Source organism: Streptomyces sp. NPDC056144, from assembly GCF_042264145.1.
Lineage (GTDB): Bacteria > Actinomycetota > Actinomycetes > Streptomycetales > Streptomycetaceae > Streptomyces.
In genome coordinates this window covers 1,068,657-1,286,512 of the sequence record NZ_JBHJVF010000001.1, presented here as the reverse complement: position 1 = coordinate 1,286,512, position 217,856 = coordinate 1,068,657, and the positions used below count along the sequence as shown (strand labels likewise).

The window sequence follows — 217,856 nt, the reverse complement described above, 5'->3', positions numbered from 1 at the left end:
AGGCCGCCTGGCCCCGGCTCACCGAAACCCCCTCCCAGACCCTGCCGCAGCCCCAGCCCCAGGCCGTTTCGGAGGACTCCGCATGAGCAAGCGCACCCGTCGGGCCGCCGCATCCCCCGGTGCCGACCGCCCCACCGTCACCGTCTGCCGCGGCTGCTGCTGCGGCAGCCCGAAGGTGCCCGGCCTCGACCACGCCGCCCAGCTGCGCGACCTGCGCCAGGCCCTCGCCGGGACGGCGACCGTGCGCGTCACGGACTGCCTCGACGCCTGCGAACGGGCCAACGTCATCGTGGTGCAGCCGTCCGCCGAGGGCCGCAGGAGCGGCGGCCGTCCGGTCTGGCTCGGGCTCGTCAACGAGCCCGACGCCACGGCCGACATCACCGACTGGGTCAAGGCCGGCGGCCCCGGCCTCACGGACCCGCCCGGAATCCTCGACCTCTACGCCTTCCGCCCGTCCCGCCGCGTCCAGGCGGAGCTGCACGAGGACGTGTGACCGCTGCCGCCGACTCACATCGCCGCGCCAAGAAGCGAGACAGGAGCCGCCCAACTCCCCTACCCTTGAGGATTGTTGAACGATCCTCTCATCCGTCCAGGAGGAGCATCATGCCGACGACCGCCGCCGCAACGGCGCTGGAGAGTTCATCCGGGTTAGGCCCCTGGTACGTGTGGACAGCCGCCCTGGTCATCGCGGCGGCCCTGAGCGCCGGGTTCGCCGCGCTGGGCCGCCGGGGCGCCTTCGTGCGGTCCGTCCTCGGCACGCTGGCGCTGTTCGGCCTCGCGGTGGCGCTGAACGCGGGGACGGCTCCTACGGTGTGGGCCTGCCTGTACGGGGTATGGGCAGCGCTCCTGGCCTTCGCCCTCATACGTACGCTCCTCCCGCCCCGCGCGCTCCCCCACCACCCCCTCCGCACACCCCCCGCCCGACGCCGGTCCCTGATCGCCGCCGGCCTCGGGCTCGTCCTCGCCCTCGGCGGGGTCGCCGGGCTCCGCGCCACCGCGGCCGGCACGCTGGACAAGGCCGACGCCGCACAGCTCGCCGGGGACTGCGCCGCCGCGCTCCCGTACTACACCCGTATCGAGGGCGAGTTGAACGAGTTCACGCTGAGCCCGGCGCCGAGCGCCGCGCGCACCGGACGGTTCGCCTGCGAACAGACGCTGGCGGCCGAGCGCGCCGTGAAGAGCGGCGACCCCGAGGCGGCGGAAAACGCGTACTGGTACGCCGTCGTCAACTTCGAGGACCGCTTCGGAACCAAGGAGCCCCGTCTCGCCGAACTCCGCCTCGCCCACGGTGACGCGAAGGCCGCCGTCGAGCGGGCGCGGGCGGCCGAGTACACGGGCGTCAGCGCCGTCTGGAACAGCTCGGGCAACGACGAGATCATCCGGATCTACCAGGCCATCGTCACCGACACCCCCGACTCCCCGCAGGCCGAGCTCGTCCCCGCCCGGATCGACGCCCTCCACACGGACGCCCTCGCCACCGCCGCCAAGCACCCCTGCGCCGGGATGGGCCAGCTGGCCGACCTCGTCCGGCTCGGCGAAGAGCAACTGCCCGGCGCGACGGCCGTCGCCGCCAAGGCCCGCGACGACCTGCCCCGCGTCCGGTACACCTGCGGTCGGGCGCAGTACGAGGACAAGAAGTACCAGGACGCGCGCGAGACCCTGAACGAGGTGACCACGGGTCCGTACGCGAAGAAGGCCGCCGATCTGCTCATCGCCGTCGACGTGGCCGACGCCGCGAAGGGCAGCGCGGGCGCCCTGCCCCCGCCGGCCGCCGAGGGCACCGCCCCGGCCGGGACCACCGAGCTGGTGATCACCAACGACTCGCACGAGCAACTGGAGGTCCTGTACGTGGGCCCGGAGAACGGCACCGACAGGATCGACGCCTGCCCCACCTGCACGACCCGCAGCCTGCCCACGCTCACGGGGAGGGACCTCTTCGACACCTGCTCGTCCTCCGCCAAGGAGGTCACGATCCGCCTCAAGCCCGGCACGTACGACGTCGTGGTCCGCGGCGCCGGCGGCAGCGACGTACGTCCGTACACCGGCAAGTGGAGGCTCAAGTCGGGTACCTCGTACGCGAGCTGCTTCTACATCAGCCGCAGCCTGTTCTGACCGGCGGGGTGCGTTGCGGGCGTTGTCAGTGCGGTGCGCTTCACTGCCCTTCATGCAGCTCACGCACGCCAACGTCAACGACCTCCTGGCCCGGCTCGTCCCGGGAAACGGGCCCCTGTACCTGCCCGACTGCCTCGACCGGCAGGAGCTGACCGACCTCCTCGCGGACAGGTACGGCACCCCGCGCACCCTCGTCCTCGACGGATTCGTCGATCCGACGGCCGACGAGTCCCGGGGCGCGGCACTCCTGCTCCCGTTCGAGGGCCGCGCCGTGACGATACGGGCGTGGGCCTACGGGGATCAGTGGATCGGGACGGGGACGGCGAGGGACGCCGAAGGGGCCGAGCGATCGGTGCTGGTCGCAGCTCCCCGAGCGATACCCGCCGCCCTCCCGGAGGCCGCGCGGGACACGGGCGTCGGGGAGCACGAGACCGTCGACTGGCTGGAACGGCTCAAGCACATCACCGGCTGGACCCAGCCGGACCGGCGGCCGGGCCTGGACTGGGCGGAGACGGAGTCCCGCCTGGGCACCGCGCTGCCGGCCGACTACCGGCGGTTGGTCGAGACGTTCGGCAAGGGCGGCTTCGACGGGTTCCTGGACCTGAACCAGGAGCCGTGGACGACCCTCAGGGAGGACGGCCTCCTCGTCTGGGCCGGTACGGAGCACGAGAACCTGTACTGCTGGAGGACCGACGGCGACGACCCCGACCGGTGGCCCGTCGTGGTCCGTTCCTCCGACGGCGAGGACGTGCCCTTCGACTGCCGGGCGACCGAGTTCGTCTGCCGCGTCCTCGTCGAACCGCACCACCCGTTCTCGATGGCCCGGTTCTTCGACACCCATTGGTTCATGACGTACGGGGAGGGCGTCTGACCGGTCGGCACATGACGGACTTCGCCGTGCGGTGGCGCCGTCTTCCGTTGCAAATCGCCCTGCCAAGGTCGCCTCCCCGCAGGTGAGTACGCATACTCAGGTGCCACCGACCGGGCTCGTCCATGCTGGTGGACCACGACCGAACCGTCACAGGGGGACACAGATGCACCACGCCCTTCAGCTCCGCACGGCGACGCCCGAGGATCGGGAGTGGATCCACGAGTTGCGTCACCGGGTGTACGCGGAGGAGCTGGGGCAGCACGCGGTGGATCCGTCCGGGCGGCTGAGCGACGGGCTCGACGGCGAGAACGTGTACCTCGTCGCCGCGCGCGGCGAGACGCGGATCGGGTTCGTCAGCCTCACCCCGCCGTGGGTCGGGCGGTACTCGCTCGACAAGTACCTGACGCGCGACGAACTGCCCGTCCTGTCGGACGAGGCGCCGTTCGAGATACGCGTCCTGACGGTCGAGGAGCGCTGGCGGTCGACCGCCGCCGCACCGCTCCTCATGTACGCGGCGCTGCGCTGGGTCGCGGCGCGCGGCGGCCGTCTGGTCGTGGCGATGGGCCGCAGGGAGCTGCTCGACATGTACCTCGCCACCGGGCTGCGTCCGGTGGGGCGGACGATCTGCTCGGGTGCCGTGCGGTTCGAGGTGCTCAGCGGGTCGGTCGCCGAGCTCCAGCAGACGGTGATGAAGCGTCACGGCCGGACCCTGGAGCGGCTGCGCGCCGGTCTCGACTGGCGGCTCGACGTCCCGTTCGCGCCGCGCGCCGACGGCTGCGAGCACGGCGGCGCGTTCTTCTCCGCGATCGGTACGGACTTCCGGACGCTGGAGCGCCGTCACGAGGTCGTCGCGGCCGACGTGCTCGACGCCTGGTTCTCCCCCTCCCCCGACGTGCGCGCCGTCCTGACCGAGGATCTGGGGTGGGCGGCCCGGACCTCGCCGCCGACCGGCGCGGAGGGGCTGATCTCCGAGATCGCCGCCGTGCGCGGCCTGCCGGAGGAGTCCGTGGTCGTGGGCGCCGGTTCGTCCGACCTGATCTTCCGCGCGTTCGGCCGGTGGCTGACGCCCGCCAGTCGCGTCCTCCTCCTCGACCCGAGCTACGGCGAGTACTCCCACGTCACCGAGCGCGTCATCGGCTGCCACGTCGACCGGCTCCGGCTCAGCCGCGAGGACGGCTGGCTGATCGACCCCGACCGGCTCGCCGCCGTGACGCGCGGCGGCTCGTACGACCTCGTGGTCGTCGTCAACCCCAACAACCCGACCGGCCGCCACGCCCCCGCCGACGCGCTGCGCGCCGTCATCGAGGCCTCCCCCGCGCGCACCCGCTGGTGGATCGACGAGGCGTACCTCGGGTACGTCGACCCGGCCGACTCCCTCGCCGGGCTCGCCTCCGTCGATCCGAGGGTCGTCGTCTGCACCTCGCTGTCGAAGATGTACGCCCTGTCGGGCATGCGGGCCGCGTACCTCGTCGCCGACGCGGACACCGCCGGCGAGCTGCGCCGCTGGACGCCGCCGTGGCCCGTGAGCCTCCCGGCGCAGATCGCCGCCGTGACGGCGCTGCGCGACCCGGAGTACTACGCCGAGCGCTGGGCACGCACCCACGTGCTGCGCCGGGAGCTGGCCGCCGCGCTGGCGGAGCTCGACGGCTTCGCGTCCGTGGACGAGGGCGTCGCGAACTACCTGTCCGTGACCCTGCCCCTCGGCGGGGCCAGTGCGGCCGAGTTCGTACGGGAGTGCCGCCGCCACGACGTCTACCTGCGGGACCTTTCGCCGATGTCGCCCGCGTTCGAGGGCCGCACGGTCCGGATCGCCGTACGGGACACGGCGGACAACGCACGGGTGGTGGAGGCCTGTCGGAACGCCCTGGCAGCGCTGCGTTCGGCTGGGGCGCCGGGCGTCCCGACCGTCTCCGAAGTGCCTGGCGTCCCGGACGTGTCCGGCGTGCGAGTCGCCCCGTGACCTCGGTCGGCGCGCTCTTGCCGTACCTCGGCGGGGCCCTGGCGGTCGGCGGCATCGCCGTCGCGGCCACGCGCCGACGGGAGCTGATCCAGCGCTGGTGCGTGTGGGCGGTCGGCGTGCCACTGGTGACGGCCGCGTTCTGGTTCGGCCCGCCGGGGATCGCGGTGCTCGCGGCGCTGGTCGCGGTCGTGTCGGTGGCGGAGTACGGCGGGCTGCTCGGCCTCGGCCCCCCGGACCGTGTGGTGCTCGGGGCGGCGGTCGTCGGACTCGTCGTCACGGCGTGGCTCGCGCCCGGGGAGCTGCTGAGGGTCGCGGGGATCGGGGCGCTCGCCATCGCCGCCGTACCCCTGTTCGCCGGCGACACGGAGCACGGGCTGCGGCGGCTGACCGCGGGGGTGCTGGGGCTGGTGTGGCTGGGTGTGCTCGCCGGGCTCGTGTCGCTCGGCGTGCTCGGGCTCGTCCTGTTCGTGGCGGTGTCGGTCGCCGACATCGTGGCGTTCGCGGCGGGCCCCCGCTTCGGCGGCCCGCACCTCTCCCCGCTGTCGCCCGCCAAGCGGTGGAGCGGCACGCTGGCCGGGGCGGCGGCGGGGCTCGGGACGCTCGCACTCCTCTCGTCGTTCACCTGGCAGGCCGCGGTCGCCGTGGCGGTCGGCGGGCCGCTCGGGGACCTGCTGGAGTCGATGGTGAAGCGAGGCGCCCACGCGAAGGACGCGGGCCAGTGGCTGGCCGGGACGGGTGGACTGCTCGACCGGATCGACTCGTTGCTCGTCGCGTTGGCGGTGGTGCTGGTCCTGGGGTGAGCCCCGGCAGTCCTGCCGCGAAACCCTGCCACCCCCTTGACAGCCAGTCATGGCCCTGACAGGAGTTACTCCCGAGGACTACTTCCGAGTAACCGTGTGACCCAGGGGGCGATCAGGGCATGAGCACGACCGACCGTGATGACCGTGAGGACTACGACGTCGTCATCAGCGGCGCCAGCCTCGCCGGCAGCGCCGCCGCGATCCTCCTCGCCCGGCGCGGCGCCCGCGTCGCCCTCCTGGAGCGCCGCTCCGACCCGGAGGCGTACAAGGTGCTCTGCACCCACTCGATCACGGCCAACGCCTACCCGGTCCTCGACGAGCTCGGCCTCGTCCCCGCCCTGGAAGGGGCGGGCGCGGTGCGCAACGCGGCGCGCTGGTACACCCGTTGGGGATGGATCGAGCCCCGGGCCGCCGCGCAGGGACCCGAGCTCCCGTACGCGTACAACATCCGCCGCAGCACCCTCGACCCGCTCATCAGGTCCCGCGCGGCCGAGACGCCCGGTGTCGACCTCCTGCTCGGGCACCAGGTCAAGGGGCTGATCCAGGAGGCGGGCCGGACCGTCGGCGTGCGCACGGCGACACCGAAGGGCGGCGGCGAGCGGGAGATCCGGGCACGGCTGGTCGTCGGCGCCGACGGCAAGGACTCGGCCGTCGCGAAGTACGCGGGCGTGCCCTCGCGGGAGTACGCGAACCAGCGGTTCGGCTACCTCGCGCACTTCCGCGACCTGCCGCTCCCGGACGGGATCGGCCAGGTCTGGTTCCTCGAACCCGACATGGCGTACGCGTTCCCGAACGACGACGGCGTCACCGTCCTCGCCGTCCTCCCCGACAAGGCGCGGCTTCCCGCCTTCCGGGAAGACCTGGAGGGCAGCTTCCTCGACTTCGTGCGCGGACTGCCGGACGCCCCGGCCGTCGACTCCGCCGAGCGCGTCTCAAAGATCATCGGTACGGTTGACTACCCGCTCCACAGCCGTCGGCCGACCGCGCCGGGGCTGGCGCTCGTCGGCGACGCCGCACTGACCGGCGATCCCCTGTGGGGCGTCGGCTGCGGGTGGGCCCTCCAGTCCGCGCGATGGCTCACGGAGGCGGTGGGCGCCGCCGTGACCGGTCAGGGCGACCTCGACAAGGCCCTGTCGGCGTACGCCCGCACGCACGGACGACAGCTGCGCGGCCACCAGTTCCTCGGCGCCGACTACGCCAAGGCCCGCCCCTTCAACCCGATCGAGCGGCTCGTCTTCTCGGCAGCCGCCCGCGACGAAGAAGTGGCCTGCCACATGCACCGGTTCGCGTCGCGGCTGATCGGACCCGGCCGGTTCCTCAGCCCGTCGGTGCTGGCCAGGGCCGCGGTCGTCAACCTCAGGCACCGGGAAGGGGCGGCTTCCGGCGTCAGGCAGGGGTGAGGCAGCCCGCGGGGGTGTCGCTGAGCACGAACCCGTTGTCGAAACGGACGCGGACCTTCACGAGAGGTCCGCGCTCCTGGTACGCGGTCCACTCCGGCTCCAGAACGGCGACCTGGTCCACCAGCTGGGCCCTGCTGGCGGGCGGCATCTGGTCGCCGAAGTCGGCGAGGAGGGACGCGAGGCGCTCGTACTCGCGAACGGCCTGGCTCTGCTCGCGGTTCTCGACGAGGTGCTCGACGGTGCCTTCGAGGCCGACGGCGAGGGAGAGGTAGCCGGCGGAGGGGGCGTCGTCCGGCTCGTCGTCGCCCATGACATCGTCCCTGTCGTCGCCCGTCTCCTCGACGGCGACGATCCGGCCGGTCAGCCGGAGGTCGTACGCGAGCTTCACCCGCCCGCCCACGTGCAGCGGTGCGGTCGTCATGACTTCCTGATCCTTGTCCACAGGTCAATCCTCGCTCAGGTACGCGTCCAGCCGCGCCGCGCCCGTCAGCATCGCCCGGCCGCGAGCGGCCAGCCGGGCCCGCCAGTCCCCCAGCGCGCCTTCCAGCGACTCCCGGCCGCCGGCCGCCCGGACCTGCTCGATCACCGGGGCGATCTGCGCCAGCACGTAACCGCCCCTCCTGAGCAGGTGGGCCAGGCGCGCGTCCCGGACGTCGGCCTCGTCGTACACGCGGTACCCGGTCGCGGGGTCGCGGCGCGGGCGCACGATCCCGGCGCGTTCCCACTTGCGGAGGGTGGCGGGCTGGAGGGCGAGAGCTTCGGCGAGGGGCCCGATGAACATGCCGGAGGCCGGCTCGACCGGGGCGCCCGTGCCGGCCCCCAGATCACGCAAGGCCCGTTCCACCGCCTGGAGCGTCTTCCGGTCCTCCAGCAGCTGGGTGTGGCTCTCGTCGATCAGCCGGAAGGCCTCGTCGGCGGCGTCCTCGTTCACGGCGCGCATGATCGCCGTGGCGGTGCGGTGACCGTGACCGGGCAGGAGGGCGAGGAAGGCGCGCAGGGCGGCGGCGTGGCGCGGGGTGTAGGCGCGGTAGCCGTGGGGGGAGCGGGCGGCGGGCGGGAGGATGCCGGCGTCCTCGTAGTTCCTGACGGCCTGGGTGGAGAGGCCGTGCGCGCGGGCCAGGTCGACCGGCCTGAGCCGCACACCGATTTGAAGGTTTTGCCCCATGACCGCCAGGATACCGCGCCAAAGTCTCCAACGAAGGTTCAACGATACCGTTGAAGGCATGGCGACTGACATCAAGGACACCGCCCATCCCGTCGAGCCCGCCGCCCTCCTGGGGCTGCTCCCCGCTCGGCCCCGACTGCTCGCCCTCGGCGAGCCCACCCACGGCGAGGACGCGCTGCTCGCCGTCCGCAACAAGCTCTTCCGGCGGCTCGTCGAGGACGAGGGCTACCGCACGATCGCGATGGAGAGCGACTGCCTCAGGGGCCTGGTCGTGGACGCGTACGTGACGACGGGCACCGGCACGCTCGACGAGGTCATGGCGACCGGTTTCAGCCACGGTTGGGGCGACGCGGCGGGCAATCGCGAGCTCGTCGAGTGGCTCCGTACGCACAACGAGGGCCGGCCGACGTCCGAGCGGGTCCGGTTCGCGGGCTTCGACGGTCCGCTGGAGATCCACGCGGCGGAGAGCCCCCGGCAAGCGCTCACCGCGCTCCACGCCTACCTGGCGACGTGGGCCGACCCGGGACTCCTCCCCTGCACGACGAAGACCCTGGACGAGCTCCTCGGCCCGGACGACCGCTGGACGGAACCGGCCGTGATGTTCGACCCGTCCCGCTCGGTCGGCCGCTCACCCGAGGCTGCGGAACTGCGCCTCCTCGCCGACGACCTGACGGCCCTTCTGGACACGCAGACACCCCACCTGATCGCGTCGACGTCACGGGAGGACGTCGAACGGGCGCGCCTGTACGCCCGCACCGCCCTCGGCCTGCTCCGCTACCACCACGGCATGGCCGACCCCTCCCCCGCCCGCCTGAACCGCCTGGTCGGCACCCGCGACCGGATGATGGCGGACAACCTCCTCGCGCTCGCCGAACGCGGCCCGACCCTCGTCCACGCCCACAACTCCCACCTCCAGCGGGCGAAGAGCACGATGACGCTGGGCGACACGCCGCTGCACTGGTGGAGCGCGGGCGCCCTGGTGAGCGCGCGCCTCGGCCAGGAGTACGCGTACGTGGCCACGGCCCTCGGCACGCTCCCGCACCAGGGGGTCGACACCCCGCCCCCGACCACCCTCGAAGGCCTCCTGTACGCCCTCCCGGACCCCACGTGCCTCGTCGACAACCGTCGCCTGGCCACCCGGCTCGGCGACGCCCTTCCGCAGCCCCGGGTATCCCCGTGGTTCGGCTACGCCCCGCTCGACCCGCGGCAGCTGTCGGACAGCGACGGGCTGGTGTTCGTGAGGGACGTCGTACGCGGCGGGTGACAGCCTCGGCGGCCCTTCCCTAACCTTGCCCGCATGGGGGACACAGGGGAACTGCTCACGATGGTCCTGATCACCGCGACCAGCGTCTTCCTGTCCGTGGTGGGCGCACTGTCGCTGCGGTCCGGAGTCGCGCTCATGCGCCGGGGTGTGCGCGTCGACGCGAAGGTGGTGGGGGTTCGGGAGCACGAGGACGACGGTGACGTGCGGTACTACCCGATCATCCACTTCACGCCCCCGGACGGCTCGGCGGTCCAAGGCGAGGTGGGTTTCCGCCTCAACGACTACTCGGCCCCGGAGACGATCAGCGTGTACTACGACCCGCTCCGGCCCCAGACGTTCGCCGAGAGCCGCTGGGACGAGCTCGGGGGCGGCGTCCTCTGGCTGCTCATCGGCGTCCCCGCGACCGGCTGGTGCCTGTGGTGGTTCTTCCACTGACACCGCGGGCATCAACTAGCTCGACGCGTCTCCGAGACCCGGCCGGTTCCGCGCACCCCCTCTACGGCCGACCACTCCCCGGGTCGGTCAGCAGGGCTTCGGCCGCCGCCGTCGCCACGGTCTCGGCGACCGTGGACAGGGCGGGTGAGTCGAGTTTCCACTGTTGCCAGTAGAGCGGTACGTCCATGGGGCGCGCCGGGGCCAGTTCGACGAGGCGGCCGGAGCGGAGGAGGGGCTCCGCCTGGGGTTCGGGGACGAGGCCCCAGCCGAGGCCGTAGGCGACCGCGTCGCGGAAGCCGTCGGAGGTGGGGACCAGGTGGCGTACGGGCCCGGCGTCCGAGCGGCCGCCGGTGAGGGACCGTACGAAGGCGTCCTGGAGGCGGTCGCGGCGGTCGAAGACGACCGTCGGGGCCTCGCGCAGGTCGTCCGCGAGGGCGCCCGTGAGATGGCGGGCGGCGAACTCGGGCGAGGCCGCCGCCCTGTAACGGGCGAGGCCCAGCCTTCGTACCGTGCAGCCGGACACCGGGTCGGGGGACGAGGTGACGGCCGCCATCACCTGGCCCTCCCGCAGGAGCGCGGTGGTGTGCGACTCATCCTCGCGATGCAGCTCGAAGCAGATCGGCGGGTCCTGCGGCACGCGGGTGAGCGCGGGCAGGAACCAGGTGGCGAGGGAGTCGGCGTTGACCGCGATCGGGATGCGGACCGGGCCCTGCCCGTCCTCCAGACCGAGTTCGGCGCGGGCGTCCCGTTCGAGGCGGGCCAGCTGGCGGGCGAAGCGCACCACCACCTCGCCGGACTCGGTGGGGCGCACCGGCCTCGTCCGTACGAGCAGGACGCGGCCGGTGCGCTGCTCCAGCGCCTTGACGCGCTGGCTGACGGCGGAGGGGGTGATGTGCAGGGCGGCGGCCGCGGCGTCGAAGGTGCCTTCGTCGATCACCGCGAGCAGCGTGCGGACCTGGTCCAGGGGTAGCTCGTCCATAAGTATAGCTAAGGGTACGTAAGAATCTTTAGCTGTACTCATCGAGCGGGAAATCCTACGGTCGTACCCATGACCAGCAGTTTTCTCGCCGCCGCCCTCGCCGGGTTCGGCACAGGGCTCTCCCTCATCGTGGCCATCGGGGCCCAGAACGCGTTCGTCCTCCGCCAGGGAGCCCGCGGCCATGCCGTCCTCGCCGTGGTCGCGATCTGCGCCGTGTCGGACGCGGTACTGATCACACTCGGCGTGGCGGGAGTCGGCGCGGTCGTCACGGCGTGGCCCGCGGCCCTCACCGCGGTCGGCCTCGCGGGCGGGGCCTTCCTCATCGGGTACGGGATCCTCGCCGCCCGGCGCGTGCTGCGCCCCGACCCCACCGCCGCCCTGACCGCGACCGGGCCCGACGGAGGCTCGGCCCGGCGCGCGGTCCTCACCTGCCTGGCCATGACCTGGCTCAACCCGCACGTCTACCTCGACACCGTGCTCCTCGTGGGCTCCCTCGCCTCCGACCGCGGCGACCTGCGCTGGGCCTTCGGCGCGGGCGCGGCCCTGGCCAGCCTCGGCTGGTTCTTCGCCCTCGGCTTCGGCGCCCGTTTGCTGAGCGGCGTCCTGGCCCGGCCGAAGGCCTGGCGCGTCCTGGACGGGCTGGTCGCGGCGACGATGCTGGCGATGGGCGGGATGCTGGTGGCGGGCGTCTGACCCGTGGTCGGCACCGCGGACCTGGACCTGAACCTGGTCCCGGCCACGGCCCGATGGCATGATCGGCCGGGTGCCCCCTTCCCTCAAGATCGGTCCGTACACAGTGATCGCGCTCGCCGACGGCGCGGGCCCCTTCTTCGCCCCCAGACGGGACGCCTTCCCCGAGGCGACCGACGAACAGTGGGCGGCGGCCGACCGGTTCGACCCCGGCGCGCTCGACGCGGAGGGACGCTGGTGGCTCCAGTTCCGGGCGTTCGCGATCCGCGGCGACGACGGGGTGACACTCGTCGACGCGGGCATCGGCCCGGCGGACAGCCCGGCGGCCTCATGGGCGCCGGTGCCCGGGGTCCTTCCCGCCTCCCTCGCGGCCGCCGGGATCGCGCCGTCCGACGTCGACACCGTGATCCTCACCCACCTCCACACCGATCACGTGGGCTGGGCGGTCGTCGGCGCGGACTCCAGTCCCTACTTCCCGAACGCCTCCTACCTCCTCCAGCGGGCCGAGCTCGACGCGCTCGGAGACATCAACCCCCAGCTCCACTCCTCGGTGATCGACCCGCTGCGGACAGCGGGTCAACTACGGCTGCTGGACGGCGACACGGAGCTGGACAACGGCCGCCACGTCGTCGCGACACCCGGCCACACGCCCGGCCACCAGAGCGTGCTCGTCACGTCCGGCCGCGAGCGGGTCGCGGTCACCGGCGACCTGCTGGTGCACGCGATCCAGCTGCTCCACCCCGGACTCCCGTACGTCGGCGAGATGGACGCGGACCGGGCGAGGGCCTCGCGTGAACGCGTACTGACGAGCGAAGCCCAGGACACCCCGGCCACGCTCCACCTGGCGACACCACACCTCACCGAGCCGTTCGTCACCCTCTAGGTGTGTTGTCCCGGGACGTTGGTGACGCGCGTGCTGGGTTATGGGTGAGGGCCTCCGGGTTCGGTGTGGATTGCGACATCTACACGGATCCGAGGAGGCCCTCGTGCCCCACCGTAATGCCCCGCTGACCGAGACCGGGCGTCTTCGCCTGGCCCGCTGTGTCGTCGACGACGGCTGGCCCCTGCGCCGGGCGGCCGAGCGCTTCCAGGTCCGGCCCCACCACCAGCCCCGCAGGACACCGGCCGCGATCGAGACGGAAGTCCTGCGCCTGCGGCGCGAACACCGCATCGGCCCGCTGCGGCTGGCCGTCCGCTGCCACATCGCGGCCTCGACCGCCCACCGCATCCTCCAGCGGCACGGCCAGCCGCCGCTGGCCGCCCTGGACCGGGCCACCGGCGAACCCGTCCGCCGCTACGAACGCGCCCGGCCCGGCGAACTGGTCCACATCGACGTCAAGAAGCTCGGGCGGATCCCCGACGGCGGCGGCCACAAGACTCTCGGCCGGGCCGACGGCCACCGCAGCCGGACCAACGGCGCCGGCTGGGCCTACCTGCACACCGCCCTCGACGACCACAGCCGCATCGCCTACACCGAGGACCTGCCCGACGAGACCGCCCCGACCTGCGCGGCCTTCCTCGTCCGGGCCACGGCCTACTTCGCGTCGGGTGTCGACCGACCAGCAGTCGACCGACCGTCAGAACCTCGTCCTGGACGAGGCCGGAATCGAGGACCCGGTCGTCTTCGAGGAACAGGCCGGCACCTCCAGCCGCCTCCACCCGCTTGAGCGCCCGAACTTCGGCGAGCTGCTCGCCTACGCGCGGCCTGGCGATGTCGTGCACATCTCCGAGATGTTCCGCCTCGTGCGCGGCACCGGGCACATCCTCGTCGTGCTCGACGTCCTCCACCGCGACCGCCTCGCCCTGCGCATCCACGACGGCGCGTTCTCCGCCGTGGACCTCACCGCCCGCCACCCGCGCACCGGCGAACTGCTGTCCACCGTGAGGTTCCTGGTGCAGACCCTCGCCGCCGCCGGCGAACTCCAGCGGGACCTCCAGCGAGAGCTGACGTACGACGGGCTCCGTGCCGCCGAGGCCAAGGGCAACAACGGCGGGGGCCGCCCGGCCGTCAAGGCCGCGCTGGTCGACGGTCGTCCTCGACATGCCGGGCAAGCTCGCCGACTTCCTCCGCGCCGCCGAACTGGAACCCGCCGAACGCGTCACGCTCGACCAGGGCGTGCCCGTACGACGCGGCCAGGGCTACACCCTGCGCGTCACCGCCGTACCCGCGATCCACCGCCAACTCCTCGACCGCTGCCAGGGCCTGGACGGGGCCGGAGCCATTCCGGCACAGCGCAAGGCCCGCCGCGAGTACGAGACCCGCGTCAACGCTCTCGGGGCTCACGCGGGAAGCTGAAGAGAGCTACCAAGATCAAGAACTGGCGGCTTCTGGACTCACCTCGGCGCTACCCCCGAAGGGCCCGGTCGCTCAGGTTCCGCCGGGTTTGCCCGTCGAGACCAGCAGGAGGACGGACGAGCCCGGTGCCACCGGTTCTGCGCCGCCCCGGGGCTGACTGCTGATCACCTGCCCAGCGGGAGCGTTCCAGTCCGTGTGCCGCATGATCGTGCAGGTCAGCCCGAGTCCGCGCAGCAGGCTTCCGGCCTGTTCGACCGGCATGCCGGCCAGGTCCGGCAGCGCGATGCCCGCTCCCGCGGTCTGCTCCTGCTCCGGTGCCCGAGTCGCATCGGCGCTTCCGCTCTTGGGGGTGCCGGTGGCGAGCGGGGTGCACGCCCCGTTCGCCAGTGGGGACAGGGACGGGGAGGCGCCGGGCGCGGGCTGCACGGGCTTCAGCGCGAAGAACCCCACCGTGGCGCACGCCAGCACGCAGGACGCCGCAGCGGTGCCGAGGAGCGCCCGGCGGGTGCGGCTGCGGCTGACGGCTCGCTCGATCGCGGCCGCGTTGACGACCGGCGCCGTCGGCCCGTCGGCGAAGGAGGCCACCGCGGCTCGCAGCTCGTCTTCGAGGCCCGGCTCGAACGGGGCCGGTCCGGACGACGTGTTCCTCACTTCGTACCTCCGAAAGCGGCCGACGGCGTGTGCGGCGCCTGGGCGCCCGATACGGACTCGCGCAGCTTGGCCAGGCCGCGGGCGAGCTGGGACCTCACCGCACTCGAAGAGATGTCCAGGACGCCGGCGACCTGCCGGGCGTCCAGATCGTGCAGGTAGTACAGGACCAGCACGCTGCGCATGCCCATCGGCAGCCCGAGCAGTGCCTCGATCAGTTCCGCGCGCAGATCCACCTGCCCGAACCGGTCCCGGGGGTCGGCCGTCTCGGGCACCCCCGACAGCCCGGGGCGCTCGTCCCGGCGCGACAGCCGCCGCCAGCGGTCGTTGGCCAGGTTGACCAGCACTTTGCGCACGTACGCCTCCGGCGAGTCCGCCACCGCGACCTTCCGCCACTGTCGGCACGCCCGCTCCAGCGCCTCCTGCACCAGATCCTCGGCCACGTGCACGTCACCGGTCAGCGCATACGCGGTGCGGAACAACGCTCCCGACCGCTGTGCGACGAACTCCGTGAATCCGATGCCCGGACCGCTCCTGCGAAACCTCACCCGCCGACCTCCTCTCCTCGTCCCGTTCCGATCACTGCCCCCATGACGGCGGAACGGGGCTGAGTGCTGCACCGAGCCGCCAGCAGTGACGTGAATCACAGCCGGGACGGAAGGGTGTCCCAGGACCTCGCGCCGCTGCCGCCGGGGAGCGGGCGTGGCGGAAGCGCTCGCGTTCAGCAGGCGCCACCGTGTGACGCCTAGCTGTGACGCAACTGAACTTGAACTCGTGATGTCGGTCGACTCGTGGTGGCGGCGTCAGGGTCCGAGACGTCGGCTGTTACCGGCTCGGGTTCAGGACGACGGCTGTAGCCAGCGCCGCGCCGCGGAGAGGTTCACATCGACGTCATCGCTCCAAGAACAGACCTCCAGCCATGAGAGGTAGCCGCCTTGCGCGAAGACCAAGACCTCACCAGGGCACTCGCCGGTTTCGGTGAACAGCTGCACGTCGGCAGCCACGACGGTGCCGGGGCCCGTTGGCGCGGGCTCCAACGCGTCGGCGTCAAGGTCGAAGTAGGCAGTGCCGCACCCACACTTGCAGCGGGATTGCACCCTGAGTTGGGGCACCTGCCGTCGGAGGGCGACGTGAATCGGCTCGTCCGAGTTCAGGACGAGGCCAAGCACGTCGGCTACATCCTCGGGCAGATTTTCAGGCATGCCGCCACCGTAGCTGACCAGCAGCTTCGGGCTTCGACCGATTTCGGGTCCGTCGACCCGACGCTCACAGGGCCAGGTCGGTGCCGCCGGCCAGCTGTCAGGCGAACGGCACCGACATCACTCAATCGAGTTCAGTAGCGGGCGAGGGTCCAGTTCGTGAGGCGGTCCACGATGTCAAGAACCGACCTGCGTGCCCCGGCGGAGATGAACGCGAAGACGACGAACGAGGGGATGAGCGCCACGATCACGACCAACGCGGGCAGCAGACGGACCACGATGGTGCAGAAGTCCAGCAGGGCGTGGAGGGTCCGGGTCTGAGACAGGAGGTCGATCAAACGGTCCAGCAAGGTGTACTCCTCGGATACGCGAGCGGGGTCACCTGGTGTCCGACTGAGGGCATACGTTTCCCTCGGGCGGTGCCTTGTCAGGGCAACCAAGCTAATGAAGAACCCCGCTGGCCCGCGTTTCACGAGTCAGCGGCAGGTTCGAAACCTGCTGCGCATCCCTGTCTCCCTGCATATCGACCTACGGCGCCGGACAACAGTCCGGCGGGCAGCTGAATTTACTGACCGCCACACCGTCATTCAAGGGCGAATCTTAGTCACTGTCCAGAAACGCTCGAAGCTATTGTCTGAGCTTGAATGCGTGATGCCGGCCAGTCGTCCGTGATCAGGCCGGTGCTGGTCAGGCAGCCGTCGACCAGGTCGGACGGTACTGGATCTGCTTGAGCCTGCGCTTGACGGCGCGAGTGATCTGGCCGAGGTCGACTGCGGCAAGGTTGCCGATGTCGCGTTTGACCAGTGACCAGATGCCCTCTTGCGGGTTCAAGTCCGGTGCGTAACTCGGAAGTCGGAAGACGGTGAGCCAGTCCGCGTGGTCGGCGATGAATCAGGGCATCGCCTCGACCAGGTGCATGCGCAGGTTGTCCCAGACCAGCACGATCGGGCCGCCGAGCTGGATGTGCGCTCTGACCAGCAGGTCGCACAGGTCGCGCCAGCCGATGCCCTTCGGCTCGCCCCTGCGGCCCCGGTACTCGCGGACCGAGTAGAATGTCCGGGACCGCTTCCCCGGCTTGTAGCAGGTCAGCCCGGCTATGGACACCCGGCCCGAGCCCCGGCCACGGACCCGGACCACTGGCGTTGAGCCCTTGCGTCCCCAGCTTCTCGCTCGCGGCGGCGTCATCGACTGCCCAGCTTCGCCCTCGAAGACGATCCAGCCGTCACATGCCGCCGCGGTGCTCTTACCCGCGGCCAGGTCTCCTTCTTCCAGACCTCGACCGCCGCGTCGTCACACTCGATCGCCCGCCGAGCCGGCTGCTGCCAGGACCAGCCGTGCCGCTTCAGCAGCAGCCACGTGCCCTCCACGGTGTAGCTCACGTGGAACAGCCGGCCGATCAGCGTCTTGATCCGGGCCAGTGTCCACCGCTGGTCGGCCCAGCCGTGGACCAGCGGCCCACGCTCCAGTTCCCGTTCCAGCCTCGCGATCTGTGCTTCGCCGAGCCTCGGCCGCCCCGGCGATCCCTTCGACAGGACCCCCGCTTCACCGCGCTCGCGCCACTGACGGCGCCACCGTTCCACAGACCGCTCACTGACCCGCAGCGTCGCAGCGATGTCCCTGTTCTTCTGCCCGCCTTGGAAGCGTGTCACGGCCTGCAGCCGGACCCGCTCCCTCGCGGCCCTTCCGATGTCGGTCAACCCGCCGCCCTGCGCGTATCTCACAGTTCAGGGCTACCGGAACGGACCGACCACCATCAGGCGAACGGTCCGACATCACCCAATCAAGTTCAGTACTGCCAGGTCAGACCCATGATCGTTCTCAGCGCCAACCGCTGTACGGATGTTCCCCAAGGCCGATCTAGAGGCAGCAGAGGAACCCGCGGACCGTGGCGTTGAACTCCGCGGGGACGGTGGCATGGACGGTGTGCCCCGCCGGCAGTTCGACGAGCCGGGTACGGGGTCGCCGGTCGGCCATCTCCCTCGCGTGCTCGGCGCCGAGGACCGAGCTGCGGCAGCCCCGGACCAGCAGAGCGGGGCAGGACGTGGCCAGCCAGTCGTCCCAGTGGTCCCCGTTGAGCTGCCGCTGCGAGGCGACCATGTCCTCCGGATCGAACGCGAGGCCCCATCCGTCGGCGTACTCGCGCACGGCGTCCGCGAGGTGCAGCGCCGACGACCCCAGGGCTGCGAGAAGCTCGGCCCGGGTCGGGACCCGGCGCGGCCAGGCGAGACCGAAGGACAGGTCGCCGTCGACCTCGGCCCCGATGTCCTCGACGATCAGCGCGCTCACGAGCCCGGGGTGCCGGGCGGCGAGCTGGTAGGCGTTGACCCCGCCGAGCGAGTGCCCGAGGACGACCGCGCCACCGATTCCCAGCCGCTCCAGGACGGTCGCGGCATCGTCGACGTACCCGGTCCGTGAGAAGTCGGCGGGGTCGGCGGGGCGGTCGGACTCCCCGTGCCCCCGCTGATCGAGTGCGAAGACCCGCCAGGCGTCGCCCAGTTCCCGGGCGAGGCGGGTGAACGTACGGCCTTCCGCGAAGTGTCCGTGCAGCGCCAGCAGAGGCCGGCCCGGCCCGCCGAAGTCGAGGAAGGACAGCCGCCTCCCGTCCACGACCACGGTCGCACGGCCGGGTTCGGCGGGGAGGAGGGCTGTCATGGACGCCAGTATGCGGCCCCTGTACGGGGCGCTAAGGTGCGGGTCGCACGTATGCACGAGAAGGGGGCGGACGCGTGGTGCGTCTGGAGAAGACGGTGCCTGAGGCGCCCGGTGAACGCACGTACCGGCGGAGCGTTTGGACGACTCTCACCGGCTGGGGGATGCTGCTCAGCGCCACGGGTGCGGTCGGATGCGCCCTGTGGGGCGTCGGCCCGTACCCGCCCCTGCGCGTGGAACTCGCCCTGGCCGCCCTGGCCGTGCTCTTCGCCGTCGCCTGGATCGCCGCGTCCCGCCGCGCCCCCGAACGCACCGGCCGCCCTCCGGCCGCCGGGCGAGGCCTGATCTGGCTGATCGCCTGGCTCGTCCCGCTCGCCACGTTGGCCTGCTTCGACCTCGGGTTCATGGTCTCCCCGGAGTACGGCCAGGAGACCGAGCGCCTGGAAGCGGCACGGTACGGGCGCTACTCGGTGCCCGTAGTCCGGCTGGCCGGAGCCCCGGTCAAGGGAGACAACGCCTCCGACGAGCCGGACTTCTACGAGACCGACCTCGTCCTGCGCCTTCCGTACGACAGCGGTCCCCGCGAGGTCACCGTCCCCGGCATGTACACCCGCTACGACCCGCCGAAGCCGGGCATGAGCATCGACGCGTACTACGCCCCGGGCGACCCACGCCCCGACTCGCCCGTCCTGGAGGACGGCCGCCGCTGGGGTACGGGCGTGATCGGCACCCGCCTCCTCCTGATCACCCTGCTCCCGGCCATCTTCGCGGGATCGATCCTGACCGGCAGCCTGAGCTACGCGCTACCGCGCACCACCGCCCGCCGCTTCACCCCGGACGTCCACCTCCCGGTCCTCGGCATCCTCCTCCTCGGCCTGCTCCTCCTCCTGCCCACGGCCCTCGGCTGGGACGCCGGCGGCCTGGCCCAACCGGCGGCGTTCCTGGCGTGCGCGGTGCCGGGGTCGGCGTTGGCGTGGGCGTGGAGGTCGTTCTAAAGCGTGTTGCGAACGCGGATCCCCCTTGTGATGATCCCGATGTGACGCGAGGGGATGACAAGCCAAGATGACGCACGAGCCGAAGGCGTGGTTCGGCGCCCGAACCTTCTACAGATGGCTGACCTGGGAAAACCAACCCTACGAGGAGCGTGTCGTACTGTTCCGCGCACGGTCCCTCGACGAGGCCATGGAACTGGCCGAGCGGGAAGCGGCCGATTACGCCGGGGAGGGTGACCTCGAAGTGCTCGACATGGTGCAGGCGTACCGGATCTCCGACGGTGACGAGGAGTTGCGCCTGGGTACGGAGGTCTTCTCCAAGCTCCACGCTCTCGACCTTCCTGCGAACGTGTTTCTCGACCGCTACGACTCCGGGTCGGCGCACACTCAGATCAGTGAGTGATGCCTGTGTGCTCTCCGGCTACTTCATTGCTGTGCCCGAGCGCCTCACGGGCCCCGGGTTGCCTCGTACGGAGCGGCTGACGTCGGCCTCCGAGTGCCTGATCGACCGGTTTCCGGATGACGGCCGCTGGTTCGGCACGGCGCAGGAGGCGCTCGCGGCCGCCGGGACCGATGAACCAGTACTGCTGGCCCACCTCGATGGCCAGGGCGCCGGCCAGGCCGCCCGTCAGGTGGCTGAGGGCGGACACGAGCTCGGCTGGGAGGTCCTCGGCTACGACTGTGGCCTGCTCCACACCTGGCTCTGCAACGACCTGTACGAGGAGGGCAGGCTCCACCTCGGAGTCGATACCGATGAACGCGGTCTGCTGCCCGACCGGCAGGCTGCCCTACGAGTCGCCGCCTGGGCGAACATGCATGAAGACACCAAGCCGGTCACCTGGTTCCCCGGCGCTCTGATCGAGTGGGACATCTCGGTGGCGAGCCACCGCGGGCCGTCGCCATCGTGACCCCGGCGTCTGCGCGGCAGCCGCGGTAGGGCACATCCGCCGGCGCGCCTGGACCTCAGACCCAGGGGCCTGCATGCCCCAGGCGGCGCGGCGAGGGTCAGGATCCGGGGGCGGGGCGGCGGGGTGCGGGGAGAGAGGCCAGGAGCTCCCACAGCGGGGTGGATCCGGCCGCCCACTGGGCGAGCAGGTGACGGTCGACCAGGTGGAGCCGCTGGTCGTGGGCGAAGTCGACGGCCTTGCCGGTGAAGCGGCCGTTGGTGACCAGGACGATGACGTCGCCGTTGTGGACGGGTCTGCCGGTGCCGTTGAGGACGTGCAGGTCGGGGGTGCCGACCGCGGCACCCGCCAGCCCGGCCGCCCGGTGCTTGCACTGGATGACCCAGAGGCGGCCGAAGGGGTCGGTGGCCTTCACATCGGCGCCGTTGTCACCGGCTCCGCCGACCCGGATCGCCTCGGGGCAGCCGTCACGGCGCATCAGGTCCCGTACCGCTTCCTCGAACTGCTGGTGGTGCAAGGCGTCGATCTGCGGCATCGCGTAGCGAAGGCCCCGTTCCCGCACCTCGTTCCAACGGGCGGCCTCGCGCCGCCGGTGCAGCCACGCGCCGACGGCCGCCGCCGCGATCAGCAGCAGCATGGCCGGCACCCAGGGGTGAGCGGCCAGCCACCGCAGGACGGCCACGACCAGGGTCCCCACCACGACGAGCACCAGCAGCAGGGGGCCGCCGGTCCGCTCCCACCCGGATGCCCGCCTCCGACGACGGGAAGCCGGGCGACGCCTTCGCGGCGCCGGGCGACGGCCCGCTGTCATGTTCCGGCCGGTGAGAAGCCGCTCACCAGTTGCTGATGCGCCTGCGTCCTACGTACCAGGGGCACTAGCAGCACCCCCACGTTGATCGTCGTCATGCGAGATGCGCTCCTGCCACCGTCGTGCCCCGATCCAGTGCAGCCGATGACGTACCCGGGCCGCAGCCGATCGGCGGACGATGGCGGAAAACCCGTCGGCGCTGCCCGGTTGTCGCCCGGACATGCGTTCTGACGGCGGAACGCAGCCCTTCTCAGGCGTGCACCGCGTGTTCCGTGAAGTGTCCGCAGGAGCGAAACCCCAGGCGGCGGTAGACGGGTTCGCCGTCAGCCGATGCCTGGAGGACCGCGATGCGGGATGCGGCGCGAGCCGTATGCAAGGCCGCGAGCGTGATGGCGCCGCCATAGCCGCGTCGACGGTGGGCGGCCAGGGTGGAGATGTTGTAGATGCCGGCCACGCCCGCGCGGTGGAACACCTCGGCTGCGCAGACCGGGTGGTGCCCGTCCACGTATCCGACCAGGTAGCGGGCCGGAGACCGCTCCGCGAGGGCTTGTGGCGCGGCTCGTTCGTAGAATCGCCGGACCGTTTCGGCGGGCGGATCCCAGTTGGCGGCAACGACGGTGGCGTAATCGGCAAGCTGCTCGGGCGTGGTCACCTGCTGGATGTCCAGGCCCAGGCGTTGGGTGCCGGGGGTGGGAAGGGTGTCGTCCAGTGCTGCCCACATCGCCGTCTCCTGTTCGGAGGCCGGCAGACCGGCCGACGTCAGGCGCGCACGGAGGTCCGTCGGCGTGGAGGCGGGGCCCACCCACCAGGAGAACGGGCGGCCCGTACGAGCCAGGGTGCGCGCGGTCTCGGCGATACGGGCATCCGCGTCGGTGGCGTCGAAGCGGGCGGCGGCGACGATGTTGAACGTGTCGTCGTCGAGGCCGCTGTCCGCGATCAGGAGGTCGTCGGTCTCCGTGACGGTCGCACCTGCCGTGCGGCGATGCAGGTGGCAGGCGTGCTCCGCCAGGTTCCGTTCCATCCTTTCCCACACGTCGGCCACGGCGACCGCGTCGGTTGCGTCAAGGTGATGGTCGTCCATAGCGGCTCATCTCAGCATGGATCCTGTCCCCCCGGAGCGCGGTGCGTACTGCGGGGTCGGTGCGGTGAGTTCCTTGGTCATGAAGACGCGGCTGGTGCCCGGGGGGTCGCAGGGGACTTCCCCCAGAGGCTGCCACTCGTGCTTCCGGTAGAAGTCAGGGGCCTGGAAGCTGATCGTGTAGAGCACTGCCGTGCGGCAGCCGCGGGTTCGCGCCTCGTCCTCTGCCTGCCGCAGGATCCTGCTTCCCAGTCCGGTGCCGCGCAGCTGAGGCGGCAGGTAGAAGAGGTCGAGGAAGAACAACCCGAGGGAGGTGCGCCCGGTCAGTCCGCCGACCGCCTGATGTGTCTGGGGATCACGGATCAGAACGGCGAGCGGTGTACCGTCGGCGATCCCGGTCCGCTCGATGTTGAAACGGTCCAGCGCGTCAGAGATCACCGCGATGTCCGCCGACGCAGGAGCATCGGTGACCACGTGGTCCATCCGGGGTTCGGGATGTCGTGACGCGGTGACTGTCGTGTCGGACGTGGTCATGGTCGCTCCAGTAGGTGAGCGGAGGCAGCTCGGCCTCGCCGGCGGATGCAAGTGCGGAGGTGGGAACCCCCCGGGCACGCGCCGACGCTAGGACACGGACGCTTCGACGACCGTCGAAGCGAGGTCGGTGAGAATGGCAACGTGGACATTCAGCACACAGGTCAGGACGTAGGCGTGGACCTGGCGGGCGTGGCCAGGCTGCTGGCCGACGGGACCCGGGCCGCCTTCTGCCTGGCGCTGCTCGACGGCCGGGCGTGGACGGCGAACGAGCTCGCGCGTTACGCCCACGTCGCACCGTCCACCGCCACATCGCACCTGAACCAGCTTGTCAATGGCGGACTCCTCGTTGAGGAGCGGCATGGACGTCACCGTTACGTACGGCTCGCCGACCGCAGGGTGGTCGACTTGATCGAGTGCCTTGCCGCGCTCGCCCCGCAGCACAGCACCCGACCGAGCTCCCTGTCAGCCTCCGGCCGACAGCAGGCCCTGGCCCGTGCACGGCTGTGTTACGACCACCTGGCCGGAACCGTCGCGCTGGCGATCACCGACACCATGGTCGAGCGCGGACTGTTGGAGTGGGGGCCCGAACCGGGCCTGACCGACAAGGGTGCCCTGTGGTTGACCGATACCGGCATCACCCTGCCTGCCGGCTCACGCCGCCCGCCGGTACGCGCGTGCCTCGACTGGACCGGGCGCCGTCCGCACGTGGCGGGCGCTGTGGGTGCTGCCCTGTGCGCTCATGCGCTCGCCGCGGGATGGTTGACCCGCGTCGGCACCACCCGCGCCCTCGTCGTGACGCCCGTCGGCCGTCAGGCATTGCACGACCACCTCGGCCTGCCGTCAGCTCACTTCTGACACGACGGCGGTCGTCGGCAACGCAGACGCGTCCGGACGCCGCTCACGCCGGACCCTCGGCCACGGACCTGAGCAGCCGGCTCACTTCCATACGAGTCGACCATCAGCGATCTCACAGACCGGGTAGCTCCCCTCGGCGATCTTCGTCAGCGTGTCCGCCACGGAGTCGAAGTACGCGGCCAGGGACTCGTACTCGCCCGTCACGCTGATGTCTCCCACGAACCACCTGCCGACCCGCCCGTCCCGTATGTCGACGAACTTTCCGCTCCAGCCGTCCTGGTCAGACAGGAACGGGATCCACTCGTTGCGCCAGAACGGGCTGTCCGGCTGGTCCGGAGGGTCGAATCCACCCGTCGTGCGGCGGTTCGCGTAGAGCCTCTCCATCGCCCGGATGCCGAGGAAGAAGCTGCCCTCGTCCGGGAAGCCGTCGAAGCCGCGGCACATCACGTCGTCGTCGACTTCCTCCTCCGGCAGATCCAGATTGTTCTGCGACAGCCACGCCCGCAGATCTCCGTGGAGGGACACGCCCATGCGCTCTTCCGCCGCCGCGAGTGTCTCCTCCGCGGCAGGACCTGCCAGTTCCGCGTGATCGGCAGGGGCGTGCCGCCGCAGCAGCGCCATCACGCGTGTCCAACTCTCAGCCGCGCTCACCGTGCTCATCGCGCTCAGCCCTCCCTCTCCCCGGTTGCTAATCCGCCGTCACCCCCCAGTACCCGATCGCCGACGGCTCGCCGTTCTCGTACAGCACGGTGCAACGGCCGAGGCCGCGGCTGGGGTAGAGGTCGTCGTCGCCGGCCAGGGCCGTGGTCCAGTCGGCGAGGGTGGGTTGGCCGTGGGGACACCAGGTGTGGAGTTCCTCAGGGGTTATCGGGCGCATGTAGGGGCCGTTCTCGGGGGCCGTCGCCTCCACCGTGTGGATCTGGTCCAGGACCGTGGCCGTACCGCCCGTGAAGATGTACTCGGCCCAGTCCTCGGACTCCCAGAGCTCGGCGATCGTACGCCCTGTGGAGTCGTGCTCCCCCTTGGCGAGCTCCGCGTCCTGCGCCCGGCGGAACGCGACCGCCAAGTCGCTGTCGTACGGACCCGTCTGCCACCAGCAATTGCCGCCCATCCCCCAGCCCTCCCCTTGATCTTTCCCTGTGGACGCAGCGTACGGGCGAGGTCTGACAGTGAGGATGTAGGCGGCATCGCTCGGGGGTCTGACTCTGGGTCTGACTGGCGCTTCGGCTGCCTGTGCGTTGAATCGTCGGCCCCCGAGGGATGCCACCGCGTGTGCGCGCGGGTGTCCGTGACCTCATAGGAGCTTGGCCACCAGCCTCTTCACTGTCTTGTCCGTCCGCCCGGGCAGCACACGCCGATCCGGTATCCGTACGGAAGGACGGCAGAGCCGAGCATGACAGCGCCCGAGATAGCGGTGATCGGCGGAATCGATACCCACACCGACGTCCACCAGGCCGCAGTGATCGACTCGGTCGGCCGCCATTTGGACACGCAGCCGTTCGAAACGAACTCGGCCGGCTACGAACAGCTGCTGGCCTGGCTACGTGCCCAGGGCGAGGTCATCGCGGTCGGGATGGAGGGCACCGGCGCCTACGGTGCCGAACTCGCCCGGTTCCTCACCGCCAGCGGCATCACGGTCGTCGAGGTTGACCGCCCGGACCGCAGGGCCAGGCGGGCCCACGGCAAGTCCGATCCGATCGACGCCTACGCTGCGGCCACCGCCGTCCTGTCTGGCCGCGCGAGCGGAACACCGAAGAGCCGGGACGGGATCGTGGAAGCGATCCGCGCCCTGCGTGTGGTCCGCAAGAGCGCGGTCAAGGCACGGACGCAGACCATCAACCAGATCCGGGCTCTGATGGTCACCGCTCCCTCCGCCCTGCGGGACAAGCTGCGTGGGTTGCCCACCGGCCTGCTGATCGATACTCTCGCCCGGACCCGGCCCGCCGCTGATCTCACGGACCCGGCCTGCGCGGCCAAGACGGCACTTCGCCGCCTGGCCCGGCGCTACCAGGCCCTTCAGCAGGAGATCAAAGAGGCCGACGCGGACCTAGTGCCGCATCAGAGAACCTTCGCCCTGCTTCTCGGTGAGAGGATCATGGTCAAGCTCTGGGGCTGACGGTCTCGGATCAAACGGGGCGGGAGGCATCGGGAGTGGCTGCTGGTGAACCTTGGACGGGCGAGGATCAAGATCACAACGATCGCTGCCATACGCGCTGGCTCGCCTCGTTGAACCGCTCGACGGCCCAGCCCGACTACCGGAACGAGTGGTATGACGCCCAGTGCGGAGGATGTCGCTTCTGGATCGCGTTGAGCGGGGAGCTCGGCCAGGACTACGGGGTGTGCAGCAACCCCGCCTCGTCATTCGATGGCCGAGTGCGGTTCGAGCACGATGGCTGCGAGAGCTTCGCCACTCGCGCAGACGGCTCGTTCGGGTAGCGATCGGTCAGGCGACGTTGGCTCTGGCCACGACTTTGCGGAGGCGTTCGTCGGCGGCGTGCTTGTTCCGCCAGATGATGTAGCGGCGGATCATGCTGCCCTGGGCCTTGTGGCTGGGGTGGTCGGTGCCGTCGAGGGCGAAGTAGCGCAGGGCGGTGAACTGGGCCTCGATCCGGTTGAGCCAGGAGCTGTTGGTCGGGGTGTAGGCAATCTCGACATTGTTCGCCACGGCCCAGGTCTCGACCCGCCGGCACCGCTTGGTGGTCAGGTGGGGTGAGTAGTTGTCGCAGACGATGGCAATGCGGACGTCCGCCGGGTGCAGCGAGCGCAGGTAGCGGCAGAACTCCAGGAACTTCGACCGGTTCTTGGTCTTCTTGACGTGCCCGTAGAGCTGGTCTTTGGCGAGGTCGTAGGCGGCGAACAGGTGCCTCACGCCGTGCGGGCGGGTGTAGGTCGCCCGCCGTCTCGGCCTGGGCTCGCGGTCGGGGTCCTTGTGCCGGCCGCCGCGTTCGACCCACTGCCGACCAGGGTGGGGCTGGAGGTTGAGCGGTCCGAACTCGTCCATGCAGAAGACGACTTCGGGTTCACCTTTCTCGGGTATGACCTCGCCGTCGGCGATGGCGTAGAGGTGCTCGACCCTCGCTTTCTTGGCCGCGTAGTCGGGGTCGCGGGAGGTCTTCCAGGTCTTCACGCGTTGAAAGGTGACGCCTTCCTCGCGGAGCAGGACCCGAAGGCCCTCGTGGCTGATGTCGTCGACCACCCCCTCGGCGACCAGGAAGTCGGCCAGTTTGGCCAGGCTCCAGGTCGAGAACGGCAGGCCGTGCTCGGCCGGCCTGGACTTGGCGGTCTTCTTGATCTCCCGGCGCTCGGGCAGGGTGAAGGTCCTGGGCCGGCCGCCCTTGTACTTCGGGTAGAGCGAGTCGAAGCCGTCGGCGTTGAAGTTGTGGATCACGTCCCGGACCCGGTCCGCGCTGGTGAACGTGACCTCGGCGATCTTCGCCACCGGCATGCGCTGGGCGGACAGCAGCACCATCTGGGCCCGCCGCCAGGTCACCACCGAACCGCTGCCCCGGCGGACGATCCTCAGCAGCCGTCTGCCCTCGTCGTCATCGATCTCGCGGACCTGTACGCGTTCAGCCACGTGATCATTCTGGCCGTCCAGTGCCGCCCGGAACAGCGACCGGGCGGCACATCATGACGGGGCGAACGTTGCCTGATGCGGCACTAGCTCCGCTCGTGACCCGGGCGGCACCCAGCCTCGTCGCCCTGCCCGGGGTGGGCACGGAGACGGCTGGCCAGCTGCTGATCACTGCGGGAGACAACCCCGACCGGCTCCGGTCCGAAGCGTCTTTCGCGCACCTGTGCGGGGCGGCACCGATACCCGCCTCGTCCGGCCGGACCCACCGTCACCGCATCAATCGCGGAGGGGACCGCAACGCCAACAGTGCCCTCTACACCATCGTCCTGGTCCGCATGCGTCACGACCAACGAACCCGGGACTACGTCGCCAGACGCACCACCGAGGGCATGTCCACCAGTGACATCATGCGGTGCCTCAAGAGGTTCGTCGCCCGCGAGGTCTACAGGCACCTCAGGAGCACGAGCATTCTGGACACGGCAGACTCGGCCGGTGCCGGATCATGACGCCGGCCGGCTGCCGTCCTCGTCATCAAGGTCGAAGGACACGGCCGCAGTCAGCCGCTCGACGAACGTCTGGAAGTCCGTCGCCAGCGGGAGCTCCGTGTCGGTGTCCACGTCGAACCACGTCACGGACGGCTCCCCGCGCTCTCCGCATGCCCGGTAGTCGAGAGCAATCCAGCAGTGGCCATCACCGGAGAGCAGAACCAGAGGAGACGGAAGACCCCACTCCCCGACCAAGTAGGGCGAGTCCAGCAATGAAAGTCGGTCGTCGTGACGGCCGATGCCCATCATGTCGTCGAGCGGCACATGGTCCTCGCTCCACGACGTCGGCACATCGGTCGGGAACGCGTTCCACAGCTCCGCCACCAGGCCGCCGTTCTGGACCCGCAGGATCTCCAGCAACGAGGCCGGCAGACGGACACCGAGCTGGCGCTCGGCGTCCTGAACGACCGCGTCGGTCAGCGGTGGCTGAACCCCGTACAGGCCCTCGCCCCAGAACGTCGCCTTAACCTCATCAAACCGAGCCACGAACGCATCCTATGGACCTCGCAGCCCGGCTTGACGATCTATAGGAGCTTCATCGCGAGCGGGCCGGCCTTAGGGTCGTGTCCGTGGCAGATCATCGGGAGAACACCAGGGCCGCCTACGACGGCGTCGTCGAGCTCTACGCGTCGCTCTTCGCGAACCGGCTGGAGGACCAGCCGTTCGCACGGGCCATGATCGGGAGTTTCGCCGAGTTGGTGCGGGGGACGGGGAACACGCGGGTGGCGGATGTCGGGTGCGGGCCCGGGCATCTCACGGCCATGTTGGAGGAGTTGGGGCTTGACGCCTTCGGCTTCGACCTCTCCCCCGGGATGGTCGCGCACGCTCGGCGCGCCCACCCGGCGTTGCGGTTCGAGGAGGCTCGGATGGAGGCGCTGCCCCTCGCCGACGGTGAGCTCGGGGGCGTACTCGCTCACTACTCGATGATCCACACCCCGCCGGAGCAGCTGCCGGAGCTGCTCGCCGAGCAGGTACGTGTCCTGGCGCCCGGCGGGTTGATCCTCGTCTCGTTCTTCGGGACCGAGGGGTCGGAGCCTGTGTGGTTCGATCACAAGGTGGCTCCCGCGTACAGCTGGCCGGTGGACCGGCTCGCGGGGGTGTTGGGCGACGCCGGGCTCGTCCCCTTCGCCCGGCTGGTTCACGACCCGGCTTCCGAGCGGGGGTTCCTCGACTCTCATCTCCTCGCCCGGCGTTCGTAGGGGGATCTCCCTCCTACGGCTTCGGGTGGGACATTCGGGCCACGGCAGCCAGCAGTACGCCGCAGACCGCCACCAGGATCCAGCCCGGGCGGGACGCCGACGCGATCTCCTGCGGCGTCGCGGTCGCCACCAGGCCGCCGGCCAGGGCGATGCCGATGGCCGCGCCGAGTTGACGGGCCGTCGACGTGATCGCCCCGGCGACTCCCGCGCGGGACGGCGGCAGGCCGTTGACCGCGGTGTTCGTGATCGGGGCGTTCGCGAAGCCGAAGCCGATGCCGATGAGGAGGTACGCGGTCAGGAGCAGCAGCACGTTCGTGTGCGGGGTGAGGCCGATCATGCAGAGCCCGCCGGCCGTGAGGAAGCCCGCGGCCAGGAGCAGGGGTCGCCGTGCGCCCGTACGGCCGACCATCCGGCCCGACCAGGGGGCGCAGACCGTCGCGCCGAGCGCGAGCGGCAGCGTCGCGGCGCCTGCGGCAAGGGCCGTCCAGCCCCGGGTCTGCTGGAGGTAGAGGGTGTTCAGGAGCAGGGTCGTGTTCAGGGCGACGAAGACGGCGACCGCGCCGACGACGGCGCCGTTGAAGGCCGGGCGGCGGAAGAGTCCCAGGTCCATGAGCGGTTCGGGTCGGCGGGATTCGGTACGGAGGAAGGCGGCGGTCGTCACGACGGCGACCCCGTAACCGGTCAGCGCCCACGGTGAGGTCCAGCCGATGTGCGGGCCCTCGATGAGGACGCCGACGACGCTCGCGAGGACCAGCGTCAGCAGGATCTGGCCGGGTACGTCGAGCCGGCGGGCGCGCTCCGCCCGGGACTCCGGCACGAACCTGGCGCTCAGGAGCAGCGCTGCCAGGATCACCGGCGCGTTGATCCAGAACAGCGACCGCCAGTCGAGGCCCTCCAGGAGCGCACCGCCGACAAGCGGCCCGGCGGCCATGCTCAGGCCGAAGACCGACGCCCAGATGCCGATGGCCTGTGCCCGCTCCTTCGGGTCCGGCATGGCGTTGACGACGATGGCCAGCGCCACGGGGCTGAGCATCGAGGCGCCGACGCCCTGGACCGCGCGGGCCGCGACGAGGACACCGGCGGACGGGGCGAGCGCGCAGAGCAGCGAGGCCAGGCCGAAGAGGGCGAGGCCGTACTGGAAGATCCTGCGGCGTCCGAAGCGGTCGGCGAGCGCTCCGGATGAGATCAGGAGGCTCGCGAGGGTGAGGGTGTACGCGTCCACGATCCATTCGAGACCGCGCGTGCCGACGTCGAGGCCGTCGCCGATGGACGGGAGGCCGACGTTGACGATGGTGGTGTCCAGGCCCACGAGGAACATGCTCAGGCAGCAGACGGCCAGGATCGTCCAGCGTCTTCGGGAGCCGAGTGAGGGCCGTGCGGGCTGCGGGGCGGGGTGTGTCGTCGTGGTCATGGTCCGTCCACTTCTCGCGTCGTGCGCGTACGTACGTACGCCTGGGGGCGCTGCCACGACAGGATCGGGCCGGTTGATCAACACAGCCCACGGTTTTTGCGAAGACCGCAAAATGGAGCCATGAACACGGGAAGCGGGACCGCGACCACCGACGCCGAGCTGGCGGAGATCCTCGACGCGATCGGGCCCCGGCTGCGTGACCTCCGCAGGGCGCGGGGGCTCACCCTGGAGGCCCTCGCGGCCGTCACCGGGCTCTCCGTCAGCACGCTCTCCCGGCTGGAGTCCGGAAAGCGGCGCCCGACGCTCGACCTCCTCATCCCGCTCGCCCGCGCCCACCACGTGGCCCTCGACCAGCTCGTCGCGGCTCCCGCCAGCGGCGACCCCCGGGTGCACCTCAGGCCGGTGCGGAAGAAGAACGGCAGTGTTCTCGTACCGCTCACGCAGTATCCGGGGCGCGTCCAGGTGTTCAAACAGGTCCTGGCGCCACGGCCGCCGGAGCTCGTCACGCACGAGGGGTACGAGTGGCTGTACGTCCTCGCCGGCCGGCTCCGGCTCGTCCTGGGAGCCCGGGAGGTCGAGCTGAAGCCCGGCGAGGTGGCCGAGTTCGACACCACCGAGCCGCACTGGTTCGGCCCCGCGGGCGCGGAGACCGTGGAGATCCTCCACCTGTTCGGCCCGCGCGGCGACCAGGCCGTGGTCCGGGCCCGGCCGTCCGGTGCGAACCCGGGTGGGTGAGGACCGTTTGTCAGTGCCCTTTGCCAGGATGCGGGAATGACATCGCCGTCGCCGTACGCGGATCCGCACGCCGGTCAACGCGCCCACCTCCTGCGGGTGCTCGGCACCATCACGCCCTGGGACGAGCTGGAGCGCGACCACCTCGCCACCGCCACTCGATGGGTCGCGGACGGGGCTCCGCTCTACCGCACCCGCAAGCCGGACGTGCCCGCGACGCATCTCGTCTCCTACTTCGTCCCGTTCGACGCCGCACGCGAACAGGTGTTGCTCGCCGCCCACCGCAAGGCCGGGCTCTGGCTGCCGCCCGGCGGGCACGTCGAACCCGGCGAGGATCCGTGGGACACCGTCGTGCGCGAGTGCGGAGAGGAGCTGGGGATCCGCGCGTCCGCCTCATCGGTCGCCGGCGAGCTCCCGCTCTTTCTCACCGTCACCCGCACCCGGGGGCCGGGCACGCACACCGACGTCTCGCTCTGGTACGTGCTCGACGCCGACGCCCGGTCCGTCACCTGGTACGACGAGGGCGAGTTCGAGTCGGTCCGGTGGCTGACGGCGGACCAGGTGCTCGACGAACCGATCGAGGCACTCGACCCTCACATGCACCGCTTCACCCGCAAGCTTCGGCAGCGCGTTCGAGATCGGCCACGGGTTCGAAGGTAGACACGCGGGATGCACCCTGGGCCGGGACGTGGCCTGGAAAGTATGATCAGGCGATGTCTGACATGACCGAGACCACACCCGGCTGGCTGTCCACGGACGAACTCGACGTGGCCAGGGCCCGGATGCCGATTCTGTACGTCGAGGCCGTTCCCGTACGCGTGGACGACAGCGGCGAAGTCACCAGCATCGGGCTCCTGCTGCGCATCGGCGCCGACGGAACGATCAGCCGCACACTCGTTTCCGGCCGCGTCATGCACCACGAGCGGGTCCGCGACGCACTCCTCCGTCACCTGGAGAAGGACCTGGGCCCGGTGGCGCTCCCCCGGGTTCCCGCCTCCTTGCAGCCCTTCACCGTCGCCGAGTACTTCCCCACCGCGGGCGTGACCCCCTTCCACGATCCCCGGCAGCACGCGGTCTCCCTCGCCTACATCGTTCCGGTCTCCGGTGACTGCCGCCCGCGGCAGGACGCTCTCGACCTCGTCTGGTTCAGCCCGCAGGAGGCGGCGTCCCTGGCCGTCCAGGACGAGATGCCGGGCGGGCAGGGGCTGCTGCTGAAGCAGGCCCTCGCGCACGTCGGTCACACGTACTGATGTCGGGACGGGACCCCGCGGTGCGCCTGTGCGCACGGCGGGGTCCCGCCGTCTCGGTGGCCTCTCAGGCGGCGGGGCTCAGAAGCCGAGCATCCGGAACAGGAAGAACGCGGCCCCGAGGACGGATCCGAAGACGATCAGCGAGACCCACACCAGCGGGTGCTCCCAGATGCCGCCATCGGCGCGCTCGGGGTGGGCAGAGGAGGTGGAGCCCTCCGCCGGCGGGGTTTCCTCTGGAGGTACGAACGGCACGCTCATGATCGCCGGCTCCCTGTACGCGACGGCCCGTCGCCGTCGGGCTTCCACCGTCTCCCTCTCATCCCGGCATCGCGAAACGCATCGATCGTGCAGCGGATTACGTTCGCGGAGTCGTGTGCGCGGGCGGCGCGCGGATCGAGTCGGCAACTGACGCTCCCCACCTCGACCGGCCCCTGGGCCGAGGCGGCGGTTCGGGAAGGGTTCGCGACAGGCTACGCGTTCGGCCTCATCACGACGCGCCGGGCTCCCCGCCGCCGGGCTGCTGCTCGTCGCGCGCTGCGGCCAGCTCGGCGTTGAGTGCCCTGAGGAAGTCCGCGACCGTGCCGAGCTGCTCCGGGGTGAAGCGGTCGCGCGCGTTCTCGGTGGCGCGCGCGAGCGGGCTGAAGTACTCACGGGCCAGCGCGCGGGCATGCGGGTTGTACACGAGGTGCACGACCCTGCGGTCCGCGGTGTCCCGCACGCGGCTCACGTGTCCCGAGCGCTGGAGCCGGTCGAGGCAGGCGGTGATCGCCCCGGAGGTGAGGCCGAGCTCTTCCCTCAGGTGCGTGGGGGTGACGGGACCGTCGGCGGATGCCGCCGGATCCATGATCACGGCGAGCGCGTGGATGTCCGTGGGGTGCAGCCCCTGCTGATGGGCGAAGTCCAACGTGGCCCGGTTCAGCTCCCGATTCAGCGCGCGCAGCAGGACGGCGTAGGCGAACAGGTCGCTGCCCTGGTCAGGAGTGTCCGGCGAGTACGGCTGCATCGCCCCATCCTAATATTACTCAATCATTGAGATACTCTCTCGTTGAGATACATCCGGTTGCTCGATCCGATAGGGAATCGATGAACAGCGCGCGTCGACCAGTCCGCTGGCTGGTCCCCCTCGTCCTGGTGACAGTCTGGTTGGGTCTGGGCGGAGCCTTCGGCTCGTACGCCGGCAAGCTCGGCGAGGTCTCCACCAATGACCAGGCCGCCTTCCTGCCCCAGAACGCCGAGTCCACGAAGGTCATCGAGCGTCAGGACGCCTTCGACCAGCAGGAGACGCTCCCGGCGATCGTCGTCTGGACGGCCTCCGGCGGCGGCGACGTCACACCGGCCCAGCAGAAGGCGGCGGCCGCCGCGCTGCGGTCGCTGGAGGGCGTACCGGGCGTGGAAGGCGCCCCCTCCCCCGCCTTCCCCTCCGAGGACGGGAAGGCACTCCAGGGTGTCGTGCCCCTCGGCCCCGACCTCGGTGACGAGCTCGGCGAAACCCTGGAAGCGGTCCAGGCCGCGGCGGACACGGTGCCGGACGCACGGGCCCAACTGGCGGGCCCCGCGGCGACCCAGAAAGATCTGGGAGACGCGTTCGCCGGAATCGACGGGATCCTGCTCGGAGTGGCACTCGCGGCGGTGCTGCTCATCCTGCTGCTGGTCTACCGCAGCGTCGTGCTGCCCTTCCTGATCATCATCAGCTCGGTCTTCGCCCTCGGCGTCGCCGGCGCGATCGTCTACGTCCTCGCCGACAACGACATCGTCCGCGTCGACGGCCAGGTCCAGGGCATCCTCTCCATCCTGGTGATCGGCGCGGCCACCGACTACGCCCTGCTGCTCACCGCGCGATTCCGCGAGGAGCTCGCCACGACCGGCGATCGCGTGGCAGCCGCCTGGGCCGCCACCAGGGGATCGTCCGGAGCGATCACCGCCAGCGCCGCCACGGTCGCGCTCGGCCTGCTCGCCCTGCTCCTGAGCGACCTGACCAACAACAGGGCCCTCGGACCGGTCGGCGCCATCGGCGTGGTCTGCGCCGTCCTCACCACCCTCACCTTCCTTCCCGCCGCGCTGGCCCTGATGGGCAGGACCGCCTTCTGGCCCGCCAAGCCGAGGTCGGCCGACGCCGAGACCGGCGGCCACGGGATCTGGCGCCGTGTCGCCCACTGGGTCGACACCCGCCCGCGGCGGCTGTGGACCATCACCACCGGGCTTCTCCTCGTCGGCGCCGCCTTCTTCCCCGCTCTGCAGTCCAAGGGCGTGCCCCTGGACGAACTGTTCGTCAACGACGCCCCGTCCGTGGCCGCCCAGCAGACCCTCGGCGAGCACTTCCCCGGAGGCTCCGGCCAGCCGGCCGTCATCATCGCCGACGCCGACGACCGGGACGCGGTGCGGAAGGCCGCGGCACAGACGCCCGGAGTGGCCGACGCGCGGGTGGTCACCTCCGTACCCGGGGGGAAGCCGCTGGTCGTCGACGGCCTGGTCCGCATCGACGCCACCCTGGCCGACGCGCCCGACAGCGACGCCGCCAAGGAAACCGTCCGGAAGCTCCGCGAGCGGGTTCACGCCGCGGACGCGAGCGCCCTGGTGGGCGGATACACGGCGCAGCAGTACGACACCCAGCGCACCGCGGAACACGACAAGAACCTCATCATCCCCGTCGTTCTCGGGATCATCCTCGTGATCCTGGTCGTTCTCCTGCGTTCGCTGCTCCTGCCCGTCCTCCTGGTCGCCACCGTGGGACTGAACTACCTCGCGACGCTCGGCATCGCCGGGCTGGTCTTCGAGCACGGCTTCGGTTTCTCGGGCACGGACGCCTCCGTCCCGCTGTACGGATTCGTCTTCCTCGTCGCCCTGGGAGTCGACTACAACATCTTCCTCATGTCCCGTGTCCGCGAGGAAACTCTGCGCCTGGGCACCCGGCAGGGCATGCTGCGGGGACTCGTCACCACGGGCGGCGTGATCACCTCGGCGGGGGTGGTCCTCGCGGCGACGTTCGCGGCCCTCATCGTCATCCCCCTGGCCTTCCTGGCGCAGATCGCGTTCATCGTGGCCTTCGGCGTCCTGCTCGACACCATCGTCGTGCGCTCCCTGCTGGTGCCCGGACTCGTCAGGGACATCGGCCCCGCGGTGTGGTGGCCCAGCCGACTCGCCCGGGAGACGGACCCCGCCCGTGCGGACGACGCCGAGGCCGGTGCGGAGGCTCCGTCCAGGCCCGGTCACTGACGCGACCCCGTCCAGAGGGGTGCGGCATCAGGACGCACATGTGGTTGCGGCCGGGACGCCGGGCGCACGCTCTCTCGGGGAGCGTGCGCGCGGGCGTCCGCGACCGCCGCGTAGTGCTCGGCCAGCGTCCCGGCCATGGCGGCGGACGAGTACGTGGAACGGACCAGCGTCCGGGCCCGGGCGGCCATCACCGAGGCCTGCTCGCCGTCGACGGCGAGCAGGCGGACGAGGCCGTCGCCGAGTGTCTCCGCGCGGGAGGTGTCGATCAGCAGTCCGTTGTGGCCGTCGACGAGGTAGTGCGGTACGCCGCCGCGGAGCGGGCCCGCCACGAGGAGTCCCGCCTCCATCGCTTCGAGGAGCGCGAGACCGAACTCCTCCTTCGCGCTCGCGCACACGTAGCGCGCGGACGACCGCCGCGCGGGATCCGCCAGGCACCGTTCGAGCATCCTGACCTCCGCGTTGGAGAGTGCGGGCAGGAGCACCAGGCGCCGTCGCGCCTCGGGGCAGGCGCGGAGCGCGTCCTCGATCCTCGCGCGCATCGCGCGTTCGAGGGGGTCGCCGGCCTCCGGGCTGCCGCCGACGAGGACCAGGGCCGCGCGCCGATGGCACCCGGTGCCGATCCAGGAACGGACCAGGAGGTCCTGCTGCTTGACCGGGTGGAGCCGCCCCACGCTGAGCAGCACCGCCGGAGTCCCGCCGTCCGCGGGCCCCGGTGCGGCCGCGACGGCCGCGACACCCGCGTCGACCGCCCGGAGGAGCTCCGCACGCCTCACCGCCCCATGACGGGGCGGCCGGTACGACGGGATGCCCTCCGCGACGGCGCTCGGCGCGCCCTCGCCCTTCCGGTCGGTCAGTTGCGGGTAGTACCGCACCAGTTCCGACGTCCCGCCGTCCCGGTCCGCGATGCCCACCACGCGGTCGGCGCGCTCCACGAGCCTGTCCGCGACGAACACCCGGTGCAGGTCCTCCCTGAGGGCAGTCCCGTCGGCCGCGGGCGTGTCGTACCGCTCGGTGATCTGCCGGTGCGGGTCCGGGGTGGCCGTGAAGACGACGCGCGTTCCGGCCCTGCGCGCGGCCTCGGCCAGGGCGAGCGAGCCGTCGTCCGCGTAACGGACGTGCAGGACGTCGATGCGAGGGGCCCGCGAGGCGAAGAGCGCGGCGGCCCACCAGGCCATGGCCTCCCGGTGCCGCCCGAACTCGTCCGGGCGGGGCTGGTCCTCGCTGTCCACCGGGATCCTGAAGACCCAGTGCCCCGGGGCTCGCCGCCGCAACAGGACGGGGTCGGCCTCCAGCTCCGGCGTACAGGTCGTGACGACGGTGATCACGTGGGCGACGGGCTCGGTGCCCGCGAGGGCGTCTCCGAGTGAACCGAGGAGGACGCCGAGGCCTCCGCTCATGCCTTCGCCCGGACGGTCGAGCCGCCCCAGCAGCATCGACTGGGCGACGACGAGACCGTGGCGCGGCGCGGACCGCACACGGCCGAACGAAGGCCCGCGGTTCAGCAGGGTGAGAAGAGCCCGCTCGTACGCGTCCCCGGCCTGACGGGCGTCGGGTATGAGGGACTGTCCGCCCGTCGCGAGGAGGAGACGCCACGCGGCGTGCCGGGTCCGGCGACCGGGCGCGGCGGCGAGAACGCGGAGCTCACCGCGGGTGAGGGGGCTCAGCGCGGTCGCCGCGGCCAGGTCCAGCATGACCGCGATCGCCGCCTCGGAGCCGGCGCCCGTGCGGATGCCGACGCGCAGCGCGGCCGTCGACCTCGTCGGGCCGAACCGCCGGACGGTTTCCGGCCACACGTCGAAGACGGCGGCCCGCGTACGGTCGCAGCCGTCGAGCAGCCGGACGCACTCGGTCGGCGTGGGAACGCCACCCGTGCGTACCAATCGCCTCAGCCGTGCGAGCGCGAGGTCGCGCGGCGTCGCGAAGACAGCGGTCCCCGTCGCGGCGGCACCTCCCCGGTACTCGGCCCGTGCCAGTTCCGCGAGCAGGTGCGGCGTACCGGGCCAGCCGGAAGCCTCGCCGGACGCGGGCTGGCGCCAGTGCGCCACACGGACGGCCAGGAACGGCTCGGCCGGGTCCCCCGCGTCCGTACGCGAGCCTGCGGGGAGCGGGTGGTGACCTTCGGGCAGGACGCGAGCCCGGACGGTGTGCGAGCGGTACATCGCTTCTCCTCGTCGGCGACGGTGGGCGCGCAGTTCTTCGCCGACGACGGGGGTGCCGGATGCACGCACGGCGTTCCGGCGGAGGCCCGGGGGCGCCCGCGCAACGAATCCGGTGCCCGCGCATCCGAACGGCGCGGGACGGGCGAACCGTTCGGCATGGAGACATCAGAAGCCGCTCGGGGGCGGCGCGCGCCACGCGTGGTCGTCGTCAGTCCTCCCTTCGCCTCCCACGCGCAGCCGCTCTCCGTGCTGGCGGGCGAGCTGGCCCGTCAGGGCGCCGAGGTGTTCTTCGCGTCCGGGCCGTCCTTCGAGGGGTTCGCGGCCCGCGCGGGCGTGGCGTTCGTGCCGCTGACCGTGACGCGGAACGCGAACACCGGAGTGGCGCGCGGCACCCGGCAGCCGGCCGGGGAGGCCGAACGGCTGGAGGAGTTCCTCGACTCCACGCGGCGCGGAGCGGTGTCCACGCTCCTCACCCAGAGCCGCCACCGCGGCCGGGACATGCTGCCCGATCCCGAAGGGACGCTGGCCGCGCTCCGCGCCCTGGACGCACGCCTGCGCCCGGACTGGTACGTGGTCGACCAGTTGAGCTACCCCGTCACTCTCGCCCTGCACTGCCTGGGCCTGCGCTACGCGACGTTCTGCCCCGGCCACCCCACGTACGTCCCGCCCGCCGACGACGTGCTGTTCGGCGTGCCCTACGCGTGGCCGCGGGAGATCCGGCCCCGGGAGGAGCAGCTCGCGGAGCTGCGCGCGGCGGCCGGCGCGGTGGAGGCGGTGTTCACCCGGCGGTTCGCGGCCATGGCGCGCGTCCACGCTCCGGGGTCCCGGCCCCCGGGCCGCGCCTTCGCGCTCACCTCCCCGTACGCCGTGGCGTTCTCCTACCCGGAGTTCCCGTGGCTGCCCGGCCATCCGGCGAACGGACCGTCGCTCCTCTACGGGGGACACAGCGTGCCGGACACCGAGCCGGATCCCGGCCCGGAGTGGGAGAAGGTGGTGAAAGGGCTCAGGGCCCGGCACGACCGCCTGGTGCTGATCGCCCTCGGCACGTTCCTCTCCGCCCGTGACGACGTCCTCGCCCTGCTCGTGAAGGCGCTGCGCGCCCATGTCCCCGGGGCGGCCGCGGTGGTGGCGGCGGGCGACCGGGCGGCGGCCCTGTCCACGCTCGCGGGGCCCGACGTCCACGTGGACGCGACGGTGCCGCAGCGGTGGCTGCTGGGGAAGGTGGACGCGACGGTGCACCACGGAGGGAACAACTCCTTCACGGAGTGTCTGGCGTCCGGTACGCCCGCCCTCGTCCTGCCTTTCTCCAGCGACCAGTTCGCCGTCGCCCACGACGCCGAACGGGCCGGTGTCGCCCGGTGCCTCGACCCCTCCCGGCTGGACGGGCATGCCGCCGGACAGGCCCTGCGGCGGCTGCTCGACGAACCGCTCCCCGCTCTCGGCCGGTGGTCGCGGTGGGTCGGGCACCGGGGACCGGCCTGGACGGCGCGCGCACTCATCCGGGAGATGTCCGGCCCGGACGCCGTTCGCTCCGCCGCGCAGGCAGTGCGGCCTGTTCGTTGACGACGAGGACAAGCGTCCTCAACGCCCTCCTGGTGTGGCTCTTGACCGTGCCGAGCGGCAGCCCCAGGCGCCGTGCGATCTCCGGCTGAGTGAACCCCAGGTAGTAGGCGAGGAAGAGGACTTCGCGACGGCGGGCCGGCAGGTCGGCCAGGTGGGCGGCGGTCACGAGGCGCTCGACGGCACGCGTCGCGGTGTCGGTGCTCGCCGGGGCCGGGCCCTGGGTGAGGCGGCGGGCCGCCTCGTGCCGTCGGACCAGGGCACCCGACGCGTCCGCCGCCTTGTGCGCGGTGATGCCGCGCAGCCACGGGCCCAGGCCGCCGCGGTGGGGGCAGTACCTGCGGGAGTGCAGCCAGGCGTCCACGAACACCTGCTGGGCCACGTCCTCCGCGTCGTGGAGGTCGATGCAGCGGTACCGGGCCCACCCGAGGACCCGGGGGTACCAGTCGGCGAAGAGGACGTCGAAAGTCTCCCGCACGACGTCACCGTGAGGCGGACCGCCGTCGCTCCGGTCCTGACAGTGAACACATGAAGGCAGAGGGGTGTTTTCGGGCAGCCGATCACGGGTGTCGGCCGACCGCCATCCGACGCGGTCCGACGGTGCGCCCCTCCCCCGCGTCGGGCGCCCGGGCGCCCGACGCGACGGGCGCCGGACGCCGCGTCGGCCAGGGCGTCACCGCGGCCCTTCGGGGACCGCCGGACCGGACGTTCCGGGAAGCGCGGGCGGCGTGGTGCGCGCGGCTCCGGGCGGGAGGGCCGAGACGGCGAGGCGGCGGCGCGCGAGGGACTCCGCCGCGGCCTCGCGCGGGTGGCGCCTGCGCCAGTAGGGGTTGTCGTGCGACAACTTGCTGGACACCCGCCCGTACATGCCGAACGTGAGGATCAACAGCCCCATGAGGAAGCTGAACATCACGTTGGTCATGCCGAAGTCGAGGAAGTTGGCGGGCCGGTCGAGCACGAACAGGTGGAAGAAGCCGCTGAGCAGGAACGCGCCTCCCACGAGCATGTTGACGGTGGAGGCGATGTTTCCGCCCACGGCCGCGCCGGCCAGGAGGACGAGTCCGGTCACCACCGAGATCCAGCTCAACGCGGTGTTGGTGGTCATGCCCGCGATCCGCTCGCCGGACGTGTCGAAGGGGCTGAGCGCGTCGGCGAAGCCGAGGCAGCCGAACACGAGCAGGAGGCAGCCGCAGAGGGCGGCGCCCCAGCGGTAGACGGTGGCGAGGTGGTGGTCCACGGGAAGTTCGTCTTTGAGTCTCACGGTCGTTCCCCAGTCTGTCCGCGGTTCCGCATGTCTGGTTTGCGGTACTTCATTGCCTTTTATTCATCGCGAGGGTGAACGGATGCACCTCACCGTCGAGCAGCCGGCTGTTCACCCGTCCGCGCCCTACGCGACGGTGACGAAGACGCTGTGCCGGCCGCTCGCCCCGTCAGGGATGGTCCGCGTGCGCTCTTCGGTCTGCACCTGCCCGGTGCCGTCCGTCGCGCGGACGGTGAGGCGGTGTCCGCCGGGAGTCGCGTTCCAGCGGTACGACCACTGACGCCAGGTGTCGGCGCCCGCCGCCGCGGCGAGGTCCGCGTCCTGCCAGGGGCCGTCGTCGACTCGGATCTCGACGCGGGTGATGCCGCGGTGCTGGGCCCAGGCGACGCCGGCGACGGTGACGGTTCCGGCCGGGGCGCGGGCGAAGGCCTTGGGTGTGTCGATGCGGGTCTGGGTCTTGATCGGCGCCCGGCGCGCCCATCGCCGCTCGACCCAGTAGGGGTCGTACGCGTCGAAGGTGGTGAGCTCGATGTCCTCGATCCATTTGCAGGCCGACACATAGCCGTAGAGGCCGGGCACGAGCATGCGGACGGGGAAGCCGTGCTCGAAAGGCAGAGGCTCGCCGTTCATGCCGACCGCCAGCATCGCGTCCCGGCCGTCCATGACGTCCTCGACGGGGGAGCCGAGGGTCATGCCGTCCACGGAGCGGGCCACCAGTTGGTCGGCCGGCCCGCCCTTCGACGGCGGCCGGACTCCGAGTTCTCCCAGAAGGTCGGCGAGGGGGACGCCCAGCCAGCGGGCGTTGCCGACGTAGGGACCGCCCACCTCGTTCGACACGCAGGTCAGCGTGATGTCCCGCTCGATCAGCGCGCGCCCGAGCAGGTCGTCGAGGGTGAACGTCCGCGGTCGGGCCACTCCCCTGCCGTGGACGCGCAGCCGCCAGGTGTCCGCGTCGACCTTCGGTACGACGAGGGCGGTGTCGACCCGGTAGAAGTCCCGGTTCGGCGTGGTGAACGGACTGATCCCCGGCACCGCGAGCCGGGTGCCCCGGGGCAGCCCGGGGGCGGGGGACGCGGGCGCCGGCAGGACCAGTCCGGCCCGGGAGGCCTCGGCGCCCCGCCCCCGGCGACGGGCCGCCCAGCGGCCGAGGGCGCCCACACCGGTCGCGGCCGCGACGACGGCGGCGGTGGTCAGGAAGCCACGACGGTCGCGGTATGCGGGGGCCTCGGCTCCTGAGGTTCCCGCATCCGCGGTGTCCGGGCCCACCGGCGCCTCGGCCCCTCCGGCCGCCCCTCCCTCCGCCGCGAACGAACCGGCCAGGACGGCCAGCACCACCGCGCCCGCCGCCGCGCCCGCCAGGGACGGCAGGGCGTCACCGACTCCCGCCGAGTCGGGTCGGCTCAGCGCGGCGGCGGCCCCGAGGATCCCGAAGGCCATGACGCCGAGTGCACCCGTACGCCGGTGCCGCAGCGCGACGGTCCCCAGGACCGACGCGAAGACGGCGAGCAGGACGAGGATGCCGAACTGGAGGACGGTCTTGTCGTCCTCCCCGAAGGTGCGGATCGCGAAGTCCTTGACCGGCGCCGGGGTCCGGTCGACAACGGCACCGCCGATGACCGTCACGGGTGCGGCGGCGGGGCGCACCAGGGCCGAGACCAGCTCGGCGACCGCCAGGGCCGTACAGGCCGCCGCCAAGCCGACGAGCGCGCCCCGCGCGAGGGTGCTGAGGGTGTTCCGGAAGCTGCTCACATCCGGTCCTTCGGCGGCCACGGCGCTGCGGATGGGTCGGACCACCCGGACGGGTGCCAATGAAGAGGGCACCGACATCGCATCGTGACCTCCCTGACCCATCCGCAACGGCGTCGGCGCCGAAGTACTTCCGGGAGCTGTACACACAGGCTCTCCGCCGGCCCGCCGAAAGGCGCGGACACCGGCCCGCCCCACCGCGAAGGACCCGCATGCGATGGCTTCCCACTCCGAGGACGACCGCCCGACGTGGCGGCTCCGTCCCGTCCCGACGTCCGGAGCCGGGCAGGTGACCCGGCCGCTCCCCTCCGATGCCCCCGAAGCCGACCCGAAGGGTGACCTGGCGCAGGTCGTCCGGGAGGTCGCCCGGGGCGACAAGCAGGCGTTCTCCACGCTCTACGACGCCCTCGCCCCGCTGGTCTTCGGCATCGCCCTCCGTGTGGTGCGCGACCGTTCCCAGTCCGAGGAGGTCACCCAGGAGGTCATGATCGAGCTGTGGCGCCAGGCCGCCCGCTACGAACCGACGGCCGGAAGCGTGACGGCCTGGGTGGCGACGATCGCCCACCGTCGCGCCGTCGACCGCGTACGGTCGGCCCAGGCAGCCTCCGACCGGGAGCTCGCCCAGGCCGCACGGGAGCACACCGCCGCCTTCGACGAGGTCGCCGAGCAGGTGGAGACCCGGCTGGAGAGCGAGCGGGTACGCCGTTGTCTGCGCGGCCTGACCGAACTCCAGCGCGAGGCGGTGACCCTCGCCTACTACCAGGGCCTGACCTACCGTGAGGTCGCCCAGAGCCTGCAGACTCCTCTTCCCACCATCAAGACACGCATGCGCGACGGACTCATCCGCCTCCGCGACTGCATGGGGGTGACCTCGTGACCCAGCAGCACCACTCCGACCTCCACGCCCTCACGGCGGCCTACGCGCTGCACGCGCTCGACGCCGACGAACGGGACGCGTTCGCCGCCCACCTCACCGACTGCGAGGACTGCCGCAGGGAGGTCAGCGGGTTCGAGGAGACCGCCGCGCGGCTCGCGGCCTCCGTCGGCCGGACGCCGCCCGAGGCCCTCAAGCTGCGGACGCTCTCCGCCGTCGACGGCGTACGCCAACTGCCGCCCCGCGTGCCGGGGGCCGGCCGGACCGCGGGCCTGGCCCGGGTGGTGCGGCGCAAGGCGGTCCCGCTGGCGCTCGCCGCCAGCCTGGCCGCCGCCGCCTCGTTCGCGGGCCTCGCGGCCTTGCAGCACCGGGAGAACGAGGACGCGCGGCAGCAGGCCCGGCAGGCCCAGGAGCAGCTGGAGGCCGTGAGCGGCGTGCTGGCCGCGCCCGACGCCCGGACCGTGCACGGGCGGACCACGAACGGCGCGATGACCACGGTCGTCACGTCGGACCGGCAGAACCGGGCCGTCTTCACGGCCTTCGGCCTTCCGGACCCGACCGCCGGCCACACGTACCAGCTGTGGCTCGACCACGACGGCACCATGCGACCGGCCGGGCTGATCCACGCCGACGGCACCGTCCTGCTCGACGGCGACCCGGCCGACGCGACGGGGGTGGGGCTCACCCTCGAACCGGCGGGTGGTTCGGCGCAGCCCACGACCCAGCCTCTGATGCTGCTGGGCCTGCCGGCCTGACCGCTCCCTCTCTCCGGGCCGGAGCGGGGGGCGTCACCGTTCAGGGAGCCGGGCGCCCGCGGCCGGGGCGGACCGCTTCCCCGGCGGCGGCGCGGGCGAGCAGTTCCTCCTCGATCCGGCCGCCCGTGCCCAGCAGTCCGGTCTGCTCGAAGGAGTACTCGCTGAGGAGCCGGGGAAGTTCGCGGCGGGAGAGCAGGTCCACCGCGAGCGGATAGAACGGCCGCCCGGCCTGGGCCAGCCGGAGCCACGGCGGGGCGTAGACGGAGGCGCGGCGCCGTTCGACACCGCGAACCAGCCAGGACGCGACGCGGTCCACCGGGTACACGCGGCGGGCGGGCGCGGGCATGTGTCCGCGCAGTTCCCGCAGGACAGTGTGGCGGTCCACGTCGCGGACCATGTCGGTGTCGGTCCAGTGCAGGTACGCCACGCCCACGCCGACACCCAGGTGCGCCACCTCGGCCCGCAGGGAGCGGGCGAAGGCCTCGGCGCCCGCCTTGGAGGCGCAGTACGCGCTCATCATCGGGGCCGCGCCGAAGGCGGCGGTGGAGGCGACCTGGAGGAAGTAGCCCCGGGTGGCCCGCAGTCCCGGCAGGAAGACCCGCGCGGTGATCGCGCTGCCGACCAGGTTGACGTCCACGACCCGGCGCCAGGTGTCGGGGGCGGAGCTCTCGAAGGGGCCGCCCTCCGCGACACCCGCGTTGGCGATGACGACCGACGGGGCCCCCAGGACCCGCGTCACCTCCTCGGCCGCCCGTTCCATCGCCGCGTCGTCGGTGACGTCGACCTCCACGACGTGGCTCTCGGTGCCGAGCGTCGCGGCGACGGCGGCGAGGGTGGCGTGCTCCCGCCCCAGCAGCGCCACCCGCATGCCGCGCTCGGCCAGGAGTCGCACCAGTCCCGCGCCGAGCCCGCGGGCGGCGCCCGTGACGACCACGACACGGCCTCGGGGTTCCGTGGAACGGGGCATGAGGGCCTCCGGTCAGGAAGGGTCGGGGCGGGGGCCGACGCCTCGCCGCCTACGGAAGGATTTCCGGAGGCAGGGGTTCCTCGGATGCGCCCGGCGACGGCTTCTCGGCGGCCTCACCCGTCCGGGACGCATCCGGCCGCCGCTCCCGGGACGAAATCACGGCAGTTGCCGCGGCACCCACGCACCCACGCACCCCGCGGCCCGCTGGACGAGGCACGAGGACGGACATGACATGACGGACGCGCACTGGCTCTTCGGCGACCAGCTCGGGCCCGCCTTCCTGGAATCCGGCGACGGCGGTCCGGCCCGCGACGCCCCCGTCGTGATGATCGAGGCCCGGTCCGTCTTCCGGCGCCGCCGTTTCCACCGGGCCAAGGCCCACCTGGTCCTTTCGGCCATGCGGCACCGCGCCGCCGAGCTCGGTGACCGGGTGACGTACGTACGGGCGGACACGTACCGGGAAGGGCTCCGGAAGGCCGTGGGCAACGGCAAGGTGACGGTGCACCATCCGACCTCACGGGCCGCGCTGTGTCTCGTACGGTCCCTCGACAACGTCACCGTGCTGCCGCCGCGCGGCTTCCTGGTCGGACCCGAGGAGTTCGCCGCCTGGGCGGACGGGCAGCGCACGCTCCGGATGGAGAACTTCTACCGGCACGTCCGGCGCGGCCACGACGTCCTGATGGAGGGCGGCGAACCGGCCGGCGGCACGTGGAACCTCGACCACGAGAACCGCCGTCCCCCACCGCGCGGAGCGCGCACGCTGGAAGCCCCGGCTCCGTATCGCCCTCGTGAGAACGGGATCGACGAGGAGGTCCGGCACGATCTGGACCGCTGGGAGCGCGCCGGGGACCTCTCCTTCGTGGGCCGCGACGGGCCCCGGCGGTTTCCCGCGGACCGCAGGCAGGCGCTCGCCGCCCTGCGGCGCTTCCTGGACCACCGGCTCGCCGGGTTCGGCGCGTACGAGGACGCGGTGCTCGCCGCCGACGGCACCATGAGCCACAGCCTGCTGTCGTCCTCCCTGAACCTGGGCCTGCTCGACCCGGCCGAGTGCGTGGAAGGGGCGGAGGAGGTCTGGCGGGCAGGGGGCGCGCCGCTGAACTCGGTGGAGGGATTCGTCCGGCAGATCGCCGGCTGGCGCGAGTACGTGTGGCACCTCTACTGGTACTTCGGCGAGGAGTACCGCACGAGCAACGTCCTCCGGCACACCGGCGCCCTCCCCCCGGTGGTGGCAGGAGCTCGACGCGGACGCCGTGTCGGCCCGGTGCGTGGCGACGGCCCTGCGCCAGGTCCGTGACACGGGCTGGACCCACCACATCCCGCGCCTGATGGTGCTGGGCAGTTACGCGCTCCAGCGCGGCTGGGACCCGGCGGCCGTCACCGACTGGTTCCACCGCAGCTTCGTCGACGGCTACGACTGGGTGATGCTGCCCAACGTGGTCGGGATGTCGCAGTACGCCGACGGTGGCCGGATGACGACGAAGCCGTACACCTCGGGCGGCGCCTACATCGACCGGATGAGCGACCTCTGCGGCCCCTGCCCCTATCGCCCGGACCGTCGGGTCGGCGAGGACGCGTGTCCGTTCACGGCCGGGTACTGGGCCTTCCTCCACCGGCACCGCGACCGGCTCGGCCGCAACCACCGGATGGCTCAGCCCGTACGGGGACTCGACCGGCTGCGGGACCTGCCCGCTCTCCTGGAGCAGGAACGGGGACGCGGGGCGGGACCGCCCTGACCGACCGGACGACGTGCGGGAGCAGTCCGTTCCCCGGACTGCTCCCGCTCGGTGCCGCTGATTACTTGGGCATGAGGACGGTGTCGACGATGTAGACGTTGGCGTTGGCGGTCTTCACGTTGCCGCAGACGACCTTGGAGCTGTCGTTGACGGTGAAGTCCTCGCCGGAGCCCTTCGTCGTGATCATGCCCTTCTGGAGGGTTTCGAAGGAGCCGTTCTCCAGCTGCGACGGGGCGAGCTTCTGGCCGACGACGTGGTACGTGAGGATCTTCGTGAGCGTGGCCTTGTCGGCGAGGACCTTGTCCAGGTCCGCCTTCGGGATCTTCGCGAAGGCGTCGTTGGTCGGCGCGAAGACGGTGATGTTCTCGGCGTTGTTGAGCGTGTCGACGAGTCCGGCCTGCTTCACCGCGGTGACCAGGGTGGACAGGGCCGGGTTGTTCGACGCGGCGGTCGCGACGGGGTCCATCGCCATGCCGTCGAAGGAGCCCGCACCGTCCTTCGGGACGCTCGCACAGGCCGGCCCGAACGGTGCGTCCGCGGCCGTCGCACCCTCCGCCGGGGTTGCCGCGGTGGTGGGGTCGGTGGCCTGGTCCGCGGAGGAAGAGGCGGCCTTGGTCTCACTGTCGGAGTCCGAGCAGGCGGTAAGCGACAGGGGCAGAACGGCGGCGGCGGCCACGGCGATGACGCCACGGCGGATGCTCAGGGAGTTCATGAGTGCTGCTCCTCAGCGAAAGGTCGGAACGGGTGAGCGAGCACGTACGTGCTCACCAACCGTTATTCGGCGCCGCCCGCTCGGCGGATGGGCCTCTCACTCGAACGAGTGAGATCCGGTGTGTTTCGTGGGGAGGAGGAGCTGTCCTGGTGCCGGCTCGGCCCGAGGTTTGCCGTCGGGCCCGTCAGCCCTCGGTGGGATCCCTGCCCGTTCTCCGGACTCGCGCCGAGTCCGCGGTCTAGCGTGCTGACCCGTGGAGTGGCGCACCGCCGCGGTCACATGAGGAGGATCCCGTGTCATCGACCTGCGACCCCCAGTACGCGCCCGCCGGCGACGTGGGTACGGCGCTCATGGTGATCGATTCGCGGCTGAAGGCCATCTACGACGGCAGAACCGAGATCGATCCCGAACAGCGGCGGCTCGACGCACAGCTCACCTCGTCCCTGGGGCCCACCGGCGCCCAGGACCTCATCGACGGCGTCTGCACGATCGTCTTCATGTACATGAGGTGGCTGCGGATGGCCTGCGAGGAGCACGACAAGGACGTCGTCGAGTACGTCGTCCCGAACCTGGTCACCGCCCTGCGCAGGATGCCCAAGAGCATCAGCCCCGAGGCCATTCCCACCATGGCCGGGCTCGTCATCGCGGCCGGGACGGGGCTCAGCCCGAGTCTGTGGCGCGAGCAGTACGGGGAGTGGACCAAGCCCGAGATGAACGCGCTGGAGGCCACCGGCTTCCTGCTGGCCGAGCTCATCAACCGGGTCACCGACGACCGGGAGTTCGCCTCCCGGCTCATCGGACAGGCCCTCACCGACGCCGACGCGCTGCGGGACGAGGGCGAGGGCGAGGACGGAAACGGCGACGGAAACAGAGACGGGTACGGGTACGGGTTCGGGGAGTAGACGGCTGGGCAGCGCCTGGTGTCAGTCGCGTACGGGGGCGCCGAGGCTGCGCTCGCCCGGCCACTCGTCGCTGCACCATTCCCGCTGCTCCGGGCCGCCGCTGTGGTGGGCGAGCGCCGTGTCCAGGTCGTGGTGGACAGGGATGGCGGGGTGGTCGCCCGTGGGGACGAGCGAGCCGTCCGCCGGGATGGCGGCGAGTTCGAGACTCCTGCCGTCGGCCTCCAGGCGGCGGGCCGCCTCCGCGACCGCGAGCTGGCCGCCGGTCGACCAGCCGCGCAGGGCGGTGAGGTCGAGGATGACCGGGCCCGTGCCCCGGGACAGGGCCCAGCCGACCGCGCCGGTGAAGCGGTTCACCGCCTCCTCGGCGCCGAGGTGGCCGGCCAGGGAGAGTATCCCCAGGTTCTGCTGGATCGTGTAACGCCATTCGATCGTCATCGTGCCGCCTTCGTCGTCGCGTCCACGTCGACCGCCATGCTCTCCGCCTGGCCGTCGGCTTCCCTCAGCTCCTCCAGGAGCTCCTTCTGTCCCACCAGCATCTCCGTGAGGATGCGGCGGGCCGCCTGCATGAGATCCGCGACGTCACCGCCCGCGAGCCGGTAGACCACCGTCGCACCTTCGCGCGACGAGGTCACGATGCCGGAGCGGCGCAGGACCGCGAGCTGCTGCGAGAGCGCCGGCGGCTCGACCTCGATGGCCGCGAGCAGGTCGCGTACGGCCATGGGGCCGTTCTGCAGCAGTTCCAGCACCCTGATGCGTACCGGATGTCCCAGCATCCGGAAGAACTCGGCCTTCGCCTGGTAGAGCGGGATCGGCACGGTCTCGGACTCTCTTCACGCCTCGGAAAGGATCGGTAAGGACGGGCCGTCAGGCCTTCTTGACCACGCTGGACTTGAGCTGCATGGGGCCGAAGCCGTCGACCTTGCAGTCGATGTCGTGACCGTCGACGCCGTCGACGAGCTTGATGTTGCGCACCTTCGTGCCGGCCTTGATGCCGGACGGGCTGCCCTTGACCTTGAGCGCCTTGACGACGGTCACGGTGTCGCCGTCGGCGAGCACGTTGCCGACGGAGTCCTTGATCACCTTCTCGCCGTCCCCGGCCCCTTCCGCCGTCTCACCGGCGGACACGGACCACTCGTGACCGCACTCGGGGCAGACGAGGAGCGCGCCCATCTCGTAGGTGTAGGCGCCGGAGCACTCGGGGCAGGGGGGAAGGTTCTCGTTCACCCGATGAGTCTAAAGCGATGCTGGGAATTGCGAAAATTGGCAACTCACCTGGTGAGACGCGTACGCCCTCGCGCGTCAGCCGACGCCCGCGCCGCCGTTGAGCTGGTGGAGGCGCAGGGCCAGCTGCGTCTCCAGTGCCCGGGCCGGGCTGTTCCAGTCGGGGCCGAGGAGCTGGGCGACGCGGTCGAGGCGCTGGACGACCGTGTTGACGTGGACGTGGAGCGCGTCCTTCGCGCGGGACAGCGCGGCGCCGTGCTCGTAGTACGCGCGCAGGGTGCGCAGCAGCTCGGTGCCGCGCTCGGCGTCGTAGGCGAGGACGGGGCCGAGGACGCGCTCGACGTACGCCCCGACGTCGGCCCGGTCGCCGAGGAGTACGCCGATGAAGCCGAGGTCGGCGATGTCGGCGCCCTCGCCCGTACGGTCCAGGGCGTGGAGCGCGGAGAGGCAGCGGCGGGCCTCGGCGTGGAGCGAGGCCAGGGATTCCGGGCCGTGGCCGGGCCCGGCGGCGCCCGCCGTGACGGGGGCGCCGAGGGCCCGGCCGAGGTCCCCGGCGAGGGTGCGGGCGAGGGGGCCCGGCCGGTCTGTGGGGGCGAGCAGGACGACGTGGCCGTGGCGGGTGCCCGACAGGCCGCCGAGCTCGCGGGCGCGGCGCGCGGTCTCGGCGGCGAGCCGGGCGCGCAGGGGCGGGTCGCAGTCGAGGACGGCGACGGTGTGGGCCCTGGCCAGGTCGACGCCGATGCGGCGGGCGCGCAGGGTGAGGCTCCCGCCGTCCCAGCGGGCCGTGGCGGCGGGATCGGCGAGGAGGTCGTCGAGGAGCTCGCCGCGCACCCGGTCCTCGGTCTCGGCGACCGAGCGGCGCATGAGCAGCAGCATGGCGGTGACGAGCGCCGCGCGTTCGAAGAGGCGCCGGTCGGCCTCGGAGAGGTCCGTGCGGCCGGTGAGGACGATGCTGCCGAGGGACTCGGTGCCGGCGAGGACGGCGCAGGTCCAGTGGGAGTCGGCGTGGACGGCGCGGCCGTCGGCGCGGGAGGCGGTGAGGCTGTCGGCGGAGGGCGTGATCGGAGCCGTACCGGTACGGGCGAGCTCGCGGCCGTCGGCGTCGTGGACCGCCACCCCGCCCTGGAGCAGCCCCGCGATCTCGGCCGCGACCTCGGTGATGTCGGCGCCGCGCAGCACGAGCTTGGTGAGGCGGTCGTGGGCGTCGGAGGCGTGGTGGAGGGCTTCGCCGTGGGCGCGGGCGGTGGCGTTGGCGGCTTCGAGCCGGGCGAGGGTGGTGCGGGTCTCGTCGAGGAGGCGGGCGCTGTCGATGGCGACTGCGGCGTGGTCGGCGAGCGAACCGAGGAGGGCGATGGCGTCGGGGGTGAACTCGCGCGGGGTGCGGTCGGCGGCGAAGAGGACGCCGATGATCTCCTCCCCCACCCGGAGGGGCACCCCGAGGATGCCCCGCAGGCCCTCCTCGGCGACGCCGTCGTCGATGGTTCCTGTGTGGCGGTAGCGCTGGTCGGTGCGGTAGTCCGTGCTCGCGTACGGGCGTGCCGTCTGGGCCACCAGGCCGCCGAGGCCCTCGCCCATGCCGAGGCGGAGCTGCTGGAAGGCGGCCGAGACGGAGCCCTCGGTGACGCGCATGAACGTGTCCTGCGCGATCGGGTCGTTGAGGGTGAGGTAGGCGACGTCGGCGCCGAGCAGGGTACGGGCGCGGCGGACGATCGCGCGGAGGACGGCGTCGAGGTCACGGAGTCCGGCGAGGTCGCCGGCCGTGTCGAAGAGGGCGACGAGCTCCGCCTCGCGGCGGCGGTACTGGTCGAGCACGCGCCGGACGGAGAGCGCGACCTCGGTGGTCTCCTCGATCCAGGCGGAGTCGGCCTCGGACGTCGCTCCGGCGGCGCGGGAACGGGCGGGCTGGGCGGCGAGCTCGGCCGCGGGGGCATCGACGGCGAGGAGGTCGAGGAGGTGCCGGGCCGCGGAGGCGGTGGCAGCGGCGGTCGTGGTCGGCGTGCCGGTGCTGGGGGTCGTGGCCATGGGGGGTCTCCTCGCATGCATGGGGGTGTAGTGCCGGCGGTCCCGATCCCGGTCCCGCTCGTGGCGATGCCGATCAGGCCGGAGCTCCGGCCTGATCGGTGCTGCCGCGCTGTCGCCCGGTCCGCCGCCAGCCCCCCACGGTCGAGGCGGCGAACCGGGCTGTTCATGGGCGCCGTGGGCGCCGTGTCCGTCAGACGCGCTCGGCGGCGGTCGCCCGCTCCGCGGCCGGGGCCGCGGCCTTGCTCGCCGCCAGGTCGCGGCCGCGGGTCTCCCGGGTGACCGCCACGGTGATCGTCGTGATCACGGCGGCGATGCAGAGGTAGAGGCTGATGGGGGTGGAGGAGCCGTAGTCCTTGAGGAGCTCGACCGCGATGATCGGCGCGAGGGCGCCGGCCACGATGGAGGCGAGCTGGGAGCCCATCGAGGCACCGGAGTAGCGGACGCGGGTGTCGAACATCTCGGAGATGAAGGCGGCCTGCGGGCCGTACATCGCGCCGTGGAGGAGCAGGCCGGCGGTGACGGCCAGGGCGATCACGGCGAAGGACTTGGTGTCGACGAGGCCGAAGAAGACGAACGCCCAGACGGCCATGCCCACGGAACCGATGAGGGTGACGGGGCGGCGGCCGACGCGGTCGGAGAGGGCGCCCCACATCGGGATGGTGACGAAGTGGACGGCGGAGCCGATGAGGACGGCGTTCAGGGCGGTGCTCTTGGGCAGTTCCAGGTGGACGGTGACGTACACGAGGAGGAACGAGGTCAGGATGTAGTACGAGATGTTCTCGCCGAAGCGGGTGCCGATGGCCGACAGGACCTCGCGCCAGCTGCGCCGGAAGACCTCGACGACCGGGGCGGTCTCCTTCACGCCCTGCGCGGCGGCGGCCTCGGCCTTGGCCTGCGCGGCGAGGAAGATCGGGGACTCGGAGACGGAGACGCGGATCCACAGGCCGATCAGGACGAGGATGCCGGACAGGAGGAAGGGAACGCGCCAGCCCCAGGCCTGGAAGTCCGCGTCGGACTGGAAGGCCGCGAGGAGGGCCAGGACGCCGGTGGCGAGGAGGTTGCCGCCGGGGGCGCCGGCCTGCGGCCAGGAGGCCCAGAAGCCGCGGTGCTTCTCACCGCCGTGCTCGGAGACGATCAGGACGGCGCCGCCCCACTCGCCGCCGAGCGCGAAGCCCTGGACGAGGCGCAGCACGGTGAGCAGGATCGGCGCGCCGACGCCGATGGTCTCGTACGTGGGCAGCAGACCCATCGCGAAGGTCGCGCCGCCCATCATCAGGAGACTGATCACCAGCAGCTTCTTGCGGCCGATCTTGTCGCCGAAGTGTCCGAAGACGATGCCACCGAGCGGGCGGGCGGCGAAGCCGATGGCGTACGTGATGAAGGCGATCAGCGTGCCGACGAGCGGGTCGGCGGTGGGGAAGAACAGCGTGTTGAAGACGAGGGCGGCGGCGGATCCGTAGAGGAAGAAGTCGTACCACTCGATGGTGGTGCCGATGAGGCTCGCGGCGACGATGCGCCGGATCGAGCCGGAGGGCGGGGGAGTCTGCGTTGCGGCGGCCATGTGCACCACTTCCGAGCGGGTGACGGGGACGATGTCTTTGCGCCACACCGTAGAAATGAGCACGTCACAGGCGTATGTGGTGGGCCACCATAGTTCTGGTTCTCAGAGTGAGCACTACCACCATGTCGGGCTCTACAGCTGGAGACTCTGACCATCCCTCCGCGAGGGCCGCTCGTTCTTGACGCCGCTGCACGCCAGGAGCTCGGTCCCGGTGGAATCGAAGTACAGCGTGAAGAACCACGATCGGTCTGCCGCGACGATGTTGCCCGTACGCAGGTGCTCATCGCGGTGCCGAGTGCTGAGGATCTCCACGGTCTCGTCAAGGCCGAGGGTCGTCACGCCGGTCCGCAACGACCGTTTCCACCTTGTCGCGGCGATGCCGAGGACCATCCACTGTGGCGGGTTCCCGTCGTAGAGCATGACCTCGCCGCCGGCGGCGATGGCGTCGCGCGCCGCCTCGCAGGCACGGGTCTGGTCTTGGAGCATCGCGCTGATGTCGGGCTGACGTGGGTTCTCGTCCTCGGTGGCCATGCGGCGACTGTAGGGAACGAGCGGGGAGCGTCGCCACGGGATTCGGCGTGGCCTGAGGTCGGAGGCCCCTCAGTGATCGCGGCGGTGGGGCCCTGGCCGCGGGACGCCTCGCCGACGCCCTGAGCCCGTCGTCCGGTTCACGGCTGTCAACCGGTCGGCGGAAAGGAACCACACCGCCGGCGACCTGGGTCAGCTCCGCTCGCTTTGCGGCGAGTCCGCCGGGAATGTCAGGCGGAACAGGGCGCCGCCGCCCGGGGCCCGTTCGGCCGTCAGCGCTGCGCCGTGGGCGCGGGCGATCTGGAGGGCCATGGCCAGGCCGAGGCCCGAGCCGGGCAGGGCGCGGGCCGTCGTCGCGCGGTAGAAGCGGTCGAAGACGTAGGGCAGGTCCTCCTCGGCGATGCCCGGCCCGTGGTCGCGTACCGTCAGCTCGTACGGGCCGAGGCCCACCTCCACCGGCAGTCCCGGCGGGCTGAACTTCGCCGCGTTGTCCAGGAGGTTGCCTACCAGCCTGGTCAGCCGGGCCGGGACGCCGGGGACGACCGGTGCCCCCGTGACCCGTACGTCGAAGGGCACCCCGGGCCAGTGGTCGCGGGCGGCGGCCACGGTGTGGTCGAGGAGCGGGGCCAGTGCGACCTGTTCGAGGAGCGGCTGCGGTTCCTCGTCCCTGGCGAGCTCGATCAGGTCCGCTACCAAGCCGTTCACCTCGCGTAGCAGCCGCCCCACGGCCGACGCTGCCCGCTCGCGCTGACTTGGCGTCAGCCGGTCGGCGCGGGCGAGCAGTTCGGCGTTGGTGCGCAGTGCGGTCAGGGGCGTGCGGAGTTCGTGCGAGGCGTCCGCGACGAGCCGGCGCCGTGCCGTGACGGACTTCTCCAGTTCGTCGAGCATGACGTCGAAGCTGGCCGCGAGGCGCGCGATCTCGTCCTTGGGCGCGCCTTCGCGCCCCGGCGGCGGTCCGATGCGGTGGCGGGGGTCGCGGGTGGCGGCGATCTGTTCGGCCGTGGCGGTCAGCCGGGCCACCGGGGCGAGTCCGGTGCGGGCGACCCAGGAGCCGAGGAATCCGGCGGTGACCACGCCCGCGGCGGCGGCGAGGGCGAGGAGGCGGGCGACCTGGGCGACGCCGCGTTCCACCGTGTCCGAGCGCAGGGCCACCTGGAGGGCGCGGCCGGGGGCGAAGTCGGTCGTCAGCATCCGGGCGGGGTGCCCGTCGACGGTGACGTCGGTGTAGAACGGGGCCCGTCGTCCGGCGGCCACGGCGCGGGCCGCGTCGGGGACGGGCAGGACGTACGGGTCCGCCGGGTCGTCCGCGCGGTCCTCGGGCACCACCTGGGCACAGCCGGGCGCGGCGAGGAAGCGGCACTCCCCCGCGATGACGCCGGGGCCGGCGCCCTGGTTGCGCTGGGCGACGAGTCTCGCGTACTGGGTCAGGTTCAGCTGGAGCTGGTCGTTGAGCTGGGCCCGGACGATCAGGAAGGCGGCGACGGACATGCCGACGGCGACGACGGCCACGGCGGCGGTGGCGGCGAGGGCCATGCGGGTACGGAGCGGGCGGCGGCGTCGCCAGCGGGCACCGAGGCGGTGGCGCGGGCCGGTGTCCCTGCGTTCCGGTGCCGCCGTCATGCGGGGCCCAGCCGGTAGCCGATCCCGTGCACGGTGTGGACGAGCCGGGGTTCGCCGCCCGCCTCCAGTTTGCGGCGCAGGTACCCCACGTACACGGCGAGGGAGTTGGACTCCGGACCGAAGTCGCTTCCCCAGACGAGTTCGAGGATGAGCTCGCGCGGCAGCACCTGGCCGGGGTGGCGCAGGAGCAGTTCCAGGAGGGACGCCTCGGTGCGGCTGAACTCCAGGGGACGTTCGCCCCGCCGTCCGGTGCGGGTCTCGGGGTCGAGGACCAGGTCCTCGTGGACGAGGAGCCCCGCCCCCGCCCCCTCGTCGGGCGCGGGGGCGGCGCGGCGCAGCAGCGCCCGTACGCGGGCGAGGAGTTCGTCGAGTGCGAAGGGTTTCACGAGGTAGTCGTCGGCTCCGGCGTCGAGGCCGTCGATGCGTTCGCTGACCGAGTCCCGGGCGGTGAGGACGAGGACGGGGGTGCGGTCGCCGGCCGCGCGCAGCCGCCGGCAGACGGCGAGTCCGTCGAGGCCCGGCATCATCACGTCGAGGACGACGGCGTCGGGTTCCCAGAGGGCGACCTCGCTCAGGGTGGCGAGCCCGTCCGGGACGCCCCGGACCTCGTATCCCTCGATGGTCAGTCCGTCCTCGACGGCGGCCCGGACCTCGGGTTCGTCGTCGGCCACGAGTACGCGGTACGCCTTCGGTTCCATGCCCATGCCCCGCATCATGCCAAAGCGTCCCGAACCATCTCTTAGAACGTTCTTAGGGCACGTCGTGAGAGTACGGGCATGGACACACGACGAACCCGTCCGCTCTCCGTGGTCATCGGCGCGGGCGGCACCGGCGGTCACATCTACCCCGGTCTCGCCCTCGCCGACGCGCTGCGCCGCGCGGACCCCGAGGCCGCGATCTCCTTCATCGGGACCGAACGGGGCCTGGAAGGGCGGCTGGTCCCGGGCGCCGGATACCCCCTGCACCTCGTCGACATGATCCCGTTCGACCCCGGTCTCGGGGCGCGCCGCTTCCTGCTCCCGGCCGACCTGGTGAGGTCGGCGGCGCAGGCGCGGGAGATCGCGCGCGCCCAGGGGGCCGAGGTGGTCGTGGGCATGGGCGGCTACCCGAGCGCGCCCGCCGTGCTCGGCGCGCGGCTGGCCGGGCTGCCCGCCCTCATCCACGAGTCGAACGCCGTGCCGGGCCGGGCCAACCGTTTCGCGGCCCGGCTCACCCCGCATGTCGCGGTCGCCTTCGACCCCGCCCGGTCGCATCTGCACGGCGGGCAGAACGCGCTGACCACGGGCATGCCCATCGCGGCCGAGCTCGCCGAGCTGGCCGCCCTGCCCGCCCGCTCCCCCGCCCGCGAGGCCCGCCGCGCGGCGGCGAGGCTGCGGCTCGGCGTGCCCGAGGGCCGCCGTCTGGTCGTGGTCAACGGCGGAAGCCTGGGCGCCGCACGGCTGACCGAGGCCGCCCTCGGTCTCGCGGAGCGGTGGAGCGACCGCGACGACGTCCACTTCCTCGTGAAGACCGGGCCCGCGGCACTGGCGGACGCCCGGCAGCGGCTGAGTACGGGCGGCGGGGAGCGGGTCGCCGCGGCCGTGCCGTACCTGGACCGGATGGCCGACGCGTACGCCGCGGCCGATCTGCTGCTGTGCCGGGCGGGTTCCGCGACGGTCGCCGAGCTGGCCGCCACCGGCGTCCCGGCCGTCCTGGTGCCCTACCCGCACGCGCCCGGCGACCACCAGACGCACAACGCCCGGGTGCTCACGGACGCGGGAGCCGGGCTGCTGCTGCCCGACGCCGAGACGACGGCGGACCGGCTCGCCGGGATCGTCGCCCCGCTGCTGGCCGAGCCCGCGCGGCTCGCCGCCATGACCTCGGCCGCGCCGCCCGGCCCGCACGCCCACGCCGCCGACCTGCTCGCGGCCGAGGTGCTGCGCCTCGCGGGACGCCCGCGGCTGCGCCCTCTTCCCTCCACTCGTCCCACTTCCCTCAGCACCGCACGGGAGCAGATATGACCACTACCGGACTCACCACCGCACTCACCACCGCGCTCACCCCTTCGTCCTCGCCGGATGCCGCCTCCGTGTGGCGGGGCAGGACGGTCCTCGTCACCGGCGGCGAGGGGTTCATCGGCTCGACGCTGATCGACCTGCTCGTGGCGCGCGGCGCCCGCGTCCGCGCGTTCGTCCACTACAAGCCGTACGCGGAGAAGGGCTACCTGGCCCGCTACCTGGACGACGACCGGGTGGAGATGTGGGTCGGGGACGTCCGCGACCCGGGGCGGGTGGACGACGCCGTGGCCGGGTGCGACACCGTCTTCCACCTCGCGGCGCTGATCGGCATCCCGTACAGCTACGTGTCCCCCGGCGCGTACGTGCAGACGAACGTGACCGGCACGGAGAACGTCGCCGAGGCCTGCCGCCGTCACGGCGTACGGCGTCTCGTCCACACCTCCACCAGCGAGGTGTACGGCTCCGCCCTCACCGTCCCGATCTCCGAGGCCCATCCGCTCCAGCCGCAGTCGCCGTACTCGGCGTCGAAGATCGGCGCGGACATGATGGCGCTCTCCTTCCACCACGCCTTCGAGCTGCCCGTGACGGTGGTACGGCCCTTCAACACGTACGGGCCGCGCCAGTCCGCCCGGGCGGTCATCCCCACGATCCTCGCCCAACTGCACTCCGGGGCACGGGAGATCAAGCTCGGCTCGCTCACCCCGACCCGCGACTTCACGTACGTCACCGACACCGCCGAGGGCTTCCTCGCGGTGGCCGAGTCCGACCGGGCGCTCGGGCACGTGGTGAACCTCGGCACCGGCCGCGAGATCTCCGTGGGCGACCTCGCGCGGGCCCTCGTGGAGGCCTCGGGCCGCGAGGCGCGGATCGTCACCGACCCGGCCCGGCGGCGGCCCGCGGGCAGCGAGGTCGAACGGCTCGTCTCCGACAACTCCCGGGCCCGCGAGTGGGCCGGCTGGGAACCGCGCGTCTCGCTCTCCGAGGGGCTGCGGCGCACGTCGGAGTGGATCGCCGAGAACCTCGGTCTCTTCGCTCCGGACCGCTACCAGGTCTGATCCGGCGCGTGCGTCAGCCCGTGACGGCGAGCTTGCCGTCACGGCGGCGGGGCTCGCGCCCGGGCTGCCGCCGGGGCCGCGCCGTCAGCAGGGTGACGGCGGTCCCGATCGCGGCCCAGGCGCCGAGCACCAGGAGCGAGGTGCCGACGGCGTTGCGATGGAAGTACGCGATCGAGCGCGCCGCCCAGGTGCCCGCGCCCGGCGGGAGGAACGGGCCGATAGCGCGCCAGAACGGGGGGGGCGGCTCACCCGTCCCAGAAGGGCCGTGAAGGTGTTTCACGGCCCTTCCCGCATGTCCTCAGCTCGCGGTCCAGCCCCCGTCGAGGGCCAGGGAGGTCCCCGTGAGGTAGCCGGAGTGCGGGCCGCAGAGCCACAGGACCGCGGCCGCGACCTCCTCGGACTCCAGGAGTCGCTTGACGGGCGAGCGGGCCAGCATGACGTTGGACAGCACGTCGCCCTCGCTGATGCCGTGGGCGGCCGCCTGGTCGCGCACCTGGCCCTCGACGAGGGGGGTGCGGACGTAGCCGGGGTTGACGCAGTTGCTGGTCACGCCGTGCGGGGCGCCCTCGATCGCCGCGACCTTGCTCAGGCCCTCCAGGGCGTGCTTGGCCGCGACGTAGGCGGACTTGTAGGCGCTGGCCCGCAGTCCGTGCACGCTGGAGACGTTGACGATCCGACCCCAGCCGCGCGCGTACATGTGCGGCAGGGTGTGGCGCATCAGCAGGAACGGCGCGGTGACCATCACCTTCTGGATGAGCTCGAAGCGCTCCGGCGGGAACTCGGTGAGCGGCGCCACGTGCTGGAGACCGGCGTTGTTGACGAGGATGTCGACCTCGGCCGGGAGTCCGCCGATGGCGGGCCCGTCCGCGAGGTCGGCCACGTGGGCCTGGCCGCCGGCGAGCTCCGCGACGGCCTTGGCGGCCTCGGCGTCCCGGTCGACGACGTGGACCACGGCCCCGACCTGCGCGAGGGCGAGCGCGCAGGCCTTGCCGATGCCGCTGCCGCCACCGGTCACCAGAGCCGTACGACCGCTGAGGTCGAGCGCCCCGCCGGGCGGCGGAAGGGGCGTGGGCTGGGGAGATGTGTGCGTCATGGTCGGAAACGCTAGGGAGGGCCCTGGGCTCGTCCCATGTGGGCAACACCCATAATCCGGCGATTAGTGGTGTCGGAGATCTCTATGAGTGCGGCACGGGTTCCCCGCCGCCGTGCCTTGTCCGGTAACCGTCTTGTCAGGAACCCCTTAGTCAGCGGGCCCGCGCGATGGCCATGGATGCCCGTCACACGAGCTCACCGCGAACCCTGGCTGTCCCACCCATGTCAACGCCGTCGCGCCCGCCCCGATGATGCACGGCACCGCCCTTCGAGCCGTTCCCCATCCCCAATCCCCATCCCCCTCAGGAGGCAGTCGTCATGGGACAGCCCTTCTCCCGCCTCACCGCCGGCGTCCGGCGCTGGGCCACCGCCGCCGTCGGCGCCCTGGCCCTCACGGCCGGTCTGATGACCGTCAGCCCGCAGGCCTCGGCCGCCGGGCTCACGCAGATCACCGGCTTCGGTTCCAACCCTGGCCACCTGTCCATGTACACGTACGCGCCCGACGGCCTGCCCTCCGGCGCCCCGCTCGTGGTCGCCCTGCACGGCTGTACGCAGAGCGCGAGCGACTACTACGCGAACTCCGGCTGGCCCAAGTTCGCCGACCTGTACGACTTCGCCCTCGTCCTTCCCCAGACGAGCAGCGCGAACAACTCCAACTCCTGCTTCAACTGGTTCGAGTCGGGTGACAGCACGCGCGGTCAGGGCGAGGCGCTGTCGATCAAGCAGATGGTCGACGCGGCCCTCGCCCGGTACGGAAGCGACTCCCGGCGCGTCTACATCACCGGCCTCTCGGCCGGCGGCGGGATGACGGCCAACATGCTCGCCGCCTACCCGGACGTCTTCGCGGGCGGCTCCGTCGACTCGGGGCTCCCCGCCTCCTGCGCGACCAGCGTCTCCTCCGCGTACACCTGCATGTACAGCCCGCCGAACAAGACGCCCGCCCAGTGGGGCGCGCTCGTCCGCGCGGCCGCGCCCTCCGGCACGACCGCCTGGCCCCGGGTCGCGATCTGGCAGGGCACCTCGGACACCACCGTGAAGCCCGCCAACGCCACCGAGCTGCGCGACCAGTGGACGGACGTGTGGGGGCTCGGCCAGACGCCGACCCGCACCGAGAGCCTCAGCGGCGGCACCACACTCACCAGCTACGAGGACGCCACCGGCAAGCCGGCCGTCCAGGTGTACTCGATCTCCGGCATGGCCCACGGTCTCGCCGTCGACCCCGGCAGCGGCCCCGAGCAGTGCGGCACCACCGGCACGTACTACCTCGACACCATCTGCTCCAGCTACCACACCGCCCGCTTCTGGGGCCTCGACGGCGGCACGCAGAACCCCGGTTCCCTCCCCGCGCCCGCCGGCCTCGCGGTCACCGGCGTCACCGACACCACCGCGTCCCTCGGCTGGACGGCCGTCTCCGGCGCGGTCTCGTACGACGTCCTCCGCGCCGGTACGAAGGTGGGGACCGCCACCACGACCTCGTACACCGACACCGGCCTGACGGCCGGGACGGCGTACGGCTACACCGTGGCGGCCGTCGACGCGGCCGGCACGCGCGGCGCGGTCTCCGCCGCCGTGACCGCGACGACGACCGGCACCGGATCCGGCCACACGGTCACCTGCCACACGGCGAGCAACTACGACCACACGGTCGCCGGGCGCGCCTACCAGAGCGGCGGCTACACGTACGCGACGGGCTCGAAGGAGCCCATGGGCCTGTGGAACACCTTCACCGTCCACACCCTGAAGCAGACGGCGCCGGGCTACTACGTCCTCGCGGACGGAGGCTGCACACCCTGAGTCCGCCTGCCCATCTGACCAAGGGGGGTTGAGGTGGTGATCACCACCTCAACCCCCCTTGGTATGTGGATGACAGCCATGGTTGCGCCCTTCCCACCTGCCTAGGCTCGCTGCCCATCGGTAGTACTGGCACCGGCTCCGACCAGCACGGTCGACGCATCCCGGCTGCCCGAGGGAAAGGGACCGTATGGGTCTGGACAAGACAGTCGCGAGCGCGGCGGAGGCGGTGGCCGACATCGTCGACGGCTCCACGCTCGCGGTGGGCGGCTTCGGTCTGTGCGGCATACCGGGCACGCTGATCGACGCACTGTGGCAGCGCGGTACGCAGGACCTCGGCATCGTCTCGAACAACTGCGGAGTCGACGACTGGGGCCTCGGGCTGCTGCTCGCCGCCGGTCAGATCTCCCGGATGACGAGCTCGTACGTCGGCGAGAACAAGGAATTCGCCCGCCAGTACCTGAGCGGCGAGCTGGAGGTCGAGCTCGTGCCGCAGGGCACGCTCGCCGAGCGTCTGCGGGCCGGCGGCGCCGGGATCCCCGCCTTCTACACCCCCGCCGGGACCGGCACCCAGGTCGGCGAGGGCGGGCTGCCCTGGCGGTACGCCGCCGACGGCTCGGTCGCGGTGGCCTCGCCGCCCAAGGAGACACGCGAGTTCGGCGGTCGCCCGTACCTCCTGGAGGAGGGCATCACCACGGACTTCGCGCTCGTCCGCGCGACCATCGGCGACCGGCACGGCAATCTCGTCTTCCGTTCCTCGGCGCGCAACTTCAACCCGCTCGCGGCGATGGCCGGACGGATCACGGTCGCCGAGGTCGACCACCTCGTCGAGCCCGGCGAGCTCGACCCCGACGAGGTCCACCTGCCCGGGATCTTCGTCCAGCGCGTGGTCAAGGTCGCCCCCGGCGACCCCGCCGCCGAGCGGCGCATCGAACGCCGGACCGTACGACAGGAAGGCGGCGCCTGAGATGGCCCTCACCCGCGAGCAGATGGCGGCCCGCGCCGCCCGGGAACTGACCGACGGCAGCTACGTCAATCTCGGTATCGGCCTCCCCACCCTGATCCCCAACCACCTCCCGCCGGGCGTCGAGGTCGTCCTGCAGTCCGAGAACGGCATCCTCGGCGTCGGCCCGTACCCGACCGAGGACGAACTCGACGCCGACCTGATCAACGCCGGCAAGGAGACCGTCACCACCCTGCCCGGCGCCTCCTTCTTCGACTCGGCGCTGTCCTTCGGCATGATCCGCGGCGGGCACATCGACACCGCGATCCTCGGCGCGATGCAGGTCGCGGCCTCCGGGGACCTCGCCAACTGGATGATCCCCGGCAAGATGGTCAAGGGCATGGGCGGCGCGATGGACCTCGTGCACGGCGCGGGCCGGGTCATCGTCCTCATGGAGCACACGGCGAAGGACGGCACCCCGAAGCTCGTCGAGACCTGCTCCCTCCCGCTCACCGGCCGGGCCGTCGTCCACCGCGTGATCACCGACCTCGCGGTCGTCGACGTCACCCGGGACGGCTTCGAGCTCGTCGAACTCGCCCCGGGGGTCACCACCGAACAGGTCGTCGCGGCGACCGCCGCACCGCTCCGCGTACCCCAGGGAGTCGGGCAGCACGCCTGAGGTCCTCCGCCGGTCCGGTGCCCTTGGACAGCCACCGGACCGGCGGACCGGGGACCGGCGGACCGGGGACCGGCGGACCCGGCAGGAGAGCCACCCTCAGGAGGCCACTCGCCCTCCCGACAGATCCAGTCGGCGGCCGGCGAACCGGGCCCGGAACTCATGATCGTGCGAGACCGCGACCACGGCACCGGGGAACGCGGCGACGGCCTCCTCCAGCTCCTCCACCAGCGCGGGGGCGAGGTGGTTCGTGGGCTCGTCGAGGACCAGCAGATCGGCCGGCCGGGAGACCAGCAAGGCGAGTTCGAGCCTGCGGCGCTGCCCGGCGGAGAGCGCCGCCACCGGCACGGTCAGGTCCTCCTCCCGCAGCAGCCCAAGCGCCAGCAGCTCCCCGGCGTGCTCCTCGGGGAGCCCCGGCCGCCCCTGCGCCCAGACGGCCAGAGCCGTCCGGCGGGTGGGCGCGTACGGAAGCTCCTGCACGAGGTGACCGACCCGGCCGGTACGGCGGACCACACCTGCGTCCGGAACGAGTTCACCGGAGATGACCCGCAACAGGGTCGTCTTCCCGGCCCCGTTGGGGCCGGAGACGAGCAGCCGCTCCCCCGCCTCGATCCGCAGCCCGTCGACGGCGAGCCGGCCGCCGACGGTCACCCCCGTCAGCTCCACGAGCGGGCCCTCGGGCGGCTCCCCGCCGCCCTCCGCGAACCGCCCGCCGAAGCGCAGCGGGTCCGGTGGTGCGGCCACCGGCTCACGCATCAGCTCCTCCAGGCGGCGGCGCGCAGTCCGCACCTGTCCGGACAGCTTGTTCTCGCTGGAACGGCGGTGCTTGCCGAAGCCCTGACGCGGGTCCTTCCCGGTCACCGCGAGCCGCTGCCCCGCCGCCGCGACGAGCTCCTCGGTACGGGTGACCTCCTCCCGCCACTCCAGGTGCTCCTGCGCCCGGCGCCGCCGCTCGGCGGCCTTCGCCGACCGGTAGCCGGCCCAGCCGTCCCCGTACCGCAGCACGGTCCGCCGGTCCCGGTCGACCTCCAGGACCGTGGTGGCGAACCCGGTGAGGAAGGCGCGGTCGTGGGTGACGACGAGCGCGGTGCCCCGGTGCGCGGCGAGCCGCGCCCGCAGCCAGTCGACGGCGCCACGGTCGAGGTGGTTGGTCGGCTCGTCGAGCAACAAGAGCTCGGCCCCCGAAGAAAGGACGCAGGCGAGCGCGAGCCGGGCCTGCTCGCCGCCAGACAGGGTGGGGAGCGGCCGGTCGGCGGTGACGTGCCCGAGCCCGAGCACGTCCATGGCGGCGGCGAGTTCGGCGTCGGCGCGGTAGCCGCCGCGCTCCTCGAAGCATTCGAGCAGCTCGCCGTACGCGACGAGCTCCTCGGGCCCGGCCGCACCGAGCCCCACCTCCGCCTCCCGCAACTCGGCTTCGAGGGCTCTCACTTCGGCGAGAGCGAGATCGACGACATGACGGACGGTGTCGTCCGGGCCGACCGGGTACGTCTCCGGAAGCGTCTGGGCCAGGCGGGCGACGGAGCCCGGAAAGCGGACCAGGACCTCGCCCTCGTCGGGGACCAGCCCTCCGTCGAGCAGCCGCAGCAGGGTGGACTTCCCGGAGCCGTTCTCGCCGACGACGACGGCCTTCTCCCCGGGGCGGACGGTGAACGAGACCTGGTCGAGGACGCGGCGGCCCCCGAAGGCGACGGCGACATGACGAAGGGAGAGCTGAGCGCGTTCGCGCATGGGTGTTCCTCTGATGAATTCGTGGGATTCGCGGAATCAGGGCACGCGAAACCGGCGGACGACCGCGACGGCGGCCGGGCCGGCACCCGAATCAGAGGAAGAAGTAGTGAATCGTACCCATACGCCCAGGCTAACAGCCGGGCGCCGCGAGAGCCCGGGACTTTCGGGCCCCCTACGGCCGGTGGGCCCCCTCCATCCAGTGCTCCGCCGACGGCGGCTCCCCGGCCGCGCCCTCGGCCCGCGCGACTGTTACATCCGTACGAACAACCCGTGTCACAGGCCTCTTTGGCGTTGACGGGCTGATTCCGGTTCGGCTTGACTCCTGCCTCATGCAGCCCCAGCGTGACTGCTCGGTCACCCTCGTTCAGCGCCGCCACGTGGATCTCGTCCGCGTCGCCAGCGCCGTCTGTCGCTGACCCGCGGCCGGTTCCGCTCGCCCGCCGCTTCCTCGCGCTCCTCCGTACGCCCCGCCCGCGGCGCCGTCCCTCCGTCTGCCGGGCCCCGGAGGCATGCCCTCACCATCTCGCACGCCCTTCTGGAGTCCCGTATGTCCACGCCCCTGTCCCGCCGTGCCCTTGGCGGGGTCGCCGCCGGCGCCGCCGCCGCGGCCGCCCTCGGTACCGCGGCGCCCGCCGCGCAGGCGGTCCCCGCGACCGACGCGCAGGAGCGTCCGTTCCGCGCCGCCCACCCGCGCCGCCACTCCCGGCGGCCCAACATCCTCTTCATCCTGGGCGACGACCTGGGCTGGGCCGACCTCTCCTCGTACGGTTCCCCGCACATACGCACCCCCCACCTGGACCGCCTCGCCCGTGAGGGCGTTCGCTTCACCGACGCCTACTCCGGTTCCGCGACCTGCTCCCCCACCCGTTTCAGCCTCTACACCGGCCGCTACCCGGGCCGTACGAAGGGTGGTCTCGCCGAGCCGATCGCCGACAAGTCCGTCGGTCTCGAACCGACGCACCCGACGCTCGCCTCGCTCCTCCGGGACTCCGGCTACGCGACGGCGCTCATCGGCAAGTGGCACTGCGGCTACCTGCCCGACTACTCCCCCACCAAGTCCGGCTGGGACGAGTTCTTCGGCAACTTCGGCGGGGCCCTGGAGTACTACTCCAAGCTCGGCCTCGGCGGCGAGTACGACCTCTACGAGGGCGACGCCGAGTACAAGGACCTGCGCTACTACACCCGGATCCTCACCGAGCGGGCCGGCGAGTACATCGCCCGCGACCACGACAAGCCGTGGCTGCTCAACCTCAACTTCACCACCCCGCACTGGCCCTGGATCGCCGACGGCGACAAGGAGGCGAGCGACGAGATCGTCCGCCGCATCAAGGCCGGCGACCGCTCCGCCCTCTGGCACCAGGACGGCGGCTCCGTGGAGAAGTACAAGGAGATGGTCGAGGACCTCGACCGTTCGATCGGCCAGGTCCTCAAGGCGCTGAAGCGCTCCGGCCAGGAGCAGGACACCCTCGTCTTCTTCGGCAGCGACAACGGCGGCGAGCGTTTCTCGTACAACTGGCCGCTCGCCGGCAACAAGGGCTCGCTCCAGGAGGGCGGCATCCGCGTCCCCTCGATCCTGCGCTGGCCCGCCAGGATCGACGGCGGCCAGGTCAGCGACCAGCCGGTGTTCTCGCCCGACTGGACGGCGACCCTGCTGGAACTGGCCGGGGCCCGGCCCCACCCGGCGTACCCCCTCGACGGCACCAGTCTCGCCGGACACCTGCTGCGCGACGCCGAGGTGCCCGAGCGGGACCTGTTCTGGCGGGTGCGGGGCGAGCGGGCGCTGCGCCGCGGCGACTGGAAGTACTACCGGGGCAAGTCCGGCCGTGACCAGCTCTTCCACCTGTCCGAGGACTCCCGCGAGCAGGCGGACCGGGCGCCGTTCGAACAGGCTCGGCTCGCCGAACTGCGGGCGGCCTGGGAGCGGATCGACGCGGGGCTGCTCCGCTACTGAGGCCGGTCGGCTCAGGGGCGTACGGTCCCGGGCGTCACGTACGCCCGGACCAGCTCCAGGAGGACCGCCAGGTCGGGGACGTCCTCGTCCCGCAGGTGACCTCGGACTCCCCTCTCCGTCCACGCCGTTCTGGTGTCGAGGACGATCAGGAGGATGCCGTCGCGGTACTGCACGCGCTGGAGCCGGTGCCAGGCCAGTCGTCCGCGGGGGAAGAGCCGGGTCATCCTTCTGGAGCCCAACGGGACGCCTGCCGCGTCGGCGAGGGTGATCCCTTCGCGGTCGACCGTGACGGGGCCGAAGGAGACGCTCCGGCCTTCGTCCACCGCCCGGTGCGCCGCGGGAAAGCGGTGCCGCACCGCCTCCTCCCGCACCACCGCGTGCAGGACGAACGCGTCCTGTCCGCCGAGGAAGCCCGTCTCCCGCCCGTCGTGCGACCTGAGCCGCACGCAGCAGGAGGCGGGCACCTGCCCGCCGTGGGGTCCCCCGGTGCTTCCCGGCGATTCGTGCGCGGTGTACGTGAGGACCTCGTCCCACCGAAGGACCGCGGGTTCGCCTCGGCGCGGGATCAGCAGGCCCCGTTCGTAGCGGTGCAGGTACCGGCCGACCGGCAGGGGTACGGGCCACCGCCGGTCCAGCAGGACCGCGGCCGTCATGAGGAGGGCGTAGAGCCCGGCCGAGACGAGCACGAACTGCCGGCTCGCCCCCAGGGTCAGGCCGGCCAGTGCCGTCAGGCCCGAGAGCCAGGCGACCACGGACAGCGCGAGCGACGCGCCACCGACCGACCGGGGCCGTCCCGTCTTCGGCGCGCCGCTCACGGCGTCCGACGCGGCCTCGTAGCTCCGGACGAATGCGCCCAGGCCGTCGCGTTCGGCTCGCGCCGTTTCATCCCCCGTCGGCTCCGGTACCCTCGACACACGGTTGCCCATCCCAGCCCCCCTGCCGCTCCCCCGTCGACCCGCTCCACCGACGGAATACCCGTCACAGGGGCGGATCGCCCCAGCGCGGCAGGCGGAGCTCAGTCCCGGTACTCGCAGAGGTAGGCGGTGTCGACGTCGACCTTGAGCTGGAACTTGCTGTCGGCGGGGACCTCGAACCTCTCACCGGCCCCGAACGTCTCCCAGTCCTCGGAGCCGGGAAGCCGGACCGTGAGCGCGCCGGACACCACGTGCATGATCTCCCGCTTCGCGGTACCGAACTCGTACTCCCCCGCGGCCATGACTCCGACCGTGGCCGGACCTTCGCTTCCCTCGAACGCGATCGACTTGACCGTGCCGTCGAAGTACTCGTTGACCTTGAACACGCGCTTCCTCCTGTGAATCCGGGCAGGGGCCGTCCGTCGGCTCGGCAGCCGCCGGATCCCCGGAGCGGAGGCTACGTGAGTCCCCGAAAGGGCGGAGCCGCTGTCCACTCCTTGTCGGCGACCGCGCCGGAGGTGACGTCCGGGGGTGGCCGCGCGCCATTCGAGGGCATCCCGCCGCGCGCCTCACCGACGCTCACGGAGTGTGATGCCACGCTGCCTGGCGTGACCACGCAGCCCGAGGAAACCCCTCGCCAGCGGACCACCGCGCCCAATCACGTCTACTACTTCGACATCGGGACCGGTGTCTGGCGGGGAACGGCTTCCTTCCGCGTCACCGACTGGCGCCTCTTCCTGCGCAGCCGCATCGGGCTCAAGAACAAACTGCTCGCCGCCTCCATGCACGCCGTCGAACGGCTCACCGGCATGCCCCGGCAGGAGTCGACGATCGTGGCGAAGCCGGAGGTCGGCGAGTTCGGCCGGGCCGACAACGTGGTCAGGATCTCCAAGTTCGGGGTGACCCTGTACCTCCTGGAGGAGCAGTACGTGCTGCACCGCGACGGCATCGGCGTGACCATCAACGGGAAGGAGCAGCTCGGTCCCGTGCCGCGCCTGCTCACCCGGACGTTCACCTACACCGCGCAGATCCGCGACGAGGGGATGGCCGCGACCTACCAGATGCCGCTGCTCGGAGCCGACTGGACGGCGGACTACCAGGTCACGCCCGACCGGCGAAGCCTCTCCGCGGTGCTGGTGTGCGCGTGGGGACGGGCGGCCGAGGACACCCGTCTCATCAGCAAGCCGGCCTAGCCGGCGGCAGGGACACCCCCGATGACCGCCGAGCCCACGCTCCCCGCCGCCAGGGTCACCCGGGTCGCCGCGCTGCTCGCCGACCGTGTCGCGCAGTACGACGCCGCCCGCGACCGCCGGGCCGCGTTCGCGTACACCTACTACCGCCTCACCTCGGCGCTCGCCACGAGCCTGGGCACCGGGGATCCCGCGTTCGACGATCCTCCGTGGGTGGCCACGCTGTGCGAGACGCTCGCGCAGGCCTACTTCGACGCGATGGACGGCGTCGACGCCTGGATGGCCGGACGGCCGAAGGGGTCATCGGGGGAGGTACGGCCCGACGACCTGCCGGGCTCCATCCCCGAGCCCTGGCGGGACGTCGTCGCCGCGTCGGGATTCCGGCACTCGTACGTGCTGGAGGACGTCCTCTTCTCGATGATGGCGCACATGTCCTACGACCTGCCGTTGGCCCTGCGGCAGATGGCGACGTCGACGGGCGACCGGGGCCGGTCCGCCGACTTCCACCGCATGAACGAGGTGCTGGCCTCCTGCATCGACGTGGTCCAGGACGACCTGGCGTCCCGGTACATCGTCGGGCTGGAGTCCTGGGACAAGCTGTTCACGCGGAGCGACGAACTGCTGAGCAACTACGGGATCCGGGTCGCCCGGGGCCTCGCCTGGTACAACTGCGACCGGCTCCTCGACCCCGACGCGGCCGAGGACGCGTCGCGGTCGATCACCAGGAGCACCGGCGCGTTCGTCTCCGAGATCCGCACCCCCGGCGACCGGAAACTCCGCACCGCCCTGTGGATCCTGCGCAGACTGATCCCCGACCGTCGGCGCTGGCCCACGACGACGGTCTAGTCGCGGGTGGGAAGGCGCGGGTCCGGCCAGTCCGCCTCCCATCTCCACTCCGCCCAGTCCGCTCCCTCCGCGAACGCGCCGGAGCGCTCCGCGATCATCGCGAGGACCTGTTCGCGGGCGGCGTCGACGGCTTCGTGCTCGGCGGCGGTGATGACGCCGAGGCGGCGCAGTTGCGCGTACTCGTCCTCGTCCTTCCACCGTGTGCTGTCGAGGTCGGGGGTGACGAGGAGGTCGAGGGCCAGGTCGAAGGTGTCGAAGCCGGCGGGTGTGCGGGTCGTGGGGCGCTCGAAGTTGACGTACCAGTTCCGGAGGCGGCGGCCGGTCGTGTCGGTGACGAAGAAGGCGTTGACGCTGAACCAGGCCTCGGGGGGCTTCCAGAGCAGGATCTCGGTGTCCTGCCAGTGGTCGGCCGCGAGTTCCCAGTCGCCCGTGGCCAGGGCGTCCAGCGCTCTTGCCCGGACGTCCTGGTCGTCCTCCGCGCGGGACTGGACGTACAGGGCGGGCCAGCGGACCTCCGCGCCGGGGGCGCAGCCGGTGACCAGCGCCTCGGGTGTGTCGGCGAGGACGCGCAGGGCGTGTTCGCTCCAGACCTTGCCCGGGCGGTACACGTCCCGCCGTACCACCGTGTCCCCCACCGCGAAGCCGCTCATCGACCCCTCCTCAGCCGCGTGCTGTCGTGGCGTGGAGCCTGCCCAAGGCCGCTCCGGCTATCCGTTCGAGGCGCGTGTTCACCCGTGCGAGTGATCACTCGTTCGGGGATTTGGCCGTCGTCGTGATCATCGGACGGAGATCCTCGCGGAGGCGGCGCCCGACCCGCGTCGCGACGAGGCTTGGTGGAGAGGGAGTCGTGGGGATGAGCGGGGAGACGGGGCGCGGGGCGCGGCCCGGTGAGCAGGCGGTGCTGTTGGTGGCGGGGCTCGCGGACGTGGCCGTCAGCGCCGTCGGATCGGCGTTCGACGTGGTGCGGGGGTTCGCGCGGCGTCAGGACGGGGCGGAGCTGGCGGCGGAGGCCGAGCGGGAACTCACCGCGCGCGGGCGGCTCGTGCTCGACCGGTACGCCTCGGTGCCGCCCGCGCACCTGGAGGTCCTCGCCCGGCACGTGAAGGCACGCCGGGCGGCCGACGGTGGCTGAGGGCTGGGAGCAGGCCGCCTTCCGTGCCCGGGTCGACGAGGTGCTGCACCGCTTCGTCGCCGACGAGGCCGACCAGTTGGTAGCGGTCGATCCCGCTCTCGGTCCCGTGGCCGAGCAGGTGGAGACGGCGGTCGCGGTGGGCAAACGGCTGCGGGCGGCCTTCTGTTACTGGGGCTGGCGCGCGGCGCGGCAGCCGGACAGTGACGCGCTGGTGCGGGCGGCGGCGTCGATGGAACTGGTGCACGCCGCCGCGGTCGTCCACGACGACCTCATCGACGACAGTCCGCTGCGGCACGGCCGGGCCACCGCGCACGTCGCCCTGCGGGAGGCCGTACGGAGCCATCCCCGGCCCGACGAGGCCGGGCGATCGCTCGCGCTGCTCGTCGGCGACCTGCTGATGTCGCTCGCCGGGCAGTTGTTCGCGACGAGCGGGCTGCCCGCCGCGTACCTCGCCCGGGCCCGGCCCCTGTGGGCCCTGCTCGCGCGTGACCTGATCGCCGGGGAGTGCCTGGAGATCCTGCACACCGGCGCCGTCCCCGACACGGCGGCCTCCCTGAAGGTGATCCGCTACAAGACGGCCAAGTACACGGTCGAGCAGCCCCTGTTGATCGGCGGCGCGCTCGCCGGGGCCGGGGAGCGGCTCAGCGAGGGCTTCCGCGGTTACGGACTGCCGCTGGGCGAGGCCTTCCAGCTGCGGGACGACCTGCTCGGTCTGTTCGGCGAGTCCCTCCGTACGGGCAAGGCCAACGCCGACGACGTACGCGGCCACCGGCCCACGGCCCTGCTCGCCGAGACCTGGCGCCTCGCGGGGCCCGGGGAGCGCGAGGAGCTCGGCGCCCTGCTCGGCCGCGCCGACGATCTGGACGCGGCCGGGCTGGAGGCCGTACGCGCGCTGATGCGGCGGCTCAAGGCGCCGGACCGTGTCGAGCGCATGATCGCCGCCCGGGTCGAGGAGGCGCTCGGCGCGCTCCACGAGCTCGACGTGCCCGCGCCCGCCGCCACGGCCCTCCGGGAGCTCGCGCACTCGGCGACGGTCCGCCTCGCCTGACGTCCGCCTCTCCTGACGTACACCTCTCCCGATCCCGGATGACGACAAGGAAACCCCATGCCTTACACCGAGGCGTCCATGAACGCCCTGCGCGGCGGCGGCGACGAGCTCGCCGACGCCACCGTCGCCGCCCTCTTCGACCGGGGCGAGACGGGCACCTTCAACACGCTCATGCGGTACGTCTCCACCGTCGGCGCTCCCCTGCCGGACGGGCTGCCCGAGGTCGCCCGGGAGTACCTGGCGGCGACGAGCGCCCCGCCGGCCTGGGTGGACTGGGAGGAGATGGAGCGGGCGCGGCTGTTCTTCGTCGACAACAACGTGCACATCGCGACGGCGCTGTCGTTCGCCTCGATGCCGGCCTGCTATCTCGTCCCGCACGTCGCGAAGCTGCTCTCGGCGACGCACGGCCTGAACTACCCGTCCACGCGCATGGCGGCGACCGGCCAGTTCACGGTGTACCTGATGCGGCCGGACGCGTTCGAGGCGGGGAGCCGGTTCATCCCCGCCGCGCAGAAGGTCCGGCTGCTGCACGCCTCCATCCGCCACCACCTCACACGCGAGAACCGCTGGGACCGGGCGGCACTGGGGGTGCCGATCTGTCAGGAGGACATGATCGGCGGGCAGATGTTCTTCTCGCTGCTCGTGCTCGACAGCCTGCACCGGCTGGGCATCCACATGTCGACGGAGGGCGCGGAGGCGTACTACTACGCCTGGCGGGTCGTCGGCGCGATGCTCGGTGTCGACCAGGACGCCGTCCCGCCGACCCTGGAGGAGGCCCGTGCGTTCCTCGACCTGTACATGATCCGGCACATGGGGCCGTCGCCTGAGGGCGTCCATCTCACCCGGCAGCTGATCGACCTGTACGAGGAGGTCGTCCCCGGCACGCTCCTCGACCCGATCGTGCCCGCACTGATCCGCTACCTCGTCGGGGACACCAGTGCGGACTGGTTGGAGGTGCCGAGCGGCGGATGGGACACGATCGTCAAGGTCGTGCCCCATCTGCTCGGTGTCCTGGAATCCATCGAGGACAGCTCACCGCTCGGCGCCTGGGCCCTCGACCGGCTCGGCCATCTGACGACGGTCTTCGAACTCTCCTCGCTGACCCGGGGGCGGGTCATGCACTACGCGATCCCGGAGAGCCTGCGCAAGGAGTACGGCGTCCCGAACGGGCCCTCGCGCACGGGACGGTGGACCCCGCCGGGCGCCGCCCTGTCGTCCTCCTGACCGTCAGATGTTGCTGCTGCCGAGGGCGGAGCAGCGGGTGCCCTGGCAGACCTTGAAGTACACCGTGCCGCGGGCCTCGTCGAGCTCCAGGTTGTGGGTGTAGCCCGTGCTGTAGTCGACGGGCACCCGGAGTGTGGCGGCACCGTTCAGGCTCGAGTTGTAGGCCCACTTCACGTAGACGGCCTTGTCGTCGTCGACGTTGTCCCAGATCTCGAAGATGTCGCCGTAGCTCCGGTAGACGACGCCCGCCTCGTTGTTGCCGAGCCGGACGCTCCCGTCGGCGTGGGCGGGGGCGGCGGCGACGCCGATCGCGAGCGCGGCGCCGGCTATTCCGGTCAGCATCGTGCGGAACCTCATGACACTCCTCGTGTACGGGACGGTCGCGGCGGACGGTGTGTCCGCCGCGTGCCGGTCCGGCGCCGTGACGCCGACCGGGCGGCCCGAACGCTGCCGCCCGGCGCACCGGGCGGACAAGGTCTCCGGGGCGTCCCGGACGGACCTCGCGGTGTCCGGTCAGGTCGGCGCCTTGTCCGGGTGCCGTCCCGGACAAGTGTCCCGGGACGGCACGAGGGGCCGGGAACTCACGCCACGAGGGATCAGGGGCAGCCGAGGCGGATGTCGCCGGGGTCGGTGGAGCAGGTGTCGGTGCCGTAGGAGCCGTTGGCGGTGTCGTTGCCGTTGACGGAGTCGATGGTGTTGACGCGGTCGTTGCCGTAGTTGCCGTTCAGGGTGTCGTTGCCCGGGCCGCCGTTGAGCGTGTCGTCGCCGAAGGACCCGTCGACGTTGTCGTTGCCGAAGTTGCCGTAGACGGTGTCGTGGCCGTAGCCCGGGCGGATGGTGTCGTTGCCGCCGAGGCCGCAGATGACGTCGTTGGCGTAGCCGCCGTTGAGGGTGTCGGCTCCGGAGGTGCCGATGATGGTGCAGCCGCGGGCGTTGTTGACGGAGGTGGTGACGGCCGTCGTGTTGTTGGCGGAGTTCGGGTCCGCGGGGCTGCCCGTGACGGTGGCGGTGCTGGTGAGGGTGCCGGTGGAGCGGGGCTCCCCGGTGAGGGTGACGGTGGCGCTCGCGCCGGGGGCGAGGGAGCCGATGGCGCAGGTGGCCTGCGTCGCCGTCGTCGTGCAGCTGCCCTGGGTGGTGGCGGCGGAGGTGACGGCGGCACCGGTGCCCGCGAGCGTGTCCGTGAGGGTGACGCCGGTGGCGGTGGCGGTGGAGGCGGAGGAGTTGGTGACCGTCACCGTGTAGGTGGCGCGGTCGCCGATGGTGACCGGGACCGGGCTGTTCGAGGACACCGACAGGTCAGCGTTCGGGGCCGGGGGCACCGGGGCGTCGCCGCCCTCGAAGCGGGCGAGCGCGAAGGCGAACCCGGCGCCGTACCCGGCGGCGACGATCTTTCCGTCGGGCTGGATGAGGACGCCGCGGGCCTCGTCGAAGTCGTTGAAGCCGGTGACGGCGAAGCCGTCGCCCGCGAACCCGGTGTCGATGGTGCCGTTGGAGTTGAAGCGGGCGACGCCGAAGTCGTTGGCCTCGGAGCTGTTGGGGTCGTCCGCGCGGCCCGCGAGGACGATCTTGCCGTTGGTCTGGAGCGCCATCGCGTAGGGCAGGCCGCCGTCGCCGGGGAAGGCGACCGACGTACGGCCGCCGGTGCCGAAGGTCGCGTCGGGGGTGCCGTTCGCGTGGTAGCGCAGCAGGGCGAAGCCCGCGCCGCCGGAGCCCGCGGCGAGGATCTTGCCGTCCGGCTGCACGCTGATCGCGTTGCCGAACTCCGTACCGCCGAAGTCGGCCGTGACCATGCCGTCGTTGCTGAAGCTGGTGTCGAGGGTGCCGTCGGGGAGGTAGCGGGCCACGCCGATGTCGAACGCGGTGTTCCCCACGTACCCGACCGAGACGATCTTGCCGTCGGGCTGGAGCTCCATGCGCCGGGCGATGCCGCCGCCGTCCTGGGGCGAGGTGGGCGTGAAGCCGGCGACGACCGCGCCGTCTCCGCCGAGGCTCGGGTCGAGGGAGCCGTCGGCGAGGAGCCGGACGAGCGCGAACCCGCCGCCGGCTCCCTTGCCCGCGGCGACGATCCGGCCGTCGCCCATGACGGCGATGTCGGCACCGTCCGCGGAGCCGCCGAACTCCTGGACGCGGACGAGGCCGCCTTCGCCGAACGCCGTGTCGAGCGCTCCGTTGGGGAAGTAGCGCGCGACGGAGAAGAAGCAGCAGCCGTTGCCTTCCTCCTGGTCGAAGACCTCGGTGGTGCCCGCGACGACGATCTTCCCGTCGGACGGCTGGATCGCGACCGCGTTCGCGGACTGCGAGCCGCCTTCGAAGGCGCTGGTCACGATGCCGTCGGTGTCGAAGTCGGGGTCGAGCCCGCCGCCCGGGAGGTAGCGGGCCAGGGTGAATCCGCCCTCGCTCTGGCCGGCCACGACGAGCTTGCCGTCGGATTGGCGGACGATGTCGTGGCCCTCCGCGTAGTTCGTGATGGGGGTGACGACCCGGCCTGACGTCCCGAACGTCGGGTCCAGGTCGCCGGGGGCCGCCACGGCCGTGCCGGGCAGGGTCAGGGCCAGCGCCGCGGCGAGCACGAACGGCGCCCCGGCCTTCCCTCTCAGCCCTCGGCGCCGGGGTACGGGTCTCACGTCTGCGTACGTCATGGGCGTACGGTCCTCCGTCGGTGGGGGGTGTGCGGGGGGGTGTGCGGACGAGCAGCGCACAGCCTCCAGACCGGAGCCCGCGGTCGGCTCCCGAGCCATGCCGCACTGGGCCCACCGGCCCACCCGGATCCACTCTCGCGAGGGAGCGCGCGTGACCGGGGCACGAGCCCGGCCGACGCCCCAGGAGCGAAGGAGCGTCAGACGTGGGCGAGCAGGCGTTCCAGCGGGCGGGGTACGCGTTCCAGGTCGAGGTGGTCGACGAGGGCTTGCGCGTACTGGGCCTTGCGGCCGCTGTGGGTGCCGAGGAAGCGGCGGAGCTGGTGTTCCACCGGGCGTTCGCGCTGCGCCGGCTGGTTGACGAAGGTACGGAAGGGCCGCGCCTCGCCCTGGGCCTCGATGACCTCCTTGACCCCGTCGGGGCCGAGGGCGCGGATCAGTTCGTCCTCCAGGTCGGCGACGCAGACGTGGAAGCCGAGGGTGTCGAGGCCGGTGTCCGTCTCCGCCTCGGCGAGTCCGACCCGTTCCAGGTGGCGCCGGAAGTGGCGCTCCTCCGCGATGTCGTAGAGACCCGCGAGGGGGAGGCCGAGGCCGGGCGGGCCGCAGACGTCGAGGAAGTGGCCGATGTTGGTGGCCCCGCCGAGGGGGACGATCACGACGCCCTCGGCCCGGAGGTCGCGTCCGCGTCGGCCGGCGAGCGCTTCGAGCGCGGCCAGGTCGCTGTCCCCCTCGACGAGGACGACCGCCCGCACGCCGTCGGCCAGTTCCCGGGCCCGGGCAGCGGCCTCGTCCGCGCCGGGTCCGTGCGCCGCCCAGGTCACCAGCGCCTCGCGGAATCGCGTCACGTCGTCCATGCGCCCTCTCACCTCGCTTCCGGCGCCATCGTGGCACGGTGGTGATCCCGGCCGCACGCGTGTTTTCACACCTCCGGGGCGAGCGGGACGGAGGCGGTCAGGACGGTGCCCTCGCCGGGCGTCGACTCGACGGTGAGCGTGCCGCCGAGCTGCTGGACGCGGGCGCGCATGGCGGGGAGGCCGTGGCCGCGTACGCCTCCGGGCTTCTCCGTCGGGTCGAAGCCGCGGCCGTCGTCGGCGACGTCCAGGACGACCTGGTCGTCGAGGTGGCTGAGGGTGAGGGCTGCGGTGGTCGCGTCGGCGTGCTCACGGATGTTGGCGAGCGCTCCTTGCGCGATGCGGACCAGTGCGGCCTGGACCCGGTCGGGCAGCGGGGCGACGGGGGTGCCGTCCTCGTGGAAGCGGACCTGGAGGGTGGCGGAGGTCTCGCGTGCCGCGAGGGTACGGAGGGCCTCGGCGAGGCCTCCGCCGCCGGCGAGGTCGGCGGGGGCGAGGGCGTGCACGAAACGGCGGGCCTCGGCGAGGTTGTGCTCGGCGATGGACTCGGCGGTACGGATGTGGCGGCGGGCGCTCTCCGGGTCGGTCTCCCACAGCCGGTCGGCGGCCTGGAGCAGCATCTGCTGGCTGGAGAGGCCCTGGGCGAGGGTGTCGTGGATCTCCATGGAGAGCCGCTGGCGTTCGGCGAGCGTGCCCTCGCGGCGCTCGGTCGCGGCGAGCTCGCGGCGGGTGCGGACGAGGTCGTCGATGACCGTGCGCAGACGGTCGGCCTGGCGCTGGGAGTAGATGAAGACGGCGACGGCGACGGCGGCTCCGGCGGGCGGGGCGAAGATGAGGTTGGGGTCGAATCCGTACCGCATCCGCAGCTTCATGGAGGCGCCGACGGTCATGGCGGTCATGAGGGCGACCAGGACGACCGCGTACCGGGCACGGAGGGACCGCAGGCTCGTGTAGTAGAGCGGCACCGCGCACCAGCCGAAGCTGGGCGCGAGGACCACCAGGGCGAACCAGACGCCGACGACGGCGGCGAGCCAGAGGAACGCGGTGGCGCGGGGGACGGCGGGGCGGCCGTCGCCGGGGCGGGGGCCGAAGATGGGGCCGATGACGTACAGGGTGGCGAGGCAGGCGGCGAGGGCGATCACCCAGGGGGTGCTCGGGGCGTGCGGGTGCACGATCAGGTAGCGCGTCAGGGACGAGCCCAGCAGCACGAAGAAGGCCACGTGCATGACACGTCTGAGCCAGCCCACGTCGGGGTCGACCGCTTCCCCGCCATTCCCGCAGTCCCCGGCTTCCCCGTCGAGGACGCCTCCGGCTTCCTCGGCCTCGTCGTCGACCGGCGACCGCCTGTCCTTCAGCACCGCTCGCTCCTCGCCGCCTGCCGTCGTCAGAAGATCAGACTAACGGGAATATCTCCTTCCATATCGACCGATCGGTTGACCCCCGTGTCGTCCACCGGGGGCGCCGGGGCGAGCCCGGTGGACGACCGTTCAGGCACGGATACGGACCCAGGATGGAATCAATCGATCCCAAGGAGCTGAGCACCGTGAAGAAGCTGACCCTGCGCACCCGTGTCCTGACCGGTACCGTCGCCGCCGCCGCGCTCACCGCCGGCATATTCGGCGCCGTCTCGGCGAACGCCGCCGCGCCGGAGGCCGCCCCGGCCGCCGCCGTCGCCAAGAAGGACGACGCGAAGAACAAGAACACGACCACGTCGACGCACCTCACGATCGAGGCCGCGACGAAGGCCGCGCAGGCCACCCTCGACGCCGCCGAGAAGGAGAACCAGCGCGTCTCCGTCGCCGTCGTCGACCGCAACGGCAACACCATCGTCACCCTCCGCGGCGACGGCGCCGGCCCGCAGTCCTACGAGTCGGCCGAGAAGAAGGCGTACACCGCCGTCTCCTGGAACGCCCCCACCTCCGAGCTCGCCAAGCGCCTCGCGAACGCCCCCACCCTCGCCGACATCCCCGGCACCCTCTTCCTGGCCGGCGGCGCCCCGGTGACCGCCAAGGGCGCCCCGATCGCGGGCATCGGCGTGGCCGGTGCTCCCTCGGGCGACCTGGACGAGAAGTTCGCGCAGGCCGGCGTCGCCTCCCTCGCGAAGTAACGGCGACGGAGGGGTTCAGTCCTCCAGCGGGCGCGTGGCCGGCCCCTGGAGGACCGACCCGTTCTCGGCGAAGCGCGATCCGTGGCAGGGGCACTCCCAGGTCCGCTCGGCCTCGTTGAAGCCCAGCTCGCACCCCATGTGCGTACACCGGCGGCCGTCGCGCCTGCCCGCCAGGTAGTGGCGGGCCACGGTCGCCTGGCGCCGCGCCACCCCGGGCAGCTCGCGCACGGGCAGCCGGCGGCGCGGGTCGACGAGCTCCGTCCAGGCCGGGCGCGGTGCGCCGGTGAGGTGGGCGGTGAGGAGCCGGGCGGCGGCGACGCCGTTGCTGAGTCCCCAGCCGCCGAATCCGGTGGCGACGTACACGTGCTCGGTGTCGGGATGCTCGTGGCCGATGCACGGCAGTCCGTCGGCCGTGTGCACGTCCTCTGCCGCCCAGCGGTGGAAGGACGGGGCCTCGGCGAAGCCCGGGAGAAGGTCGCGCGCCCAGCTCTCCAGGCGGGCGAGCCGTTCGTCGACGCCGTCGGCGCCCGGTGAGAAGGACTCGCCCGCCACGATCAGCAGCCGCCGGCCCTCGTCGAGCGGTGCCGTGCGCACGGACCGTGTGCCGCCCTCGTGGGTCAGGTACATGCCGTCCGGGGCGTGCCGCTCCGCGACCGGGGCGGCGACGACCAGCTCGCGATAGAGGGAGAGCCGCAGGAGCAGGCCGGTGTGGCAGCGCACCGGGAACTGGGTCGCGAGGACGACGTCGCGCGCGTGGACCGTGGCCCCGTTCTCCAGGGTGAGGCGGCAGTCGGCGCCCTCCTTGAGGTCGGTGACGCGCGTGTGCTCGTACAGCCGGACCCCGTGCGCGACGAGATCGTCCGCGATGCCGAGCAGGAAGCGGCGGGGATGGAACTGGAGCTGGTCCCGGAGCCGTACGGCCGCGACGACCGGGTACGGGAGACCTGTCCCGGTCACGACCTCGGCCCGCAGTCCGGCCGCCGAGGCGGCGGCCGCCTCGGCCCGTATCTCCTCCACGCGCCCCTCGTCGAGGGTGTACGTGTACGCCGTCGAGCCCTCCAGCTGCGCGTCGATCCCCAGCTCCAGGCAGAGCCGGGTCACCTCCCGCAGCGCGCCCTCCTGCGCGTCTGCGTACAGCCGGGCCCCCTCGTCGCCGTGCCGGGCGCGCAGATCCGTGTAGCGGAGCCCGTGGAGGGAGGTCAGTTTGCCGGTGGTGTGCCCGGTCACCCCGCCCGCGATCCGGCCGGCCTCCAGGACGACGACCTCGCGCCCGGCGCGGTTCAGCTCGCGCGCGGTGCACAGGCCGACGATCCCGGCCCCGACGACGACCACGTCGGCGGAGAGGTCGCCTTCCAGGGATGGCAGCTGGTGGCGGGGCGGCGCCGAGTCCATCCAGTACGAGGTTCCGGTCGTCGCGCGCATGACGTGCTCCTCTCGGCCGAGAGGCGTCTACCCGGAACGGAGAGGGTGACGCTCAGCCCTCGACGCCGGTGGAGGTGTGCGCGGCGCCGACCGGCTTCGACTCGGGGGAGCCGCGCTGCCGCAGGTAGACGGAGAGGACCACCATCGAGGCGACGGCGAGGAGTTCGGACTGCCAGTTCTGGAGGGTCCGGTTCCAGAACTCGGCGGAGGTGGCGTACGTGACCCAGTCGACCGGGTCCTGGTACGCGCGCAGCTGGTCCTCGTTGAAGGTGACCCGGCCGGTGACGGACTGGGCCAGCCAGGAGAGGACGAAGATCAGGCCCATGACGAGGCCGAGGGAGTTCGAGTAGAGGCTCTGCCGGAGACCGCCGGCCGACGCCGAGGCGGGCGAGTCCGGCTCCGCGTAAGCGCCGGTCTTCTGCTCCTCGTCCGACTCCCGGCCGATCCTGTCGAGCGGCTTCGACTCGGGCGAGCCGCGCTGCACGAGCCAAACGGTCGCGGAGACGAACAGGAAGAACTGGAGGAACTCCGACTGCCAGTTCTCGGTGACGTCGACGAGGAAGTCCGAGGTCAGGACGTACTCGGTGCAGCCGACGGGGTGGAGACTCGCGGCGGTGAGGACGGTGTTGAGCTCGGCGCAGCCCGCGACGGCCTGGCCGAGGAGCGAGAGCAGGAAACCGGCGCCGAAGGCGAGGCTGAGACCGTTGTCGCGGAGGAACCGCGCGGGGCCGCTCATCGGCGTTCCAGGCCGACGACGAGGGCGAGGGCGAGTCCCGCCGCGATCATCACGAGGCAGGAGATGAACACGGTCCGCATCTCAGGGGCCCTCCACTTCGCAGTCCGCCGGGCGTTCCGGCCGTGGGGTACAGCCGGCGGCCGTGACCTTCCAGCCCTCCGGGAAGGAGGCGAGGAAGACGAGGTCGTCCTCGAAGGCGACCCGCGCCTGCTTCCCGTACACCTCGGTCCGCAGCGGCGAGCCCGCGTCGGCGGCAAGGTCGAGCCCGGCGAGGGCGGCGGGGCAGGGGCCGTCGCTCTCCAGTTCCTCGCGGGTGCCGGGAGCGAGCGCCGCACACGCCCGGAGCGCGTCCGAGGCGCGCAGGGCCTCCTCGAAGGCGACGGCCGCGCGCCGGGCGGCGCCGGTCCGTTCCCCGACGCCGGCACAGCCCGTCAGGCCGAGGCACAGGGCGCCGAGGAGGAGACCGGTCGTGATCGTGCGCATGGGGCGACCTTGCCCCGTCGCACGGAGGCAGCCTCGGCCCGGCGTTCCGACACGCGAGGCGATGGCCCGTCCGGCGTAGGGGCGATCCGCGGGGGGATCGGGGGCGCGCCGGCTCAGGCTCCTCCGAGCGGACTCGTGTCCAGGTGCGCGAGGAGGTCGGCCGGGTCGTCGTAGACGGCTGCGGCGCCCGCCTCCGTGAGGTCGGCGCGCGGGATGCCGCCGCACAGCAGGGCGACGCGACGCACGCCCGCGTGACGGGCGGCGCGCATGTCCCAGACGCTGTCGCCGACGAAGACGGCCCGGTCAGCGGGCACGTCGACGAGGCCGAGGGCGTGCTCGATCGGATCCGGCGCGGGTTTGCCCTCGTCGACGTCGTCCGAGGTGGCGGTGGCCGCGATGGCCTCGTCCGCGCCGATCGCGCCGCGCAGGGCGTCCAGTTCGCGGTCCTGGGCGGAGGTCACGAGGACCACCGCCCAGCCGTCGTCCGCGAGGGTACGGAGCAGGTCGGCGGCCCCGTCGAAGGCGCGGAGCCGTTCGAAGTACGTCCCGTAGAGGGTGTCGTGGGCAGCGGACAGGCGGTCGTCCTCCGCCGTGTCCCGGCCGTCGCCGAGCAGGTGGTCGAGGAGGCGTTCCCCGGGCAGGCCGATCGCGCGGTGCACCGCGTGCGCGGGGACGGGGTGGCCGCCCTGGCGCAGGGCCTCCCACCAGGCCACGACATGCAGGTGGTTGGAGTCGACGAGGGTGCCGTCGACGTCGAACAGCGCGGCTCGGTCCATGTCCGGGGTTCCTCCGTGAGTGCGGTGGGTGTCAGCGCTCGCGCGGGGATGTCACCGCTCGGGCGGGGTGGGCGGCCGGTCGTCGGGCTCGGACGGCTGCGGCCAGGATTCCGGGGCGTCGGGAGGCAGGTCCCGCGTCTCGACGCGCCGTACCGGGCCCGGACCCTCGTCCGCCGGAGCGTCGCTCATCGGGCCCTCGCTCATCGGCAGGTCGCTGGCGGGCCGCTGACCCGTCGACGCCTCCCGCATGCCGCCGCCGTCCCTCATCGGGCCGTCGCCCGTCGAGCTTTCCCGTGCGGTGTCGCCGGGCATCGTGCCCCTCATCGGCCGCTCACCCGTCACGGGGTCGATGGCGCGGTCCCCTTCCCTCTCCGGGTCCGTCATCCGGCGCTCTTCCCTCGACGGGTACGAGTGCCCCTCCTCCGTCGTGCCGCCGCGCGGCGGCACGTCCATGCCGGCGTCGGGGTCGACGGCGTCACCGGGACGGATCCGGCCGCGCCAGCCTCCGGTCTCCTCGCCGCGCTCCTCGATGAATCCCTTGAACCTCTTCAGATCGCCCTTGACCCGTCGGTCCAGCATGCCGAGGGCGTCCGCGAGCTTCTGCCCCATGCCGTCGGCCTCGACGTCCATGGCCAGCCGGACCCGGGTGTGCTCGTCGTCGATCTGCATGAAGCTGACGACGCCCTTCTGCCGAACGTCCCCGCCGACGGTGCGCCAGGAGACGCGCTCGTCGGGGAGCTGGTCGACGATCTCGGTGTCGAACTCGCTCTGGACTCCGGCGACCCGGGTCCGCCAGTGGCAGTGCCGGTCGTCGAGCTGCCTGACGTCCTCGACTCCTTCCATGAACTTCGGGAACTCCTCGAACTGCGTCCACTGGTTGTACGCCCGCCGCAGCGGTACGTCCACGTCGATCGTCTGCTCGACTCTGCTCATGGTTCGTCTCCTTGTTCTGCGCTCGATGACCGCGCAAGGAGCCCGCGGGCCGCCTTGGCGATGTGGGTGCGGGAGATGCCCGCGGCGTCGAGGAGTTCGTCGGTCGTCCCCGAGTCCGGGAGCCCGGTGACCGCCAGGTGGGCGAAGGCCGGGCAGGCGCCGTGCTCCGCGAGCGCCGACAGGACGGCTTCGCCGATCCCGCCCTCCGGGTGGTGGTCCTCGGCGACGACGAGTGCGCCCGTGTCCCGGGCGGCGCGGGCGAGTGTGCGGCCGTCGACGGGCTTCACGGAGTACAGGTCGACGACCCTTGCGCGTACGCCCTCGGCCGCCAGGGTGTCGGCGGCGGCGAGGCAGGCGTGCAGGGTGACGCCCGCGCCGATCAGGGTCACCCGGTCGTCGTCGGTACGGCGGAGGGTCTTGGAGCCGCCGACGGGGAACGTCTCGCCGTCGGCGTACAGGACGGGGTAGGCCCCTCGGGTGGCCCGCAGATAGCTGATGCCGTCGAGGTCGGCCATGGCCGCCGTCAGCGCGGCGGCGGAGGTGGCGTCGGCGGGGTAGAGGACCGTGGAGCCGAGGACGGCCCGCATCATGGCGAGGTCCTCGACGCCCATCTGCGAGGGGCCGTCGGCGCCGATCTCGACGCCGCAGTGGGTCCCGCACACGGCCATCGTGATCCGGGAGACGGCGGCCATGCGCAGGAAGTCGTGCGCGCGGGTGAGGAAGGCGGCGAAGGTCGTGGCGAAGGGGTGGTAGCCGCACACGGCCATGCCGACGGCGTCGGCGATCATCTGCTGTTCGGCGATGTACGCCTGGACGTACCGGTCGGGGTACTTCTCGCCGAACTCCTCGGTGTGCGTGGAGTTGCCGACCTCGGCGTCGAGGGCGACGATCTCGCTCCGCGCGCCGAGGGCCGCGAGGGCGGCGCCGAAGGCGGCCCGGGTGGCGACGCGGTCGCCGGGCTCGTACCGGGGCAGGCGGACGGCTCCGGGCACGCGCCGCGGCCGGGCGCGGGTCACGGAGCGGGCGGGGGCGGCGGGTGGCACCGGGCCGCGTACGCGCAGGTGGCGCGTGCCGCCGAGTTCGGCGATCGCTCGCTCGGCCATGTCCTCGGGGAGCGGTTTGCCGTGCCAGCCGTTCTTGTCGGCGACCTCGCTCACGCCCCGGCCCTTGACGGTCCTCGCGATCACCACGGTGGGCGCCAGGCCGTCGGCGGCCGTGGTCAGGGCCCGGTCGATCGCCGCGAGGTCGTGGCCGTCGACCCTGATCGCCCGGCAGCCGAAGGCCTCGGCACGACGGGCGTAGGCCGCGGTGTCCCACTCCAGGGCGGTGGGGCCGCGCTGGCCGAGGCGGTTGACGTCGATCAGGGCGACGAAGTTCGCGAGCCGGTGCCGTCCGGCCGCGTCCAGGGCCTCCCACACCGAGCCCTCGGCGGTCTCGCTGTCGCCGCACAGCACCCACACCCGCGCGGGCGACTTCCGCAGGTCACGGCAGGCGAGCGCGATGCCGACCCCGTATCCGACGCCCTGACCGAGCGAACCGGTGGCCACGTCCACCCAGGGCAGCTCGGGGGTGGGGTGGCCTTGCAGCCGGTGGCCGTGACGGCGGTACGTGGTCATGAGCTCGTCGTCGTCGATCGCCCCGGCCGCCTTGAACATCGCGTACAGGAGCGGGGACGCGTGCCCCTTGGAGAACACCAGGTGGTCCGCAGCGGGGTTCCCGGGATCCTCCCACGCGTACCGCAGGTGGCGGGTCATGAGGACCGCCATGAGGTCGGCGGCGGAGAGGCCCGAGGTGGGGTGGCCCGAACCGGCCGAGGTACTGGCGCGGACGCAGTCCACCCGCAGCTGCCGGGCGAGCTCGCCGACCTCGGACAGGTCGCTGCCGGGGTCGAGGGTGCGGGTACGGGTGGAGGTGGGGGCCGGGGCTGGGGTGAGTGGCGCCGTCATGTCAGTGCCCGAGCTTCCTCTTCAGTTCGGCCTTGTTCATCTGTGAACGGCCGTGCAGGTTGCGACGCCGGGCCTCGGCGTACAGCTGGTCGTACGTGGGTCCCTGGGCGCCGCTGTGCGAGCGCTGACCGCCCCGCTTGGACGAGGACATGTCCTGGGTGGAGGACTTGCTCGCGGTCTTGGACTCGCCGGCACGCGCCCGTTCCTTGTTCACCGTGCGGGCGGCGATCTCCTTGGCGCGCTTCGGGCTCTCGCCGCGTTGCTCCGCGCTCTCCTTGATGTGCTCGTACTGACGTTCCCTCTTGGGGCTCGATCCGCGGGGCATGGCGATTCTCCTCTCAGTGGTTCCGACAGCGGTTCTCGCGACCGGGTACTCAGTCGGCGGGCCGGGATCCCGAGGACGGGGCACGGGCGCGCGTCCACCGCCGCGACCAGCGCACGACGAGCAGCAGGAGGCCGATCAGGGTCAGCACCCAGACGGCCGCGAACGCCCAGATCAGCGCGGGTGCGCCGGTCGCGACCGCGAGGACGAGCAGAGCGAGGGTCGTGAGGCCGAGCGCGGTGACGCCGAGGCCGGGGAGCCGGCGCCGGGTGTCGGCCATGGAGGGGACGGCGAACCGGGGCCCCCGTTTCATGGCGCCGAGGCGGCGGGCGAGGGGCTCGTCCTGCTCCTGGAGCTGTTCCTCGATCTCCGCCAGGACGCGTCGCTCGCGCGGGGAGAGTCGTGCCTCGTCCATCGCGGCACCTCCTCACGGTCCCTGGTGGCCTGGTGCGACCGCCACGCGCTGCGCGGTCGCACCAGGCGGATGCCCCGGGAATCGGTGTCAAACCCACCCGTAGCGGGCATCCTGTCTCCAGATGCTCGACATGCACGTACTGCACTCCGGACGCACGTCTCCCCCGGACAGCAGCACCGACGGACCCCCCGCCGCTCCCTTCACGGCCGTGGCGGCAGGCCCACCGCCACCGTCGAAGGACTTCACATGTCCACCCTCACGCACGTCTCCGCCCCTCACGGGGTCTCGCTGCGCCGCGCGGCGCTCGGCGGGCTCCCCGAACCCGTCGACCCCACCGGTGCCTCCACGGAGGACGCGCGCACCCTCTCCGTCGCGCTGCTGCGCCGGCTGCGCGAGCTCGACGAGGGGACGCCGGAGTACGCGTACGTCCGCAACACCCTCGTCGAGCTGAACCTGAGCCTGGTCAAGTTCGCCGCCCGCCGGTTCAGGAACCGCGCGGAGCCCACGGAGGACATCGTCCAGGTCGGCACGATCGGCCTGATCAAGGCGATCAACCGGTACGACCCCGAGCGCGCGGTCGACTTCTCCGCCTTCGCCCTCCCGACGATCGTCGGCGAGATGAAGCGTTTCTTCCGGGACACCAGCTGGGCCGTACGCGTCCCCCGCCGCCTCCAGGAACTCCGTATCGAGCTGGCGAAGGCCACCGACGCCCTGGAACAGAGCCTCGGCCGCCTGCCCACCCGGGCCGAGCTGGCCGAGCGGCTGGGGGTCCCTGAGGACGAGGTAGCCGAGGGACAGCTGGCCGCCCACGGCTACGCGGCACGGTCACTCGACGCGACGGCCGGTGACGACGACGACTCCCCCGGCGCCGCAGCGCGCCGGCTCTCCACCTCGGAACCCGCCTACGAGCTGATCGAGTCCCTGACGGCGCTGCGACCCCTGCTCGCCCGCCTCGACGCGCGGGACCGGCGCATCCTGGAGCTCCGCTTCGGCGAGGAGCTCACACAGACGGAGATCGGCCTCCAGGTCGGCCTGTCGCAGATGCACGTCTCGCGCCTGCTGACCCGGATCCTCGGCGAGCTCAGGCGGGGTCTCCTGGACGACGGTCCCGAAGGTCCCGAAGGTCTTCAGGACCCTGAGGGTCCCGCCGTCGCCACGGAGGCCGTCCCGGTCGGCTGACCTCCAGCCACACCACCTTGCCGACGTCCCCGTTCGCCTTGTCCTCGCTGCCCCAGTCCCCGGCGAGCCGGTCGAACACCATCAGCCCGTGCCCGCCGGGCAGGGCGGGCGAGCGCGTGACGCGCGCCCGGGGGTGTTCGGGGCTCGCGTCGGCCACCTCCACCCGGAGGCGGCCCGGCCGATGGCGCAGGACCATCTCCTGGGGGCCGCCCGCGTGCAGACAGGCGTTGGTGACGATCTCCGAGACGAGGAGCAGGACGTCCTCGGCCCGTTCGTCCTCCTCGGGCGTCTGCGCCGGGAGCCAGCCCCAGTCGGCGAGCGCCTCGGCGGCGAAGTCCCGGCAGCGCGAGACGACGCCCCTGGTGCCGTGCAGGACGAGTCTGCGGACCTGCTCGGGGCGGCTCGTGCCGTCAGCGCTCGCCGTCACGGGCCCCGCCGCCTCCGGAACCGCCGCGATCCTCGTCCCCACCGTCTCCGCCACCTCCACCCTCACCACCGCTCTCGGCGAGCGCCTCGCCCAGCGTCCCGTACACGCGGAACACGCCTCGGGCCCCGGTGATGTCGAACATCCGGCTCACCGGGGCCCGCAGCCCGGCGAGGTCGAGGCGACCGCCGGCCTCCAGGGTCCGCAGCCGCGCCCGCAGGAGCGCGTTCAGGCCGGAGGAGTCGCAGAAGCGCAGGTAGGAGCAGTCGACGACGGTTCTTCTCACGCCCAGGCGTTCTTCGACGGCCGCGGTCAGCGGGGCCACGGTGTCGCGGTCGAGCTCGCCGGTGAGCACGAGGACATCGGTGTCGGCGCCGGGCACGGGCCGGATCTCCACCGTGAACCGGTCACGTGCGAACCGGCCGGACGTGAACCCGTCGGTCGCGAACCCGTCGGTCGTGGACCCGTCGGTCGCGAACCGGTCGGACAGGTACCCGCCCCCGCCGTCGTCCACCGGTTCCTCGTGCCGCATGGACCCACCCACCTTCTCGCACCTTTTGCCCCTTTCTACACCTTCGCCGTCTGGGGGACGATCCGGAAGCGATGGAGCTCCCTCGCGTGTTCGCGCCCGTCCCCGTCGACGAAACGGCCGGTCACCTCGTACGTACCGAGGCTCGCGTGGCCGACGGGCAGGCGCTCGGCGGGCAGGACGACCTCGTACGGGCCTCCGGCGCGGTAGCCGCCGAGCGTGGTCCTGCTCTCGGCGACGACACCGCCGTCGGCTCTCCGGCTGGTCTCGAAGGCCAGCCCGTCCAGGTCCTCCATGACGCGGAAGACGAGGGTCACGGAGACCACCGCTCCCTCGGGCAGGTCGACGGGGTCGTGATCCGGGGCGTCCAGGGGTACGACGTGCGTGCTCCCGCCGTTGGCGGCCAGGACCACATGGACCAGTTCGAAGGCGGTCATGACGGGCTCGCCTCCTCTCGCGCTGTACGGGTACCCGGGCTCGGCACGCTCAAGCACCCTCGCGCGCATGGCGGGGCGGGGTCCGGGCAGCGGCAGCATGAGGGGAGAAAGACAGGCGTCGCCACGATGACCGTGCCCAGGGAAACCGAGATTCCGCGTCTGGTCGTCCGGACCTGGCCGGGAGATCGTCCCGGCACCGTCGTCATGGCCCTGCACGGCGAGCTCGACCACGACACCGCGGCTCCCCTGCGGACCGCGCTCGCGGAGCGCGGCGGACCGGTCCGGGTCGTCGTCGACTGCGCCGGCCTGCGGTTCTGCGACTCCACCGGCCTGAACGTGCTGCTCGGCGCCCGCCTGCGCATGCTGGCCGAGGGCGGGCTCGTCGTCCTGTCCGGGCTCCGGCCTCCAGTGGAGCGCATGTTCGAGATCACGGGCGCGCGGAGCGTCTTCCGGGTGTACGAGGACCCCGGCGCCGCTCTCGGTGACGTCGAGCCGCCTTTCGTTTCCTGACCCGGCCCGGAGGAGGTTGGAAACCCGTCCGGGAGGGCAGCGGCGGTGTATGACCGGCCGGGACGCAGAGCGTGGGACCTTCCGCACCCGCCGCTACGAGCTCACGCGGGGCGTCGGAGTCGTACGGGAATGCCGCGATCACACCCAGCAGGCCCTGATCGAGTGGTTCGGGCCCGCCGGGGCACCCGGGCGGATCCCCGTCGAGGACGCCCTCCTGCTGGTCTCCGAGGTCGTCTCCAACGCCTTCGCCCACGGCGGAGCCCCGTACGAACTCTGCCTCGACCTCACCGACGGCCGCCTGTGGGTGCGGGTCAGCGACGCGAGCCCCGTACGGCCCCGGCCGCACGGGCCGCACCGGCCGGGCCGCTCGTCCGGGCACGGGCTCTACCTCCTGGAACGGCTCGCGACGGCCTGGGGCTGCGTGCCCCAGGAGGGGGGCAAGACCGTGTGGTTCGAGGTGACGGTGCTGCCGCCCGGCGGTCCCCGATCCGGCCCGTGAACGCGCGGGCCGAACCGGGCGGCCCCGAGCCCGCCACCCCCGTCCGTCCTACAGTGGAAGGGTGGCGCGGGAGCGCCGAGGCGCGCCTCGCGTCCCGGCCCGTACCCCGCTCACCGGTGCGAGGTCTTCATGGCAGAGCGCAGACCGGCCGCCTCCTTCGACGGCTCGCCGCCCCACGCGGAGCTCGGGGAGGACGGCCTCCGGCAGCTGCTGGCCGGGCTGACGGCCGTCCGGGACGGGGATCTCTCCGCCCGGCTCCCCGACGCGGGCGGCGGCATCCTCGCCGAGATCGCGGCCGTCTACAACGACATGGTCGGGCAGCTGTCCCTTGTCACCTCCGAGGTGACGCGGGTCGCCGGCGAGGTCGGCGGGCAGGGGCTGCTCGGCGGCCGGATCCGCGAGCCCAAGGCGCGCGGGGTCTGGCGCGAGCTGACCTCCGGCGTGAACACGATGGCCGACAACCTGACCTCCCAGGTGCGGTCCATCGCCCAGGTCGCCACGGCCGTCGCGGGCGGGGACCTCACGCGGAAGATCCGGGTCGACGCGCGCGGCGAGATCCTGGAGCTGAAGGAGACCATCAACACGATGGTCGACCGGCTCTCCTCCTTCGCCGAGGAGGTCACCCGGGTGGCCCGCGAGGTCGGCACCGAGGGCAAGCTCGGCGGCCAGGCCACCGTCCACGGCGTCTCCGGCACGTGGAAGGACCTCACCGACAACGTGAACTCGATGGCCGACAACCTCACCAACCAGGTGCGGAACATCGCGCAGGTGACCACGGCCGTCGCCCAGGGCGACCTGACGAGCCGGATCGACGTCTCGGCCCGGGGCGAGATCCTCGAACTGAAGACGACCATCAACACGATGGTCGACCAGCTGTCGTCCTTCGCCGCCGAGGTCACGCGCGTGGCCCGGGAGGTCGGCACGGAGGGCAAGCTGGGCGGCCAGGCGGAGGTGGAGGGCGTCTCCGGCACGTGGAAGCGGCTCACGGAGAACGTGAACGAGCTCGCCGGCAACCTGACCCGGCAGGTCCGGGCCATCGCCGAGGTCACGAGCGCGGTCGCCGAGGGCGACCTGACCCGCTCGATCACGGCCGACGCGCCGGGCGAGGTCGGCTATCTGCGCGACAACATCAACGCGATGGTCGAGTCGTTGCGCGCCACGACCCGGGCCAACGAGGAGCAGGACTGGCTCCAGACCAACCTGGCCCGGATCACCGGGCTCCTCCAGAGCACCCGGCGGCTCCCCGAGATCGCCGAGCTGATCATGGAAGAGGTGCCGCCCCTGGTCGGCGCCCAGTACGGGGCCTTCTTCCTGGCCTCCGACGACGAGCGCGGCATCGAGCTCGTCATGACCGCCGCCTACGGGTCCCCCGACGCCCCGGACGTCGAACCGCGCCGTTTCCGCCTCGGCCAGTCGCTCGTCGGGCAGGCCGCCCGCGACCGGCGCGCGCTCCTCATCGAGCAGGTGCCCGCCGGGTACGCGACCGTGGCCTCCGGCGTCGGTTCGGGAGAGCCCAGCACGCTGATCGTCCTGCCGATCGTCGTGGAGGAACAGGTCCTGGGCGCGGTCGAGTTCGCCTCGCTCCATCCCTTCACCCCGCTGCGGCGCGAGTTCCTCGACCGCTTCGTCGTCACCGCCGGCGCCGTCCTCAGCTCCCTGGTCGCCAACCTCCGTACGGACGAACTCCTCGGCCAGTACCGGAAGCTGGCCGACGAGCTGCGCTCACGGTCGAAAGAACTGCAGAGCCGGCAGCAGGAACTCCAGAGCTCCAACGCCGAGTTGCAGGAACAGGCGGCGCTCCTCGCCCAGCGGAACAAGGACATCGAGTCCAAAAACCTGGTCATCGAGCAGGCCCGGCAGGAGCTGGAGGCGCGGGCCCAGCAGCTGGCCCGGAACTCGATGTACAAGTCCGAGTTCCTCGCCAACATGAGCCACGAGCTGCGCACCCCGCTCAACAGCCTGCTCATCCTGGCCCGGCTGCTGGCGCAGAACCCGCAGGGGAACCTGACGGCGAAGCAGATCGACTACGCGGAGGTCATCCACTCCGCCGGGTCGGACCTGCTGCGGCTCATCAACGACATCCTCGACCTGTCGAAGGTCGAGGCGGGCAAGCTGGACATCCGGCACGAGCCGTTCCCGCTCCACCTCCTCATGGAGTACCTGGAGGCGACCTTCGGGCCCGTCGCCGACGAACGGCAACTGGAGTTCACCGTCTCGCTCGCGGACGACGTGCCCGAGGAGCTCAACAGCGACGAGGCGCGGGTCCGCCAGATCCTGCGCAACCTCCTCTCCAACGCCCTCAAGTTCACCGACTCCGGCCGGGTGAGCCTCGACGTCGAGCGGGCGAGCGCGGCGCGGACCCCGCCCGGGCTGCGCGACGGCGGGCCCGTGCTCGCGTTCCGGGTGACGGACACCGGCGTCGGCATCCCGCCCGAGCAGCTGCGGCTCGTCTTCGAGGCCTTCCAGCAGGGTGACGGGACGGCGGCACGCCGGTACGGCGGGACCGGCCTCGGGCTGTCCATCAGCCGGGAGGTGGCCGCGCTGCTCGGCGGCGTCATCGAGGCGGAGAGCAGGCCGGGCGAGGGCAGCATGTTCACCTTCTACCTGCCCGTCCACCGGCCGCCGGCGGAGACGCCGACGGGCGGCGCCCCCGTGCCAGGGACGTCGGAATCCGACCCGGGCGCCCTGGGCGTCGACCACGGGCCGGGTCACGGTTCCGACCACGGGCATGGTCACGGTCACGAGCGAAGTCACGGCGACGCGCTGGGCTCGCTCGACGCGAGCGGCGCGGGCACGGGCATGGACGGCGCGACCGTCCTGGTCGTCGACGACGACTCCCGCAACGTCTTCGCCCTCACCGAGGTCCTCGAAGACCACGGCCTGCGGGTCCTGACGGCCGACAGCGGTCTCGCCGGCCTCGACGTGCTCGCCACCCACGACGAGGTCCGGCTCGTCCTCATGGACGTGATGATGGGCGGCATGGACGGCTACACCGCCATCAAGGCCATCCGGAAGCTGCCGGGGCGCGGATCCCTGCCCGTCGTCGTGGTCACCGCGAAGGCGATGCCGGACGACCGGGGCGACGCCCTCCGGGCGGGGGCGGACGACTACGTGTCGAAGCCGGTGGACGAGGCGGAGCTCACCGCGAAGATCCGGTCCTGGCTGACGACCTGACGTCACCCCACCCGTACCGCCACCAGGCTCGTGTCGTCGTCCGTGTCCCCCGTCGCCGACAGCAGCAGTTCGTCCACGAGCCGCTCCGGCGGCCGGTCCGCGAGCCGTTCCACCTCGGCGGCGAGCCGTTCGAGGCCCTCGTCGAGACCGGCGTGGCGCCGCTCGATCAGCCCGTCCGTGTAGAGCAGGAGGGTGTCCCCGAGACGCAGTCCCATCCGCTGCTCCCGGTACGCGAAGCCGGGCACCGCGCCCAGGAGCACGTCGTGCGGCGGGTCGAGCAGCCGTGCTCGGCCGTCGCGCAGCAGCATCATGGGCAGATGCCCGGCGCTCGTCCAGAGGAGGCCGTGGTCCTCGGGGTCGTACAGGGCGCAGACCGCCGTGGCCGTCGTGCCGCCGCCGGTCCGCAGGGTCACCTCGTTGAGCCAGCCCATGAGGCGGCGGGGCGGTTCGCCGGTGAAGGCCAGGGCGCGCTGGGCGTTGCGGAGCGCCACCATGCCGGTGACGGAGTCGATGCCGTGGCCGGCGATGTCGCCGACGGTGACGAGGATCTTGCCGGTGGGCAGGGCGAGGACGTCGTACCAGTCGCCGCCGACGCGGTACTCCTCCGTCGCGGGGCGGTAGCGGACGGCGACCGTCAGGTCCCCGGGCAGTTCGAGGAAGCCGGGGACCTCGGGCACGATCGCCCGCTGGAGCTGGAGCGCGAGCTGGTGGCGGGTCTCGGCCTGGTGGTGGAGGGCGGTGAGGTGGTCGAAGGTCGCGGTGAGGACGGCCTCGGTGCGTCTGCTGTCGGACACGTCCTGGTAGACGCCGGCGATCCCGGTGACGGTCTCGCCGGTCATGAGCGGCTCGGCGGCCACGCGCACGTGCCGGAGCACCCCGCCGGGGACGGTGATCCGCAGGACGGCCTGGGCGCCCGTACGGCGTTCGGTGAGCGTGCTCAGGAGGTCGGTGAAGGCCCCGCCGTCGTCGCGGTGGACGCGGCCGCGCAGGGCCAGGAGGGGGACGGGCGGCTGGTCGCGGTCGATGCCGAGGACGCCGTACGCCTGTTCCGACCAGAACGTGTCGCCGCCGGTCAGGCTGTCCTGGAACATCGCCACGCTCTGGAGCCGGTCGGCCGCGCGGGCGGCGGCGAGGCCCGGATCGGTGGCGGCGTGCCAGAGGACGGCCGCCCGGTCCGCGCCGGTCGCGACCACCCGCACGTCGAGCAGCGGGGTGGGTTCGCCTTCCCGGGCGATCGCGGGGAGGCGCGCGGCACGCTGGACGCGGGCGGTGGCGAGGGCGCGCCGCGTCATCCGGGCGAGATCGGTGTGGGCGCGGGGGAAGAGACGGAGGAGCGTGGGGCGCTCCTCGTGGAAGCGGCTGCCGAGTGCGGCGACGGCCTCGTCGTTGAGGTGCTCCACGGCCGGTTCCCCGGTCGTTCCGCGCGTGCCGAGCAGCATCGCCGGGTGGGCGAGGGAGTCGAGGACGTCGACGAGGACGGGTGCGGCGGGGCGCGCCGGGTCGTCGACGTCGAGGACGGTGCTCGCGACCTCCAGGAGTCCGAGGAGGGCGCGCCGAGCGGTGGCGTCCAGGCTCCTCGGGCGCGGCCAGCCGACGAGGGCGAGGCCGACGGGCTTGCCGTGCCGGAGCAGGGGCACCAGGGCGCGGGTGGCGTGCGGCGACGGCCCGGGGAGCGGCTCGTCGGCGGCGGTGCCCTCCTCCAGCCACAGGGGCGCGTCGCCCGCGAGCACGGAGCGGAGGGGTTCGGGGGTCGCCGGCGGGATCCACTGCCAGGCGGCGGCCTCCGCGGCCCCCACGCCTGCGTGTCCGGCGAGGACGAGGCAGCCGTGGTCGGCGCGCCGCCAGAGCCAGAGGCTGTCCGCGCCGAACGGGGCGAGTCCGCCGCGCAGGAGCGTCCGTGCCGCCTCGTGCCCCGGGGACACGGCCTCCGCCTCCGCGGCGACGCGGCGGGCCCGCCGCTGCTCGACCGGGTGCGGGAGGGCGTGGACGCCACCGCCACCGGGGAGGGAGCCCCCGCCGGGCAGGGCACTCCCGCCGGGCAGGGAGCCGTCGCTCCCGGCGACGGCGTTGACGACGTCCGCCGCGAGATCACCGACCGCCAGGCCGGTCGCGCGGGCGAGGGCGGCGAGGTGGTCGGCCGCGTCGGCGGGGGAAAGCCGCATCTGGGCGGCGAGGACACCGGCGGCGAGGTCGAGCAGGTGGCGGTGGGCCAGCCGCTCGCGCAGCCATCGGTTCTCGGCGATCAGGGCGGCGTAACCCGGATCGACGAGAGCACCGTACGACGACGGCTCTGCGGGCCCCGCGGAACCGGTCACGACGACCTCCGTTCCGCCCCCGCGTGGGCGTCCGGGCACGCGCTCGTGTCCCCTCCGATTTTACCCGCGGTGCTACTCCGGCGCGGGGGGCTGCGTGGCGATCTGGATGAGGTTGCCGCAGGTGTCGTCGAAGACGGCCGTCGTGACCGGGCCCATGTCCATCGGTTCCTGGGTGAAGACGACGCCGAGGCCGCGCAGCCGCTCGTACTCCGCGTGGACGTCGGCGACGGCGAACTGGGCGAGCGGGATGCCGTCGGCGACGAGCCGGTCGCGGTACGGCTTCACTGCCGGGTGCCCCGAGGGCTCCAGGAGGAGTTCGGTGCCGCCGGGCTCCTCCGGCGAGACGACGGTCAGCCAGCGGGCTTCGGGACCGAGCGGCACGTCGTACTTCTTCACGAAGCCGAGGACCTCGGTGTAGAAGTGCAGCGCCTTCGCCTGGTCGTCCACGAAGACGCTGGTCAGGTGAATCCTCACGGGGTGGTCTCCTCAAGTCCGGGAACTCCGGCACTTGTATCAAACAGCGCTGACAATCCCGTGGACCCTCGGCCCCGCAACCCCGCGCCGGTCAGCTCGTCAGCCGGTCAGCTGGTCCACTCCTTGAGGACGGCGGCGGTCTGCCGTACGTCGATGAGCCCCTCGGCGACCCGCTCGACGAGCTCGATCGCCTCCTCCGCCGTCGCGCTGACGGGCAGTCCGCAGGCGTTGAGGTAGGCGGCGGCGACGACCACGCCGTACAGCTCGTTGGAGTGTTCGAGCGCCGGAACACGGATGAACTGCTCCAGGAGCGCGGCGGCACGGTGGTGCGGCTGCTCGTACACGGGGACGTCCATCACGCGGAAGGCGTGGCGGGCGCGGGCGGCTTCGAGCGCGCCCCAGTCCGAGATCTCCGGGTCGCCGGGGATCTCCTGCTGGGCGGTGTCGAGCAGCCAGGAGAGGTCGATCTGGAGTATCACGCGTCCCGCCGGCCCTCAGGCGGCGTCGGTACGGGACTTGGCGGGGCCGCCGAAGCGTTCCGCGAAGGCCTTGCCGTGCTGGTCGACGAAGACGCGGGCGCCTTCGAGGAACCGCGCGCGGGTCAGGTCGGCGTCCAGGACGCGGCCCGCGTAGTCCTCGGCGGGCACGTGCTTCTCCGCGGCGACGCGCTCCAGGGCCTCGTACGCCTCGTCACTGATCTCGATCCGGATCTCCCGTGCCATGCAACCAAGGTAACGGTCCGGTGGCGGGCGCGACAGGGGCTGTGACTACTCGGAGGCCGGGGAGGGTTCGGCGAGGACGGTGCGCTGGGCCGGGGAGCCGTCGTCGGGCTTCGCTTCGGCCTCCGCGCCGGACTCCGCCGTCTCAGGGGCGGGGGTGTCCGTGCCGGTTCCGGGCACGCCCCGGTTGACGTACCGGTTCAGGGGCGGCTCCTCGGCGAGTACGGCTCCGATGGTCACCGCGAAGGTGACGGCGCCGCAGACGGCGATGAGCCAGGAGAGCATGACGAGCACGACGCCGAAGGGGCCGTACTCGCCGATGGCGCGGTCCAGGGCGCCCGGCATGTAGACGGGGGCCGTCAGGCCGAGGACGGTCGTGGCGGCGGCCGCGAGGACCGCGCCGGGGAGCAGGGCGAGCCAGGCCACGCGCTTGGCGAGGAGCAGGTGCTGGGTCCACAGCCAGACGCCGACGGAGACGACGAACATGAGGAGGGCTCCGACGAGGACGCCGGCACCGAAGCCGTCGCGGATGGGGCCCTGGAAGACGATCACGAGGAGGAGGAAGAACAGCCAGGCCACCCAGCGCCAGGCGGCGATGCGGAGGCCGGACTTGGGCAGCCGCCAGGCGCGTTCGCAGACGCGGACCATGGCGCGGCTGAAGCTCGTCGCGGAGACGAGCGCCACAACGGCGCCGACCACTCCGGTGGTCTCCCGCAGGCCGGTCTCGGTCGTCCCGTACAGGACCTCGCGGAGCTGTTGGTCGGAGGCGCCGGTGAGGCCGAACATCGAGCGGAGGGACTCGGCCAGCTGGTCGCGCAGGCCGTGCGGGGCGAAGGCGGCGAACGCGAAGAGGAGCGGGACCGCGGCCAGGAACGCCTGGGCGGCGAGCCTGGTCCCGGCGTCGAGGAGGTTGGCGGACAGGAGACGGCTCGTGAGCTCGGTCAGGACGGGGAGTCGTTGCTCGGCGCCCGCACGCAGGGCTTCGAGCCGCGGCTTCCATTCCAATGCCCGTCTCCTGTCGTCTGCCACGTGTCGGTCGGTCGTGCTTCTGTACTTCTGTCTGTACTTCTGTCTGCACTTCTGTCAGGCGAGGCGTCAGGCGAGGATCTTGGCCTTCGCCTTCTGGAACTCCTCCTCGGTGAGCGCGCCCTTCTCCTTCAGGTCGGCGAGCCGCGCGAGCTCGTCACCGGCGGAACCGGTCCCGCCGTCGGGTGTCGCGGTCCTGCGGATGTACTCCTGGAAGCGGGCCTCGGACTCCTTGGCGCGTGCGGTCTCCCGCTGGGTCATGCCGGTGCCGCGCGCGATGACGTAGATGAGGACGCCGAGGAACGGCAGGATCAGGCAGAGGATCAGCCAGCCCGCCTTGCCCCAGCCGCTGAGCTCGTGGTCACGGAAGATGTCCGTGATGATCTTGAACAGCAGGAACAGCCACATGATCCAGAGGAAGAACCAGAGCATGGTCCAGAAGAGATTGAGCAGCGGGTAGTCGTCCAAGGTCTTCTCCGTCCCGAGTGGGCTGTTATCGCCCATTTCCGGAAGTATGTACGCATGGTGACGTCACGGCGACTCGGCGACGGCCGCCCCTCCCCCGCGATGCGCGCGGAAGGCGATCAGCGCGGTGTCGTCCCGATGGTCGGAGAGCGCCTGGAGCGCGCCGAGGAGTTCGGGGAGCGGCGCGCCCCGCAGCCGGGAGGCCTCGGCGGCGAGCCGTCGCTGACCTGCGGAGATCGACGCCTTCGGCGTCTCGACCAGTCCGTCGGTGTAGAGCAGGAGCGTGTCGCCCGGGGCGAGGACGCGGGTGTGGCTCTCCCGCGGCCCGCCCGGGTCGACGCAGAGCGGGAGGTCCTCGGCGGCGCCGACGAGAAAGCACGGGGCGTCGCCGGACGGGATCACCAGGGGCGGCGGATGGCCCGCGTTGGACCAGGTCAGCCGCCAGCCGTGCGCGGGCTCGGGCAGTCTGCCCAGCCGCGCCAGGACGGCCGTGGCGAACGGCGCCGCCCCCAGGCCGTCGCACACCTCGTCGAAACGGGTGAGCACCTCGCCGGGGGCCACGCCCGAACCGTGGCTGTAGGCCAGGGCCCGGAGCATGTTGCGCATCTGGGTCATCGCGGTGGCGGCCGCGAGGTCGTGGCCGACGACGTCACCGACGTCCAGGACGAGCGTGCCGTCGGTCAGCGTGAAGGCGTCGTACCAGTCCCCGCCGATCTCGTTCGCCGAACTCGCCGGCTGGTACGAGGCGGCCAGGGTCGCCCCGGGAACGACGGGCGGCCGGGTGAGCTGGGCCCGCTGGAGCGCCAGCGCGGTACGGCGCACCCGCTGGTGGTCGAGCGCCTTGCGGACGGGCTCCTTGGCGTGGTGGAGGACCTCCTGGAGGAGGTCGGTCTCGGCCGGGCCGAGCGCCGGAGTGTCCCCGTTGGTGCTGGTCGCCGCGTAGCCGAGGACGGTGTCGTCGACGACGAGCGGGATCAGCGTCAGGCTCGTCGCCTCCGAGACGGTCAGCCAGCGCTCGCTGACGGTCGGGACGAGGTCCGCGGGGAGCGGGGTGCCGCCGGAGACGTCGAAGGTGCGCGGGACCCGGCTCGCCAGGACCTCGCGGACGGTGGGGCCGACGGCGACGCTCTGGCCGCGCAGGGCGGGCGGCGCGTGCAGCCCCGGGCGGGTCGCGGAGGCGACCCGGCGGGCGGTGACCCGGGCGTGGTCGGGGAGCGGCCACTCGTCGTGGGAGAGCAGCAGGATCAGGCAGGCGTCGGCCAGCTCGGGCACGACGACCTTCACGACCTCGCCGAACGCCTCCCCCAGGCTCGCCCCCGTCGCCGCCGCGACCTGGGCGAGCAGCCGTTCGCGGAGCTGGGCCCGCCAGGTGTCCTCGACGTCCACGGTCGCGGCGATCCACTCGGCGACCCGGCCCTCCCGCAGGACGGGGACGCTGCGGGTGGACAGGTGCCGGTAGGAGCCGTCGGCGGTACGGAGGCGGAAGACGCACTCGAAGACGCCGCGGCCCGGGCCTGAGCCGGAGACCGAGCCGGAGCCGGAGACCGAGCCCGATCCGGAGCCTGACGACGGTCCGCCCTGAGCCGAGGCGTACCGCCAGCCCGCCCTGAGCCTCTCGCGGTCGCGGGGATGGACGTGCGTGAAGAAGCCCGCGTCGGCGCGCGGGTGCCACGGGACGCCGGTGAGCCCCTCCCAGCCGGCGACGATCTCCTCGAAGGTGCCGTCGGCGTGTATCACCCACACCATGACCGACACGGCGGAGACGAGGGCCTGGTAGCGCTGGAGCGCGAAGGTCTCCGCCGTGGTGTCCATCGCGAGGACCAGCGTGCCGGGGCCCTCGGCGGTCTCGACGGGGGTGCAGGAGTAAACGAAGTACCGCGCCTGCGAGAGCGCCCCGGGGTCGGTCTCGCGCGCGCCGACGACCTGGCGGGCGCGGCCCGTCGCCCACACCTCGTCCAGGACCGAGAGGAACCGGCCGCCGTCGGGGTCGGGGAACGCCTCCCGGGCGGCCAGTCCGATCCGCCGGGGCCCGAACATGCCGGTGAAGGCCGCGTTGGTGTAGAGCAGCCGCCCTTCCCTGCCCGCGAGCACGGCGACGGCGGCCACGCTGGCGTCGAAGACCGCCGGGTCCAGGGGCGGCGGCCGGCCCAGGAACGGCGCCGGGGGTACGGAGTCCTTCACTCACCGTCCTCCTGGTCCGTGGGCCTCCAGCCTCCCGCCGTGCCCGCGACGCGGCGAGACGGGTCGAACCAATCGGGTGAGCCGGGATTCCCGGCGAACGGGAACGTTCTCGCGGGCCGCCCCGTTGAGCTCACATCCACCACCCTGCCCCCGGACTGAGGAGCGTCTTGCCCCAGCTGACCGACACCGCGTCCATCACCCCCGTACCGCCGCTGCCGTCGCTCGCCGTCCAGGCGGAGCGGCTGATCGAGCTCGGGGTGCACGAGATCGCCGGAATCACCGCCGAAGCGGTACGGGCTTTCGCGGCGGAGGCCGCCGTCACCGGCGAGGACGTCCTGCTCGCCGTGCACCCCGACCGGGCCCCGGCCTCGGCACTCGCGCCGCTGCTCGACCGGGACGGCAAGCCCGGTTTCGTCGTCGTCGACATGGCCGACGTGGACGCGTTCGTGCCCCAGGACATCGAGCTGCCCGACTCCCCGCTGTACCTGGTCACGGACGTCGACCGGGGCGACCGGATGGCGAACTGGAGTCCGGAGGAGGCGCTGCCCGCCCTCGCCGAGGAGAAGCGCACCCCGCTCGTCCTCACCGAGGGCATCCACTGGGTCCTCCAGCGGCCGGAGGCTCTCGCCCGCAACCACTGCTTCATGACGATCGGTTCGCGTCTCCGGAAGGCCAACGGCGCGCTGGACACGCGCACTCCGGCGATCTGGATCAGCAACGGCACGGGCCGCGACGGGCGCGAGCGGCGCAACGCGCCGAAGGTCGGCTGGTGTTGGTGGGGCAACCGCCACACCTGGCTGGGATTCGGCTCGACGACGGGCCGGGAAGGCTAGCGCCCGTCCGGCGGACCGGGGTCGGACAGGGCGCGGGGCCTGGTGCGTGGCCCCGCGCCCGTACCGTCAGCCCGTCGGCCGGAGGTTCACGCGCTCACTGGTGACGGGGAACCCGGCCTTGGCGAAGTTCGCCGCCATGGGGAAGTTCCCCCGGTCGGTGGCCCCGCTGATGAACTCCGCGCCCTGCGCGACGAGGTAGTGGGTGCATTCGGCGAGCAGGTCGTAGGCGTAGCCGTGACCGCGCTGCTCCGGTACGACGCCGATGAAGCCGATCGTCGGGCCGGAGGGGTTGTGGGCCGGGATGTGGATCCCGGCCAGCTCGCCCTCGGGGGTGTGGGCGACCTGCCACCACTCGCGCGGCGACGGGCACCAGTGGAAGAAGTCGAGCTCTTCCTGCGCGGCCTGGTCGAGGCCGCCCTCCTCGATGGCGAGGAGGGCGTGGGCGTCCAGCGTCGCGGAGTGGATGCGGCGCAGGGCGTCGAAGAAGACGGCGTCGTCGGGCTCCTCGCGGAACCGCAGGCGTCCGGGGCGCTCGGGCAGCCCGCACTCCGGGGTCCAGCGGTAGAGGAACCGTTCCACCAGGGGCTCGTACCCCGCGGCGTGCGCGGCGGCGAAGCGCGCCTCGGCGGCGGCGCGCAGGGTGTCGTTCTCCCGCCAGCCGCCAGGGATGTTGATTTCGAGCTCGACCCGCCAGGGCGCGGAGCGCAGGAGCTCGGCCCCCGCCGCCTCCTCGCCCTCGGCGACGTCGAACCAGTTGATGTTGACGGGCTCCGCGTCCTCGGGCCCGCCCCACCACGCTCCGCGCGCGACGACCTCGCCGTCGCGCAGGGCGACGCGCTTCCATTCGTCACGGAACTGGGTGCGCCGGTGGTTCTCGCGGGCGCCGAGGGGGTCGGGGTGCGCGTCGAAGAGCGCGGCGTCGTTCGTGGAAAGCGTGCGGATGACCAGATCGGTCATGGAATTCCTCCGGGATACAAGCTGCGTGGAGCGCTCCCGGTCAGAACTGACGCATCACGCCGGGGAGATGAAAGAGGGAGCGCTCGGGGATGTGAACTGCACGGCACTCGCCTCCTTCCATGTCTCAGGGCGTTGACGTGAACGGTACGTGATCTTTTTCGGGTCCGTCCAGGGATTTTCCTCCCTTCGTGGTCCGCAGGCGTGCGGCGGCCGCCGGGACGGAGCAGCCGGACAGGGCGAGGGCGTTCTCCAGTTCCTCGCGGAGCAGGGTGAGGACTTTGGTGACGCCCGCCTCTCCCCCGGCGGCCAGGCCCCAGAGGGCGGGGCGGCCGAGGAGGACGCCGGAGGCGCCGAGGGCCAGGGCCTTGAGGACGTCGGTGCCGGAGCGGACGCCGCTGTCGAGGAGGATCCGGCTGCGGCCGGCGACGGCGTCGACCACGGCCGGGAGGGCGTCGAGGGTCGGGATCGCGCCGTCGAGCTGCCGGCCGCCGTGGTTGGAGACGACGATGCCCGCCACCCCTTCTGCGGCGGCCCGGTCGGCGTCGGCGGGGTCGAGGACGCCCTTGAGGACGAGGGTCAGCCGGGTGTGGGCGCGGAGCCAGTCGAGGTCGCGCCAGGACAGGGACGGTTCGACCAGGCCCGCTGTCTGGACGGCGATGCCGCTCACACCGTCCCGGGGTCCGCTCGGCGCTCCGTCGTCGCCCCGCGCGAAGTGCGCGGCCGTCACGCCCTCGGGCAGGGTGAAGGCGCCCCGCAGGTCGGCCCGTCGGCGGCCCATGTACGGGGTGTCGACGGTGAGCATCAGGGCGCGCGCCCCGGCCTCCTCGGCGCGGGCCAGGAGGTCCTTGGTGAGCGCGCGGTCGCGGAGCCAGTACAGCTGGAACCAGAGCGTGGCCCCGGTCGCGGCGATCTCCTCGACCGGGGTGCTGCTGAAGGTGCAGGCGGTGAAGGGGATCCCGGCGGCGGACGCGGCCCGGGCGACGGCGAGTTCGCCCTCGGGGTGGACGGCCCGCTGGTAGGCCATCGGCGCGATGGCCAGCGGGAGCGCGGCGGGGTCGGGCTCGTCGCCGAGGAGCCGGGTGGCGGTGTCGACGGTGGAGACGCCGGTGAGGACGCGGGGCAGGAGGTGGAGGGCGTCGAAGGCGGCGCGGTTGGCGGCGAGGGTGCGTTCGTCGCCCGCGCCGCCCGCGACGAACCGTTCGACTCCGGCGGGGAGTACGGCGGCGGCCAGGGCCTCGGCGTCGGCCGGGGTGACCATGCCGTCGACGGTGACCGCGCGGTCGACGGCGGCCGCGCGGTCGAAGCGGACCGTGCCGTCGGCCGGGTGGGCCTTCACCGGCCGCTCCCCGGTGCGGCGTTGGCCTCGTGCTCGGCCTTCTCCGCCTGCACGGCCTCGTACAGCGCGCGGACGTTCCCGCCGCCGAAGGTGTCGGCGCCGATCCGCTCGATGATCTCGTAGAAGAGGGTGCGGCGGGGGTGGACGGTCCTCGTGAAGATCTGGAACAGCTGGCCGGCGTGGTCCTCGTCGGCGAGGATGCCGGACTCGCGCAGCTCGTCGACGGAGTGCCGGTGCGGGGCGAGGCGGGCCGCGAGGGCCTCGTAGTACGTGTCGGGGGTGGCGAGGAAGAGGGTGCCGCGCTTGTCGAGGCGGGCGACGGTCTCGACGATGTCCTCGGTCGCGAAGGCGAGGTGGTGGACTCCACCCCCGCCGTGCCGTTCGAGGAAGTCGCCTATGTGGCCGGCCTGGTGGGCGGGGCTGGGCGCGAGGACGGTGAGGGTGAGGTCGCCGGCAGGGCTGCGGACGGCTTTGGAGTCCATGGCCTCGGCGCCCTGGACCATCAGCTCCTCGTAGATGCCCTCGAAGCCGAAGACGCGCTCGTAGTAGCCGGTGGAGGCGGCGAGTTCGCCGGTCCTGACGCTGACGGCGACGTGGTCGAGGACGGTGAGGCCGGGCGATTCTGCGTGCGGCAGGGCGAGTTCGGCCACGGGGACGAGTCCGGGCAGCGGCAGCGGCGTGCCGTGCGCCTCGGCCCCGGCGGCCGGGCGCTGGACGAGGGTGTGGCGTACGTCGTCGAAGCCGGCGGCCACCGCCGCGGTGACCCACCCGCCCTCGTGCCCGGCCGGCTCGGCAAGGGCCCAGGCGCCCCGGGCGACCGCGTCGGCGAACGCGGCCCGCACGTCGGATGCGGTGAGCGCGATGTCGGCGATGCCGTCGCCGTGGGCGGCGGTGAAGGCGGCGGCCGGGTGGGTGGTGTCGAGGGCCTGGGTGAGGACGAGGACGATGTCTCCCTGGCGCAGGGCCAGGGAGCGGGACGTGGGCATGGGCGTGGGCATGGGCGTGGGGGCGGTCCGGTCGCTGGTGGCGAAGACCTGGAAGCCGTATCCGGTGACGAACGCCTCGGTGGCGGCGTCGGCATCGGTGACGTACAGCTCGATGTGGCTGACGGTCGGCGGGGAGAAGGATGCGGGGCCGTTTTCGGCCATGACGATGTCCTTCCGTACGGGGAGGAAACGCTCGGTGTCATTGGTCTCGGCAGTTTTGCCGATGATCGTACAACCGAGCTACTCCCCTGCACCGGCGATCAGTTGAGGTCCTGGATGCGTCGGAACGGACGGTCCGCCTCCAGACCGAAGGCGACGTCAAGGAGTGTCCGCTCGCTTCCCGGCCGTCCCGAGAACATGACGCCGATCGGCATGCCGTCCTCGGTCGCGGTCGCGGAGGGCAGCGAGATCGACGGCGTTCCGACGACGTTGTCGACGGGCGTGAACGCGACGTACGCGAGGATCCGCTCGACGAGGGTCCGGTAGGGAACGGCCGGATTGAGGTGCCCGATCGGCGGCGCCGGGTGGGCGAGCACCGGGGAGAGGAGGAGGTCGAAGCCGCGGAAGGCCGCCGCGTACGCCTCCTTGGTCCGCTTCAGGCGCCGCAACACGCCCGGGGTGCGGCGCCAGTTCCGCACGTACTCCTCGCGCAGCCCCCGGCTGAGTCCGTCCATCCGGCGGCGGTCGAAGTCCTGGCCCAGACCGCGTCCCGTGACGCCGATGAGGAACGAGAGCATGCCCCAGTAGGTGAGGAAGTCGGCGGTGAACCGGGGGTCGACGTCGATCTCGACCGGCTCGACGGTGTGGCCGAGGTGTTCGAGTCGGGCCACGGTCTCCATGACGGCCGCCTGGGTGGCGCTGTCGGAGATGACGCCGCTGGGCGAGTCCCGCAGGAAGCCGATGCGCAGGCGCCGGTCGGACGGTCCCTCGACCAGGCCGACGGGCGGGAGCTTCGGGTTGCGCCAGTACCGCTCGGCGGCGGCGAGGAAGGTGGCCGTGTCGCGTACGGAGCGGCTGACGACGCCGTCGACGACGAGGTCCAGGGGCAGTTGGCGGCTCTGCGCGTTCGCCACGACCCTGCCGCGGGTCGGCTTGAGGCCGACGAGTCCGCAGCAGGCGGCGGGTATCCGTATGGAGCCGCCGCCGTCGTTGGCGTGGGCGATCGGTACGGCTCCGGCGGCGACGAGCGCGGCGGCGCCGCCGGAGGAACCGCCCGTCGAGTAGCCGGTGTTCCACGGGTTGCGAACGGGCTCGCCGCCCTCGTACTCAGTGGTCGGACTGAACCCGAACTCGGGCAGCCGGGTCTTGCCGAGCACGGTGACGTCGGTGCTGGTGAACTGCCGGGTGAAGGGCGCGTGCTTGCGCGCGGGCGCCGGGGCGAAGGCGGCGCTGCCGTGCCCCGTGGGGAGCCCGGCGAAGTCGGTGTTGTCCTTGACGAAGGTCGGCACCCCGGCGAGGAGGCCGCTGTTCGCGGTCACGGGCGCGGGGGTGGGCGCGTCGGCGTGGACCTGGACGGCGTGGAGGTGCTTCTCGACGATCCGCACCCGCTCGGCCGCGGCGCGCGCGGCCTCGACCGTCCCGACCTCGCCACGCCGGATGGCGGCGGCCAGGCCGACGGCGTCGTACTCCCCCAGCGCGTCGTCCCGGAAGGCGTGCACCCTGGTCTGTTCCTCGAAAGTCGACACCGCTGTCTCAGCCCCCGGCCGCGTGTGGATTCCTGGTCGCCCCCATCATGGCCTACCGACAAGTAACAGGCGAGGGTTCGACTCTGTTCGACGTGTCCTGCGTCACGTTCCGGGAACCGGATCGGCGCGGTCGGACAGTCGGGGGATATGGAGATGAGTGTGAGAGCCCGAATACGAGCGGGGGACCCGGACGCGTTCGGGTCCCTCTTCGACGACTGCGCCCGGGCGGTCCACCACCACGCCTTCCGGCTGACCGGCGACTGGTCGACGGCCGAGGACGTGCTGTCGCTGACCTTCCTGGAGGCCTGGCGGCTGCGGGGAACGGTGGACCCGGAGGGCGGTTCCCTGCGGCCGTGGCTGCTCGGCATCGCGACCAACGTCGTACGGAACACACGGCGCGCCGCCCGGCGGCACGAGGCCGCGATGAACCGGCTGCCCCGGGAGGAGGCGTTGCCGGACTTCGCCGACGAGCTGGTCGGACGGATCGACGACGCCGAGCGGGTCGCCGCCGTACAGTCCGCGCTCGCGCGGCTGCGGCGCCCGGAGCGCGAGGTGGTCGCCCTGTGCGTGTGGTCCGGCCTCGACTACGCGGCAGCCGCCGAAGCGCTCGGCATCCCGGTGGGAACCGTCCGCTCCCGCCTCTCGCGCGCCCGCAAGAAGCTCGCCGCGTACGCGCCGTATCCCTCAGCCGAGGGACGGAACTCGGCGGCGGGTCACGGACAGACAGATGGTGACCGCATCCGCGCGGTCCGGCCCCTCCAGGAGGAAGCGCGATGAGCACCACCCCGTCCCGTCCCACCCCGCCCCGTCCCACTCCCACTCCCTCTCCCACCGAGCACGAGGAGCTGGCCCGGCTGCTGCCGACGCCGCCCGAGCGCGAACCGTCCGCCCGTCACCACCAGCTGCTCAAGGCCCAGCTGCTGCGCGAGTTCCGGCAGGACACCGCCCCCGCCGCCGCGGCGAAGCCCCGTTTCGGGGTCCGCCGCCTGACGATGGCCGCCGTGCCGCTCGCGGCGGGTGCCCTGGCCGTCACCCTGGCGACGAACGGCGCCTTCGACGGCGGCGAGCGGCCCGGCACCGACCCCCGCGCCGCCACCGTGCCGGGTCAGTCGTCGCAGTCCTCGCAGTCCGGCAAGGCCACGGCCGCCACCCCGGCGGCGGTCCTCCTCGACCGCATCGCCACCGTCGCGGCGGCCCGTCCCGCGACCGCCGTCCGCGACGACCAGTTCGTGTACGTCTCCAGCACCGTCGCCTGGTCGATCCAGAACTCCGACGACCCGGTGCTGCGCCTGGACACCCCGCACAGCCGCAAGATCTGGCTCTCCGTCGACGGCTCGCAGCCGGGGCTCCTCCACGAGCGGGGCAAGGCCATTCCGTTGGCCGGCGAGGTCGACAAGGACGGCCGTCCGGTCAACCCCGTCGGCAACCCCCACCCCACGCTGAACAGCCCGACCTACCGCTACCTGGAGTCGCTCCCCACCGACCCCGACGCCCTGCTCAAGAGGATCTACGACGAGACCAAGGGCATGGGCAACGGCCCCGACCAGCAGGCCTTCGTCACCATCGGCGACCTGCTGCGCGAGCAGCTCGCGCCGCCGAAGGTGTCCGCCGCGCTCTACAAGGCGGCGGCGAAGATCCCTGGTGTCACGGTCGTCGAGGACTCCGTCGACGCGGCCGGCCGTCACGGCGTGGCCGTCGCCCGCGTCTACGCCGGTGAGCGCACCGAGTGGATCTTCGACAAGAAGAGCCTGGAGTTCCTCGGCGAGCGCGGCGTGATGGTCGAGGACACGACGGCGGGCAAGAAGGGCCAGGTCACCGCCACGACCGCCGTCCTCGGACGGGGTGTCACGGACGAGGCGGGCCAGGCCCCGGGCGGTCCGAAGGACCGCGCGAAGGGCCGTACGAAGGCCTGACCGCCGGGACCGGCGCTCACTGCTCGCGCATGCCCCACGGGGAGCCGTACGCGGTGAGCAGGTCGAGGAACGGGCCCGGGGCGAAGGCCTCGGGCCCGAGGACGCCGGCACCGGACCAGGTGCCGGCGGCCATGAGTTCCAGGGCCACGACGGGGTTGATGGCGGTCTGCCAGACGACGGCCTGACAGCCGTACTCGCGCATCGACCACTCGTTGTCGACCACGTGGTAGAGGTACACCTCGCGCGGCTCGCCGTCCTTGACGCCCTTGACCCAGGTGCCCGCGCAGGTCTTGCCGGTCATCCGGTCGCCGAGGGTCGCCGGGTCCGGGAGGACGGCCGCGACGATGTCGCGGGGCGAGACCTCGGCCCGGCCGAGACTGGTGGCGACGGTGACGGGCGCGGTGCTGTCGAGACCGAGCGCGTGCAGCGTCTTCAGCTTGCCGATGAAGTCCTCGCCGAGGCCGTACTTGAAGGTGACGCGCCGGGCGTCGACCCAGCGGGGTACCAGGAGGACCTCCTCGTGCTCGACGTTCACGCACTCGACGGGGCCGATGCCCTCGGGGAAGTCGAAGACCTCGGGCTCGCTGAACGGCTCCGTCGTGAACCAGCCGCGCCCGGCCTCGTACACGACCGGCGGGTTGAGGCACTCCTCGATGGTCGTCCAGATGTTGAAGGACGGGGCGAAGTCGTAGCCCTCGACGGTGAGGTTGGCGCCGTCGCGGATGCCGATCTCCTCGATCTCGTCGAAGAGCTCGTCGGCCGCGTACCGGGCGAAGACGTCGGAGAGGCCCGGCTCGACGCCCATGCCGACCAGGGCGAGCCTGCCCTCCTTCTCCCACTCCTCGGCCCGCTCGAACTGGGCGTCGCCGAGCTTGACGCCGCACTCCTCGTACGGGCGCTCGGGGTGCGGCTTCGACAGCGACATCGCCATGTCGAGGTAGTGCGCGCCGGCCTGGGCGGCGGCCTCGAAGAGCGGCAGGACGAAGCGCGGGTCGGTGGCGTTGAGGAGGACGTCGCACCGCTCCTCCGCCAGCAGCGCGGCGACCGCCGAGGCGTCGGAGGCGTCCGTGCGGCGGGCACTGAACCGGGCGCCGTCCTCGCCGAGGGCGGCGACGGCCGCCTCGGCGCGGGCGAGGTCGTAGTCGGCGACCACCATGTGGTCGAAGAAGGGGCGGCGGGCCGCGATCCGGGTGATGGCGGTGCCCACACCGCCGGCGCCGACAAGCAGAACACGCATGAGGAATCTCCCTCTCCGAGGCTGTGACCTGTTGGTTCCCGAGATGAAACTCCCCGTGCGTGGTTAACGTCTATGGCGTTGGCATAAGGTGCGGGCAGCCCGGAGGTCGCCGGAGCTCGCCAGGAGAGGGGCCGCTCATGCCGAAGAAGGTGGTGCCGGAGTCGGCGCGGAGACGGCGGCGACCGACGAAGAACGGCGAGGTGCTCTCCGAGCGGATCATCGTCGAGACGGCCCTGCGGATGCTCGCGGAGCACGGTGCGGCGGGGCTCACCGCCCGGCGGCTCGGTCTCGCGCTCGGCGCGGACCCCAGCACCCTCTACCGGTACTTCGCGGGCATGGACGACCTGACGCTCGCCATCGGCGCGGAGCTGATCGGCCGAGCCCTGCGCGGCTGGGAGGCCACCGGGGCGTGGCGCGACGACCTCCGGGCGCTCGGTCTGCGCATCCACCGCGCCTACCTCGCGCACCCGCAGGCGGCGGTGCTCACGGCGAGCCGTGTGACGGGCCGGGAGCAGGAGATCGCGGCCGACGAGGCGATCCTCGCCGTGCTGCGGACGGCGGGCTTCCCCGATCCGGAGGCCGTGCGGATCTACCACACGTTCATCGACCAGAGCCTGGCGTTCGCCGCCCTGGACGCGGCCTCGATGGCCCTCCCCCGGGCCGCGCGCGAGGCCGACGAGCACATGTGGGAGTCGGCCTACGCGCAGCTCTCGGACGCTTCGCATCCGCACATCGCGGCGACGGCGGACCTGCTCGCGGCGCGCATGAACCACAGCGCCTACCCGGCCGCACTGGAGATGATCCTCGACAGTGCGGCCGGGAGGCTGGCGCGTGCGAACGCGAACGGACTATCGGCAATCGAACTACAGGCGGACGGACTGCCGGCGCACGGACTACCGCGCCCGCCGTCGGCCGGGTAGGACGAGGAACACCACCAGCGTGCCGACGGCCATGATGATCCCGCCGACGACGCTGGTCGCGGCGACGCCGTGGGCGAAGGACTCGTGGACGGCCCCGACGAGGGCCTGCGCCTGCTGGGGTCCGCCGTCCGGGTTCTGGGCGACCTTCTCGGCGACGGCGAGTCCGGCGCCGACCGAGTCCTGGGCGGTGTGGAGCGCGGCGGCCGGGAGGCGGTTGCCGACGAGGTCGGCGAGTTCGTCCCGGTAGGCCGTACCGAGCAGGGAGCCGAGAACGGCGATGCCGAGGGAGCCGCCGAGTTCGAGCGCGGTGTCGTTGGCCCCGCCGCCGACGCCGAGTTCGGACTCGGGGAAGGAGCTCATGATGGTGTCCGTGGCCGGTGAGACGCTCAGGCCGATGGCGACGCCGAGCATCATCAGGGGCGCGAGGAAGTCGGCGTACGTCGACCCGGTCTCGATCCTCGTGAGCAGCAGGACGGCGGCGGTGCCGAGCAGCATGCCCGCGACGACGGTGACCTTCATGCCGAGCTTCGGGGTCAGCCGGCCGGTCGCGGCGGCGCCGACGAAGACGGCACCGGCCAGCGGGAGCAGGCGGACGCCGGTTTCGAGCGGGCCGTAGCCGAGGACGAACTGCAGGAACTGCGTCGAGTAGTAGATCGCGCCGAACGTGCCGAAGAAGAAGAACAGCACCGCGAGCATCGACCCGGCGAAGGGCCGCTGCGCGAACCTCCGTACGTCGAGCATGGGGTGCGGGTGGCGCAGTTCCCACCACACGAAGGCGAGCGCGCCGACGGCCGCGACGACGGCGGCGGTGACCGGGCCGGCGCCCCAGCCGAAGTGCGGGCCCTCGATGGTCGCGTAGACGAGCGAGCCGACGGAGACGATGGACAGCAGGCCGCCGACGTAGTCGATCCGCCCCATGCCCTGCGCCTTCGACGGCGGTACGAGGAAGAGCGCGCCGACGACGCCGAGGAGCGCGATCGGCACGTTGATGAGGAACGTGGAGCCCCAGGCGTGGTCCTCCAGGAGCCAGCCGGCGACCAGCGGGCCGACGGCGATGGCGAGACCCGAGGTCGCGGTCCAGGCGGTGATGGCGCGGGCGCGCTCGTGGCGGGGGAAGATCGCGACGAGCAGGGAGAGGGTCGCCGGCATGACGACGGCTGCGCCGACGCCCATGACCGCGCGGGCCAGGATGACGAGCGAGGTCTCGTGGACGAGGCTGCCGAGGACGGATCCGGCGGCGAAGACGAGGAGGCCGGTGACGAGGGCGCCGCGGCGGCTGTACTTGTCGCCTACCGCGCCGAGGACGAGCATCAGGGCCGCGTACGGGACGGTGTAGCCGTCGATGACCCACTGGAGGTCGCTGCTGCTCAGGCCCAGGTCGCGGGTCATGTCGGGGGCCGCGACGATCAGCGAGGTGTTCGCCATGACGACGATCAGCAGGCTGAGGCAGAGGACGAGCAGGGCCCACCAGCGGCGGGCGTAGGGGCCGGTCATCTTCTCGACGGGCGTGCGCGTGACGGAGAGCGTGGGGGGTGGCATGCGGGTGAGGCTCCTAGCCGGACGGATCCATTACTTGCCCATTGATGTGCAGGCTAGGTTATTGCACATCGATGTGCAAATATCTCGCGGCGCGCGGAAACGACACTGCCCCGGAGCGCGGCTCCGGGGCAGAGATCAGGAAAAGAGCAGGTCAGCCAGGGGGGGCGACCTCCGCGACGGCCGCGCGCGCCCGCTCCACCGGCACGCCGGCGGCGACGAGCACGGCGACGGCGACCGGCGCTCCCTCGTCGATGAGCTCGTCGCGGTTCACGGCCTCCAGGAGGGCGACCGTCATGGCTTCGAGCCCCGCGCTCATCGCGGCGGGCGGCAGATGCACGGGGAAGACGCCGTCGGCCTGCCCCCGCTCCACGATGGCCGTGACCGCGTCACGGGCCGGCGCCAGGATCTCGGCCACGCGCTCGGCGCCCAGGTCGCGCCGGGCGAGGGCGAGCAGCATCCGGTAGCGGTCGCCGACGGGCCAGAGCGAGAGCACGAAGTGGGCGAGTGCCCGCTCGGCGCCCTCCTCCGCCGGGACACCGACGGTCACCGCGCTGCGCAGCGCCTCGGAGGCCTCGTCGGCGAGGGCTTCGAGGAGGGCCTCGCGCCCGGGGAAGTGCCCGAAGAGGGTGCGCCGTACGACTCCGGAGGCACGGGCCAGCTCCTCCAGGGTGATGTCGGGGTCGCGCCCGAGCTCCCGCCGGGCCGTGGCCAGGATGCGCGCCCGGTTGGACCGCGCGTTGCTCCGCAGCGGCTGACGGGCGACGGGCTTGGTCACGGCGGGCACCTCGATGGATGGACGGAAAGCGCTCCCAATTCTGACACGCTGGTCAGACCTGGGAGCGCCGCCGGGAACCGGCTCGCGAGCGACTCGCGGGCTAGCTCGCGGGCTAGCTCACGAGCGTGGCACCGGCCCAGTCCGCGTGGTCGCTGTTGATGCCGTCCCCGGCGTCCGTGACCTTGAGCGTGAGCGTCGTGACGCCCGTGACGTCCAGGTCGATCGGGACGGTCGCGCTGGTCGGGGTCATCGTGCTCGGGGACCCGTACAGCTTGACCCCGTCACCCCAGACCTCGAACCGCACCGTCGCGTTCGCCGACACCTCGTCGTCCACGCCCAGGTCCGACTGGAAGCGGGTGTACCCGCGGTTCAGGGCGTAGGTGACCGTGCTGTTGGCGTGCGTGCCGACGCCCTTCGCGTACGTCGTGCCGTTCAGGCGCAGGGCGTTGTTGTCGACGCTCCGGTCCTTGCGGACCGTGCCCCAGTCGATGGCGGGGGTGCCCGTCCAGTTCAGGTCGCTGAGCGCCGTGCGGGTCGCGGTCCGGGTGACGAGCCGGGCTCCGGCCCAGTCCGCGTGGTCGCTGTTGATGCCGTCCCCGGCGTCCGTGACCTTGAGGGTCAGCGTCGTGACGCCCGTGACGTCCAGGTCGACGGCGGCCGTCGCGCTGGTCGGGGTCATCGCGCCCGGGGACTCGTACAGCTTCGTGCCGTCGCCCCAGACCTCGAAGCGGACGGTCGCGTGGGAGCTGACCTCGTCGTCCACGCCGACGGCGGACTGGAAGCGGCTGTACCCGCCGTTCAGGGCGTAGGTGACCGTGCTGTTGGCGTGCGTGCCGACGCCCTTGGCGTACGTCGTGCCGTTCAGCCGGAGCGCGTTGCCCTCGACGCTCCGGTCCTTGGTGACGGTGCCGAAGTCGCTGCGGGCGCTCGTCCAGGTGAGCGCGCTCAGGTCCACCACCTGGCCGTCGCCGCCGGTGGAGGTGGTGACGGCGTTGCTCGCGGCGGAGAGGTTCCCGGCCGCGTCGACCGCCTTCACGGTGAAGGTGTACGAGGTCCACGGCGAGAGCCCGGTGACGGTGAAGCGGGTGGTGGCGCCCGTCGTGGTCCCGACGAGGGTGTTGCCGGCGTAGACCTTGTAGCCGGTCACGCCGGTGTCGTCGTCGGAGGCCGTCCAGGACAGGTCGGCGCCGGTCGAGGTCGGGTTGCTCGCGGTGAGGGCGGTCGGCGCGCTCGGGGCGATGGTGTCGGGCGCCGGGGTGCCGGCGGTGGCGGTGACGGCCGCGCCCGCGACGACCGGGACGGTGACGTACGAGACGGTCTTGCCGTACAGCGACTTGGTGCGGGCCGCGTAGGGCGTGCCGTTGACGGTGATGGTGTCGTGGGTGCCGTAGAACTGGGCCTCCCAGTTCACCGTTCCCCCGGCGTTGTTGGTGAGCTTCGACGCCGTCGTGCCGGTGTGCTGGAGCTTGAGGTCGTTGTCGCCGACCTTCAGGTGGTCGATCTCCACCCAGGGCGTCTCGGACGTCAGGCGCGAGACGGTGGCAACGTTGTCGCGAGGCGCGTCGGGCTGCACGCCCATCAGGCCGTCGATGGTGCTGCTCACCGCGAGGAAGGAGATCTCGGGGTACTGATTGCGGTCGGCCATGAGCTTCTTGAGCCAGGACCAGCCCTCGGCCGAGCGGTTGTACTGGTAGTACATCTCGGGCAGGTAGGAGGTCGCCTCGACGTTGAGGTCGTCGTCGTTGGCGGCGATGAAGTCGAGGTAGCGCTCGGTCCGGGGGCCGTGGTCGCCGAGTCCGGTGAGCATCATCAGGAAGCTGGCCTCGTGACCCCAGCTGCTGTAGCCGGTTCCGGCGGCGTCCTTGCCGCGGACGTAGCGGTTGTTCGCCGCGTCCCACCAGTTCGCCTCGAAGTGGTCGCGGACCCGCTGCGCGCGCCGGGTCCAGGTGGCGCTGCCCGCGCTGTCCCCCTTGGCCTTGAGGATCTCCGCGTACGCGAGCATCGACTGGTACTGGTAGCCGAGGGAGTCGGCGGCGGAGACCAGGTTCTCGTTGGGGAACTCGAAGAAGGTGGCGGTGTACTCACCGGGCTGCTTGCGCGAGACGGGCTGCTCCGCGGCGGGGTCGGCGTCGTTCCACTTCACCTCGTGACCGGCGAGGAAGGACCCCATGGTCGAGTCGTAGAACTTCGTGAGGTCGGGGTCGTTCAGCCAGGCCTGGTCACCCGTCCACTGGTACTGCTTGTACGCCTTCGTCATGAGGTTGAACGGCGAGGGCAGTTCACGGAAGCCGGTGCCGTCGATGTAGTACATCGCGCCGTACGAGCTGTGCGCCCAGAGCGGCCAGCCGTTCTGGCCCGGGTCGTCGGCGTCGCCGGCGAAGGTCTTCATCATGTGGAAGGTCTGGGCGTCCAGACCGACGGCGTGGGCGCCGTCCGACTGGTGGGCGATGTCGCGGTTGTAGTACGACTCGCGGTTGGTGTACGCGCCCCAGTAGCCGGGCTCGACGTCGGGGTGGGAGGCGTTCTTGAGCCGCCACCACTCCGCCTCGTGGCCCATCATCGGGTTGCCCGGGTAGAAGGTCATGGCGAGCGCCCGGTTCTTCCCCCAGGTGAAGCCGGAGTTGAGGGCCGCGTTGGGCGATCTGATGGCGAGGGTGCTGGTGGGCGCGCCCACGTGCTCCTGGATGGTGATGCGGTCGACGCGGGGCGCCTCGCCGGTCGAGGTGGCGGTCAGCTCGATGACGTCGCCGGGCTTCAGCGCCACCTTGTTCGACGTACGGGTGTCGATGTTGACGGGGTCGGTGTAGTCGCGTCCGTAGCGGCGCGAGGTGCCCCAGGAGTCCACGGCGGTGCCGTTGACGGCGAGCTTGTAGGTCACGCCGTTCTCGGTCATGCCGTTGTAGCGGGTGATGAGGTCGTACGTTCCGGCCGTGCCGGAGAAGGTGGTGCGGGCGGTGCTGACGCCGCCGGCCGCGCCGCGGCCGTAGGTGACGTCGTCGACGACCGTCCCGTTCCAGGTGTGGCGCACGGTCTCCGGCGTGAAGCCGGTCGTGGTCATGCTCTCGGCCTCGACGACGTACGGGCCGGCCGCCGCACCCGCGGCGGTGGCGGCCGTCGCCACCGCGGGTCCGGGGAGAGCCAGGGCGGTGCTGACCGCCGCCAGGGCAGCGGTCAGCGCACAGGCAGAACGACGCATGGGAAGTCGAACCTTCCGTCGGTGGGGGAACCTGTTGGACTGCGTTGCATATTGATGCTTTCGGCCCGCACCCCTGTCAAGACATCTGACGTCGACTTCCCGTTTGCTACTGGCGATCAGACTGAAAGTTTTCAGCGAAAAGCGTCAAGAGACTCAGTCCGAAGATGAGGACGCCCAGCGGGACGTGCAGCCCGGCCACGTGATTCACACCCAGCACGACCTGCGCCGACGCCAGCACGAGGAACCCGAGGGCGTACCGGAAGTGCCGGGGCGAGGCGCCGCCCCGGCGCCAGGCGAGCAACGCGGCGATCACGTACACGAGCGTGGCGGCGTACATCACCTTCGAGCCGATGTCGTGGACCTCGTACGCGAGGTCCGAGGAGAGCAGGAGACCGGCGGTGGCCGCCTGAAGGAAGACGGCCCCGGTCTGCGCGAAGAGGGCGACGCGCAGGAACGTCGGCCTCGTCCGCGCGGTGGTGGAGGTGGAGGTGGTCGTGGTCATGAGGTGTTCTCCCGTTCGGTCGCCGGAGCCCGTCGTGTCCGGCCCTACTCCTCCGACGACGCAGCCCCCGGAAATGTGAGACGGTGCGTCAAACTGCTGTACGGGGGAGATCGAACTGAGTACGTCGAGCACCATCACGATCACGGGCGAACGCCGGCAGCTGACCGACATCGCCTACCGGCTGCTCGGTTCCCTCGCCGAGGCGGAGGACGCCGTCCAGGAGACGTACGCCCGCTGGTACGCGATGTCCGCGCGGGAACAGGCGGCCGTCCGCTCCCCAGGCGCCTGGCTGACCACGGTGGCCAGCCGGATCTGCCTGGACGTGCTCGGCTCGGCACGGGCGCGCCGCGAGCGGTACGTGGGCGAGTGGATACCGGAGCCGCTGCCGGACCACACGGAGTGGATGAACGGCCGGCGGCCGGGTGACGGCACCGCCGAACCGGCCGACCCCGCCGACCGGGTCACCCTGGACGAGTCGGTCGACATGGCGTTCCTCGTCGTCCTGGAGACGATGACGCCGGGCGAGCGGGTCGCGTTCATCCTCCACGACGTCTTCCGCTACCCCTTCACCGAGATCGCGGACGTCCTCGGGCGCACCCCGGCCGCGGCCCGTCAGCTCGCCTCCTCGGCCCGCCGCCGCGTCCGCGCCGCCCAGGCCCCCACGGCCCCGGAGGTCCGCCGGACCAGGGTCATCCGGGACTTCAAGCAGGCCTGGGAGGCGAAGGACATCGACGCCCTCGTGGCCCTCCTGGACCCCGAGGCCACGATGATCGCCGACGGCGGCGGCCTGGTCGGCGCGGCCCTCCGCCCGATCGAGGGCAGCCAGGGCATCGCCCGCTACATCCTCGACATCGCCACGCGGGCCCCCGGCCTCACGCTCCTGGTCCGCTCGGTCAACGGCCGCCCGGGGCTGGTCGCCCAGCACGGCGGCACCACCGTGACGGTGGCCGCCTTCGGCCTCGCCGGGGAGCGCATCACCCACATCTGGGCGGTGCGCAACCCGGAGAAGCTGGGGCCCTGGGACGCCCTCAGCGGATGACGTCGAAGACGTTCTTCTGGATGCCGTTCGCGTAGGCCTCGAACTCGACCAGCTTGAGCTTCTGGGTGTCCTTGTCGGTCGTGCTGAAGAGGCGCTTGCCCGCGCCCAGGAGCAGCGGGAAGACGAGCAGGTGGTAGCGGTCGATCAGGCCCGCGTCGGAGAGGGCGTGGTTGAGGGTGGCGCTGCCGTGGACGATGATCGGGCCGCCCTCGGTCTCCTTCAGGGCGGCGACCTCGTCGAGGTTCCTGAGGATGGTCGTGTCGCCCCATTCGGGGACGAGCGCGTCCTCGGTGAGGGTGGTGGAGACGACGTACTTCGGCATCGCCTTGTACTCGGCGAACTCCTCCATCGCGGGCCACACCGGGCTGAACGCCTCGTAGCTGGTACGGCCGAGGAGCAGGGCCCCGGCCTCCTGCTGCTCGCGGCCCTTGATCTCGTAGGCCTCGGGGAGGAAGTCGACCTCCTTGAAGGTCCATCCGCTGTTGCGGTAGCCGGGCTCGCCGCCGGGGGCCTCCATGACGCCGTCGAGGGACACGAAGGCGGTGCTGATCAACGTACGCATCTCAGGATCCTCGCTGTGTATCGGGTGCTGTTCCCCATTCTGATCAGTAAGACCGGAACCCGCCCCGAAACTCATCGGTGTTCGCCGGAGTTCATCGGATTCCCATCGCGAGCGCGACCGCGGCCAGCAGGAGGAGGTACGCCCAGGCGTGGGCGCGGTCCGGGATACGGGGCGGGCGGCGGCGGAGGACGGCGATGACGGGGAGGGCGCCGAGGAGCAGTGCCCCGGCGGCGCCCGGGTCGACCAGGCCGACCAGGTCGAGCGGCGCGGCCGGGAGCGGGGTGCCCGCGAGGGAGAGCAGGGCGGCGGGCAGCGCCACGGCGAGGGCGAGCGGGTTGGCCAGGGCCGTCGCCACCTCCATGGGGTGGCCCGCGCGCCGCATGGCCGGGACCGTCATGACGCTGCCGCCCACGCCGAGGAAGGCGGCGACCGCGCCGATGGGGGCGCCGGCGGTGGCCCGCAGTCCGCGGGGGACGTCCGTGGAGGCGCGTTCCCGAGGCCGCAGGAAGCCGGGGCGGAGCAGGAGGTCGACGGCCGTCGCCGTGACGTAGAGGACGAACGCCCAGCGGACCGGTTCCGGCGGCGCGTAGCGCGAAGCGAGCGCCCCGGCGCACGCTCCGGCGGCGAGCAGGAACAGCAGGAGTCCGCTGCCGCGCAGGGCGCGGAGCACGCGCCGCGGCGTGACGGCGGTCGCGAAGGCCGCGTTCACCACCATCACGAGCGCCGAGGTGGCCGTCGCCACCCGTACCGTGTCCGCGCCGAGTTCCGCGTCCGCCCACACCACCACCGGGACGGCGACGAAGCCGCCGCCGAAGCCGAACAGCACCGTCGTCACGCCCGTGACCAGCCCGATCAGCAGAAGTATCGCCATGTCCATGAGGCAAGATCACCAGAGTCGGCAGACGGCCCGCATGCGATGGTCGGCAGACTTCCTTCGCGTCTCGGCCATCGGGCTTCGCGCCGGTACGGTGACGGCCGTGAGGAACATCCCGCTCGACACCGTCGACCACCTCGACCGCGCCGTCCTGCCCCTCGGGACCGACTACCCCGCGGGCCGGGTCCTCGACTGGCACGAGCACCGGCGCGCCCAGTTCCTGTACGGGGCCACCGGCGTCATGGTCGTCGAGACCGCCGACGGCAGCTGGACCGTCCCGCCCGAGCGGGCCGTCCTCATCCCCGCCGCCACCCCGCACCGGGTACGGATGCTCGGCGTGAGCACGTGCAGCCTGTACGTGGAACCGGGCGCCGTCCCGTGGTGGCCGGCCCGCTGCACCGTCGTGGACGTCCCTCCGCTCCTCCGCGAACTGCTCCTGGCGGCCGTCGACTTCACCCCCGACTACAGCCTGTCGGGGCGCGAGGGCACACTCGTCGAGCTCCTCCTGTACGAGATCGCCGCGCGCCCCGCTCCCCTTCCACGTCGCCCTCCCTGCCTCCCCCGACCTCGCCGAGGTCTGCCGCGCCTATCTGGAGGCGCCCGACGCCGGGGTCACCAATGCCGAGTGGGCCGCCCGTACCGCCCACAGCGAGCGGGCGTTCACCCGCCGCTTCCGGGCCGAGACCGGCGAGAGCCCGGCCGTCTGGCGCTCGCGCGCCCGCCTCCTCGCGGCCGTCCCCCTGCTCCGTACCGCATCGGTCACGGAAGCGGCAGGCCGCCTCGGATACGCCTCCCCCGCCGCGTTCACCGCCGCCTTCACCCGGGCCTTCGGCCTCCCGCCCTCCCGCTTCCGGGGCACCGCCACGGCCGCGCGTCCCACACCGTGAGAAAAGGGCACGGGCGGACACCCAGCGGATACGCACGGCGGCGGCCCGTGTCGTTCCCGCAGGTCCGTACGCCGTAGGATTCCGGACGTTGTCAATGACACCGTCCGAAGGAGATCTCCCATGGCCCAGGTCACGCTGAAGGGCAACCCGGTACTGGTCAACGGCGATCTGCCGTCCACCGGCAGCTCCGCTCCCGACTTCACGCTCGTCGGCGAGGGGCTGGCGGACAAGTCGCTGAAGGACTTCGCCGGTCAGCGCAAGGTCCTCAACATCTTCCCGAGCGTCGACACCCCGACGTGCGCCTCCTCCGTCCGCGCCTTCAACGCCAAGGCCGCCGAGCTCGACAACACCGTCGTGCTCTGCATCTCCGCCGACCTGCCCTTCGCGCAGGCCCGTTTCTGCGGCGCCGAGGGCCTGGAGAACGTCAAGAACCTCTCGACGCTCCGCGGCCGCGAGTTCCACACCAACTACGGCGTCGACCTCGCGGACGGCCCGCTGGCCGGTCTGACCGCGCGCGCCGTGGTCGTCCTCGACGAGAACGACCAGGTCCTGCACACCCAGCTCGTGGGCGAGATCGCCGACGAGCCCGACTACGAGGCCGCGCTCGCCGCCCTGAAGTAGTCGTCACCGCGTGACGAAGAAGTAGTCGTCACCGCGTGACGAAACGGGAGGAGCCCCTCCGCCGGTCCGGCGGAGGGGCTCCTCCTTTCGTCGTTCAGGAGCACTCCGGGCACAGCCCCCGGTACGTGACGTCGGCCTTCGACACCGTGAAGCCGAACCGTTCCCCTTCCGGAAGCACGTCCAACGGGTCCCCCGTCGGGTGGACGTCCCGGATGACGCCGCAGCCGGAGCAGACCAGGTGCTGGTGCGGTCGGCGCGCGTTGGGGTCGTACCGCTTGGCCCGGCCGTCCGTGGAAAGCTCCACCACCTCGCCGAGGGACACCAGCTCACCTAGGGTGTTGTAGACCGTCGCCCGCGCGATCTCCGGCAGTCGCGCGACCGCGCGCGCGTGCACCTCGTCCGCCGTGAGGTGCACATGATCACCGGCCAGGACCTCCGCGACGACACGTCGCTGGGAGGTCATCCGCCATCCCCGGGCGCGCAAACGTTCCAACAGGTCGCTCATGAATCACCTCTCCTGCCATCTTCCGCATCGACCGACTTGGCGTGGTTCTTGACTTGGACAAGGTCCATCGTAGGATCGGTTTAGTTGGTAGCCAAGGGACAGTAAAGCCTCCAGCGCTGCGGGAGAAAAGGATTCCCATGTCTGAGAACCATGATGCAATCGTCACCGACGCCAAGGCGGAGAGCGGCGCGGGCGGCTGCCCGGTGGCGCACGAGCGCGCCGCGCACCCGACGCAGGGTGGCGGCAACAGCCAGTGGTGGCCGAACCGCCTCAACCTGAAGATCCTCGCCAAGAACCCCGCCGTCGCCAACCCGCTCGGCGAGGACTTCGACTACGCCAAGGCGTTCGAAGCCCTCGACCTGCCGGCGGTGAAGGCGGACATCGCCGAGGTCCTCACGACCTCGCAGGACTGGTGGCCGGCCGACTTCGGCCACTACGGCCCGTTCATGGTCCGTATGGCCTGGCACAGCGCCGGCACGTACCGCATCAGCGACGGCCGCGGCGGCGCCGGCGCCGGTCAGCAGCGCTTCGCGCCGCTCAACAGCTGGCCGGACAACGGCAACCTGGACAAGGCCCGCCGTCTGCTCTGGCCCGTGAAGAAGAAGTACGGCCAGAACATCTCCTGGGCCGACCTCCTCATCCTCGCGGGCAACGTGGCCCTGGAGACCATGGGCTTCGAGACCTTCGGCTACGCCGGCGGCCGCGCGGACGTGTGGGAGCCGGACGAGGACGTCTACTGGGGCCCCGAGACCACCTGGCTCGGCGACGAGCGGTACACGGGCGACCGTGAGCTGGAGAACCCGCTCGGCGCGGTCCAGATGGGCCTCATCTACGTCAACCCCGAGGGCCCGAACGGGACTCCGGACCCGCTGGCCGCGGCCCGCGACATCCGCGAGACGTTCGGCCGGATGGCGATGAACGACGAGGAGACCGTCGCCCTCATCGCCGGTGGCCACACCTTCGGCAAGACCCACGGCGCCGGCCCCGCCGACAACGTGGGCGCCGACCCCGAGGCCGCGCCGCTGGAGGCCCAGGGCCTCGGCTGGAAGAGCACCTACCGCTCCGGCAAGGGCCCCGACGCCATCACCAGCGGTCTGGAGGTCACCTGGACCACCACGCCGACCCAGTGGGGCAACGGCTTCTTCGACAACCTCTTCGGGTACGACTACGAGCTCTCCAAGAGCCCTGCGGGCGCCCACCAGTGGGTCGCGAAGGACGCCGAGGCGGTCATCCCGGACGCATACGACCCGGCGAAGAAGCACCTCCCGACGATGCTCACCACCGACCTGTCGCTCCGCTTCGACCCGATCTACGAGCCGATCTCGCGACGCTTCCACGAGAACCCGGCCGAGTTCGCCGACGCGTTCGCCCGCGCCTGGTACAAGCTCACCCACCGCGACATGGGCCCGGTCGCCCGCTACCTCGGCCCCGAGGTGCCCTCCGAGGAGCTCCTCTGGCAGGACCCGCTGCCGGCGCGCTCGGGCGAGCTCGTCGACGCGGCCGACATCGCCTCCCTCAAGGAGAAGATCCTCGCCTCGGACCTGACGGTCACCCAGCTGGTCTCCGCCGCCTGGGCCGCCGCCTCCTCCTTCCGCGGCAGCGACAAGCGCGGCGGCGCCAACGGCGGCCGCATCCGCCTGGAGCCGCAGCGCAACTGGGAGGTCAACAACCCGGACGAGCTGGCGCAGGTGCTGCGCGTCCTGGAGGGCGTGCAGTCGTCCTTCAACTCCGCGCAGAGCGGCGGCAAGCAGGTCTCCCTCGCCGACCTCGTCGTCCTCGCGGGCGCCGCGGGCGTGGAGAAGGCGGCCAAGGACGCCGGTCACACCGTCGAGGTGCCCTTCACGGCGGGCCGCGTCGACGCCTCCCAGGAGCAGACGGACGTCGAGTCCTTCGCCGCCCTGGAGCCGGCGGCGGACGGCTTCCGCAACTACGTGGGCAAGGGCCAGCGCCTCCCGGCCGAGTACCTGCTCCTCGACAGGGCCAACCTGCTCACCCTGAGCGCCCCGGAGCTGACGGTCCTCGTCGGCGGCCTGCGCGCCCTGGGCGTGACCCAGCCGGGCACCTCGCTCGGTGTCCTCACCGAGACCCCGGGCAAGCTGACGAACGACTTCTTCGTCAACCTGCTCGACCTGGGTACGGAGTGGACGTCGACCTCCGACGACCAGACCACGTTCGAGGCCCGCGACGCCTCCGGCGCGGTCAAGTGGACCGGCAGCCGCGCCGACCTCGTCTTCGGCTCGAACAGCGAGCTGCGCGCGCTCGCCGAGGTCTACGCGAGCGACGACGCCAAGGAGAAGTTCGTGACGGACTTCGTCGCGGCCTGGGCCAAGGTCGCCGACCTGGACCGGTTCGACCTGTCCTGATCCTCCGCACGTCCCCGTGTCCCGGTCGGCCGACCTCTCCGTCGGCCGGCCGGGACACGTCGTCATGTGGCGCTCAGCGCCACCGTCGGATGGAGCCGCGAGGCACGGATCGCCGGATAGAGGCCCGCGATCACGCCGATCACGAGGGTCGCTGCCAGACCGCCCCCCAGGGACCAGGGCGGGACCACCGCCGTCCAGCCCTGGGCGTGCGCGAACGCGTACGTCGCCGCCGCGCCGAGGAACGCGCCGGTCGTGCCGCCCAGCGCGGACAGCAGCAACGACTCGGTCAGGAACTGGACTCGGATCGCGTTGCGGGTCGCGCCCAGCGAGCGGCGCAGGCCGATCTCCTGGCGGCGTTCGAGCACCGAGATCACCATCGTGTTGGCGACGCCCACCCCGCCGACGAGGAGCGCCACCGCTCCCAGACCCAGCATGAGGGCCGTCAGCCCCTCGTCGGTGGCGGCCTTGGCGGCCAGCGCGTCCGAGGGGCGTGACACCTTCACCCCGCCTTCGGCGCCAGGGCTGATGGTGCGGGCCAGGACCGCCCGTACGTCCTCCACCGAGGCGTCCGTCGAGCGCTCGAAGACGGTGGTGGGGTGGCCGTCGAAGCCGAGGTAGCGCTCGGCGGCGGGGAACCCGACGAGGGCCACCCGGTCCAGGGTGGGGACCAGTTCGATCGGGGCGAGGATGCCGACGACGACCACGCGGGTGTCGTTCATCATGATCGTCTCACCGGTGCCGGTGATGCCGAGCCGCTGCGCCGCCGTCGCGCCCAGGACCGTCACGGGGAGACGCTCGCGGGCCGGGTCCAGCCACACGCCTTCCTCGACCTCGCCGCCTAGCGCGGCCAGCAGATCGATCCCCGCCGCCTGGGTGGTCACGCCCGCGGTGCGTTCCTCCGGGACCACGTCGCTGCGGCGGATGCGCGCGTCGACGTCACCGGTCGCGGTGGCGTGCCGTACCGGCCCGATCCGCTCGACCATGGCAACGGCGCTCTTGGGGAGCTTGACCTCCTGCCCGGTGGCGTCCTTGCCCGCCTCCGCCGTCAGCAGGTTGGTGCCGAGCCGGTCCAGCCGGGCCATCAGATCGGCGCGGCTGGACTCGGACAGGCCGACGACCGCGACCATGGTCGCGATGCCGATGGCGATGCCGAGCGCCGAGAGCACGACACGGGCCCGACGCGCGCGCAGGCCGACGGCGCCGACGCGCAGGATGTCCCGGGGAGCGAGGCGGGAGGGGGTGAGGTCCCGCTTCATGACGCGTCCTCTTCCTGTGGCGGGGTCCCTCCGTGTGGCGGGGTCCCTTCGCGCGCCGGGGCGGCCGGACCGGACCGGGTGTCCGAGACGATCTCGCCGTCCTTGAACCGCACCCGCCGGGGCAGCGAGTCGGCGATCTCGTTGTCGTGCGTGATCACGCAGATCGTGGTGCCCGAGGCGTTCAGCTCGTGCAGGAGTTCCATGACGATCTCCCCGGACGCGGTGTCGAGCGCCCCGGTCGGTTCGTCCGCGAGCAGCAGACGCGGATCCTTCACGAGGGCGCGCGCGATGGCCACGCGCTGCTTCTCACCACCGGACAGCTCGTTCGGCGTGTGCGCGCGCCGATGGTCGAGCCGCACCTTGGCGAGGGCTTCACGCGCACGCGCGCGCCGCTCCTTCAACGGGACGCCCGCGTAAAGCAGACCGTCCGAGACGTTGTCCACCGCGTCGCGCCCCGCCGCCAGGTGGAAGTGTTGGAAGACGAAGCCGATGTGGCGGGCGCGCAGGGCGGAGAGCCGGGCGTCGGAGAGCGCGGACACGTCGTGTCCGGCGACCCGGACGGTACCCGTGGTGGGCTTGTCGAGCGTGCCCATGATGTTGAGCATCGTGGACTTGCCCGATCCGGAGGGGCCGACGACGGCGAGCAGTTCGCCCTCCTCGACGGTGAGGTTCACTCCGCGCAGGGCGTGGACGCCGCCGGGGTACGCCTTGCCGGCGTCCCTCAGTTCGATGACCGGGGCACGTACGGCGCGGGGCGCCGGGGGCGTCGTCATGACGAGGCCACCCCGACCTTCATCCCCTCGCGCAGATCCGGGCCCTTGACCTCGATCTGTCCGTCGGCCGTCATCCCCGTCTCGACCCTGACGATCGTCGAGCCGGTCTCCCGGACGATCTGGAGGCCGTATCCCCCGTCCTCGCCACGCAGCGCGACGACCGCCTCGACGGGGACCGCGAGAACGTTCTCGCGGGCCTCGCTGACGAACTTCACGCTCGCCGAGGCCTTGGCGTCCTCGCCGTGCGCGGCTCCCGCCCCACCGTCGAGGACCACCTCGACGGTGATGCCGTCCTGGGCGCCCCCGCCGCTTCCGGACGCGTTCTCCGCGGGGCGTACGGTTCCGTCGACCCTGCCGGTCACGGTCTTGCCGCTGGGCAGGGTGACCTCGACCTTGGTGCCGCGGGAGGTGAGCGCCCCGTCGGTCTGATCCAGCTGTGCCCGGACCACGGGCCGCGTGGAGGCCACGGTGAGGACGGGGCCGTTGGGGGCGACCTGGTCGGCGAGCGCGGCATCGGCGGCGACCACCTTGACCTGTCCGGTCTGGAAGACGACGTCGCCCTTGCCCACACGTCCGGTGGGCTCGCGGTTGAGGGACTTCTGCCAGCGTTTGACGGCCGCCTCGGTGGACTCGTCGTACCGCGTGTCGACGTACAGTTTCGCGCCGTATCCCAGGTCGCGGAGATTGCGCTCCAGCTGGAGGACGTCGCTGCCCCGGTCGCCCTTCTTCATCTCGCGGAACATGGGGACGGGCCCGTAGAGGAGGGTGACGGGTTTGTCGTTCAGCTCGTAGAGCGCCTCTCCCCTGCCCAGGGTCTTCCCTTCGGGGGCCGCCACGGTGATGGTGCCCTCGACGGCCGACTTGACGGTACGGCGCTGGGCGAAGTCGAGCGTGCCGTCCACGGTCTTGGACCGTACGAGATCGGTTCGGACGACGGTGGCGGTGGCGGGCGGCCGGTCGCCGCCCTTCGCCGCGGTTCCGCCGTCGCCGTCGCCGCCCAGGAGCAGGACGCCACCGGCCACGGAGGCGGTGACGGCTCCCACGGCGACGACGAGGAGCGTGGTGCGGCGGCTCACTGCATGCCGTCCAGACCGTCGAGAAGCTTCGGCGCGCAGGCCTCCCGGGCCTGCTTGTACGCGGGCGAGTCCGTGTCGATGACGGGCGACGCCGGGTTCGGGTCGCCGCCCGGCTGGGCGTTGCCGCCGCTCATGGTCGGGTTGGTGAAGCGGGAGACGCCGTTGTCGCGCATGCACTTGGCGTGCGCGAGCATCGACTCGTAGTCCTTCTGCTGGTCGCGCTGGGGCTCGGCCGCCATGGCCCGCTGGAGTTCGGGGCCGCAGACGGCGTTCTTGCCGCCCTTGGCGGCCTCGTTCTGCCCGGGCCTGGACGAGATCTCACCGATCTTCGTCCAGTCGAGGTGACCGCTGAGCTTCGGGTCGGGGAAGTCCTTGTAGCCCCCCTTGGCGCGCATGCACTGGACGTACGCCAGCTGGGCGTCGTAGAAGGCGGACTTTCCCGACGCCCCGGCGCTCGGGCTTCCGGTGCCCTTTCCGGGCGCCGAGGCCGCCGGGGTGTCCGGTACGGAGGCGATGGCGTCGTGCCCGTTCCCACCGTCGGCGCTGTCTCCGTCGCGGCCGCAGGCCGCCGTGAAGGCGAGGACGGGGACGGTGGCGAGGGCGACGAGGCGCAGCCGCCTGGCAGCACGGAAGGTGGTGTGCGAGGTCGTGGAGGGGTTCATGTGCTCCACCGTCCCCACACCACGTGATGAGCCGTCCATGACGACATGATGAGAACGTAACAATGGCTCCGACCTGGGCATTGACCTGCCATCGGAGCCGGTGATCGGGGTTCACTGTGCCCATAATCGGCCTCATGCCGCATGTACTTCTCATCGAGGACGACGTCTCCGTCAGGGACGGGATGGAACTCGTGCTGCGCCGGCACGGGTACGACGTCGCGACGGCCGCCACGGGAGAACAGGCCCTCGCCCTCCTCGACGGCCCGGCGGGCCCGAACGTCGACCTGGCCGTCCTGGATCTGATGCTGCCCGGGATGAACGGCTTGGAGGTGTGCCGCCGCATCCGCGCGGTCAACGCGGTCCTGCCGGTCATCATGCTGACCGCGCGCGGCGACGACCGGGACATCGTGGCCGGGCTTGAGGCGGGCGCCGACGACTACGTGGTCAAACCCGTCACCGCGCCTGTCCTGGAGGCCCGTATCCGGGCGGCGCTGCGCCGCGCGGAACCCACCGCGCCCGTCCGGGGAGCGGACGCCGATCTCGCCGGTCTCGTCATCGACCGGGCGGGCCTGACCGTCACCAAGCACGGCGCCCCGGTCGCCCTGCCTCCGACCGAGCTGCGGCTGCTCCTCGAACTGTCGGCCTCCCCCGGCCGGGTCTTCAGCCGCGAGCAGCTGCTGGCCTCCGTCTGGGACCACACCTTCCTCGGCGACTCACGGATCGTGGACGCCGCGGTGGGACGGCTGCGGGCCAAGCTGGAGGACGTACCGGCGCGGCCCCGGTACGTGCAGACGGTGCGGGGCTTCGGCTACCGCTTCGGGCCGCTGTGAGGCGCGGGCGGCTCGTCGGAGGGCTGCGAACCCGGCTCGTCGTCGCGTTCGTGCTCGTCGCGCTGGTCAGCGCGGTGACCGCGACGGCCCTCGCGTACCGGGACGCGCGCACCGCCGTGCTCCAGCGCGCGCAGAACGCCGCCGTGAAGGACCTTCGGGACAGGACCACCGCGCTGGCCGCCGACTTCGACCTGCCGCCCGACGAGCGTTCCCTGGCCCGGTTCGCGACGAAGGTCTCGGACGGTCTCGGGGCCCGCATCGTGGTCGCCCGCCACCAGGACCTCGTCGCCTCCTCCGATCCGCTCGCCGTCACCGAGGGCCGCATCACCCCGGAGCTGCGCACCGCCGTACGCACCGGGAGCGGCGCCCACTTCCAGCGGGTGACGTGGCACGGCGAGCCGTATCTGGTGGTCGGGATGCCGGTGACGTACGCCGACGGGGACCGTCGCACCTCCGGTCTGGAGGTCTTCGCCATCAGCAACCTGCGGGCCGAACGGGACGACACGGCGGCCCTCCTGGACTCCGTGCGGTCCGGCGTCCTGCCGGTGGTGCTCCTCGCCGCCGTCCTGGCGCTGCTCGCCGCCCGGACGGTCCTGCGTCCCGTACGGGAGCTGCGCCGGGCCACCCGGCAGCTGGCGGACGGGGACCTCGGGAGCCGGGTCGTCGCCACCGGGCACGACGAACTCGCCGACCTGGCGCGGACGTTCAACGAGACCGCCGACGCGCTCCAGGAGTCCGACGCGGAACTGCGCGCGCAGGAGGCGAGGGCACGACGGTTCGTGGCCGACGTGTCGCACGAGCTGCGGACGCCCCTGGCGGCGATGACGATGGTCGCGACCGTCCTGGAGGAGGATGCCGACCAGCTGCCGCCTGACGCGGCGCGGGCGGCCCGTACCGTCGGCACGGAGACGGCGCGGCTCTCCCGGCTGGTCGAGGACCTGATGGAGATCTCCCGCTTCGACGCGGGGGCGGCACGGCTGCACGCGGCCGAGACGGACCTCGCCGAGACCGTGCGGGCGTCGCTGGCGCTGCGGGGCTGGACGGACCGGGTGCGGGCCGATCTCCCCCGGGGCGTACGGGCGGTGGTCGACCGGCGGCGCGTCGACGTGATCGTGGCGAATCTGGTGGGCAACGCGCTGCGGCACGGGGCACCGCCCGTCACCGTGACCCTCCGGACGACCGTCGCGGACGACGGGGAATGGGCGACGCTGCGGGTCGCGGACCACGGTCCCGGCCTGCCGCCCGGGGCCCGTGAGCGGGTCTTCGACCGGTTCTACAAGGCGGACGCGGCCCGGACGCGTGGAGCGGCGGACGCCGAGGGACCGGGCAGTGGCCTCGGCACGGCGATCGCCATGGAGAACGCCCGGCTCCACGGCGGCACGATCGAGGCGGCCGACGGGCCGGAGGGCGGCGCGGTGTTCACGCTGCGCCTGCCCCTGCGACGTACGGAGGAGCACGCGGAATGAGGATCCGGCAGGCGGCGACGCTCGCCCTCCTGGGGGTCGCCGCGCTGGGAGCCGCCCTCACCGGCTGCGGCGTCCAGCCAACGGGGGTCGTCGGCGCGGGAGAGCCCGCGTCGGGGCTGACGCGCGGGATGCGGCTGTACTACGCATCCGACACGGGCCTGCGCGGAGTGCCGCTGCTCGACAGGAAGGTCGACAGCCTGGCCGCCGTCATGAAGCTGCTCGCCGCGGGCCCCGGCCCTGCAGAGCAGCGCGACGGGCTGACTTCCCTCGTCCAGGGTCTCGGCGGCTACTCGGTGAGCGGGACGGGCACCCGGGTGACGGTGCTGCTCGACGATCCGTATCCGCTGTCGGGCCGCGACCAGGGCACGGGCCAGGTGGTGTGCACGCTGGCGCGGGCGCAGTCCGTCCTCGACCCGAAGGTGCGCGCCGACGACGTCGAGGTCACGATCCGGCCGGCCGAGGGCGCGCCCCTGGGACCGTACCGGTGCGCGGAGTTCCTCGTCAGGTGACGATCGGCCCGGTCCGCCCTTCGATGACGGGGGCGGACCGGACGATCGCGACGTCAGGAGGACGTCGGGCCGGGGATCTGGAGCGCCTTGGTGTTGCGCATCCAGTCCGACCACAGGCCGGTGTCCACGCAGTAGCCGCAGTTCGGGCCGAAGAACAGGCCACGGGCGCGCTCGTCGCCCATCAGCCAGAAGCGGAGCCACGCGGTGGTCGGGGCACGGAACTCGCCGCCGTCGCCGATGGAGCTGAGGTGGCCGGCGCCGCGGACCTCCCCGTACACGGCGGGGACGTGGCCCGAGTCGCGGTAGAAGGCCTTCACCAGGGCCGGCCAGACCGTCAGGTCCCGCTGTCCGGCGAGGTAGAAGACGGGCTCGTCCATCAGGTCGGCGCTGGCGATCGGGCCGGGCTGGATGGGGACGGCGGTGTCGACGCGTGGGTCGATCGCCGCGTTGATGGCGGCCGCGCCGCCCTGCGAGTGGCCGGCGGAGCCGATGTGGTCGAGGTCGACCTTGCCGTAGAACCGGCTGCCGGGGTCGGCGTTCCACTGCTCCAGGACGTCGATGCCCCCGCGCATGGTGATCGCGAAGTTCGAGGTGGGGGTGTTGGCGGCTGCGACGATGAAGCCCTGGCTGGCCCAGTGGCGGAGCAGCGAGCTGTAGATGCCCGGTACGGCCCCGGTGCCGTTGCCCCAGATCACGACGGGGTGCCGCTCGCCCGACTGGCCCATGTTCTTCGGGTAGTAGAAGGTGTGCACGACGCCGATGTCGACGTTCACCTCGTAGGGGCCGGTCTGGCCGAAGTCGACGGCGGCCGAGGCGGGACTCGTCGTCGTGTCCTCCACTGCGCCCGCGGTGCCCGGCGTGGCGAAGGCCGAGAGCGTGACGGCGAGCAGGAGCGTGCCGAGCGCGCGGCGCGCTCTCGCGTACTTCCCTGACATAGGAACTCCTCCATGGATACGGCGCGTTGCGCGTCCACGCAATCGCGACTGGTGCCCATGGTCGGGGTCCCCCGTGCGGCTGTCTCCCGGCAGGAGCCCAGAGCTGCGAAGGGAGGACTGGGCAGATGCCCAGTCCTCCCTTTCGGTGCGGCCGTGGTGCCGGCGTCAGTGTCAGCCGTTGGCGAGCAGCGTCAGCGTGTCGATGACGCGGTTCGAGAAGCCCCACTCGTTGTCGTACCAGGCGACGACCTTCACGTGGCGGCCCTCGACGCGGGTCAGCGCCGAGTCGAAGATCGACGAGTGCGGGTTGCCGACGATGTCGGAGGAGACGAGGGCGTCGTCCGAGTACTCCAGGACACCGGCGAGGCGGCCCTCGGAGGCCGTCTTGTAGGCGGCGAGGACCTCGTCGACGGTCACGTCGCGGGAGACGGTCGTGTTGAGCTCGACGATGGAGCCGACCGGGACGGGGACGCGGATCGAGTCGCCGGACAGCTTGCCGTCGAGCTGCGGGAGCACGAGGCCGATCGCCTTGGCGGCGCCGGTCGTCGTGGGCGTGATGTTCCACGCGGCGGCGCGGGCACGGCGGGCGTCGCGGTGCGGGCCGTCGAGGAGGTTCTGCTCCTGCGTGTAGGCGTGCACGGTCGTCATGAAGCCGTGCTCGATGCCGGCCAGCTCGTCGAGGACCGAGGCGAGCGGCGCGAGCGCGTTGGTGGTGCAGGAGGCGTTCGAGACGATCGTGTGGAGCTCGGCGTCGTACGCGTCGGTGTTCACGCCGTACGCGAGGGTGACGTCGGCACCGTCGGCCGGGGCGCTCACGAGGACCTTCTTGGCGCCGGCGTCGATGTGCGCGCGGGCGGCCTTCGCGGAGGTGAAGCGGCCGGTCGACTCGAGGACGATGTCGACGCCCAGCTCGGCCCAGGGAAGCTGCGCGGGCTCGCGCTCGGCGAGGACCTTGATGCGGCGGCCGTCGACGACGAGGACGTCGCCCTCGACGGAGACCGGGCGGCCGAGGCGGCCGGAGGTGGTGTCGTAGGCGAGCAGGCGGGCGAGGGCCGCGGGCTCGGTGAGGTCGTTGACGGCCACGACCTCGAGGTCGCTCTCGCGCTCGAGGAGAGCACGCAGCACGTTGCGTCCGATGCGGCCGAATCCGTTGATGGCGATGCGAGTCATGATGAGCGGTGTCCCTTCCGTTCCGTTGCGATCCAGACTCGCGCACGACATCGGAACGAAACAGCGGCGTGATCGCCACGGTCCGCAAGGATCGCGCCAAAGGGGGTTGGCGGGGCATCGACGCAGGTGGAAGCGGGTCCGACCACCGGACGGGGAGCGTCACTCCCCCTGCGCGAACGTCTTCCGGTACTCGCTCGGCGTCGTGCCCAGGATGTGCTGGAAGTGGAGGCGCAGGTTGGCGCCCGTGCCGAGGCCGACGTCCGCCGCGATCTGCTCGACGCCTCGGTCCGAGCGCTCCAGGAGCTCGCGGGCCAGGTCGATGCGGGCGCGCATGACCCACTGCATGGGGGTGTAGCCGGTGTCCTCGACGAAGCGGCGGGAGAAGGTCCGGGCCGAGACGGCCGCGTGGCGTGCCAGGAGGTCCAGGGTCAGGGGCTCGTCGAGCCGGCGCAGCGCCCATTCGCGGGTCGCGGCGAAGCGCTCGCCGTGGACCTCGGGCACGCTGCGCGGGACGTACTGGGCCTGGCCACCGCTGCGGTAGGGCGCGGCGACGAGCCGGCGGGCCGCGTGGTTCGAGGCGGACACGCCGAGGTCGCGGCGCAGGATGTGCAGACAGAGGTCGATGCCCGAGGCGGCGCCGGCGGAGGTCAGGACGCTGCCCTCGTCGACGAAGAGAACGTTCTCGTCGACGTCGATCAGCGGCCACTTCGCCGCGAGCGCCCGCGCGTAGTGCCAGTGCGTCGTGGCGCGCTTGCCGTCGAGGAGTCCGGTCGCGGCGAGCGCGAACGCGCCCGTCGAGATCGCGGCGAGCCGCGCGCCCCGCGCGTGCGCGGCGACCAGCGCCTCGACGACGGCCTGCGGCGGGTCCTCGCGGTCGGGAAAGCGGTAGCCGGGGACGAAGACGATGTCGGCCCATTCGAGGGCTTCGAGTCCGTGGGCCACGAGGTACGAGAGTCCGTCGCCGCCCGCGACGGTGCCGGGCGACGCGCCGCAGACCCGTACCTCGTACGGCATGCTCGCGCGGGTCGTGAACACCTGCGCCGGGATACCGACGTCGAGCGGTTTCGCCCCTTCGAGGACGAGGACGGCGACGCGCTGGAGCTGGGAACGGGGCACGGCATCGAGGGTACGCGGCGCCTGGAGGGAACCGATCACCGCCGTTGGCACTCATGATCCATGGGCGTGGGTACGACCCGCAGGTTCCCCGCGCCCGTCCGACCGATCGACCACCGGAAGAAGCCGAGGAACTTTAGTGTCCCTGCCGTCCCGCCACCGCCGTACGCTCAACACCGTGAGCGCCGCCCTCGTCGCGGCCCTCGCCCTGGGCGCGGCGCCCGCGACGACCGCGTTCGCCGCCGAGTCCCGTCCGGACGCCACGCCCGTCACCGGCGCGGAGACCGCCGTGCCGGCCCCCGACATGGACGGCGTGACCGCCGCCCTCGACGCCGCCATGGCCAACGGCGCCCCCGGCGCCATGGCCCGCTTCGTCGGCCCCGACGGCGTCGAGAGCCGTACCGTCGGCGTCCGCGACCGCGACACGGGCGCGGAGATGAACGTCCACGCGCGCTTCCGCATCGGCAGCGTCAGCAAGACGTTCTCCACGGTCGTCCTCCTCCAGCTGGTCCAGGAGGGCAAGCTGACCCTCGACACCTCCGTCAACACCTACCTGCCGGGCCTGCTCCCCGACGACCGCATCACGGTCCGTCACCTCCTCACCCACCGCAGCGGCCTGGCCGACTACACGAACGCCATGTTCGCGAACACCGTCCCCGGCTTCGAGGCCGTGCGGAACCGGGTCTTCGGTTACGAGGAGCTGGTCGCCCTCTCCCTCGCCGAGCCGCGCACCACCCAGCCCGGCGTCTCCTACAAGTACTCGAACACCAACTTCGTCGTGGTCGGCATGCTCATCGAGAAGCTGACGGGTCGGCCGGTGGCCGACGCGTACGAGCGCCGCATCTTCAAGCCGCTGAAGCTGCGCTCGACCTCGTACGTCCATCCCGACACCCGGATCAAGGGGCTGCACGTGCGCGGCTACCTGCACCCGGACGAGGAGGGCGGCGCGCTGGTGAACTCCACCGAGCAGACCGTCTCCTGGGCGCAGTCGGCGGGCGCCGTCATCTCCAGCCCCGGGGACCTCAACAAGTTCACGAGCGCGCTGATGCGCGGCCGGCTGCTGTCCCCGGCGATGCTGGAGGCGATGACGACGGTGACGCCGACGGACGCCACCAACACCCGGTTCTACGGGCTCGGCCTGCGCCGCTACGACCTGTCGTGCGGCACGCAGATCTTCGGCCACACCGGGACCGTGCAGGGCTACTACACGTACGCCTTCTCGACGCGTGACGGCAAGCGCTCCCTGTCGGCGGTGGCGAACACGTCGAACCACGGCGCGGCGAACACGGCGCTGGGCGGGACGCTGGAGGCCGCGTTCTGCGGCAAGAAGCCGGCGGCGGCCGCCGCGCGCTCCGCCGCCGCGCGCTCCGCCACGGCCGAGACCGCGCCCGAGACCGCGCCCGAGTCGGCCGCCTCGGCGGTCTCCTTCCCGGCCGAGCGGGACCTGCCCGAGCGCTTCTGATCCCCCGGCCTCACCGAGTACCGGGACGCCCGTCTGTCAGGCCTCGTACTCGGTGAGGTCGATCGCGTGCACCCGCAGCGGGACCCCGTGGACCGGGTGGTCCAGGTCCCGCTCGGGGGCCAGGCCCAGCTTGCCGAGGACGTTCTCCGCCGCCGTGTTGCCGATGTGGGTGACGGCGACGACCCTTCCGAGCCCCCGGTCCTGGAGCGCGAACTCCAGGACCGCGTGGGCGGCCTCGGAGGCGTACCCCTGACCCCAGAAGGGCCTGCCGACGCGCCAGTCGAGCGCGACCTCCGCCGCGAGCTCGGGCAGGTCCTGAGGGACGGTGAGTCCGGAGATGCCGATCAGTTCGCCCGAGGCGAGCAGTTCGACGGCGAAGACGCCGAACCCCTCGTCGTCCCACTCCTCCTCGTACCGCTCGATGTCCTCGGCGGTCTCGTCCAGGTCCCTTGCCGAGCCGTCGCCGATCCAGCGCATGACCTCGCGGTCGGCGTTGATCTCGGCCAGGGGGACGAGGTCCTCGTCGGTCACGGGTCGGAGGAGAAGGCGGGGCGTACGGATCTGGGTCATGCCTCCATCCTGACGTACTCCGCGGGGGCCGTTCGCCAGCCGCCCGCGGCGGCGCGGGCCGGAGGCCCCTCTCTGATCAGGGCGAACGGCTCTGGCTTCGAAATCGGATCGGTGCGACACGTAAGAGCGACGTGAAGACTCTGTGTACGTTGAGGCGCCCCCCCACGTTCACCGCCACCGTGGAGTTCCCCGATGACCCAGCCCCCGCCGCCCGGCTACGGACAGCCGTACGGACAGTCGCCCTATGCCCCGTCGCCGTTCCCCGCACCGGTCCGGCGTTGGTGGCAGCATCCCGCGCTCGTCGTCGTGGCCCTGGTCGTCTTCCCGCCCGGCGGCATCGCCCTGGCGTGGCTCAGTCTCTGGAGCAAGGCGAAGAAGATCGTCGCCACGGTCCTCGCGACCCTGTGGTTCCTGCTGCCGTTCCTCGTCCCCGACCCGCCGAAGGACCCGGCGGACGACGCGAAGGGCGCGCCGATGCCCTCCGCGACGCAGTCGACGACCACCGCTCCGGCCTCGCCGTCCTCCTCCCCTTCGGCCACGCCCACGGAGAGCGAGGCGGCGGTGATGCCGCAGCTCGTGGGCGAGGACTACAAGGCCGCGCAGCCGCTGCTCACGAAGAACGCGGGGCGCGCGTACGCCGCGTACAAGGACGTCGAACTGCCCGCGACGTACGCCGACTGGCTCGCCTGCTTCCAGCGTCCGGACGCGGGCGAGCCGGTGTCGTCGATGGTGCCCGTGGTCTACCTGACCGAACCGGGTGTGCCGTGCCCGGCGTCGACGAAGGAGCTGCTCCACAAGCCGACTCCCAAGCCGACGCCGACCCCGACCCCGAAGTCGACGCCTGCCCCGGAGCCGACCCCGAAGCCCGTGCCGAAGACGACTCCGCCGCCCGCGCGCACGGCCGCACCGGAGCCGACCGAGGACTCCCCCGCCGACGTCTACTACAGGAACTGCACCGCCGTCCGCGCGGCGGGCGCCGACCCGATCCACGCGGGGGAGCCGGGTTACGGCCGCCACCTGGACCGTGACGGGGACGGCGTGGCCTGCGAGTAGCGGGGGGGCGCCAGTAGCCGGGGGCCGCGAGCAGCCCCCGGCGCGGCGGTCAGGCCGGGGACAGCACCGCGAGGAGGTGCGAGACCTCCCGGGCGACCGCCGTACGGGCCGGGGTGAGGTAGTGGCGGGGGTCGAACGCGTCCGGGTGTTCCGCGAGATGGGAGCGGATCGCCTGGGTGAAGGCCTTGTTGAGGTGGGTCGACACGTTGACCTTCGTCATGCCCGCCGCGACGGCCGCCGCGAGGTCCGCGTCGGACACGCCGGAGGAGCCGTGCAGCACCAGGGGCGTCTCGACGGCCGCGCGCAGCCGTGCGATGAGCTCGAAGTCGAGGACGGCGTCCCGGGTCACCATCTGGTGGGCGCTGCCGACGGCGACGGCGAGGGCGTCGACCCCGGTGGCGGTCACGAAGGCGTGGGCCTCCTCGGGGTCCGTGCGGACGCCCGGGGTGTGGGCGCCGCCCTTGCCGCCGATCTCGCCGAGCTCGGCCTCCACCCAGACGCCGTGCTGGTGGCAGTGCTCGACGACCTCGCGGGTCGCGGCGACGTTCTCCTCGTACGGCAGTTTCGAGGCGTCGAACATGACCGAGCCGAGGCCGAGGGCGACGGCCTCGCGGACGAGGTCGGTGTTCTCGGCGTGGTCGAGGTGGACCGCGACGGGGATCTTCGCGGCGCGGGCCACGGCGAGGGAGGCGAGCGCGACCGGTTCGAGGCCGCCGTGGTACTTGACGGTGTTCTCGCTGATCTGGAGGACGACCGCCCGGTCGGCGTGCTCCGCGCCGGCCACGATGGCCTGCGCGTGTTCCAGCTGGAGGACGTTGAAGGCACCCACGCCCGTGCCGGCCGCGCGGGCGCGGCGGACGATCTCGTCGGTGGGAGTCAGCGGCACGGTCGTACTCCGGTGGCAGAAGTGGCTGATACGGGCAGGGGCGGGGTTTCGCCGGGCGTGAGCGCGAAAGGCTCAGGCATGGCGGTCGGGCAGGATCACGGAGCGGGTGAGGTTGCGCGGGGTGTCGGGGTTGAGCCCCTGCGCCTCGGCGACCGCGACCGCGAGCCGCTGGGCCCGGACGAGGTCCGCGAGCGGGTCGAGCTCGCTCTCGACGACGGTGCCGCCGACCTTGCGCACCTCGTCGGCGAGGCCCTCGGGGAGGGCGCCGAAGCCCCAGGCGACGCGCCCGGGTCCGGTGATGCTGATGGGGCCGTGGCGGTACTCCATCGCCGGGTACGCCTCCGTCCACCCGCCGGCCGCCTCGCGCATCTTCAGACCTGCTTCGAGGGCGAGGCCGTAGGTCCAGTGGGTGCCGAGGAAGGTGAACTGCTCGGCGGTCAGGACGGCTTCGTCGAGCGGCTCGGCGCAGGCGCGCTCGGCGTCGTCGGCGGCCTCGGCCAGCGGCCGCACACCGGCGGGCAGGGCGTCCTCGGCCTCCAGGTGCGCGCGGAAGAGCGCGATCGCGGTGGTGGCGAACCGGGTCTGGACGACCGACTCCTCGTCGGCGAAGTCGAGGACCGCGACCTCGTCGGCGAGGTCCATCACCGGGGTCGCGGGGTCGGCCGTGAGGGCGCCCGTGGGGATGGAACCGCGCAGGCGGGCGAGGACGGCGAGGACCTCGCTCGTGGTGCCCGAACGGGTGATGGCCACGACCCGGTCGTAGCGGCGACCGTAGGGGAACTCGGAGGCGGCGAAGGCGTCGGTCTCGCCGTGGCCGCCGGCCTCGCGCAGTTCGGCGTAGGCGAGGGCCATGAACCAGGAGGTGCCGCAGCCGATCACGGCGACCCGCTCGCCGCGGCGCGGGAGGGCGGCGGCGTGCTGGGGAAGGGTGCGGGCGGCCTGGCGCCAGGTGGCCGGCTGGGAGGCGATCTCCACGGCGGTACGGGAGGTGGTCATACGGGCTCCTTGCAAGAAAAGTGCGCAGACATTGTGCGAAGTTGCGTGAAGCTGGCTTCATTCAAGCAGATGCACGCATCTTGATACCAGGGCTTCGGCCTTCCGGCGGCTAGAATCGGACGCGCGCACGAACGGGAGGGGATGGGCCCATGTCCAAGCACGAGCGGTGGAACGCGCTCCTGGAGTTGCTCGCGGTCTCGGGAAAGGTCGAGGTCGAGGAGGCGGCGACCACGCTCGAGGTCTCCGCCGCCACGATCCGCCGGGACCTCGACGAGCTCGCCGAGCAGCGCCTGCTCGTACGGACGCGGGGCGGAGCGGTCGCGCACGGCGTGTCGTACGAACTGCCCCTGCGGTACAAGTCGGCACGGCACGCCTCGGAGAAGCAGCGGATCGCGGCGGCGACCGCCGACCTGGTGACCCCCGGCGAGGTGGTCGGCCTCAACGGCGGCACGACGACGACGGAGGTGGCCCGCTCCCTCGCCCTCCGCTTCAGCAGCGGACGCCAGGAGGGCTCAGGGCCGGCCCTCACGGTCGTCACCAACGCCCTCAACATCGCCGGCGAACTGGCGGTCCGCCCGCAGATCAAGCTCGTCACGACGGGCGGGGTCGCCCGCCCGCAGACCTACGAGCTGGTCGGCCCGCTGACCGTCGGCGTCCTCAGCGAGGTCGTCCTCGACGTGGTGATCCTCGGCGTGGACGGGGTCGACGCCGAGCTCGGGATCATGGCCCACCACGAGGACGAGGCGAGCATCAGCCGTCTCTTCGCGGAGCGTTCGAGCCGGGTCGTGGTCGTCACCGACTCCTCGAAGCTGGGCCGCCGCGCCTTCGCCCGCATCTGCGGCCTGGACCGCGTCGACCTCGTCGTCACGGACACGGGCATCTCGGCGGAGGCGATGGAGCAGCTGCACGAGGCGGGCGTCAAGGTCCTCACGGTCTGAGGACGACTGCCATTGGTGCGCAGCCGCACCAATGGCCAAGTCGCATTTCGATGGCGATCAGTCGTGGTTACTGATCGTTCACTCAGACATAACTGCACGCCTCTATACCTTTAACCGCCGCTCCCCCATCATGGCTCCCGGTGTGCCGCCCGGGCATGCCGGGACGGGAGAGGCGGGGCATGCTTCCCATCAGTCGCAGGGGATTCGTCGGGATCGGCGCGGGGCTCGTCGCCGGGGCGGCGCTGCCGGCGGGGCGGGCCTCGGCCGCCGCGCGGAGCGCCACGGGGACGCTCACGGACGTGAAGCACGTCGTGATCCTCATGCAGGAGAACCGGAGCTTCGACCACTACTTCGGGACGCTGCGCGGCGTCCGGGGCTTCGGCGACCGGGCCGCCGGCAACCTGCCCGGCGGCTGGGGCATGTTCCAGCAGCCCAACTGGGGCGGACGCCAGTACCCCTGGAAACTGAGCGACACCCCGCCCGCCGGCGGCGTCGACGGCGAGACGCTCGCCCAGTGCAACGGCGACCTCCCGCACAGCTGGACCTCGCAGCACGCCGCCTGGAACAAGGGCCGCATGGACAACTGGGTGACGGGCGTCGGCAACACCCGGTCGCTCGGCCACCTCGGCCGCGAGGACATCCCCTTCCACCACGCCCTCGCCGACCACTACACCGTCTGTGACGCCTACTTCTGCTCGACGCTCAGCGCCACGGGCCCCAACCGGACCTTCCTGTGGAGCGGGAAGATTGACGCCTCCAGCAAGGACGGCGGCGACGAGTCGGGCCTCACGTGGGAGACGTACGCCGAGGCGCTCCAGCGGGCCGGGGTGAGCTGGAAGGTCTACCAGAACGCGCAGGACAACTACGGCGACAACGGCCTCGCCTACTTCAAGAAGTTCACCGACGCCCGCCCCGGCGACCCGCTGTACGACCGGGGCATGGGCTCGGTCCCCAAGGTCACCGGCTCCACGCCCGACGACATCGCCGCCGCCATCCGCGCCGACGTGCTGGCGGGCACCCTCCCCCAGGTGTCCTGGGTCGTCGCGAACGAGGCCTTCTCCGAGCACCCCTACGCGCCCCCCGGCGACGGGGCCCACTTCGTCGACCTCGTCTACCGGGCCCTCGCCGCGAACCCCGAAGTCTTCGACTCCTCGGTCCTCTTCCTCAACTACGACGAGAACGACGGCTTCTTCGACCACGTGCCGCCGCCGGTCGCCCCGCCGGACACGCCGGGCGAGTACCTCGACGGCGTGCCGATCGGCCTCGGCTTCCGCGTGCCGATGCTCGTCATGTCCCCGTGGACCCGAGGTGGCTGGGTCAGCTCCGAGGTCTTCGACCACACCTCCGTGCTGCGCTTCCTGGAGACCTGGACGGCGGCTCTCGGCACCCCGGCCACCTGCCCGAACATCAGCGCCTGGCGGCGCAAGGTCACGGGCGACCTCACCGGGGTCTTCGACTTCGCGCACCCGGTGTACGGGGTTCCCGCCGACCTGCCGTCGACGGCGAAGGTCATCGGGCAGGCCACCTGCGGCCCGCTCCCGAACCCCGCCCCGCAGAACAACGCCCTGCCCGCCCAGGAGCCCGGTACCCGTCCCGCGCGCGCGGTCCCGTACCAGGTCAACGGCAACCTCGACCGGTTCGAGTTCGGCGCCGCAGGCAAGATCCTGGCCTGGTTCTCGATGACGAACCAGGGCGCGGAGGCCAAGCGGCCGGCCCACTTCTCGATCCACCCGCACCAGTACCGGGACACCGCTGCCTGGCAGTACACCGTCGACCCCGGCGGCACGGCCTCCGACTACTTCAACATCGGGCTCGGGTCGGGCTCCGGGAAGTACGACATCTCGATGATGGGCCCGAACCGGTTCCTGCGCCGCTTCATCGGCGACGCGTCGAAGGCGGGCAAGGCCGTCGAGGTCGCGGCCCGGTTCGCGCCCGAGGCCGGGACCGGCAAGACGGCCCTGTGGTTCCGGATGACCAACTCGTCGGCCGGACCCGTCACCTTCACGATCCGCTCCAACGCCTACCGCTCGGACGGGCCGTGGACGTACACGGTGGCTGCGAACTCCTCGCGCGAGGACTTCTTCAACGCGGTCGCGTACAACGACGGCTGGTACGACTTCACGGTCTTCGCCGACATCGACGGCACCTGGTCGCGCCGGTACACCGGACACATCGAGACGGGCGCGCCGAGCGTCACCGGGTGACCCGGGCCGGCCGGGCACCCGGCGGACCGACAGCCCGCCCGGCAGCCCACTCGGCGCGCCCTCAGCGACCGGCGTCGGCCGCTCGCCGGATGGTGGCGTCGAGGAGGGCCACCGCGTCCTCGGCCGTACGGCCGGGGGCGCGGTTCCACGGCCCGATGAGGTCGTTCCAGCCCCGCGACCTGAGCTCCGTCATCACCCAGGCCGCCGCCTCGTTCATCGTGTCGACGCTGCCGTGGCCGAGGCGGTGGGCGGCGAGGAGCGCGCCGCAGACGCAGCGGGCTCCGCGCCGGTCGCGCAGCTTGTACGGGGCGTTCTGCCAGCCCCATTCGACGAGGACGAGACGGGCGTAGCCGAGGTGGACCGAGGGGCGGAGGTCGGCGCGGCCGAGGCGGCGCCAGGCGTGCAGCCGGTCCGGGAGGACGGCGCCGAGGCGGCCCGGGAGGCGGCGGTCGGCGGGGAGGGCGGGCGGCAGCGCGTCGAGCGCCTCTGCCACGAGTCGGTCGACCGGGACGGACAGCAGGCTCCGCCAGTCCTTCTCGGGAGCGACCGGCCCGTCGGCCGTCCAGTCGGCGACGATCCGCTGCCAGGCGGCGGAGTCGTAGAGCGCGGCGGCCTCGCGGTCGACGAGGTCGGGGCTGGGCGGTGCGGTGACGGGCGGCATTCGGCACTCCTCGGTCGGGTAGCACCATCTTTGGCGACGAATGCCCGATTTGCGACTTTTACCCGTGCGTTCGGGGTAACTCGGGACGGCTCGCGCATATTCGGCATATTCGGACATTGAACGCGGCGTGACGTGATTCACGTTTCGGAATGCGTCGCGGTGATCGACATCCGCGCATGCCATGGGGCACACGGGAGTTCCCCGTCGGCAAGCGGCGGTCGATCATGAATTCCGTGAATTCCGAGCCGCTTTTCGCACATCGCCGATCACACGCCCCTTGTTGTCCCGCGTATTCCTGGCCTACGGTCACCTCCATTCGAGCGGATCGCCTAATCCTGCCACCGCTTGAAATACCTCCCTTTTCACCCGACGGCAGGAGCGGGGGACCCACGAATACGCCGTACCGGATTCCCGGGACGGCTCGGGGTGCAGCCGCGTGCGCGCGGCCGGACACCTCCCGTCCGAACCCGACAGCTCACCTCGCAGGCGCCGGAGAGGAACCCGTCATGCCTGCACACGGTAAGCACCGCCGCCCCCGACGCCGCCCCGTCTCCCAGGGCCTCGCCCTGGTCGGCACGGGTGGGGTCGCCCTCGCCCTCCCGCTGATCGCCCCCGCCTCGGCCGGCGCCGCGCCCGTCTCCGGAGCCCCGGAGATCGCCGCCCGCGCCGCCGTTCCCGCCGTCTCCCCGGCCTCCGTGGCGCCGGTCGCCCTCAAGGCCCCGGCCGCTCCGGTCGCCTCTCGCACGTACACCGTCGTCAGCGGTGACTCGCTTTCCCTGATCGCGCAGAAGAAGGGAATCCAGGGCGGCTGGAAGAGCCTTTACCGGGCGAACAAGACCGCCGTGGGTGACAATCCGTCACTTATTCACCCCGGCCTTGAACTGACGCTTCGTCGGAATTCCGCGAAGGTCGTTTCCGCCCCGGCGAAGAAGGCCTCCACGACGGACCGCGCCAACCGCTCCGCACACCGCGCGGCCCCCGCGCAGGCGGCCCCCGCGCAGCCCGCTCCTGTCCAGGCCGCCCCCGTCCAGGCCGAGCCTGCGGCCGCCCCGGCGCAGGCCGTCCAGGCCGCCCCCGCCGCCGCCACCTCGTACGCCGACAACCTCGACGGCTGGATCCGCGAGTCGCTCGACATCATGGCCCGCAACGGCATCCCGGGCTCCTACGACGGCATCCTCCGCAACGTCATGCGCGAGTCCTCCGGCAACCCGCAGGCCATCAACCTGTGGGACTCCAACGCCGCCGCCGGCACGCCCTCGAAGGGCCTGCTCCAGGTGATCCAGCCGACCTTCGACGCCTACCACGTGCCCGGCACGTCCACGGACCCGTTCGACCCGGTCGCCAACATCACCGCCGCCTCCAACTACGCCGCAGACCGCTACGGCTCGATCGACAACGTCAACGGCGCCTACTGATCCCGGAAGTGCCCGGTGAACCAGGAGGTGGCGAGCTCCGCCACCTCCTCCAGGGCACCGGGTTCCTCGAAGAGGTGCGTGGCACCCTCGACGACCGTCAGCCGGTTCTCACAGCGCAGCAGCGCCTGCGCCCGCCGGTTGAGGTCCAGGACGAGCGCGTCCCGGCCTCCCACCACGAGGAGCGTCGGGGCGCGCACCCGCGCCAGCCGCTCCCCAGCGAGGTCGGGCCTGCCGCCCCGTGAGACCACGGCGTCGACGTCCGCCCCGGCGTCCGCCGCCGCCCACAGCGCCGCCGCCGCGCCCGTACTCGCCCCGAAGTAGCCCAGCGGCAGCCCGGCCCGCTCCGGGCGTCCGGCCAGCCACTCCGTGGCGCCCGCGAGCCGGCCCGCGAGCAGCGGGGTGTCGAAGACCCGTGCCCGGTCCGCCGCCTCCTGCTCCGTCAGGAGGTCGAACAGGAGGGTGCCGAGACCGGCCCGGTTGAGGGCAGCGGCCACCGAGCGGTTGCGGGGGCTGTGCCGGCCGCTGCCGCTCCCGTGGGCGAACAGCACGATGCCGAGCGCCTCGTCGGGCAGGGCGAGCCGCCCCGCGAGGATGGCGCCCGCCGACGGGACCCGGACCTCGGTGTCCCGCACGACGGGGCCGCGCGCGGCACGGCTCCGGGCGAGGCAGTCGAGGACCTCCTCGTCACGGGTCTGGGAGAAGTCCCGGTAGAACTGCCCGATCGCGTGGAAGAAGGCGGGTTCGCTCACGCTGACGGTCTCGTCGGCCTCGCCTCCGACGCGCGCGTGCCAGCCGCGCGGCGCGACCGGGACGGCGAGGACGATCCGCGCGGCGCCCTTGGCCCGGACCACCCGGCAGGCGGCGAGCGCGGTGGCACCGGTGGCGAGCCCGTCGTCCACCACGACCACCGTCCTGCCTTCCAGGGGCACGGGCGGACGGTCGCCCCGGTAGCGGCGGGTCCGTGCCTCCAGCTCGGCGTGCTCGCGCTCCTCCACCGCCGCGAGATCCCGGTCGTCGACACCCGTCTCGCGCAGGACCTGATCGTTGAGGACCCGTACGCCGCCCTCCCCGAGCGCGCCCATCGCCAGTTCCGGCTGGTACGGCACCCCCAGTTTCCGTACGAGACAGATGTCGAGCGGCGCGTCGAGGGCTTCGGCGACCCGCGCGGCCACCGGGACGCCCCCGCGCGGGAGCCCGAGGACGACGACGTCCTGGCCCTTGAGATACCCGAGGCGCTCGGCGAGCCGGCGCCCTGCGTCGGTCCGGTCGCTGAACTCCATGATCCGCCGCCCTTCCGCCGACGCGGCCGGGATCCGGGGGTGCGAGGTCCGGGGGTCCGAGGTCCCGGAGAGGCGGGTGCGTCCCGTCCCGGCCGGTGCCTCCAGCCTAGTCGCGCGTCGGCCACTCGGACTGTGTCGGGCCTTGCCCGCCGAATCCCAGGCGAGGAGCAGGCTCTCAGGCCGCCAGGAACGCTTCGATGGCCTCCGCGAGGGCCTGCGGGGTCTCCTCGGGCGCGTAGTGACCGGCGTCCTTCAACACCTCCAGACGGGCGTTCGGGTACCAGCGCAGCCAGGTCGCCTCCATCGCCTCGGCACCGAGCGCGGGGTCGTGCGCGCCGACGACGAGGAGGACGGGGGTGGCGTTGTCACGGACGCGCTCGTGGAAGTCGGGGCCCGACCAGGAGTCGAGGTAGCTCCGGAAGGCGGTGGCCGACGAACGGCTGACGGACCGGTCGACGAGCGCGCCGAGCCAGGCTTCGTCGTATCTGCCGCCCGTGGTCGTGTCGATGATCGCGCGCCGGTTCGCCGGGGACTCGGCGGCGCCCGCGAAGAGCTCCCACGTCTCGCCGTCGAGCGGGAACCCGGAGGCGGCCACCGGCGAGATGCCGATGACGGAGCGGATCCGGTCGGGCGCGTCGAGGAGCATCAGCTGTGCCGCCTTGCCGCCCATCGAGTGGCCGATGACGGAGAACCCGTCCCAGCCGAGGTCGTCGGCGACGGCGAGGGCGTCGGCCGCGACCTCCTCCATCGTGTAGGCGCCCTCGACGTCGCGGGCCTCGCCGTAGCCACGGCAGTCGACGAAGGCGTACGTACCGACGGCGCCGTCGAGGTGGTCGCGCAGTGGCGCGAAGCTCGTGCGGTCGCCGAACCAGTTGTGCAGCACGAGCGCCCGGCCCGGACCCTCGCCATGAACGTCGTACGGAAGAACTCGGCCTGTCATCATGCCCCCTGGCAGCGAATGGTGAGACCGTCCACCCGTGGGCGGCGATCCCGTCTGATTACAGAGAGTAATCGCTAGGCCTCGTGGAGTCACCGGCGCGAGGAAGTGCGCAGACGGCGCGCCGGACTCTCCGCGCGCCCCTCGTCTTCGCCGCACGCGCCTCCGGGATGCGCCGCCTTTCACGGCGGGCGCATCCTGTCTGTGTGACCTCGCACGGCACGCCCGGCCATGGCCCGGCGGGCAGCACCCGGCGTCCGTCCGGGAACGGTCCTGCCGACGGGCCCGGCTCCGGCGCGCTCACGCGGGTGGTCGCGGAGACCACACTGCGGACCGTCGAGGCCGTCGGCGGGTACGCGGGCGGGGTGTACCTCCGCTCCGACGCGCCCGGCCTGCTGCGCCTCGCCGTCCTCGCGGGACTCCCGGGACCGTTGTTCCGCCCGTGGTGGCGGATGCACGTGAACCGGCCGTTCCCGATCGCCGAGGCCCATCGCTCGGGGCAGGCCGTGCACCTCCCCGACGTCGAGGACGCGATGCGGCGCTTTCCCCAGCTGGTGGCGAGCCTGCCGTTCCCCTTCGCCTCGCTGTACGAGCCCGTGGTCGTCGGCCGGCAGCGGTTCGGGGTGCTCGTGGCGCTGCGCAACCCCAGCCCCGGCGAGGCTGTGAGCGCGCGGGACGCCGGCCGCATGACCGCCGAGGCACGACGCCTCGGCGAGGCGCTCGCCGGGCTCTCGCGGAACGGGACGTCCGTCGAGTGGGACGGCGACCCCGTCTCCGTACAACTGTCGTCCGGATCGGCGCCGCCGGTGCGGTTCGGCTCCTTCGACTGGGACCTGGACTCCGGCACGGTCACGATGGACGCCGGGCTGCGGGCGATCCTGGGGGCCGGGCTGACCTCGCCGTGCTCGATCGAGGTGCTGACGTCCCGGCTCGATCCGGAGGACGCCTACGCCCTGTGGGCGGCGGCCCTCCAGACGACGGAGGCACACGGGCCGCCGGGCGTGCGCAGGATCCGCCTGAAGGGCCCGGACGGCGGCCTCCACCTCCTGGAGGTGTCCGCGCGCGCCCAGGAAGGGACGGCCCCGGACGCGCGCCGGACCGGCGGGCGGCTGGCCGGCACGCTCGTCGACCTGGGGACGGGCCTCGTCGGCTCGGACGCCACGGACCGGCTGCCCCGGGCGATCCTGGCGATCGACCGCCTGGGGCGGATCACGTACCTCAACGAGCGGACGGAGCGGCTGCTCGGCCGCCCGCGCAGCGCGCTCGCGGGGCGGCCTCTGTGGGAGGCACTCCCCTGGTTCGGCCTTCCGTTCCACGAGGAGCAGCTCCGGGCGGCACTGCTCTCCGAGGGTCCGGTGCGCTTCCTCGCACGACCTGAGCAGGGGCGCTGGCTGTCCGTGGCGCTGTACCCGGGCCGGGACGGCCTGACGATGGTCCTGGTGCCGGAGGAGGATCCGGCACGGCTGCCGCCGGACGGAACGGACGCGCCGGAGGCCGCGAAGGACCCGGCGGGCCGCCCGCTGGCTGCCGCGCGGGACGCGGCCGTGGACCAGCGGGACCGTACCGTCGACCTCCGCCACCACGCCTCGGACGACCTCGGCGCCGGAGACCGCGCCGCCGCCCTCTACCGGCCGGTGGCCCTGGCCATCGCCCTCACGGAGGCGGTCACCGCCCGCCAGGTGTCGGCCGTGGTGACGGAGGAGCTGCTCCCGGCCTTCGGCGGGCGCCAGCTGGCGATCTACCTGCTGAGCGAGCGGCGGCTCTATCTGGCGTGGGAGCGCGGCTTCCCGCCCGGCTTCCTCGAACCCTTCGACGGGGTGGCGCTCGACGCGCACCTCCCGGGCGTGGACACACTGACCTCGGGGCGGCCCCTGTTCTTCGAGTCGATGGAACAGCTCAGGGAGGCGTACCCGGGCCTTCCCGTGGACTCGACGGCGGGCGCGCGGGCCTTCCTTCCCCTGATCGCCTCGGGCCGGCCGGTGGGCTCCTGCATCCTCGGCTTCGACCGGTCCCGGCCGTTCAGCCCGGAGGAGCGGACCGTGCTCACCGCGCTCGCGGGCCTGATCGCCCAGGCACTGTCGCGGGCGCAGCGGTACGACACGGAGTCGGCGGTGGCCCGCGGCCTCCAGGACGCCCTGCTGCCGCACCGGCTGCCCGTACGGGCGGGAGTGGAGACGGTCGGCCGCTACCTGCCCGGCACCGACGGCATGGACGTGGGCGGCGACTGGTACGACGTGATCGAGGCCGAGCACGGGCGACTGGCGCTCGTCATCGGCGACGTCCAGGGGCACGGGGTCGCGGCGGCGGCCACGATGGGCCAGCTGCGCAGCGCCGTACGGGCGTTCGCACTGGGCGGTCACCGGCCGCAGGACGTCATGCGGGGCACCAACCGGCTCCTCATCGACCTCGACCCCGGGCAGTTCGCGAGCTGCTGTTACGTCCTCCTCGACCCCGACACGGGTGAGGCGCGGGCGGTACGGGCCGGGCATCCGCAGCCGCTGCTGCTGCGCCCGGACGGGACGACACGGCTGCTCGACCTGCCGGGCGGTGTGGTCCTCGGCGTCGACGACCGCGCCACGTATCCCGTGACGCCGCTGCGGCTCCCGCCCGGGTCGGTCCTCGCGCTGTTCACGGACGGCCTCGTGGAACGGCCGGGGACGGACATCGACGAGGGGATCGAGCGGCTGCGGCGGGCCTTCGCGGCGACGGGCGCGCTGCCGCTGACCGAGGCGGCGGACCGACTGACGCGGGAGGCCAGGGAGGCGACGGCCCGCCCGGACGACATCGCGCTGCTGCTCGCCGCACGCTGGCCGGACGTTCCCTGAGCGCCCGCGGGCGTCACCCGTCCGGGCGCGTGGCGCTGGTCGGCCGTGACCACCCCGGGGAGGCTGGGGGTGCCGCGCCTGAGCAGGCCGGACGCGTCAGGCGGATGAGTTGAGGGCGCAAGCCCGAGGAGGACACGTGCAGCAGGACAAGCAGCCCGAGTACGGACCCGTGGTCTTCCGCGACCGGTCGGCCGGGTACGCCTTTCTGACCCGGTCCACCGCGACCAGCGAGCAGACGATCACCTGGGACGACGGGAACACGTACCCCGTGATCGACGTCGAGATCTCCTCCGAGAGCCACCCCTTCTTCACGGGCAAGGCCCGCACGGTGGACACCGAGGGGCGGATCGCGAAGTTCGAGCGGCGGTACGGCGAGGAGGCCTGACGCCCGGAGGGCCCCTGACGACAGCGGGGAGCCGCACGTCCTTCCCGGACGTGCGGCTCCCCTGCGTTCAGGCGCCGGTGACGGCGTCCGAGTGGTCTCAGACGGTGCCGGAGGCCGAGATCTGGACCTTGGCGGAGGGACGGCCCGAGGGGGAGCCGAGCGCCTCGATCTTGTCCACGACGTCCTGGCCCTCGACGACCTCGCCGAAGACGACGTGCTTGCCGTCGAGCCAGCTGGTGACGACCGTGGTCACGAAGAACTGCGAGCCGTTGGTGCCCGGGCCCGCGTTGGCCATCGAGAGCAGGTACGGACGGTCGTGCTTCAGCTTGAAGTTCTCGTCGGCGAACTTCTCGCCGTAGATGCTCTTGCCGCCCGTGCCGTTGTGGTTGGTGAAGTCACCACCCTGGAGCATGAACTGCGGGATGACGCGGTGGAAGCCGGAGCCCGCGTAGCCGAAGCCGTGCTGGCCGGTGGCGAGCTCGCGGAAGTTCTGGGCCGTCTTCGGGACGGTCTCGTCGAAAAGCTGGAACACGATCCGGCCGGCCGGCTGGTCGTTGATGGTGATGTCGAAGTACACGTTGTCGCTCATGGGGACATCCTGTCATTACTCCTCCACAGCGCGCGCACGGGCCGCCTCCTCGCGGGTCACGGCATTCCGGTGCCCCGCGCCTCCCATGAGGGCGCGGGGCACCGGTTTCCGCAGGTCAGAGGTGAAATCAGAGGATTCCGCCGCCCTGCGTGCCGCCCTCGATGGCGGCCGACGCGCCCTGGACGGTCTGGACCGTCCCGGCGACGGCCTCGGCGGTCTGGTCGTCCTGGAGGAGGCCCGTGGCCCCGCCGAGGGGGCCCTCGGCGGCGCTGGCCTGCGGCGGGGGCGTGATGAGGGCGGTGACGACGCCTGCGGCGAGGGAGGCGATGGCGAGCATGCTGCGCTTCTTCATGACCGGGTCAACTACCGAGGAGCCGTGGGGTTACGGTCGGCCGCCGTCGGATCCAGAAGAGCACGAGGAGCGAGGCGACGGCCGCCAGGGCGCACCAGGTGGAGACGAAGGCTTCGCTCCACAGCACGGCACAGACGATCGCCCCGGCACAGGTGACGAGCCCGAGCGCGCGCAGGAGCCGGTCACGGGCGAGCAGCAGGGCGCCGACGGTGGCGAGGAGGTACCCGGCGAGGACCAGGGGCGCGTACGGCAGGTCGACGACGTAGCCGAGGGTGTGGCCGTGGACGCTGGCGGACACGGGGTGCGTGGCGAGGCGGTACGCGAGGACGGCCGCGGTGACGATCCCGGCGAGGAGCGGGACAGCGAGCCGCCGCCGGTCGACGGGACGGGCGGCCGTCACGACGCCGACGGGGATCCAGACGGGCAGCAGGGGGAGCGCGATCACCGCCCGGGCGAGTGTGGCGGGCCCGGCACCGCCCCCGGAGTGCCAGACGGCGGCCTCGACGACCTGGTGGGCGCCGAGGAGAAGGGGCAGGGCGGCGAGCGGGAGGTCTCCGGCGCGGCGTACGGAGGCGATCGAGGCGACCCCCACGGCACCGATCCCGAGGCCCGCCCAGAGGTCGGCCGTCGCGCTCCAGCACATGAGGAACTCTTATCGCGATATCCGGCATATCGGGTGGAACCGTACGATGAATGGCGGGTGGCTTCACCAGTGACACCACTGTCCCCAGCGCAGCAGAAACGGGGGACGTCATGCATCACCGTCACGCTCTCGCGGCCGTCACCGCGGGGATCCTCCTGACCGCCGGTGTCGGCGTCACGATCCCGGCGGGCGCGGCCCACGCGCCGACCCGGTCGGCGTCGCCGCCCACGACGACCCAGGTGGTCAACGTCCGATGGGGCGGGCATTCCACCTTCGACCGGCTCGTCGTCGACGTCCGGGGCGCCATGCCCCCGGTCACCGTGCGGCAGGTCGGTGACCTGTCCTACGACGGCTCCGGGCAGCGGGTACCGCTCGCGGGGAGGTACTTCCTCTCGATCACGCTCTCCCCCGCCGCCGCCCACGACGAGGACGGAAGGAACGTCTACCAAGGGCCCTCGCTGCTGAAGACCCGTCTCCCGGCACTCAAGGGAGTCGCCCTCACCGGTGACTTCGAGGGGGTCGTCTCGATCGGTGCCGCCTTCGACACCAAGCCGGTCTACAAGACGTTCCGGCTGCACTCGCCGGAGCGGCTCGTGGTCGACATCGCCCACCCGCCGGCCGGCTGCCCGGCCTGAGCCGTCTCACCGGCCCGGGGGTGGCCCGTCCGCGGGGACGGGCCACCCCTGGCCGCTCAGCCGTCGCCGGGCGCGGTCTCCACGTACACGGTCGAACCCGCGCCGCGGGCCTCATGGATCTCGGCGAGGCGGGCGAAGTCACCCGGTTCCATCTCCCGCTCCCACTCCTCCAGGGTGCGGAGGCTGTACTCGCTGTGCTCGCCGGGGTCGAGGACGACTGCGGCGATCTGCTCGTCCGTCAGCTCCCCGCCGTCGAAGATGAACCCGATGTGGTTGGCGGGCCACTCCTCGCCCCGGTCGCTCACGAAGTGAGCGCCGAGGAGCCGCTGTTCGCCCGTGAAGACCATCCCGGTCTCCTCGCGGCACTCCCGTACCGCCGTCTCCCACGGGGTCTCCCCCGGGTCCATGTTCCCGCCGGGCCACTGCCACCGCCGGGTGTGGTCGCTGGCACGGATCTGGAAGGGCCGGCCCGCCGTGTCCGTGAAGTAGAGACAGGCGTAGGCGGTGGCTCTCGGCAGGGTCTCGACGTACTCGACGGGTGGCAGCCAGGTGTTCGTCATGGGCGGCTCTCTCTCGACGGGCCGTTGGGGAAGATTCCATCCAAGCGGGCCCGGGGCCGGCAGTGGGCCGCTCACGTGCGGATCCACCGGATCGTGTGATCGTTCCGCGCGCGGCGACCGCCGGTGCGGCCGGTTCTGCCAGTTCGGTCGGTTCAGCCGGTGGAGACCAGACCGGCTTCGTAGGCGATGATCACCAGTTGGACGCGGTCGCGGGCGTCGAGCTTGGCGAGCAGGCGGGTGACGTACGTCTTCGCGGTGGCGACGCTGATGTGGAGTTCGGCGGCCAACTCCGTGTTCGACAGACCGCGGCCGACGAGGGTCAGGACCTCGCGCTCACGTTCGGTGATGCCCGCGACGGGGCGCGCGGGGGCGGACTCGGTGCGCGGGCGGTCGGTGAACTGCTTGATGAGGCGCCGGGTGACACTGGGGGCGATGAGAGCGTCGCCGGAGGCGACGACGCGGACGGCGGCGAGGATGTCGTCCAGGGCCATGTCCTTGACCAGGAAACCGGAGGCTCCGGCGCTCAGCGCTCCGTAGACGTGGTCGTCGTCGTCGAAGGTGGTGAGGACGACGACGCGGGCCCCGGTCGCGCCGGAGGTGACGAGCCGGGTGGCCTCGATGCCGTCGGTGCCGGGCATCCGCAGGTCCATCACGACGACGTCGGCACCGGTCTCCTCGACGAGCTTCACGGCTTCGGCACCGTCGGAGGCCTCACCGACGACATCGAGGTCGGGCGTGTCGGCGATGACCATGCGGAGGGCGGTCCGGACGAGCGGCTGGTCGTCGGCGAGGACGACGCGGATGGCGGTGTCGGTCATCGGGTGCTGGCTCCTGCGGGGAGAGAGGGGACAGGAAGGCGGGCGGTGACGCCGTAGCCACCGTCGGGGCGGGGGCCGGCGCGGAAGTCTCCGCGCAGGAGGGCGACGCGCTCGCGCATACCGACGAGTCCGTAGCCCGAGCCTCCGCCGGGGTGGTCGCGATCGCGGCCGGGAATGTGACCGGAGCCGGGGTTCTCGATGGTGACGGCGACGGCTTCGGGGTCCCGGTGGTCGACGGTCACGGTGCAGGAGTCGGCACCGGAGTGGCGGACCACGTTGGTGACGGACTCCTGCACCAGGCGGAAGGCGGAGAGGTCTATCTCCGGCGGCAAGGGCCGAGGGGTGCCGACACGGCGCACCGTGACCCGCACTCCGGCGGCGCCGGTGACCTCGGCGAGCCGGTCGAGGGCGGCGAGTCCGGGCATCTCGGGAAGCCCGCGCGTCTCGCTCGGTTGGGCTGTGGCCGGGGCGCCGGGAGGTCTGCCGCCGGCTGCCGTCGTGCCCTCCCCCGCACCCTCGGCCGTGCGCAGCGCGCCGAGCAGGCGTCGGAGGCCCGCCAGGGTCTCGCGGCTCGCCGTCTCGATCTCGCCGAGCGCCTGACGGGCCGATTCGGGCTGGGTGGTGATGACCCGGCGGGCGGCTCCGGCCTGGAGGGCGACGATGCCGATGCTGTGGGCGACCGTGTCGTGCATCTCGCGGGCGATGCGGAGCCGTTCGGCGATGACGGCCTGCTCGGCGGCCTGGGCACGGCTCCGCTCGGCGTACTGCCGGCTCAGCCGCTCCGAGCGGCCGAGGAGCCAGGCGACGACGGCGGCGAGGGCCACGCCGAGGGCGTTGGTGATGCCGACACTCCAGCCGGCGAGCAGTCGGACGGCGAGGTACCCGACGAGTACGCCGAGGGAGACGAGGAGCGCCCGGGCGGCCTCGCGGGGCGGGCGGGCGACGGCGATGGCGTGGAGCGCGACGTCGACGGCGAGGTACTGGGCGTACGGGATGCCGGTGACGCCGAGCGGGGTCGCGGCGACGACCGCGGCGCCCAGGAGGAGCCCGAGCGCGGTGGTCGGGCGGCGGGACAGAAGGGCGCTGCCGCCGAGGGCGAGGGCCGAGGCGAGGACCAGCATGGTGATGCCGTCCCAGCGCAGGAAGAGCTCGCCGACGATGACATCGGCTCTGTCCTGGCCGGGTAGACGGAGCCGGAGCAGGCAGGTGAAGAGGACACCCGCGAACCAGGCGATCGCGACCCACCCGCCAGGTGTGACCCTCTTGCGTAACGAAGCTGACGAGGTGGCGGACATGCGGTGATCGTAAAGCGGTTCGCCCGGTGGGGACATCGGCCGAGGGTTGTACAACCACGGGTGACAGTGCGGGCCGTCGATTGTCACTGCTGGTCCGATGCCGGGGGCGGGGTCGCGACGGCATCGTGGTCCGCATGATCGAAGCGAAGGAACTCACGAAGCGCTACGGCGCGAAGACGGCCGTCGACGGACTCACGTTCACGGTCAGGCCGGGCATCGTCACGGGCTTCCTCGGGCCCAACGGCTCGGGGAAGAGCACGACGTTACGGATGATCCTGGGGCTGCACGAGCCGACGAGCGGCTCGGTGACGGTCGACGGCCGGCCGTTCACGGACCGGCCGCGCGGGCTCCGGCACGTCGGCGCGCTCCTGGACGCCGGTGACGTGCACCCCGGGCGGACGGCGCGGGCCCACCTCGGAGTCCTCGCGCGGAGCAACCGCATCCCGATGTCCCGCGTCGACACGGTCCTGGAGGAGGTGGGACTCGCGGCGGCCTCCCGGCGCAGGATCGGCGAGTACTCCCTGGGGATGCGGCAGCGGCTGGGGATAGCGGGCGCGCTGCTCGGCGACCCGCCGGTGCTGCTCTTCGACGAGCCGCTCAACGGCCTCGACCCCGAGGGTGTGAAGTGGGTGCGGGGGCTCTTCCGGCGGCTCGCAGTGGAGGGGCGCACTGTCTTCGTCTCCAGCCATCTGATGACGGAGATGGAGCACACGGCGGACGACCTGGTGGTCATCGGCCGGGGGACGCTGATCGCGGCAGAAAGCCTGACGGAGTTCTCCGCGCGGGGCCGGCAGGCCAGTGTGACGGTCGGGACCCGGGACCGCTCGGACCTGGCGTCGGTGCTGCTCGGAGCGGGTGCGGTGGTCGACGAGGAAATCGGCCTGCTGACGGTGACCGGGCTGACGGCCTCGCGTATCGGGGAACTCGCCCTGGAGCACCGGATACCGCTCGACCAGCTGACCACGCGCACGGCCTCCCTGGAGGAGGCGTTCATGGAACTGACCGCCGACAGTGTCGAGTACCTGGCAGGAGACGCCCGATGAAGACCCTCACGCCGTCCGCCGCCTCCCTCACGTCCGTTCCTTCCGACATACGGGCTGGGGAGCCCCGGGCCCGCTTCCGCGATCTGCTGGCCTCGGAGTGGCTCAAGTTGTGGTCGCTGCGGTCGACGGTCTGGTCGCTGCTGCTGAGCGCGCTGGCCGTGTCGGCCTTCAACGTGGGCACCGCCTGGGACCACTACCGGTACTGGTCGCAGTACGACGCGGAGAGCCGGGACGCGTTCCTGCGGAACGGTCAGGGGCTGTGGGACGCGTTCACGGGGAACGCGGCGATGGTGCTCATCCTGTGCGCGGCCGCGATGGGGGCGGTGGCGGTGGTCGGCGAGTACGGGACGGGGCTGATACGCACGACGTTCACGGCGGTACCGGCGCGGGGTTCGCTGATGTCGGCGAAGGTCCTCGTCGTGGCGGCGGTGCAGGCCGGCTTCGGGGCGGTGGTCGCGGGGGTGTCCTTCTGGGCGTCGCAGGCGATCCTCGCGGTTCGGGGTGCCGGCGTGTCCGTGGCGGACGAGGGGGCGCTGCGGGTCGTCGTCGCCTCGGCACTGCTCGCCCCGGTCTGCGCGCTGGTCGGGATGGCGCTCGGGTCGCTGGTCCGGCAGAGCGCGGGGGCGATCGTGGCCTCGGTGGTGCTGCTTCTGCTGGTCCCGGTGGTGCTCGGGGACGACCGGTATCTCTCGGCGGTCCTGGCGCACGCGACGCCGTTCCACGCGTGGCAGCGGCTGGCGCCGACCGGCTTCGCTCCGGAGCAGCCGTATCCGTGGACGGCCGGTGGCGCGTGGCTGGTGTACGGGGCATGGGCGTTGGGCGCGGCGGTGGTGACGGTGCTCGCGGTGCGGCGCCGGGACCAGTGAGGTCAAGTGCGGCGGCGCAGGCGGCGGGTGACGAGGTGTTCGTGGGCGAGGCGTCCGACGAGGGCGCCTCCGTAGACGACGAAGCCGACGCCGACGAGCCAGGACTGGAGGACGAGGACGGTGCCGAACTGGCCGTAGGTGACGGCGTTGGAGGCGATGAGCGGGGAGAAGACCAGCTGGGAGAAGATCCGCAGGCCGAGCAGGCCGAGCGCGGTGAGCGCGGCGCCGGGGGCGAGGGCGCGCCAGCGGACGCGGCCGCAGAGGAGGAAGCGCTGTGACCACCAGAAGAACAGGAACGTGCCGGCGAGGTCGGTCAGGGCGACGAGGGTGGTGACGAGGGCCGGGGATTCCTCGGGGGTCGGGGTGGTGACGAAGAGGAGCAGTGCCCCGACGAGGACGGCGAGCCAGACGACGTGGCGCCACATGGTGTGCCAGCGGGCGGTGGGGAGGTCCCAGACGCGTTCGTAGCCGGTCTGGACGGCGGAGCCGAAGGTGACGCCGAAGGCGGCGAGGGCGGCGAGGCCGAAGGCGGTGGTGCGTTGCAGGGCCTGCCCCGGCTGGCCGAAGAGCCGCTCGACCTCCTCCTGGGAGACCTCGGTGACGCCGAGGCCTTGGATGAGCCAGCGGGCGAAGCCCTGGCCGCTGGCGAGGTCCGCCGCGGCGACGACGATGAGGAGGGGGACGAGGGTGAGGAGACTGAGCGCGGCGAAGCCCATGGCGCGGTGCATGAGTTCCATGGCGCGGCCGCGGTTCCAGGCGAGTCCGACCGGTGAGGCGACGACGCGGGTGTGGAGACGGTGGAACCAGTGGCCGTGTTCGGCGGGGGCGGCGTCGTCCGGCGGGCCGGGTGTGGGGGGCATGGTTCGTGGGGTACCCGCGTGGGCGGTCGGACCCCTCCCCCGTACCGCCGAAAGGGTGTCGTCACCGCGGGGCGGGGCGGGCTCCGGGGCCGGGGCGGGCGGTGACCTCGCGGGGTGTGAGGGTGGCCTGGTCCTCGCCCTCGCAGCGGACGACGACGCGGACGGGTGCGCCGCAGTCGGTGTGGTGGATGTCGAGTACGGGTCCGTCGGGGTCGGGCGCGTGGGTGTCGCCCCACTGTTTCAGGGCGAGGAGGACGGGCCAGAGGTCGACGCCCTTGGAGGTGAGGCGGTACTCGTAGCGGGTCCGGGCGCCCGGTTCGCGGTAGGGCTCGGCGCGCAGGATGCCGGCGGCGACGAGCTTGCGAAGGCGGTCGGCGAGGACGGCCTCGGAGAGGCCGATGTGGCGGCGGAACTCGTCGTAGCGGCGGACGCCGTTGAAGGCGTCCCGCACGATGAGCAGGCTCCACTTCTCGCCCACCAGGTCAAGGGTGCGGCCCACCGGGCAGTTCGCCGTGTCCGTCTCCAGCCACTTCATCGTCACACTGTAGCCACCTGGCTGCGTCGTTGACAGTCAGCTGACGGCAGGGCTAGCTTCGCGGTACAGAGTCAGCCAGGTGGGAGCGGGAGCGGAGCGATGACAGTGCGGTCACGGACGGTGGAGTGGCAGGACCCGGCGGACAGCGCGAAGGCGGCGGCGACGATGGCGGGGATCGACTTCCTGCGCGAGATCGTGGCCGGCCGACTGCCGGGGCCGCCGCTCGCCGCCCTGCTCGGCTTCTCCCTCGACGAGGTCGAGGAGGGGCGGGCCGTGTTCGCCATCGAGCCGGGCGAGGAGCACTACAACCCGATCGGGAGCGTCCACGGCGGGGTGTACGCGACGCTGCTCGACTCGGCGGCCGGCTGCGCGGTCCACTCGACGCTTCCGCAGGGCATGGCGTACACCTCGCTCGACCTGTCGACGCGCTTCCTGCGGCCGATCACCACGGAGACCGGCAAGGTCCGCGCGGTCGGCACGGTGCTGTCGCGCGGGCGTCGCACGGCGCTCGCGGAGGCCGGTCTCTACGACGCGCAGGACCGGCTCCTCGCGCACGCCACCAGCACCTGCATGCTCTTCCCGGTGCCGCAGTAGGTTCCGGTCCGCCGTCAGCGGTTGCCAGGGACCGGGAGGGTGCGGGTGCAGCCGTCCGGGGCGGAGTCGGGGACGCCGTTGGCCTGGAGGGCGGCGCTCACCAGGGTGGCGAGCAGGTCGATGTCCGAGCCCATGTCCAGACGGACCGTCACCCACCCGGATCCGGCGCGCAGTCGGACCGCGCTCGACCCGAGGAGGGCGGGGCGCAGTTTGGCGACCATGGCCCGGGTGAGGTGGACGTCGGCCTCGTGTTCTCCGTGGAAGTGGACGATTTCCTCTGTCTCCGTGCCGAGTCCGAGCTCGGCGCCGCAGTGGGCGCGGCCGGGGGTCAGCGAGGGCCAGCTCATCAGACGTTCACTGGCATGCCTGGCCGTGTTCATACGAGGAGCGTGCCGGGCGCCGGGGCCACGCACAAGCGTCGCGGCGAAAGAATCCCGCCCAGGCGTGAAACAGGCATCCGGGCCGGGTCCGTTCGCCTTTTCCGACGTCGGCCGGGCGGGGCTCAGTGCGCCGTCGGGCGGGCGCGGACGCGGGCGGCGAGGACGGCCACGTCGTCCTCGGCACGGTGGGCGTCGAGGCGGTGGAGCACGGCGTCGACGACCTGTTCGGGGCCCGGGTCCGGCGCGAGGCGGAGGGAGGCGAGGCGGTCCAGGGAAGCGTCGATGTCCTCGCCCCGGCGCTCGACGAGGCCGTCGGTGAAGAGCAGCAGCGTCTCGGCGGGGGTGAGGGGGCGCGTGACGGGTTCGTAGCCGCCGACGCCGGTGCCGAGCGGCGGGCCGACGGGGAGATCGACGAGTTCCGCCGAACCGTCCGCGCCGAAGACCACGGGCGGCAGGTGCCCGGCGCTGGCGAAGGTCGCGGTTCCCCGCGCCGGGTCGACCCGGACGAGCAGACAGGTCGCGGGGCGGCGGAGGTCGTCCTCGGCGACGACCGAGTCGAGGTGGCGCAGGACCCGGTGCGGGGGCAGGTCCGTCGCGGCGACTTCGCGCAGCGCCGTGCGGTACGCGTTCATGTCGACGGCCGCGTCCAGGCCGTGGCCCATGACGTCGCCGACGACGAGGAGCGTGCGGCCGAAGTGGAGCCGTACGGTCTCGAACCAGTCGCCGCCGACGAGCGCCTGGTGCCCCACGGGCAGGTAGCCGCCGGCTGTCTCCAGGTTGGGGTGCGGACGGCCCGGTTCGGCGACGAGGGCGCGCTGGAGGTGGAGCGCGGTGCTCTCGGTGGCGGCGAGCCGGCGCGCGTGGCCGATGTGCCGGGCCGCGAGGCGGGCGGCGTGGTGGAGGGCGGCGGACTCGTCGAAGGTGAAGGGGGCGGAGATGGCGCGGGTGGCGGTGACGACGCCCACGGGCTTGTCGTCGTCGGTGACGGCGAGGGGGGCCTTGAGGGTGTCCGTGCGGGTGCCCGCCCGGGGCGTGGGCCCGGGCGCGGTCGCCGTGGCCGCCCGCCGGGCCCGGGCGCCCTGCTCGGCGTACAGGTCGACCGCGACGGAGCCGCCCAGGTTCCGCATGAGGAAGGCGGCGAGTTCTCGGCAGGTGTGGGTCTCGTCGAGCGTCGTGCCGATCTCGGCGACCGCCTGCTCCATCGTCCGCATCCTGGACAGGAGGGACTCCGCCCGAGCCCTGGACAGGAACACCTCGTCCTGTTCCGTCACGACACCTCCACCGCCACCGCCCGCACGTCGGGGCGGCGCCTTCCGGTTCCCCCATTGCACCAGCGGGCCGCGTGCGGCGCGCGGGGACGGGCCTGGGGTCGCCTTGTGCGGTGCGGGTGGATCTGATCAAGTACGACTGATGCTACTGGCTGGTAAAAGCCGGTACGGACATCCACTCCCCGGGGGGACCGCCATGACGACCGGATTCTTCAGCTCCGTCGACGACGTCGCCGCGCGGCTCGCCGCGACCGGCTACCTCGCCTCGCGGGCCGTCGCCACCACCGTCTTCCTCGCCGACCGGCTCGGCAAGCCCCTCCTCGTCGAGGGCCCCGCGGGCGTCGGCAAGACGGAGCTCGCGAAGGCCGTGACCGAGGCGACGGGGGCACGGCTCGTGCGCCTCCAGTGCTACGAGGGCGTCGACGAGTCCCGCGCCCTCTACGAGTGGAACCACGCCAAGCAGCTGCTGCGGATCACGGCCGGCCGGGGCGAGAGCTGGGACGAGACGCGGACGGACGTCTTCTCCGAGGAGTTCCTCCTCCCCCGGCCGCTCCTGACCGCCATCCGCTCCGAGGAGCCGACCGTGCTCCTCGTCGACGAGACCGACAAGGCGGACGTCGAGGTGGAGGGCCTGCTCCTGGAGGTCCTGAGCGACTTCCAGGTCACCGTGCCGGAGCTCGGCACGATCACGGCGGTACGACGACCGTTCACCGTCCTCACCTCGAACGCGAGCCGTGAGCTGTCCGAGGCGCTCCGGCGCCGCTGTCTCTTCCTGCACATCGGCTTCCCCGAGGAGGACCTGGAGCGCCGGATCGTCACCCTCAAGGTGCCGGGTCTCGACGCGGCGCTCGCCGCGTCCGTCGTCCGGGTCGTGGGCTCGCTGCGGGCCATGGACCTGCGCAAGGTGCCGTCCGTGTCCGAGACGATCGACTGGGCCCGCACCCTCCTCGCGCTCGGTGCCGACCGGCTCGACGAGGAGCTCGTACGGGACAGCCTCGGCGTCCTCCTCAAGCACCAGGACGACATCGTGAAGGCGGCGGCGAAGCTCGACCTGGACGCGGTGTGAGCCCGGGCGGCGCCGCCGGGGTCACGGCTCGGCTGACCGGACTGGTGGCGGCGCTGCGCGACCACGGCTTCGGGATCGGCACCGGCGAGACCGTCGACGCCGGCCTCGCGCTCGAAGCGGTCGGGTTCACGGACCGGGAGCGGATGCGGGAGGCGCTCGCGGCGACCCTGCTGCACGGGGAGCGGCAGCGCCGGGTGTTCGACCACGTCTTCGACCTGTACTTCCCGCTGGGCGGCGGTTACACCGGCGACGGTGAAATCGGTGAGAGGGGCTCGTCCGACCTCGCGAGCCTGCGGGAGCGGATCGCCGCCGCGCTCGCCGCCGCCGACGGGGCCGCCCTCGACCGGCTGGCGGCCGAGGCGGTGGGGGGCTTCGGCGGCTTCGGTTCCGGTCCGGAGTCGGACGGCTGGTCCTCGTACCAGACGCTGGCCAGGCTGCGTCCCGAGACCCTGCTCGCCCGGGTGCGGGACGCCCGGAGGCGCGCGGCGGACGAGCCCGACTTCACCGACCGGCTGCTCGACGACGAGATCCGGCGGAGCATCGAGGCGTTCCGCGAGCGGGTACGGACCGAGGCGCGGCGGCGGGTCGCCGAGCGGCAGGGCCGGGACCGGGTCGCGCGGCGGGCGGTCGCCGGCACGGCGGACGGTGTGGACTTCCTCCTCGCCGGCCGGGCCCAGCTCGACGAACTGCGCCGTGCGGTACGGCCGCTGGCGCGGAAGCTGGCCACCCGGCTCGCGGCCCGGCGGCGACGGGCGGCGCGCGGCGAGATCGACCTGCGGCGGACGCTGCGGCGCTCCCTCTCCACGGGTGGCGTCCCGGTCCGCCCCGTGCTGCGGCGGCGCCGGCCGGGGCGTCCCGAGCTGGTGCTGCTGTGCGACGTCTCGGGCTCCGTGGCCGGTTTCGCGCAGTTCACGATGCTGCTGGTGCAGGCCCTGCACGACCAGTTCAGCCGGGTACGGGTCTTCGCGTTCGTCAACCAGGTCGACGAGGTCACGGACCTCGTCGCACGCGGCGGGGCGGACCCGGCGGGCCTCGGCGACCGGATCCTCGCGGAGGCCGAGGTGACCGGGTGGCACGGGCAGAGCGACTACGGGACGGCACTCGGGGAGTTCGCCGACCGGTACGCGGACGCGATCGGGCCGCGCACGGTCCTGTTCGTCCTGGGCGATGCCCGGACCAACCGCGCGGACCCGAATCTCCCGGCCCTGAGACGGGTCGCGGACCGCGCGAAGCGCGTCCACTGGCTCAACCCGGAGCAGCCCTCCCTGTGGGGCACGGGCGACTCGGAGGCCCCGGCGTACGCCGAGGTCGTGGACATGCGGCCGTGCCGGAACGCCCGGCAGCTGGGCGCGCTGATCGGCCGCCTCGTGCCGGTCTGACCCGGCGGGACCTCCACCCGCCCCGTACAGGATCGGATGACCCGGTTGTACGACGAGTGGGCTGTCGAACTAGCGTGTCCTCCATGGAACTCATCGGAAAGATCACCGCCGACCGTCCGCTGCTCGTCCTCGCCCTCAAGGAGGAGGCGCAGTTCCTGGACACGGATCTTCCGGTGCTGCTCACCGGCATGGGCAAGGTGAGCGCCGCGACCGCCCTCTCGACCGTCCTCGCCCAGGGACCCCGGCCGTCCGAGATCGTGAACCTGGGCACGGCGGGCGCGCTGCGCCCCGGCCTCAGCGGCACGTACGTCGTCGGCACGGTGATCCAGCACGACTTCGACGGCGAGTTCCTCGCCGCCCTCGTCGGCGGGGCGTACGGCGAACCCCTGTCCCTGGCGGACGGCGGCGAGGTGGTCCTGGCCACCGGCGACTCGTTCATCAACGACGAGGACACCCGCGCCCGGCTCGCGGAGCGGGCGTCCCTCGTCGACATGGAGGGGTACGCGCTGGCCACCGCCGCCGAGCTCGCCGGTGTCCCGCTGCGGATCGTGAAGCACGTCAGCGACGAGGCGGGCGAGGGCGCGGACCGCACCTGGCGCGAGTCGGTGGCAGCCTCGGCGCGCGTCCTCGCGGACTGGGCGGCCGCGAACACCCCGTACCGTTCCTGAGCCCTGTCCCAGGGCCGGCTGCTACCGGCCCTGGAAGTGCACCTCGGGGTTCCCGGGCGTCGGTCCGTCGAGCACGGGCCGCTCCCGGCCCTTGAGGTGCCGGTCGAAGAACGCGGCCACATAGGTCCGGGTGACGGCCACCGCCCGGTCCGGCGGCAGCGCGGGGCCGGGGAGCCCGAATCCGTTCTGGATCACGGGATAGTCCGAGAACGTGAAGTGTTCCGCTCCGGCCACGGTGATCCACCGCTTCCAGCCGTCGAGCCTCGGCCACGTCCGGTCCCAGCTGGCGTCCTCGCCGCCGGGCAGATGCGTGCCGTCGTGGGTGCCGAGCATCAGGAACGGGCGGCCTCGCAGCCCCTCCGTCGGCAGGTCCTCCCAGAAGGCCCCGTCCATGTTCACCCCGGCGTCGACGCGCGGGTCCGCGGCCATCGTGGTGGCCGCGCTCGCCCCGCCGATCGAGTGTCCGGCCATACCGACGCGGCGGGCGTCGATGACGCGGGCGTGGCGCCAGACGGGTCGGGGTCCGATCAGCCGGTCGAGGACGAAGCGCATGTCGGCGGCGCGGGTGCTGGTGACCACACTCGGGTGCACGCCGTCCACGTCGAGCGCGGTGCAGGCGACACAGGTGAGGGTGCGGCCGCCGGGGACGGAGATCCCGTACGACTCGTAGGCGTGGTCGACGGAGGCCACGACGTAGCCGCGTGAGGCGAGGTCCTCCGCCAGGTGCGTCAGCGTCCAGCGCGAGGCGCCGAATCCGGGCGAGAGCAGCACGAGCGGGTACCGGCCGGGCGCCGGGCGGGCGTCGGTCGCGCCGTGCGTGCGCATCCGGGCGAGCGCCTCGCCGGGGACGGCTCCGCCGATGCCGAGCGCCTCGGTGAGGAGCCGCGCCTCCTCGCCGGTGGCGTACGGGGCGGGGCGCCCGCCGTCCCGGCGGACGGCCGGGTAGTGGAGGCTCAGCATCAGCTCGCGCCCGTCGGCGGCGGGGACCCAGGGGTCGGTGCGGGACCGGTCGACGAGCGACAGGACGGTGGTGCCCACGGCGTAGGGCCCCGTGGGCTCCGGCAGGGTCGCGGCCGAGGACGGGTCCGCCACGGTGGGCGAGACCGTCGCGGTGGAGGAGACCGTCGCGGCGGGCGACGGTGTCGCGGCCGGCGGAGCCGCCGCAGTGAGGGCGGCTCCGGACAGGACCAGCGAGAAGGCGAGGACGGCGGTGGTGGCCGCCCGGGTGAGTAAGGTCATGGGCGCACCGTAGGGGACTTCTCGGGGCGGGCACCTCCTCCCGGGGACGTATCCGTGAGCGGCTCGCCGTGCGCCAAGTTCCCTTCCCCTGCTACCCCCTGGAAGGTCCCACCAGCTGGGAAAGGCCTTGACAGTACGGAAGCCCGCCTGCCTAAGGTGAAGGGAACGAGACCAGGGGGGAGGCGCACATGTACGCAGCGAACGCGACGGCGGCGCTCCGCCCCGCCCGGACCGCCGGGCCGCTCGTCTGCCGGCGTCACGTCGACTTCTGCCGTACGTCTTCGGCCATCTGTCCTTCCGTCAGCGCCTGACCCCGCCCTCACCGGGCCCGGGTCCGCGCGTTCCGTGACCTCTTTCCGCACGGCCTCGCCGTGGCGCGTCTCCGCGCCCCGGGGCCGTCGCACGTCACTGCCTTCCGGAAGGACTTCCCATGCCCCGCCCTGCCCTGCGTCTGGCCGTCGAACTCGACGGCGACGGCGCTCATCCGGCCGCGTGGCGGCGTGCCGCGCACGCCCCCGGCGAGCTCCTGACGCCGCGTCGGACCGCCCGCACGGCGGCCGCCGCCGAGAACGCCGGGTTCACCCTCGTCACGTTCGAGGACTCGATCCTTCCGCCCGAGTCCGACGCCGGTCCCGTGGGCCGCGTCGGCGCCGTCGAGCGCGCCGCCTTCGCCGCCGCGTCGACGAGCGTCCTCGGCGTCGCTCCCGTCGTCGCCACCACGTACGCCGAGCCCTTCCACATCTCCACCCAGCTGGCCTCCCTCGACCACGTCTCGGCCGGCCGCGCCGGCTGGGTCGTGGGCGTCGAGGACGACCCGGCCGCCGCGCGGGCCTGGGGGCGCCCCCTCGTCGAGGGCCCCGAGGCGCTCGCCCGCGAGGCCCGCGACGGCCTGCAGGTCGTACGGGACCTGTGGGACTCGTGGGAGGACGACGCGGTGATCCGGTCGGTGCCCACCAGCCGCTACCTGGACCGCACGCGGCTCCACGCCATCGACTTCACCGGCGAGACCTACTCCGTGCGGGGCCCGTCGATCGTCCCGCGCCCTCCGCAGGGCCGCCCCGTGGTCCTCGCCCACCCCGGCCTCGTCCCGCCCGGCCTCGTCGACGTCGCCCTCGTCGGCGGGCCCACGACGGCCGCGACGATCGAGGCGGCGGCCGACTCCGGTGTGCCGCTGGCCTTCGCCGAGATCGAGGTCGCCCTCGACACCCCGCGGGAGACCGCCGACGAGCGAATAGCGGACCTGGAGCGGTACGCGCCCTGGGAGCGGCGCCCGGACCGGCTGCGGTACACGGGCCCGGCCGAGGGCCTGGTGGCGCTGCTCGCCGAACTCGCCGCCCATGTCGACGGCGTGCGGCTCCTTCCCCTCGTCATCGACGAGGACCTGTCGGTCCTGTCCCGGCGCGTCCTGCCCGAACTGTTCGAACGGCGGCTCGCGACCCGCCCGCTGCCGGGTACGACCCTGCGCACCTCGCTGGGTCTCCCCCGCCCCGAGAACCGCTTCGCCACCACCACCGTCGCCACCGCCGACGCCACCGCTCTCGTTGGGGAGGAGTCCCGATGACCCGCACCGATCCCACCGACGTCCCCCGCCCCGACGCACAGCTCCACTTCGGGGTCTTCTTCCAGGGGGTGAACCACTGGACCGTCTGGTCGGACCCGTCGAGCGGTTCGCAGATCAACCCCGCTTCCTTCCTCCAGGTGGCACGCACGGCCGAACGCGGCCTGTTCGACGCCTTCTTCCTCGGTGACGGGCTGCGGCTGCGCGAGTCGGAGGGCGGCGTCCACGAGCTCGACATCGCCGGCCGCCCCGACTCGATCACCCAGCTGTCGGCGCTCGCCGCCGGAACCGAGCGCATCGGTCTCGTCTCCACCTCCAACGTCACCTTCAACGAGCCGGCCGACCTCGCGCGCCGCTTCGCGAGCCTCGAGGTGCTCTCCGGCGGCCGGGCCGGGTGGAACGTCGTGACCACGCACAACGCCTGGACCGGGGAGAACTTCCGGCGCGGCGGCTACCTCGACTACGCCGACCGCTACCGGCGCGCCGAGGAGTTCCTCTCCGTGGCGCGTGCCGTCTGGGACAGCTGGGCGGAGGACGCCGTCGCCCCGTCGGTCGACGCCCGCTCGTGGTCGGTGCCGGGCGCACTGGGACGCGTACAGCGGCAGGGGGCGCAGTTCGACGTCGATCTCGTCCCGACGCTGCCGCGCAGCCGGCAGGGCCACCCGGTGATCTTCCAGGCCGGGGACTCCGGCGAGGGCCGGGACTTCGCGGCGCGCCACGCCGACGTGGTCTTCTCCGCGCACGGCACGGACTTCGACGACGCCCTGTCGTTCGCCGAGGACATCCGGCGCCGGCTGCGGGCGGCGGGACGGCCCGAGGACGCCGTCCGGCACCTGCCGGGTACGGAGATCATCATCGGGGCCACCGAGAAGGAGGCGGAGGAGAAGGCGCGCTGGGTCCGGCTCGAACAGGTCACGCCCGCCGTCGCACTCGGCATCGCCGGCCGCGTGTGGAACATCGACCTCTCCGACCGGGACGCCGACGGGCCGCTGCCCGCCGACGAGCCGGTGATCGCCGAGTACGACGGGACGTTCGGCACGCGCGCGGTGAAGGACCCCCGGGCGACGATCGCCGAATGGCGGGCGCGGGCGGAGGCGAACGGCTGGTCGCTGCGCGAGACCGTCATCGAGCTCGGGCCGCAGCGCGGGCACGTGGGCACCCCGGCGGGGCTCGCCGAGAAGTTCGGCCGGTTCGCACGGCACGGCGCCATCGACGGCTTCAACATCACGCCGTACCTGATCCCGGACGGGCTCGACGACATCGTGGACCTGCTCGTGCCCGAGCTCCAGGAGCGGGGGCTGTACCGGACCGCGTACACGGGGACGACGCTCCGGGAGCACCTGGGCCTGGCGCCCGTGGCGTAACCGCACCCACGACGGGAGGGGGCGCGCACCCGGCCGGTGCGCGTCCCCTCCCTGTCCGTGGCGGCCGGGGCTCAGCCGAGGGGCAGTTCCAGGAAGGACGGCAGGCCGTCCGGGGAGCCGATGGTGGTCTGCGTCCAGGTCACCGTGGCCTCGTCCCCGTACAGCGGGTCCATGCTGTCGACGACCAGCATCAGGCGGTGGCCCGCGGGGATGTCGTACGCGGCGGCCTGGAGGTTCCACGTCGCCGTGGTGTCCTCGTCCGGCGTCAGGTCGTACGCGGTGCACGGCTCGTGGCTGATGATCCGGGCCGTGTCGTCCGCGGCGACATCGAGGAGGTGGGCGACGAGGGTCGCCGACGGAGCGGTGGAGCGGAAGGTGAGGCGCAGGCGCGGGATGCCCCGCACCCTGCGGCCGGGCACGCCCGCTCCCCCGTCGGCGGGGAACGGCTCGCTCGTCCACACCAGGGCGTGACGGCGGTCGATCTTGTGCGTCTCGTAGACCTTGGGGTTGCCCGCCCACTCCGCCTGACCCGTCGTCATGATCGGCATGTCCATGGCCGTGGCCTCGGTGTCCACGCCCGCCACGAACGAGCGCCGCCAGCCGGCACCCTCGGGCGGGGCCGTGGTCTCGCCGCCGCCGGTGACGAGCGCGCCGTCGCCGCCGCCCGCTCCGTCACCGGTGAGGGCGAAGGTCTCGACCGCGGTCGTCACCTCCGACCAGTCGGCGCGGCTCTCCCGGAGGGCGGGTTCGACGACCTGGTTCTCCCCGGTCGGCTCACCGGTCCCGGGGTCCAGGACGGGCTCCGTCCGGTACGTGAACATCACCTGACCGCAGACCCGGTCCCACTCCTCGACCCCGTTCCGCTCACCCTTGAGATGGTGGTCGAGCCAGGCGTACGCCTCCGCGAGCGGCAGGTTGACCAGCCCCGGCTGCGTGCCGATGAGCCCGGCGCCCTCGGGGACGGCGTGGTCGCCGATCCAGAGGTTGAGGCGCTTGGGCACCGTCAGCGCCTCGAAGGTGGTCAGCACCTGGTTGACCGGGAAGAGGCTCTCGTGCCAGGTGTTGGAGAAGAAGGTGGGCGTGCCGTTCCGGTTGGTCAGATGGGCGTACGTCTCCGGGGCGCGGCGGCGGCCCCAGTCGACGACGGCCTCCATGTCCTCGTTCGCGTCGAACTTCCGCAGGATCTCCTGGTTGGCGGCGTCGAACCGCTCCTCCACGGGTCCGCCGGTGAAGCCGACAAGGGCCTTCACGGCGGCGGTGTGGCGGGTCCGGTGGTCGTACATGCTGGTGGCGAGGTTGCCCCAGGTGCTGAGCGCGACGACGGCGGCCACGCGCTGGTCGTGGGCGGCGACGAGCTGGCTGATGCCGGAACCGTAGGACTCGCCCATGAAGCCGATGACGCTCGGTCCGAAGCGGTCGACGGCGAAGTCGACGACATCGGAGCCGTCGGAGACGTCGTTCGGTCCCGCGACGTCGACGAAGCCCTCGGAGGTGGACGGGAGTCCCCGGTAGCCGAGCCCGCGGGGCGTGTAGGCGAGGACGTGGTAGCCCCGGCGGGCCAGGGCGCCGTACGCCCAGAGGAACAGCGGCCAGCCGAAGGGGGTCCAGCCGGCCGGGAAGACGACGAGCGGGTGCGGTCCCGGGCCGAGCTGCCGGAGGCTGAAGGCGGAGAGCCGGGTGCCGTCGGTGACCTCGATCCGGTGGTAGGCGGGCCAGGCGACCCCGCGTACCTCCTCGACGTGCGCGGCGAGTTCGGCGGGGAGCAGGTCCTGCGCGTTCTCGTCGAGGAGAGCGGTGGCGAGGGTCTGGCCGAGCCGCGCGGCTTCGGGGTTCACCGATCCGTCGGCGGCCCAGAGGCCTTCCGCCGCGATCCGGGCCGTGTCGGCGGCGGTGAGCCCCGCGGCGACGTCCGGGAAGCCCGGGAAGTCGTCGGACGGGCCGGGGGTGAAGGGGGTGTCCTGGGGCACGTGCACCCGTTTCTCTCGAGTGGACTGCTGGTCGCTGCTGGCGACTGCTGACAGCTGCTGACTGTCCGTCATGCGGACGGTCGACAGCCTCACGCACGGGGGCGCGGAGCGGCCAGAGCGTGCGGACAGCGCACGAATCACGAGGTCGGGCGTGAACGACACAACCCGCCCCCTCGGATCGGGTTTGGACGCGGCGAAGCCCGTCAGGACCGGGTGTCAGGGCGGTCCGCGGGGGCGTCCGCCCGGACCACGAGCAGGGCCGCGACATCGTCGTCGAGCCCGCCCCCGCCGTACGCGGCAAGGTCCTTGTGAAGCATTCCGGGCAGGTCGGCGGCCGGTTCTCGGACCCAGCCACGCATCCGCGTCTCCAGCGGGTAGAAGGTGCCCGCACGGTCGCGGGTCTCGCTGACGCCGTCCGTGAAGAGCAGCAGCCGGTCCCCCGGGCCGAAGGGGATCTCCTCGACGTGGTGGCGATTCTCCGCCAGGCCCGCGAGGTTGACCGGCAGCGAGGGATCGGAGAAGTCGACCGTCGAGACCTCGGTCCCGTGCTGCACCAGCGGGGCGGGGTGACCGCAGCTGAGGAGCCGGGCGACGTCCCGGTCGTCGGGGAACTCGACGAGGACGACGGTCGCGAACCGCTCCGCCGCGTCGGACTCGGGGTCCCAGCCGCCGTACCCGACCAGCCCCTCGTCCAGGCTGTCGGCGAGGGCCGGCAGGTCGGGGGCCTCGGCGACCCGGGCACGGAAGGAGCCGAGCAGGACGGACGCGGTCTCGACCGCCCCGAGCCCCTTGCCCTGGACGTCGCCGAGCATGACCCGTACGGCTCCGGGGACTCTGACGGCCTCGTAGAAGTCGCCGCCGATACGGGCCTTGGCCGCGGCGGCGACGTACAGCAGGTGCAGCTCGAAGCGGTCCAGTCGCGGGGACAGCGGACGCAGGACGACCCGCTGGACGACCTCGGCGACGGCGGTGACCTCGCGGAGGTCCTGCTCGTAACGGGTGCGGACCCGGCTGACCCAGGCCGCCGCCGCGGTGACCAGGGCGAGGAACAGTTCGCTGGCGACCAGCTCGGGGAAGAGGGCCTCGCCCCTGTCGAAGGTGAGCAGCGCCCGCACGATCATGGCGAGCAGCCCGATCTGGATCGTCCCGCGCACGCTCCAGGTGACGGCGGCGAGGGCGGGCGCGACGACGAGGAGCCGCTCGAACCGGTCCTCGTCGGGCGTGGCCACATCGGCGACGGACGCGAGGACGATGACCACGAACGGCAGGGCACGCCCGAGGTTCAGCTGGGTGCGCTCCACCGGGACGCGGGAGCGCCGATGGCCGGAATGAGGCATTTCATGATCGTACGCAGGGCAGTCGTGCCGCCCCGGGTGGTGTGGCTCCCGGGCGTGTCCCGTCGCGCCGCGCCTGGCCCGGCAGGGCGAGCGCCGCCGGCAGGGCGAGGGCGGCGACCACCGCGAGGACGGGCAGCGCGGCACCCCGGTCCGGGACGAAGCCGCCGTCCGGGACGAGGGCGAGCAGCAGGGTCGCGCCGGCGACGCCGATCGCGGGTCCGGTGTTCATGACGGTCTGCTGGAGGCCGCCGGCGACTCCCGCGTGCGCCACCGGGGCACGGTGCACGACGACGGAGGTCGCGGTGACCATGAGGGCGACGAAGCCCGCGCCGAGCAGGGCGGAGGCGAGGCCGACCGGGACGGCGGAGGCCGTCGCGTCGAGCGAGGCCAGCAGGGCGACGCCGAGCGTCAGGAGGGCCGCCCCGGCCGTCGCCGTGCGCCGGGGGCCGAACCTGCGCTGGAGCGGCGGGCACAGCGGCGCGCCGAGCACCATGAGGGCGGCGAGGGGCAGGAAGCGCAGGGCGCAGTCGAACGGGTCGAGGTGCTGGACGTCCTGGAGGAAGTACGTCGCGACGAAGAGCGAACCGAAGAGCGCCGCGGAGGCGGCGAGGAGCACGGCGAGCCCCGCGAGGACGGGCCTGCTCCGCAGGAGTTCGGGCGGGAGGAGCGGGTACGGGGTGCGGCGCTCGTGCCGGACGAGCACGGCGACCGTACCGACGGCGGCGACGGCGACCCCGGCGAGGAGCCCGAGGGCGGTTCCCGTGGCGTGGGCCGCGTCGGTGAGTCCGTACACGAGGAGACCGAGGGCGGCGGCGAGGAGGACGGCGCCGAGGGGGTCGAGCGCGGAGATCCCGGGGCTGGGCTCTCGCCTGGCGGGGCGGGGTTCGGGGGTGGTGAGAGCGAGGAGGCCGATCGCGAGGGTCGGCGGGACGCCGAGGAGGAAGACCGAGCGCCAGCCGTACGCGGACACGAGCGCGCCGCCCACCACCGGCCCCGCCGCGGCGGCGAGGCCGATGGCCGCGGTGCGTACGGCGATCGGGGTCGCGAGACGCTCGGGCGGGAAGGCGGTGCGCAGCATGCCGAGGGTCGCGGGCTGGAGCAGCGCCCCGCACACGCCCTGGGCCACGCGCAGCGCGATGACGGCACCGATGCCGGGGGCGAGCGCGATCCCGGCGGAGGCGGCGGCGAAGCCGAGCGCGCCGAGGGCGAAGACGCGCCGGTGTCCGTAGCGGTCGCCGAGACGGCCGGCGAAGACGAGGAGGCTCGCGACGGCGACCAGGTAGGCGGTACTGGTCCACTGGACCTGGCCGACGGAGGCGTGCAGGTCCCGGCCGAGGGCGGGTTGGGCCACGGTGAGGACGGTGCCGTCGAGGGCGACGACGGCGGCGCCGACGACACTGCAGGCGAGGGTGGAGGCACGGCGGGCGTCGGTCACGGCGTGTCCCCCGCCTGTCCTCCGCGCTGCGTGAGACCCAGGGGTCCCAGGTGGGCGTCGAGCGTGGCGGTCAGGAGCGGGCCGGGGTCGTCGCCGCCGGTCGCGAGCCTGAGGCTGCCCCAGTGCCAGAGCTGGGCGATGCCGTGGAGGTTGGCCCACAGAGCGCCCGCGACGAGGACGGGATCGGCCCCGGGGCGGACCTCGGCCACGAGTCCGGCGAGGCGGCCGAAGAGCGGAAGGCTGGTCTCGCGCAGCCCGAGCCGCCCGCTCTCCAGCAGGTCGTGCCGGAACATCAGCTCGTACATGCCGCGCCGGGTCCCGGCGAAGTCGAGGTAGACGCGGGCGAGCAGGCCGATCCGCTCGCGCGGCCCGGCGTCCTCCCGGTCCTCGGCCGCGACGCGGGCGGCGAGTTCGGCGAAGCCCTGGCGGGCGATGGCCGAGAGGAGGTCCAGGTGCGTCGGGAAGTGGCGGCGGGGCGCGCCGTGCGAGACGCCGGCGCGGCGCGCGATCTCCCTCAGGGTCAGCGCCGGGGCGCCCTCGGCGTTGACGAGATCGACACCGACGCGGACGAGCCGGGCGCGGAGCCCGTCGTCACCCACGGCATCGTCTTCGGTCTTGTTCTCCTGCATGACCCTTTGTCTACCAAGATGCGTAGACAGTGTCTACTTCCGCAGGTGGACGGCGTCTACCTGGACGCGCGCCCCCGTCCGTTACACTCGTGAGCAGCGAAGGGGAGTAGCCCTGCGAACCGGTCGTCGACACACTGGAGCCCCCGGGTTCCCGGTGACCGGGTCCGTGCGCGTTCACGCGCCGGACGGGCGAGACCTTCGGCCAGGCATCATCCGCGTCCGCGTACCCGTGGGCGTGGTCCGTCATGCCGGGCCGAGTGGTCCTCCCGTCGCCCATCGAGGCGGTGCCCGGAGTCCACGGGCCCGGACCCACCAGAGAGCCCCGGTATGCACCTCGACCCCTTGGCGATCCTCACCGCCTTCGGGCTGATCTTCCTCGCCGAACTTCCCGACAAGACGATGTTCGCGTCCCTCGCCATGGGCACGCGCATGCGTCCGCTGTACGTCTGGTTCGGCACCTCCACCGCCTTCCTGGCCCATGTCGCCATCGCCGTGGGCGCCGGCGGTCTGCTGAGCATGCTCCCCGGCTGGATCGTGAAGCTGGTCTCGGCCCTGCTGTTCGGTTTCGGCGCGTTCGTCCTGCTGCGCGGCGGGGACGACGACGAGGACGAGGACACGGCCGGCCGTACGGTGACGGGCTTCTGGCCCGTCTTCTCGACGGCGTTCATGACCGTGTTCATCAGCGAGTGGGGCGACCTCACCCAGATCACGACGGCCAACCTCGCGGCCACCAACGGCACCTGGTCGACGGCGATCGGCTCGCTCGCCGCCCTCATGACCGTCTCGGCCCTCGCCCTGGTCGCGGGCCGCTTCATCGCCAAGCGCGTCCCGCTCAAGACCGTCCAGCGCGTCGGCGGCATCTGCATGGCGGGGCTGGCGGTCTGGTCGCTGATCGAGGTCTTCACCGGCTGACGCGAGAGCCACCCCCCTTCAGCACGCGCGAACGCCGCACTCCCCCGTCCCGCTCGGGGGTGTGCGGCGTTCGGCGTCCGGTGCGAACATCATCGGATGACCACAAGCCCCCAACCGTCCGACCGCCTGGCGGCGTTCGGGAACCAGCTCGTCGACGTCCACATCTGGCTCCGCGAGGAGCTGTCCCGCCTCCGCGAGGAGGTGGACGCCTCCCTTTCCGGCGGGGCCGACCGCCCCCGGAGCCTCCGCGCGCACTGCCTCGCCTTCTGCACCGCGCTGACCCGCCACCACACCGCCGAGGACCAGGGCGTCTTCCCCGTCCTCGCCGAGACGTATCCCGCGCTGCGGCCGGTACTGGCCGAGCTCGCGCGCGACCACGAGCAGGTGGAGGAACTCCTGCGCCGCCTCCAGGAGCTCCTCGACACCCTGCCGGGCGCGGACCCGGACCCGGCCGAGGTGCGGCGGGTACGCGGCGAACTGGACGGCCTCATCGCACTCGTCGAGTCGCACTTCACGTACGAGGAGAAGAAGCTCGTCACCGCCCTCAACGAGCTGGGCACCCCGCTGCCCGACGACTTCAGGCTGACGGACCTGACGGGAGCCCGAGCGTAGACACGACCCGACCCGACCCCTTGTTGAAGCAGTGAATCACTGCTTCACTTCTTCCATGCCCTACCGACGCACCCCCGCCGTTCAGGCCCGGCTCGACGCCCAGCGCTCCGCGGTCCTCGACGCCGCGCGCGAGCTGCTCGCCGAGCAGGGGTACGCGGGCTGCACGGTGGCGGCGGTCGCCGCCCGGGCCGGGATCGCGACCGGCAGTGTGTACCGCCACTTCCCCAGCAAGGCCGAGCTCGCCGTCGAGCTCTTCCGCACCGTCGTGCGCCGCGAGGTCGCGGCCGTCACCGAGGCGGCCGCGCACCCCGCTCACCGCACGGCGGCCGAGCGGGTCGTCGCGGTCATCGAGACGTTCGCGCTGCGGGCCCTCAAGTCGCCGCGCCTCGCCTACGCCCTGCTCGCCGAGCCGGTCGACCCCGCCGTCGACGCCGAGCGGCTCGTCTTCCGCCGCGCGTTCCGCGACGTGTTCGCCGCGCGCGTCGCGGAGGGCGTACGGAGCGGGGAGCTGCCGGCCCAGGACCCGGAGCTGACGGCCTCGGCCCTGGTCGGCGCGGGCGCCGAGGCGCTCGTCGGCCCGCTGGCGGACGGAGCCGTCGGGCCGGACACCGTACCCGCACTCGTCACCTTCACCCTGCGAGCTCTGGGAGTTCCCGATGCCGACCACGCATGAGGTCACCAACCAGGTACCGCCGCTCACCGGTTACGACGTCTCCGCCGACCCCGCGCTCCTGGAGGCGCTGCGCCGGGAGGGCGCGGCCTGGGCCGAGGGCGAGGTCCGCGCGCTCGGCGCGCTGGCCGGGGGCGCGGAGGCCCAGGAGTGGGGGCGGCTGGCCGAGCGCCATCACCCCGTCCTGCACACCCACGACCGGTACGGGCACCGGATCGACGAGGTCGAGTTCCATCCGCACTGGCACGCGCTGATGGACGTCGCCGTCCGGAACGGCCTGCACGGCGCGCCGTGGCGCGACGAGCGGCCGGGCGCGCACGTGGCGCGCGCGGCGAAGGTCTTCGTGTGGGGCCAGGCGGACTCCGGGCACCTGTGCCCGATCTCCATGACCTACGCGTCGGTGCCCGCGCTGCGCGCGCAGCCGAAGCTCGCCGAGGTGTACGAGCCGCTGCTGACCTCGGAGTCGTACGACTTCGGGCTCCGCGTCCCGACGGAGAAGCGCGGGATCATCGCCGGGATGTCGATGACCGAGAAACAGGGCGGTTCGGACGTCCGGGCGAACACGACCAGGGCCGTACCCACGGGCGAGCCGGGGCTGTACGCGCTGACCGGGCACAAGTGGTTCACGTCGGCGCCGATGTCGGACGTCTTCCTCACCCTCGCGCAGGCGCCCGGCGGCCTCTCCTGCTTCCTCGTCCCGCGCGTGCTGCCGGACGGCGGCCGCAACGCGATCCGGCTCCAGCGGCTCAAGGACAAGCTCGGCAACCGGTCGAACGCCTCCTCCGAGATCGAGTACGAGGGTGCCCTCGGGCACCTCGTCGGCGAGGAGGGACGCGGGGTCGCCACCATCATCCGGATGGTGAACATGACCCGGCTCGACTGCGCCATCAGCTCGGCGTCCGGGATGCGGCTCGGGCTCGTCCAGGCCGTCCACCACGCCACGCACCGCGAGACGTTCGGCGCGCGGCTCGTGGACCAGCCGCTGATGCGGAACGTCCTGGCCGACCTGGCGGTGGAGGCCGAGGCGGCGACGGTCGCGGCGCTGCGGCTCGCGGGGGCGGTGGACCGGGCTGCGCGGGGCGACGCGGAGGAGGAGCAGTTGCGGCGGCTCGGCCTCGCGGTCACCAAGTACTGGGTGTGCAAACGGGCCCCCGCCCACGCGGCGGAGGCGCTGGAGTGCCTGGGCGGAAACGGCTACGTCGAGGACTCGGGCCTGCCGAGGCTCTACCGTGAGTCCCCGCTGCCCTCCATCTGGGAGGGCTCGGGGAACGTGGCGGCGCTCGACGTGCTGCGCGCGATGTCCCGTCAGCCGCAGGCGGTGGAGGCGTACTTCGCCGAGGTCGACCGGGGCGCGGGCGCCGACCGCCGCCTCGACGCGGCGGTGGCGGGCCTCCGCAAGGATCTCGCGGGGCTCGGCGACGACCCGGAGGCGGCGGCGTACGGGGCCCGGCGCCTCGTGGAGCGGCTCGCCCTCGTCTTCCAGGGCTCCCTCCTCGTCCGCCACGGCGAACCGGCCGTCGCCGACGCCTTCTGCGCCTCCCGACTCGACGGCGACCGCGGACTGGCCTTCGGCACGCTGCCGACCGGGGTGGACACGGCCGCGATCATCGCGCGGAGCGGTCCGGAAGGGGCGTAACCGCTCAAGGCATCCCCTAGATTCGGGCTCACGACCGACAACCGGTACACGTTCGAGAGGAAGTCCTCGTGAGCACGGATGCGATCCACGACGAGTCTGTGTACGGCGAACTGGACGAGCGGGCCGCGAAGGCGGCGGAGCGGGTGGTGTCCTGGCGGCACCACCTGCACCGGCATCCCGAGCTGTCCAACCGGGAGGTGAACACCGCCCGGCTCGTCGCGGACGAGCTGCGCGCCCTCGGGCTCGACGAGGTCCGCACCGGGATCGCGGGCCACGGCGTCGTCGGCGTCCTGCGCGGGACGGCGCCCGGCGGCGGGGGACGTGTCGTCGCGCTGCGCGCGGACACGGACGCGCTGCCGGTCAGGGACCTGTGCGGGACGGAATTCGCCTCCACGGTCGTGGACGCCGACTACCCGGGCGGCCCGTTCCCCGTCTCGCACGCCTGCGGCCACGACTGCCACACGGCGATGCTGCTCGGCGCGGCGACCGTCCTCGCCGGCGTGCGGGACCGGCTCCCCGGCACCGTCCTCTTCGTGTTCCAGCCCGCCGAGGAGGGTCCGCCGGTGGGCGAGGAGGGCGGGGCACTCGCCATGGTCGAGGCGGGCGCCTTCGCCGGGCCGGTGCCGACGATGGCGTTCGGCATGCACGTGACACCGCAGCCGAAGGGGTACGTGGGCTACCGGGTCGGCAACCAGTACGCCGCGTCCAGCCTCCTCCGCGTCGTCGTCACCGGGAAACAGACGCACGGCTCGACGCCCTGGACCGGCGTCGACCCGATGCCGGCCGTCGGCGCCGTTCTCACCGGCATCGGCCAGATCTACCGGCAGGTCTCGGCTTTCGACGCGGTCACGGTCTCCATCGGGCACGTGGAGGACGTCGGCCGGTTCAACATCATCGGGCAGACGGTGACCCTGTGGGGCACGGTCCGCTGCGCCGAGGAGTCGGACATGGCCGAGGTACAGGCCCGGCTGACGACCCTGGTGGAGCATTCGGCGGCGGCGTACGGGGCGACCGCGACGGTGGAGTACCTCCAGCCCGTGCCGCCGGTGCACAACAGCCGCCCGTGGGTCGAGGCCGCCCTGCCCTCCTTCCGCCGCGTCGTCGGCGGGGAGCGGGTCGTGGAGACCGGGGGGACGCTCGGGTACGACGACGTCTCCGAGTTCGTCCGCCGCTTCGGCGGCCTGTACGTGACCCTCGGCGTCCAGGACACCACCCTGGACCCGACGACCGGCCAGCCGGTCCCGACCCCGGGCGGCCGCGGCCTCGCCACCAACCACAACCCGCACTTCTACGCGGACGACGCCACGCTCGTCACCGGCGTACGGCTCCACGCGCACGTGGCGTACGACCACCTGACGGGCGCGCTGGTGGCGGGTGAGCCCACCTAGGGACCGACCGCCTCGACGAAGGCCCTGAGGAGGGCCGAGTCCGCGGCGGTGCGCCAGACCAGGCCGTATTCGACCTGTGGGGCGTCGTGGAGGGGGACGTACGCGATGCCGGGGCGCGGGTGGTAGCTCGCGCCGAGGGCCGCGCCGGGGGCGATGCCCCGGCCCGCGCTGACGTGGGCGAGGACCTCCTGCCAGGTCGCGGCGGTCGGGCCGCGGCCGACGGCGGCGCCGGACGGGGTGTGGCGGGGGTAGTGGTGGTCGACCCAGTACCGGGGGTTGGCGCCCTCGGGCGTGATCATCGGCAGGCCGGCGAGGTCCTCGAGGCTCAGGGAGGGGCGGGCGGCGAGGGGGTGGGCCGCCGGGAGCAGGATCATGCGGTCCGCGGTGACGACGGCCGGGCCGGTGGTCAGTCCCGGGTCGCGGGCGGGGAACGCGACGAACTGGACGTCGAGCGTGCCGTCCGCGAGCAGGCCGAAACCGCCGTCGAGCGGGACCTCGCGGACGGTGATCTCGCAACCGGGGTAGCGGGCGAGGAGGGTGTCGGCGGCTGCCGTGAGCAGGTCGCCGCCCCAGGCGGGACCGAAGCCGGTCCTGAGCGTGCCGTGGAGGCCGCGCCCGGCCTCGGTGGCGCGGGTGAGGGCCTCGCGCAGCTGCCGGTAGGCGGGGAGGAGGTCCTCGTACAGGCGCTGTCCGACGGGGGTGAGGCGGACGCTGCGGCTGGTGCGGACGAAGAGCGGGGTGCCCACGCGCCGCTCCAGCTTCTTCACGGTCTGGCTGATGCGGCCGGTGGAAACGCCGAGGCGTTCGGCCGTGCGCCCGAAGTGGAGCTCCTCGGCGAGCGTGAGGAAGGCCTCCAGTTCGTACCGTTCGAGCATCGAGCCCTCCGCTGATCGCCCCTGTGATCGTTGAGTCTGACTCAACGCCGTTTCGATGATCGCATCTTGTTCGACCGTGGCGCGACGAGGACGCTGGTGACGTCCCCCTCCCCCCTGACGGAAGTGACTCCGTGGAATCCTGCCCTGCCGTTCGCGTGGCCACCCGCGAGGCGCCGTCGGCCGAGACGGCTCCTCCCGTCAACGTCCTCCTCTTCGCCGTCGCCGGGGCCGTCACCGTCGCCAACCTCTACTTCCCGCAGCCGCTGCTCGCCGCCGTCGCGCGCGGTCTGGAGACCTCGGAACGCACGGCGGGCGCGATCGCCTCTGCGGCCCAGATCGGGTACGCGCTCGGCATCCTGCTGCTCGTCCCGCTCGCCGACACCGCGCGCCTGCGCCGGCTGACCTCGGTGCTGCTCGCGCTGACCACCGTGGCCCTGCTCGCCGCGGCGGCGGCGCCCGATGTCGTCACGCTCGCCCTCGCCACGCTCGCGCTGTCCACGACGACCGTGCTGCCGCAGATCCTCACCCCGGTCGCCGCCGTGCTGGCGGGCCCCGCGCACCGGGGCCGGGTGGTGAGCCTCGTCGGCCTCGGTCTGACGCTCGGCTCGACCCTCTCCCGTACGGTCTCCGGGGCGATCACCGACGCCGGCGGCAGCTGGCGCGCCGCCTACGTGGTGGCGGCGGTGGCGACGGCGGCCCTGCTCTGGGTCCTGCCCCGGCGGCTGCCCGAGCGGCTCTCCGCATCCGCCGAGGCGGACGGGCGCCGCTCCTACGCCCGTACCCTCGCCGGGCTTCCGCGGCTCCTGGCCGACCACCGTTCCCTCCAGGTCTCGGCGGTGCTCGGGGCGTGCGTCTTCGCCGCGTTCAACGTCTTCTGGGCCGTCCTGGCCTTCCATCTGGCCTCGCCCCCGCTCGGGTACGGGCCGGGCGTCGCCGGCCTCTTCGGCGTGCTGTCCCTCCCCGCGGCGCTCCTCTCGGCGACGGCCGGGCCGCTCGCCGACCGGTACGGGCCGCGCGCGATGAACGCCACCGGGCTCGCGATCGCCGGACTCGGCCTCGCCGTGGCCGCGTGCGTCCCGTACTCCCTCGTGGCCTTGGTGACCGGGGCCAATCTGCTGCTCCTCGGCGTCAGCACGAGCCAGGTCGCGAACCAGGCGCGGATCTTCGCGATCGGCCGGGACGTCGCCGCCCGGGTGAACACGGTCTTCATGCTCTCCACGTTCGGCGGCGGCGCGGTGGGCTCTCTCTGCGGGTCCTGGCTGTACACGGCGCACGGCTGGTCGGCCGCCCTCCTCCTCGCCGGAGCGTTCGTCGCCGTCGCGGGACTCGTGGTGGCGGTCGCGGCGCGACCGGCGGTCCCGAGTTGCGTCCCGGACGTCACGGGCGAGGCTGGTGGGTGACCGTCCGTGCCCCGGCCTCCGGGGACCACCTCGCAGGTGAGAGACCCGGCAGGGAGAGACATGAACCTGGACCTCGGCGCGCTCGCCGACGAGCACCTCGCAGCGGCCCGTACGGCTCCGCACGGGCGCAGCGCCCATCTGGTGCTGCACGACGGCGTGCTCCGGCAGACCGTCATCGCCCTGACCTCGGGGACGTCCCTCGACGAGCACAACGCGCCCCCGGCGGCCAGCCTCCAGGTGCTGCGCGGGCGGGTGAAGCTCACGACGTCCGGGTGGGCGGAGGAGCTGTCGGCGGCGCAGCTGCGGATGATCCCGAAGGAGCGGCACGGGCTGACGGCGCTCGACGACGCGGTGGTGCTGCTGACCGCCGTGAACGACTGAGTCGGATTCCGAGCCGGTTCCCCCTGGCGGAGGACGGGGTCAGGCCTCGGTGACGAGGACGAGCGGGACCCCGGCGCAGGGCAGCAGGCGTGTTCCCGCCTCCCGGCGGCCGGACGGCGGGCCCGCGAGCACGGCGGCGAAGTCCGGACCCTTGGCGAGGGATCCGGCGAGATGCGCCGGGTCGGTGGAGGCCGCGACCCGGCCGCGCGCGTTCACGAGCCGGGCCGGGGTGCGGAGGCGCTGGAGCGCGGGCAGGACGGCCGCCTCGAAGTGCCGGAGGTACACGTCGGCGGCGGCGACACCGACGAACCGGCCGTCGAGGACGACCGGCGCGGAGAGCGTGAGCCCGTACTCGTCGGAGCAGAGGTAGTCGACGTACGGGCCCGCGACGGCCCGGAGGCCGGTCTCGCGCGGCAGGGCGTACCAGTCCCAGTGGGTGTAGTCGGAGTACGCGGAGTGCTCCGGGTCCAGGTCGGGGAGGAGAGGCCGGACGCTGCCGTCGGGGCCGCGCTGCCACCACTCCAGCCAGGCCGGAACGTCGGCGAGGAGGCCGGGGGCGGCGACGAACCCGATGCCGGAGACGAGCGGTTGGCCGGCGAGCCGGGCGTGGAGGCCGGGGCGCAAAGGCGCCAGGTCGGCGGTCGCGGGACCCCGCCGCCCCCGGCCGGACGCGCCGGCGAGCAGGGACCGCGTCTCCGCGCCGGTCGTCGCGACGGCGGTGAAGACGGATTCGAGCGTGTCCCGGACGCGGGCCACGGCCGCGTCGAGCGCGCCGGACGCGGGGGCGGGGATTGCCGCGAGGTCAGCGAGGGGCCCCACGTGGCCCGCGAGCCCGGTGCTGCTGGCCATGCGTGTCCTCCTCGTGACGCGGCTCGTGTACGTGGTCGGGGGCCGCGAGACGCAGGGCGATCAGCCGCCCCACGGACTCCCGTACGCACGTTTCGGCGAGCATTCTGGCCCGCTCGTCGGCCTCATCCTGCACGGCGGAGATTACGGAGCGGTGACGATCCACCACATCGTTCAGATGTGCGGGGTCGTCGAGGACGAGGCAGAGCAGGGCGCCCAGGTCGGTCTGGAGGTCGATCTCCTGGCGGGTGAGGCGGGCGGACTGGGCGGCGGCGGCGAGTTCGACGTGGAAGCGGCCGAAGAGCCTGCTGCGCGCGGCGGGTTCGGCGGCGGTGGTGAGCTCCTCGACGGTACGGACGAGGGGGCGCAGGTCGCCGGGCTGGGTGCGGCGCGCGGCGAGCAGCGCGGCGGCCCCGGAGACGGCGGCCCAGTGGTCGCCGAGGTCGCGGAGCTCCTCGGTGGACCAGTCGGCGAGGCGGACGCGGAGCCGTTCCCGGGCGGGTCCCTCGGGGAGCGTGACGAAGCTGCCGCCGCCTCGGCCCCGGCGGGTGGTGACGAGCCCCTGCTGCCGGAGGGCCATGAGGGCTTCCCGCAGGGTGACCGTGGAGACGCCGAGCTGTCCGGCGAGTTCGGTCTCGCCGGGCAACTGCTCCCCGTCGGCGAGGAGTCCGAGTTCGATGGCGTCGCCGATGCGGCGGGCCACGGTGTCGACGCGCGCGCGGGTGTCGACGGGGGCGAAGACGGCCCTGCGGGTGGCACCCGTTCCGGCGGAGCTCGTACCGGCAAAGCCCGTCTCGGCGGGGCCCGTTCCGGCGGACCTCGTCGCGACGGAGCCCGCCACGACCCCGCCCGGCCGGCCGGAGCCGTTTCCGGCCATGCCGCCCTCGCCCGGTCTGCCCTCGCGTCTCACCGAAACACCACCTCGCACTGGAGCGTTGACTCAGCCTTTACCTTACGGGGGTCTTGAGATTTGAACTATGACTTCATATGTTTACGCCCTCACTCCGGTAACGCTCCACCGCACGAGAAAGGTTCCCGCCCATGCAGGGACAGGCGATCCGCCTCACGGGACTGCGCAAGAGCTACGGCCGGACCGAGGCCGTCGCGGGCGTGGACCTGGAGATCGCCGACGGCGAGTTCTTCTCGATGCTCGGCCCCTCCGGTTCCGGCAAGACGACCGTGCTGCGCATGATCGCCGGTTTCGAGCCACCGACCGCCGGGGCCGTCGAGCTCGCCGGCCGTGACGTCACCCGGCTCGCGCCCTTCGAGCGGGACGTGCACACCGTCTTCCAGGACTACGCGCTCTTCCCGCACATGACGCTCGAACAGAACGTCGCCTACAGCCTGAAGGTGCGCGGGGTGGCACGCGCCGAGCGGCTCGTCCGGGCCCGCGCGGCCCTCGCGCAGGTCCGGCTCGACGGCCTCGGCCGCCGCAGGCCGTCCGAGCTCTCCGGCGGCCAGCGCCAGCGGGTCGCCCTCGCGCGGGCGCTCGTCGGCCGCCCCCGGGTGCTGCTGCTCGACGAACCGCTCGGCGCCCTCGACCTCAAGCTCCGCGAGCAGATGCAGGTCGAGCTCAAGGCCCTCCAGCGCGAGGTCGGCATCACCTTCGTGTTCGTCACGCACGACCAGGAGGAGGCCCTGACGATGAGCGACCGCATCGCCGTCTTCCACCAGGGCCGCATCGCGCAGATCGGCACCCCCGCCGAGATCTACGAGCGTCCCGCGACGCCGTTCGTCGCCGGGTTCGTCGGCACCTCGAACCTCCTGAGCGGCGACGTCGCGCGACGGGTGGTCGGGGCACCGGGGACGTACAGCATCCGGCCGGAGAAGATCCGGGTCGTCACCGCCTCCGGCGCGCCCGAAGGCGGCGCCGGGCACGCCGTCGGCACGGTCGCGGAGGTCGTCTACCTCGGCGACTCGACCCGCTTCCTCGTCGACCTCGACGGGGGCGGCCGTCTCACGGTCGTCCGGCAGAACCTCCAGGACTTCTCCGCCGACCTCGCCGCCCTGCGCGGCTCACGGGTCGGCCTCCGGTGGGACCCGCGCCACGCGGTGCTCGTCCCGGACACACCGTGACACCCGCGCCTTTTCTGTACACGCAAGACCCGCCCCCGCAAGGCCCGTCCCCGCAAGGCTCACCTCACGCAACGGAGAACCACGTGCGCCCGCACCGCTCCCTCCTGACCGTCGCGGCCGTCTCCGGCCTGCTCCTCCTCTCCGCCTGTGGCTCGGCCGATCCGGCCGGTACGGGGAAGTCCGGCGGTCTCAACCCGCCCGACCTCAAGGCGCCGACCGCGCTCGGCGCGCCCGAGGGCGAGGTCAACCTGATCGCCTGGGCCGGATACGTCGAGGACGGCTCCAACGACCCGAAGGTCGACTGGGTCACCGCCTTCGAGAAGCAGTCCGGCTGTCAGGTCAACACCAAGACGGCCGCCACCTCGGACGAGATGGTGTCGCTGATGAAGACCGGCGCGTACGACGCCGTCTCCGCCTCCGGCGACGCCTCCCTCCGCCTCATCGCCTCCGGTGACGCGGCCCCCGTGAACACCTCGCTCGTGCCGAACTACGCCGACGTCTTCGAGGGCCTGAAGAACAAGGAGTGGAACTCGGTCAAGGGCGTCAGCTACGGCATCCCGCACGGCCGCGGCGCCAACCTCCTCATGTACGACACGGAGAAGGTGAAGCCGGCGCCCGACTCCTGGTCCGCCGTCTTCGACAAGGCCTCGGCGCACACCGGCAAGGTGACCGCCTACGACTCCCCCATCTACCTCGCCGACGCCGCCCTCTACCTGATGGCGACCAAGCCGGAGCTGGGCATCAAGAACCCGTACGCCCTGGACCAGAAGCAGTTCGACGCGGCCGTCGCCCTGCTCAAGGAGCAGAACAAGCACGTCGGGGAGTACTGGAGCGACTATCTGAAGGAGATCTCCGCGTTCAAGAGTGGCGACTCGGTGGTCGGCACCAGCTGGCAGGTCATCGCCAACCTGTCGAAGTCCGAGGGCGCCAAGGTCGAGGCCGTGCTCCCGAAGGAGGGGTCGACCGGCTGGTCCGACACCTGGATGGTCTCGGCCAAGGCCAAGCACCCCGCCTGCGCCTACAAGTGGCTCGACTGGATCGTCTCGCCGAAGACGAACGCGCAGGTCGCCGAGTACTTCGGCGAGGCGCCGGCCAACTCCAAGTCCTGCGCCGAGACCGCCGACAAGAAGCACTGCGACACCTTCCACGCGACCGACGAGGGCTACTGGAAGCGGGTCCACTTCTGGACCACGCCGATCGAGCAGTGCCTCGACGGCCGGACGGACGCGCGCTGCGTGCCGTACGCGAAGTGGGTCCAGGCCTGGACCGAGATCAAGGGCTGATCACGAAGTCATGACCGCAACCCCTGTCCGGCTGCTCGCCGGGGCCCTGCACCGCAGGCCCCGGCTGCGGCTCGCGGCCCTGCTCACGGCCCCGCTCCTGTGGCTGGTACTCGCCTACCTCGGGGCGCTCGCCGCCCTCTTCGTCTCCGCGTTCTGGACGACCGACTCCTTCACCTCCGAGGTCGTACGGATCTGGACCTCGGCGAACTTCGAGGAACTGGTCACCTCCCCGGTCTACCGGACGGTGGCCCTCCGGACCGTCGGCGTCGCGCTCGCCGTGACCGTGCTGTGCGCCGCCATCGCCTTCCCGCTGGCCTTCTACACGGCCCGGGTCGCGCACCCCCGCCGCCGCCCGCTCTTCGTGGTCGCGCTCCTCACCCCGCTGTGGGCGGGCTACCTGGTGAAGGTGTACGCGTGGCGGCTGATCCTCTCCGAGGGCGGGCCGCTGGACTGGGCGCTCGGCCCGCTGGGGCTGAGCGGTCCCGGGTACGGCCTGACGGCGACGGTGATCGTCCTGACGTACCTCTGGCTGCCGTACATGGCGCTGCCGATCCACACCGCACTCGTCCAGCTCCCCGACAGCCTGCTGCACGCCTCGGCCGACCTCGGCGCGCGGGCGGGGCGGACGTTCGTCTCGGTGATCCTGCCGATGGTGTGGCCGGCGGTCGCCGCGGGCTCGGTGTTCACCTTCTCGCTGAGCCTCGGCGACTACATCACGGTGCAGATCGTCGGCGGCAAGACGCAGCTCCTCGGCAACCTCGTCTACTCGAACGTCACCCTCAACCTGCCGCTGGCGGCGGCGCTCGGCACCGTGCCGGTCGCCGTGATCGTCCTGTACCTGCTCGCCGTGCGGCGCTCCGGCGCGCTGCGCAGCCTGTGACCGGCGGAACCCGCGTGAACGATCGCAACCGGAACCGGAACCGGAAGGACCGCGACCGATGAACCTCTCCCGACCCGCGCGGATCGCCCTGCGCACCGCGGCGGCCCTCGGCTTCGCGGCGATCTACCTGCCGCTGCTGCTCGTGCTGCTCGGCTCCCTCAACCCGGACCGCTCGGCGAGCTGGCCGCCGCCCGGTCTCACCCTCGACTGGTGGTCGGCGGCCTGGGAGAACGAGGGGGCCCGCGAGGCGCTGTGGACCTCGGTGAAGGCGGGGCTCGCGGCGACGGCGATCGCGCTCGTCCTCGGCACGCTCATCGCGTTCGCGGTGCAGCGGCACTCCTTCTTCGGCCGTGAGGCCGTCTCCTTCGCGGTGGTGCTGCCGATCGCGCTGCCCGGCATCGTCACCGGCATCGCCCTCAACTCGGCCTTCGGGACGGTCCTCGCCCCGCTCGGGGTGGGGCTCGGCATGTTCACCGTGGTCGTGGGCCACGCGACCTTCTGCATCGTGGTCGTCTTCAACAACGTGGCGGCCCGGATGCGCCGGCTCCCCGGCTCGTACGAGGAGGCGGCGATGGACCTGGGGGCACACACGTTCCGCACCTTCTGGGACGTCACCTTCCCGCTGCTGCGCTCGGCGTTGCTCGCGGGCGGACTGCTCGCCTTCGCGCTCTCCTTCGACGAGATCGTGGTGACCACCTTCACGGCGGGGCCCGGTGTGAAGACGCTGCCGGTGTGGATCTTCGAGAACATGACGCGTCCTCAGCAGGCTCCGGTGGTCAGCGTGGTGGCCGCCGCGCTCGTCCTGCTCTCGGTGATCCCCATCTACGCGGCGCAGCGCCTCTCCTCGGACACGGCGGGCGGCGGTCGGGTGTGAGGGCGCCAAAGCGCTGCTAACGTGCGCGAATGCGCCTTTTGTCCCGTCTTGACGTGCGTGGTCTGGCCCGCGCTGCCTCCGCTCTGCGCCCCCGGCGACAGCGGGGCACCGTCACCGTGCCGGAGGCCGAGAGCGCCGGCCGCGAGTGGCTGCGCGACCTCGCCGCCCTCCTGTGCGAGCTCGGCTCCGAGCTCCTGCGGGCCGGGGAGCGCACGGCCGAGGTGGAGGCCGCACTGCACGACGTCGCCGCCCGCTACGGCATGCGCGTCCGCAGCTTCGTCGTCCCCACGGGCCTCTTCGTGCGGGTCGGGGGCGGCGTCGACGGCCGGGGCGGTGAGCTGGACTTCTCGCCGGTCGAGGGGCCGGACCTGCGGCTCGACCAGGTGGAGACGCTCCAGTCGCTCGTCGAGCGGATGCGCCGGCAGGCCGTACCGTTCGAGGAGGTGCGGGAGTCGCTGCGGGAACTGCGCGCGCGTCCCGAGCAGTTCAGCCCCACCGCCACCGTCTTCGGCTACATCCTGCTGACCGTCGGCCTGGGATCGATGCGGCACGCGACCGTCCCCGCCATCATCGGGTACGCGGTCCTCGGCGCGGCCGTCGGTCTGCTGCGTCTCTTCGGCGACCGGCTCCCCTTCACCCGCACCGCCCTGCCGGTCGTCGCCGCGATCGTCGTCACGACGGCCTCGCAGGCCTGGGCGGGTCCGCTCCTGCACGAGTCGCCCACGGTCCTCTACATCCCGCCGCTCATCGCCTTCCTGCCCGGCGCCGCGCTCACCCTGGGCGCGATCGAACTGGCCACCGGGGGGGCGCTCTCCGGCATAGCGCGCCTCGCGGGCGCCCTCAGCGTGCTGCTGCTCCTCTCCCTCGGCATCCTGGTCGGCACCGAGCTCGTCGACGCGCAGCCGTCGAGCGGGCACTCGGCCCAGCCGCTGGGCCTCTGGGCGCCCTGGGTCGGCGTCCTGCTCCTCGGGTTCGGCTTCCTCCTGTACTTCTCCGCTCCGCCACGCGTCACCGGCTGGCTCCTGGCGGCGCTGCTCGCGGAGCGGTTCGTGCAGGCGCTGGCCACGGAGTTCGCCGGGGCGACCTTCGGCGCGTTCGCGGCCGGTGTGCTGCTGCCGCCGATGGCGAAGTGGATCGCGGCCCGCTCGAAGACCCCCGACCAAGTGGTCTTCCTGCCCTGCTTCTGGCTGCTCGTGCCCGGCGCGGTCGGGCTCACCAGCGTGTCGGAGATCATCGTGGCGGGCGACACCAACGGCGGCCTGGACAGCCTCGTCAGCATGGTGATCACGGTCGCCGCCATCGCCATGGGCGTCCTCGTGGGCGCCGGAATCCAACGCCGGCCCAAGCTCCAGCTGGGCGCGCCGGCCTCGCCGACGCCCACCGGGCCCGTCGGAACGGCCGCGTCCGACGCGGAGATCCGGGGCGACTCGGCCACCCGGAAGGAGTAAGGCGGGCGGACCGGTTCAGCCGCTGTTTCAGCCGGAGGACTTCGTCCACTCCAGGGTCACCCGCAGGCTGCCGTTGGCGGAGCCCTGGACGACGAGCGCGGTCAGCCTGCCCGCGTCGAGCCCGAGCTGGCAGCCGAACTCGACGGTGGCCCGGTCCGGGGCGGCCCGGTCGAGGGCGTCGCCGATCTGACCGGCGAAGGAGGAGAGCGCCTCGGTGACGGCGGACAGGTCCGGAATGCGGCCGCCGATCCCTTCGAGCTCGCTCTCCGGTGCGAGCCCGTTCCCCGGCGCGAGTTCACGCGCCTCGACGAAGAGGGTCGCGTTGCCGACCTCGACCTGAGTGACGATCTCCGCCATCACACACCTCCTGGGATCAGCGCGGACCCGCGCGGCCGACCTGATCGACTCCCCCACCGTGGCACCCGGAGGCCCGGCGGGCTCGTCCACCGCGTCCGAACGGACTCAGAGCGCGGGGCGCAACCCACCGCCGGCCTGTTCGGCCGGCTCCGTACCCGGGTGGTCCGTCAGAGCGCTGCCGCTCCGCCATGCGGTCCAGCTCAGGTTCCAGTCCCCGAAGCCGTTGCCGAAGGGCGCCATCGGCTTCCCGTACCCGTTGACGACCCGGACGACGTCGCCCTCGCGGACCGTCCGGAACAGCCAGGCCGCGTCCTCGGTGCTCATGCCCGTACAACCGTGGCTGACGTTCTCGCTGCCCTGCGCGTCGACCGACCAGGGGGCCGCGTGGAGGTACTCGCCGCTCCACGTGACGCGGGTGGCCCAGCGGACCTTGAGGTCGTAGAAGTCACGGCTGCCCTTGGGGATGCCGATCGAGTCGCCCCGCATCCGGACGAGCGGTTCCTTGCCGAGGACGACCTTGATGCCGCCCCGGGTACGGAAGCCCGGCTTGCCGGTCGTGACCGGGATCGTACGGATCGCGCGGCCGTCGCGGTACACGGTCATGTGGAGCGCGGCGACGTCGGTGACGGCCTCGACGCGGTCGCCGGTGGTGAAGGTGAGGGGGCGCGAGGGTCCGCCCTGGAGGCCGGGGCCGACGCGGATCCCGTCGAGGCCGCTCCGGACGTGGACGGTGGCGCGGGCCGGCCAGTACGTGCGCGGCCGGTAGTGCAGGGTCACGGAGTCGACCCAGTGCCAGGAGCCTTCGACACGCGGCGAGCTGCGCACCCGCAGGGCGCTCTCGACGACACGGCGGGCGGCGGGATCGCTCTCGGGGACGGGGTGGCTCAGCTCGGCGGTGATCGGCTGCCCGACGCCGTACGTCCGGCCGTTCTCCGGCCCGAAGGCGACGGTGAGCCGTTCCCCGGCGGGAGCGGCGGGGGTACGGAACTCCAGGCGGGCGAACCGGCGGTGCGGCTCCCGGCCCCCGCCGGAACCGTACGGCTCCGGGCCCTCACCCGTGCCTTCGACGACGAGCCGGGCCGTGTACCGGCCCCCGGCCGGGAGCGCGGCGGCGCTGGTCCAGTGGGTGCCGTCCGGAGCCGGCGTTCCGGCGACACGGCGGCCGCGCGCGTCGGTCACGGTGACGTCCGCGAGCCGTCCGGGGGTGCGGAGCACGAGCCGTACGGGTCCGGTGACGCGGGCGTCGAGCATGACGGGGCGTCCGGCGAGGGTGTGCGCGCCGCTCATGGCCACGGAGTGGCGGGGCACGGCGCACAGTCCGCCGCCGTCCGGGCAGCCGTCGACCTCGACGACGGCGGCGGAGCTCCGGACGGACCCCCGCTCGGAGGCCGCGGGCGGCTGGGCCGCCGTCGTGACCAGGACGGCTCCGATCGCGACGGACAGCGCTCCCCACCCTCGTACGTATCTGCGTGACGGCACGACGGACACCCTCCCCTTCCGGCGAATGCGTCGGCGGACGTGGCCGACCGCTGCATCAAAACGGATGACGGAAGGAAAAGATGATCAAGACACCGGACATGGCGGCGGAGGGGCGAACGAGACGACTCGAATGGTCCAGCGGGAGGCCGAGACGCGAAGGACGACAGGACAGGCCGTCAGCGGGGCGGCTCGGGGAGCTCCTCACCCGTCTCCAGGAGGGACTTGAGGCTGGAGATCAGCGCGGGCCAGCCCTCCGCGATCATTCCCTTCATCAGCCCGCCGGGCTCCAGGTCGTCATGGGTGACGGTCAGCTTCACGGCGTCGCCCGAGGGTTCGATCGCGAAGGTCACCCGCGACCTGCGCTCGCGGACCAGCAGCTCGTACACCTCCCGTTCGAGCCGGACGGCCTCCGCCCAGGCGGGGGTGAAGGTGTGCCAGGTGTACGAGAGAAGGCGGCCGGGCTCGGCCGCCAGCACGACCTGCTCGGGGTCCTCGGTCTTGCGCCCGTTCTCGTCCCAGACCATGGGGGCGCCCGGCGTCCACTCCGCCTGGAAGGCCACGCCCCAGTAGCGGCGGGTCGATTCCGGGTCCGTGAGCGCCGTCCAGAGGTCGTCGGGGGTCGTCCGGATGTAGCTGGTGTAGACGAACGTGTCGCTGTCCATCGCGCTGGCCCCTCTGGTGCGAACCCGTGCCGAGTCCCTCCCCTCCACCCTAGGCAGGCGTCGGAGCGGCCTGCCACCGCTGCGGTTCCGTCGGGTCACCCCGGGTTGCCGCCGGGTTGAATAGGTGTGAAGGGAACTATTCAACGTGCTGCTAGCGTGTCCGGATGTCGCTCAAGCACGCCGTTCTCGCCGCCCTCCTGGAGGGTGAGGCCTCCGGGTACGACCTCGCCAAGATCTTCGACGTGTCCGTGGCCAACTTCTGGGCGTCCACGCCGCAGCAGCTCTACCGCGAGCTGGACCGGCTCGGCGAGGCGGGCCTCATCGTGGCCCGGACGGTCGAGCAGGAACGACGCCCCAACAAGAGGATGTTCAGCCTCACGGAGGCGGGACGGCAGGATCTGTACGCGTACACCTCGCGGCCCCCGAAGCCGAGCGCCGTCCGCGACTCGCTCATGGTCCAGGTCCAGGCGTGCGACGAGGGGGACACGGACGCGGTCCGGGGCTTCGTGGCGGACCGGATGGACACGGCCCGGGCCAAGCTCGCCCGCTACGACCGGCTGCGGGACTGGCTGCTGAACGGCCGGGACGAGGAGACGTACCTGCGGGAGGCGGAGCGGATCGGCCCGTACCTCACGCTCATGCGGGGACGCTCCCTGGAGGAGGAGAACCTCCGCTGGGGCGAGAAGACCCTCGCGGTGCTCGAACAGCGTGCCGCCGCCCGCACCGCCCCGGCAGGGGTGACGGGCGCTCCTACCGTGCGGTAACGTCACCGGCCGGCCACCGGAGGCACCGGTGACGGACGGACGCGGATCGAGGACGGGCCTCAATGAACGTCGGTGACCTTGTCGAGGACTTCACCCTTCCGGACGAGACGGGAACCCCGCGCTCGCTGAGCGGACTGCTCGCGGAGGGGCCCGTGGTCCTGTTCTTCTACCCGGCGGCACTGACGCCCGGCTGCACCGCCGAGGCCTGTCACTTCCGCGACCTGGCGGGCGAGTTCCGCGCGGTGGGCGCGCTGCCCGTGGGCATCAGCACCGACGAGGTGGACCGGCAGCGGGAGTTCACCGAGCGCCACTCGCTCGGCTATCCGCTGCTCTCGGACGCGGACGGGGCCATACGGGACCGGTTCGGCGTGAAGCGCGGTTTCTCCCTGGCGCCGACGAAGCGGGTCACGTTCGTCATCGGCCAGGACCTGCGGGTGCGCGAGGTCGTCCGCAGCGAACTGCGGATGAGCGCGCACGCGGACCGGGCGCTGGCGGCCCTGCGTCGCCCCTGAGGGGGACGAGGGCGGGCCGGCGCCCGGTCGGTGTGCTGCTGCCCTGAGCTTGTCGTGCTCAGGTGCTCTCAGGTGCCGAGCAGCTTCGCCTTCGCGGCGGCGAACTCCTCGGGAGAGAGCAGGCCCTGCTGTGCGAGCTCGCCGAGCCGAAGGAGCTGGTCGGTCACCGAGGGCGCGCCCTGAGGGGCGGCGGCAACGGGCGCCGGAGCGGCCGGCGGCGGGGGCGCGGGCTGCTGCTGGTACTGCTGCTGTTGCTGCTGGGACTGGAGGTCGGCGATGGCCGCCTCCTGGTCCTGTTCGCGGCGCTGCGAGCGGGCGGCGCTGCGGCCGGCGGCGTAGGCCGCGCCGCCGACGAGGGCGCCGCGCAGCAACGGGGCTCCGGCGGGCCGGACGACCGGGCGGAGGAGGGGACGGCGTCGCATGAACATCGGTCAGCTCCTTCCGGCCGCGGCGACGGCCTCGCGGTAGGCCTCACGGGCCTGTTCGACGTGATCGGGCGGGATGCGCACGGTGCCGGAGACCCGGCCGCCCGCCTCGCGGATGGCGTCGGCGGCGCGCGCGGCCCAGACGTGTTCCACGAGCAGCATCAGCGCGCAGGTGCCCGGTTCGAGGGTCTCGGCCGCCTCGGCCGCGTCCTCGGGGCCGAGCAGGTTCGCCTCGGGCCCGATCTCGGCGGTGGCCTCGTCGTACTCCTCGTACTCGACGAGCTCCGATGTCGATACCTCACCCGTCACGGACTTGACGACGACGAGCGAGTCGATCAGCCGCACCTGACCCGCCCTGCGCAGTTCGGCGATGGCCGTCACCGCCGCCACTTTCAGCCGTTCCCCCGGGAAGGCGAGCACGACACATTCCACCGGCCCCATGTTGCTCCGTTCGTCTTACGGTCGTCGGTGACCATCCGAACACGGGGGACGACGCTCCGCATCTCGAACACACCGAACCGGTCCCATACGGCCAAATCGGGACTTTTCTCGACACGCCGGGCGAAGCGGCTTTACAGGGGAGAGATCATGCGGTGCATGACACTTCACTCCGACGCCAGGCCTCCCCGGCCTGCGCGGGAACGGAGTGTGCAGGCATGGACGACTTCCCCCTTCTCGATCTCTTCTGGACCATGCTGTGGTTCTTCCTCTGGATCATGTGGCTGTTCCTGCTGTTCAAGGTGATCTCGGACATCTTCCGCGACCACGACCTCAGCGGCTGGGGCAAGGCGGGCTGGCTGATCTTCTGCATCCTGCTGCCCTACCTGGGCGTGCTGGTGTACGTCATCGCCCGCGGCAAGAGCATGGGGCAGCGTGACATCAAGCAGGCCAAGGCCTCCGAGGCGGCGTTCCAGGACTACATCCGCAAGACGGCCGGCACCGCTCCGGCGGGCGGCGGCGCCACCGACGAGCTGGCCCGGCTCGCGGAGCTGAAGGAGAAGGGCGCCATCACGGACGAGGAGTTCGAGAAGGCGAAGGCCAAGGTTCTGGCCTAAGCGCCGGGCCGCGGCGCGAGCCGCCGCCGCGAAGGGGCCCTCTCGGGGGCCCCCTAATGCGTATGCGAGATACCCCTTTGATACGGTCAGCCCGTGAGGCTGACGAAGTTCACCGACCTGGCGCTCCGCGCCGTGATGCGCCTGGCGGTCACGGCCCCGGAGGAGTCCGTCACCACCCGCGAGGTGGCGGAGTCGATGGACGTGCCCTACGCGCACATGGCGAAGGTCGTCACCCGGCTCCAGCACCTCGGCGTGGTCGAGGCGCGACGGGGTCGCGGCGGCGGACTGGCCCTGACGGAGGTCGGCCGGCACTCCTCGGTGGGCTGGCTGGCCCGCACCCTGGAGGGCGACGAGGAGGTCGTCGGCTGCGAGGGCGATCCCCCGTGCCCGCTGCGTACGGCCTGCCGGCTGCGAGGTCTGCTGCGCGAGGCGCAGGAGGCCTTCTACCGAACGCTCGACCCGCTGACGGTGGCGGAGCTCGTCGAGTCGCCGACCGGCCCCCTGCTCCTCTCCCTCAGCCCTCGCCCGTCCCCCTGATCCGCGCTTCCTCTGGTCCGCGCGCATCGCCTTTGTCCGTGCATGCGGTACCACCTACCCCATGCCTTTAAATACGCAGATCATCTACCAGAAAGCAGGGTTCTCATGCTGTCCGAGCAGTCCATCCCGGTCGTCCGCGCCACGCTGCCCGCCGTCGGCGGAGCGCTCGACCAGATCACCGAGCGCTTCTACGGGCGGCTCTTCGAGGCCCACCCCGAGCTGCTGCGCGACCTGTTCAACCGGGGCAACCAGGCCAACGGCGAGCAGCGGCAGGCCCTCGCCGGATCCATAGCCGCCTTCGCGGTCGCCCTGCTCGAGAACCCCGACAGCCGCCCCGACGTCATGCTGTCCCGGATCGCGCACAAGCATGCCTCCCTCGGCGTCACCGCCGAGCAGTACAAGGTCGTGCACCAGCACCTCTTCGCCGCGATCGTCGAGGTCCTCGGCGACGCCGTGACCCCCGAGGTCGCCCAGGCCTGGGACGAGGTCTACTGGCTGATGGCCCACGCGCTCATCGCCGTCGAGGCCCGCCTCTACCAGGAGGCCGGCGTCCCCGAGGGCGGCGTCTGGCGGCCCATGGAGATCGCCGAGCGCCACGAGGAGACGGCCGACACGGTCTCCTTCGTCCTGCGCAACACCGACGGCACGCCCACCCCCGCCTTCCGGCCCGGCCAGTACGTGAGCGTCCAGGTCACCCTGCCCGACGGCGCCCGGCAGATCCGCCAGTACAGCCTCTCCGCCGCCCCCGGCCACCCGCAGTGGCGGATCACCGTCAAGCGCGTCGACGGCGACCCGGCCGGCGAGGTCTCCTCCTGGCTCCACGCCCACGCGAGCGCCGGCGACACCGTCGACGTGTCGGCGCCGTTCGGCGACCTGACGCTGCCCGAGGGCGACGGCCCGCTGCTGCTCGCCTCCGCCGGCATCGGCAGCACCCCGATGCTGGCGATGCTCGACCACCTCGCCTCCACCGGCTCGGCCCGCCCGGTCGTGGTCGCGCACGCGGACCGCTCCCCCGAGGCTCACGCGCACGCCGCCGAACTGCGCCGCCTCGTCGAGGCGCTGCCGCAGGGCACGCTGCACGTCTGGTACGAGGAGCCGGGCGAGGACGCGTCGGCACGCCAGGGCCGCGCCGACGTCACCGCGCTCGACCTGCCGGAGGGCACGACCGCGTACCTCTGCGGCCCGCTGCCCTTCCTGCGGACCGTGCGCGGCGACCTCCTCTCGCGCGGCACCGCTGCCGCCGACATCCACTACGAGGTGTTCGGCCCCGACCTCTGGCTGGGCGCCGAGGCCTGACACCCCTGGGGAATGGCCCCTGGTCGGCCGACTGCTCGCCTCAGCAGCCGGTCGACCAGGTGTGGGAGTCACCTCGGTCGTTGGCGGCCCCGTTGTAGCCGACCTCCTGACCGGGCGAGAGACAGATGGTCATGCTGCCGCCCTGCCAGGCGCTGTCGTAGACCCGGACGTGGTCCTTGATCCCCGGACCGGAGATGCCGTGGTTGGCCCAGGAGGAGTCGCCGTCGGAGATCCAGCTCTCCCACCAGCCGTCGTCTCCGCTCCAGTTGGCCCGCTGACCGCCGAAGTTGGAGTGCTCCCAGACGCAGAACTCGCCGCTGGGGCAGTCGGCGGCCCGGGCCGCGGTGGAGAGGGCGAGGCCGCCGGTGACGGCGAGGAGGGCCGCCGCGGAGACGGCGAGGATGCGCTTCACGAGTAGTCGAGGCCTTTCTGTGGTGTCTTCGCGGGCGGTTCGGCCGCCCGCAGCAGCGCGCGGTCGCGCAACTGCCGGTACGTGGCGAGGTCCTCGCGGTGCAGGGCCCGCACCACGACCAACTCGACCGCTTCGAGCCGGGCCTGTACGCCGTCGAGTCCGGTCTCGCGCGCGCAGCGGGCGGCGACGGCCGGGTCGGGGCGCTCGGGCCGGGGGCGGTCGGTCGGGGTCGCGCAGCGGGTCCAGCGGGCGAGTGCCTCCTGATGGGCGGGATCGTCGCGCATGCGGGCCTGGGCCTCGGCGCGGAGGTTGTCGACGGTGACCTGGGTCCGGAACCAGCGGCTCTGGTCTCCGTAGAGCCAGGCGCGGGCGGTGGCGAGACAACCGTCGCTGTGGGCGGTGACGGTGGCGCCGGTGGCGAGCGTGACGGAAAGCTCGCGGGGCCCCGCTCCGAAGAGCGCGGCCTGAAGGGTCCGGTCCTGATCCGGGGCGCGGGCCCGGGCCGTGAGGGTGAGGCCCCGGTCCGCCAGGCAGTCGCCGACGAGCCGCTGCTCGGCCGCCTTCAGCACGGCGTCCTGCTCGGCGCGCCCGGCCGGCACGGCAGGCGCACGCGGCTCGTCGGATCCGACGACCGCACAGGCGGTGAGGAGCAGTGGGGCGGCGGCGGTCACGAGGGCGCGGCGGGCGCGCGCGGTCTTGCGGAACATGGGCTCCCCCTTCGAACGGCCCAGGTGGGCGGGGTTCCGGGTGATCGTCCGGAGGACCCTGGAAGATCACTGCCCGGCGCCGTCGGGGCCATGCCGAGGCTCACTCGAACGAGTCGAACGCGCCGGTGTGCGCGCCCCTCGGGCGCCGTCGTACCGCCGTTCGGGAACGACAAAGCCCCGGTTGGACGGGGGATTCCAACCGGGGCCGATCGCCGTGACGGCGAAGAGCGGTCACCTCTCGGGGGGGACCTTCGGGACCGGACCTCTTCGCGGTCACATACGGTCCAACGGGCCGCCGCCTCCCGATGTTCCATGCGCGACGACTTGGGCGGTGTGAGTCGGCTCACCCCGATTCCGACCGGTCCGCTCAGGCCACCTTCGGCCGCCTTCGTCCGCCTTCCGCCGCCGTCAGTCCTTCTCGGGGCCGTACAACACGCCCGGCTGCGCCTTGCCCGGGGCGAGGAGTTCGGGGACGGTCACGAACGTGAAGCCGCGGCGCTTGAGCTCGTCGATGATCGACGGGACGGCAGGGACCGTGCCGTCGTAGATGTCGTGGAGCAGGATGATGCCGTCGCCGCTCGCCTGGTCGAGCACCCGCTGCCGGATGAGCGCGGAGTCGGTCGTCGAGTAGTCCTTGGCGGTGACGGTCCACAGGATCTGCGCGAGGCCGAGCTCTTTGCTGACCTCCGAGACCGAATCGTCGGTACGGCCCTGCGGCGGGCGCATCAGGGTCGGCTTGCGGCCGGTGAGCTTCTCGATCGCCGTCTGGGTGCGGGAGAGCTCCTCGCGGATCTGGTCGTCGTCGAGATCGGTGAGGATCCGGTGGGTCCAGGTGTGGTTGGCCAGCTCGTGGCCTTCGGCGGCCATCCGCTTGACGACCTCGGGGTAGCGGTCGACGTGGTTCTCACCGAGCAGGAAGAACGTCGCCGGGACCTGCTTCTCCTTGAGGATGTCCAGGAGACGGGGGGTGTCCTTGCCGGGCCCCGCGTCGAAGGTCAGGGCTATGCACTTCACCTTCGTGCAGTCGACCCGCCCGGCGCCCTTGCCCGAGTCGGCCTGCTCGCCCTTCGCGCCCTTCGCGCTCCGCGCCTCCTGCGGCGTGACCCGGTCGACCCCACAGCCCGTGAGCGTGAGCGTCAACGACACGGCGGCGATCAAGGCGGCCGCCGTTCCCCTGCGGCTGGCCGAACCGGATCGGAACATTCTGAAACCCGCTTTCCGCTGTGCTGTCTCGGTACCGTCGCGCCGCCGCCTGGTCAGGACGGGTCGCACGACGTCAGGTGCAGGACTCTACACACGGTGTATACCGATAATCACAGCGGGGTGCCTCAGCCGGGTCCCTCAGGCGTCGCGCACGAGCCGACACCGGGCGCGTCCCGGGCGGCGCCCGTCCGCCCCGCCCGGGTGTCAGCGGGCCGTGCCGGTCAGCGGGAGGCGAGCAGCAGGCGGGCCTCGGTCTCCTGGTCGCCGGAGACGGACTGCAGGGACTGGATGTCGAAGCCCGCGGCGAGCACCCGCTCGACCTCGTCGACGGCGTGGTAGCCACCGGTGAGCGTGGCGCCGACCGGTGCGGAGAGGTGGGTCGGGCGCACGTCCTCGTGTCGGCCGGCGGCGGTGTCGAACGTGGCGACCCAGACGGTCGGCGCGGGCCCCGCCGCCACCTGCGGGCTCGGGTTCGGCGACTCCTCCAGCTGGTAGACGCCTTCGAGGACGTCGAAGACGGCCTGGGCGTCCTCCCGGCCGCAGTCGCAGAGCTGGACCGTGACGTCGGTGTCGATGTGCATGTCGTACACGTCGCTCATCTCCTCGCGGGCCGCAACGCTCACCCCTCCAGCATCCCCCTCAACCCCCACTCCCGCGAGGGGCCCCTCCTCCCTCCCCCGCGAGGGACTCGATGGTGTCTGCTTCTTCCGGTGTCTTGTCGGGGCGGTAGTGGAGGACGCGGGCGAAGCGGAGGGTGATGCCGCCGGGATAGCGGGTCGAGCGTTGGAGGCCGTCGTAGGCGATCTCGACGACCAGTTCCGGCCGGACCCGCACGGTGAAGCCGTCGTCCGACACCGCGAGTTCTCCCAGACGCTCGGTCTGCCAGCGCAGGACCTGGTCCGTCAGGCCTTTGAACGTCTTTCCCACCATGACGAAGCCGCCGTCGGCCGAGCGGGCGCCGAGGTGGAGGTTGGAGAGGAGGCCGGTTCTGCGGCCGTGGCCGCGTTCCACGGCCAGGACGACGAGGTCGGCGGTGTGGACCGGCTTCACCTTCAGCCAGGAACGGCCTCTGCGGCCGGCCACGTAGGGCGCGTCCAGGGCTTTGACGAGGACGCCTTCGTGTCCGCGTTCCAGGGTGTCCGTGAAGAAGCGTTCGGCCTCCTCTCCGCTGGCGGGGTCGGTCGGGTCCCCGACGAGGTGTCGACGGACCCGTTGGGGTTCGGGGAGCAGGCGGGCGAGGACCGCGTGGCGGTCCTGGCCCGGCCTGTCGATCAGGCTTTCTTCGTCGACGGCGAGGACGTCGAAGAAGACGGGGGTGAGGGGCAGGGCGGCTCGGGCGCCGGACACGTCGGCGCGGGAGCCGACGCGGGCGGCGACGGCCTGGAAGGGGACGGGACGGCCCGTCTCCGGGTCGAGGGCGATCACCTCGCCGTCGAGGATGAATCCGTCGGCGGGCACCGCACGGGCGGCGGCGACGACCTCGGGGAGTCGGTCGGTGATGTCGTCGAGGGACCGGGTGTACACCCGGATCTCGTCGCCGAGCCGATGGACCTGGATGCGGATGCCGTCGAGCTTCTCCTCGACGACGCAGGGCCCGAGGCTCTCGATCGCCTCGGTGACGGAGGCCGCGGTGTGCGCCAGCATCGGCTGCACGGGGCCGCCCACCCGCAGGGTGAACGCTTCGAGCGCCGCGCCGCCGCGGGCCAGCACGGCCTGGGCGACGGGAGGCAGCGAGCCTTCGAGCATGACCGCCCGCCGGAGGTCGGCGGCGGGCACGGTCGCCGCTTTCGCGACGGCTTCCAGCGCGATGGCGTCGAGCGCCCCCTGCCGCACCTCCCCCGACAGCAGCCTCAGCAGGAGTTCCTGCTCGTCACGGGTGGCGGCCGTGAACAGCTCGCGGACCCTCCGGTCCCGCTCCGCCCTGGCTCCCGCCCCGGAGACGGCCGCGAGCCCCGCGAGTGCGGCGTCCACGTCCACCAGCGTGAGCCCCGGCGTCTCGGCCGGAGGGACGGCGGGCGGCACGACGTTCTTCAGGACGCTCCACCCGACGCCGATCCGACCCTGCGGCAGCCGTCCCGACAGGTAGGCGATGACGAGCGGGCTCTCCTCGGGCTCCGCCTCTGCGAAGAGCTCGGCCAGGAGGCCGGTCTTGCGGGAGCGGGCGGAGGTGGCGGCAACCTCGCGGGACACCTCCGCGACACGGGCGAGCAGCATGCGGCCATCCTCCCCAGCCCCTGCCCGGCCCGCACGCCGGGCGTCCTCGTCCGCGCCCTCGTCCGCCGCGAGCCCGCGCCCCTCACGGCCAGCCCGCTGCCCGTTTCCCTCTCCGCGTGCGCGAGGAGCTCAGCGCCTTTCGCCGCAGGATCCGGTCGAGCAGGCGGGAGCGGCGGGCGTCCGAGGGCGTCGGGAGCGGGCTCGGCGCCGGTTCCAGGGGCGCGGGGGATGGTGATGATGGTTGTTGTTCGAGGGGGCGTGGTGTTTCCGCGTCGGTGTGCGCGGGCCGGGGGGCCTGCCTGGTCGTTCGCGCCTTGCCGAGCGCCTGGGCCAGGGTCGACCGGTACCAGGCGACCTCGTCCGGTTCCTCCGCCCGTGCGAGCCGGTCGACGGCCTCCCGCGCGGCGCCCGACAGGGGCAGCCCCGGTTCGGGTGGTGGCCGCAGGCGGTCCAGACGGGCCCGCTCGTACGGGTCGGGCACGACCTCGGCCAGGTGGGCGGGGTCGAGCATCGAGGCGAGGGCGGCCGCGCGCGACCAGGGATCGTCCTCGGCCGCCCGGAGCAGCAGGCCGAGCCGTCGCATGCGCCAGTTCCTGGCGCGCGTGTCCTCCTGGGCCGCCAGCCGTTCGCGCAGGTCCAGGGGGAGATGTCCGGCGAGCAGTGCGGGCCGCGCCAGCGCGAACTCGCCGACCTCCGAGGCCAGATACCTCCACACCACGGCCCGGTAGCGGTTCAGGTAGAACCGCACCGGAGCGAGATGGCCCGTCCTGGCGAGCCGCGTGAACCGGTCGGGGGCCACCCCGAGCAGCGCGGCCGCCTCCCTCGTACCGACCTCGCGGACCCGCTCGCGCAGCCCGGCCGGGAAGTCCGGTGCGGAGGTGAGGCGGTCGATCTCGGTCCACTCGACCCGCCGCCGCTCCCCCGGCCCTCCGCCGCCTCCCGCGCCGGAGCCCGCCGGGACCGTCCTCACGAAGCCCAGCCGCACGGCGAGGCGGAACTCCCCGCGTGCCAGCCTCAGTTCCTCCGCCGCCCGCGTCACGGTCACCGTCCCCGTGCGCGCGGTGTCATCGGTCGTCATGACACAGCCCTCCCCCGTCTGTCCGTCCTGCGTGTTCTCTCGTACGCGATGTACCCGACGAGGAGAAGGTAACGCAGGGTGACGACATCGGGGCGGGCTGTGGACAACGCCCTGTGGACAACGGTCGTGGGCGCTTGGCGAACGCTCCGTCAGAGCGTGTCGCCACCCGCCTGTCCGGGCAGTCGCGCCGCCACGCCGAGGTGCTCGCCGACCCGGTTGACCAGCAGCGTCATCTCGTACGCCACCTGGCCGACGTCCGCCTCGGCGGCGCTCAGGACGCACAGGCAACTGCCGTCGCCCGCCGCCGTCACGAAGAGCAGCGCCTCGTCGAACTCCACCATCGTCTGCCGTGCCCTGCCGGCCCGGAAGTGCCGCCCGGAGCCTCGGGCCAGGCTGTGCAGGCCCGACGAGACGGCCGCGAGGTGTTCGGCGTCCTCGCGGGCGAGGCCACTGCTCGCGCCCGTCACCAGACCGTCGTTCGACAGCACCAGCGCGTGCCGTATGTACCCGACCCGCTGGGTCAGGTCGTCGAGGAGCCAGTCCAGTTCCTTGTCCAACGCCATGTGCGGTCCTCCCCCTTGGTCGTACGTGTCCGCGCAAGCCTTACGCACTGTCCTGGGCAGGGCAAGGACCTCACGAATACCGCGCGGCATCCGCTCAGCCGACGCTGTCGAGCAGCCGGGCCGTGTGCATCCGCCCCGCGTACTCGACGAGCCGGATGAGGACCTCCTTGCCGGAGTCGCGGTCGCGCGCGTCGCACAGCACCACGGGCGTGCCGCGGTCCAGGTCGAGCGCGCGGGAGACGTCGGCCGCGCCGTAGGTACGCGCGCCCGTGAAGCAGTTGACGGCGACGACGAAGGGGATCTTGCGGTGCTCGAAGTAGTCGACGGCGGGGAAGCAGTCCTCCAGCCGGCGGGTGTCGGCGAGCACGACGGCGCCGAGCGCGCCCTGCGACAGTTCGTCCCACAGGAACCAGAAACGGTCCTGCCCCGGGGTGCCGAAGAGGTAGAGCGAGAGGCCGGCGCGGATGGTGATCCGTCCGAAGTCCATGGCGACGGTCGTGGTGGTCTTCTGCGCGACCCCTCCGGTGTCGTCGACGAGCTCGCCCGCGCGGCTGAGTTGTTCCTCGGTGCGCAGGGGCCGGATCTCGCTGACGGCGCCGACCAGCGTCGTCTTGCCGACGCCGAATCCTCCGGCGACCAGGATCTTCAGGGCGAGGGCGGTGGTTTCCGCTCCCTCGCGGGCGCCGGTGCTCTCAGAGCGCTCGTAGGCCATCGATGACTTCCCTCAGGATTCTTTCGTCAGGGAGTTGTGCGGGGGGTACGGGCCTGCTGACGCGCACGAAGCCCGATTCGAGAAGGTCGCCGAGGAGGACCCGGACGACACCGACGGGCAGGTCGGCGTCGGCGGCCAGTTCGGCCACCGACTGCGTCTCGGCCCGGCACAGGGCGAGCAGGGCGCGGTGTTCGGGTCCGAGGAGGGACTCCTCGGCCGCTCCCGGCGGGTCGTCATCGACGACGACGAGGGCGATGAGGTCGAACCGTACGTTGCTCGGTCCCGGCCTCGTCCGGCCGCCGGTCATCGCGTACGGGCGTACGAGCGGGCCGGCGTCGGCGTCGTACCAGTGACTGCCCGGTGCGGTCGGGCCGCCGCCGGTGCTGTCCTCGTTCATGGGGGTCTCCGGGTCAGCCGGCGGCAGGCGGTGTCATGGTGAGCCGCGGCGGGGTGTGGAGGTGCTCGCCGACGCGTTTGACGAGGCGGGCCATCTCGTAGGCGATGAGGCCGATGTCGGCGCTGACGTCGCTGAGGACGGCGAGGCAGGAGCCGTCGCCCGCGGCGGCGACGAACAGGAAGCCGTCGTCCATCTCGACCATGGTCTGGCGGACGCCTCCGGTGTGGAACTGGCGGCCGGCGCCCTTGGCGAGGCTGTGGAAGCCGGAGGCTATGGCGGCGAGGTGTTCGGCGTCCTCGCGGCTGAGTCCGCTGGAGGAGCCGACGGCGAGTCCGTCGTTGGAGAGCACCACGGTGTGCCTGACCTCGCGGACCCGCATGACGAGGTCGTCGAGGAGCCAGTCGAGCTCGCCGGAGCGGTGAGGGGAGATCCTCTCGTGGTCGATCATGCGTCGTCTCCTTCGAGGTGCGGGGCGTGGAGGGGGTCCTGCTGGGGTGCGAACCGGGGGTCGGTGTCGAAGCCGGTGCCGAGGGGTCGCCTGCTGCCGGGGGCGGGGCCGCCGCCGCGCTGCCAGCCGTCGCGGTACGCGGTCATCCGGTCCCGTACCTGTTCCGGGGTACGCGCGTCCGTGCCGGGCGTTCCCGGCACGGGCGCGGGTGCCGGGGTGGGTGCCTCGCGCAGTTGCGGGACGAGGCTCGCCTGGCGTACGCGGCGGGGAAGGTCGCCGTCGAGCTCGCCGAGCCCGCTCGCGCCCGGCTCTCCGGGTCCGTCCCCGTACGGGTTCCGGGCGGGCGGTGCGGCCGTGGGCCGGGGCTGCACGGGAAGGGGTACGGGTGTGGGCGCGGGCGCGGGCCTGGGACCCGCCACCGGTGGCCGCGCGGGCGCGGGGGCCGCGGGGGGCGGGGGCACGGGACCGCGCTGCCGGATGGCCGTGACCCCGGCGGGCGGCGGCCCGGGCTCCGGGCGCGACGCGAGGGCGGGGACCGCCGTCGGGCGCGTCAGGGGCTGCGGCGCGGGCGGGCGCTGCGTCCGGTCGGCCGGCAGAGGTCCCTCCACGGGCAGGGGCCCGCCGGGCTGTCGCGGCGCGGTGCCACGGCCTGCCGCGCCCGGACCCAGCGGGAGGGTCGGGGTCGAGGGCGCCTTGCGCGGTGCCTGGGGGCGGCCGAAGCGGCGGGCCTCGGCGCGCTGGGCCTCCTCGTGTTCGCGGGCCGCGCGCGCGGCGGCCGCCGCCGTACCACTGGGGCGTCCGTCGCCGGGGTGCGCGGCGCCCGTACGGGGGTCGCCGGGCTGTCCCGGGGTCGCCGAGGTTCGCTGCGGAGCGGTCGCCCCGGCGGGTGTTCCGGGCCGCGCGCTGTTGGTGCCGTCGCCCCGGCCGGGCGGGAGGGCACCCTGCAGGAGGTCGGTCGGGAGGAGGACGACGGCCGTCGTCCCGCCGTACGGAGAGGTCCGCAGGTGGACCTTGATGTCGTGGCGGGAGGAGAGGCGGCTGACGACGAAGAGGCCGAGCCGGTCGCTGTCGAAGAGGTCGAGCGCCTCGGACTGCTCGATGCGCGCGTTGGCCTCGGCGAGGGACTCCTTGCCCATGCCGAGACCGCGGTCCTCGATCTCCAGGGCGTATCCGTTGCCGACGGGTTCGCCGCTGACGCGGACCTTGGTGTGCGGCGGGGAGAACTGGGCGGCGTTCTCGATGAGTTCGGCGAGGAGGTGGGTGAGGTCGGCGACGGCGCCGCCGACGACGGCCGTCTCGGGCAGCCGGCGCACCTCCACGCGCGCGTAGTCCTCGATTTCGGAGACGGCGGCGCGGACGACGTTGGTGAGAGGGACGGGCATCCGCCAGGCGCGGCCGGGGGCGGCGCCGGAGAGGATGATCAGGCTCTCGGCATGGCGGCGCATGCGGGTGGTGAGGTGGTCGAGGCGGAAGAGGTCGCCGAGTTCGTTGGGGTCGTCGGCGCGCCGCTCCATGGTGTCCAGGAGGTTGAGCTGGCGGTGGACGAGGACCTGGCTGCGGCGGGCGAGGTTGACGAAGACGCCGGAGATGCCGCTGGCGAGTTCGGCGCGTTCGACCGCCGCGGAGAGGGCCGCGCGGTGCACGGTGGTGAGGGCTTCGCCGACCTGGCCGATCTCGTCCTGGGAGGCGGGCTCGGGGGGCGCCTCGGCCTGGACGTCGATCTCCTCGCCCGCGCGGAGCCTGCGCATGGCCGAGGGGAGTTTGCGGCGGGCGATGCCGAGGGCGGTGTTGCGCAGGCTGACGAGTTCGACGACGAGGCCGCGGCCGATGCGGACGGAGATGACGAGGGAGGCGGCGACGGCGGCGAGTCCGAGGACGACCGCGGCGCCGCCGACGCTGAGCACTCCGCCGGCGAAGGGATCGGCGCGGTCGGCCGCGTCGGTGCGGGCGTCGGTCTCCACGGCGGTGAGCCCGGCCCGTACGACGGTCAGGGTCTCCTCCCAGTCGGCGGAGGGGACGGCCTGGGCGGCGGGACGGCCGGAGGCGGCCGCGAGGACGGCGTCCTCGTCGCGGACGAGACGGGCGTGGTCACGGCCGCCCGCGAGCCGGTTCCCCTCGGCGCGCGCGCCGGCCGGGAGGTCGGCGACGGCGGAGGCCATGAGCGTGCGCCGGGTCTCGACGGCGCCGGCGAAGGCGCGGAGGCGTTCGGTGGGGAGGCTGCCGGTGAGGTGGGCGGCGCCGAGGAGGGCGTCCTCGCGGGAGAGCATCTCGACCGCGCGGCCGAATTCGAGGAGTACGCGCGCGTCGGAGCCCTGTTCGCTGTCCTGGATGCCAGTGAGGGCGCCTCCGACGGCGAAGCCCGCGGAGACGGCGGCGGTGTACTCGTCGTACAGCTGGTCTCCGTCGGCGCTGCCGTCGACGGCCGCGGTACGGAGCCTGGCGAGGCTTTCGGCCTTGGCGACGAAGACGCCGACCCGTGCGGGAACGTCGCCGGGCAGGTCTCCGGTGTCGCCGACGGTGTGCCGGTCGTCGAGGCGGAGGCGGTCGAGGGCGGTGTCCGTGTGGCGGATCCGCTCCTTGAGCTCGGCGGCGCGGGCGGTGCCGGGGGCCGCGACCTGGCGTACGGCGGCGCGGCGTTCGGCCTGGAGGGCGGCGATCGCGGCGGTGACGGGTTCGCGGATCTCGGCGTCGACTCGCTGGAGCTGGCGGAGCCGCGCGATGTCCTGCGCGGTGGTGACGGTGGCGAATCCCCACAGGGCGAGGAGCGAGACGACGGGCACCATCAGGAGCGAGACGATCTTGGCTCGGACGGTACGGGGGCGCAGGCCGAGGCGCGGAAGTGCGGCAGGGCGGGAGGTCGCGGTGGCCTGGCCGGACGGCCGGGGCGCGGCCGGGGTGCGGGTCGCCGGCTCGTGGTCGGCGGCCGGGGTGCGTATCGCGGCATCGTCAGCGGCGGCCGGGGCGTCGCCCGGGGCGTGCGCGCCCGGTTCGTCGGCGGGCGGCCCGGCGTGCGCGCGTCGCCCGCGCGCGGCGGCCGGCGGCGGATCCGCCGCCTCGGCGCCCTTGGTCTTGCGGGGAGTTCGCATGGCCTCCTCGTTCCGGCTGCGTCTGTCGTGTGGTGCGGGATGGGCGTCGGGAGTGGCGGGCGGTCGGGAGCGGCGGCTGTCAGGAGTGGCGGGCGGTCTCGGCGGTGCGGAAGCCGGGCGGCGCGACGTCCACGGCGCGTTCGTCGGGCTCGGTGAGGCGTTCGGCGGAGGCGTACGCGGCCCGTTCGCCGGCGGTCGGGGAGAGGGCGACGAAGGCGGAGGTGATGAAGAGGTAGGAGCCGAGGCCGACGGCGAGCGGGAAGATGAACTGCATGACCGTGGCGCCCGGGAGCGGGGCGGCGGAGGGGACCACGTCGACGCCGACGGCGAACATGCCGGTGTAGTGCATGCTGCTGACCGCCGCGCCCATGACGAGCGAGGCGAAGGCGACGGCGGCGGGCGCGTGGATGTTGAGGGCGGCCCACAGGGCCGCCGTGGCGGCGACGACCGCGATCAGGACCGAGAGCGCGACGAGCAGGGGGTCGTACCGCACCTCGCCGTGCAGGCGGAGGGCCGCCATCCCCATGTAGTGCATGCTCGCCACGCCGATGCCCGTGGTCAGTCCGCCGATCAGGAGCGAACGGACCCGGTCACGGCCGTAGCCGACGGCGAAGACGCCGACGCCGACGACGGCCATGGCGATGACGAGGCTGAGGATCGTGAGCGGCACGTCGAAGCGGATGTCGGTTCCGGTGACGCCGAAGCCGAGCATCGCGACGAAGTGCATCGTCCAGATGCCGGTCCCGATCGCGGAGGCGGCGGTGAGCAGCCAGTTCCGCCGCGACCGGCCGGTGGCGTCGAGCGCCCGTACGGTGCAGCGCAGGCCGAGGGCGGCGCCGATGCAGGCCATCGCGTACGACAGCGCGGGTGTCAGCCAGCCGAAGGTGGCGTGGTCCAGGTGTCCCATGGCTCAGGGACGCTAGTGCGCATCGGGGGGCGCACCCGGGGCGCATTTCGAAAGCTGATGGAATATGACAGAGAGATGATCCTGAACGATCACACCGAGTTCGAACGTGGACACACAACGTTCACACCATCGGGTGCGGAATCATGAGCGCATGAGCGATGACCCCACACACGTACGAGAGTTCTTCGGCTCCCGGGCCGCCGACTGGGACAGCCGGTTCCCCGACGACGGTCCCGCGTACGCCGCCGCCGTGAGCGAAATCGGACTGCGCCCCGGCGACGCGGTGCTCGACGCGGGCTGCGGCACCGGCCGCGCGCTCCCGCCGCTGCGCGCCGCCGTGGGCCCGTCCGGCACCGTCCTCGGCGCCGACCTCACCCCGGAGATGCTGACGGCGGCCGTGCGGGCGGGACGCCAGGGCCCCGACGGCGGGACGCTCCTCCTCGCCGACGTCGGCGCGCTGCCGGTGGGCGACGCCGCACTGGACGCCGTCTTCGGGGCGGGGCTCGTCTCCCATCTCGCCGACCCCGTGGCCGACCTGCGCGAACTGGCCCGGGTCGTCCGGCCCGGCGGCATGCTCGCACTGTTCCACCCGATCGGCCGCGCCGCCCTCGCCGCCCGCCACGGCCGCCAGATCACCCCGGAAGACCTGCGCGCCGAACCGAACCTGCGGCCGGTGCTCGCCGGGAGCGGCTGGCGGCTCGTGCGGTACGTGGACGAGGACGCGCGCTATCTGGCCCTGGCCGTCCGCGAGAGCTGAGGGCTGAGAGCGGCGAACGCGCACACCGCCAAGCGGCGGAACACGTCGCAGACACCCCATCGCCGAGGGTGATTCTCCCGATGATCGGGTGATCACATCATCCTCACAAGGAACCTTCCCTCCAGTTTCTGCAGGTGAACCAGGTGAACCAGGTGCACGAGCAACCAGTGCCCCCGGGAAACAGGAGGAGAGAGATGGCCCGCTACAGATGGACGGGCGGTGTGGCCCTCGGCGCGGTGGTGCTGGGGGTCACGACCGTGACGGGCTTCGCCCCGGCACGGGACGGCGGCGAGGTCGGCGCGGCCGTGACCGCGGGAGCACTGAGCCCGGACACCGGCGAACGGGTCACCACGCGCGCGCGTGCCGGTCGCGCCCCCACGGGGGACGAGGCCGAGGATTTCGGCGCGCGGTACGTACGCGCGCGCGTGGCCCGGATCCTGCCGGCGGCACTCGGCCCCGTCTGCGGTAGCGAGTACGGGCGTGAAGTGACGTTTCCCCTCTTCGGCGACCTGACGATCCAGGCCGTCGAACAGGCCCGGAGCACGGTCGGCACCACCCTCGTCTGGCACGGGGTGGTCGCCGGGACCAGCGACCAGCACGTGATCCTGACCCTGGACGGCGGCTGCGACAAGACGCCGGGCAACGAGGTCCTGAGCGCCCAGTTCATGCTGGGCGGCGACCTCTACGCCATCGAGCCTCTCGGCCCGGGCCGCGTGACGATCGCTCAGCACACCCCCCTGACGGACGAGGACGAGGGAGTCGTCGGCGCGCCCCCCGGGGCAGCGCTCGCGGCGGAGGCGGCCCGGCAGGCCGACCACCGGCCCGGCCCCTCGACCGGCCACAGCCCCGGCCCCCGGACCGGTCATCGGACAGCGGCCGACGCCGCCTTCGTCGCGGCGGCGGCGAAGGCCGCGGCCGCGTGCAAGGGCGGCGCCGGGTACGCGCTCATCGACGCCCTGGTCGGGTACACGCCGGGCGCCCGCACCGAGGCCGGCGGAGACACCCAGATCAAGGCCCTCGCCGCGCAGGGCATCTCCCTCGCCAACGACGCCTTCGCCGCCAGCGGCACCAAGGTGCGGCTGCGTCTCGTCGGCACGACGCTCGTGACCGTACCGGCCTCGCTCGACGGCGTGACGAACAACCTGCTCAGCGCGATCGCCCGCCCCACCGACGGCGTCGCCGACAACGTCCCCACGCTGCGCGACCAGTACGGCGCCGACGTGGTCTCCGTCATCGCCTCCGGTGTCGCGGCGGGCGGCCTCGGCTACACCCCGCCCAACCCCGGCCCCTCCACGGCGGCCTGGGGCTACAACGTCGTCGGCCGGGCCGCCATCTCCAACTACTCCATGGGCCACGAGATCGGCCACAACATGAGCGCCGACCACGACCGCGTCACCCAGCCCGTCCAGCCCGAGAACGGCGCCACCGGTTACTTCCCCGCCAAGGGTGACTGGTCGTCCCTCATGGCGTACGAGTCCAGCTGCCGCAAGGCGACCAAGGGCGCCTGCACCCGGATCAACCGTTTCACCAACCCCAAGCAGAAGTACCGGGGCGAGACGATCGGCATCCCGCTCGGCAAGCCCGACCAGTCCGACACCTCCGACGTCCTCAGCAAGACCGGCAAGGCCGTCGCCGCCTACCGGGCGGCGAAGACCTCCGACGCGCTGTGCGCGGTCACGTCCTCGGTCTCGCCCGCCGGCTCCGGCACCGTCCAGGCCGCCGTCACGGGCCCGTATCTGCCGGGCACGAGCACCGTCCACTCGGCGACCGCGGCCAAGGGGTACGTGTTCAGCGGCTGGAAGCTCGACGGCAAGGCCGTGAGCGGAGGAGCCGCGAACTACCGCGTACCGGCCGGCGATCACACCCTCGTGGCCCTCTTCAAGAAGGGCACGACCCCCACGTCGGCCGTGACAACGAAGACGAAAGGCAGCGGCACGGTGACGAAAGCCCCCGCCAAACGGGCCGAGCTGGAGGGCGCCGACCTCCTCTACCAGGCGACACCTGCCGCGGGCTGGGACTTCGCGGGCTGGCAGCTCGACGGTTCGTCCGCCGGTGACGACGACACCGTCGCCCTCGACGTGGGCACCGACGACATGGAGCTCACCGCGGTCTTCGAGCAGAAGCGCCACCTCCTGAAGCTGGAGTGCGAGGGCGGCAGCGGCAACGTCGCGCTCTCGCAGGACGGTCCCTACTCGGACGGCGACACCGTCATCGCGACGGCGACGCCCGACCCGGGGTACGTGTTCGTGGACTGGCTGCTCGACGGGAAGCCGTACGGCGGCGACGAGGAGCGCACCCAGGGCGAGACGGCCGTCACCTTCGAGGAGGAGGGCCACACCCTGACGGCGGTCTTCGCCCGCGCGTAAGCCTCGACGAGACCCCAACGCCCCCTTCTGTCCCGGCACTTCGCTGTCTACGGTGGAAGTGCCGGGCAGTCGTGCCCGGGAAAGGCGGCGGACCGTGGCACAGATAAGGGAACGACTGCGCAGACTCCTCCCCTCCGCCCGCAGGGCGGCCGACCCCGACGCACGCCCCCGCCCCCGGCAGGGGCACAACCTCTTCGAGGCGGCGGCGACGTACGTCACCGCCTGCATCGAGGACGACCAGGACCGCATCGACGAGGCCGTCACCCGGGTCTCCCCCGGCCAGCTCACCTTCGGCATCAACGAACTGGCCTGCCGGGCCGTCACCGCCCTCGCCCGCGAACGCGGCGAGGCGCCCGGCACGGTGGCCCGGTCGCTTCTCGGCCTCCGCGAGGAGTAGCGCCCGGGCCCCTCGACGAGGAGGTTACTCACTGGTTAAGGTGCGCCGACTACAGATGGGGAGGCCGCCGTGGCTGGGACGGAACCGATCGCCGAGGCCGTCGGCGGCGAGGACGCCGCCGACGCGTTGTTCGTGCTCACCGCGGCGCTGCTGACGCCCGCGCGTTTTCCGAGCGTGCTCGGCGACGACTACCCGGAGGCGTGTGCCGCGCTGGGGCTGCTGCCCGCCCCGGAGGGGTACGGGCTCCTCTTCGGACAGGACGGGCTCGGCGCGCGGTGGACCGTCGTCACCGACGACGTCTCGCTCGTCGCCGTGGCCATCGCCTCCTGGGACTGCGGGATGGCCTACGACCTCTCCCCCGACGAGCGGACGGTGGTGGCCGGGCTCCCGGGCTGGCCGCTGCCCGTGGCGACCTCCGCGCCCGGTGTCCCCGACCCCCACGACCCGGAGCCGGAGGAGGGCGATCCCGCACCGCTGGCCCCGCCGTCCGGGGACGTCTGGGGACCCGCCCTCCGCCGGCTCGGCGCCGACGAGGTGGGGTCGCAGTGGGCCGCGTGGCGCGCCCAGGTGGGCGAGGACGGGCGGATCGTCGAGCCTTCGGAGCCGGCTCCGGAGAGGACGGGGCAGCCGGCCACGGAACCGGCTCCGGGATCGGCTCCCCCGTCGGCACCCCGGTCGTCCGCGGGCCCGGGCTCCGACCCGTACGACGGCGTCCGCAAGGTCCTCGACGAGCTCCACGCCTATCTGGAGGAGCCGCCGCCGGTCGGCCGTGTGCGGGCCGAGGCCGGCGGGGAGGGCGGGGCGGGGGTCCTGCGCGCCGACGGGCCCGGCTGGTCGCTCGTGGCCAAGGCCGGCGACATGGCCTTCGTCCTCCTCGACGACGTGCCGCGCGAGGTCCTGCCCGTGGCCCCGGGCGCTCGGCTGCCCGCGCTGCTCGAAGCGCTCGACGCCATGGCCGTACGCCCGGTCTGACCCGAAGTACCGAGCCGGTACCCGGATGTCTCCCACAGGGGACAACGACCTGTGGTGTGGCTCGACACCATGGTCCGGCGGTGGTGGTGCGTCGCAGTATGTGGCGCCGCACCCCCATCCGTCGTCCCTACGGAGGCCCACATGCGCCTGTTCCCAGGCGTTCCCCTGATCACCGCGTTCCTCACCGGGGTCACCGTCCTCGCTCCCGCGAGCACCGCCGGAGCCGCGTCGGACGCCGTCCCGTTCCCGGCCGCCGGCCAGGTCTCGGCGCACTGCGCGCGCCAGGACCGGCTGCACGTTCCCGGCGCCGAGCACCAGGAGTCCGCCTGCCTGGCGGACCTCACCACCAAGGGCCTCGCCGGCACCCCGTACACCGACATGGCCGACCAGGCCGGTCTGTCGTCGAAGGCGACCCGCAACCCCTCGGGCGTGCCGGGCGTCCAGATCGACGGGTATTTCCCCGACACGTCGACCTTCAACGCCACCCACGGCTGGGCCCACGACGCCCAGTTCGTCATCCGGCTGCCCGACAACTGGAACGGCGGACTCGTCGTCACCGGGGCTCCCGGCTCGCGCCGCCAGTACTCCACGGACACGCTCATCTCCGACCAGGTCCTCGCCCAGGGGTACGCGTACGCCGCCACCGACAAGGGCAACACCGGCGCCGACTTCTTCACCGACGGCGACGAGCCGGGCGACGCGGTCGCCGAGTGGAACCGCCGGGTGACCGAGCTGACGCGCGCCGCGAAGAAGGCCGTACGGCAGCGGTACGGCAGCGCCCCCGAGCGCACGTACATGACCGGCATCTCCAACGGCGGCTACCTGACGCGCTGGCAGCTGGAGAACCGCCCCGAGCTGTACGACGGCGGGGTCGACTGGGAGGGCGTCCTCTGGACCACCGAGGGTCCCAACCTGCTGACCAGCCTCCCGGTGACGGTGGCGCGCTCACGCGGTCTCGCCACGGACGACGACCTGATCACGGCCGGGTTCGCGCCGGGTTCGCGCTTCCTGTGGGCGTACCACGAGAAGGCGTACTGGGGGCTGACACAGAAGCTCTTCCGGGCCGAGTTCGACCCGGCGTACGACCCGGCCTGCCCGGGGACGACGGCGGGCCGCACGGTCGAGGAGATCTTCGCCGCCTGCGCCTCGGACGCCGTGTACGACTACGCCTCACGTCCGGCGTCCGTGCACCGCGCGGTCGCGAAGGTCGCGCTGACCGGCCGGATCGGGAAGCCGCTGATCACGCTCCACGGCGACCTGGACACCCTGCTGCCGATCTCGACCGACTCCGACGTGTACGACGGGATGATCGACGCGCGGGGCCGGGGCGGGCTGCACCGGTACTACACGGTGCAGGACGGCACCCACACGGACGGGCTGTACGACTCCTACCCGGACAAGCTGCGGCCGATCCTGCCCTGCTACCGCTCCGCGTTCGACGCGCTCACCCGCTGGGTCGAGGACGGTACGCGGCCGCCCGCCGACCGCACGATCACGCGGCCGGCGGAGGGTGACCTCGCCAACTCCTGCGCCCTGGGGCAGTAGGAGGGGAGATCGGAAGGGCCGTGCTCAGACCCGCTCAAGGGGTCGGTGCGGCCCTTCCGGCAGTTCGGCCCGGATCGTGTCGCCGGGGCGGACCTCGCCACCGGTCAGCACGATGCCCATGATGCCCGCCTTGCGGACGATCTCGCCCTGCTCGTCACGGCCGACGACCTGCTTGAGGAGGCCGTGGCAGAAGTCGTCGATCTGGGCGCACGGATTGCGGAGCCCGGTGACCTCGACGACGGCCTCGGCGCCCAGGTGGAGGAGCGTGCCGGTGGGCAGGCCGAGGAGGTCGATGCCCCGGGTGGTGACGTTCTCGCCCAGGTCGCCGGGGTGGACGTCGAATCCGGCGCCGGCGACCTCGTCGAAGAGTTCGGCGTGGATGAGGTGGACCTGCCGCAGGTTCGGCTGGGTCGGGTCCTGGGCGACGCGCGAGCGGTGCTTGACCGTGACTCCGGCGTGGACGTCGCCCTCGACGCCGAGACCGGCGAGGAGGGTGATGGCCTCCCGGTTGGGCTTGGTGAAGCTGTAGGTGCCGTTGCTGCTGACCGTGTGGACGGTGGCCGTCCGAGTGGCGGTCGTCCGGACGGTGGCGTCGACGCTCATGCCGTGGAGCTCCCCTTTTCCGATGGGCGTGATCACTCACGACCCTACTCGGCACGCTCCGCGTGCTCGGCGCGCAGGGGTTCCCCCACCTCGTGGAGGTGGCCGAGGGCCTGGCGGTACGACTCCACGAAGCCGGTCTCGGTGTACGGGATGCCGAGCGCCGCGCAGTGCGCGCGCACGGCGGGCTGCGCCAGGCGCAGGTGCGGGCGGGGCATGCTCGGGAAGAGGTGGTGCTCGACCTGGTAGTTGAGGCCGCCGAGGAACCAGTCGGTCAGCGCGCCGCTCCGGATGTTCCGCGAGGTGAGCACCTGGCGGTGCAGGTGGCCCCAGCTGTCGCCGTCGGCGTGCTCGTCGGGGCGCTCCATGCCCTTGTGGTTGGGGGCGAAGGCCATGCCGAGGTGGACGCCCAGGAGCATCTGGTGGACGAGGGCGAAGACAAGGGCCTGGAGCGGGTTCAGGAGGGTGAGGAGCAGGGTCGCGTACCCGGCGAAGTGGGCCAGGAGCAGGGCGCCTTCCACGAGCCGCTCGCGCCGGGTGCGGAAGGGGCCGTCCTGGGCGAGCAGCGACCGGACTCCGTACACCTTGAGCGCGATGCCTTCGAGGGTCGTGAGCGGGAAGAACAGCCAGGCCTGGTGCCGGGTGAGGAAGGCGTGCAGGCCCTTGCGGCCGGCGGTCTGGTGCTCGGCGAAGACGAGGATGTCGGCGGCGACGTCGGGGTCCTTGTCGAGGTGGTTGGGGTTCGCGTGGTGGCGGTTGTGCTTGTCGTTCCACCACTCGCGGCTCATGCCGAGGAGCAGGTTGGCGTGGACGAGCTGGATGATCCTGCTCGCCCTGCGGTCGGCGGTGATCTGGGCGTGCCCGGCGTCGTGGCCGACGAAGGCGGCGCGGGCGGAGAACAGGGCGAGCGGGACGGCGAGGGGGAGGGCCCACCAGGAGGGGCCGATCAGGGCCAGTCCCGCCACGACGGCGGCGATGGCGAGGAGGTTGACGACGATGCCCCGGGCGTACCAGCCGGGCCGGTGTTCGAGCAGTCCCTGGGCGCGGACCGTCCGCAGGAGCGGGCTGAACTCGCTGCCGCCCCGGGATCGCGGGGGCGCCTCGGCGGCGGCTGCTGCCGGGGGCAGGACGGTGGCCTGGGACATGGCGGGCTCCGGATTCTGTCGGACGGGTGGGTTCGGTGGGCGCCTGTCCACGAACCTACGGATCCGTGACCGTCCGGGGCCATGGCGTCACCACCCGTCCTGACCTGGGGGTGTTCGGGGGTACGGGGGTGGGGACAGCCCCACCCCCGTTCCGGTCGCGTCACCCCCGTGCCGGCCGCACCCCCGTGCCGGTCGCGCCGGCCGCACCCCCGTGCCGGTCGCGCTACGGCCGGGCGCCGACGACGAGGGTGCCGAGGGCCGTGCGCCGGTGGGTGACCGACCGGCCCGTACGGGTCGTCGTCGCCATGCCCGCCGACCTGAGCGCCGCCGCGTGGGAGGAGGCCGTCGCGTTGCTGACGCGGAGGGCGCGGGCCAGGGAAGTCGTGGTGTGCGGGTCGGCGAGGAGGCGCAGGGCGTCGAGCCGTGTGCGGCCGATGACGGTGGCCAGGGCCTCGGCGGGGTCCGACAATCCCTCGGCGGTGGGCGGGAGGCCGGGGCCGGCCGGGTACGTGAGAACCGCGGGACGGCTCGGGGAGTCCTGGACGAGCGGGCCGGCCGGATGGTGGAAGGTCGGCATCAGGATGAGGCCGCGGCCGTCGAGACGGACGTCGCGGTCGGGTCCCGCGCCGGGCCATTCCCACACGCCGTGGTGGAGGCGGGTGGCGCCCGGGCTCAGGGCGGTCAGGGCGGCGGCCAGGCCGTGCTCGGCGACCGTGAGGGCGTAGCGGGTGAACTCCTCGCGGTGCAGGTCCTGGACGACGGGCCAGACCGGGGCGAGGACCGTGTCGTACGCGCTTCGCTGGGCCGCCCGCACGGTCTGCCAGGCCGTCTCGTCGCCCGCGTACAGGCCCCGGAGCCAGGGCGGGGGCGCGGCGGCCGAAGTGTCGTACACCCGCGTGAGCTCGGCGCGGACGAGACCGGGGCGTGCGGCACGGATCCGGTCGAAACCGTCGGCCATCGTGTCGCCGAGGACGTCGAGGAAGACGGGTGGGCGGCCGGCCGGAACGAGGTCGGCGAGCGGGGCCGTCGAGGCGGGGAGGGAGCGCAGGACACGGCCGCGCCAGGGCGCGAAGAGGGGGCCGCCGCGCCGGGTCACGGCGGTCGTCAGGGCGGCGTGCAGTTCGTGGAGCGGTGCCGGGCGCGGCGCGAACCGGACACGGGCGAAGTCCCCGTCGGTGAAGTGGATGCGCAGCACTGCCACAGCTCCTCGTCCTGGGGCGGCCTTTCGGTCTGCGCCTGAACCTTCGCGTCGTCGCGGTCTGCTTCACAGGATGGCCGCATGACCTCTCGACGCACACTCCTCAAGGGCACCCTATGCGGGGCTGCCGCCGCCCTGCTGCCCACGGCCACGGCCACAGCCGCCGCCGTGACGCCCACGGACACGGACACGGACACGGTCGCGGCCGGCTCGCCGCTTCGGCTCCCCGCGCCCACCGGCCCGCACCCCGTCGGCCTGCGGACGGTCCACCTGACGGACCCGGCCCGTACCGATCCGTGGGTGGGCGGAGCGCGGCAGGTGATGCTGACCGTCCTCTACCCCGCCCGGTCGGTCCGCGGACGCGCTCCGGCTCCGCAGCTCACCCCGGCCGAGGCCGGGGAGTTCGCCGACGTCGCGCGGTTCATCCACCCCGGGCTGCCGGAGCCCGGCGCCGTGGACTGGGGTGCGGTCCTCACCCACGGGTACGTGGACGCGCCGCCGCTGCCCGGCAGGCGGCCGGTCCTCGTGTACTCGCCCGGCGGCGGTGACTCCCGGACGCTCGGTACGAGTCTCGCCGAGGACCTCGCGAGCCGCGGTCGCGTGGTCGTCCTCGTCGACCACCCCGGTGACGCCTCCCAGGTGGAGCTGCCGACCGGGATGCGGACGACCGTGCTGTTCGGGCCGCCGGACCCGGCGACCTTCCGCACGATGGTGGACACGCGGATAGCGGATCTCCGCACGGTCCTCGACCGCCTCGGCGAGCTGCCGCTCGCCCGGGTGATGGACCCGCGCCGGATCGGTCTCTACGGGCATTCCGCGGGCGGAACGGCCGTGGTGTACGCGGCCCGTGGCGACCACCGGGTCGGGGCGGTGGCGAATCTGGAGGGGTATCTCGACCTGTACCCGGCGCCGGTCGACTCGGGCAGGCCGCTGCTGCTGTTCCGTACGGACGGGTTCGACGAGGCCGCCCGCGTCGAGGCGTCCTGGGCGGGTGTCCCGGGGACGCGCACGCGGCTGGCCGACGCGAATCACTGGACGTTCACCGACTACGGAGCGCTCGTCCCACAGCTCCAGTCGGCCGGTCTCGTCACGGCGGCGACGCGGGCCGCGCTGGTAGGCGCCGGAGACCCCGCCGCGGGGCTCGCACGGGTACGGCGCCGGGTGGGGTCCTTCTTCGCCCGCCATCTGGCGTAACGGCAGCGGGAGACGGCGACCTGACCCCCTGGGGCCGAGTGGCGTGGCTCACGCGGAAATCGAACGCGTGGCGCGATCTCGTGGGGTACTCTCGGCGACTCGGTCCCCAGGTAGTCAAGTTTGAGGAATGCGTTGTCGCTGTCGCACGGACCCCATGATTCGGCCCGCGAACCCGCCCAAACCCCCACTCCCGACCTCATCTTCCACTCCGCCGTCTTCCTTCCCGCCGATCCGCCACGCGCCGGGCGCATCGCCTTCTGGTCCCCGCAGGACGAGGACCTTCCGGCCGACGCCCCCGCGAACGGCGAACTCACCGTCGTCGACGGGGACACCCTCGGTCTCCTGACCGTGCCCGCGCACACCCTTTCCGTACGGGAAGCGCTGCCGTTGCTCACGCGCGCGCGGTACGACGCGTCCGCCGCGCCGGCCACCGCCTTCTGGGGCGCATCCTCCCTCATCGCCCTCGACTTCGTCGCACGCGGACTGCTGCTGCCCGGGCTCACCGCCGGGGAGTTCGACGCGTGGCGGGCCGGCCCGCTCGGGGCCGAGGAGCTGGAGCGGCTGCGGACCCTGGCGGCGTCGATGCCGCCGAGCGCGCATGCCGTGCCACTGCCGTCCCCGGGGGGAGAATCGTCTCCCCTGCTGCCGGAACCCGAGGCGCTGCTGCGGGCGTTCGCCGACGCGGTCGCGGACACCCTGCCCCGTACCCCCGCCGCTCCCCTGGCGGCCGGCGGGCCCGCGTTCGCCGCCGAGGCGGCGCAGGCGATCCCCGAGCAGCGGGAATGGGCCGCCGACGTGGCGGCGGGGCACGACGCGGGCGTACGGCTGTCGCTGCGCGTCGAGGTCGTGGGGATCACGAGCGGGGCGACGGACCCTTCGGAGGACGAGGACCCCGGTTTCCGTGCCGTCCTGCAGATCCACTCCGTCGCCGACCCGACGCTCGTCGCCGACGCCGCGGAGGTGTGGGCAGGGTCCGGGGCCACGGCCGGGGCCTTCGGTCCCCGCGCGCGCATGGACGCGCTCCTCGCGCTCCGGCGCGCCGCGCGCGCCTGGCCGCCGCTGACTCCGCTGCTCACGGCGGCCGTTCCCGACACCTTCGAGCTCGCCGACGAGGAGGTCGCGGAGCTCCTGGGTCCGGCGGCGCGCGCGCTCGCGGCGACCGGTGTGCAGGTCCACTGGCCTCGCGAGCTCGCCGACCGGCTGACCACGCGGGCGGTGATCGGTCCCGTACCGGCGGAGGACCCCGTCCTCGCCGCGGACGAGGACCGGGAGAGGGAGACGTCGGGCGGAGAGGCGGCCCACGGGCACGGCCGTTCCTCCGGGCGCTCCTTCCTGTCCGCCGACTCGCTCCTCGCCTTCAACTGGCGTTTCGCGGTCGGCGACCACGAGCTGACCCGGGCCGAGCTCGACCGGCTCGCCGAGGCGGGCCGGCCGCTCGTCCGGCTGCGCGACCGCTGGGTCCTCGTCGATCCGGCCGAGGTGGCGAGAGCCCGTACCCGGCAGGACACCAAGGTCACCCCCGTGGACGCGCTGTCCGCCGTCCTCACCGGCACGGTGGAGGTCGGCGGCGCAGCCGTCGAGGTGACGGCGGCCGGTCCGTTGGAGCGCCTCCGGGAGCGGATCGCCGAGCCCGAGGGCGGCCGGCCCGAGATCGCGCAGCCCGCCGCGCTCGCCGCGACCCTGCGCGACTACCAGCTGCGCGGGCTCGACTGGCTGCACCGGATGACCTCGCTCGGTCTCGGCGGCTGCCTCGCCGACGACATGGGCCTCGGCAAGACCATCACCGTCATCGCGCTCCACCTGCACCGCCAGACCGATCCGGCGACGGCCGGGCCGACGCTCGTCGTCTGCCCGACCTCGCTCATGGGCAACTGGCAGCGGGAGATCGAGAAGTTCGCGCCCGGCACGCCGGTGCGCCGCTTCCACGGCGCCACGCGCGAGCTCGACGACCTCGCCGACGGCTGCGTGGTCCTCACGACGTACGGCACCATGCGCCTCGACACCGAGCGGCTCGCCGCGCGGGACTGGGGCCTGCTCGTCGCCGACGAGGCGCAGCACGTGAAGAACCCGTACTCGGCGACCGCGCGTGCCCTGCGGACGATCGGGGCACGCGCGCGCGTGGCGCTGTCCGGCACGCCGGTGGAGAACAACCTCTCCGAGCTGTGGGCGATCCTGGACTGGACGACGCCGGGCCTGCTCGGCACCCTCGGCGCCTTCCGCAGGCGGTACGCCTCCGCCGTCGAGGGCCGCACGGACCCGGCCGCGGCCGAGCGGCTCGGGGCGCTGGTCCGGCCGTTCCTGCTGCGGCGGCGCAAGTCGGACCCGGGCATCGCCCCCGAGCTGCCGCCGAAGACGGAGACCGACAGGACCGTCTCCCTGACGCCGGAACAGGCCGGGCTGTACGAGGCCGTGGTGCGCGAGATCATGGAGGCGATCGCGGACGCCGACGGCATGGAGCGGCGCGGGCTCGTCGTCAAACTCCTCACCGCGCTCAAGCAGATCTGCAACCACCCCGCCCAGTACCTCAAGGAGGACCGCCCGAGGATCGAGGGCCGATCGGGCAAGCTGGAGCTGCTCGACGAACTCCTCGACACGATCGTCTCCGAGGGCGCGAGCACCCTGGTCTTCACCCAGTACGTGGGCATGGCGCGGCTCCTGGAGACGCATCTCGCGGCGCGCGGCATCCGCGCGCAGTTCCTGCACGGCGGCACGCCCGTAGCCGAGCGCGAGGCGATGGTGGCGCGCTTCCAGGACGGCGAGGTGCCCGTCTTCCTGCTGTCGCTGAAGGCGGCGGGGACCGGGCTCAACCTGACCCGCGCCGAGCACGTCGTGCACTACGACCGCTGGTGGAACCCGGCCGTGGAGGCGCAGGCCACCGACCGGGCGTACCGGATCGGGCAGGACCGGCCGGTCCAGGTGCACCGGCTGATCGCGGAGGGCACGATCGAGGACCGGATCGCGGCCATGCTCGACCGCAAACGGGAACTGGCCGACGCCGTTCTCGGGACGGGCGGGGACACCCCGCCGGAACTGACCGAACTGAC

The 217,856-nt window shown here is 72.7% G+C and carries 220 protein-coding genes, 7 pseudogenes and 1 riboswitch (2 of these 228 cut by a window edge); of the genes and pseudogenes, 100 read left to right on the top strand and 127 right to left on the bottom strand.

The window, feature by feature from the left end; genetic code table 11:
- From ACFC0Z_RS05610 to ACFC0Z_RS05580, 7 genes are all read left to right on the top strand, one after another.
- A protein-coding gene (locus ACFC0Z_RS05610) for a heavy metal translocating P-type ATPase (RefSeq protein WP_376433015.1) crosses the window boundary here: on the top strand, positions 1-86 show its 3' end. It extends 1,978 nt beyond the left edge of the window; the window shows 86 of its 2,064 coding nt (coding positions 1,979-2,064); its start codon lies beyond the left edge, outside the window; it ends in the stop codon at positions 84-86.
- Positions 83-493, top strand: a complete 411-nt coding sequence (locus ACFC0Z_RS05605; RefSeq protein WP_376433013.1) for a (2Fe-2S) ferredoxin domain-containing protein — start codon at positions 83-85, stop codon at positions 491-493. Before ACFC0Z_RS05610 ends, ACFC0Z_RS05605 begins: the two co-directional genes overlap by 4 nt.
- A 110-nt stretch (positions 494-603) precedes the next feature.
- Positions 604-2,112, top strand: coding sequence for a hypothetical protein (locus ACFC0Z_RS05600; RefSeq protein WP_376433011.1), 1,509 nt, complete (start codon positions 604-606; stop codon positions 2,110-2,112).
- A 52-nt stretch (positions 2,113-2,164) separates the two neighbouring features.
- The gene (locus ACFC0Z_RS05595) at positions 2,165-2,983 is read left to right on the top strand and encodes an SMI1/KNR4 family protein (RefSeq protein WP_376433009.1); all 819 of its coding nucleotides are present in this window, start codon (positions 2,165-2,167) and stop codon (positions 2,981-2,983) included.
- A 163-nt stretch (positions 2,984-3,146) separates the two neighbouring features.
- Complete coding sequence (locus ACFC0Z_RS05590) at positions 3,147-4,943, top strand: aminotransferase class I/II-fold pyridoxal phosphate-dependent enzyme (protein WP_376433007.1); 1,797 nt, start codon at positions 3,147-3,149, stop codon at positions 4,941-4,943.
- On the top strand, positions 4,940-5,743 hold the full coding sequence (locus tag ACFC0Z_RS05585; RefSeq protein WP_376433005.1) for a phosphatidate cytidylyltransferase: 804 nt from the start codon (positions 4,940-4,942) through the stop codon (positions 5,741-5,743). The genes ACFC0Z_RS05590 and ACFC0Z_RS05585 overlap by 4 nt, the downstream gene beginning before the upstream one ends.
- A gap of 119 nt (positions 5,744-5,862) precedes the next feature.
- On the top strand, positions 5,863-7,143 hold the full coding sequence (locus ACFC0Z_RS05580; protein ID WP_376433003.1) for an NAD(P)/FAD-dependent oxidoreductase: 1,281 nt from the start codon (positions 5,863-5,865) through the stop codon (positions 7,141-7,143).
- Here the strand turns inward: ACFC0Z_RS05580 and ACFC0Z_RS05575 are convergent.
- Together ACFC0Z_RS05575 and ACFC0Z_RS05570 are read right to left on the bottom strand one after the other, a co-directional pair.
- Positions 7,130-7,564, bottom strand: coding sequence for a hypothetical protein (locus ACFC0Z_RS05575; protein WP_376433001.1), 435 nt, complete (start codon positions 7,562-7,564; stop codon positions 7,130-7,132). The genes ACFC0Z_RS05580 and ACFC0Z_RS05575 overlap by 14 nt on opposite strands.
- A gap of 24 nt (positions 7,565-7,588) precedes the next feature.
- Positions 7,589-8,308: a TioE family transcriptional regulator gene (locus tag ACFC0Z_RS05570; protein ID WP_376432999.1), complete on the bottom strand. Its 720-nt coding sequence runs from the start codon at positions 8,306-8,308 to the stop codon at positions 7,589-7,591.
- Between the two features lie 58 nt (positions 8,309-8,366).
- Between ACFC0Z_RS05570 and ACFC0Z_RS05565 the strand changes: the two genes are divergently transcribed.
- Positions 8,367-9,572 carry an erythromycin esterase family protein gene (locus ACFC0Z_RS05565; protein WP_376432997.1) on the top strand — a complete coding sequence of 402 codons (1,206 nt, stop codon included), beginning with the start codon at positions 8,367-8,369 and terminating at the stop codon, positions 9,570-9,572.
- 33 nt (positions 9,573-9,605) lie between these two features.
- Positions 9,606-10,007: a DUF3592 domain-containing protein gene (locus ACFC0Z_RS05560; protein ID WP_376432995.1), complete on the top strand. Its 402-nt coding sequence runs from the start codon at positions 9,606-9,608 to the stop codon at positions 10,005-10,007.
- Positions 10,008-10,068: 61 nt separating this feature from the next.
- On the opposite strand, the gene ACFC0Z_RS05555 is transcribed toward ACFC0Z_RS05560, so the two are convergent.
- Positions 10,069-10,986, bottom strand: coding sequence for a LysR family transcriptional regulator ArgP (locus ACFC0Z_RS05555; protein ID WP_376432993.1), 918 nt, complete (start codon positions 10,984-10,986; stop codon positions 10,069-10,071).
- A 69-nt stretch (positions 10,987-11,055) separates the two neighbouring features.
- Here ACFC0Z_RS05555 and ACFC0Z_RS05550 point away from each other — a divergent pair, with 69 nt between their 5' ends.
- From ACFC0Z_RS05550 to ACFC0Z_RS05530, 5 genes and pseudogenes are all read left to right on the top strand, one after another.
- On the top strand, positions 11,056-11,679 hold the full coding sequence (locus tag ACFC0Z_RS05550; RefSeq protein ID WP_376432991.1) for a LysE/ArgO family amino acid transporter: 624 nt from the start codon (positions 11,056-11,058) through the stop codon (positions 11,677-11,679).
- Between the two features lie 70 nt (positions 11,680-11,749).
- Positions 11,750-12,559: an MBL fold metallo-hydrolase gene (locus tag ACFC0Z_RS05545; protein ID WP_376432989.1), complete on the top strand. Its 810-nt coding sequence runs from the start codon at positions 11,750-11,752 to the stop codon at positions 12,557-12,559.
- Positions 12,560-12,662: 103 nt separating this feature from the next.
- A pseudogene (locus tag ACFC0Z_RS05540) lies at positions 12,663-13,223 on the top strand (IS481 family transposase); the annotation flags it as partial.
- 1 nt (position 13,224) lies between these two features.
- Positions 13,225-13,602: pseudogene (locus ACFC0Z_RS05535) on the top strand (recombinase family protein); the annotation flags it as partial.
- 115 nt (positions 13,603-13,717) lie between these two features.
- Positions 13,718-13,972 (top strand): hypothetical protein, encoded by a 255-nt coding sequence (locus ACFC0Z_RS05530; protein ID WP_376433504.1) that lies wholly within the window; start codon positions 13,718-13,720, stop codon positions 13,970-13,972.
- A 72-nt stretch (positions 13,973-14,044) separates the two neighbouring features.
- On the opposite strand, the gene ACFC0Z_RS05525 is transcribed toward ACFC0Z_RS05530, so the two are convergent.
- From ACFC0Z_RS05525 to ACFC0Z_RS05485, 9 genes and pseudogenes are all read right to left on the bottom strand, one after another.
- Positions 14,045-14,623, bottom strand: coding sequence for a PASTA domain-containing protein (locus ACFC0Z_RS05525; protein WP_376432987.1), 579 nt, complete (start codon positions 14,621-14,623; stop codon positions 14,045-14,047).
- Positions 14,620-15,141 (bottom strand): SigE family RNA polymerase sigma factor, encoded by a 522-nt coding sequence (locus ACFC0Z_RS05520; RefSeq protein ID WP_376433481.1) that lies wholly within the window; start codon positions 15,139-15,141, stop codon positions 14,620-14,622. The genes ACFC0Z_RS05525 and ACFC0Z_RS05520 overlap by 4 nt, the downstream gene beginning before the upstream one ends.
- Before the next feature lie 318 nt (positions 15,142-15,459).
- A complete protein-coding gene (locus tag ACFC0Z_RS05515; RefSeq protein ID WP_376432985.1) occupies positions 15,460-15,822 on the bottom strand; it encodes a hypothetical protein in 363 nt (120 codons plus the stop codon).
- Between the two features lie 131 nt (positions 15,823-15,953).
- Positions 15,954-16,169, bottom strand: a complete 216-nt coding sequence (locus tag ACFC0Z_RS05510; RefSeq protein WP_376432983.1) for a hypothetical protein — start codon at positions 16,167-16,169, stop codon at positions 15,954-15,956.
- Positions 16,170-16,506: 337 nt separating this feature from the next.
- The gene (locus ACFC0Z_RS05505) at positions 16,507-16,650 is read right to left on the bottom strand and encodes a hypothetical protein (protein ID WP_376432981.1); all 144 of its coding nucleotides are present in this window, start codon (positions 16,648-16,650) and stop codon (positions 16,507-16,509) included.
- Positions 16,651-16,707, bottom strand: a pseudogene (locus ACFC0Z_RS05500) (hypothetical protein); the annotation flags it as partial. It abuts the gene before it with no gap.
- A gap of 3 nt (positions 16,708-16,710) precedes the next feature.
- Positions 16,711-16,956 carry a hypothetical protein gene (locus tag ACFC0Z_RS05495; RefSeq protein ID WP_376432979.1) on the bottom strand — a complete coding sequence of 82 codons (246 nt, stop codon included), beginning with the start codon at positions 16,954-16,956 and terminating at the stop codon, positions 16,711-16,713.
- Between the two features lie 44 nt (positions 16,957-17,000).
- Entirely contained in the window at positions 17,001-17,540 is a 540-nt protein-coding gene (locus ACFC0Z_RS05490) for a winged helix-turn-helix domain-containing protein (protein WP_376432977.1), read from the bottom strand.
- Between the two features lie 136 nt (positions 17,541-17,676).
- A complete protein-coding gene (locus ACFC0Z_RS05485; RefSeq protein ID WP_376432975.1) occupies positions 17,677-18,471 on the bottom strand; it encodes an alpha/beta fold hydrolase in 795 nt (264 codons plus the stop codon).
- Positions 18,472-18,632: 161 nt separating this feature from the next.
- Between ACFC0Z_RS05485 and ACFC0Z_RS05480 the strand changes: the two genes are divergently transcribed.
- The 3 genes from ACFC0Z_RS05480 (at position 18,633) to ACFC0Z_RS05470 (ending at position 20,368) form a co-directional block, all read left to right on the top strand.
- Positions 18,633-19,463: a hypothetical protein gene (locus ACFC0Z_RS05480; RefSeq protein ID WP_376432973.1), complete on the top strand. Its 831-nt coding sequence runs from the start codon at positions 18,633-18,635 to the stop codon at positions 19,461-19,463.
- 67 nt (positions 19,464-19,530) lie between these two features.
- Positions 19,531-19,863, top strand: coding sequence for a hypothetical protein (locus tag ACFC0Z_RS05475; RefSeq protein WP_376432971.1), 333 nt, complete (start codon positions 19,531-19,533; stop codon positions 19,861-19,863).
- Positions 19,856-20,368, top strand: coding sequence for a hypothetical protein (locus tag ACFC0Z_RS05470; RefSeq protein WP_376432969.1), 513 nt, complete (start codon positions 19,856-19,858; stop codon positions 20,366-20,368). Before ACFC0Z_RS05475 ends, ACFC0Z_RS05470 begins: the two co-directional genes overlap by 8 nt.
- A 97-nt stretch (positions 20,369-20,465) precedes the next feature.
- Here ACFC0Z_RS05470 and ACFC0Z_RS05465 read toward each other — a convergent pair whose 3' ends face one another.
- From ACFC0Z_RS05465 to ACFC0Z_RS05455, 3 genes are all read right to left on the bottom strand, one after another.
- Positions 20,466-21,176: a restriction endonuclease gene (locus ACFC0Z_RS05465; protein ID WP_376432967.1), complete on the bottom strand. Its 711-nt coding sequence runs from the start codon at positions 21,174-21,176 to the stop codon at positions 20,466-20,468.
- Between the two features lie 247 nt (positions 21,177-21,423).
- Positions 21,424-22,194, bottom strand: a complete 771-nt coding sequence (locus ACFC0Z_RS05460) for a GNAT family N-acetyltransferase (RefSeq protein ID WP_376433479.1) — start codon at positions 22,192-22,194, stop codon at positions 21,424-21,426.
- A 66-nt stretch (positions 22,195-22,260) separates the two neighbouring features.
- Positions 22,261-22,785, bottom strand: a complete 525-nt coding sequence (locus ACFC0Z_RS05455) for a GNAT family N-acetyltransferase (protein ID WP_376432965.1) — start codon at positions 22,783-22,785, stop codon at positions 22,261-22,263.
- Positions 22,786-22,926: 141 nt separating this feature from the next.
- Between ACFC0Z_RS05455 and ACFC0Z_RS05450 the strand changes: the two genes are divergently transcribed.
- Entirely contained in the window at positions 22,927-23,640 is a 714-nt protein-coding gene (locus ACFC0Z_RS05450) for an ArsR/SmtB family transcription factor (RefSeq protein ID WP_376432963.1), read from the top strand.
- Between the two features lie 81 nt (positions 23,641-23,721).
- Here the strand turns inward: ACFC0Z_RS05450 and ACFC0Z_RS05445 are convergent, their stop codons facing one another.
- Complete coding sequence (locus ACFC0Z_RS05445; RefSeq protein ID WP_376432961.1) at positions 23,722-24,300, bottom strand: SMI1/KNR4 family protein; 579 nt, start codon at positions 24,298-24,300, stop codon at positions 23,722-23,724.
- 28 nt (positions 24,301-24,328) lie between these two features.
- Entirely contained in the window at positions 24,329-24,751 is a 423-nt protein-coding gene (locus ACFC0Z_RS05440) for a hypothetical protein (protein ID WP_376432959.1), read from the bottom strand.
- 282 nt (positions 24,752-25,033) lie between these two features.
- Here ACFC0Z_RS05440 and ACFC0Z_RS05435 point away from each other — a divergent pair, with 282 nt between their 5' ends.
- Together ACFC0Z_RS05435 and ACFC0Z_RS05430 are read left to right on the top strand one after the other, a co-directional pair.
- On the top strand, positions 25,034-25,756 hold the full coding sequence (locus ACFC0Z_RS05435; RefSeq protein WP_376432957.1) for a transposase: 723 nt from the start codon (positions 25,034-25,036) through the stop codon (positions 25,754-25,756).
- Positions 25,757-25,791: 35 nt separating this feature from the next.
- Positions 25,792-26,076: a DUF3027 domain-containing protein gene (locus ACFC0Z_RS05430; protein ID WP_376432955.1), complete on the top strand. Its 285-nt coding sequence runs from the start codon at positions 25,792-25,794 to the stop codon at positions 26,074-26,076.
- A 7-nt stretch (positions 26,077-26,083) separates the two neighbouring features.
- On the opposite strand, the gene ACFC0Z_RS05425 is transcribed toward ACFC0Z_RS05430, so the two are convergent.
- Positions 26,084-27,217 (bottom strand): IS630 family transposase, encoded by a 1,134-nt coding sequence (locus ACFC0Z_RS05425; protein WP_376432953.1) that lies wholly within the window; start codon positions 27,215-27,217, stop codon positions 26,084-26,086.
- 83 nt (positions 27,218-27,300) lie between these two features.
- On the opposite strand from ACFC0Z_RS05425, the pseudogene ACFC0Z_RS05420 reads away from it, so the two are divergent.
- Positions 27,301-27,720: pseudogene (locus ACFC0Z_RS05420) on the top strand (transposase); the annotation flags it as partial.
- Here the strand turns inward: ACFC0Z_RS05420 and ACFC0Z_RS05415 are convergent.
- Entirely contained in the window at positions 27,715-28,245 is a 531-nt protein-coding gene (locus tag ACFC0Z_RS05415) for an SMI1/KNR4 family protein (protein WP_376432951.1), read from the bottom strand. The pseudogene ACFC0Z_RS05420 and the gene ACFC0Z_RS05415 overlap by 6 nt on opposite strands.
- A gap of 83 nt (positions 28,246-28,328) precedes the next feature.
- Between ACFC0Z_RS05415 and ACFC0Z_RS05410 the strand changes: the two genes are divergently transcribed.
- A complete protein-coding gene (locus tag ACFC0Z_RS05410; RefSeq protein WP_376432949.1) occupies positions 28,329-28,958 on the top strand; it encodes a class I SAM-dependent methyltransferase in 630 nt (209 codons plus the stop codon).
- 13 nt (positions 28,959-28,971) lie between these two features.
- Here the strand turns inward: ACFC0Z_RS05410 and ACFC0Z_RS05405 are convergent, their stop codons facing one another.
- A complete protein-coding gene (locus ACFC0Z_RS05405; protein WP_376432947.1) occupies positions 28,972-30,369 on the bottom strand; it encodes an MFS transporter in 1,398 nt (465 codons plus the stop codon).
- Between the two features lie 120 nt (positions 30,370-30,489).
- On the opposite strand from ACFC0Z_RS05405, the gene ACFC0Z_RS05400 reads away from it, so the two are divergent.
- From ACFC0Z_RS05400 to ACFC0Z_RS05390, 3 genes are all read left to right on the top strand, one after another.
- A complete protein-coding gene (locus tag ACFC0Z_RS05400; protein WP_376432945.1) occupies positions 30,490-31,104 on the top strand; it encodes a helix-turn-helix domain-containing protein in 615 nt (204 codons plus the stop codon).
- 36 nt (positions 31,105-31,140) lie between these two features.
- On the top strand, positions 31,141-31,761 hold the full coding sequence (locus ACFC0Z_RS05395; RefSeq protein ID WP_376432944.1) for an NUDIX hydrolase: 621 nt from the start codon (positions 31,141-31,143) through the stop codon (positions 31,759-31,761).
- A gap of 62 nt (positions 31,762-31,823) precedes the next feature.
- Entirely contained in the window at positions 31,824-32,351 is a 528-nt protein-coding gene (locus ACFC0Z_RS05390) for an NUDIX hydrolase family protein (RefSeq protein ID WP_376433477.1), read from the top strand.
- A gap of 78 nt (positions 32,352-32,429) precedes the next feature.
- Here ACFC0Z_RS05390 and ACFC0Z_RS05385 read toward each other — a convergent pair whose 3' ends face one another.
- Together ACFC0Z_RS05385 and ACFC0Z_RS05380 are read right to left on the bottom strand one after the other, a co-directional pair.
- On the bottom strand, positions 32,430-32,609 hold the full coding sequence (locus tag ACFC0Z_RS05385) for a DUF6480 family protein (RefSeq protein WP_376432942.1): 180 nt from the start codon (positions 32,607-32,609) through the stop codon (positions 32,430-32,432).
- A gap of 229 nt (positions 32,610-32,838) precedes the next feature.
- Complete coding sequence (locus tag ACFC0Z_RS05380; protein WP_376432941.1) at positions 32,839-33,354, bottom strand: MarR family winged helix-turn-helix transcriptional regulator; 516 nt, start codon at positions 33,352-33,354, stop codon at positions 32,839-32,841.
- A gap of 80 nt (positions 33,355-33,434) precedes the next feature.
- On the opposite strand from ACFC0Z_RS05380, the gene ACFC0Z_RS05375 reads away from it, so the two are divergent.
- Positions 33,435-35,564, top strand: a complete 2,130-nt coding sequence (locus tag ACFC0Z_RS05375) for an MMPL family transporter (protein WP_376432939.1) — start codon at positions 33,435-33,437, stop codon at positions 35,562-35,564.
- On the opposite strand, the gene ACFC0Z_RS05370 is transcribed toward ACFC0Z_RS05375, so the two are convergent.
- Complete coding sequence (locus ACFC0Z_RS05370) at positions 35,558-37,723, bottom strand: glycosyltransferase family 4 protein (RefSeq protein WP_376432937.1); 2,166 nt, start codon at positions 37,721-37,723, stop codon at positions 35,558-35,560. The two genes, ACFC0Z_RS05375 and ACFC0Z_RS05370, sit on opposite strands and share 7 nt — an antisense overlap.
- Before the next feature lie 156 nt (positions 37,724-37,879).
- On the opposite strand from ACFC0Z_RS05370, the gene ACFC0Z_RS05365 reads away from it, so the two are divergent.
- Positions 37,880-39,286 carry a glycosyltransferase gene (locus ACFC0Z_RS05365; protein WP_376432935.1) on the top strand — a complete coding sequence of 469 codons (1,407 nt, stop codon included), beginning with the start codon at positions 37,880-37,882 and terminating at the stop codon, positions 39,284-39,286.
- Here ACFC0Z_RS05365 and ACFC0Z_RS05360 read toward each other — a convergent pair.
- The 3 genes from ACFC0Z_RS05360 to ACFC0Z_RS05350 all read right to left on the bottom strand — a co-directional run bounded on the left by ACFC0Z_RS05360 (position 39,219) and on the right by ACFC0Z_RS05350 (position 42,371).
- The gene (locus tag ACFC0Z_RS05360; protein WP_376432933.1) at positions 39,219-39,761 is read right to left on the bottom strand and encodes an RNA polymerase sigma factor; all 543 of its coding nucleotides are present in this window, start codon (positions 39,759-39,761) and stop codon (positions 39,219-39,221) included. The two genes, ACFC0Z_RS05365 and ACFC0Z_RS05360, sit on opposite strands and share 68 nt — an antisense overlap.
- Positions 39,762-39,956: 195 nt before the next feature.
- Complete coding sequence (locus tag ACFC0Z_RS05355) at positions 39,957-40,544, bottom strand: DUF4383 domain-containing protein (protein ID WP_376432931.1); 588 nt, start codon at positions 40,542-40,544, stop codon at positions 39,957-39,959.
- 126 nt (positions 40,545-40,670) lie between these two features.
- Positions 40,671-42,371 carry a molybdopterin-dependent oxidoreductase gene (locus ACFC0Z_RS05350; RefSeq protein WP_376432929.1) on the bottom strand — a complete coding sequence of 567 codons (1,701 nt, stop codon included), beginning with the start codon at positions 42,369-42,371 and terminating at the stop codon, positions 40,671-40,673.
- Between the two features lie 208 nt (positions 42,372-42,579).
- On the opposite strand from ACFC0Z_RS05350, the gene sigK reads away from it, so the two are divergent.
- Both sigK and ACFC0Z_RS05340 read left to right on the top strand, forming a co-directional pair.
- Positions 42,580-43,167 (top strand): ECF RNA polymerase sigma factor SigK, encoded by a 588-nt coding sequence (sigK, locus tag ACFC0Z_RS05345; RefSeq protein WP_376433475.1) that lies wholly within the window; start codon positions 42,580-42,582, stop codon positions 43,165-43,167.
- Entirely contained in the window at positions 43,164-43,919 is a 756-nt protein-coding gene (locus ACFC0Z_RS05340) for an anti-sigma factor domain-containing protein (RefSeq protein ID WP_376432927.1), read from the top strand. Before sigK ends, ACFC0Z_RS05340 begins: the two co-directional genes overlap by 4 nt.
- Positions 43,920-43,959: 40 nt before the next feature.
- Here ACFC0Z_RS05340 and ACFC0Z_RS05335 read toward each other — a convergent pair whose 3' ends face one another.
- Positions 43,960-44,886 (bottom strand): SDR family oxidoreductase, encoded by a 927-nt coding sequence (locus ACFC0Z_RS05335; RefSeq protein ID WP_376432925.1) that lies wholly within the window; start codon positions 44,884-44,886, stop codon positions 43,960-43,962.
- Between the two features lie 232 nt (positions 44,887-45,118).
- Here ACFC0Z_RS05335 and ACFC0Z_RS05330 point away from each other — a divergent pair.
- A pseudogene (locus ACFC0Z_RS05330) lies at positions 45,119-46,619 on the top strand (cryptochrome/photolyase family protein).
- 61 nt (positions 46,620-46,680) lie between these two features.
- On the opposite strand, the gene ACFC0Z_RS05325 reads toward ACFC0Z_RS05330, so the two are convergent.
- Positions 46,681-47,331, bottom strand: a complete 651-nt coding sequence (locus ACFC0Z_RS05325; protein ID WP_376432924.1) for a fasciclin domain-containing protein — start codon at positions 47,329-47,331, stop codon at positions 46,681-46,683.
- Between the two features lie 293 nt (positions 47,332-47,624).
- Between ACFC0Z_RS05325 and ACFC0Z_RS05320 the strand changes: the two genes are divergently transcribed.
- On the top strand, positions 47,625-48,233 hold the full coding sequence (locus ACFC0Z_RS05320) for a hypothetical protein (protein ID WP_376432923.1): 609 nt from the start codon (positions 47,625-47,627) through the stop codon (positions 48,231-48,233).
- Between the two features lie 21 nt (positions 48,234-48,254).
- On the opposite strand, the gene ACFC0Z_RS05315 is transcribed toward ACFC0Z_RS05320, so the two are convergent.
- The 8 genes from ACFC0Z_RS05315 to ACFC0Z_RS05280 all read right to left on the bottom strand — a co-directional run bounded on the left by ACFC0Z_RS05315 (position 48,255) and on the right by ACFC0Z_RS05280 (position 55,898).
- The gene (locus tag ACFC0Z_RS05315; RefSeq protein ID WP_376432922.1) at positions 48,255-48,668 is read right to left on the bottom strand and encodes an anti-sigma factor antagonist; all 414 of its coding nucleotides are present in this window, start codon (positions 48,666-48,668) and stop codon (positions 48,255-48,257) included.
- Positions 48,665-49,048, bottom strand: coding sequence for an ArsR/SmtB family transcription factor (locus tag ACFC0Z_RS05310; protein WP_376432920.1), 384 nt, complete (start codon positions 49,046-49,048; stop codon positions 48,665-48,667). The genes ACFC0Z_RS05315 and ACFC0Z_RS05310 overlap by 4 nt, the downstream gene beginning before the upstream one ends.
- A gap of 49 nt (positions 49,049-49,097) precedes the next feature.
- Entirely contained in the window at positions 49,098-49,457 is a 360-nt protein-coding gene (locus ACFC0Z_RS05305) for a zinc ribbon domain-containing protein YjdM (RefSeq protein ID WP_376432918.1), read from the bottom strand.
- Positions 49,458-49,532: 75 nt separating this feature from the next.
- Positions 49,533-51,476 (bottom strand): helix-turn-helix domain-containing protein, encoded by a 1,944-nt coding sequence (locus ACFC0Z_RS05300; RefSeq protein WP_376432916.1) that lies wholly within the window; start codon positions 51,474-51,476, stop codon positions 49,533-49,535.
- Positions 51,477-51,666: 190 nt separating this feature from the next.
- Positions 51,667-53,037, bottom strand: a complete 1,371-nt coding sequence (locus ACFC0Z_RS05295; RefSeq protein WP_376432914.1) for an MFS transporter — start codon at positions 53,035-53,037, stop codon at positions 51,667-51,669.
- A 132-nt stretch (positions 53,038-53,169) separates the two neighbouring features.
- Complete coding sequence (locus ACFC0Z_RS05290) at positions 53,170-53,568, bottom strand: hypothetical protein (protein ID WP_376432912.1); 399 nt, start codon at positions 53,566-53,568, stop codon at positions 53,170-53,172.
- Between the two features lie 189 nt (positions 53,569-53,757).
- Positions 53,758-55,185, bottom strand: coding sequence for an ATP-binding protein (locus tag ACFC0Z_RS05285; protein WP_376432910.1), 1,428 nt, complete (start codon positions 55,183-55,185; stop codon positions 53,758-53,760).
- Positions 55,182-55,898, bottom strand: a complete 717-nt coding sequence (locus tag ACFC0Z_RS05280) for a response regulator transcription factor (protein WP_376433473.1) — start codon at positions 55,896-55,898, stop codon at positions 55,182-55,184. The genes ACFC0Z_RS05285 and ACFC0Z_RS05280 overlap by 4 nt, the downstream gene beginning before the upstream one ends.
- Before the next feature lie 63 nt (positions 55,899-55,961).
- On the opposite strand from ACFC0Z_RS05280, the gene ACFC0Z_RS05275 reads away from it, so the two are divergent.
- Positions 55,962-57,185, top strand: a complete 1,224-nt coding sequence (locus tag ACFC0Z_RS05275; protein WP_376432908.1) for a glycosyltransferase — start codon at positions 55,962-55,964, stop codon at positions 57,183-57,185.
- A complete protein-coding gene (locus ACFC0Z_RS05270) occupies positions 57,182-58,237 on the top strand; it encodes a GDP-mannose 4,6-dehydratase (protein ID WP_376432906.1) in 1,056 nt (351 codons plus the stop codon). Before ACFC0Z_RS05275 ends, ACFC0Z_RS05270 begins: the two co-directional genes overlap by 4 nt.
- Positions 58,238-58,250: 13 nt before the next feature.
- Here the strand turns inward: ACFC0Z_RS05270 and ACFC0Z_RS05265 are convergent, their stop codons facing one another.
- Positions 58,251-58,517: a hypothetical protein gene (locus tag ACFC0Z_RS05265; protein ID WP_376432904.1), complete on the bottom strand. Its 267-nt coding sequence runs from the start codon at positions 58,515-58,517 to the stop codon at positions 58,251-58,253.
- An 18-nt stretch (positions 58,518-58,535) separates the two neighbouring features.
- Positions 58,536-59,330, bottom strand: coding sequence for a 3-hydroxybutyrate dehydrogenase (locus ACFC0Z_RS05260; RefSeq protein WP_376432903.1), 795 nt, complete (start codon positions 59,328-59,330; stop codon positions 58,536-58,538).
- Between the two features lie 317 nt (positions 59,331-59,647).
- Between ACFC0Z_RS05260 and ACFC0Z_RS05255 the strand changes: the two genes are divergently transcribed.
- From ACFC0Z_RS05255 to ACFC0Z_RS05245, 3 genes are all read left to right on the top strand, one after another.
- Positions 59,648-61,123 (top strand): PHB depolymerase family esterase, encoded by a 1,476-nt coding sequence (locus ACFC0Z_RS05255; protein ID WP_376432901.1) that lies wholly within the window; start codon positions 59,648-59,650, stop codon positions 61,121-61,123.
- A 187-nt stretch (positions 61,124-61,310) separates the two neighbouring features.
- Positions 61,311-62,087, top strand: coding sequence for a CoA transferase subunit A (locus tag ACFC0Z_RS05250; RefSeq protein WP_376432899.1), 777 nt, complete (start codon positions 61,311-61,313; stop codon positions 62,085-62,087).
- A 1-nt stretch (position 62,088) separates the two neighbouring features.
- Positions 62,089-62,742 carry a CoA transferase subunit B gene (locus tag ACFC0Z_RS05245; protein WP_376432897.1) on the top strand — a complete coding sequence of 218 codons (654 nt, stop codon included), beginning with the start codon at positions 62,089-62,091 and terminating at the stop codon, positions 62,740-62,742.
- A gap of 96 nt (positions 62,743-62,838) precedes the next feature.
- Here the strand turns inward: ACFC0Z_RS05245 and ACFC0Z_RS05240 are convergent, their stop codons facing one another.
- Positions 62,839-64,467: an ABC-F family ATP-binding cassette domain-containing protein gene (locus ACFC0Z_RS05240; protein ID WP_376432895.1), complete on the bottom strand. Its 1,629-nt coding sequence runs from the start codon at positions 64,465-64,467 to the stop codon at positions 62,839-62,841.
- Between the two features lie 329 nt (positions 64,468-64,796).
- On the opposite strand from ACFC0Z_RS05240, the gene ACFC0Z_RS05235 reads away from it, so the two are divergent.
- Complete coding sequence (locus ACFC0Z_RS05235; RefSeq protein WP_376433471.1) at positions 64,797-64,883, top strand: putative leader peptide; 87 nt, start codon at positions 64,797-64,799, stop codon at positions 64,881-64,883.
- Between the two features lie 131 nt (positions 64,884-65,014).
- Positions 65,015-66,418, top strand: coding sequence for a sulfatase (locus ACFC0Z_RS05230; protein WP_376432893.1), 1,404 nt, complete (start codon positions 65,015-65,017; stop codon positions 66,416-66,418).
- 11 nt (positions 66,419-66,429) lie between these two features.
- On the opposite strand, the gene ACFC0Z_RS05225 is transcribed toward ACFC0Z_RS05230, so the two are convergent.
- A complete protein-coding gene (locus tag ACFC0Z_RS05225) occupies positions 66,430-67,233 on the bottom strand; it encodes a hypothetical protein (RefSeq protein ID WP_376432892.1) in 804 nt (267 codons plus the stop codon).
- Positions 67,234-67,433: 200 nt separating this feature from the next.
- Positions 67,434-67,718: a pyrimidine/purine nucleoside phosphorylase gene (locus ACFC0Z_RS05220; RefSeq protein WP_376432890.1), complete on the bottom strand. Its 285-nt coding sequence runs from the start codon at positions 67,716-67,718 to the stop codon at positions 67,434-67,436.
- Positions 67,719-67,940: 222 nt separating this feature from the next.
- On the opposite strand from ACFC0Z_RS05220, the gene ACFC0Z_RS05215 reads away from it, so the two are divergent.
- Both ACFC0Z_RS05215 and ACFC0Z_RS05210 read left to right on the top strand, forming a co-directional pair.
- Positions 67,941-68,525 carry a hypothetical protein gene (locus ACFC0Z_RS05215; RefSeq protein ID WP_376432888.1) on the top strand — a complete coding sequence of 195 codons (585 nt, stop codon included), beginning with the start codon at positions 67,941-67,943 and terminating at the stop codon, positions 68,523-68,525.
- Positions 68,526-68,546: 21 nt separating this feature from the next.
- Positions 68,547-69,368 (top strand): DUF5995 family protein, encoded by an 822-nt coding sequence (locus tag ACFC0Z_RS05210; RefSeq protein ID WP_376432886.1) that lies wholly within the window; start codon positions 68,547-68,549, stop codon positions 69,366-69,368.
- On the opposite strand, the gene ACFC0Z_RS05205 is transcribed toward ACFC0Z_RS05210, so the two are convergent.
- Positions 69,365-70,018 carry a DUF402 domain-containing protein gene (locus tag ACFC0Z_RS05205; RefSeq protein WP_376432884.1) on the bottom strand — a complete coding sequence of 218 codons (654 nt, stop codon included), beginning with the start codon at positions 70,016-70,018 and terminating at the stop codon, positions 69,365-69,367. The genes ACFC0Z_RS05210 and ACFC0Z_RS05205 overlap by 4 nt on opposite strands.
- 203 nt (positions 70,019-70,221) lie before the next feature.
- Here ACFC0Z_RS05205 and ACFC0Z_RS05200 point away from each other — a divergent pair, with 203 nt between their 5' ends.
- The 3 genes from ACFC0Z_RS05200 to ACFC0Z_RS05190 are packed head-to-tail and all read left to right on the top strand — an operon-like array spanning position 70,222 to position 72,772.
- Entirely contained in the window at positions 70,222-70,500 is a 279-nt protein-coding gene (locus tag ACFC0Z_RS05200) for a polyprenyl synthetase (RefSeq protein ID WP_376432882.1), read from the top strand.
- On the top strand, positions 70,493-71,548 hold the full coding sequence (locus ACFC0Z_RS05195) for a polyprenyl synthetase family protein (protein WP_376432880.1): 1,056 nt from the start codon (positions 70,493-70,495) through the stop codon (positions 71,546-71,548). The genes ACFC0Z_RS05200 and ACFC0Z_RS05195 overlap by 8 nt, the downstream gene beginning before the upstream one ends.
- A gap of 57 nt (positions 71,549-71,605) precedes the next feature.
- Positions 71,606-72,772 carry an oxygenase MpaB family protein gene (locus tag ACFC0Z_RS05190; RefSeq protein ID WP_376432877.1) on the top strand — a complete coding sequence of 389 codons (1,167 nt, stop codon included), beginning with the start codon at positions 71,606-71,608 and terminating at the stop codon, positions 72,770-72,772.
- A 3-nt stretch (positions 72,773-72,775) separates the two neighbouring features.
- Here ACFC0Z_RS05190 and ACFC0Z_RS05185 read toward each other — a convergent pair whose 3' ends face one another.
- The 4 genes from ACFC0Z_RS05185 to ACFC0Z_RS05170 all read right to left on the bottom strand — a co-directional run bounded on the left by ACFC0Z_RS05185 (position 72,776) and on the right by ACFC0Z_RS05170 (position 77,485).
- Entirely contained in the window at positions 72,776-73,129 is a 354-nt protein-coding gene (locus ACFC0Z_RS05185; RefSeq protein WP_376432876.1) for a hypothetical protein, read from the bottom strand.
- 239 nt (positions 73,130-73,368) lie between these two features.
- Positions 73,369-75,411 carry a calcium-binding protein gene (locus tag ACFC0Z_RS05180; protein WP_376432874.1) on the bottom strand — a complete coding sequence of 681 codons (2,043 nt, stop codon included), beginning with the start codon at positions 75,409-75,411 and terminating at the stop codon, positions 73,369-73,371.
- Positions 75,412-75,608: 197 nt separating this feature from the next.
- Positions 75,609-76,262 carry a TOPRIM nucleotidyl transferase/hydrolase domain-containing protein gene (locus ACFC0Z_RS05175; protein ID WP_376432872.1) on the bottom strand — a complete coding sequence of 218 codons (654 nt, stop codon included), beginning with the start codon at positions 76,260-76,262 and terminating at the stop codon, positions 75,609-75,611.
- Positions 76,263-76,327: 65 nt separating this feature from the next.
- Entirely contained in the window at positions 76,328-77,485 is a 1,158-nt protein-coding gene (locus ACFC0Z_RS05170) for a sensor histidine kinase (RefSeq protein WP_376433469.1), read from the bottom strand.
- Positions 77,486-77,802: 317 nt separating this feature from the next.
- On the opposite strand from ACFC0Z_RS05170, the gene ACFC0Z_RS05165 reads away from it, so the two are divergent.
- Entirely contained in the window at positions 77,803-78,366 is a 564-nt protein-coding gene (locus ACFC0Z_RS05165; RefSeq protein ID WP_376433467.1) for a heme-binding protein, read from the top strand.
- 15 nt (positions 78,367-78,381) lie between these two features.
- On the opposite strand, the gene ACFC0Z_RS05160 is transcribed toward ACFC0Z_RS05165, so the two are convergent.
- From ACFC0Z_RS05160 to ACFC0Z_RS05125, 8 genes and pseudogenes are all read right to left on the bottom strand, one after another.
- Complete coding sequence (locus ACFC0Z_RS05160) at positions 78,382-79,788, bottom strand: FAD-dependent oxidoreductase (protein ID WP_376432870.1); 1,407 nt, start codon at positions 79,786-79,788, stop codon at positions 78,382-78,384.
- 52 nt (positions 79,789-79,840) lie between these two features.
- The gene (locus ACFC0Z_RS05155) at positions 79,841-80,524 is read right to left on the bottom strand and encodes a DUF6766 family protein (protein WP_376432869.1); all 684 of its coding nucleotides are present in this window, start codon (positions 80,522-80,524) and stop codon (positions 79,841-79,843) included.
- An 81-nt stretch (positions 80,525-80,605) separates the two neighbouring features.
- Positions 80,606-81,007: a hypothetical protein gene (locus ACFC0Z_RS05150; protein ID WP_376432867.1), complete on the bottom strand. Its 402-nt coding sequence runs from the start codon at positions 81,005-81,007 to the stop codon at positions 80,606-80,608.
- Between the two features lie 113 nt (positions 81,008-81,120).
- Complete coding sequence (locus ACFC0Z_RS05145; protein ID WP_376432865.1) at positions 81,121-81,783, bottom strand: HAD family hydrolase; 663 nt, start codon at positions 81,781-81,783, stop codon at positions 81,121-81,123.
- Positions 81,784-82,245: 462 nt separating this feature from the next.
- Positions 82,246-82,716, bottom strand: a pseudogene (locus ACFC0Z_RS05140) (SRPBCC family protein); the annotation flags it as partial.
- A complete protein-coding gene (locus ACFC0Z_RS05135; RefSeq protein WP_376432863.1) occupies positions 82,713-84,662 on the bottom strand; it encodes a transketolase in 1,950 nt (649 codons plus the stop codon). The gene ACFC0Z_RS05135 and the pseudogene ACFC0Z_RS05140, both read right to left, overlap by 4 nt.
- Before the next feature lies 1 nt (position 84,663).
- On the bottom strand, positions 84,664-84,987 hold the full coding sequence (locus ACFC0Z_RS05130) for a plasmid stabilization protein (RefSeq protein WP_376432861.1): 324 nt from the start codon (positions 84,985-84,987) through the stop codon (positions 84,664-84,666).
- A gap of 49 nt (positions 84,988-85,036) precedes the next feature.
- Positions 85,037-85,399 (bottom strand): DUF3040 domain-containing protein, encoded by a 363-nt coding sequence (locus tag ACFC0Z_RS05125; RefSeq protein WP_376432859.1) that lies wholly within the window; start codon positions 85,397-85,399, stop codon positions 85,037-85,039.
- 246 nt (positions 85,400-85,645) lie between these two features.
- On the opposite strand from ACFC0Z_RS05125, the gene ACFC0Z_RS05120 reads away from it, so the two are divergent.
- Positions 85,646-86,578 (top strand): SigB/SigF/SigG family RNA polymerase sigma factor, encoded by a 933-nt coding sequence (locus ACFC0Z_RS05120; RefSeq protein WP_376432857.1) that lies wholly within the window; start codon positions 85,646-85,648, stop codon positions 86,576-86,578.
- Here the strand turns inward: ACFC0Z_RS05120 and ACFC0Z_RS05115 are convergent.
- The 3 genes from ACFC0Z_RS05115 to ACFC0Z_RS05105 are packed head-to-tail and all read right to left on the bottom strand — an operon-like array spanning position 86,481 to position 87,968.
- Positions 86,481-87,005: an ATP-binding protein gene (locus ACFC0Z_RS05115; protein WP_376432855.1), complete on the bottom strand. Its 525-nt coding sequence runs from the start codon at positions 87,003-87,005 to the stop codon at positions 86,481-86,483. The two genes, ACFC0Z_RS05120 and ACFC0Z_RS05115, sit on opposite strands and share 98 nt — an antisense overlap.
- Positions 86,989-87,534: an STAS domain-containing protein gene (locus tag ACFC0Z_RS05110; protein WP_376432853.1), complete on the bottom strand. Its 546-nt coding sequence runs from the start codon at positions 87,532-87,534 to the stop codon at positions 86,989-86,991. The genes ACFC0Z_RS05115 and ACFC0Z_RS05110 overlap by 17 nt, the downstream gene beginning before the upstream one ends.
- Before the next feature lie 35 nt (positions 87,535-87,569).
- Entirely contained in the window at positions 87,570-87,968 is a 399-nt protein-coding gene (locus tag ACFC0Z_RS05105) for a hypothetical protein (protein ID WP_376432850.1), read from the bottom strand.
- 126 nt (positions 87,969-88,094) lie between these two features.
- Here ACFC0Z_RS05105 and ACFC0Z_RS05100 point away from each other — a divergent pair, with 126 nt between their 5' ends.
- From ACFC0Z_RS05100 to ACFC0Z_RS05090, 3 genes are all read left to right on the top strand, one after another.
- Positions 88,095-88,478, top strand: coding sequence for an STAS domain-containing protein (locus ACFC0Z_RS05100; RefSeq protein WP_376432848.1), 384 nt, complete (start codon positions 88,095-88,097; stop codon positions 88,476-88,478).
- 49 nt (positions 88,479-88,527) lie between these two features.
- Complete coding sequence (locus tag ACFC0Z_RS05095) at positions 88,528-88,977, top strand: ATP-binding protein (protein ID WP_376432846.1); 450 nt, start codon at positions 88,528-88,530, stop codon at positions 88,975-88,977.
- Positions 88,978-89,106: 129 nt separating this feature from the next.
- Positions 89,107-92,151 (top strand): HAMP domain-containing protein, encoded by a 3,045-nt coding sequence (locus ACFC0Z_RS05090; RefSeq protein ID WP_376432844.1) that lies wholly within the window; start codon positions 89,107-89,109, stop codon positions 92,149-92,151.
- A 2-nt stretch (positions 92,152-92,153) separates the two neighbouring features.
- Here ACFC0Z_RS05090 and ACFC0Z_RS05085 read toward each other — a convergent pair whose 3' ends face one another.
- The 7 genes from ACFC0Z_RS05085 to ACFC0Z_RS05055 form a co-directional block, all read right to left on the bottom strand.
- Positions 92,154-94,466, bottom strand: a complete 2,313-nt coding sequence (locus ACFC0Z_RS05085) for a PP2C family protein-serine/threonine phosphatase (protein ID WP_376432841.1) — start codon at positions 94,464-94,466, stop codon at positions 92,154-92,156.
- A gap of 72 nt (positions 94,467-94,538) precedes the next feature.
- Positions 94,539-94,940 (bottom strand): VOC family protein, encoded by a 402-nt coding sequence (locus tag ACFC0Z_RS05080; RefSeq protein ID WP_376432839.1) that lies wholly within the window; start codon positions 94,938-94,940, stop codon positions 94,539-94,541.
- A gap of 107 nt (positions 94,941-95,047) precedes the next feature.
- Entirely contained in the window at positions 95,048-95,419 is a 372-nt protein-coding gene (locus ACFC0Z_RS05075; protein WP_376432837.1) for a fic family toxin-antitoxin system, toxin component, read from the bottom strand.
- A 15-nt stretch (positions 95,420-95,434) separates the two neighbouring features.
- Positions 95,435-95,662, bottom strand: coding sequence for a hypothetical protein (locus tag ACFC0Z_RS05070; RefSeq protein WP_376432835.1), 228 nt, complete (start codon positions 95,660-95,662; stop codon positions 95,435-95,437).
- A 45-nt stretch (positions 95,663-95,707) separates the two neighbouring features.
- Entirely contained in the window at positions 95,708-96,664 is a 957-nt protein-coding gene (locus ACFC0Z_RS05065; protein ID WP_376432833.1) for a YhjD/YihY/BrkB family envelope integrity protein, read from the bottom strand.
- Positions 96,665-96,754: 90 nt separating this feature from the next.
- Positions 96,755-97,153 (bottom strand): SHOCT domain-containing protein, encoded by a 399-nt coding sequence (locus ACFC0Z_RS05060; protein WP_376433465.1) that lies wholly within the window; start codon positions 97,151-97,153, stop codon positions 96,755-96,757.
- 63 nt (positions 97,154-97,216) lie between these two features.
- Positions 97,217-99,331, bottom strand: coding sequence for a SpoIIE family protein phosphatase (locus tag ACFC0Z_RS05055; RefSeq protein WP_376432831.1), 2,115 nt, complete (start codon positions 99,329-99,331; stop codon positions 97,217-97,219).
- A 176-nt stretch (positions 99,332-99,507) separates the two neighbouring features.
- Here ACFC0Z_RS05055 and ACFC0Z_RS05050 point away from each other — a divergent pair, with 176 nt between their 5' ends.
- A complete protein-coding gene (locus tag ACFC0Z_RS05050) occupies positions 99,508-100,164 on the top strand; it encodes a DUF5701 family protein (RefSeq protein ID WP_376433463.1) in 657 nt (218 codons plus the stop codon).
- A gap of 66 nt (positions 100,165-100,230) precedes the next feature.
- Here ACFC0Z_RS05050 and ACFC0Z_RS05045 read toward each other — a convergent pair whose 3' ends face one another.
- The 4 genes from ACFC0Z_RS05045 to ACFC0Z_RS05030 form a co-directional block, all read right to left on the bottom strand.
- A complete protein-coding gene (locus tag ACFC0Z_RS05045) occupies positions 100,231-101,121 on the bottom strand; it encodes a GNAT family N-acetyltransferase (protein ID WP_376432829.1) in 891 nt (296 codons plus the stop codon).
- A gap of 124 nt (positions 101,122-101,245) precedes the next feature.
- Entirely contained in the window at positions 101,246-102,379 is a 1,134-nt protein-coding gene (locus tag ACFC0Z_RS05040; RefSeq protein ID WP_376433461.1) for an alpha-hydroxy acid oxidase, read from the bottom strand.
- Between the two features lie 74 nt (positions 102,380-102,453).
- Entirely contained in the window at positions 102,454-103,605 is a 1,152-nt protein-coding gene (hppD, locus tag ACFC0Z_RS05035; RefSeq protein ID WP_376432827.1) for a 4-hydroxyphenylpyruvate dioxygenase, read from the bottom strand.
- Between the two features lie 98 nt (positions 103,606-103,703).
- Positions 103,704-105,128 carry an amidase gene (locus tag ACFC0Z_RS05030; protein WP_376432826.1) on the bottom strand — a complete coding sequence of 475 codons (1,425 nt, stop codon included), beginning with the start codon at positions 105,126-105,128 and terminating at the stop codon, positions 103,704-103,706.
- A gap of 147 nt (positions 105,129-105,275) precedes the next feature.
- On the opposite strand from ACFC0Z_RS05030, the gene ACFC0Z_RS05025 reads away from it, so the two are divergent.
- Together ACFC0Z_RS05025 and ACFC0Z_RS05020 are read left to right on the top strand one after the other, a co-directional pair.
- On the top strand, positions 105,276-105,905 hold the full coding sequence (locus ACFC0Z_RS05025; protein ID WP_376432824.1) for an RNA polymerase sigma factor: 630 nt from the start codon (positions 105,276-105,278) through the stop codon (positions 105,903-105,905).
- Positions 105,902-107,041: a CU044_5270 family protein gene (locus ACFC0Z_RS05020; RefSeq protein ID WP_376432822.1), complete on the top strand. Its 1,140-nt coding sequence runs from the start codon at positions 105,902-105,904 to the stop codon at positions 107,039-107,041. Before ACFC0Z_RS05025 ends, ACFC0Z_RS05020 begins: the two co-directional genes overlap by 4 nt.
- 16 nt (positions 107,042-107,057) lie before the next feature.
- On the opposite strand, the gene ACFC0Z_RS05015 is transcribed toward ACFC0Z_RS05020, so the two are convergent.
- Positions 107,058-108,278: a saccharopine dehydrogenase C-terminal domain-containing protein gene (locus ACFC0Z_RS05015; RefSeq protein WP_376432820.1), complete on the bottom strand. Its 1,221-nt coding sequence runs from the start codon at positions 108,276-108,278 to the stop codon at positions 107,058-107,060.
- 137 nt (positions 108,279-108,415) lie between these two features.
- On the opposite strand from ACFC0Z_RS05015, the gene ACFC0Z_RS05010 reads away from it, so the two are divergent.
- Positions 108,416-109,198, top strand: a complete 783-nt coding sequence (locus ACFC0Z_RS05010) for a TetR/AcrR family transcriptional regulator (RefSeq protein WP_376432818.1) — start codon at positions 108,416-108,418, stop codon at positions 109,196-109,198.
- Here the strand turns inward: ACFC0Z_RS05010 and ACFC0Z_RS05005 are convergent.
- The 4 genes from ACFC0Z_RS05005 to ACFC0Z_RS04990 all read right to left on the bottom strand — a co-directional run bounded on the left by ACFC0Z_RS05005 (position 109,172) and on the right by ACFC0Z_RS04990 (position 115,210).
- Positions 109,172-110,737, bottom strand: a complete 1,566-nt coding sequence (locus ACFC0Z_RS05005; RefSeq protein ID WP_376432816.1) for an MFS transporter — start codon at positions 110,735-110,737, stop codon at positions 109,172-109,174. The genes ACFC0Z_RS05010 and ACFC0Z_RS05005 overlap by 27 nt on opposite strands.
- Positions 110,738-110,888: 151 nt before the next feature.
- The gene (locus ACFC0Z_RS05000; RefSeq protein WP_376432814.1) at positions 110,889-111,512 is read right to left on the bottom strand and encodes a TetR/AcrR family transcriptional regulator; all 624 of its coding nucleotides are present in this window, start codon (positions 111,510-111,512) and stop codon (positions 110,889-110,891) included.
- Positions 111,513-111,624: 112 nt separating this feature from the next.
- The gene (locus ACFC0Z_RS04995; protein WP_376432812.1) at positions 111,625-114,708 is read right to left on the bottom strand and encodes an NPCBM/NEW2 domain-containing protein; all 3,084 of its coding nucleotides are present in this window, start codon (positions 114,706-114,708) and stop codon (positions 111,625-111,627) included.
- Between the two features lie 106 nt (positions 114,709-114,814).
- The gene (locus ACFC0Z_RS04990) at positions 114,815-115,210 is read right to left on the bottom strand and encodes a hypothetical protein (protein WP_376432809.1); all 396 of its coding nucleotides are present in this window, start codon (positions 115,208-115,210) and stop codon (positions 114,815-114,817) included.
- 115 nt (positions 115,211-115,325) lie between these two features.
- Between ACFC0Z_RS04990 and sigJ the strand changes: the two genes are divergently transcribed.
- Positions 115,326-116,249: an RNA polymerase sigma factor SigJ gene (gene sigJ / locus ACFC0Z_RS04985; protein ID WP_376433459.1), complete on the top strand. Its 924-nt coding sequence runs from the start codon at positions 115,326-115,328 to the stop codon at positions 116,247-116,249.
- On the opposite strand, the gene ACFC0Z_RS04980 is transcribed toward sigJ, so the two are convergent.
- Positions 116,239-116,811 carry a dihydrofolate reductase family protein gene (locus ACFC0Z_RS04980; RefSeq protein ID WP_376432807.1) on the bottom strand — a complete coding sequence of 191 codons (573 nt, stop codon included), beginning with the start codon at positions 116,809-116,811 and terminating at the stop codon, positions 116,239-116,241. The two genes, sigJ and ACFC0Z_RS04980, sit on opposite strands and share 11 nt — an antisense overlap.
- 91 nt (positions 116,812-116,902) lie before the next feature.
- On the bottom strand, positions 116,903-117,688 hold the full coding sequence (locus ACFC0Z_RS04975; protein WP_376432805.1) for a sulfite exporter TauE/SafE family protein: 786 nt from the start codon (positions 117,686-117,688) through the stop codon (positions 116,903-116,905).
- 100 nt (positions 117,689-117,788) lie between these two features.
- Here ACFC0Z_RS04975 and ACFC0Z_RS04970 point away from each other — a divergent pair.
- Positions 117,789-118,572, top strand: a pseudogene (locus ACFC0Z_RS04970) (helix-turn-helix domain-containing protein).
- 120 nt (positions 118,573-118,692) lie between these two features.
- Entirely contained in the window at positions 118,693-119,193 is a 501-nt protein-coding gene (tpx, locus tag ACFC0Z_RS04965) for a thiol peroxidase (protein WP_376432803.1), read from the top strand.
- Positions 119,194-119,287: 94 nt separating this feature from the next.
- Here the strand turns inward: tpx and ACFC0Z_RS04960 are convergent, their stop codons facing one another.
- On the bottom strand, positions 119,288-119,698 hold the full coding sequence (locus ACFC0Z_RS04960) for a Fur family transcriptional regulator (RefSeq protein ID WP_376432802.1): 411 nt from the start codon (positions 119,696-119,698) through the stop codon (positions 119,288-119,290).
- 137 nt (positions 119,699-119,835) lie between these two features.
- Here ACFC0Z_RS04960 and katG point away from each other — a divergent pair, with 137 nt between their 5' ends.
- The gene (gene katG / locus ACFC0Z_RS04955; protein ID WP_376432800.1) at positions 119,836-122,061 is read left to right on the top strand and encodes a catalase/peroxidase HPI; all 2,226 of its coding nucleotides are present in this window, start codon (positions 119,836-119,838) and stop codon (positions 122,059-122,061) included.
- A 62-nt stretch (positions 122,062-122,123) separates the two neighbouring features.
- On the opposite strand, the gene ACFC0Z_RS04950 is transcribed toward katG, so the two are convergent.
- From ACFC0Z_RS04950 to ACFC0Z_RS04935, 4 genes are read right to left on the bottom strand one after another with little or no spacing between them, the layout of a single operon-like run.
- Entirely contained in the window at positions 122,124-123,317 is a 1,194-nt protein-coding gene (locus ACFC0Z_RS04950) for an ABC transporter permease (RefSeq protein ID WP_376432799.1), read from the bottom strand.
- A complete protein-coding gene (locus ACFC0Z_RS04945; RefSeq protein ID WP_376432797.1) occupies positions 123,314-124,090 on the bottom strand; it encodes an ABC transporter ATP-binding protein in 777 nt (258 codons plus the stop codon). The genes ACFC0Z_RS04950 and ACFC0Z_RS04945 overlap by 4 nt, the downstream gene beginning before the upstream one ends.
- Positions 124,087-125,166, bottom strand: coding sequence for a peptidoglycan-binding protein (locus ACFC0Z_RS04940; protein WP_376432795.1), 1,080 nt, complete (start codon positions 125,164-125,166; stop codon positions 124,087-124,089). Before ACFC0Z_RS04940 ends, ACFC0Z_RS04945 begins: the two co-directional genes overlap by 4 nt.
- Positions 125,163-125,828: a hypothetical protein gene (locus tag ACFC0Z_RS04935; protein ID WP_376432793.1), complete on the bottom strand. Its 666-nt coding sequence runs from the start codon at positions 125,826-125,828 to the stop codon at positions 125,163-125,165. The genes ACFC0Z_RS04940 and ACFC0Z_RS04935 overlap by 4 nt, the downstream gene beginning before the upstream one ends.
- Positions 125,829-125,962: 134 nt before the next feature.
- Here ACFC0Z_RS04935 and ACFC0Z_RS04930 point away from each other — a divergent pair, with 134 nt between their 5' ends.
- Genes ACFC0Z_RS04930 through ACFC0Z_RS04920 form a run of 3 tightly spaced genes read left to right on the top strand, consistent with a single transcriptional unit; the run spans position 125,963 to position 128,633 of the window.
- Positions 125,963-126,658 carry a response regulator gene (locus ACFC0Z_RS04930; RefSeq protein WP_376432792.1) on the top strand — a complete coding sequence of 232 codons (696 nt, stop codon included), beginning with the start codon at positions 125,963-125,965 and terminating at the stop codon, positions 126,656-126,658.
- A gap of 50 nt (positions 126,659-126,708) precedes the next feature.
- A complete protein-coding gene (locus tag ACFC0Z_RS04925) occupies positions 126,709-128,124 on the top strand; it encodes an ATP-binding protein (protein WP_376432790.1) in 1,416 nt (471 codons plus the stop codon).
- The gene (locus ACFC0Z_RS04920; RefSeq protein WP_376432788.1) at positions 128,121-128,633 is read left to right on the top strand and encodes a hypothetical protein; all 513 of its coding nucleotides are present in this window, start codon (positions 128,121-128,123) and stop codon (positions 128,631-128,633) included. Before ACFC0Z_RS04925 ends, ACFC0Z_RS04920 begins: the two co-directional genes overlap by 4 nt.
- Positions 128,634-128,686: 53 nt before the next feature.
- Here ACFC0Z_RS04920 and ACFC0Z_RS04915 read toward each other — a convergent pair whose 3' ends face one another.
- From ACFC0Z_RS04915 to ACFC0Z_RS04905, 3 genes are all read right to left on the bottom strand, one after another.
- Positions 128,687-129,568 carry an acetylxylan esterase gene (locus ACFC0Z_RS04915; protein WP_376432786.1) on the bottom strand — a complete coding sequence of 294 codons (882 nt, stop codon included), beginning with the start codon at positions 129,566-129,568 and terminating at the stop codon, positions 128,687-128,689.
- Positions 129,569-129,739: 171 nt separating this feature from the next.
- Positions 129,740-130,738, bottom strand: coding sequence for a type I glyceraldehyde-3-phosphate dehydrogenase (gene gap, locus ACFC0Z_RS04910; RefSeq protein ID WP_376432784.1), 999 nt, complete (start codon positions 130,736-130,738; stop codon positions 129,740-129,742).
- A gap of 159 nt (positions 130,739-130,897) precedes the next feature.
- Positions 130,898-131,854: a GlxA family transcriptional regulator gene (locus ACFC0Z_RS04905; RefSeq protein ID WP_376432782.1), complete on the bottom strand. Its 957-nt coding sequence runs from the start codon at positions 131,852-131,854 to the stop codon at positions 130,898-130,900.
- Between the two features lie 175 nt (positions 131,855-132,029).
- Between ACFC0Z_RS04905 and ACFC0Z_RS04900 the strand changes: the two genes are divergently transcribed.
- Complete coding sequence (locus ACFC0Z_RS04900) at positions 132,030-133,313, top strand: serine hydrolase domain-containing protein (RefSeq protein ID WP_376432780.1); 1,284 nt, start codon at positions 132,030-132,032, stop codon at positions 133,311-133,313.
- Positions 133,314-133,349: 36 nt separating this feature from the next.
- Here ACFC0Z_RS04900 and ACFC0Z_RS04895 read toward each other — a convergent pair whose 3' ends face one another.
- Complete coding sequence (locus tag ACFC0Z_RS04895; RefSeq protein ID WP_376432778.1) at positions 133,350-133,883, bottom strand: GNAT family N-acetyltransferase; 534 nt, start codon at positions 133,881-133,883, stop codon at positions 133,350-133,352.
- Positions 133,884-134,075: 192 nt separating this feature from the next.
- Here ACFC0Z_RS04895 and ACFC0Z_RS04890 point away from each other — a divergent pair, with 192 nt between their 5' ends.
- On the top strand, positions 134,076-134,936 hold the full coding sequence (locus ACFC0Z_RS04890) for an excalibur calcium-binding domain-containing protein (protein WP_376432776.1): 861 nt from the start codon (positions 134,076-134,078) through the stop codon (positions 134,934-134,936).
- Between the two features lie 49 nt (positions 134,937-134,985).
- Here the strand turns inward: ACFC0Z_RS04890 and ACFC0Z_RS04885 are convergent, their stop codons facing one another.
- Entirely contained in the window at positions 134,986-135,822 is an 837-nt protein-coding gene (locus ACFC0Z_RS04885; RefSeq protein ID WP_376432774.1) for a ketose-bisphosphate aldolase, read from the bottom strand.
- A 72-nt stretch (positions 135,823-135,894) separates the two neighbouring features.
- Entirely contained in the window at positions 135,895-136,818 is a 924-nt protein-coding gene (locus ACFC0Z_RS04880; RefSeq protein ID WP_376432772.1) for an SIS domain-containing protein, read from the bottom strand.
- Positions 136,819-136,967: 149 nt separating this feature from the next.
- On the opposite strand from ACFC0Z_RS04880, the gene ACFC0Z_RS04875 reads away from it, so the two are divergent.
- Together ACFC0Z_RS04875 and ACFC0Z_RS04870 are read left to right on the top strand one after the other, a co-directional pair.
- Positions 136,968-137,756, top strand: coding sequence for a DeoR/GlpR family DNA-binding transcription regulator (locus ACFC0Z_RS04875; protein ID WP_376432770.1), 789 nt, complete (start codon positions 136,968-136,970; stop codon positions 137,754-137,756).
- A 179-nt stretch (positions 137,757-137,935) separates the two neighbouring features.
- Complete coding sequence (locus ACFC0Z_RS04870) at positions 137,936-139,960, top strand: phosphocholine-specific phospholipase C (protein WP_376432768.1); 2,025 nt, start codon at positions 137,936-137,938, stop codon at positions 139,958-139,960.
- Positions 139,961-140,021: 61 nt separating this feature from the next.
- On the opposite strand, the gene ACFC0Z_RS04865 is transcribed toward ACFC0Z_RS04870, so the two are convergent.
- Positions 140,022-140,621, bottom strand: coding sequence for a hypothetical protein (locus tag ACFC0Z_RS04865; RefSeq protein ID WP_376432766.1), 600 nt, complete (start codon positions 140,619-140,621; stop codon positions 140,022-140,024).
- 316 nt (positions 140,622-140,937) lie between these two features.
- Positions 140,938-141,123, top strand: a riboswitch (cyclic di-AMP (ydaO/yuaA leader).
- Between the two features lie 4 nt (positions 141,124-141,127).
- On the opposite strand from ACFC0Z_RS04865, the gene ACFC0Z_RS04860 reads away from it, so the two are divergent.
- Complete coding sequence (locus ACFC0Z_RS04860; RefSeq protein WP_376432764.1) at positions 141,128-142,036, top strand: transglycosylase SLT domain-containing protein; 909 nt, start codon at positions 141,128-141,130, stop codon at positions 142,034-142,036.
- Here ACFC0Z_RS04860 and ACFC0Z_RS04855 read toward each other — a convergent pair.
- Positions 142,030-143,316 carry an alpha/beta family hydrolase gene (locus tag ACFC0Z_RS04855; protein ID WP_376432762.1) on the bottom strand — a complete coding sequence of 429 codons (1,287 nt, stop codon included), beginning with the start codon at positions 143,314-143,316 and terminating at the stop codon, positions 142,030-142,032. The genes ACFC0Z_RS04860 and ACFC0Z_RS04855 overlap by 7 nt on opposite strands.
- Positions 143,317-143,491: 175 nt before the next feature.
- The gene (locus tag ACFC0Z_RS04850) at positions 143,492-144,256 is read right to left on the bottom strand and encodes an alpha/beta fold hydrolase (RefSeq protein WP_376433457.1); all 765 of its coding nucleotides are present in this window, start codon (positions 144,254-144,256) and stop codon (positions 143,492-143,494) included.
- A gap of 167 nt (positions 144,257-144,423) precedes the next feature.
- On the opposite strand from ACFC0Z_RS04850, the gene ACFC0Z_RS04845 reads away from it, so the two are divergent.
- Together ACFC0Z_RS04845 and ACFC0Z_RS04840 are read left to right on the top strand one after the other, a co-directional pair.
- Entirely contained in the window at positions 144,424-147,078 is a 2,655-nt protein-coding gene (locus tag ACFC0Z_RS04845; protein ID WP_376432760.1) for a SpoIIE family protein phosphatase, read from the top strand.
- Positions 147,079-147,214: 136 nt separating this feature from the next.
- Complete coding sequence (locus ACFC0Z_RS04840; RefSeq protein ID WP_376432758.1) at positions 147,215-147,463, top strand: type B 50S ribosomal protein L31; 249 nt, start codon at positions 147,215-147,217, stop codon at positions 147,461-147,463.
- Positions 147,464-147,560: 97 nt separating this feature from the next.
- Here the strand turns inward: ACFC0Z_RS04840 and ACFC0Z_RS04835 are convergent, their stop codons facing one another.
- The 3 genes from ACFC0Z_RS04835 to ACFC0Z_RS04825 form a co-directional block, all read right to left on the bottom strand.
- The gene (locus tag ACFC0Z_RS04835) at positions 147,561-148,052 is read right to left on the bottom strand and encodes a peptidylprolyl isomerase (RefSeq protein WP_376432755.1); all 492 of its coding nucleotides are present in this window, start codon (positions 148,050-148,052) and stop codon (positions 147,561-147,563) included.
- Between the two features lie 127 nt (positions 148,053-148,179).
- Positions 148,180-148,404: a hypothetical protein gene (locus ACFC0Z_RS04830; RefSeq protein ID WP_376432753.1), complete on the bottom strand. Its 225-nt coding sequence runs from the start codon at positions 148,402-148,404 to the stop codon at positions 148,180-148,182.
- 7 nt (positions 148,405-148,411) lie between these two features.
- Positions 148,412-149,047, bottom strand: a complete 636-nt coding sequence (locus tag ACFC0Z_RS04825) for a DUF6629 family protein (RefSeq protein WP_376432751.1) — start codon at positions 149,045-149,047, stop codon at positions 148,412-148,414.
- Between the two features lie 110 nt (positions 149,048-149,157).
- Here ACFC0Z_RS04825 and ACFC0Z_RS04820 point away from each other — a divergent pair, with 110 nt between their 5' ends.
- Positions 149,158-149,682: a hypothetical protein gene (locus tag ACFC0Z_RS04820; protein WP_376432749.1), complete on the top strand. Its 525-nt coding sequence runs from the start codon at positions 149,158-149,160 to the stop codon at positions 149,680-149,682.
- 56 nt (positions 149,683-149,738) lie between these two features.
- Here ACFC0Z_RS04820 and ACFC0Z_RS04815 read toward each other — a convergent pair whose 3' ends face one another.
- From ACFC0Z_RS04815 to ACFC0Z_RS04805, 3 genes are all read right to left on the bottom strand, one after another.
- The gene (locus tag ACFC0Z_RS04815) at positions 149,739-150,242 is read right to left on the bottom strand and encodes an NUDIX domain-containing protein (protein ID WP_376432747.1); all 504 of its coding nucleotides are present in this window, start codon (positions 150,240-150,242) and stop codon (positions 149,739-149,741) included.
- A 152-nt stretch (positions 150,243-150,394) separates the two neighbouring features.
- Positions 150,395-151,060 (bottom strand): response regulator, encoded by a 666-nt coding sequence (locus tag ACFC0Z_RS04810; RefSeq protein WP_376432745.1) that lies wholly within the window; start codon positions 151,058-151,060, stop codon positions 150,395-150,397.
- Positions 151,057-152,355, bottom strand: coding sequence for a sensor histidine kinase (locus ACFC0Z_RS04805; protein ID WP_376432743.1), 1,299 nt, complete (start codon positions 152,353-152,355; stop codon positions 151,057-151,059). The genes ACFC0Z_RS04810 and ACFC0Z_RS04805 overlap by 4 nt, the downstream gene beginning before the upstream one ends.
- 134 nt (positions 152,356-152,489) lie before the next feature.
- Here ACFC0Z_RS04805 and ACFC0Z_RS04800 point away from each other — a divergent pair, with 134 nt between their 5' ends.
- Positions 152,490-153,398, top strand: coding sequence for an ABC transporter ATP-binding protein (locus ACFC0Z_RS04800; RefSeq protein WP_376432740.1), 909 nt, complete (start codon positions 152,490-152,492; stop codon positions 153,396-153,398).
- Positions 153,395-154,264, top strand: a complete 870-nt coding sequence (locus ACFC0Z_RS04795) for an ABC transporter permease subunit (RefSeq protein ID WP_376432738.1) — start codon at positions 153,395-153,397, stop codon at positions 154,262-154,264. Before ACFC0Z_RS04800 ends, ACFC0Z_RS04795 begins: the two co-directional genes overlap by 4 nt.
- Before the next feature lie 2 nt (positions 154,265-154,266).
- Here the strand turns inward: ACFC0Z_RS04795 and ACFC0Z_RS04790 are convergent, their stop codons facing one another.
- Together ACFC0Z_RS04790 and ACFC0Z_RS04785 are read right to left on the bottom strand one after the other, a co-directional pair.
- On the bottom strand, positions 154,267-155,124 hold the full coding sequence (locus ACFC0Z_RS04790) for a YhjD/YihY/BrkB family envelope integrity protein (protein ID WP_376432736.1): 858 nt from the start codon (positions 155,122-155,124) through the stop codon (positions 154,267-154,269).
- A gap of 61 nt (positions 155,125-155,185) precedes the next feature.
- Positions 155,186-155,659 carry a winged helix-turn-helix transcriptional regulator gene (locus ACFC0Z_RS04785; RefSeq protein WP_376432734.1) on the bottom strand — a complete coding sequence of 158 codons (474 nt, stop codon included), beginning with the start codon at positions 155,657-155,659 and terminating at the stop codon, positions 155,186-155,188.
- A 99-nt stretch (positions 155,660-155,758) separates the two neighbouring features.
- Here ACFC0Z_RS04785 and ACFC0Z_RS04780 point away from each other — a divergent pair, with 99 nt between their 5' ends.
- The gene (locus ACFC0Z_RS04780) at positions 155,759-156,253 is read left to right on the top strand and encodes a PaaI family thioesterase (protein ID WP_376432732.1); all 495 of its coding nucleotides are present in this window, start codon (positions 155,759-155,761) and stop codon (positions 156,251-156,253) included.
- 14 nt (positions 156,254-156,267) lie between these two features.
- Here ACFC0Z_RS04780 and ACFC0Z_RS04775 read toward each other — a convergent pair whose 3' ends face one another.
- Positions 156,268-156,600, bottom strand: coding sequence for a luciferase family protein (locus tag ACFC0Z_RS04775; protein WP_376432730.1), 333 nt, complete (start codon positions 156,598-156,600; stop codon positions 156,268-156,270).
- Positions 156,601-156,755: 155 nt separating this feature from the next.
- Positions 156,756-157,904 (bottom strand): PP2C family protein-serine/threonine phosphatase, encoded by a 1,149-nt coding sequence (locus ACFC0Z_RS04770; protein WP_376432728.1) that lies wholly within the window; start codon positions 157,902-157,904, stop codon positions 156,756-156,758.
- A 193-nt stretch (positions 157,905-158,097) separates the two neighbouring features.
- Here ACFC0Z_RS04770 and ACFC0Z_RS04765 point away from each other — a divergent pair, with 193 nt between their 5' ends.
- The 3 genes from ACFC0Z_RS04765 (at position 158,098) to ACFC0Z_RS04755 (ending at position 161,014) form a co-directional block, all read left to right on the top strand.
- Positions 158,098-158,967, top strand: a complete 870-nt coding sequence (locus ACFC0Z_RS04765; RefSeq protein WP_376432726.1) for an AAA family ATPase — start codon at positions 158,098-158,100, stop codon at positions 158,965-158,967.
- Positions 158,964-160,346 (top strand): VWA domain-containing protein, encoded by a 1,383-nt coding sequence (locus ACFC0Z_RS04760; protein WP_376432724.1) that lies wholly within the window; start codon positions 158,964-158,966, stop codon positions 160,344-160,346. Before ACFC0Z_RS04765 ends, ACFC0Z_RS04760 begins: the two co-directional genes overlap by 4 nt.
- Before the next feature lie 83 nt (positions 160,347-160,429).
- Positions 160,430-161,014, top strand: a complete 585-nt coding sequence (locus ACFC0Z_RS04755) for a nucleosidase (protein WP_376432722.1) — start codon at positions 160,430-160,432, stop codon at positions 161,012-161,014.
- Positions 161,015-161,035: 21 nt separating this feature from the next.
- Here the strand turns inward: ACFC0Z_RS04755 and ACFC0Z_RS04750 are convergent, their stop codons facing one another.
- Entirely contained in the window at positions 161,036-162,253 is a 1,218-nt protein-coding gene (locus ACFC0Z_RS04750; RefSeq protein ID WP_376432720.1) for an alpha/beta hydrolase family protein, read from the bottom strand.
- A 188-nt stretch (positions 162,254-162,441) separates the two neighbouring features.
- Here ACFC0Z_RS04750 and ACFC0Z_RS04745 point away from each other — a divergent pair, with 188 nt between their 5' ends.
- From ACFC0Z_RS04745 to ACFC0Z_RS04735, 3 genes are all read left to right on the top strand, one after another.
- Positions 162,442-162,564, top strand: a complete 123-nt coding sequence (locus ACFC0Z_RS04745) for a hypothetical protein (RefSeq protein ID WP_376432718.1) — start codon at positions 162,442-162,444, stop codon at positions 162,562-162,564.
- A gap of 119 nt (positions 162,565-162,683) precedes the next feature.
- On the top strand, positions 162,684-163,814 hold the full coding sequence (locus ACFC0Z_RS04740; RefSeq protein ID WP_376432716.1) for an LLM class flavin-dependent oxidoreductase: 1,131 nt from the start codon (positions 162,684-162,686) through the stop codon (positions 163,812-163,814).
- The gene (locus ACFC0Z_RS04735) at positions 163,811-165,175 is read left to right on the top strand and encodes an NtaA/DmoA family FMN-dependent monooxygenase (protein WP_376432715.1); all 1,365 of its coding nucleotides are present in this window, start codon (positions 163,811-163,813) and stop codon (positions 165,173-165,175) included. The genes ACFC0Z_RS04740 and ACFC0Z_RS04735 overlap by 4 nt, the downstream gene beginning before the upstream one ends.
- Before the next feature lie 71 nt (positions 165,176-165,246).
- Here ACFC0Z_RS04735 and ACFC0Z_RS04730 read toward each other — a convergent pair whose 3' ends face one another.
- From ACFC0Z_RS04730 to ACFC0Z_RS04715, 4 genes are all read right to left on the bottom strand, one after another.
- Positions 165,247-167,214 carry an alpha/beta fold hydrolase gene (locus ACFC0Z_RS04730; protein WP_376432713.1) on the bottom strand — a complete coding sequence of 656 codons (1,968 nt, stop codon included), beginning with the start codon at positions 167,212-167,214 and terminating at the stop codon, positions 165,247-165,249.
- Between the two features lie 131 nt (positions 167,215-167,345).
- The gene (locus ACFC0Z_RS04725; protein ID WP_376432711.1) at positions 167,346-168,479 is read right to left on the bottom strand and encodes a PP2C family protein-serine/threonine phosphatase; all 1,134 of its coding nucleotides are present in this window, start codon (positions 168,477-168,479) and stop codon (positions 167,346-167,348) included.
- A 1-nt stretch (position 168,480) separates the two neighbouring features.
- Positions 168,481-169,914 (bottom strand): MFS transporter, encoded by a 1,434-nt coding sequence (locus ACFC0Z_RS04720; protein ID WP_376432709.1) that lies wholly within the window; start codon positions 169,912-169,914, stop codon positions 168,481-168,483.
- Positions 169,911-170,543: a TetR/AcrR family transcriptional regulator gene (locus tag ACFC0Z_RS04715; RefSeq protein ID WP_376432707.1), complete on the bottom strand. Its 633-nt coding sequence runs from the start codon at positions 170,541-170,543 to the stop codon at positions 169,911-169,913. The genes ACFC0Z_RS04720 and ACFC0Z_RS04715 overlap by 4 nt, the downstream gene beginning before the upstream one ends.
- Positions 170,544-170,870: 327 nt before the next feature.
- Between ACFC0Z_RS04715 and ACFC0Z_RS04710 the strand changes: the two genes are divergently transcribed.
- The 5 genes from ACFC0Z_RS04710 to ACFC0Z_RS04690 all read left to right on the top strand — a co-directional run bounded on the left by ACFC0Z_RS04710 (position 170,871) and on the right by ACFC0Z_RS04690 (position 175,761).
- Positions 170,871-171,455 (top strand): TMEM165/GDT1 family protein, encoded by a 585-nt coding sequence (locus ACFC0Z_RS04710; protein ID WP_376432705.1) that lies wholly within the window; start codon positions 170,871-170,873, stop codon positions 171,453-171,455.
- 96 nt (positions 171,456-171,551) lie between these two features.
- The gene (locus ACFC0Z_RS04705; protein ID WP_376432703.1) at positions 171,552-172,067 is read left to right on the top strand and encodes a hemerythrin domain-containing protein; all 516 of its coding nucleotides are present in this window, start codon (positions 171,552-171,554) and stop codon (positions 172,065-172,067) included.
- A gap of 55 nt (positions 172,068-172,122) precedes the next feature.
- On the top strand, positions 172,123-172,740 hold the full coding sequence (locus ACFC0Z_RS04700) for a TetR family transcriptional regulator (RefSeq protein ID WP_376432701.1): 618 nt from the start codon (positions 172,123-172,125) through the stop codon (positions 172,738-172,740).
- Complete coding sequence (locus ACFC0Z_RS04695; protein ID WP_376432699.1) at positions 172,724-174,373, top strand: acyl-CoA dehydrogenase family protein; 1,650 nt, start codon at positions 172,724-172,726, stop codon at positions 174,371-174,373. The genes ACFC0Z_RS04700 and ACFC0Z_RS04695 overlap by 17 nt, the downstream gene beginning before the upstream one ends.
- Positions 174,374-174,441: 68 nt before the next feature.
- On the top strand, positions 174,442-175,761 hold the full coding sequence (locus ACFC0Z_RS04690; protein WP_376432697.1) for a M20 family metallopeptidase: 1,320 nt from the start codon (positions 174,442-174,444) through the stop codon (positions 175,759-175,761).
- Here ACFC0Z_RS04690 and ACFC0Z_RS04685 read toward each other — a convergent pair.
- On the bottom strand, positions 175,758-176,636 hold the full coding sequence (locus ACFC0Z_RS04685; protein WP_376432696.1) for a LysR substrate-binding domain-containing protein: 879 nt from the start codon (positions 176,634-176,636) through the stop codon (positions 175,758-175,760). The genes ACFC0Z_RS04690 and ACFC0Z_RS04685 overlap by 4 nt on opposite strands.
- A 155-nt stretch (positions 176,637-176,791) precedes the next feature.
- Between ACFC0Z_RS04685 and ACFC0Z_RS04680 the strand changes: the two genes are divergently transcribed.
- Entirely contained in the window at positions 176,792-178,036 is a 1,245-nt protein-coding gene (locus tag ACFC0Z_RS04680; protein ID WP_376432694.1) for an MFS transporter, read from the top strand.
- Positions 178,037-178,096: 60 nt separating this feature from the next.
- Positions 178,097-178,417 carry a cupin gene (locus ACFC0Z_RS04675; protein WP_376432692.1) on the top strand — a complete coding sequence of 107 codons (321 nt, stop codon included), beginning with the start codon at positions 178,097-178,099 and terminating at the stop codon, positions 178,415-178,417.
- A gap of 39 nt (positions 178,418-178,456) precedes the next feature.
- Here ACFC0Z_RS04675 and ACFC0Z_RS04670 read toward each other — a convergent pair whose 3' ends face one another.
- Together ACFC0Z_RS04670 and ACFC0Z_RS04665 are read right to left on the bottom strand one after the other, a co-directional pair.
- Positions 178,457-179,266, bottom strand: a complete 810-nt coding sequence (locus tag ACFC0Z_RS04670) for a cache domain-containing protein (protein WP_376432690.1) — start codon at positions 179,264-179,266, stop codon at positions 178,457-178,459.
- Positions 179,220-180,173 carry a FadR/GntR family transcriptional regulator gene (locus ACFC0Z_RS04665; protein WP_376432688.1) on the bottom strand — a complete coding sequence of 318 codons (954 nt, stop codon included), beginning with the start codon at positions 180,171-180,173 and terminating at the stop codon, positions 179,220-179,222. Before ACFC0Z_RS04665 ends, ACFC0Z_RS04670 begins: the two co-directional genes overlap by 47 nt.
- A 131-nt stretch (positions 180,174-180,304) precedes the next feature.
- Between ACFC0Z_RS04665 and ACFC0Z_RS04660 the strand changes: the two genes are divergently transcribed.
- The 5 genes from ACFC0Z_RS04660 to ACFC0Z_RS04640 all read left to right on the top strand — a co-directional run bounded on the left by ACFC0Z_RS04660 (position 180,305) and on the right by ACFC0Z_RS04640 (position 185,824).
- Positions 180,305-181,339: an ABC transporter ATP-binding protein gene (locus tag ACFC0Z_RS04660; RefSeq protein WP_376432686.1), complete on the top strand. Its 1,035-nt coding sequence runs from the start codon at positions 180,305-180,307 to the stop codon at positions 181,337-181,339.
- Between the two features lie 83 nt (positions 181,340-181,422).
- Positions 181,423-182,622: an ABC transporter substrate-binding protein gene (locus ACFC0Z_RS04655; protein ID WP_376432684.1), complete on the top strand. Its 1,200-nt coding sequence runs from the start codon at positions 181,423-181,425 to the stop codon at positions 182,620-182,622.
- 10 nt (positions 182,623-182,632) lie between these two features.
- Positions 182,633-183,502 (top strand): ABC transporter permease, encoded by an 870-nt coding sequence (locus ACFC0Z_RS04650; protein ID WP_376432682.1) that lies wholly within the window; start codon positions 182,633-182,635, stop codon positions 183,500-183,502.
- Between the two features lie 58 nt (positions 183,503-183,560).
- Positions 183,561-184,376: an ABC transporter permease gene (locus ACFC0Z_RS04645; protein ID WP_376432680.1), complete on the top strand. Its 816-nt coding sequence runs from the start codon at positions 183,561-183,563 to the stop codon at positions 184,374-184,376.
- Positions 184,377-184,405: 29 nt separating this feature from the next.
- Positions 184,406-185,824 (top strand): threonine/serine exporter ThrE family protein, encoded by a 1,419-nt coding sequence (locus ACFC0Z_RS04640; RefSeq protein ID WP_376432677.1) that lies wholly within the window; start codon positions 184,406-184,408, stop codon positions 185,822-185,824.
- A 27-nt stretch (positions 185,825-185,851) separates the two neighbouring features.
- Here the strand turns inward: ACFC0Z_RS04640 and ACFC0Z_RS04635 are convergent, their stop codons facing one another.
- From ACFC0Z_RS04635 to ACFC0Z_RS04625, 3 genes are all read right to left on the bottom strand, one after another.
- Positions 185,852-186,181, bottom strand: a complete 330-nt coding sequence (locus ACFC0Z_RS04635) for a CU044_2847 family protein (protein WP_376432675.1) — start codon at positions 186,179-186,181, stop codon at positions 185,852-185,854.
- A 105-nt stretch (positions 186,182-186,286) separates the two neighbouring features.
- A complete protein-coding gene (locus ACFC0Z_RS04630) occupies positions 186,287-187,660 on the bottom strand; it encodes an Ig-like domain-containing protein (RefSeq protein WP_376432673.1) in 1,374 nt (457 codons plus the stop codon).
- A 176-nt stretch (positions 187,661-187,836) separates the two neighbouring features.
- On the bottom strand, positions 187,837-188,322 hold the full coding sequence (locus ACFC0Z_RS04625) for an SRPBCC family protein (RefSeq protein WP_376432671.1): 486 nt from the start codon (positions 188,320-188,322) through the stop codon (positions 187,837-187,839).
- A 164-nt stretch (positions 188,323-188,486) separates the two neighbouring features.
- Here ACFC0Z_RS04625 and ACFC0Z_RS04620 point away from each other — a divergent pair, with 164 nt between their 5' ends.
- Positions 188,487-189,086, top strand: a complete 600-nt coding sequence (locus ACFC0Z_RS04620; protein ID WP_376432669.1) for a PadR family transcriptional regulator — start codon at positions 188,487-188,489, stop codon at positions 189,084-189,086.
- Positions 189,087-189,148: 62 nt separating this feature from the next.
- A complete protein-coding gene (locus ACFC0Z_RS04615; protein WP_376432667.1) occupies positions 189,149-189,598 on the top strand; it encodes a peroxiredoxin in 450 nt (149 codons plus the stop codon).
- A 68-nt stretch (positions 189,599-189,666) separates the two neighbouring features.
- On the opposite strand, the gene ACFC0Z_RS04610 is transcribed toward ACFC0Z_RS04615, so the two are convergent.
- On the bottom strand, positions 189,667-190,020 hold the full coding sequence (locus ACFC0Z_RS04610; protein ID WP_376432665.1) for an SHOCT domain-containing protein: 354 nt from the start codon (positions 190,018-190,020) through the stop codon (positions 189,667-189,669).
- Between the two features lie 9 nt (positions 190,021-190,029).
- Positions 190,030-190,464, bottom strand: a complete 435-nt coding sequence (locus ACFC0Z_RS04605) for a DUF6325 family protein (RefSeq protein WP_376432663.1) — start codon at positions 190,462-190,464, stop codon at positions 190,030-190,032.
- A 215-nt stretch (positions 190,465-190,679) separates the two neighbouring features.
- On the opposite strand from ACFC0Z_RS04605, the gene ACFC0Z_RS04600 reads away from it, so the two are divergent.
- The 3 genes from ACFC0Z_RS04600 to ACFC0Z_RS04590 all read left to right on the top strand — a co-directional run bounded on the left by ACFC0Z_RS04600 (position 190,680) and on the right by ACFC0Z_RS04590 (position 192,911).
- Positions 190,680-191,078, top strand: a complete 399-nt coding sequence (locus ACFC0Z_RS04600; RefSeq protein ID WP_376432661.1) for an SHOCT domain-containing protein — start codon at positions 190,680-190,682, stop codon at positions 191,076-191,078.
- A 93-nt stretch (positions 191,079-191,171) separates the two neighbouring features.
- Positions 191,172-191,615, top strand: coding sequence for an RrF2 family transcriptional regulator (locus ACFC0Z_RS04595; protein ID WP_376432658.1), 444 nt, complete (start codon positions 191,172-191,174; stop codon positions 191,613-191,615).
- A gap of 105 nt (positions 191,616-191,720) precedes the next feature.
- Positions 191,721-192,911 (top strand): globin domain-containing protein, encoded by a 1,191-nt coding sequence (locus ACFC0Z_RS04590; protein WP_376432656.1) that lies wholly within the window; start codon positions 191,721-191,723, stop codon positions 192,909-192,911.
- Between the two features lie 40 nt (positions 192,912-192,951).
- Here the strand turns inward: ACFC0Z_RS04590 and ACFC0Z_RS04585 are convergent, their stop codons facing one another.
- From ACFC0Z_RS04585 to ACFC0Z_RS04530, 12 genes are all read right to left on the bottom strand, one after another.
- On the bottom strand, positions 192,952-193,323 hold the full coding sequence (locus tag ACFC0Z_RS04585; RefSeq protein ID WP_376432654.1) for a peptidase inhibitor family I36 protein: 372 nt from the start codon (positions 193,321-193,323) through the stop codon (positions 192,952-192,954).
- Positions 193,320-194,030, bottom strand: a complete 711-nt coding sequence (locus tag ACFC0Z_RS04580; RefSeq protein WP_376432652.1) for a hypothetical protein — start codon at positions 194,028-194,030, stop codon at positions 193,320-193,322. Before ACFC0Z_RS04580 ends, ACFC0Z_RS04585 begins: the two co-directional genes overlap by 4 nt.
- 408 nt (positions 194,031-194,438) lie before the next feature.
- Complete coding sequence (locus tag ACFC0Z_RS04575) at positions 194,439-195,233, bottom strand: polysaccharide deacetylase family protein (protein WP_376432650.1); 795 nt, start codon at positions 195,231-195,233, stop codon at positions 194,439-194,441.
- Between the two features lie 221 nt (positions 195,234-195,454).
- A complete protein-coding gene (locus ACFC0Z_RS04570; RefSeq protein WP_376432648.1) occupies positions 195,455-195,856 on the bottom strand; it encodes a hypothetical protein in 402 nt (133 codons plus the stop codon).
- Positions 195,857-195,872: 16 nt separating this feature from the next.
- Positions 195,873-197,447 (bottom strand): ATP-dependent DNA ligase, encoded by a 1,575-nt coding sequence (locus ACFC0Z_RS04565; protein WP_376432646.1) that lies wholly within the window; start codon positions 197,445-197,447, stop codon positions 195,873-195,875.
- Positions 197,448-197,529: 82 nt separating this feature from the next.
- A complete protein-coding gene (locus tag ACFC0Z_RS04560) occupies positions 197,530-198,525 on the bottom strand; it encodes a DUF6397 family protein (protein WP_376432644.1) in 996 nt (331 codons plus the stop codon).
- Positions 198,526-198,674: 149 nt separating this feature from the next.
- On the bottom strand, positions 198,675-199,088 hold the full coding sequence (locus ACFC0Z_RS04555; protein WP_376432643.1) for a roadblock/LC7 domain-containing protein: 414 nt from the start codon (positions 199,086-199,088) through the stop codon (positions 198,675-198,677).
- A 94-nt stretch (positions 199,089-199,182) separates the two neighbouring features.
- On the bottom strand, positions 199,183-199,800 hold the full coding sequence (locus ACFC0Z_RS04550) for an ATP/GTP-binding protein (RefSeq protein ID WP_376432641.1): 618 nt from the start codon (positions 199,798-199,800) through the stop codon (positions 199,183-199,185).
- Positions 199,781-200,197 (bottom strand): DUF742 domain-containing protein, encoded by a 417-nt coding sequence (locus tag ACFC0Z_RS04545; RefSeq protein WP_376432639.1) that lies wholly within the window; start codon positions 200,195-200,197, stop codon positions 199,781-199,783. The genes ACFC0Z_RS04550 and ACFC0Z_RS04545 overlap by 20 nt, the downstream gene beginning before the upstream one ends.
- 13 nt (positions 200,198-200,210) lie before the next feature.
- Entirely contained in the window at positions 200,211-200,645 is a 435-nt protein-coding gene (locus ACFC0Z_RS04540) for a roadblock/LC7 domain-containing protein (protein ID WP_376432637.1), read from the bottom strand.
- Positions 200,642-203,731: a nitrate- and nitrite sensing domain-containing protein gene (locus tag ACFC0Z_RS04535; RefSeq protein WP_376432635.1), complete on the bottom strand. Its 3,090-nt coding sequence runs from the start codon at positions 203,729-203,731 to the stop codon at positions 200,642-200,644. The genes ACFC0Z_RS04540 and ACFC0Z_RS04535 overlap by 4 nt, the downstream gene beginning before the upstream one ends.
- Positions 203,732-203,810: 79 nt before the next feature.
- Positions 203,811-204,638: an MHYT domain-containing protein gene (locus tag ACFC0Z_RS04530; RefSeq protein WP_376432633.1), complete on the bottom strand. Its 828-nt coding sequence runs from the start codon at positions 204,636-204,638 to the stop codon at positions 203,811-203,813.
- A 151-nt stretch (positions 204,639-204,789) separates the two neighbouring features.
- On the opposite strand from ACFC0Z_RS04530, the gene ACFC0Z_RS04525 reads away from it, so the two are divergent.
- From ACFC0Z_RS04525 to ACFC0Z_RS04505, 5 genes are all read left to right on the top strand, one after another.
- Entirely contained in the window at positions 204,790-205,395 is a 606-nt protein-coding gene (locus tag ACFC0Z_RS04525) for a class I SAM-dependent methyltransferase (RefSeq protein ID WP_376432631.1), read from the top strand.
- Positions 205,396-205,589: 194 nt separating this feature from the next.
- A complete protein-coding gene (locus tag ACFC0Z_RS04520; RefSeq protein WP_376432630.1) occupies positions 205,590-207,761 on the top strand; it encodes a M12 family metallo-peptidase in 2,172 nt (723 codons plus the stop codon).
- A 94-nt stretch (positions 207,762-207,855) separates the two neighbouring features.
- On the top strand, positions 207,856-208,158 hold the full coding sequence (locus tag ACFC0Z_RS04515) for a hypothetical protein (RefSeq protein WP_376432628.1): 303 nt from the start codon (positions 207,856-207,858) through the stop codon (positions 208,156-208,158).
- A gap of 69 nt (positions 208,159-208,227) precedes the next feature.
- A complete protein-coding gene (locus ACFC0Z_RS04510; RefSeq protein WP_376432626.1) occupies positions 208,228-209,130 on the top strand; it encodes a hypothetical protein in 903 nt (300 codons plus the stop codon).
- A 141-nt stretch (positions 209,131-209,271) separates the two neighbouring features.
- The gene (locus ACFC0Z_RS04505) at positions 209,272-210,675 is read left to right on the top strand and encodes a tannase/feruloyl esterase family alpha/beta hydrolase (RefSeq protein ID WP_376432624.1); all 1,404 of its coding nucleotides are present in this window, start codon (positions 209,272-209,274) and stop codon (positions 210,673-210,675) included.
- A 24-nt stretch (positions 210,676-210,699) separates the two neighbouring features.
- Here the strand turns inward: ACFC0Z_RS04505 and ACFC0Z_RS04500 are convergent, their stop codons facing one another.
- From ACFC0Z_RS04500 to ACFC0Z_RS04490, 3 genes are all read right to left on the bottom strand, one after another.
- A complete protein-coding gene (locus tag ACFC0Z_RS04500) occupies positions 210,700-211,278 on the bottom strand; it encodes an MOSC domain-containing protein (RefSeq protein ID WP_376432622.1) in 579 nt (192 codons plus the stop codon).
- Positions 211,279-211,322: 44 nt separating this feature from the next.
- Positions 211,323-212,420, bottom strand: coding sequence for a fatty acid desaturase family protein (locus ACFC0Z_RS04495; RefSeq protein WP_376432620.1), 1,098 nt, complete (start codon positions 212,418-212,420; stop codon positions 211,323-211,325).
- 223 nt (positions 212,421-212,643) lie between these two features.
- On the bottom strand, positions 212,644-213,615 hold the full coding sequence (locus ACFC0Z_RS04490) for an ArsR/SmtB family transcription factor (protein WP_376433455.1): 972 nt from the start codon (positions 213,613-213,615) through the stop codon (positions 212,644-212,646).
- A gap of 84 nt (positions 213,616-213,699) precedes the next feature.
- Here ACFC0Z_RS04490 and ACFC0Z_RS04485 point away from each other — a divergent pair, with 84 nt between their 5' ends.
- Positions 213,700-214,812 carry an alpha/beta hydrolase family protein gene (locus ACFC0Z_RS04485; protein ID WP_376432618.1) on the top strand — a complete coding sequence of 371 codons (1,113 nt, stop codon included), beginning with the start codon at positions 213,700-213,702 and terminating at the stop codon, positions 214,810-214,812.
- 132 nt (positions 214,813-214,944) lie between these two features.
- Positions 214,945-217,856, top strand: the 5' portion of a protein-coding gene (locus tag ACFC0Z_RS04480) for a DEAD/DEAH box helicase (RefSeq protein ID WP_376432616.1). Its footprint extends 49 nt past the window's final position; the window shows 2,912 of its 2,961 coding nt (coding positions 1-2,912); it begins with the start codon at positions 214,945-214,947; the stop codon falls past the right edge of the window.

Excerpts from the sequence above, each read along its gene's own strand:
- ACFC0Z_RS05605 (WP_376433013.1), top strand. The coding sequence starts at position 83 with ATGAGCAAGCGCACCCGTCGGGCCGCCGCATCCCCCGGTGCCGACCGC.
- ACFC0Z_RS05600 (WP_376433011.1), top strand. The coding sequence starts at position 604 with ATGCCGACGACCGCCGCCGCAACGGCGCTGGAGAGTTCATCCGGGTTA.
- ACFC0Z_RS05595 (WP_376433009.1), top strand. The coding sequence starts at position 2,165 with ATGCAGCTCACGCACGCCAACGTCAACGACCTCCTGGCCCGGCTCGTC.
- ACFC0Z_RS05590 (WP_376433007.1), top strand. The coding sequence starts at position 3,147 with ATGCACCACGCCCTTCAGCTCCGCACGGCGACGCCCGAGGATCGGGAG.
- ACFC0Z_RS05580 (WP_376433003.1), top strand. The coding sequence starts at position 5,863 with ATGAGCACGACCGACCGTGATGACCGTGAGGACTACGACGTCGTCATC.
- ACFC0Z_RS05575 (WP_376433001.1), bottom strand. The coding sequence starts at position 7,564 with ATGACGACCGCACCGCTGCACGTGGGCGGGCGGGTGAAGCTCGCGTAC.
- ACFC0Z_RS05570 (WP_376432999.1), bottom strand. The coding sequence starts at position 8,308 with ATGGGGCAAAACCTTCAAATCGGTGTGCGGCTCAGGCCGGTCGACCTG.
- ACFC0Z_RS05565 (WP_376432997.1), top strand. The coding sequence starts at position 8,367 with ATGGCGACTGACATCAAGGACACCGCCCATCCCGTCGAGCCCGCCGCC.
- ACFC0Z_RS05560 (WP_376432995.1), top strand. The coding sequence starts at position 9,606 with ATGGGGGACACAGGGGAACTGCTCACGATGGTCCTGATCACCGCGACC.
- ACFC0Z_RS05555 (WP_376432993.1), bottom strand. The coding sequence starts at position 10,986 with ATGGACGAGCTACCCCTGGACCAGGTCCGCACGCTGCTCGCGGTGATC.
- ACFC0Z_RS05550 (WP_376432991.1), top strand. The coding sequence starts at position 11,056 with ATGACCAGCAGTTTTCTCGCCGCCGCCCTCGCCGGGTTCGGCACAGGG.
- ACFC0Z_RS05530 (WP_376433504.1), top strand. The coding sequence starts at position 13,718 with ATGCCGGGCAAGCTCGCCGACTTCCTCCGCGCCGCCGAACTGGAACCC.
- ACFC0Z_RS05515 (WP_376432985.1), bottom strand. The coding sequence starts at position 15,822 with ATGCCTGAAAATCTGCCCGAGGATGTAGCCGACGTGCTTGGCCTCGTC.
- ACFC0Z_RS05485 (WP_376432975.1), bottom strand. The coding sequence starts at position 18,471 with ATGACAGCCCTCCTCCCCGCCGAACCCGGCCGTGCGACCGTGGTCGTG.
- ACFC0Z_RS05480 (WP_376432973.1), top strand. The coding sequence starts at position 18,633 with ATGCTGCTCAGCGCCACGGGTGCGGTCGGATGCGCCCTGTGGGGCGTC.
- ACFC0Z_RS05475 (WP_376432971.1), top strand. The coding sequence starts at position 19,531 with ATGACGCACGAGCCGAAGGCGTGGTTCGGCGCCCGAACCTTCTACAGA.
- ACFC0Z_RS05465 (WP_376432967.1), bottom strand. The coding sequence starts at position 21,176 with ATGACAGCGGGCCGTCGCCCGGCGCCGCGAAGGCGTCGCCCGGCTTCC.
- ACFC0Z_RS05460 (WP_376433479.1), bottom strand. The coding sequence starts at position 22,194 with ATGGAACGGAACCTGGCGGAGCACGCCTGCCACCTGCATCGCCGCACG.
- ACFC0Z_RS05455 (WP_376432965.1), bottom strand. The coding sequence starts at position 22,785 with ATGACCACGTCCGACACGACAGTCACCGCGTCACGACATCCCGAACCC.
- ACFC0Z_RS05445 (WP_376432961.1), bottom strand. The coding sequence starts at position 24,300 with ATGAGCACGGTGAGCGCGGCTGAGAGTTGGACACGCGTGATGGCGCTG.
- ACFC0Z_RS05440 (WP_376432959.1), bottom strand. The coding sequence starts at position 24,751 with ATGGGCGGCAATTGCTGGTGGCAGACGGGTCCGTACGACAGCGACTTG.
- ACFC0Z_RS05435 (WP_376432957.1), top strand. The coding sequence starts at position 25,034 with ATGACAGCGCCCGAGATAGCGGTGATCGGCGGAATCGATACCCACACC.
- ACFC0Z_RS05405 (WP_376432947.1), bottom strand. The coding sequence starts at position 30,369 with ATGACCACGACGACACACCCCGCCCCGCAGCCCGCACGGCCCTCACTC.
- ACFC0Z_RS05400 (WP_376432945.1), top strand. The coding sequence starts at position 30,490 with ATGAACACGGGAAGCGGGACCGCGACCACCGACGCCGAGCTGGCGGAG.
- ACFC0Z_RS05395 (WP_376432944.1), top strand. The coding sequence starts at position 31,141 with ATGACATCGCCGTCGCCGTACGCGGATCCGCACGCCGGTCAACGCGCC.
- ACFC0Z_RS05390 (WP_376433477.1), top strand. The coding sequence starts at position 31,824 with ATGACCGAGACCACACCCGGCTGGCTGTCCACGGACGAACTCGACGTG.
- ACFC0Z_RS05385 (WP_376432942.1), bottom strand. The coding sequence starts at position 32,609 with ATGAGCGTGCCGTTCGTACCTCCAGAGGAAACCCCGCCGGCGGAGGGC.
- ACFC0Z_RS05380 (WP_376432941.1), bottom strand. The coding sequence starts at position 33,354 with ATGCAGCCGTACTCGCCGGACACTCCTGACCAGGGCAGCGACCTGTTC.
- ACFC0Z_RS05375 (WP_376432939.1), top strand. The coding sequence starts at position 33,435 with ATGAACAGCGCGCGTCGACCAGTCCGCTGGCTGGTCCCCCTCGTCCTG.
- ACFC0Z_RS05370 (WP_376432937.1), bottom strand. The coding sequence starts at position 37,723 with ATGTACCGCTCGCACACCGTCCGGGCTCGCGTCCTGCCCGAAGGTCAC.
- ACFC0Z_RS05365 (WP_376432935.1), top strand. The coding sequence starts at position 37,880 with ATGGAGACATCAGAAGCCGCTCGGGGGCGGCGCGCGCCACGCGTGGTC.
- ACFC0Z_RS05350 (WP_376432929.1), bottom strand. The coding sequence starts at position 42,371 with ATGTCGGTGCCCTCTTCATTGGCACCCGTCCGGGTGGTCCGACCCATC.
- ACFC0Z_RS05335 (WP_376432925.1), bottom strand. The coding sequence starts at position 44,886 with ATGCCCCGTTCCACGGAACCCCGAGGCCGTGTCGTGGTCGTCACGGGC.
- ACFC0Z_RS05325 (WP_376432924.1), bottom strand. The coding sequence starts at position 47,331 with ATGAACTCCCTGAGCATCCGCCGTGGCGTCATCGCCGTGGCCGCCGCC.
- ACFC0Z_RS05315 (WP_376432922.1), bottom strand. The coding sequence starts at position 48,668 with ATGACGATCGAATGGCGTTACACGATCCAGCAGAACCTGGGGATACTC.
- ACFC0Z_RS05300 (WP_376432916.1), bottom strand. The coding sequence starts at position 51,476 with ATGGCCACGACCCCCAGCACCGGCACGCCGACCACGACCGCCGCTGCC.
- ACFC0Z_RS05295 (WP_376432914.1), bottom strand. The coding sequence starts at position 53,037 with ATGGCCGCCGCAACGCAGACTCCCCCGCCCTCCGGCTCGATCCGGCGC.
- ACFC0Z_RS05290 (WP_376432912.1), bottom strand. The coding sequence starts at position 53,568 with ATGGCCACCGAGGACGAGAACCCACGTCAGCCCGACATCAGCGCGATG.
- ACFC0Z_RS05285 (WP_376432910.1), bottom strand. The coding sequence starts at position 55,185 with ATGACGGCGGCACCGGAACGCAGGGACACCGGCCCGCGCCACCGCCTC.
- ACFC0Z_RS05280 (WP_376433473.1), bottom strand. The coding sequence starts at position 55,898 with ATGCGGGGCATGGGCATGGAACCGAAGGCGTACCGCGTACTCGTGGCC.
- ACFC0Z_RS05275 (WP_376432908.1), top strand. The coding sequence starts at position 55,962 with ATGGACACACGACGAACCCGTCCGCTCTCCGTGGTCATCGGCGCGGGC.
- ACFC0Z_RS05270 (WP_376432906.1), top strand. The coding sequence starts at position 57,182 with ATGACCACTACCGGACTCACCACCGCACTCACCACCGCGCTCACCCCT.
- ACFC0Z_RS05260 (WP_376432903.1), bottom strand. The coding sequence starts at position 59,330 with ATGACGCACACATCTCCCCAGCCCACGCCCCTTCCGCCGCCCGGCGGG.
- ACFC0Z_RS05255 (WP_376432901.1), top strand. The coding sequence starts at position 59,648 with ATGGGACAGCCCTTCTCCCGCCTCACCGCCGGCGTCCGGCGCTGGGCC.
- ACFC0Z_RS05250 (WP_376432899.1), top strand. The coding sequence starts at position 61,311 with ATGGGTCTGGACAAGACAGTCGCGAGCGCGGCGGAGGCGGTGGCCGAC.
- ACFC0Z_RS05245 (WP_376432897.1), top strand. The coding sequence starts at position 62,089 with ATGGCCCTCACCCGCGAGCAGATGGCGGCCCGCGCCGCCCGGGAACTG.
- ACFC0Z_RS05240 (WP_376432895.1), bottom strand. The coding sequence starts at position 64,467 with ATGCGCGAACGCGCTCAGCTCTCCCTTCGTCATGTCGCCGTCGCCTTC.
- ACFC0Z_RS05235 (WP_376433471.1), top strand. The coding sequence starts at position 64,797 with ATGCAGCCCCAGCGTGACTGCTCGGTCACCCTCGTTCAGCGCCGCCAC.
- ACFC0Z_RS05230 (WP_376432893.1), top strand. The coding sequence starts at position 65,015 with ATGTCCACGCCCCTGTCCCGCCGTGCCCTTGGCGGGGTCGCCGCCGGC.
- ACFC0Z_RS05210 (WP_376432886.1), top strand. The coding sequence starts at position 68,547 with ATGACCGCCGAGCCCACGCTCCCCGCCGCCAGGGTCACCCGGGTCGCC.
- ACFC0Z_RS05205 (WP_376432884.1), bottom strand. The coding sequence starts at position 70,018 with ATGAGCGGCTTCGCGGTGGGGGACACGGTGGTACGGCGGGACGTGTAC.
- ACFC0Z_RS05200 (WP_376432882.1), top strand. The coding sequence starts at position 70,222 with ATGAGCGGGGAGACGGGGCGCGGGGCGCGGCCCGGTGAGCAGGCGGTG.
- ACFC0Z_RS05190 (WP_376432877.1), top strand. The coding sequence starts at position 71,606 with ATGCCTTACACCGAGGCGTCCATGAACGCCCTGCGCGGCGGCGGCGAC.
- ACFC0Z_RS05185 (WP_376432876.1), bottom strand. The coding sequence starts at position 73,129 with ATGAGGTTCCGCACGATGCTGACCGGAATAGCCGGCGCCGCGCTCGCG.
- ACFC0Z_RS05180 (WP_376432874.1), bottom strand. The coding sequence starts at position 75,411 with ATGACGTACGCAGACGTGAGACCCGTACCCCGGCGCCGAGGGCTGAGA.
- ACFC0Z_RS05175 (WP_376432872.1), bottom strand. The coding sequence starts at position 76,262 with ATGGACGACGTGACGCGATTCCGCGAGGCGCTGGTGACCTGGGCGGCG.
- ACFC0Z_RS05170 (WP_376433469.1), bottom strand. The coding sequence starts at position 77,485 with ATGCACGTGGCCTTCTTCGTGCTGCTGGGCTCGTCCCTGACGCGCTAC.
- ACFC0Z_RS05160 (WP_376432870.1), bottom strand. The coding sequence starts at position 79,788 with ATGCGCGCGACGACCGGAACCTCGTACTGGATGGACTCGGCGCCGCCC.
- ACFC0Z_RS05155 (WP_376432869.1), bottom strand. The coding sequence starts at position 80,524 with ATGAGCGGCCCCGCGCGGTTCCTCCGCGACAACGGTCTCAGCCTCGCC.
- ACFC0Z_RS05150 (WP_376432867.1), bottom strand. The coding sequence starts at position 81,007 with ATGCGCACGATCACGACCGGTCTCCTCCTCGGCGCCCTGTGCCTCGGC.
- ACFC0Z_RS05145 (WP_376432865.1), bottom strand. The coding sequence starts at position 81,783 with ATGGACCGAGCCGCGCTGTTCGACGTCGACGGCACCCTCGTCGACTCC.
- ACFC0Z_RS05135 (WP_376432863.1), bottom strand. The coding sequence starts at position 84,662 with ATGACGGCGCCACTCACCCCAGCCCCGGCCCCCACCTCCACCCGTACC.
- ACFC0Z_RS05130 (WP_376432861.1), bottom strand. The coding sequence starts at position 84,987 with ATGCCCCGCGGATCGAGCCCCAAGAGGGAACGTCAGTACGAGCACATC.
- ACFC0Z_RS05125 (WP_376432859.1), bottom strand. The coding sequence starts at position 85,399 with ATGGACGAGGCACGACTCTCCCCGCGCGAGCGACGCGTCCTGGCGGAG.
- ACFC0Z_RS05120 (WP_376432857.1), top strand. The coding sequence starts at position 85,646 with ATGTCCACCCTCACGCACGTCTCCGCCCCTCACGGGGTCTCGCTGCGC.
- ACFC0Z_RS05110 (WP_376432853.1), bottom strand. The coding sequence starts at position 87,534 with ATGCGGCACGAGGAACCGGTGGACGACGGCGGGGGCGGGTACCTGTCC.
- ACFC0Z_RS05105 (WP_376432850.1), bottom strand. The coding sequence starts at position 87,968 with ATGACCGCCTTCGAACTGGTCCATGTGGTCCTGGCCGCCAACGGCGGG.
- ACFC0Z_RS05100 (WP_376432848.1), top strand. The coding sequence starts at position 88,095 with ATGACCGTGCCCAGGGAAACCGAGATTCCGCGTCTGGTCGTCCGGACC.
- ACFC0Z_RS05095 (WP_376432846.1), top strand. The coding sequence starts at position 88,528 with ATGACCGGCCGGGACGCAGAGCGTGGGACCTTCCGCACCCGCCGCTAC.
- ACFC0Z_RS05090 (WP_376432844.1), top strand. The coding sequence starts at position 89,107 with ATGGCAGAGCGCAGACCGGCCGCCTCCTTCGACGGCTCGCCGCCCCAC.
- ACFC0Z_RS05070 (WP_376432835.1), bottom strand. The coding sequence starts at position 95,662 with ATGGCACGGGAGATCCGGATCGAGATCAGTGACGAGGCGTACGAGGCC.
- ACFC0Z_RS05045 (WP_376432829.1), bottom strand. The coding sequence starts at position 101,121 with ATGACCGATCTGGTCATCCGCACGCTTTCCACGAACGACGCCGCGCTC.
- ACFC0Z_RS05040 (WP_376433461.1), bottom strand. The coding sequence starts at position 102,379 with ATGGTCACCCCGGCCGACGCCGAGGCCCTGGCCGCCGCCGTACTCCCC.
- hppD (WP_376432827.1), bottom strand. The coding sequence starts at position 103,605 with ATGGCCGAAAACGGCCCCGCATCCTTCTCCCCGCCGACCGTCAGCCAC.
- ACFC0Z_RS05025 (WP_376432824.1), top strand. The coding sequence starts at position 105,276 with ATGGAGATGAGTGTGAGAGCCCGAATACGAGCGGGGGACCCGGACGCG.
- ACFC0Z_RS05020 (WP_376432822.1), top strand. The coding sequence starts at position 105,902 with ATGAGCACCACCCCGTCCCGTCCCACCCCGCCCCGTCCCACTCCCACT.
- ACFC0Z_RS05015 (WP_376432820.1), bottom strand. The coding sequence starts at position 108,278 with ATGCGTGTTCTGCTTGTCGGCGCCGGCGGTGTGGGCACCGCCATCACC.
- ACFC0Z_RS05010 (WP_376432818.1), top strand. The coding sequence starts at position 108,416 with ATGCCGAAGAAGGTGGTGCCGGAGTCGGCGCGGAGACGGCGGCGACCG.
- ACFC0Z_RS05005 (WP_376432816.1), bottom strand. The coding sequence starts at position 110,737 with ATGCCACCCCCCACGCTCTCCGTCACGCGCACGCCCGTCGAGAAGATG.
- ACFC0Z_RS04995 (WP_376432812.1), bottom strand. The coding sequence starts at position 114,708 with ATGCGTCGTTCTGCCTGTGCGCTGACCGCTGCCCTGGCGGCGGTCAGC.
- ACFC0Z_RS04990 (WP_376432809.1), bottom strand. The coding sequence starts at position 115,210 with ATGACCACGACCACCTCCACCTCCACCACCGCGCGGACGAGGCCGACG.
- ACFC0Z_RS04980 (WP_376432807.1), bottom strand. The coding sequence starts at position 116,811 with ATGCGTACGTTGATCAGCACCGCCTTCGTGTCCCTCGACGGCGTCATG.
- ACFC0Z_RS04975 (WP_376432805.1), bottom strand. The coding sequence starts at position 117,688 with ATGGACATGGCGATACTTCTGCTGATCGGGCTGGTCACGGGCGTGACG.
- tpx (WP_376432803.1), top strand. The coding sequence starts at position 118,693 with ATGGCCCAGGTCACGCTGAAGGGCAACCCGGTACTGGTCAACGGCGAT.
- ACFC0Z_RS04960 (WP_376432802.1), bottom strand. The coding sequence starts at position 119,698 with ATGAGCGACCTGTTGGAACGTTTGCGCGCCCGGGGATGGCGGATGACC.
- katG (WP_376432800.1), top strand. The coding sequence starts at position 119,836 with ATGTCTGAGAACCATGATGCAATCGTCACCGACGCCAAGGCGGAGAGC.
- ACFC0Z_RS04950 (WP_376432799.1), bottom strand. The coding sequence starts at position 123,317 with ATGAAGCGGGACCTCACCCCCTCCCGCCTCGCTCCCCGGGACATCCTG.
- ACFC0Z_RS04945 (WP_376432797.1), bottom strand. The coding sequence starts at position 124,090 with ATGACGACGCCCCCGGCGCCCCGCGCCGTACGTGCCCCGGTCATCGAA.
- ACFC0Z_RS04935 (WP_376432793.1), bottom strand. The coding sequence starts at position 125,828 with ATGAACCCCTCCACGACCTCGCACACCACCTTCCGTGCTGCCAGGCGG.
- ACFC0Z_RS04930 (WP_376432792.1), top strand. The coding sequence starts at position 125,963 with ATGCCGCATGTACTTCTCATCGAGGACGACGTCTCCGTCAGGGACGGG.
- ACFC0Z_RS04920 (WP_376432788.1), top strand. The coding sequence starts at position 128,121 with ATGAGGATCCGGCAGGCGGCGACGCTCGCCCTCCTGGGGGTCGCCGCG.
- ACFC0Z_RS04915 (WP_376432786.1), bottom strand. The coding sequence starts at position 129,568 with ATGTCAGGGAAGTACGCGAGAGCGCGCCGCGCGCTCGGCACGCTCCTG.
- gap (WP_376432784.1), bottom strand. The coding sequence starts at position 130,738 with ATGACTCGCATCGCCATCAACGGATTCGGCCGCATCGGACGCAACGTG.
- ACFC0Z_RS04895 (WP_376432778.1), bottom strand. The coding sequence starts at position 133,883 with ATGACCCAGATCCGTACGCCCCGCCTTCTCCTCCGACCCGTGACCGAC.
- ACFC0Z_RS04890 (WP_376432776.1), top strand. The coding sequence starts at position 134,076 with ATGACCCAGCCCCCGCCGCCCGGCTACGGACAGCCGTACGGACAGTCG.
- ACFC0Z_RS04880 (WP_376432772.1), bottom strand. The coding sequence starts at position 136,818 with ATGACCACCTCCCGTACCGCCGTGGAGATCGCCTCCCAGCCGGCCACC.
- ACFC0Z_RS04875 (WP_376432770.1), top strand. The coding sequence starts at position 136,968 with ATGTCCAAGCACGAGCGGTGGAACGCGCTCCTGGAGTTGCTCGCGGTC.
- ACFC0Z_RS04870 (WP_376432768.1), top strand. The coding sequence starts at position 137,936 with ATGCTTCCCATCAGTCGCAGGGGATTCGTCGGGATCGGCGCGGGGCTC.
- ACFC0Z_RS04865 (WP_376432766.1), bottom strand. The coding sequence starts at position 140,621 with ATGCCGCCCGTCACCGCACCGCCCAGCCCCGACCTCGTCGACCGCGAG.
- ACFC0Z_RS04860 (WP_376432764.1), top strand. The coding sequence starts at position 141,128 with ATGCCTGCACACGGTAAGCACCGCCGCCCCCGACGCCGCCCCGTCTCC.
- ACFC0Z_RS04855 (WP_376432762.1), bottom strand. The coding sequence starts at position 143,316 with ATGGAGTTCAGCGACCGGACCGACGCAGGGCGCCGGCTCGCCGAGCGC.
- ACFC0Z_RS04850 (WP_376433457.1), bottom strand. The coding sequence starts at position 144,256 with ATGACAGGCCGAGTTCTTCCGTACGACGTTCATGGCGAGGGTCCGGGC.
- ACFC0Z_RS04845 (WP_376432760.1), top strand. The coding sequence starts at position 144,424 with ATGCGCCGCCTTTCACGGCGGGCGCATCCTGTCTGTGTGACCTCGCAC.
- ACFC0Z_RS04835 (WP_376432755.1), bottom strand. The coding sequence starts at position 148,052 with ATGAGCGACAACGTGTACTTCGACATCACCATCAACGACCAGCCGGCC.
- ACFC0Z_RS04830 (WP_376432753.1), bottom strand. The coding sequence starts at position 148,404 with ATGAAGAAGCGCAGCATGCTCGCCATCGCCTCCCTCGCCGCAGGCGTC.
- ACFC0Z_RS04825 (WP_376432751.1), bottom strand. The coding sequence starts at position 149,047 with ATGTGCTGGAGCGCGACGGCCGACCTCTGGGCGGGCCTCGGGATCGGT.
- ACFC0Z_RS04820 (WP_376432749.1), top strand. The coding sequence starts at position 149,158 with ATGCATCACCGTCACGCTCTCGCGGCCGTCACCGCGGGGATCCTCCTG.
- ACFC0Z_RS04815 (WP_376432747.1), bottom strand. The coding sequence starts at position 150,242 with ATGACGAACACCTGGCTGCCACCCGTCGAGTACGTCGAGACCCTGCCG.
- ACFC0Z_RS04810 (WP_376432745.1), bottom strand. The coding sequence starts at position 151,060 with ATGACCGACACCGCCATCCGCGTCGTCCTCGCCGACGACCAGCCGCTC.
- ACFC0Z_RS04805 (WP_376432743.1), bottom strand. The coding sequence starts at position 152,355 with ATGTCCGCCACCTCGTCAGCTTCGTTACGCAAGAGGGTCACACCTGGC.
- ACFC0Z_RS04800 (WP_376432740.1), top strand. The coding sequence starts at position 152,490 with ATGATCGAAGCGAAGGAACTCACGAAGCGCTACGGCGCGAAGACGGCC.
- ACFC0Z_RS04795 (WP_376432738.1), top strand. The coding sequence starts at position 153,395 with ATGAAGACCCTCACGCCGTCCGCCGCCTCCCTCACGTCCGTTCCTTCC.
- ACFC0Z_RS04790 (WP_376432736.1), bottom strand. The coding sequence starts at position 155,124 with ATGCCCCCCACACCCGGCCCGCCGGACGACGCCGCCCCCGCCGAACAC.
- ACFC0Z_RS04785 (WP_376432734.1), bottom strand. The coding sequence starts at position 155,659 with ATGAAGTGGCTGGAGACGGACACGGCGAACTGCCCGGTGGGCCGCACC.
- ACFC0Z_RS04780 (WP_376432732.1), top strand. The coding sequence starts at position 155,759 with ATGACAGTGCGGTCACGGACGGTGGAGTGGCAGGACCCGGCGGACAGC.
- ACFC0Z_RS04775 (WP_376432730.1), bottom strand. The coding sequence starts at position 156,600 with ATGAGCTGGCCCTCGCTGACCCCCGGCCGCGCCCACTGCGGCGCCGAG.
- ACFC0Z_RS04765 (WP_376432726.1), top strand. The coding sequence starts at position 158,098 with ATGACGACCGGATTCTTCAGCTCCGTCGACGACGTCGCCGCGCGGCTC.
- ACFC0Z_RS04755 (WP_376432722.1), top strand. The coding sequence starts at position 160,430 with ATGGAACTCATCGGAAAGATCACCGCCGACCGTCCGCTGCTCGTCCTC.
- ACFC0Z_RS04750 (WP_376432720.1), bottom strand. The coding sequence starts at position 162,253 with ATGACCTTACTCACCCGGGCGGCCACCACCGCCGTCCTCGCCTTCTCG.
- ACFC0Z_RS04745 (WP_376432718.1), top strand. The coding sequence starts at position 162,442 with ATGTACGCAGCGAACGCGACGGCGGCGCTCCGCCCCGCCCGGACCGCC.
- ACFC0Z_RS04740 (WP_376432716.1), top strand. The coding sequence starts at position 162,684 with ATGCCCCGCCCTGCCCTGCGTCTGGCCGTCGAACTCGACGGCGACGGC.
- ACFC0Z_RS04735 (WP_376432715.1), top strand. The coding sequence starts at position 163,811 with ATGACCCGCACCGATCCCACCGACGTCCCCCGCCCCGACGCACAGCTC.
- ACFC0Z_RS04730 (WP_376432713.1), bottom strand. The coding sequence starts at position 167,214 with ATGACGGACAGTCAGCAGCTGTCAGCAGTCGCCAGCAGCGACCAGCAG.
- ACFC0Z_RS04725 (WP_376432711.1), bottom strand. The coding sequence starts at position 168,479 with ATGCCTCATTCCGGCCATCGGCGCTCCCGCGTCCCGGTGGAGCGCACC.
- ACFC0Z_RS04715 (WP_376432707.1), bottom strand. The coding sequence starts at position 170,543 with ATGCAGGAGAACAAGACCGAAGACGATGCCGTGGGTGACGACGGGCTC.
- ACFC0Z_RS04710 (WP_376432705.1), top strand. The coding sequence starts at position 170,871 with ATGCACCTCGACCCCTTGGCGATCCTCACCGCCTTCGGGCTGATCTTC.
- ACFC0Z_RS04705 (WP_376432703.1), top strand. The coding sequence starts at position 171,552 with ATGACCACAAGCCCCCAACCGTCCGACCGCCTGGCGGCGTTCGGGAAC.
- ACFC0Z_RS04700 (WP_376432701.1), top strand. The coding sequence starts at position 172,123 with ATGCCCTACCGACGCACCCCCGCCGTTCAGGCCCGGCTCGACGCCCAG.
- ACFC0Z_RS04695 (WP_376432699.1), top strand. The coding sequence starts at position 172,724 with ATGCCGACCACGCATGAGGTCACCAACCAGGTACCGCCGCTCACCGGT.
- ACFC0Z_RS04685 (WP_376432696.1), bottom strand. The coding sequence starts at position 176,636 with ATGCTCGAACGGTACGAACTGGAGGCCTTCCTCACGCTCGCCGAGGAG.
- ACFC0Z_RS04675 (WP_376432692.1), top strand. The coding sequence starts at position 178,097 with ATGAACCTGGACCTCGGCGCGCTCGCCGACGAGCACCTCGCAGCGGCC.
- ACFC0Z_RS04670 (WP_376432690.1), bottom strand. The coding sequence starts at position 179,266 with ATGGCCAGCAGCACCGGGCTCGCGGGCCACGTGGGGCCCCTCGCTGAC.
- ACFC0Z_RS04660 (WP_376432686.1), top strand. The coding sequence starts at position 180,305 with ATGCAGGGACAGGCGATCCGCCTCACGGGACTGCGCAAGAGCTACGGC.
- ACFC0Z_RS04650 (WP_376432682.1), top strand. The coding sequence starts at position 182,633 with ATGACCGCAACCCCTGTCCGGCTGCTCGCCGGGGCCCTGCACCGCAGG.
- ACFC0Z_RS04645 (WP_376432680.1), top strand. The coding sequence starts at position 183,561 with ATGAACCTCTCCCGACCCGCGCGGATCGCCCTGCGCACCGCGGCGGCC.
- ACFC0Z_RS04640 (WP_376432677.1), top strand. The coding sequence starts at position 184,406 with ATGCGCCTTTTGTCCCGTCTTGACGTGCGTGGTCTGGCCCGCGCTGCC.
- ACFC0Z_RS04635 (WP_376432675.1), bottom strand. The coding sequence starts at position 186,181 with ATGGCGGAGATCGTCACTCAGGTCGAGGTCGGCAACGCGACCCTCTTC.
- ACFC0Z_RS04625 (WP_376432671.1), bottom strand. The coding sequence starts at position 188,322 with ATGGACAGCGACACGTTCGTCTACACCAGCTACATCCGGACGACCCCC.
- ACFC0Z_RS04620 (WP_376432669.1), top strand. The coding sequence starts at position 188,487 with ATGTCGCTCAAGCACGCCGTTCTCGCCGCCCTCCTGGAGGGTGAGGCC.
- ACFC0Z_RS04615 (WP_376432667.1), top strand. The coding sequence starts at position 189,149 with ATGAACGTCGGTGACCTTGTCGAGGACTTCACCCTTCCGGACGAGACG.
- ACFC0Z_RS04610 (WP_376432665.1), bottom strand. The coding sequence starts at position 190,020 with ATGCGACGCCGTCCCCTCCTCCGCCCGGTCGTCCGGCCCGCCGGAGCC.
- ACFC0Z_RS04605 (WP_376432663.1), bottom strand. The coding sequence starts at position 190,464 with ATGGGGCCGGTGGAATGTGTCGTGCTCGCCTTCCCGGGGGAACGGCTG.
- ACFC0Z_RS04600 (WP_376432661.1), top strand. The coding sequence starts at position 190,680 with ATGGACGACTTCCCCCTTCTCGATCTCTTCTGGACCATGCTGTGGTTC.
- ACFC0Z_RS04590 (WP_376432656.1), top strand. The coding sequence starts at position 191,721 with ATGCTGTCCGAGCAGTCCATCCCGGTCGTCCGCGCCACGCTGCCCGCC.
- ACFC0Z_RS04580 (WP_376432652.1), bottom strand. The coding sequence starts at position 194,030 with ATGTTCCGCAAGACCGCGCGCGCCCGCCGCGCCCTCGTGACCGCCGCC.
- ACFC0Z_RS04575 (WP_376432650.1), bottom strand. The coding sequence starts at position 195,233 with ATGTTCCGATCCGGTTCGGCCAGCCGCAGGGGAACGGCGGCCGCCTTG.
- ACFC0Z_RS04565 (WP_376432646.1), bottom strand. The coding sequence starts at position 197,447 with ATGCTGCTCGCCCGTGTCGCGGAGGTGTCCCGCGAGGTTGCCGCCACC.
- ACFC0Z_RS04560 (WP_376432644.1), bottom strand. The coding sequence starts at position 198,525 with ATGACGACCGATGACACCGCGCGCACGGGGACGGTGACCGTGACGCGG.
- ACFC0Z_RS04555 (WP_376432643.1), bottom strand. The coding sequence starts at position 199,088 with ATGGCGTTGGACAAGGAACTGGACTGGCTCCTCGACGACCTGACCCAG.
- ACFC0Z_RS04550 (WP_376432641.1), bottom strand. The coding sequence starts at position 199,800 with ATGGCCTACGAGCGCTCTGAGAGCACCGGCGCCCGCGAGGGAGCGGAA.
- ACFC0Z_RS04545 (WP_376432639.1), bottom strand. The coding sequence starts at position 200,197 with ATGAACGAGGACAGCACCGGCGGCGGCCCGACCGCACCGGGCAGTCAC.
- ACFC0Z_RS04540 (WP_376432637.1), bottom strand. The coding sequence starts at position 200,645 with ATGATCGACCACGAGAGGATCTCCCCTCACCGCTCCGGCGAGCTCGAC.
- ACFC0Z_RS04535 (WP_376432635.1), bottom strand. The coding sequence starts at position 203,731 with ATGCGAACTCCCCGCAAGACCAAGGGCGCCGAGGCGGCGGATCCGCCG.
- ACFC0Z_RS04530 (WP_376432633.1), bottom strand. The coding sequence starts at position 204,638 with ATGGGACACCTGGACCACGCCACCTTCGGCTGGCTGACACCCGCGCTG.
- ACFC0Z_RS04525 (WP_376432631.1), top strand. The coding sequence starts at position 204,790 with ATGAGCGATGACCCCACACACGTACGAGAGTTCTTCGGCTCCCGGGCC.
- ACFC0Z_RS04520 (WP_376432630.1), top strand. The coding sequence starts at position 205,590 with ATGGCCCGCTACAGATGGACGGGCGGTGTGGCCCTCGGCGCGGTGGTG.
- ACFC0Z_RS04505 (WP_376432624.1), top strand. The coding sequence starts at position 209,272 with ATGCGCCTGTTCCCAGGCGTTCCCCTGATCACCGCGTTCCTCACCGGG.
- ACFC0Z_RS04500 (WP_376432622.1), bottom strand. The coding sequence starts at position 211,278 with ATGAGCGTCGACGCCACCGTCCGGACGACCGCCACTCGGACGGCCACC.
- ACFC0Z_RS04495 (WP_376432620.1), bottom strand. The coding sequence starts at position 212,420 with ATGTCCCAGGCCACCGTCCTGCCCCCGGCAGCAGCCGCCGCCGAGGCG.
- ACFC0Z_RS04485 (WP_376432618.1), top strand. The coding sequence starts at position 213,700 with ATGACCTCTCGACGCACACTCCTCAAGGGCACCCTATGCGGGGCTGCC.